This is a genomic window from Nocardia sputorum (genome assembly GCF_027924405.1).
Taxonomy (GTDB): domain Bacteria; phylum Actinomycetota; class Actinomycetes; order Mycobacteriales; family Mycobacteriaceae; genus Nocardia; species Nocardia sputorum.
The window spans coordinates 1310961-1541646 of record NZ_AP026978.1; the positions used below are offsets into that span (position 1 = coordinate 1310961).

Here is a 230686-nt window from a genome sequence, read left to right on the forward strand (position 1 = left end):
TGCGCGAGCAAGAAGTTCACCGCACCGCGTGCCTTGAAGCTTCCGGTGTGCTGCAGGAATTCCAGTGCGAACCACAGGTGGCCCGTATGGTCGGCCTGCGCCACGGTCACCGGCCTGACCAGGCCGCGCACCCGCTCGGCGGCAGCCTTCACGTCGCTGTGAGTCAGTTCCATCGAGTTCCTCGTCTACCGTGCCGCGCCGCTCAGTGCTCGCGGCGGTGTGGCACGAACTCCAAGGTGAGCAGAGCGGCGGCCGCGATCACCACTTCGCGCCAGCGGATCAAGGCATAGCGCTGATCCGACAGCGCGTGGAACTTCCGCAGGAAGCGGTAGAGCGATTCCAGCCGGATCAGCGGATCGGCGAGGTGCACCAGCAGGTAGAGCAGCGTGGCCGTGCGTGATCTCTCCTTCTCGGCGAACAGTTCCGGGAACGGGGCGAAGGCGAGCGAAATCCGATGGATGCCGTGCGCCGCGGCATAGTCCACCAGATCGATGATCATGCGTTCGTCCAGGCCGTTGGGCGCGTCCTTGCGCCGCCACGGGACGTCCAGGCTGAGTTCCCGCCCGCGCCCGGAAATGCCGTAGCGCTGGAAGCCGACGGGATTGCCGTCCGCGTCGCTGGCGATGACCACCAGCATGTTCGGATTCCGCCCGTCGAGCAGGTGGTCCAGGATCATCGAGAAGCCGCGAGTCTGCCTGCCCCGCCGCCACTCGTCGACGATGGCCAGCAACTCCTCGCGCCGCGCCTCGGTCAGCGCCGACTCGTACACCACCTCGGTGGTGACGCCGAAATTCCTGGTCCGGCTCACGGCTTGGCGCAGATTACGGAACTTGCGTCCGACCAGGTCGAACTCGCCCACGTCGAGCACCACGTCGCGGCCGATCGGCACCGCGTGCAGGCCGCGATGCTCCAGTGCCCACACCTGCCACAACTCGGCCATTTCCCGGCTCGCGCCCAGGACGGCGACGCGCCAGCCACGGTTGACCGCGAAGTCGGAGAACGCCGCGACCAGTTCGGGGAATGCCGCGCGATCGCCGATCGGGTCGCCCGCTACGGCGGCGATGCCGAAGCGAGCGCGGTAACCGATCGCGGCGGTCGACGACGCGTTGAAGAAGTAGGTCTTGGACGAGTGCAAGGCGAACGGCGCCAGCGGATCGCCCTCGGTGCGGCCGACCAGCTCGGCCACCCGGTACAGCTGGTCGGGCTGCGGTTTGCTGGCTGTGGGCAGCACCAGGACGAAGCCGGCGGCCGCCAGCAGCACGAAACCGGCGTCGGGATGCTCGGCGCGGTAGGTCAGATGCGCGACGGCCAGCACCAGCACCGCGGCGGTGGCATGCGGAAGCGTGATCGGCCTGCGCAGATGCAGCCCGCGCGCGACGAACACCCCGGACAGTGCGAGCCCCACCAACCAGCCGTGGGCGGCGCCCTCGTGCGCGGTCAGGTCGGCTTCGTAGGTCGAGGTCACCGCGATCAGCAGCGCCACGCTGACCAGCACAGCGCGCGTACCCGGCGTGGTGGTGAGGGCGGCCGCGCGGTAGCCGCCGAGTGAGGCGGCGCGCAGCGTACGGGAGCCGGAGGTTTCCTGACCGTCAGGCACGACCGGGCTCCGCCCTGCCCTCGCGCTCCGTTACCCACGACAGTCTCGCCATGGTGGCCCTCCAGATGATCGCCTACCGAACACACTATGCGGCACCACCGGTCCAGGGGAAACGCCTTTTCGAACCAGCCGGTGGGCGGCACGAATCGAGACCTGCCACGGACGAGGGTGACCCACGGGGCAAACATCGGATGAATCTTGTTTTATTCCTTCGCCGAACGAACAGTTCCGCGGTGACGGCCGCCGCGGTGCGCGATGCGAGCCGTCCGCCATGCCCGTCGTGCGGGCGAGCGCAGTAACGTCGGCGACGCCGTCGGGCAGCGCGAGATCGGTCGACGCGAACGTCACGGGCGTGGTCAGCGGCCTCGAGGCTCCGCTCGCGGTGGGCGACCGGTGCGATGGCGGCCGGACCCCCGAAGCGCGGCACCCGCGCCGCAGGAAGAATCCTTCGGCTACACCATGATTGCTGTGCACCATCGAGAACCACTTGAGAAGGTCGGCAATTCAACCTTCCTGCTTTCTCTGTGGGACTGTTTCCTGGAATTGCGGTCCAATTGCCAGTCGATCGGCGTGTATCCGAGATTTTCCTGTCTCCCGTTGCCATGCTCAGTGCCTGGCTGATCCGAACCAACCGCCTGAGGAGTGGGCGCGACGAGAGGTTTCGACTGTGAGACTGAGCTGGATGGCGACTATCGCGCTGGTCGCCGCCGCCGTGGCCGGGTGTTCCGACGACACCTCGGCGAGCGAGGTGGCGACCTCGACGAGTGCCGCTGCCGCCCCGAGCGCTCCGGCGACGACGACGGGAGCGCGCGACGAGGAGGTGGCCGACGGCGGTATTCGCATTTTGCTGGGTGAAGCGAAAAAGGTGCCGGTACCCGCCGATGTCGTCCTCGATATCCGGGCGCCCGCCGCGTGGGGCCCGGCCGCCGACGGCATTCGCTGCACGGTGACCGATAGTTCCGGTCGGAATGAAGATCTGCGTTCGTCGGACGCCAAGAAGACCGACGCGTTCGGGGGGACGGAATGGGTGACGGTGTGGACGTTCTCCTCCGTGCCGAACACCGATGTCACCGTCGGCTGCCGCGACCCGGAATCGAAAATCGCCGCGGCCCAGCGAGATCCGTACCTGCGTGTGGTGCCGCGTGCGATCGTCCCGATCGCCGCACCGCAGCGCTGACCCCGCGGTCCGGCGCCCGGCTCAGGCGGCGCGCACCGCGACCGGCCGGTAGACCCGGGACGCCAGTGTCTGCAACACCATGAGGCGGGTCAGCTGGTTGCGCAGCCAGATGTGGCCGCCGGTGGCCGGGATCAGCATGGAACTGCTCGCGCGCACCGAGCGCTGCGCTCGCAGTACCGTCGGACGCCGGGAGTAGCGTCGGCGTCATGGACGATGCCGCCGTCTACCGCGAGCGGCCGTCGCGGTACGAGGGCGCCGTGTTGTGGACCAAGACCGTCGACGGCCGGCGCCCGCTACCGCCGGTTCTTCCCGACGGCTGCATGGATCTGATCTGGATGAACGGCCGATTGATCGTCGCGGGGCCGGACACCCGAGCCCACCAGCCCGGTGGGTCGTCCGGTGATCGGTATGTCGGCATCCGGTTCTTTCCCGGTACGGCGCCCGCCTTACTCGGCGTCCCCGCGCGCGAGTTGCGCAACCTGCGGATCGATCTGGCCCAGGTGTGGCCCTCGGCGGTGGTCCGGCCGCTGGTCGATCGAATCGCGGCCACCGACGATCAGGCGGCCGTGCTGGAACACATCGTGCGGTGGCGCGCGGCCGAGACCGAACCGGCCGACCCGCTCCTGCGGAAGGTGGTCGGCGCGCTGGACGCCGGATGGCCGGTGGCGGCGGTAGCCGACGCGGCCGGGCTGAATGAGCGCACCTTGCGCCGCCGCTGTCTGGACGCCTTCGGCTACGGCCCGAAAACCCTGGCGCGGGTGCTGCGCCTGCAACGCGCGCTGGCCACGGCACGCCGCGGCGTACCGCTCGCCGACACCGCGTTGCGGGCCGGTTTCGCCGACCAGGCACACCTCTCCCGTGAGGTGCGCGCGCTGGCGGGAATCCCACTGGGCGAGTTGCTCGCCCGGCCCTAGCGCGCCGACCGTCGATGGCGCGGTGCCGCTACTCGCTCGTGGACGGAAGAGCGGCGTACAGGTCGACGCCGTTGCCGTCCGGGTCCTGCACCGCCGCGTAGCGCTGCCCCCAGAACGCGTCCCACGGCTTCAGCTCGCCGTGGTATCCGGCGTCCACCAGTTCGGCGTAGACGGTGTCGACCTCCGCGGGATCGGCGCAGCGGAAGGCGAGCCCGATCCGGCCCCCACCGGTCGGGGGCGTCCAATCGGCGTGGAACGACCGGATGACCGCTTCGGTGTCCAGCGTGAGCCGCATGCCGTTGGGCAGGGCGGCCTCGGCGTGTCCTTCCTGTTCCGCCCCTTCCGGAAAGTTCAGTCCGAGGCGGCGGTAGAAGGCCACCGCGGCGGCCATATCGCTGACGACGATGCCGACGACGTCGAATTGTGGTGTCATACCGGCAGCGTAGGCAGGGGCGTGGTGGACCGTCTTGAACGAATCGGACAAGCGCCTAGCGCGCGGGCGCGGGCACCAGTTCGGCGATCAGGTTCTCGACCAGGATGCGGATGCGGTCGCGGATGGTGCGGACCACGTCGATGGTCTGGTCCGCGGGATCGGGCAGCATCCAGTCGCGGTAGCTGATGCCGGGGAAGAACGGGCAGGCGTCGCCCGCGCCCATGGTGACCACCACGTCGGAGATGCCGATCGCGTCCATGGTGAGCGGCTTGGGGGTATGGCCGGAGATGTCGATGCCGATTTCGGCCATGGCGTCCACCACCGTGGTGTTCAGGGTCTCGGCCGGCGCGCTGCCCGCCGACCGTACGTCGAACCGTTCACCCGCGAGGGCGGTGAGGAACCCGGCAGCCATTTGCGAGCGGCCCGCGTTGTGCTCGCAGACGAACAGCACACTGGGCTTGTGGGACATGGGAACGCCTTTCGATGTGCAAGGTGGAGCATAGTGTGCTGGCCACCGGACCGGCCGTCCGGCTGTTGTTAGCGAAACGCTTTCGCAGCGTACGAGATACGTATACCAGCGCGCCGTGAATCGTTACGGCGCGCGGTGCTCGAGCGTGCGCGCGGGTGCGGCGCTCGCAGGTCAGCGGCCCGAATCCGTTACCGCACAGCTTCCGCGGCGTCCTCGGACGCCGGAGCGCCGGAGCGGACTGGACGGTAGCGCCGGAGTGTCGGGCCTGCAAACACCGGTACCCCGGTCGACGTGGGTCGACCGGGGTACGGGTACGCGTCGGCGAAGGTGGATCCGGTGCGCCGGGGGAACGGATTCCCGGGCGGGATCAGATCGGACGCAGGTCGATCATCTTGCGCAGCCGCTGCCGGTCGCGTTCGAGGCGGCGCGCTTCGTAGGCGATCGGGAAGTAGCGCAACCGCTCCGGCAGCAGCGGGACCAGTCGCGCGATCAGCCAGCCGAGCACGCGCAGTTTGCGTTCGTCCGCCGCGGTCCAGGTCAGCCCGAGCTTCTGCCGCGCGACCTCGGGCGTGGTGCCGACCGTCACGAAGTACTGCAGCCGGCCGATCGGCGCCACCGCCGCCTTCCAGACGGGATGCAGCGCGCGCGGCAGTTGCTTCGGCGGAGCGACGGAGCGGATCACCCGCAGGTAGTCGCGCGCGGTGTCGGTGGCGACCAGGTGGTTGGCGACGGTGTCGTCGAAGAACTTCTCGAACTCGGTGTAGTTCGCGGGGATCTCCTTGGGCGCCACCGAGAAGTTGCGCAGCAGCTGCAGGGTCTCCTGGAAATACGCCTCCTTGTCCGCCGCGGTGAGCGGGCGCTTGGCAAAGTACTTGGCGCTCTCGGTGAAGGCGAACGTCCCGGTGTGCAGCACCCAGGCCCACGGAGCGCTGGACAGCGCGGTGTGCCGCACGCCGTTGGCGTCGGTGGTGTTCAGCGACGCGTGCAACTCGCGCAGCCGGTCGGCTTCGGCGAGCGCCTCCTCGCCGCCGTAGACCCACATCATCACCGATGCCAGGCTGCGCATGGCGCGGCCCATCGGATCGGTGCGGAAGGTGGAGTACTCGTCCACCACGGCGGAGATGGTCGGCTCCATGGTCTGCAGCAGGAAGGCCGAACCCGCCGTGAGGGAGAAGGTGACCAGCCCGGTCTGTTCCCACATCTGCGTGCCCGGTTCGATCGGGCGGCGAGGCGGCAGCGTGCGCGCGCCGGTGGATTCGCGTGCGACGGACGCGGTCATCGTGATCTCCCTTGATCGGCCGAACTCAATACAATGAGATGATAACACTACAAATCTCTCATCGTCTATCGGTGATCCGCCATCGCGCCGGTGCCCCTAGGCTGTGCGGATATGACGACCGAGTGGCGCAGTCGTACCGGCCGGATCGGAGTGCTCACGGGCGCGGGCATCTCCACCGATTCCGGCATCCCCGATTTCCGCGGGCCGCGTGGTGTGTGGACCAAGGATCCGATCGCCGAACTGCTGTCGACCTATCAGAATTATGTGGCCGACGCGGGGCTGCGGGAACGCGCCTGGCTCGCGCGGCGGGATAATCCCGCGTGGCAGGCGGTGCCCAATGCCGCCCACAACGCCCTCGCCGACCTGGAGCGCGCCGGGCGGGCGGTCACCATCATCACCCAGAACATCGATCGCCTCCATCAGCGGGCGGGGTCGTCGCCGGATCGGGTGATCGAGATCCACGGCAACATGTTCGAGGTCGTCTGCATCGAATGCGACTACCAGACCTCGATGTCCGCGACTCTGGAGCGGGTGGCCGCGGGCGAACCCGACCCGCCGTGTCCCGGCTGCGGTGGCATCCTCAAAGCCGCCACCGTGATGTTCGGACAGCAGATGGACCGGCGCACCATGACCAAGGCCGCGCTCACCGCCGAGACGAGCGACATCTTCCTGGCCATCGGCACGTCGTTGCAGGTCGAGCCCGCCGCGTCGATGTGCTCGATCGCGGTGCGCGCCGGCGTCGATCTGGTCATCGTGAACGCCGAGCCGACGCCGTACGACGCCATGGCCACCGAAATCATCCGCGAGCCCATCGGCACGGCCGTGCCTCGTCTGGTCGCCGAAATCCTCGCCGCCTGAGCCCAGGGCTCAGCCGACCGGGCCGAGCACCCGATCGAGGTAGGGGTTGGCGAAACGCCCCTTCGGGTCGAAACGACGTCGCACCTCGGCGAACCGATCCCACTCGGGATAGCGGCTCCGCAGGGTCGCGGCGGTCTGGAAGTGACGTTTGCCCCAGTGCGGGCGGCCCTGATAGCGGTCGAACACCGCTTCGCAGGCGCGGAAGTACGGCTCGAAATCCATGCCACGGTACTGGTGCACCGCGATGTAGCAGGTGTCGCGACCGCCCGCCGGGGACAGGAACGCGTCGTCGGGCGCGACCCACCGCACCTCGATGGGCATCGGGGTGTGGAATCGAGTGCTCAGTTCCTTGATCTCGCGAATCGCGTCGACGGAGTGCTCGCGCGGGATGGCGTACTCCATCTCGGTGAAGCGGATCAGGCGCGGCGACGCGAACACCCGGTAGGAGCGGTCCACCTGGCGCCGGTAGCTGCCCGCGTAGGCGGCGCTGCGCTGGATGAAGGGGACCAGGCGCGGCTGCCTGCGGCTCACTCGGCACAGCGCGTCGAACACGTAGTTGGACATCAGGATGTCGGCGAACCAGTCCACCGCCTTGGGGCGCGGCTGCTCGGGCAGGGTGACGCGATTGTTGCGCTTGGTCATGGCCAGCGGGCTGTGCGCGAACATGTAGAACTCGAAATGATCGTTGCCGTCGATGAACGAATCCAGGTCGGCCAGGACCTCTTCCACCGGGATCGGTCGCTCGATGCCCTCCAGCACGAACGACGGCACCGCGCGCAGCGTCACGGCGGTGACGACGCCGAGCGCGCCGATGCCGACCCGCGCAGCCCGCCAGCCGTCGGGATCGGTGTGCTCGTTCAGTTCGACCAGGCTTCCGTCGGCGAGCATCAGTTCCACCGAATGCGCTGCGGCGGAGAGGTTCTGCAAGGTCGCGCCGGTGCCGTGGGTGGCGGTGGCGATGGCGCCCGCCACGGTCTGCACGTCGATGTCGCCCAGGTTCGGGAAGGCGAGGCCGTGCTCGTGCAGGGCGGTGCTGGCCGCGTTCAGGCTGATGCCCGCCTCCACCCGGACCAGGCCCTCGGCTCGGTCGACGTCGAGCACCCGGTTCATTGCCGCCAGGCTCAGCAGTGTGCCGTCGGTCAGGACGGCGTCGGTGAACGAATGGCCGGTGCCCGCGACGCGCACGCTGCGACCTTCGGCTTCGGCTTCGGCGAGCAGGCCGGCCACCTCGTCGACGGAGCGCGGCGTGGCGATGAGCGCGGGCGCGCACCGTTGATCGCCCGCCCAGTTCACCCACGAATTGGTCATGTGACCAACTTTACGGGAGCGGGCGTGACACGCGCTACTTACGGTGCGATCTCGCTACCGCTTGCGCCACCCGCAGGTCAGCTGCTGCTTGGCCTGCTCCACCTCGTCGTCGGTGAGCGGGGGGACGACGAGATGCTGGCGCGGTGTGCCGTCGCCGCGGACGCCGTTCAGCATGATGGCCATATAGCGTTGCCACACGTCGGGATTGACCGGCTTGGCGAACTCGGCGAGGGCGTCGACCATGTGCACCAGCGCGAAGAAGTCCGAGGGCTCGATGCCGTCGGCGAGGACGCCTGCGTCGCGCGCACGCGCGCAGATGGCGGTCACGGTGGGTTTGATGCGATCGCGCACGACCGTGAATCGGTCGGTTTCGTCGTCTTCGAGTTCGAGCATGACTTCGCTGAACCCGCGGTTGGTGGCCAAGTGCCGACAGGCGTACTCGAAGAACTCGACGAGTCCGAACCAGGGGTCGGGGTGCCGGTGGGCGGCGTCGGCCGCGTCGGCGAAATCGTTCAGGTTCTGATCGAAGACCTCGACGATCAGTTCCTTCTTGTTCGCGAAGCGGCGGTACACCGTGCCGACGCCCACGCCAGCGCGCTCGGCCACGTCGTCGAGGGTGATCTCGAGTCCGTGATCGGCGAACAGTTCCCGTGCCGCGGCGATGATCCGCTGCTGGTTACGCGCGGCATCGGCCCGCAGGCGCCGGGGAGGGGAGGCGACCGTGGCGTGATTCACACCCTCATTCTATCAAGCTCGGGGATTAACCGGAGGCGTTGTCTCCGTTATGGTGGTAACTTCTTCAGACAAGCGGAGGATATACCTCCGGATCAAAGCTCGAGACAAAGGGGACACATGACTACCGCCATCGACCGTGGGGGCCCCGCCCCCGAGCAGACGGGAAGTGGGCGGCGCGGCTCGCACGCCCTGCGCTGGTGGGTGCTCGCCGTCCTCGGCGTCGCCCAGCTCATGGTCGTGCTCGACGCGACCGTGGTGAACATCGCGCTGCCCGCCGCGCAGCAGGACCTCGGCTTCAGCGACGGCGACCGCTCCTGGGTGGTGACCGGCTACGCACTGGCGTTCGGCAGCCTGCTGCTGCTCGGTGGACGCCTCAGCGACCTGTTCGGCAGGCGCAACACCTTCATCGTCGGCCTGGTCGGCTTCGCGGTGGCCTCCGCCATCGGTGGCGCGGCCACCAGCTTCGAGATGCTCGTCGCGGCCCGGGTCGGGCAAGGCGTCTTCGGCGCGCTGCTGGCGCCCGCCGCGCTCTCGCTGCTGACCGTCACCTTCACCGAACCTTCCGAGCGGGCGAAGGCGTTCGGCATCTTCGGCGCCGTCGCGGGCACCGGCGGCGCGATCGGCCTGCTGCTGGGCGGCGCGCTCACCGAGTGGGCCTCGTGGCGCTGGGTGATGTTCGTGAACCTGGCCTTCGCCGCCGTCGCCCTGGTGGGTGCGGTGCTGCTGCTGGCCAAGCATGCCGCCACCGAGCGACCCAAACTCGACATCCCCGGCACGGTGGTGGTCACCGCGGGCCTGTTCGGCATCGTCTACGGGTTCTCGCACGCGGAATCGGACGGCTGGACCAACGGCGTCACCCTCGCCTTCCTGCTCGGCGGCGCGGCGCTGATCGCGGTGTTCGCCTGGCTGGAGACCCGGGTCGCGCACCCGCTGCTGCCGATGCGGATCGTGCTCGACCGGATGCGCGGCACCTCCTACCTGACGGTGTTCGTCATGGGCATCGGGATGTTCGCGATCTTCCTTTTCCTCACCTACTACATGCAGCTGACCCTGCGCTACTCGCCGATCATGACCGGCGTGGCGTTCCTGCCGATGGTCGCCGCCATGGTGGTCTCCTCGACCACCGCGCCGTCGTTGCTGCTGCCGAAGCTCGGCCCGAAGATCGTGGTCAGCGGCGGCTTCCTGATCGCGGCGGCGGGCATGGCCTGGCTGACCCGGATCGGCTTGGACACCGGCTACGCCACCCACATCCTGCCCGCCCTGATCCTGCTGGGTCTCGGCCTCGGCGGAGCGATGTCGACCGCCTTCCAGGGCGCCACCTCGGGCGTGCAGCACGAGGACGCCGGCGTGGCCTCGGCCATGATCAATACCAGCCAGCAGGTCGGCGGATCGATCGGCACGGCGCTGCTGAGCACCATCGCGGCGTCCGCGGCCACCGATTACCTGTCCACTCGCACCCCGGACCCGCTCACCATCGCCCAGTCCGCGATCGAGAGCTACACCACCAGCTTCTGGTGGGCCACGGCGATCTTCGTGGCGGGCGGCATCCTCACCGCGGTGCTCATGCCGAGCACGGCGCCGGTGCCCGCCGAGGGAGAGCCGGTGCTCGCGCACTGATCCGAGTGCGCCCCTGCCGATCCGGTGCACTGCACAGCGGCCGCCGCTCCCGCGACTCCGTCGCGGGGCCGGCGGCCGTCGTGATGTCTGCCTCGCGGGTCGATCGAAACCGTGGCATTGTGATTGCCGGTCAGCCGCTGGGAGAGGCCGATTCCGTGTGGAGGCGAACCTTTCCGTGGTAGGAAGCGGTGCGAATCGAAGTCCGATCGGCGTCGTGCATGACACGCGGTACCCGTCCGCCATGCGCGGCAAAGCGCTCCCGAATCACCACTATTGGTGCAAAATACGAGGTAAGTAGCGGTGGTGGGCTTCGCTGAACGCCATCGGCATTGTGCTCGATCCGGTCTCGTGCAGAGGTGAGCGGTTCCCTGTCCGGCCGACGCGGTACCTGTCATGGGATGCCCGGCACTCGGAATCCCGATGATTCCGGCCGCTTCGGCGTGGGTAGCCAAGAGACTGCTGCGCACCCTTCTCGGCATCGGCGTACCCGGCGGTCGCACCACCCTCTCCACCCCGTCCGCGAGGTTCGTAGACTCCTCGGACCGGGCGCGGCACTCCCGCGCCCGTCCGCCTCGGGGAGTGGCGGTCGGCGTAGCCCGGGGCGGCGGAGCCCGGCGCGGGCATGGCACGGTGGATACCTGGTTCGGCTCGGCGATCGACGGGAACGGCACACGGAAGGGGGCAGGCAATGAGTGGTTCGCAAGCGGGCACCGCCACGGCGGGACGATGGCGCCCCGCGGCGCGGCTCACCGTGCTGCTCGACGAGGACGACAAGTGGCGGCACGCGCCCCTGTATCACGAGATCGTGCGCCGGGCCAGGGATACCGGCTTGGCGGGCGCCAGCGTGTGGCGCGGCATCGAGGGTTACGGCGCGTCCTCGCACGTGCACACCACTCGCATTCTGGATGTCGCCGACCACCTTCCGTTGCTGCTGATACTGGTCGACGAGCCGGAACGCCTGCGCGCCTTCGTCGAAGGGAATGCCGAACTGTTCACCTCGGTCAACGTCACTCTGTCGCCGGTGGACCAGTGGCAGGAAGGTGAGCGATGAGAAGACCGCGCGGAAAGCCCGATGCCCGCCGATCTTCCACGGACCGTACGGCACCAGCCGTTTTCGCCTCGCCGATGCCGCCGCACGGGGCGGCCGTTACCATTGTCGGTCCGGCGCGGCTCGGCGATCTGAGCGGCGCGTCGGCGGGTGCTCGGCCGCTCGCCGCCGCGGAAGCGGGCTTCCGCACCGTGCCGACCACGTTCAGCATGTACGGCTGCGAGACGTTCCGGCTGGTGGCCGAGATGGACGACGTGGCCGTGGGGTCGGCGGTGACCGGGTGGTCGTGGACATGATCCTGATGACGAGCCGGGCGCAGCCGATACGGAAGGGAGACCCGAGCATGGCCCACGATCGAGCCGGGCGTCCCGCACGTCCCACCGATCTGGAAGACATCGCCCATCTGGTGACGGCGTACTACAGCCGGGTACCGGATGCGCGGGATCCGGCTCAGCGAGTGGCGTTCGGCACGTCGGGACATCGCGGCTCCAGCCTGGACGGTGCCTTCAACGAAGCGCACATCCTGGCGATCACCCAATCGATCGTGGAGTATCGCGCGACCCGGGGCATCACCGGGCCGGTCTATCTCGCCAGGGACACGCACGCCCTGTCCGAGCCCGCCTGGACCACCGCGCTCGAGGTGCTCGCCGCCAACGACGTCACCGCGGTGATCGACGCGCGCGACCGCTACACCCCCACGCCCGCACTCAGTCACGCTGTGCTGCGCCACAATCGGGGCGGCGCCAAGCACCAGGCCGACGGCATCGTGGTCACCCCCTCGCACAATCCGCCGTGCGACGGCGGATTCAAATACAACCCGCCGCACGGCGGCCCGGCCGACAACACGGCCACCGACGCCATCGCCGCCCGCGCGAACGAGCTGCTGCGTGACGGGCTCACCGGCGTCAAGCGCACCACGCTGGAGCGCGCGCTGGCCACCGGCGTGGAACGGTACGACTACCTCGACCACTACATCGAGGACCTGCCCAACGTGCTGAACCTGGACGCGATCCGCGGCGCGGGCATCCGGCTCGGCGCCGACCCGATGGGCGGCGCCAGCGTCGACTACTGGGAGGAGATCGGCCAGCGCTACGACCTCGAACTCGAGGTGGTCAATCCGTTCGTGGATCCCACTTGGCGGTTCATGACGCTCGACAGCGACGGCAAGATCCGGATGGACCCGTCCTCCCGCTACGCGATGGCCGGGCTGGTCGCGATCAAGGACGACTACGACATCTCCACCGGCAACGACGCCGACGCCGACCGGCACGGCATCGTCACACCCGACGGCGGGTTGATGAACCCGAACCACTTCCTGGCGGTGGCCATCGAATACCTGGTCGCCAACCGGATGGGCTGGGACGCGCTGACCAAGATCGGCAAGACCGCCGTGACCTCGTCCATGATCGACCGGGTGGTCTCCGTGCTCGGCCGCGACGTGCACGAGGTGCCGGTCGGATTCAAGTTCTTCGTGCCCGGATTGTTCAGCGGCAGCCTGGCCTTCGGCGGCGAGGAGAGCGCGGGCGCGTCGTTCCTGCGGATGGACGGCACGGTCTGGACCACCGACAAGGACGGCATCCTGCTCGCGCTGCTCGCGGGCGAGATCGCCGCGGTCACCGGCCAGAGCCCGTCGGCGCGCTACGTCGAGCTCGAGCGCCGCTACGGCAGTCCCGCCTACGCGCGGATCGACGCGCCCGCCACCGCGGAACAGAAAGAGCTGCTCGCGAAGTTGACTCCGGACATGATCACCACGAAGGAGATCGCCGGGGAACCGGTCACCGCCGTGCTCACCAGGGCGCGGGGCAACGGCGCGCCGCTGGGCGGCCTCAAGGTGACCACCGAGAACGCGTGGTTCGCCGCTCGCCCCTCCGGTACCGAGGACAAGTACAAGATCTACGCGGAGTCGTTCCACGGCCCCGAGCACCTCGCCGAGGTGCAGACGGCCGCGGAGGAATTGGTGGGACAGGCGCTGACCGGTGACCGGTAGAACCAAGCCCCTGCCCACCGAGATCTGGGTGCTGGTCGGGGGCGCTTTCGTCATCGCCATCGGGTTCGGCTTGGTCGCCCCGGTGCTGCCGCAGTTCGCGCGCGGGTTCGGCGTCGGCGTCGCGGCCGCATCCGCCATCGTCTCCGCGTTCGCCCTGATGAGGTTGCTGTTCGCGCCGGTGAGCGGGCGGTTGGTGCAGCGGCTGGGGGAGCGGTCGGTCTATCTCGGCGGGCTGCTGATCGTCGCGGCGTCCACCGGCGCCAGCGCGCTGGCCCAGAGTTACTGGCAGCTCATGGTGTTGCGGTCGCTCGGCGGCATCGGCTCGACGATGTTCACCGTGTCGTCGCTGGCGCTGGTCATCCGGATGTCGCCGCCCGAACAGCGCGGCCGGGTCTCCGGGCTGTGGTCGACCAGCTTCCTGGTCGGTTCGGTGAGCGGGCCGCTGGTCGGTGGCGGGTTGTCCGGGCTCGGGCTGCGCTGGCCGTTCGTGATCTACGCCGTGGCGCTGTTCCTGGTCAGCGTGGTGGTGCACCTGAGCCTGCGGCATTCGGAACTGGCCGCGCCGGAGCCGGCCGGTGGGGTGCGCATGATGTCCTTCCGGGAGGGTTGGGCACGGCCGGAGTACCGGGCGGTGCTGCTGTCGAACTTCGCCAACGGCGCCGCCGTGTTCGGCGTCCGGATGGCGTTGGTGCCGTTGCTCGTCGTCGAGGTGTTGCACCAAGCGCCGGGGATGGCCGGTGTCGCGTTGACGGTCTTCGCCGCGGGCAACGTCGCGGTGCTGTTCGCCTCCGGGCGACTGTCCGACCGATGGGGACGCAAACCGTTCGTCATCGTCGGCTCGCTGGTGTGCGCGGCGGGAACGGCGGGGCTCGGCCTGGCGAGCGACCTGCCCTGGCTGCTCGCCACCTCGTTCCTGGCCGGGCTGGGCTCCGGCCTGTTCACGCCCGCTCTGCAGGCCGCCGTCGCCGACGTCATCGGACCCAAGGCGCGCGGCGGGCCGGTGCTGGCCGGCTTCCAGATGGCCGCCGACCTCGGCACCGTCATCGGGCCGGTCGCCGTGGGCGCCCTGGCCCAGCAGGTGTCCTACGGTCTGGCCCTCACAGTGACCGGCGCGCTGCTCGCCGTCGCCGCGCTCGTCTGGGCCGTCGTGCCCGAGCCGTTGCGGCGGGGGAGGGCCGTTCGATCGGAGATTGCCTCCGATCGATCCGGCGGAGCGGACGACACCGAACGGCAAGCGGCCGGGATCGATCGCGCGCTGAGTGACGTGTCCGGTGCGCCGGTAGCCGACAGCGCAGTGCCGGTGGTGGCCTCCTCCGGGGCGGCTCCGCGTGGAGACGGCGTGGAAGATTCGCCTACCCACGTCGGCCGTCCCGAATCGGTGCCGGAGGGCGCCGGGGCGCCGGCGGAGTTCGACGGGCTGGTACGTCGTGCCCCGGCCGTGCGCGGCGATCGCTCAGGTATCTCAGCGGATTCCCGGCCGGTGACGCCTGCGCCGGGGACCGCGGTCGTCGACTCGGACGTGGAAAATCCGCCGGGGCGCCCGATGTCTCACGGCAAACGTCGTCGGCCGGAGCGGCGTGTCCGCCGCAGGCGGTGACGAGGACACAGATCGCACCCGATCGGTCGCGGCTGGACGGGACAGGCGTTGGACGGCGGGGATGTGTCTCCCGAGTCCACGCCGGACAGTCGCCGATTCGTTCGGCGAACTTGCCACGGCCTGCGCGCAGACGCGGCTGGCAGGCGGCGGAAGACTGTCGCGGCGGTGAGCGCCGGGCCCGGAGGGGCTGAATCCACTGTTGCCGGGGTGGTGCGAAGTCGGCGCGGGTGGTCGCGGCTGCTGTCTCCGTGCGTTGCCCGGCGGACGCGCGGAGATACTGAGGACCGGACCCCGACTGCTCGGCCGGTGTCGGAACCCTGCTGTGTAGGTGCGCTCGCTGTGCGTGGGCGTGGGTCGGATCGGTGGCCCGGCGGTGGGGATGGTGGTTGGGTGCGGCAAAGTGTGAATGTGAGCGAATCGCGTTCGAAGTACACGCCCCGGCCGATGTCCAGTGCGACCACCTATGCGCTCGGTGCGGTCGCTCTCGTGTTGATCGTGTTGATCGTCATCGCGGCGATCCGCTGGGGGCGGGACGACGCGGCTGTCCGGAACGACGGCTACGGGTCGGCGCGCAACGAGACGGTGCACTCGGTGCTCGAGCAGAACGGCTCGATTCTGCTCGGCCGCCCGGACGCGAAGAAGACCATCGATGTCTTCGAGGACCCGCTGTGCCCTGGCTGCGGCAGCTTGGAGCGCATCTACGGCCAGGAGATCGCGCAGAAGATCGATGAGGGCGCGCTGGCGGTGCGTTATCGCCTGGTGAACTTCCTCGACGCGCGCTCCCGCAGCAAGGACTATTCGACCCGCGCCGTCGCCGCGAACCAGTGTGTTGCCGAAGCGGGTGCAGGTCCGGTCTACTCGAAGTTCCACACCGAGCTGTTCACCACCAAGCGCCCCAGCGAAGGCGGCGCCGACCTGAGCAACGAGGAACTCGCCGCGATCGCGGGCGACGCCGGGGCCGCCGAATCGGTCCGGCAGTGCATCGCGACCGGAGCCAAGGTCGACTCCGCCCGCAGCAGCGCCATGGCGCAGACGGCGGCGCTCGGCGAGGCCCTGGGCGGCTCGGCGGCCACGCCCGCCGTGTTCGACGGGGCGACGAAGATCGACACCAACGACGAGAACTGGGTGGTCTCGCTCACCAAGTGAGCAGTGCTGTTCGGGGTTTCAAAAGCTCACGGGTCCGGTGAGATTCGCCTCCGGTCGCACCACAAGATCGGGGCGCTCGGTGAACGGAAGGGCCGGAACGCCGACTCCACCAAATCGACGCCCCGGCCCACTCGACGGCGCGACCCGACATCCCCAGCCCCCGAGATCGCCGCTCGCCGAGTTTTCAGTTGGCTTGGGGCCGGGCAGCGGCTCCACCTGCCGCTACCCGGCCCGCGCACTCGACAGCGCGATCCGGCCCCCTGTCCCTAGACCGCACCTCGAGAGGTCTTACTTCCGCACGCCGGGCGCACTCCACGTGACCGCCGGACACCCGGAACGGGCAAACCAGCAACCCCATCTGCTCCGCCCGTCCCGAGCGTCCACCGGCTATCGCCCCTCACCCGCGCTACCGACTTCACTCGAACACATGTTCGATAATAGGCTCTTTTGCTCCGTCTTGTCACCCCCGAATCGAGGCGATTTGGTCGGCGACACACGGTTGGTGTAACTTCATTCAAGCGCGGCGGGGACACCCGGAGCGCAACCAACCAGGGGCTATGGCGCAGCTGGTAGCGCACCACACTGGCAGTGTGGGGGTCAGGGGTTCGAGTCCCCTTAGCTCCACAGAAACATCAGGTCAGGCCCGGTCTTAGACCGGGCCTGACCTTTTTCTATTGGACCTGGCCCCCATTTACCCCCCGGTTTGGCCCTGCAATTTTGTTGATGATGGCTCTGCCGTTGTGCTACCAGCGGAACGGTGGGACCTGATCCGGGTGTAGGCCGGGACCGGGAGTCATTGTGGCAGGTCGGTGGTCGTGATTCGGGCGCGCGATTTTGGGTCCATCGCGCTACATCGCAGTGGCTGGTGCACCATAGGAACCTATGGGAGCCTCTGACACTGCCGCCGATTACGACGCCGCCGAAGGAACCCTCGTCAGTATCGGCTATGAGGGGAAAACCATCGACGATCTCGTCGCCCAGCTCGTTGAACAAGACGTCCAAGTGCTCGTCGATGTACGCCTGACTCCGCTGAGCCGCAAACCTGGGTTGTCGAAGACGAAGCTCGCCGAGGCTCTTGCTGCGGTGGGCATCGGTTACGTCCACCACCGTGCACTCGGCAATCCGAAGAGCAATCGGGATGGTTTCCGCGCCGGTGAGCCAGAATCCCGCGCCCGGTATCACGACTTACTCGATAGTGCCGCTGCGACTGACGCTCTTGCGCACGTGTCCGAGCTTCTCGATGGTGGTGTGGTGGCGTTGCTGTGCTTTGAGCACGACCATGCCGAGTGCCATCGTGACATGGTGGTGCATCGACTGCTCGAAGCTCGCCCCAACGCGGCGGTGGTACACGTCTAGAACAAGGCGAGTTCGGTCTTGGAGTACCAGACGCCGAGGACGGAGAAGGATCGGCGGTGCTGGTTCTGGTTGCCGACGTAGAAGTGGACATCGCGGTCAGGTGAGAGCATTGTGTCGCGCCACTTCTGGAGGAGCATCTCGTGCGCTCGGAGGGCACCGTGGGACTTCAGCCAGCGTCGGCTGGCTTGGCCTGCCTCCCAGTCGAGCACTTTCTGGTCGTGGCCGCGGCATTTCGACGATTCGCAGCGGTACTTGTATCGCACAGCGAATGGTGCGGGTTCCAGCGGTCTGAGCGAGGTGCCGAACAGGTCCGGAGCCGACGACTTGTCGATCTTCGCCCGCTCCGCTGCGGACCAGGGTTCTCCGGCGACGACCCTGACCTCGACGTCGGTCGGTTTGACGAGTCCGAGCGACGGTGACGGGGTGCCCATGCCGCCGATAGGGTTTTGTGCGAGGAGCCCGCACATGGTAGCGGCGCCGATGAGACCGTCGAGGTTCATCCTGCGCCGCTGCCAATTGCTGCTCGTGTCCAGCAGCTCTATGTGTTCCAGCTCGTCCTGGCGCGGGCGGAACGACTCAGGGCGGTTGTCGTTGGGTTGTCTGTATGTGCCGTTGAGGCGCAGGACCTCGTACTTTTTGAACTGTTTGTCGAAGTCCTCGTTGCGGAACTTCACCGGGTAGAGACGGATCCACTCGGGACGCTCCCGATCGAGCCTGACGCCCGCCACGCAGACGGTCTCGCCGTATGTGTCGCTCGGGTTCGGGTAGGTTTTGACGGTGATCATGACCTTTACGGTCTCGTCCCCTGCACGAGGTTGCCTGAGGCCCGTCGCACTTGTGGCGCTTGGTAATTCGCTGGCCCCCATTAAGCCAGCGTAACTGGGAACACGACTCGAAACGGGCGAAACCGCGCCCAAACGCGCTCTCATCAGCCGGGATTTCTGTCGGCAGCCCCGCCGCCATCTCACAGATGTTGGTCACTCCGGCGTGCGCTCGCCCCGAGAACTATCTCTGCGCCGCGCGGGACTGTCGCTGTCGACGAAGGGCTTGACTCGACGCCGCAGTCCCGGGGACCGCTGCCGTCGGCTCGAGGCGGTACTCCGATGAGCGTGCGGGGGTGGCTCGCCCACGAGGGGGCAGGGTGCGAGAATCGCCCGATGGATGACTACACCACTCACAAGCAGCGCGCCGAGGCACTGCTCAGTGGCCTCACCGCCGGGGAGGCGGTCAGCGGAGCGGAGCGGCGGAACGTGATCGCTCAGGCGCAGGCACATGCTGCCCTCGCGCAGGCGGAAGCCCAGCGGGAGACCGCGGAGGCCATACGTGCACTTGGGGCGTTGTCAGCACGAAGCGCAGTCTGAACGAAGCAGCCTCGCAACGGGGCGCGACCCCAGCAGATCTGACGGGACCGCATGCTGACCTCGCGGGACGAGTGTGCTCACCCCGGTCCTCATGTGCCCGTCGGATAGACCGTCGATTTCGTTCGGCTGCGGGATCAGGTTGTCGTCCAGGCGACTTCGTCGATCGCGAGCCACGGTGCCCTCGCGACGACGGTGGGAGTCATATCGGTAATCGCCTTGGTTCGACGGTGAAGATGGGATTGGTCGGCGTAGCCGGCCTCGACGGCGGCATCCGCAGGCAAGCGCCCTGTCGCTAGGAGATGGGCGGCATGGTCGAAGCGGACGAGTTCGGATGCATGCTTGGGCGAGACCCCGATATGGGTCCGGAAGCGAGACCAGAGTCGCTGACGGGTCCAGCCGGTCTCTGCGGCAAGGGTCTCGATGCGGAGCAGGCCTTTGGTGCGGACGATCTGGTCCCAGGCGTACGCGATCTCGGGTGCTACACCGAATCCGCGAGGTACCCGGCTTCGGAGGAACGCGGCTGCGATTGCGAACCGGTCGTCCCACGACGGCGTCGAGCGGAGTCGCTCGGTCAAGATGGCAGCGCAGCTGCCCCACAGTTCCGGCAGCGGTGTCACGGCGCCGCCGATGACCTCGGTGTCTCGGAGAATCGCTGCGGCGATGACGGGGGACACGCGGATCTGTAGGACGTCGCCGACCCCTGCGCTGGTGATGCGTAAGGCGCCGGCATGGAGGCCGACGATCGCATTCCCCGTGACCGGGCGCCCGAGAACGTCGTAGACGACTCCGTGCTCGCTGAGATCGAGCAGGAGCGTAACCAAGGGATGCGGGATCATCGTGATGTCAACGGGACCGACGTCGTGGTACCGGAAACCCGCCATCCGGACTCCCGGAGTCGGTAGTCGGACCGGGACGGCGACGTCGACCCGACTCCAGTCCAATCCGCCCGTTGCGGTCATGCATCCCAGGTTAGCCGGAGCGGGATAACGTGACATTCGTCCAATACGGCGTGACGAGCCGGCGACGAAGCTGTCGGTATGAGCGAATCGAGTCCCACCCAGACACGCGATGACACGACAGTCCGCGGATTGCACGTCGTCATCGACGGGAACCCGGCGGCACCGCCCTTGCTACTCATCCACGGCTCGGGCGCAACCGGTTCGATGTGGGCGCCAGTGGTGCCGTCGCTCGCCACGAAGTACCGGGTGATCACGATCGACCTTCCGGGATGCGGCCAGTCCACGCCGGCGTCGACGTACGCCGTTCCGCAGCAGGCGGATCGGACTGCGGCGGTGTTGGACGAGCTCGGCGTCCGAAATCTGAAGGTGGTCGGCCACTCCAGCGGAGGGTACGTCGCTACCGCCCTCGTGGAGCGTCGTCCAGACCTGGTCGGCGAGCTGATCCTGGTCAGCACGGGGCCGAGTCACGCAGCGCTTCTCCCCGAGCCGGCGATCATCCGGGTACTCGCCTCGCCGCCCTTCGGTCCGCTCGTGTGGGCGATCCGTACCGACTCGATGATCCGCCGCGGACTGGCAGCGACAGCGGCGGCTCCGATTACGGTGCCCGACGAGGCTGTGGCCGACTTGCGAAGGACGTCCTATCGAGCTTTCCGCGCGATTCTCGCCGCCAACGGCGACTACATCGCCGCGCGGACCGTGCCCCAGCGCCTCATCGACGCCGGAAAGCCCCTCCTCGTGATCTTCGGGGATTCCGATCCTCGTTGGGACCCGGCATCGGCGCATCAGTATGAGGCGGTGCCGGGTGCCAAGCTGGAATACCTTCGCGGAGTCGGGCATATCGCGATGCTCGAGGACCGCGACGCCCTCGCCCGCTTGATTCTCGACCGCGCACTCTAGGTCGTCCCGAACGTCCTAGCCAGCAACAATTAGTATTCCACCTGGTTCAACCACGAACTTCCGGTCGGTGCGTAGCGCAGGCTTTCTCTGCACCTGTCAAGCAACAGACCGGTCGGTCGCGCTTGTTGTTGACGGCCTGGCACGCTATTTTTCTGCGGTCTCAGGCGCAGACCGCAAAGTCCTCGACATGGTTCGCCAACCGGCTCAGGACTTTGCTGCGTTTACCGAGCCGGTGCATGCTGGTGGTGTCGTCGGCCGTGAGGTTGGTCGAATCGGTCATGATCCATCGGGTCATGTCGCGGACCGACGGCGGTCGCGGCGCGGGGACCGGCATGTGGCCGGTCCTGGTGCGGCGACGACGCAGATAGCGTTGAACCTGCCGTCGGGTACCGGGGTATCCCCGCTCGGCGATCTCGCGGGTGAGTTGGGCGCCGGGCGGCTTCGGCCGGGTGCCATTGCGCACGCTCGAGTGTCGTCACCACGGCGTTCTCCCGCTGACCATCCGGTGCCCACCGGTAACCCCGCGCTTTCGTCGTCGAGGTGGCATCGGTATCAGGCTTTGCCGAGAGGCGATTGTTCGAGAACTGAAGGCGGCACCGTCGGCGGGTTTCCCCCTTTGTGCTGGTCAGTGCTCTTTCCGTGCTCCTGACCATCTCGGCGCGGTGAACCGGGCCGCTTTCCTGTCGTCCGTCGGGGGATTTGACGTTCTGATCAACGATCAGCGGGGGTCGAGTACCTGCTGTTGCGGGGTAACCCGCGGAGAGGCGCCGCGCGGTTCGGCCTCCGCAGAAAGTTGCGATCAGGCATCGAAATTCCGTTGCAGCCGAGCATGATTCGCGAATTCGACAACTTGCCTACCCGATCACGGTGGTCGCCGCGCCGGGCTGATCGTTGGGGTTGGGTTCCCCACACCGATCCTGTCCGGGCCGATGGGCTCATGACGCTCTATGTGGGGCTCAGGGGTTCGAGTCCCCTTAGCTCCACAGAAACATCAGGTCAGGCTCGGTTTCAACCGGGCCTGACCTGTCTCGTTTGGCCCCGCCCCACCTCGTGTTCCGCGGTCAGGCGGCCGGGTGGATCGCGGGGCAGGTCGACACGATATTCGGTGGCGGTGAGCTGCTGACATCCACGGCGGCGACTTCGGCATCGGCTGGTCAATGGTTTTCCGCGTGCCCGCGCGCCAGCCGGGCATCGATGTACTCGGCCATATACGGGCACTCGGTCGCGGGATTGTCGCGGTGGCAATGCAATGTGTGCTCGAGATACGCCCTGGCCGCGGTGAGCCGTTCGATTTGTGTGCTGAACGATTCGATCCGGGTGCGCACTACGTCGTGCCAGTCCTGGTCGGCGCTGCGACCGGCCAGCACCGCGGCGATATCGTCGAGGCTCATCAGCCCGGTTTCCCGCAGGTACTGGATTATCGCCAGTCGGCGTACCTCGGCTCGGTTGTAGTACCGCCGGCCGCCCCGGCGATCTTCCGGCGAGATCAACCCCGCTTTCTCCCACCAGCGCAGCGTCGACGTCGCTACGCCCAACAGTTCGGCGGCCGCACCTATCGGCATCGAGTCCACCCTGCAAGACAAGCGCATCCCGCGTCTCACACGCAACCATTGACTTGAAGTCGACTTCAACTGCGAACCTCGTTGCGACGGTTGCTATGACGAGGAGGAAACGACGATGTGTGGCATCACGGGCTGGGTCGACTGGGAGCGAGACCTCACCCAGGAACGTCCCCTGCTGGAGGCGATGACCGACACTCTCATCCCGCGCGGTCCCGACGCGGGCGGCCTGTGGCTCTCGCCCCGGGCCGCGCTCGGTCACCGACGACTGGCGGTGATCGACATCGAGGGCGGCGTGCAACCGATGCAGGCCGGTCGGGACGGCGAGCAGCCGTGTGTGCTGACCTTCAGCGGGGAGATCTACAACTTCCGGGAACTGCGCGGCGAGCTACAGCTACGGGGCCACCACTTCCATACTCGCTCGGACACCGAAGTGCTGCTACACAGCTATCTGGAATGGGGCGATCAGTGCCTGCGCCGGTTGAACGGCATGTTCGCGTTCGGCATCTGGGACCCCAACCGACAGGCCCTGTTGCTGGGCCGCGACAGGCTGGGCGTCAAACCATTGTTCTACCTGTCCTACACCACCGGGGCGCTGTTCGGCTCCGAGCTGAAGGCGGTGCTGGCCAACCCGATCGCCCCGGCCGAGGTAGATACCGAGGGCCTGGCCGAGGTGCTGTGCTTCACTCAGACCCCCGGTCACGCGGTATTCCGCAATATTCGCGCACTGCGGCCCGGCCACTACGCGTGGATCGACCGACGGGGCTGCCGGGAGCAACGGTACTGGGCGCTGGGCAGCGGGGGGCACCCCGACGACCTGCCGACCACCACCGCCGCGGTGCGGGAGCTGCTGGAGGACATCGTGCGGCGGCAACTGATCGCCGACGTGCCGGTAGGCACGTTGCTGTCCGGCGGGTTGGACTCCAGCGCCGTGACCGCGCTGGCCACCGGCGTGCTGAACCGGGACGAGCGCGGCCGGCTCGCGACGTATTCGATCGACTTCGAGGGCAACCAGGACAACTTCCAGCCCAGCGCGGTCCGCCCGGAACAGGACACCCCGTTCGCGCGGATGGTGGCACGGCACGTGCGCAGCGACCACACCGAGTTGCTGCTGCGCACCGACGAGGTGATCAAGGCCCGTTCCGAGGTATTGCGTGCCCGCGACCTGCCCGGCCTCGCCGACACCAACGCCGCCCAATACCTGTTGTTCCGCGAGGTCAAGAGGCACTCGACGGTGGCACTGTCCGGCGAGTCGGCCGACGAGGTGTTCGGTGGCTACCCATGGTTTTTCGATCGGCGGATGCTCGACGCCGCCACGTTCCCGTGGGCGGTCTCGGTGGCGGCGTTCGAGCCGATACTGGATCCCGAGCTGTGGCGGTTGCTGCGGCCGCGCGAGTACATCGCCGACCGCTACGCGCAGACCATGGCCGAAGTACCGGTGCTGGACGGCGAGGTACCGGCCGACGCGCGAATCCGGGAAATGTTCTACGTCAACCTGACTCGATGGCTGACCATGCTGCTGGACTTCAAGGACCGGATGAGCATGCGAGTCGGGCTCGAGGTCCGAGTGCCGTTCTGTGATCACCGGCTGGTGGAGTACCTGTGGAACACCCCGTGGGCGTTCAAGACCGCCGATGGGCGGGTCAAAGGCCTGTTACGTAACGCGGTCGCCGACCTGTTGCCGACTCCGGTGCTGGACCGGAAGAAGACCTCGTTCCCGGTCAGCCAGCACCCGGCCTACGAACAGGCGCTACGTCAGGAGATGCGGGCCGAACTCGCCGACCCCGACTCACCGCTACTGCCGCTGGTGCGCCGGGAGGCCGTGCTCGACCTGCTGGCCGGGCCGCTGGGCGCGCAGGGCATGTGGCGCTCCGCGGACACGCTGTCGTTCCTGTTACAGCTCGCCGAATGGCTGCGGGTTTATCACATCAGCGTCCGATGAGACTGCTGGAACGCAGGCAGGAGCGTGAGAGCAGCCGCCCCCGCTCTCCCAGCAGGTTCCTCGAACGATGGCACGCTCCGATAGTGACTGTCGCGCTTGCCACGACGGGACCGACTCGTGATCGCGCCCGCAGCGAGAGGGGATTCACAGTGGTGTTGCACGTCCTGGAGAGACTGTTCGGAGAACGCGGCGGGCGAACAGTGGTGCCGGTTAGAGGCGTGTCGCGGTGTGGACGAGGTCGGCGACGGCTTTGGATCTGCTATGTGGTGGCCAAGCGATGACGGTTGTGACGGGCGGTGCGTCGGGCACGGGCACGACGGCATGATCGTCGCGTAGCTGGGTTCGCAGCGACTCGGGCACGACCGCGCAGGCCAGTCCGAGCGCGATCAGCTGGAAAAGTTGGGTATGGTCGCGCACCTGCGGGCCTGGGCCGTCCGGATAGCTGCCATCCCGTCCAGGCCAGCGCGGCAGGGGCAGGTTCGTCAGGGTGTTGACCTCGGCCAACGACAGATGCGTACGGTTGGCGAGGGGATGACCCGCGGGCAGGACCACGACCTGTTGTTCGGTGTGCAGATCCTCGGCGTCGAATCCGGCTGTCGTGTCGTAAGGCCGGTGGAGCAGAGCAACGTCGGCACGCCCGGTGCGCAGCAGACCTTCCGGCTGGCCTGGCCCGCACAGCATCACCTCGACCGCCACGGCGCCCGGTTCGGCGGCGTAGGCGTGCAGCAGCTTCGACAACAGTTCGCTGGACGCTCCGGCCTTGGTGGCCAGCACCACACCGGGCTGGTCGGCCGCGGCGCGCCGGGTTCGGCGCTCGGCGGCTTCGACCGCGTCGAGCGCGGTCCGGGCCTCCCGCAGCAGCACCGCCCCGGCCTCGGTCAAGGCGATGGCGCGAGCGGTGCGGTGCAGCAGGACGACTCCGAGTCGCCGTTCGAGCTGCTGGATGGCCCGCGATAGTGGCGGTTGCGCGATCGCGAGCCGTTGTGCCGCCCGCCCGAAGTGCAACTCCTCGGCGACGGCGACGAAGTATCGCATCTCCCGCGTCTCCACCGGGTGATGGTATCCGGCGCTGACCACGATCAATACCCGTGGGGTATCGCCGCACACCCGATCGGTCTTGGACGCCGCACCCGGAGCCGCAGCAGGATCGGCGGTGTGAGTGGACAGACGATCGCGCTGGTGACCGGCGCGAACAAGGGAATCGGATACGAGATCGCCGCGGGCCTGGGCACGCTCGGTTGGCGAATCGGTGTGGGCGCGCGCGATCGGCAACGCCGCGACACCGCGGTGGAGAAACTGCGCGCGGCCGGGGCCGATGCGTTCGGTGTGCCGCTCGACGTGACCGACGACGCCAGTGTGGCCGCGGCGGCCGAATTGATCGCCGACCATGCCGGAGGGCTCGACGTCCTGGTCAACAACGCCGCGATCACCGGCGGTATGCCGCAGACACCGACCACGGTCGATCCCGCGACCGTGCGAATCGTCGTGGAAACCAACGTGATCGGCGTCATCCGGGTCACCAACGCGATGCTGCCGATGCTGCGCGCCTCGGCCTCACCGCGGATCGTCAACATGTCCAGCAGCGTCGGCTCGCTCACCCTGCAAACCGCACCCGGCATCGACATGGGCCCGGTTCCCGCCGCCTACTTGGCCTCGAAGACCTTCCTCAACGCTCTCACCATCCAATACGTCAAGGAACTGGGTGATACCAACATCCTGATCAACTCCGGCTGTCCCGGATTCACCGCCACCGACCTCAACGGCTTTCGCGGCGTCCGTACACCGCAACAGGGCGCGGCCATCGCGATTCATCTCGCGACCCTGCCCGACGACGGACCGACCGGCGGATTCTTCGACGACGCCGGAACAGTGCCCTGGTGACAAGAACACCGCGCGTCGCGCATCGGAGGAGAAGCAAGACCATGACAAAGGCAGTCAGATACGACGAGTTCGGCGGAATCGAGGTCTTGCGGGTCGACGACGTCGACCGCCCCGTGCCTGATGACGGGCAGATCTTGGTTCGGGTGAAGGCGGCAGGCATCAACCGTGGTGAGGCGGCCATCCGCACCGGCGCGATGGCCGACATCTTTCCTTCGACATTTCCGTCCGGGCAAGGCAGCGATCTCGCCGGGGTCGTCGCCGAGGTCGGCGCCGGAGTCGACCGATTCTCGGTCGGCGACGAGGTGATCGGATTCTCCGAGATGCGGGCAGCCCAGGCCGAGTTGATCCTGGTCGACGTCGACAACCTCATACCCAAACCGAAGAACGTCTCATGGGAGGTGGCGGGTGGCCTCTATGTCGCCGGAGCCACCGTCATCGGCTTGGCGAGCCGGCACAACCACGAGTGGCTGCGAAGTAACGGCGTGATCCCGGTCGCCTACAGTGACCGCGCCATCGACCGGATCAAGGCCGCCGCACCGGGCGGCATCGATGCCTTCATCGACACCCACGGCGGCGGGTACGCCGAACTGGCCCTTGCCCTCGGCGTCACGGTCGAGCGGATCGACACCATCGCCGATTTCGCGGCGGCCGCGAAGTACGGAGTCAAGACCGAACCCGGAACCGACGCCAGGCCGGGCGCCATACCGCGGCGAAGCTGTCGGCTTGGCCGCGCCGCACTGCCGGGAGGCCCATATCTGCGGCGGACTCGACGCGCGTCATGGTGGTGGAACAGCGAAGTGATCATCTCGGAAGCACTTCTTCGGATCGGTTAGGCATGGTGGGGCGCAAATCGATGGAAAGCGGCCGTGCATGGGATCTCCCTCGGACGGTCGGGGTTTCGGCGGGAACCGATCCGATGTCAGTGTTGGTGGGGTGCGTGGGCAGGCAGGGTGAAGGCCGCCGTGCGGACGGTTCCCTCGTGCTTGAAGTCGAGGAACAGGCGGTAGGTCCCGGGTCCGGGCGCGGCGGTGTGGAAGGCGATATCCGGGCCGGGGGCGGTCACTCCGTCGCCGGGCTCGCCATTCGGGTGGACGTGGACGTAAGCCAGGTCGCCGGCCCGGATGACCACGAGGTGTCCGAAGGCCGCTAGGTAGGGCTGCAGGTCGGTGACCGGGGCGCCGTCCTTGCGGACGGTGAGGGTGAGGAGACCGCCGTCGCCCGTGGTGAGTTCGCCGCCCAGTTCCACCTCGTAGCCGTCCACGACGGTGATGCGGGCCGGGGTGGGAACCGGGAGCGGGGCGTACGTTCCGGCGAGGGCGAGGTCCGCTCCGAGGGTGATGGTGCGGCCGAGGTCGCGGGGTGCGATATCGGTGAAGACTCGGTAGGCGCCTGCCTCGGGCAGGTCGAGACGCACCGACCAGGTGCCGTCGGCGCCGAGCTGCGGATGGACATGCCAGAAGCCGGTCAGTTCCCGACGAACAACGATCAGATGCAGGTCCCGGTCGTGGATGGGGGTGTAGTCGGTGACGGGCTGCCCGTCCGGACCGATGATGCGGAACCGGAAGTCGATCTCGCCCGGCTGTAGCACGGTGTTCTCCAGCTCGAGCGAGTACCCGTCCTGGGTGATCAGCAGCCCACCGGGAACGGCTGAAGCGTCGTGATGGGAATGTCCGGTGGCATGGGCCGGGTGATGGCCGCTGTGTGCATGACCTGAGCCGTGTCCGGCATGTTCGGCAGGGGCGGCGGCGTGTCCGCCGTCTCCCGGGTGGTGCCCGTGGATGGCGTGCAGGGCGTGGAGATGGTTCGAGGTGCTCATCGTCCTGATCTTCCTGTTGTCGTCGGCAGCGGGACATCGAAACCATATACCCCCTATGGGTATGAGGCAAGTGAAAGTTGTTGCGCCTTTCGGCGTATGACGCGGGCTTGACACATAGATACCCCATGGGGGTATGGTGGCGAGCCTGTTGAGTTCCCGATACCGAAAGGTGAACCGAAATGTCTGTCCGAACTGCGCCATCCACGCGAAAGTGGCTGGCCCTCGCGGTGATTGCCGCTGCTCAGTTCATGGTCATCATGGACACCTCGATCATCGGCATCGCGCTGCCGAAGATGCAGGCCGAACTCGGGTTCTCCCAGGAGAACTTGACCTGGGTCTTCAATGCCTACGTCGTTGCCTTCGGCGGATTGCTGCTGCTCGGAGGACGACTATCGGACCTGCTGGGTGCCCGCCGGGTGTTCGGAGGGGGCTGGCTGGTCTTGCTCGCCGGTTCGGTGATCGCCGGCGCGGCGGGCACTGTGGGCGTCGAGCTCGCCGGCCGCGCCGTGCAGGGCGCCGGCGCGGCACTGATCGCGCCCTCGGCGCTGACATTGCTGATGATGCTGTTCGGGTCCTCGCCGCAGGAGCTGACGAAAGCTCTCGCTGTCTACGGCGCGGCGGCCCCGGCCGGCGGTACCGCGGGCGTCTTCCTCGGCGGTGTCATCACCGAGTACGTCAGCTGGCCTTGGGTCTTCTACATCAATATCCCGATCGCGATTCTCGCTTTGATCGCCGTCCCCGCCCTGATGCCGAGTGCGCCTGCGCGTTCGGGGTCGGTCGATCTGCTCGGAGCGGTCTCGGTGACCGCCGGATTGGCTGTGGCCGTCTACGGAATAGTGCGGGCGCCTGAGGTCGGCTGGAATTCCGGACAGACCTGGGTGGTCCTCGGCGCGGCGGCCGCGTTGCTCGCCGGTTTCGTCTGGGTTCAGTCCCGGCGTACCGAGCCTCTGATGCGTCTGGGCATCTTCGCGGCGCCGAACCTCGCCGCCGCCAACATCGCTCAGCTGCTACTGGGCGCGGCGTGGGTACCGATGTGGTTCTTCCTGAATCTGTACCTGCAGCAAGTGCTGGGCTACAGCGCGTTTCCCTCCGGTGCGGCGCTGCTGCCGATGACAACCTTGATCATGCTCGGAATGATCGTCCTGGCTCCACGGGCGATGCAGCGCTTCGGCGCCAAGCCGATGATCGTGACGGGCTTGGTGGTGCTCGGCCTGGGTCTGGGCATCATGGCGCTCGTGCGTCCGACCGGCAACTTCTGGGCTGATGTGCTGCCCGCCTCGCTGGTCGCCGCCGCAGGCATGTCCTTGGCGTTCATTCCGTCGCTGGGCACCGCCATCTCCGCGGCGCGACCGGAGGAGGGTGGTCTGGCCTCCGGCATCGTCAATGTGAGCTACCAGGTCGGTTCCGCTCTCGGTCTGGCCGCGATGACGGCGGTTGCGACCGCCTACGGCACGGACGACCTCGGTGATCTGCCGAGGCTGACCGACGGCTTCTCCGCGGCTTTCCTGGGCGCGGCGGTCATCGCCCTCGCGGGCGCGGGTATCGCAGCGGGCACCATGCGAAGCCCAGCGCCGGCACTGGTACCCGAACCGTCTGAGAGATGACTCTGAGGAGTATCCAGACGCTTCGAAGCCGGGCCTGGTCGCAGAGGATGCAAATGATATCCGCTACGACCAGGCCGGCCCGTGGAGATTCCGCCCCTGCGCGCGCAACCGGATGCTCGTCGAACTCGTCGGTGACGACGACGTCGTGTCGGTCGAGCTGGTCCAGCCCCTCGGGCTGACCGGGCGTGAGGCGGTGCCCATCATCGAGACCGCGCGCACGGGATCGTCGCACATGCGGGAGTACCTGCTCGGTCAGCCGCGCCCGGAGAAACAGCGGCCCAGCCGCCGCGACAACCAGGGATTTGCGACGCGGTAGTCGTGTGCTTTTCCGGCGGAGATGGGTAACCGCTCGATGTTCTGAGAGCGGCCCCGCCGAAGCACCCGTACGGAGAAGCATCATGACCCAGACGAATCATCCGCAGGCCTCGTCTACCGCCGAGCGGATCGCGCAGAACGGCGTGTTCGCGGGGCTCGCTCGCGCGGGCTATGTCATGTCCGGGCTCGTCCACCTGCTCATCGGCTATATCGCCATCCGGCTCGCGTTCGGCGGCGAGGGCAGCGCGGATCAGTCCGGGGCCATGGCCGAACTCGCCGACAAGCCCGGCGGCGCCATCACCCTCTGGGTGGCTACGGTCGCGTTTCTGCTGATGGCGCTGTGGCGACTGGTGGAGACGATGTTGGGCCACGCGTCCAAACCCGCTTCCGACAGCAAGAAATCCGAAGCGTTCGACCGGGTCAAAGCGTTCTCACTGTTCGTGGTCTACCTGGGATTGGCGATCACCGCGTTCCGTTTCGCCCAGGGTAGTGGCCAGTCCAGCAGCAGCCAGAGTGTCGGACTCACCGCACGCTTGATGCAGCACACGGCGGGAACGGTCGCTCTGGTGGTGGGCGGGCTGGTCATCATCGGGGTCGGCGGCTACCACGTGTACAAGGGCGCGAGCCAGAGCTTCCTCGACGATCTCCGCGGCAGCCAGGGCGCCTTCGTGCGGCGGCTCGGCACCGTGGGATACATCGCGAAGGGGCTGGCCGTCGCCGCGGTCGGGCTGCTGGTGATCCTCGCCGCGACGCAATCCGATCCGAACAAGTCCGCCGGACTGGACGGAGCCATCAAGACGCTCGGCGCGCAACCCTTCGGAATGGCTCTGCTCCTCGTCGCCGGGCTGGGCATCATCACCTACGGGCTCTACAGCTTCGTCATGGCCCGCAGCGCCAAGATGTAGCGAAAGCTAGCGCTCCGCGATCAGCAGCCTGGGCTGCCGCCACAGGTCGTCGAGGTCGTCGGGGAGGTCCTCCACCGAACGCCCGTAGGACGCGGCCAGCTCGCTCGGGCTGAAGCGCCGCACCGACCAGCCGTGATCGGCCAGCCACTGCGCTGGATCGGCCCGCTCGTCGTCGTAGAACAGCTCGGCCGGATCGACGTCGCCGAACGGGTTGTAGCGATCGAAGTACTTCGACTCGATGCTCGCGAAGCGTGTGACGTCGACGCCCGCCACGAAGCTCTCCACGGCGAGCCGGCTGCCGGAGGCGGACAGCTCATCGATGTGCTGGAACAACCGGTCCTGCGCCGCACCGGGAAGGTAGGGCAACAGCCCCTCCGCCGACCATGCGGTGGGTGCGCCGGGCGCGAATCCCGCGGCACGCAGAGCGGCGGGCCAGTCCTCGCGCAGGTCGACGGCCACCGTTCGCCGGTCGGCCTTCGGCCGCGCACCGTGCTCGGTGAGCACCTTCTCCTTGAACTCGAGGACTTTGGGCTGATCGATCTCGAACACGGTGGTTCCGGCGGGCCAGTCGAGACGATGCGCCCGCGCGTCCAATCCCGCGGCGACGATCACGGCTTGCCGGACGCCCGCCGCCGCGGCCGAGGAGAAGAAATCGTCGAAGAACTTCGTGCGGAAGCCCATGAATCCGGGGACCAGCGGAATACCGTCGAGCCGGGAGGGGTCCGCCAGCAGCTCGGTGAAATGCGGATGGCCCGAAGCCGCGACGAACAGCGGCGCGTACTCGTCCCGGATCAGTGGATCGGGTGCAGCCGCCTCCAGCGCCCGGAACGTCGCCACCCCCAACGCGGTGAGCCCGACGCTGCTGACGATGTCCCACACGTCTCCCTCGGTTCGCATCACCGCACCGCCCTTCAGCCGACCACGGCCGTCTCGTGTTCCATCACTTCGCTGGCCGCGCGTTCGCCGGAGCGGACGGCCCCGTCGATCCAGCCGCACATGACCGCGGAGCTCTCCGTGCCCGCCCAGTGGATGCGGCCGCACGGCTCGCGCAACGCATGGCCGAACTCGGTGAGCACACCGGTCGGCGCGTGACTGAGCATCCCGCCGCCGGAGTAACGCTCGGTGCTCCAGTTCTGCTCGACGAAGTCGACGGGTGCGCCGGCCTTGCGGCCGAATCGCTCGACGAGTGCGTCGAGCACGGCGCGCCTGCGCTCGGTGTCGTCGAGCCGGCCGACCTGGCGCGCGATGGGTCCCTCGATGACGACGCACAGGACGCCCGGGTGCCCGGTGTCCCCGCACGCATCGATGGTGACGGTCGCAGGCGAACCCGGAGCGACGGACTGTCCCGATAGGCCGTCGTCGCGCCAGAACGGCTCGTCATAGACGACGGAGGTCTTGATGATCGAGCCGCTCGGCATACGTTGGTGCAGGAAAGAGCGATCGGCGGGCAACATCGGCCGGTAGGAGATCTGGCCCGCGATCGCGAGGGGAACGGCCACGATCGCCCGGCGCGCGCGCACCGTCATGCCGGTCGCGCGGACCATCACCCCCTCGTCGTCCTGGTGGATGCAGCGGACGGGCTGGGAGAGGTGGATCGAGTCGCCTAGTTCGGCCGCCATCGGCCGGTAGATCGCGCCCATGCCCCCGATCGGCCGGGCGTCCTGCGCCGCGTCTTTGACGCCCAGAACGAAGCTGGGCCCGCCACCCGAGGCCATCTGGAACAGCACGAAAAGCAACGACACCTCCGAAGCCGCCGAGGTGTAGCAGCCGGCTATGGCGGTCTCGAGCAGGTCGTGCGCGGGTTTGGACAGGACATTGGTTTCCAACCAGTGCGCCAGACTGACCTGATCCCACTTGTCGGCCTTCTTCGCCGCCCACGGTGCTTCCAGCGGAACCGCCTTGCACATATGTCCCAGTTCGAGGAACACCGCGCCGAGGTTCATCGCCGCCCACGGGCTCATGGTCCAGGGAATCGTGCCCGTGTAGCGGTGCTGCTTGCCGTCGACCACCATCATGGCCTCGCCGTCGGTGTACTGCTTGTAGCTCGGCACTCCGAACTCGGTCATCAGCGCCTGGATGCGGTCTTGGCCCGGCCCGATCCAGGCGCCGCCGCGGTCGATCCACGCACCGTCGGCGCGCATTTCGGTGAAGGTGCGTCCGCCGAGCCGGTCGCGGGCTTCCAGCAGCGCCACCGATCGGCCCATCTGTTTCAGCCGCAATGCGGCCGTCAATCCCGCGAATCCCCCGCCGATTACGCAAAAGTCGACGTCTGTCATGGCGTGCCGTCCTCGGGTCGCAGTTCTGCGCACGGCCGCCGTGTTCCCTGCGCTGGACCGGCGCACTCGGCACAGCGGGTGCGATTAGCCTTCGATCAGGTCTACGCGTCGAATCTCGGGCAATTCTATAGCAAATAGCGCGGGCCGGTCACTTCGATGCGTTTCCGGTGCAGGCGGCAGGCAAGCTGCCTAGGCTCACGAATCTTGCTGCCCGATCGCCTGGAGCTTTCTCGATGACGACGTCCCCGTCCTCCGCACACAGTCGCGCACCGCACGGTTCGCCGATCGACACCGACGGCCCGCGGATTCCCTTGTACTCCATCGAATTCGCGTCGGACCCGCACAGTGCCTATCGCGACATGCGGGCGAGATACGGATCGCTGGCGCCCGTGGAACTGGCGCCGGGCGTCCCGGCCACCTTGGTGCTCGGGTATCACACGGCCGTGCGGATCATGAACGATCCGGACCACTTTCCCGCCGATCCGCGTACCTGGCAGGAGGACATTCCCGCCGACTGCCCGGTGCTGCCGATGATGCAGTGGCGGCCCAACGCGTTGCGTAATGCCGGAGCCGAGCATGCCCGCTATCGGCAGGCCAATGTCGCGGGTCTGGCGAAGGTCGACCTCTACCGTCTGCACGACACCATCGCGCAGCTGGCGACGCCGCTGATCAACTCGTTCTGCGCGGACGGTTCCGCGGATGTGGTGCGCCAGTACGCCTTTCCCCTCTCGTTCGCGGTGCTGAACGCCATGCTGGGTTGCCCGGCCGAGATCGCGCAGCGCGCCGCGACCGGCATGGCCGCGATCTTCGAGGGCGTCGAGGCGGAGCGCGGCAACAAGATGCTCATCGATTCGCTGGGCGAGCTGACGGTGCTGAAGCGGGCCGAACCCGGTGACGACATCACCACGCGCATGCTCCGGCACCCGTCCGGGCTGAGCGACACCGAGATGGTGCACCAGCTGGGCACGCTCTACGGCGCGGGGATCGAGCCGCAGCAGAATCTGATCGTCAACACGCTGCTGCTGATCCTCACCGACGAGCGGTTCGGCGGCAGTGTGCTCGGCGGCAGTCTGTCGACCCGGGACGCGCTGGACGAAGTGCTGTTCAACGATCCGCCGATGGCGAACTTCTGCTTCAGCTTCCCGAAGCAGCCGATCCTGATCGACGACATCTGGTTGCCCGCCCACCAACCGGTCGTGATCAGCATCGCCGCCTGCAACACCGACCCCGCGATCCGCGCCGAACGCTACGCGGGCAACCGCGCCCATCTCGCGTTCGGCGGCGGCCCGCACGCATGTCCGGCGAATTCGCTGGCCTATCTGATCGCGCAGGACGCCATCGATCAATTGCTCGACGCGCTGCCGGAACTGCGCCTCGCGGTTCCGGTGGACGAGCTGACCTGGCGTCCGGGTCCGTTCCATCGAGCGCTGACCGCCCTGCCGGTCGTCTTCCCGGAGTCGCCGCCGTTGCCGCTGCCGTAGGGCGCAGACGTAACGAGGGCGAGATCGTTTCACCGACTCGAACTTGAAAGTTAGGATTGCCGAACTTATCATCTGATTGCATGAAGGTTCGGCTCCACCGGCTGCTCGCCCGGTCTCCTCGCCGATGGGTGGCGGCGATAGCCGTGTGCGCCTCGGCGTTCACGCTCACCGCCTGCGCCGGAAACGGAGCCGGGCGCGACGGCACGCCGACGGTGCTCACCACGTTCACGGTGCTCGCCGACATCGCCAGGAACGTCGCGGGCGAGCATCTGACCGTGGAGTCGATCACCAAGGCGGGTGCGGAAATCCACGGCTACGAGCCGACTCCCGGTGACATCAAGAAGGCGGCGAAGGCCGATCTCATCCTGGACAACGGCCTGAACTTGGAGGCGTGGTTCGCCCAGTTCGTCTCCGACGTGCGGGTGCCGCACGTCGTGGTCAGCGAGGGCGTCGCGGCGCTGCCGATCCGCGAGGACGCCTACCAAGGCAAACCGAACCCGCACGCGTGGATGTCGCCGCAGAACGCGCAGGTCTACGTCGACAACATGGTGCGCGCGTTCAGTGATCTCGCCCCCGAGCACGCGGCCGATTTCCGGGCCAACGGCGACCGGTACAAGTCGGAGCTGCGCAAGGTGCACGACGAATTGACGCACACCTTGAACGCTCTGCCGCCGAACGAGCGCGCGTTGGTGACGTGCGAGGGCGCCTTCTCCTACCTGGCGCGCGACGCCGGGCTCACCGAGAAGTACATCTGGGCGGTCAATGCCGAGCAGCAGGCAACGCCCCAGCAGATCGCGTCGGCCATCGACTTCGTCCGGGAGAAGCGGGTGCCCGCGGTGTTCTGTGAGTCCACGGTGTCGGACGCGCCGATGCGCCGGGTGGTCGAGGCCACGGGCGCGGCGTTCGGGGGCGTGCTGTACGTCGATTCGCTGTCGGAGGCCGACGGTCCGGTGCCGACCTACCTGGCGTTGCTGCGGCACGACGCGCAGACGATCGGCTCCGCGCTGACGGGCCACCGTCCGTGAACGCGCCAGCGATCGAGGTGCGCGGCGTCACCGTCCGCTACGGCGAGGTGCCCGCCCTGGACAATGTGGATCTCACCGTCGATCCGGGGCGGGTGTGCGGTCTCATCGGGATGAACGGTTCCGGCAAGTCGACGTTGTTCAAGACGATCATGGGCCTGGTCCGGCCGGATCGGGGAGTGGTGCGGATCAACGGCGGCGCGCCGGTCGCGGCGCGCCGGGCGGGCGTCCTCGGCTATGTCCCGCAGAGCGAGGACGTCGATTGGACCTTCCCGCTGTCGGTGCGCGATGTGGTGATGACCGGACGATACGGCCGGCTCGGTGTCACCCGTCGTCCGCGCAAGGCCGATCGGGAAGCCGTCGCGCACGCGCTGGAACGCGTCGAGTTGAGCGACCTCGCCGACCGGCAGATCGGCCGATTGTCCGGCGGGCAGCGCAAACGCGCTTTCGTCGCGCGCGGTCTCGCGCAGGGTGCGACGGTTCTGCTGCTCGACGAGCCGTTCGCGGGTGTCGACAAGCGGTCGGAGGCCACGATCACCGCGTTGCTGCGCGATCTCGCCGGCGACGGCGCCACGATCCTGGTGTCGACGCACGATCTGCACGCCCTGCCCGGCCTCGCCGACGAGGCGGTGCTGCTGATGCGCACGGTGCTCGCCCAGGGCAGCCCCGACGTGGTGCTCCGGCCCGAGAATCTGGCCAGGGCGTTCGGCCTGGATGTGATGAACCGGGTGTGAGCCCGGCCGAGTGTGGGACGGACGCATGAGCTTCACCGAGATCTTCCTGGACCCCTTGCGCTACGAGTTCATGGTGCGCGCGCTGGCCACCACCGTGACCGCGGCGCTGGTGTGCGCGGTGCTGTCCTGCTGGCTGGTGCTCATCGGGTGGTCGCTGATGGGGGACGCGGTCTCGCACGCGGTGCTGCCCGGGGTGGTGCTGGCCTACATCGTCGGGCTGCCGTTCGCGGTGGGCGCGATCGTGTTCGGGTTCCTGGCGGTGGCGCTGATCGGCGTGGTGCGCGACACCAGCCGGATCAAGGAGGACGCGGCCATCGGCATCGTCTTCACGACGCTGTTCGCGTTCGGCTTGGTGCTGGTCTCGGTGACGCCCAGCCAGACCGACCTCAACCACATCGTGTTCGGCAACCTGCTCGGCGTCGGCCGCGCCGAGCTGATCCAGGTCGTGATCCTGGCCGCGATCACCCTCGCCGCGCTGGTGCTCAAGCGCCGTGACTTCACCCTCTACGCCTTCGACCCCACGCATGCCCACGCCATCGGGCTCAGTCCCCGGTTGCTCGGCACGGCGCTGCTCGGCCTGCTGGCCCTGACCGCCGTGGTCGCCTTGCAAGCGGTCGGTGTCGTCCTCGTGGTGGCCATGCTCATCATCCCGGGCGCCACGGCTTATCTGCTCACCGACCGCTTCGGCCGGATGCTGGTCATCGCGCCCGCCGTCTCGGTGACCTGTGCGGTGGCGGGCCTGTACCTGAGCTACCACCTGGATACGGCCCCCGGCGGCATGGTCGTGGTCGTCCAAGGGCTGGTCTTCACGTTCGTGTACCTGTTCGCACCCAGGCACGGCGTGCTGGGGCGGCGGATCTTCGCGGCGCGCGGCCGCACGAGGACGGCTGTTGGAGGGTGAGGCATCGGGCTACGCGTCTGCGGTGACCACCCGGTAGCGGTTCGCGAGCCCGTCCAGCAGTGCTTCCAGACCCGCTTCGAAGGCGTCCCGATCGATCCGCTGCTGCCGCTCGGCCAGCAGGTGCGCTTCGTTCAGATGCGGATAGGCGTCGGCGTACACCGTGGCGTCGGCGGGGAAGCCCGCGGCGAACGATCCCAGCGACGCTCCGGTGAGGAAGTAGCGCATGGTCGTGCCGACTGTGGTGGCCTCGCGGCGCGGCCACCCTGCCGCGACCAGGCCGCCGAAGACCGCGTCGGCCATACGCAGCGCGTTGGGCCGATGACCGGGACCGGACGCCAGGGCGGGAACGATGTGCGGATGCGCCGCCATCGCGGTGCGGTAGGACCGGGCCCACTCGCGGAGCGACGAGCGCCAATCCGGATTCCGGGCCGACAGGTCGTCGAACATCGAGATGTCGACTTCGCCGAGGACGGCGTCGACCACGGCATCGATGAGGTCGTCCTTGGTGCGGACGTGGTTGTACAGCGACGGTCCCTGCACGCCCAGTTCGGTGGCCAGCCGCCGCGTGGAGACGGCGGCGAGGCCCTCGGCGTCGACGAGGGCGAGCGCGGTCTCGATGATGCGGTCGCGGGTGAGCAGCGGCCGCCGTGGTCTGGCCATGGGCGTCTCCTTCCGGTCCCCGCATTCTCGCAGGCGTGGCGAGAAAACTTGCGCTGCTAGTCGAGCTACCCTAACGGTGAGTCGAACTTGCATTGCTAGTTTTCGGAGACTTTCCACCCGACGCCGGTGTGTGAATTTGTGGGCGGAGCCGAATCCGGCCACCGGACTTATGTTCCGAACGCAGTGACCGTGCGGCAGCGATACTTCGGAATCACTGATCCGCGTCCGGCGATCCTTGCCGTGCGGACTCGTTTTCGTCGCGGGCGAGTACTTCCCGGATCAGCGCACGCGGGTCGCGGACGCCCGTCGCGGAGATCGTGACGGATTTCCCCTCCGGACCGGTGATCTCGATGGTGACATTCTTATGGCGGAGCAGCCAGTCGGGAATGGCGCGGGCCAGCACCGTGAGGGTGCCGCCCGCGCCGAGCGCGATGATCAAGGCATCGGACAGGCTGCCCATGCGGTCGGCAGCGGCGGCGGCGCGGACGAGATCCACCCGACCGCGCAGGGCGTCCTCGTCCCGCAGCCAGGAACGCAGGGACTGCAGGTCGTCGTAATCGCCGACGACGACCCGCAAATGGGCGAGGGGAGAGGTCATGGGGTCTCCTTCCGGGATACGCGGGACCGGCCGACCGCCCGGGGTCCGCTGCGCACGGCTCGGCCGACGTCCGTGCGGTCGGTGAGCAGCGCGGCATACAGTTCCGCCGCGCGGGCCTGGTCTCCCGCGGCGGCGGTCCACCGGGCGTGCTGTTCCCGCGCCCGCAGCGTCTCCGGGTGGTCGGCGGCGAGCAGACGGGCGAAATCGGTGGCCAAACCCGCGTACAGGCGCGCCGCCTGCGCCGCCGCGCCGGATTCGCCCACCGCGAAGGCGTGCCGGTCCCGCATCGCCAGCACCGCGAGGTGGTCGGGGCCGAGCGCCGCGGTCCGCTGCCGGACCTGTTCGGCGTAGCGCTCGGACGCCGAGATCGGCGCGCCGCGATTCCCCCGGTTGGGCGCCAGCGCCAGCAGATCGGCCGTCCTGGTGCCGCACCGTTCGGGCAGGGGCAGGCCGCGCTGGTCCATCGTCCACCGGAGCCGCTGGTAGATGTGGCCGAGGGTGAGCAGCTCGGGGCCTTCGGGGTCGCCTTCGGTCAGCAGCGTGATCAATTCACCGGTGAAGGCGGTGTGGATCGCGCCTGGTGGCGCCATCGCCAGCTCGTTGCGCGGGGTGGAGGTCAGTGTGAAGGTGCCGTCGACGTCCAGCTGACCGGCCAAGGTCGGCGCGCCGCCGGACATCCGGCCTCCGATCGCGCGCCCCGAGTAGCAGCAGTCCAGGATCACCACCCGGTTGCGCGCCCTCGATTCGGCGAACGCCTCCCGGATCGTTTCGAACGGCAGCCCCGTCCACCGCAGGGTGGCCGGCCGGGTGGACGGCAGCGTGAGATACAGCCCGCCGGAGTTGTCCGGCAGACCGTGCCCGGCGTAGTAGAACAGCAGCAGGTCCTCCGCGTCCTCGGCCGCCCGCTCCACTCGGGCGCCGAGGTCTGCGATGGGCCGATCCTCGGTGATCACGGTGCAGTGCTCAGCGGGCAGGTCGGTGCCGCGATCGGAGGTGAGGATCTCCGCGAGGTCGGTCACGTTGGCGCGTACCGAGGGCAGGTCGGCGAGGTCGCGGTCGGCATAACTGCTCGCACCGACGAGGACGGCGCGCGAGCGAAGGGGATCGGGAAGCCGCGTCATCGTCAGCTCGCCAGCCGATAGGTGCCGCTGAGCGCCGCGTTCCCGGTGAGCTCGAGGTGCTCGTCGTCGAGAAGCTCCGCGTGCACGGCGACGGTTCGCGGCAGCTGCGTCCCGGGCAGGCAGTCGAACTGGACGTCCATGGTGGTCCCGGTGGAACGCACTGCCGTCGACCTGCACGCGGGTTGGTCGCCGATCATCAGCCCCGCGACGGAGCCGTTGGTGAGGAACGAGTACTGGTTGTTGGTCCATCGGCCGGACAGATCGGTGCGTGACTTCGTCGGCCCCGGATCACCCGGCGTCGAGGGGGAAGCCGAGCGCTCCACTTTCAGCTCGATATCCTGCGTGGGATTGCCGGTACGGATGTTGAAGTAGCGCAATTCGCCGGTGCCGTCCTGGATTCCGGCTTCAAAGTCGGCCCGTCCCGTACCGGCCGGTTGCCCGGTGGCGGCGCGGAGCGCGCCGACGTCCACCTGTCCGGTGAAGTCGCACCCGTCGCGCTCGACGGGATCCGCCGTGCGCAGTGTCTCGGCGGCGATTCCCGGCACGCCGAGAACGGCTCGGGCGATGGGGTTGGTCGCCACGGAGCGCCGGGTCCAGGTGCCCGGAGCCGTTCCGCCCACCGGTCCGCTGAGCAGGAGGTCGTCACCTTCCACGCGCACTTCCCCCTGATATCTGCCCGGTGGTTCGAGGACGAAGGCGGCGGTGCGCGCGGGGAGGTCGACCGAGCCGCGGGCGTTGGCCTCGGTGGCGAACTTGAAGACGAAGTTGTAGCCGTTGTCGTTCAGGAACTGCACCGAGTCGGCCAGCACGTCGGCGTAGGGACGGTCACCGACCACGGAGTCGCACGCCTGGGCGCCGCCGAAGACGTCGGGCAGGATGCGAGGGGCGGTGACCGCGCCGACCACGCCGACCGTCACCGTGACGACAGTGATCGCCACGACGGTGATGATCGACAGCCCACCGGTGGCGGCCGTCGCCGCCGCGGGGAGGACCGGCGCGAGATTCGGCAGCGCGATGGGCGCGGGCGCGGCGGGCATACCCGGACTCGCGTGCCTGGCGAGGGTGCCCGCCACCGCCCCCGACCCGAGGCCGGCCGCGCCCAGCAATGCCGCTCTGCGCCGTCCGACCTTGCGTACTCCGCTGCCCGTGAGGAGCTCACGCGGGATGGCGCCGATCGCGCGGGGCTCGGAATCGACGACGATCCCCGCCAGCCAGTCACGCAATTGCGCCGCGCTCGGCCGGGCGAGCGGATCGGCCGTGGTCGCGGCCCGCAGCAGCGCCACCAATTCGGCGGCGACACCGGGTATCTCCGGCAGCGCGACGCTGCGCGCCGCGAGGTCGAACAACGCTTCCTGCCAGGGCAATTCGCCACCCAGCAGTACATAGAGCGTGACGCCGAGACGGTACACGTCACCGGCCGGTCCGGCCACGATTCGCCCGGCCAGCGCCGCAGGCAGATCCTCGGGCGGGGTGTAGGCGTCGACGGCCGCGGCCACCGCCAAGCCCGGGGCGTTCATGCCGAAGCCGGCCAGTGCCGCCCGATCGTTCACCAGGAGGATCGTGGCGGGCTGCAGCGCGCCGTGCGGGATGTCGACGGAGTGCGCGGCGGCCAGCGCGTCCGCGATCGCGATGCCGAGATCGCGGGTGGCGCGCACCGAGAGCGGGCCGTGTTCGTCGAGGTGGTCGGCGAGCACAGGCCCGCTCTCGACGATCAGGAAGGGCCGTCCGTCCGCCGTGATGTCGGCGGCGATCATTCGGGCGACGTGCGGGCCACCGGATATGTCGAGCAGCCCCTTCGCCCACCGCCGGAACGCCGTGCGGCCCTGGTCCGGCGCGGGCGCCTTGGCGAGGGTCAGCACGGCCTCGCGGCCGTCGCGGTCGGCGATCGCTGTCACCGTCGCGACCACGTCGTCGTCCAGCAGCTCGACCGCCGAGAATCCGGCAGGCAGCACGCCAGCGGTCCCGGAGTCGCCGCGTGGTGTCCGGCGGTTCATCGAATCCTCGGGAAGTAGCCTTCGAACCGCCATCCCGCGCCCGAGTCGACCGCCGCTCCGCGGTGCGGTTCGCCCGCCGGGCAGTGGCTGTCGATCCAATTCGGACCGAAGTACAGGACTTGGCATTTCGTGCAACGGTTCCAGCCGGGCTGTTTCGGGAAGTCCGACAGCGGTGGCTGCAGATCCGTTTCGACGCGATAGGTCTCGGCCGACGGTGTGTGCCCCTCCGAGTTGTTCGGGCAGACACCCCGATCGAAGGAGAAGTACGCCGCTTTGCAGGTGCGGCACCACTTCAAGCCCAGCAGCCCCGCGCGATCCTGGCCGACCTCGGGCTGTTCGTCGACGAACCAATAGACCGCACTGCCGTCCTGGTAGTGGCTGTGGTCCCAGAGATGCGACACCGGGCAGTGGCCCTGGTCGTCGCCCCACGCGAACCACATGTTCTGGCAGCGGCTGCACCACCGGAAGCCCGAATTGGAACCGGCCAAGGCGGTTTTCGGCGACATGGCGGCGCCCAGCGCAAGACCGGCTCCCGCGGCCGCGGCGCGGGTGAGAAACCGTCTGCGGTCCACCGGACGCGGCAGCCGGCGGACGGCACGGAAACTCGAACAGTACTCGTTCATGGCATCTTCCCCTCGAAATCGGCTGTGCCGACAGGGATATTGTCGTGGCCCGCGCGGCGCGCGCCGTCCCGGTGATCCGCCGCCCGCGCGACGGAAAACTCGGGAGCGGGCGGGTGGAAACCTTGGTTGCGTCTGCGGTGTGGTCGTGGATGATCGGGCCAGCGGGGGAAAACGAGGAGATCGTGCGGTGACGGTCATTGTTGCGGAGGGCGATGCGCGTCCGGCGCGGGTGCCGCGCTGGGCGTCCGCGGCCGTGGCGGGGCTCGCCGCGCTGGCCGTGACGTGCTGGACCATGGCCGTCTCCTGGTCGGTGTGGACGCCGCTCTGGTGGCAGGAGATCCCGCCGCGGAGCGCGGGGTCGGTGGTGATCGGAGCCGGTGTGGTCGCCTGGGTTCGATTGCCCTCACCGCGCATCGGACGGTTGATGGTGCTCGGCGCCGCCGTGTATTACCTCCAGTACCTGAGGGCTACCGACGGTGTGCTGTTCGCGATCGGCTTCTGCCTCGCCTACAGCTGGATGGGTATCGCGGCGCACGTCCTCTTGGCTTGGCCCACCGGCCGATTGGGCAGCAGGTTCGACCGCGGTTTCGTGATCGCTTCGCATGTCATCGCGACGGGCACCCAGGTCGTGCGGTACTTCGTCGATCATCCGGAACCGCCGTGGGCGATCGGTATCCACCGCCCGGTCACTTTCTGGGGGGCGACCGGCAGCGTCCTCGGCGTCGTCATGGGCGTCGCGGCCGTCGCCATCGTGGTGCGGCGCTGGGCGGTGGCCGCACCGGTGCGCCGCAGGCCCGCCGGTCCGGTCTGGATCGGGATCGGGGCGACCGCGGCGATCAAGATCGCGGAAGCGGTGGTCACCGTGATACCCGCGCCCATCCAGGCGAAGGCCGTGCTCGCTTCGTTGTTCACCGTCGCGGTGATCGTGCTCGTCCCGCTGCTGTATCTGGTCCGCTGGCTGGTGCGCAAGCTCGGCCACCAAGGCGTGGTCGATCTGCTCAACGACATCGAACGCGACCTGGCCTCGATCTCCGATCCCGGGGCGCTGCAGGCCGCGCTGCGCCGCTCTCTCGGGGATCCCACGCTGACCATCGCCTACGTGCTGGGCGACGGCCGGTACGTGGACATCCACGGCCAGCCGGTGACCGTGACCGGCCGCACCCCGGCCCGCTCGGCGACGATGGTCCGGCGCCGCGGCGACCCCATCGCGGTCATCGAGCACGACGCCGCGCTCGACGGGCAGGCGGAGGCCACCGACGCGGCGATCACGGCCGTCGCCCTGGCCATCGACAACGCGCGCCTCTACGCCACCCAGCAGGCGCAGCTGGAACAGCTCCGCCTGTCGCGGCTGCGGTTGGCGCAGACCGCCTTCGACGAGCGCAGGCGCATCCAACGGGATCTGCACGACGGTTCCCAGCAGCGCTTCTTCCGCATCCTCATGCTGCTCGACAGTGCCCACCGCGCGCTGGCCTCGGGCGAGGGAGCGGAACCGGAGAAGGCGCGGCGCGCGGTCTCGGCCGCCCACGCCGAACTCACCGACACCATCCGCGCCTTGCGTGACCTCACCCAGGGCATCTATCCGACCGTCCTGATCGCACACGGACTCGGTGCCGCGATCGAGAACCTGGCCGACCGCGCCCCGCTGCCGGTCACTTTCCAGCTGACCGAGCAACGGTGGCCGAAACACGTGGAGATCACCGCCTATTTCGTGATCAGCGAAGCGCTCGCCAACGTCTACAAGCACTCCGGGGCGACCACTGCGCACGTGCGAGCGCATCGGGACGACCGGCATCTGGTCATCGAGATCACCGACGACGGCCACGGCGGCGCCCGCCCGGGCGACGGCCTGACCGGATTGCGCCATCGCGTCGAGGGCGTCGGCGGCGAACTCGACATCATCAGCGAGGCCGGTCGCGGAACGACATTGCGCGCTCGGCTTCCCGAGGCGCCCGAGACGGGAGCGACGTCATGAAAATCGTCATCGTCGAAGATCGCGGTCTGTTCCTGGATCTGCTCACCGACGCCTTGCGCGGTCGCGGCATCGATGTGCTCGCCCAGGCGTCGACCCGGCCGGAGGCGCTGCCGCTGATCGACGAGCACGCACCCGATCTGGCGCTGCTCGACATCCGGCTGACCGCCTTCCACGACACCGACGGCCTGGACATCGCCGAACTCGTCCGGGCGAATTACCCGGACGTCGGTCTGCTGCTGCTCTCGGACTACTTGGAGGCCGCGTACGCCGAGCGTCTGCTCAGCATCGAGGAGATCCCACGCGCCGTCGGCTATCTCGGCAAGGAACGACTCGGCAACCTCGACGAGCTCATCGACGCGTTCACCCGGATCGTCCGCGGCGAGGTGGTCATCGACCCGTACATCATCAGCAAACTGATGTCGCGCCACCGGGTGACCGATCCGCTGGAGAAGCTGACGCCGCACGAGCGGCGCATTCTCGCGCTGGTCGCCGAGGGCCGCTCCAACCGCGGCATCGCGCAGACGCTGCACACCAAGATCAGCACGGTGGAGAAGCAATTGTCCACGATCAACAGCAAACTGGCGCTGTCCGAGACCACCGGGCTGAACCGGCACGGCTCGCTCTACAACCAGCGCGTCCTGGCCGCCCTCACCTTCCTGCGCAGCACCAATTCGACGCCGGACTGAGGCGCCGTGCACCGAACGCGGCGCATACGGAAAGATGATGCGGCGTGGTGGATTACACGACGATCTTCGATCGGGTCCGTGGCTCCCTGCTGGGCGGGGCGGTGGGGGACGCGCTGGGGTGGCCTATCGAATTCCTGCGGCTGGAGCAGATCCGGCAGCGCTATGGCGACGCGGGGGTGACGGGCTTCCTGCCGCAGCATGCGGTGGACGCGCCGCAGCAGATCACCGATGACACGCAGATGACGCTGTTCACCGCGGAGGGGCTGCTGCGGGCGGCGCCGGGCGCCGACCCGGTGCCCGCGCTGCGCCGCGCGTATCTGCGCTGGTTGGAGACCCAGCGCGAAGAGGGGCCCGCCGCCGCGACCGACGGATGGCTGGCGAGCCTGCCGTTTCTGTACGCGGTGCGCGCGCCGGGAAACGCCTGCATGTCCGGGCTGGGACAGCAGGCCAGGGGATATCTCGCCCCCGTGCCGCTCGGTGAACCCGGACCGGTGAACGCGCATTCGAAGGGCTGCGGCACGGTCATGCGGTCCGCGCCGTTCGGACTGGCCGGTATGGGCCCGGACCAGGCGTTCGCCACGGCCGCGCGTGCCGCGCAATTGACCCACGGGCATCCCACGGGTTATCTCGCCGCGGGCGCGTTCGCGGCACTGATCGATCGCGTGGTGAGCGGTGCCGAGCTGTCGGCGGCGGTACGGGAGACGGTCGTTCAGCTCACCGCGTTTCCCGCGAGCGCGGAAACCGTGGCGGCATTGGAACGCGCCGTCGAGGTGTCCGAGCAAGCGGTGTCGGCCGAGCAGGTCGAGCGGGTGGGCGGAGGGTGGATCGCCGAAGAGTGCCTGGCCATCGCGGTGTATTGCGCCCTGCACGCGGCCAGGACCGGCGACGTGCGCGCGGCGCTGCTGCTGTCGGTGAACCACTCCGGCGATTCCGATTCCACCGGCGCGGTGGCGGGCAATCTGATCGGCGCCGCGCACGGTGTGTCCGGGCTGCCGATGGAGTGGGCGGCCGCGGTGGAAGGGCGCGACGTGCTGGTCCAGGTCGCCGACGATCTCGTCATGAACTTCGGGCTCGGCGACCGGTCCGGGCTGACCGCGCGCTACCCCCACGACGCGGGGTTGTGAAGACTCACTCGGTCTTCGGCGTCCGGCACACGTCGAGCACACGGCCGCGCAGCCATCGGTGAGCCGGGTCGGCCTGGAGCCGGACGTGCCACAGCAACGACACCGTCACCTCGGGAGCACGAAACGGCAGCGCGAACGAACGCATGCCACGCCGCAGGATCTCGGTGTGCCGCTCCGGCACCGTCGCGACCAGATCCGAGGTCCTGGCCAGCGCCAAGGCGGCCCCGAAGCCGTCCACCACCGTCACGATGTCGCGCCGGTAGCCGGTGGGGCGCATGGCCTCGTCGACCAGGCCCTCGTCCAGACCGCGCCGTGCGACGTGGACATGCCGCGCGGAGGCGTAGCGGGCCGTCGTGACGGCGCCGGTGTGCAGCGGATGCGCGCTGCGCACCACTCCGACGAACCGGTCGGTGAACAGCGCCGTGTTCGCGATGTCCGGAGGCAGTGCGCGGTCGATGACTCCGATCTCCAGGTCGACACCGCCGTCGCGCAGAGCACCGTGGTCGCGCTTGGCCTTCTGGACGAACCGCAGTCGCACGCCCGGCGCGGCGCGGCCGGCTTCGGCCACCAGATCCGGGCCGAACCTCTCCACGAATCCGTCGGTGCTGCGCACGGTGAAAGTGCGGTCCAGCCCGGCCAGGTCCAGCTCGCCGACCGGACGTAGCACGTCTTCGGCATCGCGGACGAGATCGCGCACGCGGTCGCGCAGTTCCACCGCGCGCGGCGTCGGCGCCAGCCCGCGACCTGCCCGCACGAGCAGCGGGTCGCCGGTGGCCCGGCGCAACCGCGCGAGCTGGCGGCTCATCGCCGAGGGGCTGAGGGCGAGTCGTTCGCCGGCCCGCGTCACGCTGCCCTCCTCGAGCAGGACGTCCAAGGTGATCAGCAAGTTCAGGTCGGGCCGCGCCATGCGCACACGATCGCACAGATGGCGGGTGGCATGGCGTCCGGTGCACAAATACCTTTCCATCTGTGCGTCTTCCACCTGGTCACGGCGAGACCTAGCGTCCTTGGAGACACCCCGATGGAAGAGGTCATCGCCGTGAAACCAGCAGAACCACTCGTGCGGACAACCCCCGCACGCCGTTCGTACCCCCGGCCGCTGCTCGCGCTGTCGCTGACAACGCTGCTGCCCTCGCTGAGCATCAGCGTCGCCAACGTCGCGCTGCCGACCATGGCGGCGGCTTTCGATGCCTCCTTCCACGAGGTCCAGTGGATCGTCCTCGCCTATCTGCTGGCCACCACGACACTGATCGTCGGTGCGGGGCGGCTCGGTGACCTCGTCGGCCGGCGGCGGTTGCTGCTCGTGGGCATCAGCGTGTTCACGCTCGCGACGCTGCTGTGCGGCCTCGCCCCGGATCTGGTCTTCCTGGTCGCGGCCCGGGCGCTGCAAGGAGCGGGCGCCGCCTGCATGATGGCGCTGACGATGGCCCTCGTCGGCGAAACCGTTCCGAAGAACCGCACCGGCAGCGCCATGGGGTTGCTCGGGACGATGTCCGCGGTAGGCACCGCGCTGGGCCCCTCGCTCGGCGGAGTTCTCGTCGCCGCCTTCGGCTGGCGTGCGATCTTCCTGCTCGTCGTGCCGATCGGGCTTCTCACGCTAGCTCTCTCAGCCCGCGCACTGCCCCCATCCACACCGCGAAACCGTTCTGATCGCGCTTCTTTCGATATTCTCGGCACTTCGTTGCTCGCCATCACCCTCGGCTGCTACGCGCTGGCCCTGACGGTCCAGGGCAACTCGTTCGGCCCGCTCGGTCTCGGGCTGCTCGGTGCGTGCGCGGTGGGTCTCGGACTGTTCGTCGTGGCCGAGCGGCGGGTGTCCTCCCCGCTGCTGCACATCGCGACGTTCCGTGATCCGGTCCTGGCCGCCGGTCTCACGACGAGTGCGCTGGTTTCGGCCGTGGTGATGACCACGCTGGTGGTGGGACCCTTTCATCTCGCTCGCGCCCTGCATCTCGCTCCGGCGGTCGTCGGGTTGGTGATGTCGGCCGGTCCGGCGGTGTCCGCCCTCACCGGTGTGCCCGCGGGGCGCGCCACCGATCGCTTCGGCGCCGGGCGGATGGTCGTCGTCGGGCTCGGCGCGGTCATCGGCGGCACGGCCGCGCTCGCGGTGCTGCCCGGGGCCGCGGGGGTCGTCGGATATGTCCTGCCGCTGATGATCACGACGTGCGGCTACGCGCTGTTCCAAGCGGCCAACAACACCACGGTCATGAAAGACGTCGCGCCGCACCAGCGCGGTGTGGTGTCGGGCATGCTGAATCTTTCCCGCAACCTGGGTCTCATCACGGGAGCCTCGGTCATGGGAGCCGTCTTCGCTTTCGCGGTCGGCGCGGGGGATGTCACCGTCGCCGCGCCGGAGCAGGTGGCACGAGGTACACAGTGGACCTTCGCCGTCGCAGCGCTTCTCGTCACCCTCGGGCTCGCGATGGTCCTGGCCGTACGGGTGGGTGGCTCGGGTCCGCGTCGGCGGCCGAGTGCCCAAGCGCTCGACGGCGACCAGCTGGACTGACCGCGCACCCGCGCCCGACACACGTCGAGGTCGCGGTACGGTCCAGCGCGGCCTCGTATGCTCTTCGGCAGTACTCGTTTCGCCGAGGCGCCTCCCGCGTGCCCACGGTGTGCGGGAGGAGCGCTCGATGGATCTGAGACTCTTATGCGCCGAGTGCGCGGGCCAGGTGCGGCCAGGAGTCGTGCAGATCCGTCTCGAACTGCCCCCAGGTGTGCGAGCCCTCCGAGCGGTTGATGTGGATCGCAGGTAGCCCGAGCTCGTCGAGGCGATCGGCGAAGGCCGCCGTGCAGGAGCTCGCTATCGCCTCGATCGGTGGGAACGGCAGGCCGCGATCTATCGCGCCCGGCGTGCCCGAAGCCGCGGACAAGTAGATGGTCTTCCCGGCCAGAGCGCCGGCGTTGGCGAAAGCATCGTGGGCCCGCCAGATCGCGTCACCCGGCGCGCCCCACATGTTGCCCGGATTGCCCCCGCCCCGGATGACCTGCGCGCTCACCATCGCCGCGCCGACGGCGTCCGCCGCCCACGGACAGCCGCTGTAGGCCGCCACCGCGTCGTACACCTCGGGCGCCTGGATCGCGAGGTCGATCGCGGAGCCCGCGCTCATCGACACTCCGGCGATCGCGTTGCGTCCGGTCGCGCCGAGCTCGGTGTCGAGCGTGGCGGGCAGTTCCCGGGTGAGGTAGGTCTGCCACCGGTTGCGCCCGACCGCCGGATCGTCGGCGAGCCAGTCGGTGTACATGCTGAAGGCGCCGCCGACCGGCATCACCACGTTGACGTGCTTGTCGGCGAAGAACCCCCGCACGTCCGTGTCGTCCCACCACGAGATGCCGTCGACCCCACCGCCGATGCCGGTGAGCAGGTAGAGCGTGGGCGCGGGACCGCCACCCGCCGCGCGGATCACCCGATTGGTGACCACCCGATCCATAGACGGTGAATAGACATCGATCTGGGACACCGAGCCGCCGAGCGGAACTTGCCCGACCACGTGCGCCCGTGCGGGCTCGGCTCCGGCGGGGGGAACGGAAAGGACGGACGCCGCGACAGCGGTCGCGAGCGCGCTGACGAGCGCGCCCAAATACCTAGAAGCACTCACTATCTCGTTGTACCCGCGCTAGGGGCCAGTACGCCTGGGACTGTTGAAGATTCGGAACCGGGCACTGAAATCCCATGGAAGCAGCCGCTTTCGGATGGTGGTCAGGACGCCGTGCGGTTCGCCGCGGGAGTCGTCCGCGTGCTTCCATCCCGGCGGTCGTCGCCGTGCCGGACGCTCCGCGCGGCCCACCCGTGCTCGGCTCGGTGCCGCGAGGACCGCAGTATCCCGGCTGCCCACAGGGCGACGCCGAGGTACAGCACCTGTTCCGGGATGCGCGCCCACAGCGGCGTCGCGGGCGCGCCGTTGAACGGGATGCCGGAGACGGCCGCGTAGATATTGGCGGGCAGCATCACGATGAACAGGGCGGCGAGTCCCAGCCCCGCGCCCCGGCGGGTGCGCGTGCGGAAGAGGCCCGCCGCGCCGAGCAGTTCCACCACGCCGGTCAGGTAGACCATCGCGCCGGGGAACGGGACGAACGGCGGAACCATCGGCAGCAGATCGGCGTGGGTGGGCACGGGCGAGTCCGCGAACGCCGCCGGAAGGAAATGCGTGGTGCCGGTCATGATCAGCATCACGCCGAGGGCGTAGGCGGCGCAGGTGGGCCAGGCGGCGAACCGGTGGACGCCGAGGGCGCCGGCCGTGCGCAGCGCGAGCAGGGTGGTCAGCAGAACGATGAGGGTTTCCATCATGCCTCCGTAGGGACGGACCGGCCGGGCGCCGGGGTGGTGGTGAGCCGGATGAGCAGGTAGAGCAGGACGCCGATCGGCGCGAACAGGATGGTGAGTACGAGCAGCGGGCTGATCAGCAGCGATGGAAGGCCGCGGGCGCGGCTGTCCAGGAAGATCCAGCGGCCGAGGAACAGGTCGAAGGCGACGAAATGCGCCCAGGCCGCCGCGGCGCCGGAGCTCGAACCGAGCACCGCGCGCAGACCGGAGAGTTCGGGGTCGATCAGCGCCGCGGCGAAGGTGCCGAACTCGGGCACGATCAGTGCCGCGTAGACGATCAGCGGCGCAAGGCAGATGAGCGGTGAGGCGACGACCGCCCCGGTCCGCCGCCACTTCGGCGCCAGGATCATCAGTGCCCAGAACGGCGCGGCGAACCAGAAGGTGACATCGAACAGCAGTTCCGTCATCGGCCCGCTCCGATCGGGAACCGCCGCACGGCAGCGTCTTTCGGCCGGATCGCGACAACCGCGGCCACCGCGGCGGCGAGGGCGACGGCAGCGAACGCCGCGAGTGTGGTCGCGTCGGGATGGACCACCGACTGTCCGCGCAGCGCCTGCCAGGTCAGCACCGCGAGCAGCGCGGCGTACGTCGCCGCCGAGATCACGACAAGCCTTCGCCTGGTGCCCGGCGCGCGCAGGACCGGGAACCGCCGCGACCCGTACTCGACGGCGAGCAGCACCAGTGGAATCACTTGCAACGCATGCATGCCGATGAAATGCGGGATGCGCAGATCGCCGCCGACCGTGCTCCAGCCGAGAAGGGGCAACCCGGGCCCGCCGTCGGAAACCCCTACGGTGTGGGCGCCGCGGATCGCGCTGTCGGCCGCCCGCTGTTCGGGTGTCGGCGCCACCATCAGGATTCCCAGTGCGGCGCCCGCGAGCGAGAGCGCGGCGCCGTAACGGATCGCCGCGTCGCGGGCGCGATCGACCGTTGGGTGAACGAACAGCGCGGCCGACACGACCAGGGTGGCGAGCCAGACCACCACGATGGACGACCCCATGAGCTCCCACAGCGCCGCGTTCAGCGGCGTCGTGAAATTGAAGTGGCTGGTGGTGCCCCGCACGATCTGCGTGGTGATGACGACGAGTTCTATCGCCAGGCCCAGTGCCGCCACGGTCCCCGCCCACCACGCGGCGCGTCGCCATCGGGTGAGCTGGTTGAGCAACCACGCCCAGGTCACCGCGTAGATCAGCACGGAAAGGGCGAACTTGGCGGACTTGGCCCAGATCGGCAGGCCGGTCACGGTGCGGTCGTCGACGATCATGCCCCCGATCGACCAGACGACCAGGAGCGCCATGGCGACGGCGAGCAGCATCAGCGGGCGATGCCAGGAGAGGACGGGGAAGCGCCGGAAGAGGGCGGTCACAGGTCGACCTTTCGGAAACTGAAGGTATCGATAGTTGTACTATCAGTGCCGATTATGGATAGCTGTACTATCTATTGTCAAGCAGCCGACCGAGCCCGAGGAGTCCGATGCGGATCGCCGAACTCAGCCGCGCCAGCGGCGTCGCTCCCGCGACGATCAAGTACTACGTGCGCGAGGGCCTGCTGCCCTCGGGTGTGCGAACCCATCGCAACCAGGCCGAATACAGCGAGGCGCACGTCGGCAGGCTGCGACTGATCCGGGCGCTGGTCGACATCGGCGGCGTGTCCATCGACGCGGCGAAGGAACTGCTCGCGGCGCTCGACAGCGGCAGGCTGTCCGCGCGGGACTCTCTGGGGCACGTGCAATACGCCCTGGGCGGGCGGAGGTCCCAGATCGGCGCCGAGCAGCGGGAGACCGCCGCCGCGGACGTCGCGGCACTGCTGGACCGGCGCGGTTGGCGCATCCACGACGACAGCCCGGCCCGTGACACCCTCGTCGACGTCTGCGCCGCCCTGCGCCTGCTCGGCCACGACGACGTGGTCGCCGCGATGGACGACTACGCGGGCGCCAGCGAAGCCATCGCCGCCACCGATATCGCCTTGGTGCGCAACGAGCGCGGCCTGGAGCGGATGACCGAAACCGCCATCGTGGGAACGATTCTGGGCGACACCCTGCTCGCCGCGCTGCGCAGGCTGGCTCAGGAGCACCTCTCCGGCACGCTGTTGCCCCCTGGCGACGACGCCGCTCCCGCCTCCGGCGAGGTTTAGCCCGGCTCTCGCGCGGCATGCCGGGAAAAGGACCATCCCGACCGAAAGGAGAGCAGCTCATGACCGATCAGCTGGATGGGACGCGGGTGCTGATCATCACCTCGAACACGGGCGTGGAGCGGGACGAATTGCTGGTGCCGCGGGACGAACTGCGCGATCGCGGCGCGCAGGTGACCCATGCCGCGCCGAAGCGCGAAGCGGTGCAGACCTACCGGCACGACACGGAGAAGGACGCCACGGTGCAACCGGATACGTCGTTGCACGAGGTCTCCGCGGACGATTTCGACGTGCTCGTCGTGCCCGGCGGCACGGTGAACGCGGACAAGCTGCGGGTCACCGACCGCGCGATCGAACTGGCCAAGGAATTCGCGGGCGCGGGCAAGCCGATCGCCGCGATCTGTCACGGCCCGTGGCTGCTGGTGAACGCCGAACTCGTGTCCGGCAAGACGCTGACCTCGTACTTCTCGCTGCGGACCGACATCGTCAACGCCGGTGGCGAGTGGGTGGACGAAGCGGCCGTCCGGTCCACCGAGGACGGGTGGACGTTGCTCACCTCGCGCAACCCGGGCGATCTTCCCGATTTCGTGCACGCCATCACGCGGGAAGTGGTCCCTGCCTCGCGGTGACCCGGCGACCTCTCCGGGCGCGCCCGTTCACTTGCCAGGCAATGGTTTTCGCGGGTCGATGGCGATGCCCAGATCGCGGAGCCGGTTGTCGATGAGCAGCCAGCATTCGGTGGTCAATCGGTCGACGAGAGCGGTCTCGGTGGTGTCCTGGTGTTCGAGCCACCAGCGCACCGAGGCGTCGACCAAGCCGAGCAGTGCGACCACCACGCGGTCCGCGGCCAGCGGATCGGCCCCGAATTCCGGCAGGTAGCGCGCCGCCGCCGCGGAGATCTCGGCGGCGAAAGCGCTCCCGCCGACGCGCGGCTCGTTGCGCCCGCGCCGGTAGTCGCGTCCGACCAGGAACCGATAGAGATTGGGATGTTCGGCGGCCCACCGCACATGCTGGGCCAAGGGCGCGCGGATGATGTCCAGCGGCGTGCCGTCCACCGCCAGTCGCGCGCGAATCCGTTCGGTCAGATCGTGGTGCGCGTGCCTGGCCACCGCGAGGTCGAGTTCTTCCTTGCTGGCGAAGTGCCGGTAGACGTGCGTGCGGGCCAATCCGGCCCGGTCGGCGATCCGGCCGGTCAGCGCGTGCGGCCCGTCCTCTTCGATCGCCGCGATCGCGGCTTGCACGATGGCGCGGCGGCGCTCCTCGCGGCCGGGCCTGGTGCTGGTGGCACGCCGTGCGTCGGCGGTGTCCACCCAAGGTTGTCGTGCCACGGCGCTCAGCGTATCGGCCGGTCGACTTCGTGGTACACCTTGTACCCGGCAGGCACTTGGTACACACTGTACCCGTAACTGTCGGTATCAGACTTTTCGCAAGGACACCCGATGACGACCTACCGGTCCGCCTGGCTCGACGACGACTTGGACGCCCTGCGCGAGCTCGCCCGCTCGTTCTTCGCGAAGGAGTTGACGCCGAACATCGACAAGTTCATCGAGCAGCACCACGTCGACCGCGAGTTCTGGAACAAGGCGGGCGCGCTCGGCCTGCTGTGCGCGTCGATCCCGGAGGAGTACGGCGGTGGCGGCGGCACCTTCGCGCACGAGGCCGTCCTCATCGAGGAGCAGGCCAAGGCGTTCGACACCTCCTGGGGGGCCACGCTGCACAGCGGCATCGTCGCGCATTACCTGCTGCACTACGGCACCGAAGAGCAGAAGCGGCAATGGCTGCCGAAGATGGCCAGCGGCGAGGTCGTCGGCGCGATCGCCATGACCGAGCCCGGCACGGGCTCCGACCTGCAGAACGTGAAGACCAAGGCGATCCGCGAGGGCGACGAGTACGTGGTGAACGGCTCCAAGACCTTCATCACCAACGGTAGCCAGGCCGACCTCATCATCGTCGTCGCCAAGACCGACACCAGCGAAGGCGCGAGCGGCATCTCGCTGATCCTGGTGGAGGCCGACCGCGCGGGCTTCCGGCGTGGCCGGGTGCTGGACAAGGTGGGCCAGAAGGGGCAGGACACCTCCGAACTGTTCTTCGAGGACGTCCGGGTCCCGGTCACGAACCTCCTCGGTACCCAGGAAGGCCAGGGATTCGTCCAGCTGATGCAGCAGCTTCCGCAGGAGCGGCTGATCATCGCCGTCGGGTCGGTGGCTGGAATGGAAGCCGCGCTGGAGGTGACACTGCGCTACACCAAGGAGCGGCACGCTTTCGGCAAGCCGCTGTTCGCGTTCCAGAACACCAAGTTCACCCTCGCCGAGGCGGCCACCGAGACGCGGGTGGCCCGCGTCTTCCTGGACGACTGCATCATGCGGCATCTGCGCGGGGAACTGGACATCCCGACCGTGGCCATGGCCAAGTGGTGGACCACCGATCGCGCCATGTCGGTGGCCGACGAATGCCTTCAGCTGCACGGCGGCTACGGCTACATGACCGAGTATCCGATCTCGCGGATGTGGACCGACAGCCGCGTGCAGAAGATCTACGGCGGCACCAACGAGATCATGAAAGAGATCATCGCCCGTAGCCTGTGACCCGCGGAGCCGACGGTGTTGGCAAACTGCCAACACCCTGTCGGCGCGCGGCCCCGAGGCTCTACGCTTCGGTGACGTCCACCGAGGTGGTCGTGGTCAGAGACAACGAGGTGCCGGCCACCCGGCGTGAAGGGACGGTTGCGATGAGCGACGTCGAGACTCCTCCGTTCAAGGACATCGTCAACGGAGCACTGGAATTCACCATTCCGATCGCACACAAGATGGGCGTGCAGGCGGTGGAGGTGCGGCGCGGTTTCGCGGCGACATCGGTCCCCGTCGAGGGCAACGGCAACCACTTCGGCGTGATGTACGCCGGTGTGCTGTTCACCGTCGCCGAGATCCTCGGCGGCGCGATCGCGGTCGCGACCTTCGACAACTCGGCGTTCTATCCGCTGGTGAAGGACCTGCGCATCGCCTTCCGCAAGCCGGCCAAGACCGCTGTGCGGGCGGAGGCGTCGCTGTCGGACGAGGAGATCACACGCATCGCCGCGGAGGCGGGGGAGAACGGCAAGGCCGACTTCACGCTGCGTGCGGTGGTCACCGACGCCGATGGTGTGGTCGTGGCGGAAACCGAGGGCCTCTACCAGTTGCGGGCGCACGGAAAGTAGCCCCCTCGGCGCCGGGGGTGGTCCATCGACGCGCCTCCGGCGCCGGTACGCCGCATGAGCGGCGAACCGGCGCGGGGCTTCCCTGGGGCCCCGCCCAGGTCGTTACCGTGCCGAGACCACTCCTGGGTCGTGCGGCGCCGGTGGGTGGGGTCACCGGTCTATCTCCGGTTCGTAGTCCAGGTAACGACTCGGTAGCTGCGTCCCGCTGAGCCGACGATGCGGGTATCGGGTTGCCTACTACCGCAAGTCGTGGACCTGCGGAAATGCGATCCGCTTCACCATTTCGCGGTGATCTCGGCCACATCACGGGGCCATAACAGCGAAATCGTATCGCCCAATTTTCCGCGAGCTACCTGCGTGGATGGCGCAGAGTCTCGACCAGGGGTTAAACCTGTTTCGACGTTATTCGAACGTGATCTGCCGCGAAATCTCCGCTAACGTCGGTCACGGCTCGGGGCAACACCGAGATCGAGCTCGAATCGCAGAACGCCGGAAACCCTGTCCCGCGGTTCGAGTGTCCACGACCTTCCTGGGGACAGGGGCGCGGCGAACATTCGCCGAGCCGGTGGGCGCAGGCGGGAAATCTCATGTCGCATAACCGTAAATTCACCACTCGTGTTCTCGGCTTCACCGCGGCTGTCGGCGCTTTCGTCGCCGTGCCGTTCGGCCTGTCGACCGCCACCGCGTCGGCCCACAACTGGGACGCCGTCGCGCAGTGCGAGAGCAGTGGCAACTGGGGCACCGACACCGGCAACGGCTTCTCCGGCGGCCTGCAGTTCACCCAGAGCACCTGGGAGGCCAACGGTGGCTCCGGCAGCCCCTCCAACGCGAGCCGCGAAGAGCAGATCCGCGTCGCCGAGAACGTGCTCGCGACCCAGGGTCCTGGCGCCTGGCCCGTGTGCGGCGCGTACCTCTGACGCGTCACAGCCTAAGCGCTACCGGCGCCTACCGCGAATCGCGGTAGGCGCCGGTGCTATTTTCGGCGACTCGGCCTGTCGTCGAATATTCGTTTATCGCCGCAATGGGGCCGGCCATCGGAATCCGATAATCCGTCCCGAATTGCGATTCACCGAAAGCGGATTCGGGGCTCCGTTTCGTATACCGAGAGCCGGCGCGATGGTCGCTGTGCGGTAACGGTGCTCACGCACGCCACAGCTGGTCGCCGGCGCGGGACAGCACGATGTTCGGCACCACGGCGTTGCGCGACAACCGGGTGATCGCCAGTACCATCTCGGCGATGTCGCCGGTGGTGAGCATGGCGGACCGGTCGAGGACACCCCGCTTCCAGGCGGTCATGTCGGTGTCGACATAGCCGGGAGACACCGCCGTCGCGCTGACACCGTTGCCGGACTCCTCCAGGGAGACCGTCTCGCACAGCGAGATGAGCGCCGCTTTGGTGGCTCCGTACGCGGCGAGGCCCGCCTCCCCGGCGACACCGGTGATCGAAGCGAGCGCGACGATCTTCGCGCCCCGCTCGCGGTCGGCGTCCGCGCTCTTGCGCAGCAGCGGCAGCGCCGCCTGGATGAGGGTCAGCGGCGCGCGGAAATTCACGTCCAGCATGCGCTCGTATGCCTTCGCGGGCAGGTCGGCCACGGCGCCCGCCGTGCCGGTGCCCGCGCTCAACACCAGCGCGTTCATCCCGCCGAAGCGTTCCTCGTGGGCCCGCACCAGGGTGCGTACCTGATCGAGGTCGTTCATGTGCGCGGCCACCGTCTGCACGTCCGCTCCGGTTTCGGCACGTAGACGCGCCGCGGTCTGCGCGAGGGTGTCGGGCGTGCGCGCGGCGAGGGTCAGGTGATAACCCTCGCCGGCCAGGCGGCGCGCCACCTCCGCGCCGATGCCGCGGGATCCGCCGGTGACCAGCGCGGTACGGGTGCTCATCCGAGGCGTTCGATGATCGTCGCGTTGGCCAGGCCGCCCGCTTCGCACATCGTCTGCAGGCCGTAGCGGCCGCCGGTCTGTTCCAGATGGTTGACCAGTGTCGCCAGGATGCGGGTGCCGGACGCGCCCAGCGGGTGACCGAGGGCGATCGCGCCGCCGCGCGGGTTCAGCTTCTCCGGATCGGCGTTCACTTCCTGCCGCCAGACCAGCGGCACGGGCGCGAATGCCTCGTTCACCTCGTAGGCGTCGATGTCATCGATGCTCAGCCCGGCGCGGTCGAGCACTTTGCGGGTTGCGGGAATCACTGCCGTGAGCATGAGCAGGGGATCGTCACCCACCACGGCGAACGAGTGGAACCGGGCGCGCGGGCGCAGGCCCAGTTTCGCCGCCGCCTCCTCGCTCATGATCAGCGCGGCCGAGGCCCCGTCGGTGAGCGGCGAGGAATTGCCTGGAGTGATCGACCACTCTATCTCGGGGAAGCGTGCGGTGTACTGATCGTCGACGAAGGCCGGTCGCAGCTTCGCGAGGCTTTCGCCGGTGGTGGCGGGCCGGATGGTCTCGTCGGCGGTCAGCGTGCCCGCCGCGACCAGTTCGTTGTCGAAACCTCCCCGCGCCGCGGTCTCGGCGGCGAGCCGATGCGAGCGGGCCGCGAACTCGTCCAGCGCGGTGCGGTCGAACTTCCACCGGGCGGCGATCACCTCGGCCGCGATGCCCTGCTGGATGAGGCCGTCCGGGTAACGGTGGGCGAGCGGGCCGCGGTTGGCGTCTTTGCCTTGGCCGTTGGAGAACATCGGCGCCCGGCTCATGGATTCCACACCACACGCGATCGCGATGTCGTAGGCGCCCGCGATAACGCCTTGCGCCGTGAAGTGCGCGGCCTGCTGGCTGGACCCGCACTGCCGGTCCACCGTGGTGGCGGGCACCGACTCGGAGAAACCGGCGGCCAGCGCGGCGGTCCTGCTGATGTTGAACGCCTGCTCCCCGCTCTGTGTGACGCATCCGCCGACCACGTCGTCCACGAGGGCGGGATCGAAGTCGTTGCGGGCGACGAGTTCGGCGAGCACGCCTGCCAGCAGGGTGGCCGGATGCACCTCCGACAGGCCGCCGCCTGCCTTGCCTTTACCGGACGGTGTGCGGACCACATCGACGATGACGGCGGACCTCATAGCCCTCTCCGATCAGCTAAGTTAACTTCGATTCTCGGTTAAGTTAACACAGATTCGCCAGGTTGGGCCATGCCGGGCCGGGTGTCACGCCGGTTTCGGCGGCGGGGAGGTCTCGGCGAGTTCGTCCAGCACATCCGGACGGCCGTCGGAATCGGATCGGGCCCTACCGCGTCGAGCGACGCGCCCGACCGATCGCGGCTTCGCCGGAGCGAATCGCTGCGACCGGGACGCGCCGCCGAACTCGAGTGACGCGAACGGGTGTCAGGCTGCCGACAAGCGCAGCATCGAGCGCGCCCCGCGCTGGAACTCGAACTCCACGTCGGCGACTTCGGACCGAATTCCGCTGGAGCGCAACTCGTTTCGAACATGATCCAGCAGGTCGTCCAGCTGTCCGCCGGCATGGTCGACGAGCGGGAACACCCGGACCTCCCGGCGGCTCAGCCGCGTCAGTTCCCGCAGTGCGGCTACATGGAAGTCGAAATCCAACCGGTCGGCGTAGGTGAACAGCAGATGCGAGCTCAGCACCAGATCGAAGGCCCGATCGGGGAAGTCGAGTGCGGGCAGGGCGCCGAATCGGTAGCGCGCCGGGTTGACGCGCAGATCATCGGCGAACCGGCCCGCGGCGGTCTTCCGCATCTCGCGGTGGCCGTGGAGATCGCCGTAGAAACCCCAGACGTAGTGGTCGGCGGCGGCTGTCGTGTGCGACGTGCTGTGGTCGAGTTCCGCGGCCGCCAAGGCGGTCAGCTCCGCGGCGGGCAGGCGATAGACCGGATCGACCGCGACCACCCGTGCGCCGAGCGCGGCCGCCTCCACCGCGAAACTGGCCGCACCGCCGGGGCAGTCGAGGATATCGCCGCGCAAGTCGTCGTCGGTGAGCGCGAACATCGCCCGGTACTCGTCCAGCGATCGACCGGTCAGCAAGTAGCCGCCCGCGTCGATCGACTCGTGCTCGTCTCCCATGCGTCGGACGGTAACCGCGACCGCCGCGCGGGGCGAGCGAGTTTTCCCGCTAGGGCTTTCCGCCGCCGGTCGGTCGGCCCGGATACAGGCGCTGAATCGTCAGCGCGGCCGCCAGCAGCCGCGAGTCGTGCGGATCGGTGGGATCGGCCCCGGTGAGTTCGGCGATGCGGCGCAGGCGATAGCTGAAGGTGTTGGGATGCACGTGGATCTCGGCGGCCGCGGCTTTGCGGTCGGAGCCGTGGCGCAGGTGCGCGTCGAGCGCGTCGAGCAGGTGCGGGCTGTCCAGGATCGGGGCGATGCGCTCGGCCAGCCGCGCGCGAGCGGTGCCCGGTCTGGTGAGCTGGTATTCCAGCAGCAGGTCGTCGAGCTGGTAGACGCCCGCGGGCCTGCCGAGCAGCCGTGCGAGCTCGGCGAGGTCGGTGGCTTCCTTCGCGGTCTGCGCGATGGCGTCCTGCGGCACCGCGGGATATTCGGCGAGGAACACCGGTATGCCGAAGTGCTCGGTCAGTTCGGCGGCCAGTCCCGCATAGCGCGCGTCGTCGAGTTCGGTATCGGAACCCGTGGGCAGCAACGCGATTCCGGTCCAGCCGTCGAAGGTGGCCAATGCTTTGGTGCCCGCGAGGGCGTCCAACGCGCGGTGCAGAAGGCGGATGCGGCGGCGTCCGACCAGTGTCGCGACCGTGCTCGGCTGGTCATCGGGCCGGATGTGGATCGCCAGCACCGTGTAGTGCTCGGCCAGCGTGGTGTCCGCCCGCGCCGCCAGTTCCTCGGCGGGCAGCCCGTGCAACAGCGCGGAGCACAGCGCGCGGCGCGCTTCCCGCTCGGCGTTGTAGATGGACTGCTCGACCTCGGTGTAGGTCTCCACGACCGTGATGTTGATCTGCATGAGCAGGTCGAGCAGGCGGCTGCCGATCACGACGAGGTCGTCGAGTTCGTCGCGGGACGCCAGCGCGGCCGCCTCCTGGAGCACCGACTGCGCGGAACCGTGAATGGCTTCGATGAGCAGGGGCAACGGAAACCGGTCCTCGGCGTGCCGTTCGGCCACCGGGGCGACGAACGTCGCGACCTCGGATTTGGTGAAGCTGCGCTGTTCCCCGATCGCTTGGAGCACCGCGCGGCCGCACGCGTAGATCGCCGGAAGCACCTCGGCGGTGAAATGCCCCTCCGGCAGGTCGGCGGCGGGCGGGGTGGTGCCCAGGCCCGCGGCGAGCATGCGCTCGGCGATCTGCGGCCAGCGGGTGAGCAGCCGGGCGACGAGCGGGGCGTCTCCGGTCACCGGGGACAACACGACGGACATGGGCCGATTGTTTCCGACCACAGAATCCCGGGGCAAGGTCGTCGGCGCGGCCGCGCGAATTTTGGCTCGCACGCCAAAATTCCGGCGGAAATCTTCTCCTCGAGGTGCAGTGACATCGCTGCGGCGAGCGCTCTACATTCGGAAAGCGGCTGGCGCATATGGCCCTGATCACATCTGTCTCCAAATGTGGCGCGGAAGACATTTCGTGGCGGTGCACGATTTCACCGCCCGCCGCGTTCGTTCGGCGCGAATGGAAGTGAACTGGATGTTGGCAATGACGCACAACGCTCGGCGGGCGATTCTGGGAGCCGCGATGATCGCGGGCCTGACCATGGCGACCGCGCTGGGCGGCGGGGCGGCGCAGGCGGAGATCGAACCGACCCAGCGGGCCCTCGCCGAGTACATCAGCGCGGGCTTGACGCCCGCGCCGGACGGCAGGCAGCCGCGCGCGATCGTGGACACCGGCAGTTCGTCGGGATGGGCGACCAGCGTCGCCTCCGACGCGTCCGGCGAAGGCCCGGAGATGTCGGCGTATCTGGCCGCCTTCGCCTACGGGCTGACCCATCCCGACGCGGCCCCGCCCGGCGCCAACCGCTGGAACTGCGCCCCGACCGCCGAGCACCCGCGTCCGGTGGTGTTGCTGCACGGCACCTGGCTCAACGCCTACGACACCTTCGCCTCCCTGTCGCCGCGCCTGGCGCGCGCCGGGTTCTGCGTGTTCGCCTTCAACTACGGGCGATCGGGCCTGCTGGAGGGCGGCGGGCTGGGACCGATCCTGCCCGGGCGCTTCGGCGTCGGGCCGATGGAGGATTCGGCGGGGCAGCTGCGGGACTTCGTCGACCGGGTACTGGCCGCGACGGGAGCGCAGGCCGTGGACATCGTCGGCCACTCCCAAGGCGGCACGATCGCCAACCACTATCTGAAATTCGACGGCGGCCAGGGCAAAGTGGGCGAATTGGTGAGCTTGGGCGCCACCCATCACGGCACCTCGTTGCTGGGCATCGCGACACTCGGCCGGATCATCAACAACCTCGGCGTGAATATCCTCGGGTTCTACGAGCCGCTGGTCGGCATCGCGAATATCCAGCAGGCGGCGGGCTCACCGTTCTACGCCGGCCTGAACGCGCAGGGCGACACGGTGCCGGGCGTCGCCTACACGGCCATCGGTTCGCGGCACGATGAGATCACCAACCCGTACCAATGGACGTTCTTGCAGGCGGGTCCGGACGCGACGGTGGACAACGTCACGCTGCAGGACGGGTGCGAGCAGGATATGTCCGATCACCTCACGATGATGTACTCGCCGCGGGCGGCATCGATCGTGCTGCACGCGCTGGATCCGGTCGGGCATCCGGCGCTGGAATGCACTTTCAATCCGTGGATGATCGGCGGTAACGGCGGCTTCTGAGCCCCGTTGTCACTGCATCGGCGCGAGAATCCGCGACCGTCTAATTGGTGCCGGGGACAATTCTTTTCCGGCCGCGACATTGCTTGGGTGGAATACGGGCATCTCGCGCCGTCACCGGCGCGACGGTGCCCGTCAGCACGGCCGTGCCGTCGGAAAGGGAGAACAGGATGAGCGTGGAGCCCGAGTGGGACGGCGGGCCGGTGCCGCCCGATCCGGACGCGTTCGCGCGTCGGCCGGTGCTGCCCGAAGACGATCCGTTCTACGTGCCGCCGCCCGCGGTCGGGCGCTTGCGTCCCGGTGCGATCGTCCGCACGCGGACCGTGGAGATCGGCTTCTTCGCCCTTGTGCCGCAGCGCGTTTCGGCGTGGCAGTTGCTCTATCGCACCTGTGATCTGGACGGTGAGCCGGAGGTGGCGGTGACCACCGTGCTGTTGCCGTGGGGTGCGGATCCGGCCGAGCCGCGCCCGCTGGTCTCGTTCCAGTGCGCGATCGACGCGGTCGCGTCGAAATGTCTTCCCTCCTATTCGTTACGGCGCGGGGCGCGGGCCGCCGGATCGATCCCCCAGCTCGAGCTGCCGTTGATCGTCAGCGCCCTGGCACGGGGCTGGGCGGTGTCGGTGCCGGATCACGGTGGCACCGCGGGCCGGTTCGGCGTGGCCAGGGAGCCGGGATTCCGCGCGCTGGACGCGGTTCGCGCCGCTCTCACGTTCGTCCCGCTCGGGCTGGAACCGGCCACGCCGGTCGGGTTGTGGGGTTATTCCGGCGGGGGATTGGCCACCGCCTGGGCCGCGGAGGCGGCCGCCGAGTACGCGCCGGAGCTGAACGTGGTCGGCGCGGTCGCCGGCTCGCCGGTGGGTGATCCGGCCGCCGCGTTCGTCCGGCTCAACGGCACGTTGTTCGCGGGGTTCGCGGCCGTCTTCACCGCCGGGCTGCGCCGCGGGTATCCGGACCTGGACCGCATGCTGCGCGCCCACCTGGACGCCCGGTATCTGGGCTGGCTGGCCGAGACCGAGACCACCGCGACTTTCCCGCTGCTGTATCGCTTCGCCCGGCGCGACATCGACAAGCACAGCGACGCGGGGCTCGCCGCGATGATCGCCCAGGACGGGTTGCGGCGGATCCTCGACGACATCCACCCGGGCCGCCGCGCGCCCGCCATGCCCATGCTGGTGCTGCAAGGCGTGCACGACGAGGTGATCGCGGTAGCCGACGTGGACGGCCACGTCGCCCGTTACGTGGACGCGGGCGTGCACGTGCGCTACCTGCGCGACCGGCTCAGCACCCATCTGCTGTTGCAGTTCCTGGCGCTGCCGGTCATGGTCGACTGGCTCGCCGGCCGCTTCGCCGGACGCGAGTTGCCCGCGGCCGGTACGCAGACGCGATGGTCGCTCGCCCTCGCCGGTCCGGCGTTGCGCGGCCACCTGGGTTTCGCGGCGTTGCTCATCCGCATGTGGTTCGGACGGCCGATCCGCGCGCCGCGCCCGCCCGAGCTGTCGCGGCTCCGCCCGCGACGGCTGTCCATCCTTTCCGCCGCGCTGCGCAACTCCTTGTCCTGACCCCTGCCGCGCGGCCGCCGACGTGCCGTCTGAGCTGGCCTGATCGCACACCATCCCGCAGCGCCGACGAGATTCGGGTGTCGCCTCACAAAGGTGTCCGTTTTGCTCTAGCGTGAGCACGGTTGGTGCCGAGAGGGGTCGTGGATGCGTAGCGGGATGTTGAGTGTGGCGCAATTGCGGGACCGGGTCGACACGGGTGAGATCGACACGGTGCTGGTCGCCATGACCGATATGCAGGGGCGACTGCAAGGCAAACGCTGCGCCGCGCGATATTTTCTGGACGAGGTGGTCCAGCACGCCACCGAGGCGTGCGAATACCTGCTCGCCGTGGACGTGGATATGACGACCGTCGACGGATACGCGCTGTCGTCCTGGGAGACCGGGTACGGGGACGTCGTGCTGCGGCCGGATCTGCGCACCCTGCGGACGACGCCGTGGTGGCCGGGCACGGCGCTCGTGTTGTGCGACGTCGAGCACGTGGTGCCGGAGGGGCGGCCCGTGCCCGCCTCGCCGCGCCAGGTGCTGCGCAGACAGCTGGACCGGTTGGCCGAGCGCGGCCTGCGCGCGTTCGTCGGGACCGAACTCGAATTCCTCGTGTTCGACGACAGCTACGAGGCGGCCTGGAACGCCGGGTACCGCGGGCTGACACCGGCCAACCAGTACAACGTCGACTACTCGATGCTCGGCACCGGGCGGATCGAACCGTTGCTGCGCCGCATCCGTAAGGAGATGGACGGCGCGGGAATGTACGTCGAGTCGGCCAAAGGCGAATGCAACCCAGGCCAGCACGAGATCGCGTTCCGGTACGACGAAGCGCTGGTCACCTGCGACAACCACAGCATCTACAAGACCGGCGCGAAGGAGATCGCCGCCCAGGAAGGGCGCAGCCTCACGTTCATGGCGAAATACAATGAGCGGGAGGGTAATTCGTGTCACATCCACTTGAGCTTGCGCGGTGAATCGGGGGAGCCGGTTTTCGCGGGCGACGGAGCGGACGGCATGTCGCCGCTGATGCGGCAGTTCATCGCGGGGCAGCTGGACTGCCTGCGCGAGTTCACCTACCTGCTGGCGCCGAACATCAACTCCTACAAGCGATTCGTCACCGGGAGCTTCGCCCCGACCGCGATCGCGTGGGGCCGCGACAACCGGACCTGCGCCGTCCGCGTGGTCGGCGAAGAGCATTCGCTGCGGTTCGAGAACCGGGTGCCCGGCGGCGACGTGAACCCGTACCTCGCCGTGGCCGCCCTGATCGCGGCGGGACTGCACGGTATCGATCGCGGGCTGCCGCTGGAGCCGGAATTCCACGGCAACGCCTACCGCTCCGAGCGCCCTCGGGTGCCGCGGACGCTGCGCGAAGCGGCCCAGCTGTTCGGCGACAGCACGGTGGCCCGCGCGGCCTTCGGTGATGATGTAGTGGAGCACTACCGCAACGCGGCGCGGGTCGAGCTGGACGCCTACGACGCCGCGGTCACCGACTGGGAGCGTATCCGTGGTTTCGAACGACTCTGAGGTCGCGGGAGCCCGTCCCGTGATCGGCCTGCCCACCTACGTGGAGCAGGTCCGCTTCAACGCCTGGGATCTGCCGGGCGCGGTCCTGCCGCACGCCTATGTCGAGATGGTGGCCGCCGCGGGCGGCATCCCGGTGTTGCTGCCGCCCGCGGGCGTCGCGCGTCCCGAGCTGGTGCGGCGGCTCGACGGATTGGTGCTGACCGGCGGCGCGGACGTCGATCCGGTCCGCTACGGCGGCCCGTCGTCCGGGATACCCGGCTACACCAGGCCGGACCGGGACGAATCGGAGTTCGGCCTGTTCGAGCTGGCGCGGGCGGCGGACATGCCGATACTCGCGGTGTGCCGCGGGTTGCAACTGGCGAACGTGGCGCTCGGCGGCACGTTGATCCCGCATCTGCCCGACGTCGTCGGGCACGAGGAGCACTCCGGCGTCGAGGGCGGGTTCACCGCCACCCGGGTGCTGACGATCGCGGGTAGCAGGATCGCGCGCTCGGCCGGCGCGGAACTGAAGGTTCACTGCCACCATCACCAGGCCGTCGATCGGCTCGCGGAGGGCCTGGCCGCCACCGCGTACGCCGCCGACGGCACCATCGAGGCCGTGGAGTCCACCGACGGGTCGTTCCTGGTCGGCGTGCAGTGGCATCCGGAGGCCGACGCCACCGACCGCCGGTTGATCCGGGCACTGGTCGAGGCGGCGGACACCTATCGAAGGGAGCGCGACCGGTGACGACAGCGCAGGTGGTCAACCCGGCGACCGAACAGGTGGTCAGCACCGTCGAACTCGTCGGGGAAGCGGAGACCGACGCGGCCATCGCCCGCGCGCAGCATGCCTCGGCTGCCTGGCGCGAAGTGGCGCCGGGCGACCGGGCACGATTGCTGCGCCGGTTCGCCGATGCGGTCGAGTCGGATCTGGAGCACCTCGCCCGGCTCGAGGTCGCCAACGCCGGGCACACCATCGGCAACGCCCGCTGGGAGGCGGGCAACGTCCGCGACGTCCTGCACTACGCGGCCGGGATGCCGGAACGGCTGCTGGGACACCAGATTCCGGTCGCGGGCGGCGTCGACATCACCCTCCACGAGCCGCTCGGCGTCGTCGGGGTGATCGTGCCGTGGAACTTCCCGATGCCGATCGCCGCGTGGGGCTTCGCGCCCGCGCTCGCCGCGGGCAACACGGTGGTGCTGAAGCCCGCCGAGGTCACCCCGCTGACCGCCCTGCGGCTCGGTGAACTCGCGCTCGAGGCGGGACTGCCCGAGGACGTGTTCCAGGTGCTGCCCGGAAAAGGATCGGTGGTGGGGCAGCGCTTCGTCACCCACCCGGCCGTCCGCAAGATCGTGTTCACCGGTTCCACCGAGGTGGGCACACAGATCATGGCGGGCTGCGCGCGGCAGGTGAAGCGGGTGACGCTGGAACTGGGCGGCAAGAGCGCGAACATCGTGTTCGCCGACGCCGACCTGGAGCAGGCGGCGGCCACCGCGCCCTACGGCGTCTTCGACAATGCCGGGCAGGACTGCTGCGCCCGCTCACGGATCCTGGTGCAGCGCGGTGTGTTCGACCGCTTTCTCGAACTGCTGGAACCGGCGGTGCAGGGCGTGCGGGTGGGCGACCCGTCCGACGAAGCCACCGAGATGGGCCCGCTCATCTCGGCGGCGCATCGGGAGCGGGTGGCCGCGTTCGTGCAGCCCTCGACCAAGGTGGCGTTCACCGGAAGCATGCCCGACGGGCCCGGATTCTGGTACCCGCCGACCGTGGTGCTGCCCAGCGCGCCCACCGACCGGGTGCTCACCGAGGAAGTGTTCGGCCCGGTGGTCGCCGTCCTGCCGTTCGACGACGAGGCCGACGCGCTGCGCATCGCCAACGACACGAATTACGGGTTGTCCGGCTCGATCTGGACCCGTGATGTCGGCCGGGCGCTGCGCGTGGCCCGCGGCGTGGAGGCGGGCAACCTGTCGGTGAACTCCCATTCGTCCGTGCGGTATTGGACGCCGTTCGGCGGGTTCAAACAGTCCGGACTGGGGCGCGAACTCGGGCCGGAGGCCGCGCTCGCCTTCACCGAGACCAAGAACGTCTTCCTCGCCACGCAGTGATACCCGCACATCCGACAGGAGATACGTTGCAGCGCTTACAGGATCGAGTCGCCGTCGTCACCGGCGGCGGGAGCGGTATCGGTCTGGCCACGGTCCGTCGCTTCGCGGCGGAGGGGGCGAAAGTGGTGGTCGCGGACATCGACGCCGGGACCGGCGAGGCGGCCGCCAAGGAGGTCGGCGGCCGGTACGTCCAGGTGGACGTCACCGACGAGGCCCAGGTCGAGGCCCTGTTCCAGACGGCGGTCGATACCTACGGCGGGCTGGACATCGCGTTCAACAACGCGGGCATCTCGCCGCCGGAGGACGATTCGATCCTGACCACCGGCATCGACGCGTGGCGGCGCGTCCAGGAGGTCAATCTGACGTCGGTGTACCTGTGCAGCAAGTACGCCATCGGGCACATGCTCGAGCGCGGCAAGGGCTCGGTGATCAACACCGCTTCGTTCGTCGCGGTGCTGGGCGCGGCGACTTCGCAGATTTCCTACACCGCCTCCAAGGGCGGTGTGCTGGCCATGAGCCGGGAACTCGGAGTCCAGTTCGCCCGCAGCGGCATTCGGGTGAACGCGCTGTGCCCCGGTCCGGTCAACACGCCCCTGCTCCAGGAACTGTTCGCCAAGGATCCCGAGCGGGCCGCGCGGCGTCTGGTGCACGTTCCGCTCGGCCGGTTCGCCGAACCGGAGGAGATCGCCGCCGCCGTCGCGTTCCTCGCCAGCGACGATTCCTCGTTCATCACCGCGTCGCAGTTCCTGGTGGACGGTGGCATCGCGGGCGCGTACGTGACGCCGCTGTAGAACAGCGCCTATTTCGGCGCTCATCATCGAGCGCCGCCATCGGTGGCGGGCATCACACCGCCCGCCGACGCCGCCGACACCAACGTGATCGAGCCGCCCTCCGCCAGAGGGGGTAGCGCCGCCTGCATCGCGGCCGTGTGCGCGAGCGACTTGACCTCGACGTGCCGGCGCCGTGCCGTGTTGCGCACGCTGCTCTCGCGGCCGCCGCCGCCATGCTCGGGCGGGGTGAAGCTCGGCCCTCGACGACAGTTCGTCGCCGTGGGCAATCTCTGTGATCGACATCACAATTATCCGAGTAGCAGCAGGTCGCGGCGGACTTCCCGGCGCGTTTGCGGACGTGCGCCTGTTTGCCGGGCGGGAATCCTGGGTATCGGTCTGTTTCGTGCCACGCCTTCGGTTCTCGGACCGGAGGTGGAACGAACCGAGGTCCGTGGACGGACTGGAGAGGACGTGCACGTGACCGACCGGACATCCGAGGGTTTCCCGCTGCGGCGTTCCGTGGCGGCCTCCGCCATGGGCAACGCGACCGAATGGTTCGACTACGGCGTCTACGCCGCCACGGCGACGTACCTGACCGACGCCTTCTTCCCCGGCGAACTGGGCACGCTCGGTACCATGCTCGGCTTCGCCATATCGTTCGTCCTCCGGCCGCTCGGCGGCATGGTGTGGGGGCCGCTCGGCGACCGGATCGGCCGGAAAGCCGTGCTGGCCACCACGATCCTGCTGATGGCGGCCGCCACCGGAGCGATCGGCGTGCTGCCCACCCACGCGTCCGTCGGTGTGCTGGCCCCGATCCTGCTCATCCTGCTGCGTGTGGTGCAGGGCTTCTCCACCGGCGGCGAATACGGCGGCGCCGCTACGTATCTGGCCGAATGCGCCACCGACCGCAAACGCGGTTTCCTCGGCAGTTTCCTGGAGTTCGGCACGCTCGCCGGCTTCGTCGGCGGTTCGGCGACCGTGCTGGCCTGCCAGCTCGCGCTGGGCTCGGACACCATGCACGAGTGGGGCTGGCGCATCCCGTTCCTGATCGCCATCCCGCTCGGCCTGACCGGCTGGTACCTGCGGGCCAGGCTGGACGAGAGCCCGGTGTTCACCGAAGTCGCCGAGCACAAGCATCCGCCCGGCGGCTTGCGCGAGGTGCTGACCACCTACCGGCGTGAGACGCTCACGCTGGCCGGATTGGTGGTCGCGCTCAACGTGGTGAACTACACGCTGCTGACCTACCAGCCCACCTATCTGCAGAACACGATCGGCATGGGTGAGTCGGCGACCACCGCGATGATGCTGATCGGGCAGGTGGTGATGATGGTGGTCCTGCCCTTCTTCGGCCGGCTGTCCGACAGTGTCGGCCGCCGCCCGATGTGGTTGTTCTCCCTGATGGGTCTCGCCGTGCTCGCGGTGCCGATGTACTGGCTGATGGGCCAGGGCACCGCGTGGGCCATCATCGGCTTCATCGTGCTCGGACTGCTGTATGTGCCGCAGCTGTCCACCATCAGCTCCACCTTCCCCGCCATCTTCCCGACGCATGTGCGGTACGCGGGTTTCGCGCTGGCCTACAACGTCTCCACCGCGGTTTTCGGCGGCACCGCCCCACTGATCAACGAGGCCGTCATCGAGACCACCGGTTGGTCGCTGTTCCCCGCCGTCTACATGGTCGGCGCGTCCCTGATCGGCCTGCTCGCCTGGAACTACCTGCGCGAAACCGCAGGCACCTCACTGCGCGGCACCGAAGTCCCCGACGCGGGCGAAACTGTCCCGGACGACCCTGCCTCGGACCCGGATCTGCCCGCACAACCCGCGTTCTGAACCGCGGCCAACCACCCGCGGACCGGCGTTTACCGGTTGGTGCGGCCGGGGACGTCGGCTACTGCGTGGCGGACCAGACGGTTACCGAGGCCGTGTAGGCGTGGATCGCGTTGTTGAGGGAGATGCCGGTGAGGAAAGCGGTGCGGCCCGCAGCGGTTTTGACGCAGTAGGCGCTGTCCTTGGTGACCTGGAGGGTTTCGGCGCCCTGGGTGGCGACGAGGTCGGAGCACTGCTGTCGGGTGGGTTCGGCCGGGGTGGTCCACAGGGCGAGGGTGGGCTTCGTCGTGAAGAATCCGCCGCCGACTCCGTACAGGGTGGCTTTGTCGAACCCACCGGAAGAATTGCGGTCGTAACTGACCCATGCGCTGGCGCCGTTGTTGCTGGCCAGCACGCGGGGCGGGACGGAGTCCAAATCCAGATAGGTGAGGTTGATCGTGCCGGTCCATCGGACATCGTTCGGCGAAGCGGCCGCCGACGTCGTCGGCACGGCGGAGGGCGCGGGGGAGGCCGCGCGGTCGTCCGCGGCAGCGCTGGGGGTGGTCTGCTGAGCCGATGTCGAGGCCGACGCCGCGGAGGCGTCGTCATCGGTGAACTTCTCCACCGCCAAGACGATCAACCCGGAAATGATGGGGAACAGCAGTGTGGTGAGAATCGTCCCGGAGTGACGACGAACCCAGCTCTTGCGCTCGGCCGGGTCCTGCTGCCGGGGTTGCGCTGTCTCGCGTGTGTCCGCGTCGGGCTCGTTGTCCCCCATGGAGCTGCCTCCTGTAGCCGCATCGGTTTCCAAAGCTCGACGTTTGCCTGATCTGGCCAGTGGACGGTGCCGTTGCTCATGCTGGTGTGCTGATATCCAATTGTCAATGGCCGCAATTACTTCGGCACTGGCAAAGCGGGGCTCAGGTAGCGGCGGGTGGCTCGTCGTCTTCCGGCCAGCTGTCCTCGATGATCAGGCGGCCGTCTCGCAGGGCGGCCGCGTACTGGTCGGCCACCAGGTCGGCCGGGTAGGTCGGCCAGTAGGAGACGGCGCCGGTGGGTTTGTCGATGACGCAGACGGACCCGCCGACTACCACCAGCGGGCTGTCCGGCTCGGCGTGCGGAGGGCGGGGGAAGGTGGCGACGGCGACGAAGCAGGTGTCGAACTCGGTCAGCCGGTAGGCGATTCCGCGCTCGGCGTAGTCGCCGTTGGCGAGATGGTGGTCGGCGATCCGGTGCGCCTCGGTCAGATCCACCGGTGTGGTCGCCTCGGTCGGGTAGGCGTGGATGTCCATGTGTCGATGGCGGCCGGGGAATGGCCGCCCGCTCCTTCCGGGTCTCTGGATAGCACGGTGGCGGCTCGGCGCAAGCGGGTTTCCGGTCAGTCGAAGCGGATGGTGGACAACATCTTGCGGGCCAAGACCTCCGGATCGGATTCGGCGGCCAGTGCTGAATTATGCAGTGCCCCTTCGCGCCACAGCGAAGCGAAGCCATGTACCAGCGACCATGCGGCGAGCTGGGTCGCCTGCTGCCGGTCGTGGCTGTCGCCCGGCCGGATGTCCGAGACGCCTGCGCGCAGGGCCGTCGCGGAACGTTCCCGGGCGGCGCGCAACGCCGCGTCCTCCGCGTGCAAGAGACTGTGCCGGAACATCACGTCGAAGTGCCCGGGGTGCTCGCGGGCGAAGCGAATGTAGGCCACCGCGACCTCGCGGAAATCCTCCCCGGCCTCCGCGAGCTGCGCGGCCAGCAGCTCGAAACCCTCGGTGGCCAACGCGGTGAGCAGGCCCGCGCGGTCGCCGAAGTGGTGGGCGGGCGCGGCGTGCGAGACGCCCGCGTGCCGGGCCAGGTTGCGCAGCGAGAGCGCGTCGACGCCGTCGGCGGCGATCCGCTCGGCGGCCGCGCTCAGCAGTGCCGCGCGGAGATCTCCATGGTGGTAGCCGTCCTTCGCCATATCTCGATGGTGACCGATCATCTAGACATTGACAAGTTCAGCACGCGGGGACTATCTTTCCACTGTCAAGATTTGCTTTCGATGCACAGGAGATCCCGATGGCACCGCTGGTTGTCCTCGTCGCCGTCACCGCACTCGCCCGCCTCGCCGGCCGGCTGATCGGTCACGGCTGGCTCGATTCGTGGGCGCACGCGACCGCACTCGGGCTGGCCGCGATGCTCGTGCTCACGTCGAGCGCGCACTTCCTCCAGCCGCGCCGCGACGCCCTGATCGCCATGGTGCCGCCGCGGCTGCCGAACGCGGCGGCGCTGGTGACGCTGACCGGCGTCCTGGAGTTGGCGGGTGCGGCGGGCGTACTCATCCCGGCCACCGCGGACCTGGCCGCGGCCTGCCTGATCGCGCTGCTGGTGGCGCTGTTCCCGGCGAACGTCCGCGCCGCCCGCGCCGAACTGGGCATCAAGACCATGCCGTTGCCGCTGCGGGCGCTGGTGCAACTGCTCTTCATCGCGGCATGCGTGATCGTCATCGTCGGCTGAGATGGCGAAAGGCCCGCTCACACATCGGAATTCGATGTGCGAGCGGGCCTTTCGCGTGTTCGGTGCTCAGTTGCCGCGCAGCGCCTTCGCGATGGTGCGCCGCATGAACGGCCGCGCCAGATCCTCGGGCAGGTTCGCCCAGGCCAGGAAGAACCGCGTCAGCGGGTCGAGCGCGATATGGTGGCGTCCGCGTGCCAAGCCCCGTACGGCGGCTTCGGCGACCCGCTGAGCCGACATCGGCTCGATCGACCCGGTGATGGCCTTGGTCTCCACCGGTTTTCGCTGGTTCTCCATGGCCAGCCCCGGTGTGTCGGTGTCGGCCGGATAGATCACCGTGACGTCCACGCCCTTCGGCTCGACTTCATAGCGCAGGCACAACGCCAGCTGCCGGATGCTCGCCTTGGTCGGCCCGTAGGCGGTGTAACCGGTGATTCCGAGGAATGCCGACGTCGAACTGACCAGCAGGATCTTCCCGCCGCCCCGCCGCACCATGCCGGGCAGAACCTGCCGCACGGCGTACACCGTGCCGAGATAGTTCGCCGACATCTGCACCTCGAACTCATCGGCGTCCACGTCGAGGAACCGCCCGGGCAGCGCGAGCCCCGCACAACAGGCGAGGACCTCGCACGGCCCGTTGCGCTGCTCCAATTCCGTGATGGCCGAGGCGAGTTGGTCCGGCCGCGTCACGTCCGCGGCGGCGCAGTCCGCGCCCAGTCGTTTCGCGGTGTCGCGCAACGGTAGCTCACGGCGCGCGATGATCGAGACCTGCGCGCCGCGCCGCGCGAAAGCCTCCGCCACCGCGGCGCCGATCCCTTCCGATCCGCCGGTGACGACGACGTGCTTGCCGGCCCAGTCCTCGACCCGTCCCATCGCGGCTCAGGCTCGGCTCGCGGTGACGATCTCGGCGATCCGGTCCCGCCACAACAGATACGTGCCGGAGCTGCCGTCGTCGGGCAGGCCGTCGAGCGAGCTCTCGATCAGCGCGTCGGTCTTCGCCACGCCGGCGCCGCAGAAGACCTGCGCCGCGGCCTCGCTGTGCTCGTTGACGCTGTTGGTCTGCTGCCGGATGCGGGCGACCATGGCCGACCCCAGCGACAGCTGCGGCCGGAACTCGCCCGCCACGTCCCAGAGTTCCTCCATCGCCGCCGTTTCCACGCCGCCCGCGAAGGTGACGGCGATGCCGACGCCGCTCCACAGATCCGCGTGCCGCCGCGGCTCGAACTCGCCGATCAGCCGCACGACCCCGGCCGGGCTCCCGCCGCCGATGAACCACAGCGCGCGGCCCATGCCCTGGTCGGCGATGCGCTTCAGGTTGTCGCGGTCGCCGAGCCAGCCGGGATAGCGCGTCTCGACGTGCTTGTCGCGCACGTAGCGCTGCATCTGGAAGAACGCCTTGTAGAAGCCGTAGCCGTCGATGGCCAGCCAGCGGAACAGCGGGTGCTGCGGGAACAGCTTCTTCCACCGAAGCTTCGGGATCTTCGCCATGGCGAGGCCGACCCCGACGTACATGGTCAGCGCGTACTCGCTGGCCGGTCCATCGATCAGGTCGGCGGCGCGCCGGCCGGGGGAGAGGGAGTCGATCGCGGTGAGGCCGACGGCCGCGCCCTCGTAGGCGAACCCACGGTACTTCGGCGGGACCTGCAGCAGCGTGGCGATCAGCTCGTCGTTGTCCGAGCTGCGGACCGCGGAGTCGATGCCGCCGACCAGATGCATGGTCACCTGTTCGAGTTCGAGCGCGGTGTGCTGATCGGGCTGCTCGAACTTGCTCAGCACCGAGCGAACACTGGCCGGACTGGGAACGAAAAGGGCCGCGCGCAGCGGACCCAACGGCGAGGGCATGGGGTTCTCCAATCGTCAGAGGAGTCTTTTTCGGGGGGCATCGTCACAGGATGAAGCGGCGAAAACCGCCGTCGAAGAACGTCAGCGCTCCCGTGGCGGCGAGTCGGGCGTCGCGTTCGGCGTGCAGTACTTCGCCGACGACGATGCTGTGGTCGCCGCTGTCGAAGACGTTGTCGAGCTTGCATTCCAGACCCGCGGCCGCGTGCGCCAGCATCGGCGCCGCGGTGTGCGGTCCGGGAAACCACTCGACCTGGTCGAATTGCGCGTCGCCGTCGGGGCGCGCGGAGTCGGCGAAGTACCGGGCCACCGGCTCCTGGTCGGCCGACAGCACGGAAACGGCGAACGCGCCCGCCTCGTGGATCGCCCGGTGCAGGCGCGCCGTGTGGGCGACGCACACCAGGATCAGCGGGGGATCCAGCGAGACGGACGTGAACGCGTTGGCGGTCATGCCGTGTGGCCGTGGCGACCCGGTGGTGACCACGGTGACACCGGTGGTGAACGCGCCGAGCACGCGGCGCAGCTCGGCGCGGTCGGTCATGAGCGGGCCGCCTCCTTCACCGGCTCGGGTTCGCGCGCTATGTCGGCCTCCAGGTCGTCGGCCACCACGGGCTGCTCCGCCGCCTCCGGCGCCGCGCCGCGTTGCCGCCACCATTCGGCGATCCCGCGGACCCACCAGTAGACGCCGCGAGCGCCGCAGACGATGACCAGTGCGATGAACAACCCGTAGGAGATGTGCAGCGCGGTGACGACGCCGTACATGATGCCCACCGAGGCGCCGAACATGATCTGCTGCTTCTTGCCCGACGGGGTGGTGCCCGGGTCGGTGACCATGTAGTTGGTGAACAGCACGAACGCCAGGCCGGTCATCATGCTCAGGCCGGCCAGGATCGAGACGTTCGGCTCGATGAGCCCGCGCACGATGGCCTGCAGCGCGAACGCGCCCACCCACGCCATGATCAGCGGCATCTTCAGCGTCAGCTTGGCGTTGAGCATGGTGCCGGTCGTCAGCAGGCCCAGGACGATGAGCGCGTCCGCCGGGCCCGTGATGTATTCGGTGAAGTGGTACGGCGGGGCCACCGCGATCATCGGGAACACCAGGAAGCACACCACGACGCCGAAGTTCGACGGGTTCATGAAGTGGCGCATCTTGCCGTTGATCTTGGCGCGCAGCACCCACTTCGTGCCGACGGCGACCACGATGCCGAAGATCACCGGCCACAGCTTGTCGTGCGCGAAGGTCAGGAAGTTGAACGCCAGACCCGTGATGTGCGCGGGCAGCAGGAACTCGAACAACCCGCGCGGCCCCCGGCCCCGGAAGGCGGGGGGCCGCTTGTACGCCCAGGCCGCCAGGACTTCCAGCCCGATCTCGGTGGTATAGGCGGTGGCCAGCGCGATGAACGGCCAGAGGAACGGCTGCTCGAAGCCGAGCAGCGGGAACCCGATCAGGTTGAAGATGGTGATCGAGATGGCGAAGTTGCGCAGCGCCAGGTAGCGCGGATCCTTCGTGGCGGCGGGCTTTTCCACCCATTCCTTGGCGAACTCGGTGCCCGAGCGCTGGACCGCCGAGATGCGTTCCGCCGCGGAGACGCTCGTCCCGTTGCCGTTGCCGTTGCCGTTGCCGTTGCCGTTGCCGTTGCCGGCCGTGGCGGCGGCTCCGCCCTCCGTGGCCGTGTCGTCGCCCCCGGGAGCGCCGTGGGCGGCGCTGCCGTTGCCGTCGGCCGCCGAGGTCTCGTGGTGGCCGTTCGAGGCGGCTGTCGCCTCGCCCGGATCCTTCTTGTCGTTGTCGCTCATCGCTGCTTGACCTCCTGCGCGTCCGAGGCGAGGTTCACGGTGTGCCAGCCCGGCGCGAGCTGGAGGGATTGTTCGTGCGGGGTGCCGTTGGTCTCCCGCCAGCGAAGCGTGACGTGCAACGGGGCGGCCGGGTCGACGTCGCCGAGACCGATGTGCACCTCGGTGGCGCGCTTGCCGGTGTGCCCGCTGCCGCCGTCGAGGTGGCTGGTGAGCAACCGGCCGTCCGCCGTGCGGACCTCGACCTGGGCGTCCACGGCCGGAACGCCTTGCGTGGGAAGACCGGCGATGGTGTTCGTGGTCGCGGTGCCCTCCCATGCCTGCCGGAACAGCTTCAGGCCGAGGAACTGGCCGCCCTTCGCCTTGTTGTTGTGGTAGAAGGTCGGGTCGCCCCATTGGCGGGCGACGGCGAAGCTCAGCGCCCCGTTGCCGGACGTGTCGCCGACCGCGATGCCGCGTGAGGGCACCGGGGTGTCCATGCCGAGGGCGTGGGTGAGGTTGGCGAACTTGCCGTCGTCACCGCGGCTGAAGAAGCCGACCGGATTGCTGCCCGCCAGGTCGGCGTCCTCGGCGATGATCGGCCAGGACCACGGGTACTTGGTCAGGTCGTCGTTCATGGTGCCGAGTTCCTGGATCTGCGGCCACCGGTTGGTCTCACCCTTGATCATGCCGGTGGCCTGGACCACCTCGTTGCGACCGTCGTTGTCGAAGTCGTCGATCTTGGCGTCCCAGCCCCAGGTCTCCCAGGCCAGTCCGACGTCGGTCGCGCGGTTCTTGAACGGCGCGACGCCCTCGGCCAGTTGCCGTGCCGCGTCGGCGGTGTCCTTGGCGGTGTTGTAGAACGCGAAGTGGCCTTCCATCAGCGCGAAGCGCACCGCGATGTTGCTGACGAACAGGTCCGGCATGCCGTCGCCGTTCAGGTCGCCGAAGTCGGCCGCCATGCCCTTGTCCGAATCATGGCCGAGCACATACGACTTCGGCTCGGTGATGCCGCGCTCGCCCTCGGCGAAGCCGAAGCGGATCTGTCCCGGCGTGGACTTGTTGACGAACAGGCGGTCGCGCCCGAAGTCGTTGGCCACGTACAGCTCCGGCAGCTGGTCGCCGTTCAGGTCGGACGCGGCGGCGGCCAGCGCCCACCCGGTGTCCATGCCGATCGGGAACGGGTTGGCCACCTCGCGGTAGTCGGCGGTCGGCTCGTCGCCCGCCTTGGCGGAGGCCAGGGTGAAGATCCGGTCCTTGCCGCCGTTGCGCGCGTTGGACAGCGAGTCGGTCATCCACAGCGCGAGCTGGCCCTCCTTGGAGAGCACGTCCATGTCGTTGAAGTACTGACCCAGGTAGATGTCCGGCTTGCCGTCGCCGTCGAAGTCGGACACCGAGACCGCCGCGGTGATCCAGCGTTCGCCTTCGTAGTGCCCGTCCGCGGTGTTCGGGGAGGGGACCAGGTCGATCGGGCGGAACGCCTTGGCGTCCAGCCGGGTCGCGTTGGCGCGCTGCAGGTACAGGATCGGCGTCCGGCCGTAGTACGACACCAGGGCGTCCAGCCGGCCGTCACCGTTGAAGTCGCCGGGGATGCAGCCCGACGGCACGGTGGAGGAGTCGGCGGGTAGCGGTTTCGGGTCGAGCACGAACGGCTCGTACCGGCCGGTGTTGCTGTCCGGCGTCGGCGTGATGAACGCCGTGTCGGAGCGGGGGTCGACCACGCACAGGTCGTCGGCCAGCCGGTTGCCGTCGAAGTCGTTCATCGCGATGGCCGCGCCGACCGACGAGATCCAGGCCGACAGGTGCTTGTACGGCTCGCGCAGCTCGCGGATCTTACGATCGGTCGGCAAGCCCTTGGGCAGCGCGATCGGCATCGCGGTGAAGTCGAACTTGCTCGCGATCGGCCCGCCCGCTTCGTCGTAGGTGGGCAGCAGCGCCGACCGCGCGGGGATGAACAGCGAGCCCATCAGCAGCAGGGCCACCCCGGGCACCACCGCTTTTCGGAGGAGGGATCGGTTGATGGGAATTTTCACGAGTGCTGCTCCTCATGGGCGAGTGTGAATTGCTGTCCCGCGGTGTCCGCGAGTCCGTCGAGCACCTCGCGCAGCGTGGCCAGCGCCTGGTCCATGTGCTGCTCGGTGTGCCTGCAGTTGATGAAGAACCGCAGCCTGGCCTCCCCGGCCGGGACGACCGGATGGGTGATGGCGTTCACGCTGAATCCGCGCTGCAGCATGGCCAGCGCCGCCAGCACCGCCGGTTCGTCGGCGCCGGTCATGACCGGGATGATCGGCGAATCCTCCGAGGTGCCGATGTCGAAGCCGTATTCCTTGGCGCGGCGGTGGAAGTACTCGCTGTTGTGCCGCAGCCGGGTCACGCGTTCCGGCTCGTCGCGCAGGACCTCGAGCCCGGCCAGCGCGGCGCCGATGGCCGACGGGGCCGGCGCGGCGGTGTACATGCTCAACCCGCCTGCGACGTACTTGAATCCGTCGACCAGTTCCCGGTTGCCCGCGAGATAGCCGCCGACGCTGCCGAGCGCCTTGGACAGCGTGCCCATCCAGACGTCCACGGCGTCGCCGGGCAGGTCGAACAGCTCGCGCACGCCGTGCCCGGTGGCGCCCAGCGTGCCGAAGGAATGCGCTTCGTCGATCATGATCGAGCAGTCGTAGCGCCGGGCCACCTCGATGATCTCGGGCAGCCGGACCACGTCGCCGTCCATGCTGTAGAGGCCCTCGATGATCACCATGGCCCGGTCGAAGCTGCGCCGCGACATCTTGAGGATCGTCTCGAGCGACTCGGGATCGTTGTGCCGGAAGGAGACCCGCTTGCAGCGCGACCACTCCGTGCCGGAGACCACGCTGTGGTGGATGAGCGCGTCGCAGACCGCGAGATCGCGCTTGCCGAGCAGGAATCCGACCGCGGCGGCGTTGGTGAGGTAGCCGCTCGCGGTCACCAGCGCGGCCTCGGTGTCGTAGATGCCGGCGATCTCGGCTTCCAATTCGCGATAGATCGGCAGCTCGCCCGCCACGATCCGGACCGCGGCGGCGGAGGTGCCGTACTGATCGATAGCGTCCTTGGCGGCCTGCCGCACCCGCGAGTCGGCGGCCAGATCCAGGTAGCCGAAGCTGCTGAAATTCACCACGTCCCGGTCGGCCATCCTGGTCACCGCGCCGCTGATGCCCTCGTGCGGCAGGTAGTACGGATTGACCAGACCGACCTCGTTGACCCAGGCGTCGAACCGCCCGAACCGCTGCGCGGCCTCGAGCACGCCGGGGTGGTCACGGAACGACGTGTGCGCGACCCCGCGTGTCGCGCTGCCGCCGTTGCCGGTTGCCGCGGCCGGGGCGGCGGAGCCGTTCGCGGCTCGCGCGCCGTTGCCGTTCGCCGGGGCGCTGTTCTCGCCGCTCGCGTGCCTGGCCAGCAGTGCGCGGGCCAGTTCCCTGTTGTTGCCGGTCATTCGTCCTCGCTCCTCGCCGCGCGCTCTTCTTCCTGGGCAATCTGCTCGGCAATTCGCGCGCCGAGCCCGCGCAACGTCAGTCCGATCACGGCGAGCACCGACAGCTGGGTGCCGAGCACCTGCACCACGCGGGCGCCGAACTCCATGCCCATCAGCGAGTCCATGCCGAGCTCGGGCAGCGGGGTGTTCAGGTCGATCGTCTCGGCGTCGACGCCGAGCACCGCGGCCAGCTGCTCGGCGAGCAGGTAGGCCACCACCTCGCCGCGCTGGTCGATACCCAGCTGGAGGATCTCCGCCCGCAGCGCGCCCGCGCCCGACGCGCCGCCGCCCGCGGCCGCCACCTGGTCGGCGAAACGCGGCGTGCGGGTGGACGGGCGGTGCGCCAGCGCCCACTGGCTCCAGTCCACGTCGAACAGCACGATCTGCGGCAGGTTCAGCCGCAGGCATTCGCCCAGCAGATCGGTGGCCACGTCCATGTCCACCGAGCGGTAGCCGGTCATCTCCGCGTACCGGCTGACCGCCTCGTAGTCGGCCATGCCGCCGCCACCGCTCATGAAGCCCCAGTTCACCGCCAGCGCGGCGGCGCCGCGGGCCCGGCGGGCGGCGGCGATCATGTCCAGGACGGAATTGGCCGCCGCGTAGCCGAATTGGGGTGAGATGCCGACGATGCTGCTCGCCGAGGAGAACAGCACGAACATGTCCAGCTCGATGTCGGCGGCGGTGACGGCGGTGTCCAGGTTGACCGCTCCGGCGACCTTGGGCCCGAAGATGTCCGCCAGCGACTCGGCGGTGATCTGCGGTACCTCGAGGTTGTTCACCACACCAGCCGCGTGGAACACGCCGCGCAGCGGGTGCCCGCTCGCTTGGATGCGCTCGACCAGCGCGGCGACGGCGTCGTAGTCGGCCATGTCGAGGCGTTCCTCCACCACTTCCACACCGCCGGAGGCGATCTCGGCGACCGCCGCGCGAGCCGCGTCCCCGGTGGCGCCGCTGCGCCCGGCCAGCACCAGACGTCGCGCGCCGATCCGCGCCAGCCAGCGCGCGGTGGCCAGGCCGAACGCGCCGAAGCCGCCGGTGACCAGGTAGCTGGCCTCGGGATCGATCGGCAGACCCGGCCGTTTGCCCAGCACGGTCGGTTCCGGTTCGCGCAGGTCGAGCACCACGCGGCCGATCTGCTTGGACCGCACCACGGTCTCGAACGCCTCGGCGGTCGAGGCCAGCGGGAATGCGGTGTAGGGCAGATAGTCGTAGGTGCCGTCGTTCAGCGCGTCCATCGCCCGGCGTGCCGCGCGACGGACCAGTTCGGGGCGCACGGCCAAGGCGCGATCCATGTCCACCGCGAAGAAGGACAGGTTCCGGTCGAACGGGCGCAGGTCGATCGCGCCACCGCCGTAGATGTCGGCCTTGCCGATCTCGATGATCCGGCCGAATTCGGCGGCCGCCCGCAGGTTCTGCTGGAGGATCTCGCCGGGGGAGGAGTTGTAGACCACGTCGACGCCGCGTCCGCCGGTGAGCGCGAGCACCTCGTCGACGAAGCTGATCGACCGCGAGTTGACCACCTCGTGCGCGCCGGCCGCGGCGGCCACCGCACGGCGCTCCTCCGAGCCCGCCGTCGCGATCACCCGCGCGCCGAGGCGCACCGCCACCTGGACCGCGGCCATACCCATGCCGCCCGCCGCGCCGTGCACCAGCACCGTCTCACCCGCTCGCAGGTGGGCGAGCTCGCCGAAGGCGAATTCGGCCGTCAGGAAGGGCAGCACCGAGCTGGAGTGGCACGGGTCGAGTTCGGTGTCCGGATAGTTCAGGGGCATCGTGGCGCCCTCGTCCGGCCGGAGGGTGACATACCTGCGGACCAGGTCCCTGGCGCACACCGACATCTCGTCACCGACGGCGACCTCGGTCACGCCGGGGCCGACCCGCTCGACCACGCCGAACCCGTCCATCCCCAGGTCGGTGCCGAAGTACGTTCCGGCCAGCTCTTTTTCGGTGAGCACACCGAGCACCTTGAGCGCGTCCTTGTAGTTGAGGCCCACCGCGTCCATCCGGATCTCGACCTCGCCGGGGCCCGGCGGTACGCGATCGACCGCGCGCCACGCCAGATCCGACAACAGCCGAGACCGCGGAATCTCCAGGCGGAACGAACTTTCCGGATCGGTCAGCGGCGCGGCCTCGTCCCAGACCGCCAGATGTTCCCGCAGGGACTTGCGCAGGTGCAGCGCCCAGCACGCGCCCGCTCGCAACGCGACCTCGTCGGCCCGTCCGTCGCCGAACACCTGCTCGACGATGTCGGTGGCGCGTGTGGCCGGTTCGGTGTCGACCAGCCGCCAGTGGACGGCGGGTTGCTCGTTGCGCAGCGTGCGCCGCGCGCCGGTGAGCGCGGCCTGCGCGGGATGCGCGAAGGCGTCGACCGGCAGGCAGAACGCCTGCTCGGTGACCACCACCGCACGCACCTCGGCCGCCGGGGCGTCGTCGTCCTCCTCGCCGACCACCAGCTCGCCGACCGCCTTCGCGACCAGGGCGAGCCCGTAGGCGTTGGGCACGGCGTCCAGCTCGGCGCCCGACACCACGACGAGGCGGCCGCGCGTCGCGCCGGGCCGTTGCTGGGCGGCGCGCAGAGCGGCGAGGACGCGATCCGAGGCGCCGGCCTCCTCCGGGTCCAGGGTGAGGATCTCCGAGAAGGCACGAGCGCTGGCGATCTCCTTCGCGCGCTGGGAGACGGTGCTGCCCAGGCTGACCACGAGCAGGAACTCTTCGCCACCCGTCGATTCGTCGGCGGTCGCGATGTCGTCGACGATGGCCCACACCGGCTCGTAGAACAGGCCGTCGAGCTGGTCGTGCAGGTCCGGCTCGGCCGCCAGCCTGGCGAACCGGACACCCGAAAGTGTCAGTGCGACAATGCCTTCCGGTGAAGCGACGGTGATGTCCGCGCACAGCGGGTCGCCGTCCACCCGGCGGACGAGCACGACCGCCTGCTCGGGCAGCGGCCCGGTCCAGCGCACCCCGGCGACCGAGGACGGCACGACGACGCTCGCGCCGCGCGCCGTCTGGGCGTACAGGGCGGCGAAGCACTGCAGCGCGGCGTCGACCGCGGCGGGGTGGGCCAGATGCGGCAGGCTCGGCGAACTGCCTGCCAGCGGCGTGAGATCCAGCCGCGCCAGTACGGAGTCGGCCCCCACGCGGGCGTCGGTGATCAACCGGAAGCTCGGACCGTAGGCCAGGCCGTGCGCGGCGAGGCCGTCGTAGAGGGTCGCCGCGGTCACGTCCACCGCGTCCGCCGCCGGAGTGAGGTCGATGGTGCGCGCGTCGACGTCCGCCTCGATCAGCCTGCCGTACGCGTTGACCGTCCAGGTGGTCGCGGTGGCGGCGCGCGAGCGCAGGGTGAACCGGTGGGTGGTCTCCTCGACCGTGAGCCGCAGGACCGGCACGTCATGCCGTGCGATCACCAGCGGCGCGACGAACTGAACCGACTCCAGCCCGAAGGTGGCGCGGCCGGTCCGTACCGCGGCGGCGCTGAGCGCGGCGTCCAGATACGCCGCGCCCGGAAGCACGACCGACCCGTCGACCACGTGATCGGGCAGCCACGGCAGCGCGGCCACGGACAGCTCGACCTCCCACTCCGGAGCGGAAGCCGCAGTGCGCTGCCCGAGCATGACGTAGCCGTCCACGGCGCCGACGCGATCCGCCTCGATCGCGGGGTCCTCGATCCAGAGCCTGCGGCGCTGCCACGGGTAGCGAGGCAGATCCAGATGCGCGGTGGGGGTTTCCGGCGCGCCGGGCGCGTGCGTGGTGTCCAACCCGCCCACCTGGTACAGCTCGCCCACCGCGCGCAACAGGTTGTCCCGGTCGTCGGCATTTCGGGCCAGGGTGCTGATCGCCGCGCCGTCGAGGCCGCGGCGCACGAACGCCTCCTTGATGTTGCCGCTGAGCACCGGATGCGGGCCGACCTCCAGGAACACCCGGTGCCCGGCGTCGAGCAGGCTGTCCACGGCCGCGCCGAATGCCACCGGCTCGCGCACGTTGCGGCACCAGTACTCGGCGTCCCACTCGGGGCCGGACAGCTCACCACCGGTGACGGTGGACCAGATCGGTACCCGCGCGGGTCGCGGCGCGAGGTCGGCCAGCGCCGCGGTGAGATCGCCGAGAATGGGGTCCATCAGGTGGCTGTGGTAGGGCACCTCGACGCGCAGGGCCTTGGCGAACACGCCTTCCTCGGTGAGTTCTTCTCGGATGCGGTCCAATGCGGCGAGGTCGCCGGACAGTGTCGCCGCGGAGTGGCTGTTGATCGCCGCGACGCAGACGCCCGGCACATCGGCCAGGCGCTCGCGCAGCTGTTCCTCCGGCAGCCCGACGGCGAGCATGCCGCCGGTGCCCGCGGTGGTGGCCTGCAACCGGGCGCGGTGATAGCTCACCAGCAGCGCGTCGCGCAGCGACAGCGAGCCCGAGACATAGGCCGAGGCGACTTCACCGACGCTGTGGCCGACCACCGCGGCGGGGTGGATGCCGAGTTCGGCGAGTTCGGCCACCAGCGCGGCTTGGACCAGGAAGTTCGCCGGTTGCGCGTAGGCGGTCCTGGTAATCCGCGATTCCGCTTCCGGGCGCAGGAGTTCCTCGACGATCGACCAGCCCGCGATCTCGCGGAAGACCTCATCGATCGCCCGCGCGGCGGTCGCGAAATGCCCGCCTGCCTCGAGCAGGCCGCGGGCCATGCCCCACCACTGCGGGCCCATGCCGCTGAACACGAACACCGGCTGGGTGGAACCGTCGGTGAGCGCCCGGGCGGGCGACTTGCCCGAGCCCGCGGCGAAATCGGCAAGCTGGGTGCGCAGATCGTCGGCGTCACGATAGGCGAAGGCGGCGCGAAGCGGATGGTGCGCGCGCTGCGCCCACGCCGCCTCGGTCACCGCCTCGACGGGGGTGGCCTCGGCGAGGTCGTGCAGCTGGGTGGCCATCGTGCGCAACGCGGTCTCGTTGCGGGCCGACAGCGGCAGCACGGTGATCGGTCCGCGCGCGGACTCCGCGGCGGGCGCGGGCACTTCCGGCGCGCGGGTGAGGATCGCGTGGGCGTTGGTGCCGCCGTAGCCGAAGCTGTTGACCGCCACCGCGGCCCGGCCGTCGTCGTTCGGCAGCGGTTCGGTCTCCAGCGGAATGCGTACCCGCAGTCGGTCGAAGTCGATCTCGGGGTTCGGGTTGTCCAGCCGCAGTTGCGGTGCGATGACGCCGTGGTGCAAGGTCAGCGCGGCCTTGATGACGCCCGCGACGCCCGCCGCGGCCTCGGTGTGCCCGATGTTGTTCTTCACCGAGCCGACCGGCAGCGGCTCGTCGCGGCCCTCGACCGCGCCGTACACCGCACCCAGCGCGGCCAGTTCGAGCGGATCGCCGACCGGTGTGCCGGTGCCGTGCGCCTCCACATAGCGGATGTCGTGCGCGTCGATGCCCGCCAGCCGGCGCACCCGCCGGGCCAGTGCCTCCTGCGCGACGGGGTTGGGCACCGGTATGGCCAGTGTGCGGCCGTCCTGGTTGACGCCGCTGCCCCGCACCACCGCGTAGATCCGGTCGCGGTCCCGCACCGCCGCGTCCAGCTGCTTGAGCACCACCGCGCCCGCGCCCTCGCCACGGCCGTAGCCGTCGGCGGCCGCGTCGAAGGACTTGCACCGTCCGTCCACCGCGAGGAAGCGGCCTTTGCACATGGAGATGAACGCTTCCGGCCGCAGCATCGCGTTGGCGCCGCCGACGATCGCTGTCTCGCACTCGCCCGATTCCAGCGCGAGCACCGCTTGGTGCAGCGCGACCAGCGAGGACGAGCAGGCGGTGTCGATGGTCATGGTGGGCCCGAGCAGATCCAGCAGGAACGCGATGCGGGCCGACAGCAGCGTGTGCGACGAACTGGTCGGGCTGTGGCTGTTGATCGAGGCCCGCGACACCGAGCCGCTGCGCACCAACGCGTTGTCGTTCATGAAGCCGCCGACGAACACGCCGACCTCCCGGCCGCTGACCCGGCCCGCCATCCCCGCGTCGTCCAGCGCCTCCCAGGCGACCTCCAGCAGCAGCCGCTGCTGCGGATCCATGATCGACGCCTCGCGCTGGGAGATGCCGAAGAACTCGGCGTCGAACTCCCACAGCGGCTGGGTCAGGAATCCGCCGTGCCTGGTGTACATCCGGCCCGGCGCGTCCGGGTCCGGGTCGTAGAACTTCGCCAGGTTCCAGCGGTCCGCCGGCACTTCCACGATCCCGTCGCCCTTGTGCACGACGAGATCCCAGAACGAGTCCGGTCCGTCGATGCCGCCCGGAAAACGGCAGCCGATACCGACAATTGCTACATTGGGCATGAAAAATCCCCTGATGCTCAGGTATTCGAAAACATCGGCGTTTCTCGCCGACGTCGTCGAAACAGCGTGGAGACAACCGGAAGCGCGACGCCGGTAAACCTGTTCGGCCAGCAGCGTCGTCCGGAGGTGAAGTGGTTCCGCGGTAGGAGGTCTGTGTCCACCCATGGTAGGAGGCCCGATTCGCGAAGGTCAATACGGAATCGTACCGCTCGGGGCCGAAATATATTGCGGCGTAAGTAATGACAACTCGTTATCACCGCAGTTCAGAACGGGTATGACGGTATTATTCCGGTGTTATTACACGGTTATGGCCGCCGAACCTGCGGTAAATTACACCGTTATTCCGATGTTATTCCGCGTCATTCGGCGCCGGTTCACCGAGAGCTGTTGAGTCCGCGCTCCATTCGTGGCTACCATGGCTCGTCGAATACGCACTGGGGTGAAAGGCGATGGGCGTGGATCCGTACAACACCGGGCAGTTCCGTATCGAGCCGGAGGCCGAACCCATCGAAAGCGCCGCGTGGTTGCTCGAGTTCACCGAGCAATACATCGCGGGCTGGAACAGCGGAGACGGTGCGGCGGTCGCGAAATGCGTCACCGAGGACACGATCTGGCACGATCCGTCGCTGGACGCGCCCGCGCACGGGCGGGCGGGCGTGGAGAAGTTCGTCACCGATACGGTGCGCTCGTTCCCGGATGTCGCCTACACCAATCCGTTCGCGCCGGTGCTCGCCGCGGACAACCGGCTCGCCCTCGTGCCGTGGCGGATGACCGGCACCCACCTCGGTCCGATCGACCCGCCCGGGTTCGGGCCGACCGGCAAGCGCATCGATCTGCTGGTCATCGACGCGTGGCAGTTCCGCGACGGGCTGATCTGGCGCAGTCAGGCCACCTGGGACCTCACCGAGATGTTGCTTCAATTGGGGCTGATGCCACCGCGCGGGAGCGCCGCCGAGCGCGCGATGGCACGCGCCCAGCGGTTCAGGTCCCGGCTGCCGTTCTGACCCGGACGCGAGCGGTCAGTCGCCGAACAGCGTGGCGAACCGTTCCACGGCGAGCAGGACCGCCGCGCCGACGGTCTCCAGTTCCGCGCCCATGCCGACGAGCAGATTCACGATCGCGGGCACCAGCACTTCGAGCAGACCGTCGTCGCCCAGATGGCCGGCCATCTCCAACTGGACGAAGCCGAACAGTCCCATCCACAGCTGTGCCGCGGCGGAACGGACGTCCGGCGTGTTGATCAGCCCGGCGTCCTGCGCGCGCTGCACCGCGCCGACCACGTGGTCGAAGGTCTCCGCGTAATGCTCGAACTCCGAATCGTGCCCCGCCACCAGCACATTGCCGCGGTTGATCTTGAGGTCGATGCGGGTCCCGGTGCCGAACATCAGCTGGAAGAGTTCCGGCCTGCGCTGGGCCTCGTCGCGGAACACGAGGCCGAGCACGAGCAGATCCGTGATCGGTTCGTCGGTCACCCCGGCTGCGGTCATACGCTCGGCCAGCTGGGCGAAGCCGGCGGATCCCGCGGCTCGGATCAGGCCGGGCATCCCCCCGAAGTTGGAATACACCGCCATCGTGGAGACCCCGCACATCCGCGACACGCGGCGGACGGTGAGCGCATGCAAGCCCTCGGTCGACACCACCTCGACGGTCGCGTCGATGAGACGATCACGCAACGCGGTGTTCATCGAGTCCGTCCCGGCGGCCGGGCGCACGGCTAGTTCAGTTGTTCCGGCAGTCTGCTTGCTCATCGCTTCCGTTTCCCCAGCGCGGTCACGCCGCGACGCATAGATCCGCTAGTGCGCTGTCCTCGGGAAGGCGGTACCGCCGCTCGACCGAGCGCGCCACGGGTGTGACCACCGCGCGGGCCGACGGCCGCGGCCGGAGTGTTCGCGCACGGCCCGGCCGTGGTGGGGGAACGACATCTGTTCCGATCGATGCACCTTCGACTCGCTCGGTCCGGAAAGCTGATCGTGGTTCATCGCGCACAGATATCTCCGTTCTTGCCGCACGAACGGGCGGGCAGAGCATGAGGTGGAGCCGCGTTCGCGGACTACGCAGAGCAGACGCACCCGCCTGGAGGTGCGTGTCGGAGGTGAGTGTCGTCACTGAAACTCTATGTGATACACCGTAACATCCACAGTCATTCGACCAAATCTTTTGCGCCCTTTTCCAATTCGTCCCCGAGTGCGGCGCTGTGACTTCGCACGAGCTACGCACGGGGATTCTGGGCTCGGTGACAATCGGTGCGCGCGTCACCCCGGTAATCGGAACGGGATGCCGAAAAAGGGACAAACAAGACATATGCTCGGTGCCCGGAAGTGTGAATCGGGTCTGGAACTGCGCGGTCACGAACATCCGGCAACGGTATCGTTCGCGGCCGACAGTTTCGCGGGTGGGAGGTCGGCCGGTGTCATCTGTTCCGGGAATGATCGCCTGGCCTGCGCTCGGGCTTCGTCGCGCTGGTCGGTGCGGGCCGCCTGCTGCTTCTGCGCGACACGGTGGTCGACCGACTGGTGAATCGGCTGTTCGTGTGGGGCGTGCTGAGCCTGCTGCTGTACCGGTGCACCATGACGCCCGGTATCGCGAGCCTGACGCGGCAGCCGGCCGGGCTTGGGTACGCAGGTGCTCAGGATCGAGGCGACGGTCACCATCTGTCTGACGCTCGACGCGGCGCTGGTCGCGATTCCGCTGGTGCGGGCCCTGCCGGACACGGCGGAACTCGACCGGCCCGGGCGATCCTGCCGCAGGCTGCGCCCGCTGTGGCGAGATCTCACCGCCGCCGTGCCCGAGATCGTGCTGCGGCCCGCCGCAGACGAGCGGGATGATGCGAAGGTCCGGCTGCTGCGGATGACGGTGGAGATCCAAGACGCGCTCCTGCAGCTCGGACGCTATGCTCCGGCGACCGCCGAGCCGGTCGGATCGGGATGCCCGCTGACCGACTACGCGCGTCAAGTGGCGTGCGCGGCGGCCGCGCGCCGGTCCGGGTCGGCGCCGGACGGCCGGACCGCGGTGCGGCTGCCGATCACCGCCGCGGATTTCGACGCGGGACTGCGGCAACTGCTCGACCTGGCCCGCGTGTAACCGGCCGCCCGCGCGGCGGCGGGATGAGCGGCGCGCGGACGGCCTGCGGCTAGAGCACCGCTTGGGTCTGGGTGACCTTCGCGACCAGCTTGTCCGCGTCGTCCCGGACGACGGTCTCGACCACGATGAACGAGCGCCCGGCATGCAGCGGGGTAGCCGACGCGATGGCGTGCCCGGAGCGGACGGCGCGCAGGAAATTGGTCTTCGACTCCACCGTGGTGGTGCCCTGCTTGCCTTCGGGCAGGTTCAGGAACGCGCAGACCGCGCCGGTGGCGTCGGCCAGCGACATCAGCACCCCGCCGTGCAGCACCCCGCCGAGCGTGCACAGTGATTCGTCCCAGGCCAGGCGGCTGCGGACCAGCTCGGGTCCGTGGGCGAGCACCTCGACGCCGAGGCGCTCGGTGAACGGCATGGTCTGGTGGAACAACTTGGTGCCCGTCTCATCGATCATGGGCGCGATCTTGCCCGTCGCCGGTCGCGGAGTCGATTACCTCAGGGGTAATCGCCCGTTGTCCTACGGAGACCTGCACATCGGTTCGGTATCGGTCGGCGTGTGGTGAAACGCCGCGGCGGGTGCGGGGGTATCAGTGCATGAACCCGATGAACAGGAGAACGCGATGACCGACCTCCAGCCGTTCTATCGGCAGGTGCAGGCGCACTACGACCTTTCCGACGAGTTCTACGCGCTTTTCCTCGACCCGACGATGACCTATAGCTGTGCCTACTTCCAGCAACCGGACCTGACGCTCGAGCAGGCGCAGCGCGCCAAGATCGATCTGGCGCTCGGCAAGCTCGACCTGCGGCCGGGAATGACCCTGCTCGACGTCGGATGCGGCTGGGGCTCGACGATGCTGCGTGCCGCCACCGCCTACGGCGCCGAGGTGGTGGGCTTGACGCTCAGCCGCAATCAGTACGACTACGTCACGGACAAGATCGAGCGCGAGCGCATCCCGGGCGCGCAGGTCCGGTTGCAGGGCTGGGAGGAATACGACGGCGCGGCCGATCGGATCGTCAGTATCGGCGCGTTCGAGCATTTCCGGCGGTCCCGGTACGAGGCGTTCTTCGAGCGATGCCACCGGATGCTGCCGCCGGACGGCCGGATGCTGCTGCACACCATCGTCGGGTACACGCTGAAAGACCTGCGGCGGATGCAGATTCCCGTCACCCGGGAAGACGCGCTGTTCCACATCTTCATCAAGCGGGAGATCTTCCCTGGCGGACAACTGCCGCACCCCGCCGAAGTCACGCGGCTGGCCGGACGCGCAGGGCTCGGCACGGAGAGGATGCAGGAGTTGCGGCCGCATTACGCGCGGACCCTCGACTGCTGGGCGGAGGCCCTGCGGGCGCACCGGGAGGAGGCGGTGGCCCTCGCGTCCGAAGAGGTCTACCAGAGATACCTCAAATACCTGACCGGGTGTGCGGCGCAGTTCCGCGCAGGCCGCATCGACGTCATCCAGTTCACGCTGGTCAAGTGACCGGCGGCCGGGTCAGCTCAGCCGCGCCACCAGGGCATCGGGCAGGTGGGGCAGCGCGAGGTCGACCAGCCGCCACGGCCAGCCGGGCACGCAGGCCCGCCGCCGCTCCTTCTCGATGGCGGCCACCATGGCCGCGACGCCTTTGTCCAGGGGCGCCACCATCCGTGCGTCCCCCGCCTTGGCGGCCATGTCCGTGGCGATGAACCCCGGCAACAGCGTGGTCACCGTGATCGGCGAACGGGCCAGTTCGGTGGCCAGCGCCTCGCCGAGCGCCGCCAGTCCGGCCTTGCTCGCCGAATAGGCCGCCTTCTTGCCGGGAAGGCCGCGGACCGCGCTCATCGAGGCGACCAGGACGAGATGTCCGGCTCGCTGGGCGTGGAAGATCTCCAGCGCCGCTTCCGCCTGCGCCAGCGCGCTGACGAAGTTCGTCGTGGCCGTCGCGAGGTTCGCGTCCGCGCGTCCGCTGCCGACCCGCGCGCCCTTGCCGATACCGGCGTTGACGATCACGCGGTCCAGGCCACCGAGTTCGTCGCGCAGTTCCTCGAAGACGACCGGCACCGCCGCGTGGTCGTCCACGTCGAGGGCGCGCACGGCGACGGTGATTCCGGGATGGGTCGCCGCCAGCTCGTCGCGCAGCGCCGTGAGCGCGTCCAGCCTGCGGGCGCACAGCGCGAGATCGCGACCCTTGGCCGCGAAGTCACGCACCATGGCGGCCCCCAGGCCCGCGCTCGCCCCGGTGATCAGAATCCTCTTCCGCGTCATGCGGCTGACCCTAGCCTTTGTTGAACGCGAGTCAATATGCCGCCTGTGTGCGGTGCCCGTTGATTCAGCCGCCGAACGAGCCGGTCGGCGGCGACGCGGGCAGCAACCGCCACGGCCCGCAGTTCTCGGTCTTGAACCCGACGTCGGTCGCCTTGATCTCCACCCGGACGGGGCCGAGCCGGGTGTAGTTGTTCGCGATGATGTACTGCATGTTCGTGCTGTCGCCCTCGACCTTCCAGAGCCTTCGCCAATCGCAGGCGTAGGCGGGGTCGGGGGTGCCGGGCGCCTCCCAGACCCCGGGCGCGATGTCGACGCCGACCAGGTAGACGCCGTCGTGTGACATGGTGTTCGCGGGTTCGGCCGCCGCCGTTCCCGTGGCGAGCAGCGTCACCGCAGTGGTCATGGCTCCCGCGAACAGGAGTGCGCGCGCACGCATACCGATTCTCCTTGCCTTGTACTACCGCCGCGTCCACGGTCGTCGTTCTCCCGTCGGCGCGGCCGACCCGAGACCCCCGATCTCCGCGGCAAGGAATACCAGAACCGACCAGGCGGTGTGCCCCGAATCCGGGAATCTGCGCGGGTTCGGTCTCCGGCACGCCGCAATCGGCGAACTCGTCCCGTTACGTGCTCGACTTCACCGACGGTTTCGTCGATGACCTCTCGGTAGCACAGCTACTGGCCACGACACCCTGTGCCCGCTGTGCTGTGGTCGCCGGTGCGTCCCGCCCACCAGGAAGTCGTCGACGATTTCGGCGCGCCGATCGGCGTGCCGAAGCCGCAAATGCATTACGCTCTGCTATCTCCGCGCAAACCGCCTGGCCGAGGTTGATCGCCGGGTGTCGCGCATGCTGTAACACTTCGATCACGCAGCTTGCTTTGCTGATACACGCGTTGCCAGAGTGAACCACTGGGTTTGGTGTTACAAGTGGGAAGGGAGGGGCGCCCCGTTCCAGGGGCGCCGACCGCACTATGAAGCCAAGCATCGTCAAAGCCGGTATCTGTACCGCCGTCACGGCGGCGGTAACGGTGACGCTGTCCGGGTTGCTCCCGGTCACCGCACAGGCGGAGCCGTCACCGCTGGACATGTCCAAGAAGCTCGCAGGCAAGACCGTTTTCCTCGATCCCGGTCACCAGGGATCGAACCACTCCCAAGACTTGGCAAGACAGGTCAGCGATGGTCGCGGCGGCACGAAGGACTGCCAGACCACCGGCATGACCACCATGAACGGCGTTCCCGAGCACACCATTACCTGGAACGTCGCCCAAGTCGTCAAGACGTCGCTGGAAACGCTCGGCGCGCACGTGGTGCTGAGTCGCCAAGACGACCTGAACTGGGGCGGCTGCATCGACGACCGAGCCCGCGCGGCGAGCCAGTCCGGCGCGGATCTCGCCGTGAGCATTCATGCCGACAGCGCGCCCGCGCAGTATCGCGGGTTCCACCTGATCGTCCCGGAACTGCCCATCCCGAATCTGATCATCGATCAGGCGCAGGCGGGAGCGGGTCTCGCCGCGTCCAAAGCGGTGCGCGACGCCTACCGCGAGGCGGGATTCCCGCCCGCGAACTACGGCGGTGTGGTGGACGGTCTGCAGACCCGTAAGGACGTCGCCGGGCCCGCCCTGACCACCGTCCCGGTCGTCTTCCTGGAGATGGGCAACGGCGCCAATCCCGAAGACGCGGCGCTGCTGGAAACACCGGAGGGCCAGCTCAAGCACGCCATCGCGCTGACCACCGGCGTGGTCGGGCACCTGCTCGGCGCACCGCGGCCGGGTGCCGCGCCGGATCAGCAGACCGGGCAGACCGCTCCGCAGGGCTCCACGCTCGACCACCCGGCGGCGTCCCCGGAGACCTCGCAGGGGCAGACGGTTCCGGGTGGTCCACCGGCGCAGACGAACCCGGTGGTACCGCAGGCTCAGACGATTCCCGCGGTGCCGCAGAACTCCACGACTCCCGGAGCGCCGCAGAGCCAGGCAGCGCCGCAGAGTTGGACGATCCCCGGAGTGCCGCAGGGTACGACGCCCGGAGCGCCGCAGAGCCCGGCGGCTCCCGCGGTGCCGCAGGCACAGTCCGTTCCGGGCACGTCGACGCCGAAGCCCGCCCCCGGTACGGCGACACCCCAGTCTCCGGGCACCTCGGCGTCGCCGACATCGCCGGGTACGTCCGGGACCCAGTCGTCGGGCACGCCGAACGCGCAGCAGTCACCCGGGACCGCCGGGGGCAACGCCTCGATCATGGAACTGCTGATGCCGCTGGCGAAGCTGCTCGGCTTGGACAACAACGCCATCGCCACGGAGCTGATCAACCTCGGCTACAGCCTGGCGGGCATGCTGCTGGGCCCCTCGAAGTAGTTCGCACATCGAACCCGCCGGACGCCACTCTCACCGCCGCGAGGGTGGCGTCCGGCTTTCCGCCCGGGTCGCGCGGCGCACTAGGGTGAGCGGAATGGCTGACCGGATTCCTGTTGTGCTCGTCGCGGGGTTTCTCGGTTCCGGGAAGACCACGCTGCTCAACCATTTGCTCCGGGACAACCGGGGAACCCGGATCGGCGTGGTGGTCAACGACTTCGGGGCGATCAACATCGACTCGATGCTGGTCGCCGGACAGGTCGACGCCATGGTCTCGCTCGGCAACGGCTGCGTGTGCTGCGCGGTCGACGTCACCGAACTGGACGAGCTCTTCGCCCGGCTCACCCAGCCGCGCGCCGGGATAGACGTGATCGTGGTGGAAGCCAGCGGCCTGGCCGAGCCGCGCAACCTCATCCGGATGGTGCTCGGCAGCGACAATCCGCGCCTGCGCTACGGCGGGCTGGTCGAAGTGGTCGACGCCGAACAGTTCCCGCAGAGCAGCGCCCGCCACCCGGAACTGCGCACCCATCTGCGGCTGGCCGATCTGGTGGTGGTGAACAAGGCCGATCGGGTCGCGCCCGAGCGGCTCGCCCGGCTGCGCGCGGACATCGCGGCGCTGGTCGGTTCGGTGCCGGTGTACGCCACCACCTACGGCCGGATCGATCCGGGGCTGCTGTTCGACGAACCGCTGCGCGCGCGCCCGGCAGTGGCCGAGCAGCTGAGTTTCGACGAACTGCTCATCGAGCACGACCACGAGGACCACGCCGGGCACCGTCATCTGCACGACGACTACACCAGCGTCTCGTTCGCCAGCGGACGAGCGTTGGACCCGCGCAAGTTGATCGGCTTCCTGGAGGACCCGCCCGCGGGATTGTTCCGGGCCAAAGGGTTCGCCGCCTTCGGCGTGGCCGACGAACGCAGGAAGTTCGTCCTGCAGATGGTCGGCCGTCACATCGTCTTCGAGCCGGGCACCTGGTCGCGCGGCGAGTCACGAGGCGCGCAGCTGGTGCTCATCGGGGCGGGCCTGCACACCGACACGGCCCTGGCCCGGCTGCGCGACACCGTGCACGACACCGCCGAACCGCTCGACGCCCAGAGCATGCTCGGCGTGCGGCGCTACACGCCGCACTGAGCGCATCGGATTTTGGCGCGTTCGGTCGCGACCTGTCGCGTTCGGTGCTGGTAACCGAGCGGTCTTTTCATGAGACTGAATGCGTGTCCGCCGGGCGGTGGGCACCGGGAGCTTACTGCCGCGCGCGGCGCCGCTCGGCAGCCGATCCGTAACCGACCGAATCGTTCCGCTACCGATGGGAGTATCCGTGTCAGATTCCATGGAGAGCGCCACCGCTTACGTCATCGAGGCGCTGGAGGCCAAGGGCACCGCCACCCGCGACGACTTCGACGTTCCCGCGATCGTCGCCGAGACCCACGCCATCACCAACAGCTGGGATTTCCGGGCGATCGAGGACGCGACGTTCTGGTCGATCGCCGCGCGGTTCCTGAGGCAGTGAACGTCTGCTCGACCCGCGGCACGGACGCGGCAGGCGACCACCGCCGAGCCGCTCGCCGCAACGATCCCGGGTCGGAGTAGCCGAGGATCTCCGCCTGGCGCGCCGGGCTCAGCGGACCGGTGGCGGTCGCGGCGACCCACCGCGTGCCGCGCGCCCGGTCCAGCTCCGCGCGCCACGTGGTACCCGCCTCGCGCAACCGCCGCTGCAGCGTGCGCGGGCTGGTGGCCAGTCTGCGCGCCACCCGCTCCAAAGACGCGTCGCCTTCGTCCAAGCAGTCCGCCAAGGCGGCCGCGACGCGCTCCGGCCAGGCGGTGGCCAGCGGTGGCGGTGGCGGCAGCGCGGCGGCCAAGGGCTGGAGAATGCCGGCCAGAACCGGGTCGCTGGTCGTCAACGGCCGGTCCATGTCCGCGGCGCGGAAGGTCATGGCGTCCACCGGCGCGCCGAACTCGATCGCGGTGGTGCCGAAGACCTCGACGAAGGTGCCGATCTTGGCGGGGGCGTGCTGGCGCAACGAGACCCGCACCGGGGCCAGCGGTTCGCGCACCACCCGCCGCGCCCGGCTGAGCACCGCGCTGAGGCCCCACAGCTGGGTGAGATCGCGGCCGCGGCCTTCCCCGTCGATCATGTCGAGATACAGGGTGACCTCGTCATCGTTCTCCGCGACCAGGTCGAATCGGTGGTTGGTGGTCACCGCGGTGACGTACGGCCCGCAAGTCGCCAATCCGGCGCCCAGCGTCGGCGCCGAGGAGAACAGGTAGTCGTACAGACCCAGACAGGTGAGCTGGTAGCGGCTGGCCACATTCAGGGCGACGTCCGGGTCGCCGAGTTCGTGTTCACCGATCTCCCACAGCCGGGAGAACGTCTGGCTGGGCAGGTGCAGGTCGTCGCCGGCCATGGTCCACTCCGGCAACCCGGATTCCCGCAGCAGCAGGTCGCGGTCGAGGCCGGCCGCGATGAGTTGCGAGATGACGAATCGGTGGAGCAAGACCTGGTCGGTTCCCATCGCGTGCTCCCTTCTCCCACCGCGACCGATCGGCTCACACGCGCAGCGAGACCGAGCGCGTTCCGTCCCCGGGGCCGCGGCCGTTGCGAGGACGACGACACCGCGACGCGCACACGCTATACCGGCCGTGTTGATTCGTCATGAGTTTCATGTCACGGACAGATCACCCGCAGGCGTTCACCCATTCGGACAGGCCGTCGGCGAACAGCTGCCGCTTCCAGATCGGGACTTCGTGCTTGATCCGATCCACCAGTTCCGCGCACGCCGTGAAGGCCGCGCCGCGATGCGCCGCCGCCACCGCGACGACGATCGCGCGGTCCCCGATGCCGAGCGAGCCGACGCGGTGCACGGCCGCGACCGGCAAGCCGTGCGCCGCGGCGACTTCCGCGCAAACGGTGCGCAGGAAACGCTCCGCTTGCGGGTGCGCGGAGTATTCCAGGGCCGAAACCGCTTGTCCCCCGTCGTGATCGCGGACCTTCCCGGTGAACACCACGACCGCGCCGTAGTGCGGTCCGGTGACCGCCTCCTCGACCTGCGCTGGGTCGAGCGGCTGGTCGCTGATCCGGGCGAGCCGGACCGTGGCCTCAGCCGTTGTCATGACTTCCACCTCCGGCGACTTGTGCGAGCAGATGATCCAGCAGCGGTTCGAGCACCGCGATGCCGTCTCGGACGCCGCCCGGCGAGCCGGGCAGATTCACGATCACCGAGCGTCCGGCGAGCCCCGCCACGCCCCGGCTCAGCGCCGCCAGCGGGAACTTCGCGGTGCCGCGCTGCCGGATCGCCTCGGCCACACCGGGCAGTTCGCGGTCGAGCAGCGCGAGGGTGGCCTCCGGGGTCGCGTCGGTGGGGGAGGCGCCGGTCCCGCCGGTGCTGACGACGAGCGCGGGTTCGAAACGCAGCGCGTCGGCCAAGCCGAATTCGATCTCGGCGTCGGCGTAGACCAGCGGGCCACGCACCGAGAAGCCGAGACCGGTCAGCCAGTCCACGAGCACCGGCCCGGTGGTGTCCTCGCGGGTGCCCGCCGCGACACCGGTCGAGGCGACCAGCACCACCGCCGAGCGTTCCTCCTCGGCGAACTCCACCTCGGCGTACTCGGGGGTGTCCGGCTCGGCATCCACCTCGTCGAGGGGAAGTTCTTCGCTGGTCACCGCCTCGATTTCCGCGGGGGCTTCGTCGGCCGGGCGCTCCCAGTGCCCGCGCTTGCCGCCTTCTTTGGCGAGCAGCCGCACGCCGTCCAGCGTCGCCGCGGGGTCGACGGCCTTCACCATGTCGTGCAAGGTCAATCCGGCGACCGCCACCGCGGTCAGCGCTTCCATCTCGACGCCCGTGGGGCCCTTGGTCTTGGCGGTGGCCTCGATCGTGATGGCGGTGTCGGTGAAACCGAACTCGACGCGCACCGACGACAGCGCCAGCTGATGGCACAGCGGGATCAGTTCGGAGGTCTTCTTCGCCCCCGCGATGCCCGCGATCCGGGCGGTGGACAGCACGTCAGCCTTCGGCATGTCGTCGGCTCGCACCAGCGCGACCACCTCGGCCGTGGTGCGCAACTCGCCTGCCGCGACGGCGATCCGGGTGGTGTCGCTCTTCTCGCTCACGTCCACCATGCGGGCGCGGCCTTCGTGGTCGACATGGGACAACTCGCTCATAACAACCACACTCGCACAAGCGCCCCGGCGGGCAGCGCGGTGACCTCGGCGGGCACATCGATCAGCACGTCGGCCTGCGCCATCGCCGCCACCAGATGCGAGCCCGGACCGGACGCAACCTCGACCGCCCGCGGCTGCCCCTGCGCGGGCGGTTCACCCGGATGCCCGCGGATCAGCTTGCCGCGCAGGAACTGACGCTTGCCCTCCGGCGAGCGCGGCACCGCGCCGACCAGGGGAAGCTCATAGGTGTCCACCGTGGGCAGACCGGCGAGGTGACGCAGTATCGGGCGGGCGAACACCTCGAAGGACACCATCGTGCTGACCGGATTGCCGGGGAAGCTGAGCACCGGTACCCCGTCGACGACGGTCAGCCCCTGCGGACCGCCCGGTTGCATCGCGACCGAGCCGAACCGCCCGCCCATCGGCTCGAGCACGTCCTTGACCACCTCGAAGTCGCCCTTGGACACCCCGCCGGAGGTGAACACCACGTCGGCGTGCTCGGTCGCCGCCGACAGCAGCGCGCGGAAACGCGCCGGATCGTCGGTGCTGTGCGCCACCGAGACGACCTCGACGCCGTTGGCCGCCAGCGCCGCGGCGAGGGCGATGCCGTTGGAGTTGTAGATCTGCCCGGGACGCAGCGGTTTTCCGGCCGCCACCAGCTCGTCGCCGGTGGTGATCACCGCACCGCGCACCGCGCGGAAGACCGCCACCGCGGATAAGCCGACCGCGGCGAGGGCGGCGACGTGCCGGGGGGCGAGCCGGGCGCCCGCCCGCACGAGCAGATCGCCGGTCCGGACATCGGTGCCCGGTTCCCGCACGAATTCCCCTGCGCTGCGGCCGCGTTCGATGGTCACCGTGCCGTCGCCCACGCTGGCGTCCTCCACCGGCACGACGCAGTCCGCGCCGGGCGGGACCGGCGCGCCGGTCATCACCTTCATCGCCGCGCCCCGCGGCAGCGGCGTCCGGCCCGCCGCGCCTGCCGCGACCACGCCGGCCAAGGGCAGGGTGACCGGCGCGACCAGCACCGATTCGGCGCGCACCGCGTAACCGTCCATCGCGGAGTTGCGGAAGACCGGCAGGTCGATCGGCGAACGGACGTCCTCGGCCAATTGCCTGCCCAGCGCCGACGCCACCGCGACGGTCTCCACCGTGCGCGCGGCCAGGGGCCGCAGCAGCTGTTCGATGCTGTCGCGGTAGTCGTCGACGGGCTCGGCCGAGACGCCGGCGGGCCGAGGGTTCATGCGAGTCAGCCTAACGCCCGATCCGGGCGGTTTTCCGCCGCTGTCGCGGTGCGCCGGTCGGTGCGCAGGTCGCCGGCGCCGTGCTCGCCCCGTGGCGGTCGCCTCACCGCCGATCCGTGACCTCGGTGAGCATTCCGCCCGCAGACGAATCGGGACAGGCGGTCATAATGGACGTGTGACTCTGGTCGAGATCGGGATTCCCGCGGTGCGTTCCGGGCGTCCCTCGCTCGCCGGCCGTCCCGACACCCCCTACTTGCTGGATCGTTTCGGACGCGTCGCCCGCGACCTGCGCGTATCCATCACCGAGAAGTGTTCGCTGCGCTGTACCTACTGCATGCCGGAGGAGGGGCTGCCGGAGATACCCCGGGACGAACTGCTCACGCCGGACGAGATCGTGCGTCTGGTGCGCTTGGCGGTGCGGGATCTGGGCGTGCGCGAGGTCCGCTTCACGGGGGGCGAGCCGCTGATGCGCCGCGACTTGGAACAGATCATCGCGGGCTGTCACGCCGCGGTGCCGCACATCCCGCTGGCGATGACGACCAACGGCATCGGGCTCGAGCACCGCGCCTTGGGCCTGGCCGCCGCCGGCCTGCATCGGGTGAACGTCTCGTTGGACACGGTGGACCGGGCCGGTTTCGCGCGGCTGACGCGCCGCGACCGCCTCGAATCGGTGTTCGCCGGGATCCGTGCCGCCCGCGCCGCCGGACTGGCCCCGATCAAGGTCAACGCCGTCTTGATGCGCGAAACCCTCTCCGGCGCTTCCGATCTGCTGCGCTGGTGCCTGGACGAGGGCTGCGAGCTGCGCTTCATCGAGGAGATGCCGCTCGACGCCGACCACGAATGGGCACGCGCCAACATGGTCACCGCCGCGGAGCTGCTCGACGTGCTCGGCACCCGGTTCGAGCTCAGCGAGGCCGGTCGCGCCGATCCGTCGGCCCCCGCGGAGAAATGGCTGGTCGACGGCGGGCCCGGCACCGTGGGCATTATCGCCACGGTGACCCGCAAGTTCTGCGACACCTGCGACCGTACCCGGCTCACCGCGGACGGCATGCTGCGCTCCTGCCTGTTCAGCGACCAGGAGTTCGACCTGCGCCAAGCGCTGCGCTCCGGTGCGGCCGACGAGGAGGTCGCGACCCTCTGGCGTGGTGCCATGTGGAACAAATGGGCAGGTCACGGCATCGATGCCGAGGGCTTCGTCCCCCCGGAGCGGACGATGGGAGCCATCGGTGGTTGAGATTCGCTATTTCGCCGCGATCGCCGACGCCGTGGGCAAGGACAGCGAAACCCTCGACTTCCCGGCCGGAGCGACGGTGGCCGACCTGCGCGCGGCCCTGTCGGCCGCCTACGGCCCGGATCTGGACAAGATGCTGTCGGTGTGCGCCTACCTGATCGGTGACGAACTCACCCGCGACCCCACGGTCGCGCTGAGCCCGCGCGTCGACGTCCTGCCACCCTTCGCGGGCGGGTGAACGCGACCCGCCGCGCGGCGGGTCGCGGCGGGACGCTCAGCGCCACCAGGTGTCGAGCGGGGTCACCGGAACGGTGCGCTTGTGCCGGGTGTTGCGGAAGATGGTCTCCAGTCGTTCGGCGACCTTCCGCGTGACTTCGTTGCCCTCCAGGTAGTCGTCGATCTCGCTGTAGCGCAGTCCGAGCGCCTCCTCGTCGGGCAGGGCGGGCCGGTCGTCTTCCAGATCGGCGGTGGGCACCTTCGACCAGATGCTGGCCGGCGCGCCGAGTTCCTGGAGCAGGGCGGCGCCTTGGCGCTTGGTGAGACCGGTGAGCGGGGTCAGGTCGACGCCGCCGTCGCCGTACTTGGTGAAGAATCCGGTGACCGCCTCGGCCGCGTGGTCGGTGCCGACCACGAGCAGGTTCTCCTGTCCGGCCAGCGCGTATTGGAGCACCATGCGCTCGCGCGCTTTGATGTTGCCGCGCACGAAATCTCGCAGCCGGTCCACCTGCAACGCCGACGCCGCCTCCGCGGCCGCGGCGTTCGCGCTGGGCCGGACGTTCACCACGACCTGCCGGTCGGGCCGGACGAACGTCAGCGCGGTGCGCGCGTCGGCCTCGTCGGCCTGCACGCCGTAGGGCAGCCGGACGGCGAGGAAGGTCGCGTCCACGTCCTCGTCCCGCAGTTCCTCGACCGCGAGCTGGCACAGCCGTCCGGCCAGCGCGCTGTCCTGCCCGCCGCTGATGCCGAGGACGTAACCTCGTGCGGGGGTGGCGTTCAGATAATCCTTGAGGAAATCGATCCTCCGGCGGATCTCCTTCTTCGGTTCGATCGTGGGCTGGACACCCAATTCACTGATGATCTGTTCGCGCAGGTTCCCCATGGCGCCCGAGTCTACTGGCGATTCAGGAGGCGACAATGCGCCGAACGACGTGCTCCCAGTTGTCGCCGATCTGCTCGCGGGTGTAGCCCAGCACCTGCATCTGGTGCATGACCAGCGCGGCGCCCAGCATCGCCAGGAGTGCGTCGGCGATGAGCCTGGCATCCCCGGGCGCGCCTGCCTGCCGCAGCAGCATCACGACGTGTGCGCGCAGCAATCCGTACGGCCCGCCCGAGTAACGGTCACCCGCTTCGCCGAGTTCGGCGGCGCGGTGCAATTCGCCTTCCACCTCGATGTCCAGCAGCCGGGCCCGCCCGAAGGCGACCAGCCGCTCCACCGGCGGTGCGCCGGGGCCGAGCGGCGGCGGCCCGAAGATGAACGACTCCTGGTACTTCTGCTCGGAATGGTCCAGCAGCGCGAGCATCAGGCCGGATCTGCTGCCGAATCGGCGGAACACCGTGCCCTTGCCGACCCCGGCGCGTTTGGCCAGCGCGTCCATGGTGAGGCTGTCCACGCCTTGCTCGCGCACCAGCTGCTGCGCCGCGTCCAGCAGCAGCCGCCGGTTGCGGGCCGCGTCGGCGCGCTCGGCGGGCTCGGACGTGCCGGGCAGCGGCGCGCCGACGTCGACCAGCCGGCGCGAGCCGTCGGCGGACGCGTCGGGTGTGGGGTAGTTCACAGCGCTCACGCCGACTCCGCGGGAAGTAATCGGACCATGGTCCGGTTAGTGTGTGGTGAACGTACGGACACCACCTCATCAGTACACCAGGAGTCGTCATGAGTCAGACCCGCATTCTCGCACTCGTCGGTAGCCTGCGCGCCGCCTCCGTCAACCGGCGACTGGCCGAGGCCGCGGCGCACACCGCGCCGGAGGGTGTCGAGGTCACCCTCTACGAGGGACTCGCCGACATTCCGTTCTACAACGAGGACATCGACGTGCCCGGCTCCGTGCCCGCGGCCGCCCAGGCGCTGCGCGACGCGGTCGCCGAGGCGAACGGCCTGCTGGTGGTGACGCCGGAGTACAACGGCACGCTGTCGGCGGTGCTGAAGAACGCGATCGACTGGGCCTCGCGTCCGTACGGCGCCGGGGCCATCAAAGCCAAGCCCACCGCCGTGGTGAGCGCGTCGATCAGCCCGAACGCGGCCCAGTGGGCGCACGGCGACGCGGTCAAGGCGCTCGGCGTCGCGGGAGCGAAGGTGGTCGAGTCCGCGCATCTGCACTTCGGCGTGATCGGCGAGCGGTTCGGCGCCACGCACCCGCGCGACGACGCCGAGGCGCTGACCCAGCTGGCCGCCACCGTGCGCGATCTGGTCGAGGCCACGCGCGGCGAACTCGCGTCGGTGTAAGCTCCATCTCCGGTCTCGGACGAGGGTCACCGCTCTGCATGCAGCGGTGGCCCTCTTCGTTTGCCCTGAGGTTTGCTGTAAGTATGCTGACACGCCGAAGAGTGATCTGCGCCACTGTTTGATCCTGAGGTGAATCGAGCGTACTGGTACTTCTCTCGATGGAATTTCACCAATGTGACTCGCTACATGTCGTGTTGTAGGAATCTGTCGGCCACTAGGTGTAGTGTCTTCGCTACTGGAAGACGGCGAGAGACCTCACTCGGTAGGAGTCGGCCACGCGTGGCTGATCAGGGGATTCGAGTCCGGCTCCAGGAGTTTGCGCAGCATACGTCGATCGTGCATTGCATACGGGTCAAGCTGTGGATCAGGCACAAGGAGAGAGGGATGTCAATGACCGTCACCGTGTACACCAAGCCCGCTTGCGTCCAGTGCAACGCCACCTACAAGGCTCTCGACAAGGCCGGGGTGGACTACGAGGTCATCGACATCTCGGAGAACGACGAGGCGCGTGACTTCGTCATGGCACTCGGATACTTGCAGGCGCCGGTCGTGGTGGCCGGGGACGATCACTGGTCGGGCTTCCGGCCCGACCGCATCAAGTCGCTCGCGACCGTGGCGGCCTGACGCTCCACCGCTTCCGGTTCGTCCGGGCTGCTCGCGAGAAGAGGAAGGCGACCATGTCGGAGACGGCGGCGCTGGTCTACTTCTCCAGCGCTTCGGAGAACACGCATCGCTTCGTCGAGAAGCTGGGCCTCCCGGCGACTCGCATACCACTGCACACCGCCGACTCACTGCGCGTCGACGCACCGTACGTGCTGATCGTCCCCACCTATGGGGGCGGTCGGCACGTGCTCGGGGGCGATCGTTCCGACAAGGATTTCGTGCCGCGGCAGGTCGCCAAGTTCCTCAACGATCCGCACAACCGCGCGTTGCTGCGCGGGGTCATCGCGGCGGGCAACACGAACTTCGGCGACACCTTCTGCTACGCGGGCGACCTCATCGCGCGCAAGTGCGGGGTGCCGTATCTGTATCGCTTCGAACTCATGGGAACCGCTGAGGACGTCGAACGCGTCCGAGAGGGATTGGGATTGTTTTGGCAACAGCAACGACAGCACCGGCCGGAAAGACAGCTCGCTTAGAGCAGCCCCCGGTCCGCGGCGCCGAAGCGGGCGAGGTCCTCGACTACCACGCCCTCAACGCGATGCTGAACCTGTACGGTCCGAACGGGGAGATCCAGTTCGACAAGGACCGTGAGGCCGCCCACCAGTACTTCTTGCAGCACGTCAATCAGAACACCGTCTTCTTCCACAATCTGGACGAGAAGCTGGACTACCTGATCGACGAGAACTACTACGAGGCGGAAGTCATGGAGCAGTACAGCCGCGAGTTCATCAAGAAGCTGTTCCAGCAGGCCTACGCCAAGAAGTTCCGGTTCCCCACCTTCCTCGGCGCCTTCAAGTACTACACCTCGTACACGCTGAAGACCTTCGACGGCAAGCGCTACCTGGAGCGCTTCGAGGACCGGGTGTGCATGGTCGCGCTCACGCTCGCCGCCGGTGACGAAGCGCTGGCGGGCAAGCTGGTCGACGAGATCATCGACGGCCGTTTCCAGCCGGCCACCCCGACCTTCCTGAACTCGGGCAAGAAGCAGCGCGGCGAGCCGGTGTCATGTTTTCTCCTTCGCATCGAGGACAACATGGAGTCCATCGGCCGCTCGATCAACTCCGCGTTGCAGCTGTCCAAGCGCGGCGGCGGGGTCGCGTTGCTGCTGAGCAACATCCGTGAGCACGGCGCGCCGATCAAGAAGATCGAGAACCAGAGCTCGGGCGTCATCCCGATCATGAAACTGCTCGAGGACTCGTTCTCCTACGCCAACCAGCTCGGCGCGCGGCAGGGCGCGGGCGCGGTCTACCTGCACGCGCATCATCCGGACATCTACCGGTTCCTGGACACCAAGCGGGAGAACGCGGACGAGAAGATCCGCATCAAGACGCTCTCGCTGGGCGTGGTCATCCCGGACATCACCTTCGAGCTGGCCAAGAAGAACGAGGACATGTACCTGTTCTCGCCCTACGACGTGGAGCGCATCTACGGCAAGCCGTTCGCCGACATCGACGTCACCGAGAAGTACTACGAGATGGTCGACGACAAGCGCATCCGCAAGTCGAAGATCAAGGCGCGCGAGTTCTTCCAGACCATCGCCGAGCTGCAGTTCGAGTCCGGGTATCCGTACATCATGTTCGAGGACACGGTGAACCGGGCCAACCCGATCGCGGGCAAGATCACCCACTCCAACCTGTGCTCGGAGATCCTGCAGGTCTCCACGCCGTCGGAGTTCAACGACGACCTGTCCTATGCCAAGGTGGGCAAGGACATCTCCTGCAACCTCGGATCGCTGAACATCGCCAAGACGATGGACTCGCCCGATTTCGCGCAGACCATCGAGGTGGCCATCCGGGCGCTGACCGCGGTGTCGGACCAGACCCACATCTACTCGGTGCCGTCCATCGAGCAGGGCAACAACTCCTCGCACGCCATCGGCCTCGGGCAGATGAACTTGCACGGTTACCTTGCGCGCGAACGGATCCACTACGGGTCCGAAGAGGGCATCGACTTCACGAACATCTACTTCTACACCGTGGTCTACCACGCCATCCGGGCGTCGAACCGGATCGCGATCGAGCGCGGCGCCTACTTCGGCGGCTTCCCCGAATCGAAGTACGCCAGCGGTGAGTACTTCGACAAGTACACCGAGCAGGTGTGGGAGCCGAAGACCGATCGCGTCCGGCAGCTGTTCGCCGACGCGGACGTGCACATCCCGACCCAGGACGACTGGCGTGAGCTGAAGGCATCGGTCATGGAGCACGGCATCTACAACCAGAACCTGCAGGCGGTCCCGCCGACCGGGTCGATCTCCTACATCAATCACTCCACCAGCTCCATCCACCCGGTGGCGTCGAAGATCGAGATCCGCAAGGAAGGCAAGATCGGGCGGGTCTACTACCCGGCGCCCTACATGACCAACGACAACCTCGAGTACTACGAGGACGCCTACGAGATCGGCTACGAGAAGATCATCGACACCTACGCCGCGGCCACGCAGCACGTGGACCAGGGACTGTCGCTGACGTTGTTCTTCAAGGACTCCGCCACCACGCGCGACCTCAACCGCGCCCAGATCTACGCCTGGCGCAAGGGCATCAAGACCCTCTACTACATCCGCCTGCGCCAGATGGCGCTGGAGGGAACCGAAGTCGAAGGTTGCGTCTCCTGCATGCTGTAGGTCCGTAGCGGACAGGGGCCTCCTACCCGGAGGCCCCTGTCGCATTCTCCGGTCACCGGGATCGCGCTCGGCCCAGCTCCGCCGCCTCGGTTCCCCACAATGTGCTGGGAGCCGACCGCGTCTGGAATAAGCTGGGGCAGAAGCGATCCGGTAGTGATGGGAACGACGATGACCGATCTCGGCGGCGACGGGCAGCCGCTCCGGCCGATTCACGACGCGAGCGTGCCGAGCAGTGCGCGGATATACGACTACGTCCTGGGCGGGAAAGACCACTATCAGGTGGATCGCGACGCGGCCGAGAAAGTCATCGCGGCGTTTCCGACCACCCGGGTCGCGGCTCGGCAGAACCGGCTTTTCATGCACCGCGCGGTGAACGCGCTCACCGCGCTGGGCGTGACACAGTTCCTCGACATCGGCACCGGCATCCCCACCGAGCCGAACCTGCACCAGGTAGCGCAGGCGCCGGCGCCCGAAGCGCGGGTGGTCTACGTGGACAACGACCCGATCGTGCTGTCCCACGCCCGCGCCTTGCTCACCGGCACGCCGGAGGGGCGCACCGCGTACGTCGACGCCGACCTGAAGGACCCCGAGGCGATCCTGTCGGCGCCCGAACTCCACGACACACTGGACCTGAAGCGTCCGGTAGCGCTGAGCCTGGTCGCCGTGCTGCACTTCCTGTCCGACGACCAGGACCCCTACGGCATCGTCGAGACCTTGCTGGATGCCCTCGCGCCGGGTTCGTTCCTCGTCGTCTCGCATATCACCGCCGACCTCGAACCGGAGATGATCACCGAGGCGCTGAACGTGTACCGGCAGAGCGGGGTCTACGCCCAGACCCGCACGCGAGACGAATTCGCCCGCTTCTTCAGCGGGTTGGATCTACTGGACCCGGGCATCGTCATCACCAACCAATGGCGTCCGCAGGGCGAGTCACCATCCTGGCTCGACGCGCAAGTGAACTGCTGGAGCGCCGTCGGGCGCAAGCTGGGTTGATCATGTGATCAACTCAAGGCCGGGAGCACTTCGCGTTCGAAGAGTTCGATGCCCGAGGTGTCGTAGGCGGACTCGGGGAAGTTGAAGATGGCGTAGCCGAGGCCGAGATCGGCGACTCGGCGCAGGTTCGCCACGATCTGCTCCGGGGTGCCGGTGGCGGCGCCGCTGTTGTACAGCTGGGCGAAGTAGGATTCGGTCGCGTCGGTGCCGATGACGGGCGTCAGGCGGGCCTTCAACGCCGCGAGACGATCGTCGACTTCGGCCTGGGTCGAGCCGATGACGACGTTGAAGTTGGCACTGCGGATGATCGCGTCGAAGTCGGTGCCGACGTCGGCGCAGTGCGCGCGCAGCACCTCGGACTTGTGGGTGAACTCCTCGGGATTGCCGCTGAAGTTGGTGTATTGCGCGTACTTCGCGGCGATGCGCAGCGTCTTCTTCTCGCCGCCGCCTGCGATCCACAGCGGGATACCATTCTCCTGCAGCGGAAGTGGACGCACGATCGCGCCGTCGAGCTGGTAGTACTTGCCGTCGAGGGTGGCCGAACCACTGGTCCACGCCTGCCGGAAGATCTGCACACCCTCGTCGAGGCGGCCGAGCCGTTCGCCCGCGGATGGGAAGCCGTAGCCGTAGGCGCGCCACTCGTGTTCGTACCAGCCACCGCCGATGCCCATCTCGACGCGTCCGCCGGAGATCAGGTCGACCGTCGCGGCCACCTTCGCGAGGTAGGCCGGGTTGCGGTAGCTGATCGCGGTACACATCTGACCGAGGCGGATGCGCGAGGTGGTCGCGGCGAAGGCCGACATCAGCGTCCACGCTTCGTGCGTCGCCTCCTCGGTGGGGACCGGGACGGTGTGGAAGTGGTCGTACACCCACAGCGATTCCCACGCCGGGTTCGCGTCGGCGCGCTGGGCGAGGTCTCGCATCACCCCCCATTGGTCTGCCGGGTCGATGCCCACCAGATCGAGCCGCCAGCCCTGCGGGATGAAGATGCCGAAGCGCACGAATATCTCCTTCGTGTGTACCCGAACCGCCACGGCGAACGCCGCGGCTTCGTACCTCACTGTTACCAGTCCACTGCGGTCTGGCAACCGTTCGGCGCTCGGCGCACCGAATTCCGGCCGTGTGCGGCGGAACCCATCGGCGCTACCACCAGATAGTTGCGAGCCAGGTCGCCACCAGCGTGAGAAGGAGCAGCAGGAGATCCAACCCGATCACATCGCGTTCGCCCCGGCTCCGATGCAGCGCGAGCCCGCCCACCTGGATCAGTGCGAGCCCGGCGGCTGCCGCGACCGCCGCGATGCCGGTGGGTGGCGGCAGGACGAGTCCGAGCGTCCAGCACACCGACGAGGCGCACGAATCCCAGCGACACCGCACCGATCCAGCCCATCGGCCGCAGCCGGTCTGCCGACCGCACCACCTTGATCCCGCACGCGGTCGCTCGCCGCCCATCGCGCGGCGAACGACAAGCGGCAATGCTGAGAACGCGCATGGTTTTCGGTGTTTTTCCGGAAATGCTGCGCGTTGATGAAATCCGCTGGCGGCACAGGGGCTGAATGTCGCACGCTGGAAATCGTATGAACGAAGAAAGAAGACATCCGCATAATCGAAGGCAGCCTCGACTCGGCATCGATTTCGGCCGAGTGATCCAAGGGGCCGCTCTGGCCCCCGGCGACGAGGACACGGTGTTCCTCTCCGGCGGGCTCGAGGAGGCGCTGCGCACGCCGCCCAGCGCGGGCGCTTTCGACGTATTGCCGCGCCTGGTCCGGCGCTTCGAGGGCCGGGCGTGGATCATCTCGAAGTGCGGTCCCCGGATCGAGGAGCGCACTCGCCAGTGGCTCGACCACCACGACTTCTACGACCGGACCGGGATCGCACGCGACAATGTGCGCTTCTGCCGTGCGCGGGCGGACAAGGCGGTGCACTGCGCCGAACTCGGCATCACGCACATGATCGATGACCGCCTCGACGTGCACCGCGTCCTGCGTGATCTCGTGTCGCACCGGCTCCTGTTCGGCGCGCAATCCGAGCCGATTCCCGACTGGGTGCGCCACGTCCCGAGCTGGAATGACGTGGAGCGCGCCGTGCTGGAGACTATGCCGCCGGTGCGCTCGTAGTCCGGCATGAGGCAGGGCACCCGCCGCCGGCTCGGTCCTCGGCGGCACCCTGCGCATCGAAGGTGCTACCGGCCCACGCAGATCGGTGCAATCGATTCGATGTCGGACGGGCCCTCAGGGCAGATGGCCCGGCCTCCGAGGGTTGCTGGACGGCCGGTTTTCCGGGGTTGGCCGTAGACGTAGAGGTACACTGAATTCACACAGGTTGCTGGTGGTTTTCTGGGGCGCGATTCGCGTACTCGCGCCGGTGACACGGCAGTGCCCGGCCGCTTATCTGCCGGCATGAGCATGGTTGGGAAATCCGCACGCCACAGCAGCGCCGACGCTCGATTGTCCGGTCCCGGATATCTCACGAGTGTGCGGCTACCGCTCGGGCGCGGATCGGAATGCAAGCGAGTACACCGTTTGCCAGTCGGGGTGGTCACGGGACGGCGCAATGGATGAGACGGTAGCAGGAGACGGAGACGCCACTCAGAGGTCCGCGGAGGCGTTCGGACGTTATCGGCTGCTGTCGCTGCTGGGGCAGGGCGGCATGGGCCAAGTGTGGCGGGCGCATGATTCGCTGACCAACCGGGTGGTGGCGCTCAAAGTGTTGCCCGAGCGCTTCGCCGATGACGAGCAACTGCGTGAGCGGTTCCGCCGGGAGTGCCGGGCGGTGGCGCAGCTGACCGAGCCCCATGTGATCCCCATCCACGACTTCGGCGACATCGATGGTCGGCTCTATCTGAATATGCGCTTGATCGAGGGCACCGACCTGCGCACGGTGATCACGCGAGAAGGGGCCTTGTCGCCCCGGCGGGCGGTGGCGATCGTCGCCCAGGTGGCCGGTGCGCTGCAAGCGGCCCACGACGCCGGGCTGGTCCACCGCGACGTCAAACCCTCGAACATCCTGCTGGGGGCCGACGAGTTCGCCTCCCTGATCGACTTCGGGATCGCCCACGCCGCAGACGACCGTACGCTGACCGCGACCGGCGAGACCATCGGCACCGTCGCCTACATGGCGCCGGAGGAGATCGGCGCGGAGGTCAAGGCCGATGCCCGAGTGGACGTGTACGCGTTGACGTGCGTGCTGTACGAATGCCTGACCGGTCGGCCGCCGTTCGCGAGTGAATTCGGGATGCAGGGTGTGATCGCCCATCATCTGCACACCCCGCCGCCACGTCCCAGCACCACTACACCCGATGTACCGACCGAGTTGGACGCGGTGATCGCCAAGGGAATGGCCAAGAACCCCGACGATCGTTATCAGACCGTGCGCGAGCTGGCCGTGGCGGCCTGCGCCGCGGTGGGCGATTCCCCGGTCGGCACCACCGGGGGCGTCGCTGCGCGCCCTGGTCGGCGAATCAAATCGTCGCGCAAGACGGCCATGCTGCTCGCCGCCGCGGTCGCGGCGGCGGTGGTGGCCGTTGTAGCTGTCGTCCTCGGTGTCCAACGGGAATCAGGCGGCGGTGGCACTTCGCCCACAGCTATCGCCCCGGGCTATTCGTCACAGACTTCGCTGCCGTTCACCGGCGTCAGCCTGCCCACCGGTGTGGCGGTCGACGCCGCGGGCAACGTCTATGTCACCGACATGGGCAGCGATCGGGTGCTGAAATCTGCGGCGGGCGCGGCGGCGGCGACCCCGCTGCCGTTCACCGGCTTGAAGAATCCCCAGGACGTGGCGGTCGACGCCGCGGGCAACGTCTACGTCAGCGACACGAGCAATGATCGGGTGCTGAAGTTGGCGGTGGGCGCGGCGGCGGCGACCCCGCTGCCGTTCACCGGCCTGAAGGACCCCCACGGCGTGGCGGTCGGCAATACGGGAGACGTATACGTCGCCGATCGGGGCAATGATCGGGTGCTGAAGTTGGCGGCGGGCGCGGCGACGCCGACGACGCTGCCGCTGACGGGGCTCCAAGGTCCCGACGGTGTGGCGGTCGACCCGGCGGGCAACGTCTACGTCACCGAATTGGGTACCGAGCAGGTGCGGTTGTTGGCGGCGGGCGCGTCGGCGCCGACCATGTTGCCGTTCACCGGCCTCAAGGATCCACAGGGCTTGGCGGTCGACACATCGGGAGATGTGTACGTCGTCGACTGGGGTAACAAATGGGTCGTGATGTTGGCGGCGGGCGCGTCGACGCCGACCCCGCTGCCGTTCACCGGCCTCAAGAATCCCCAGGGGCTGGCGGTCGATCCGGCGGGCAACGTCTACATCACCGATCTGGGCCCCGATCCGGTGGTGAAACTCTCCGTCGGCTGATACTTCCGTTGCCGTACCAGGCGGTTGTCGTCTCGGCGAATCGGCGCGGTGGCGACGACGCGAAATCGGCCGGGCGCCGGCGAAGCGCCCGGCCGATTCCGCCTGTCGGTTCCTACGCGCCGGTGAACTTCGCTCCGGCAATGGACTTCGACGGCTCACCGTCGACGCCGACCGGGATGTCGCCCTCGAGGGTGGTGCGGTACAACACGCGGGTGACGTCGAGATGGTCCAGATCGCTCGGCGCGAGATGCGCGGTGGCGCGGTTGTCCCAGAACGCGAGACTGCCCTTCGTCCAGCGGAACCGGACCGTGTAGGCCGGGTTGGTCACCTCGTCGAACAGCAACCGCAGCACCGCGTCGCTCTGGGGCGGGGTGAGCCCGACGATCCGGGTGGTGAACCCGGGGTTCACGAACAGCGCCCGCTCGCCGGTCACCGGGTGCACCCGGACCACCGGATGCTCGGTGACCAGCGGCGCGGTCGCGACCTTCTTCGCGTAGTCGCTGTCGGAGTCCCAGATCGGACGGTTGCCGCCGAAGCGGTGTTCGGCGCGCAGCCCTTCGGCGAATCGTTTGAGCGACTCGGGCAGGTTCTCGTAGGCGGCGACGAGGTTCGTCCAGCCGGTGTCGCCGCCGCGCTCCGGGGCGATCTCGGCGCGCAGGATCGAGGCCGCGGGTGGGTTGATCAGCGCGGAGACATCGGTGTGCCACTGGTTGGTGTAGCTGTGCTTGCGCACCCCGAAGCGCTTCTCGTAGAGCCGGCTGTCGACCGCGAGGATCTCCGGGTATTCCGTGGGCGCGTCGTCGTCATAGGGGTGCGACGGCGTGACCGCGCCGAAGCGGCGGGAGAAGGCGATCTGCTGGGCGTGATCGATGTGCTGGTCGCGGAAGAACAGCACCTTGTAGGTGTGCAGCGCGTCGGTGATGGCCGCGACCTGCTGGTCGGTCAGCGGCTCACGGAGATCGACGCCGGAGATCTCGGCGCCGATGTGGGCGGCGACGGGGGCGACGTGCAGCGCGTCGGCGGTAGCGGTCGAGACGGGGGTTTCGTGGACAGCGGTCATCGGAAGAACTCATTTCGAACTAGAGGATCGGGCCGGCGCCAACCGGAAATGCGGGGATGCGGTACTGCGACAAGCGCTGCCACACACCCGCATGAAGTCGACGGCACGCCGTTTGGTCAACGCCTGATCAACCGTGCGCGGGGCAGCCATGGTTCAGGAGTTCGCCGGGGCGCGCCACCGCGACAGGCGGCGTTCGAGGGTGACCAGCAGGCCGTTGAAGGCGAGACCGAGCAGCGAGATGGCGAGGATGCCCGCGTACATGTTCGGGATCGCGAAGTTCTGCTGCGCGGCGGTGATCAGATAGCCGAGGCCGGCCCTGGCCCCGAACATCTCGGCGGCCAGCAGGACCAGGATCGAACTGGCGGCGGCCATCCGCAGACCGGTGAAGACGGACGGCAGCGCCGCGGGCAGGATCACCTTCTGGAACAGGCGCAACGGCGAGAAGCCGAGGGACGCGGCCGATTTGACCAGCAGGGGATCGACGGTGCGCACGCCGGTGATGGTGTTGAGCAGGATCGGGAAGAAGCTCGCGTAGACGACGATGGCGACCTTCGAGGTCTCGCCGATGCCCAGGATGAGCAAGAAGACCGGCAGCAACGCCAGAGCCGCGGTGTTGCGGAACAGCTCGAGGATCGGGTTCAGGAAGTCCGCCACCGGCTGATACCAGGCGATCGCGATGCCCACCGGAATTCCGGCGACCAACGCCAGCGAATACCCGGCCAGCGAACGGTTCAGGCTCGCGGACAGGTGCGTCCACATCTCCCCGCTCGCCACCAAGTCGGCGAACGCCTGGGCGACCACCGAGAACGGCGGCAGGAACACCTCGTCCACCAAGCCGAGCGTGGGGGCGAGCTGCCACAGCAGCAGGAACAGGGCGATCACGACCGTCGGCTTGAACACCCGCCAGGCGAACCGGCTCACCACCCGCAGGATTCGCGGCACGGCGGAGGGCGCCGCCTCGGCCCGCCGCAACGGGGCCGGTCGGGTGGGCGCGGCCGCGGTTTCCCGCACCGGCCGCTCGCTGAGCTGTATGGCGCTAGACATGGGCGGTCCTCTCGGTGGTGGATTCGGCATCGGCCGCGTGGTCGGACAACGACTCCAGCTCCAGGCTCGCGGCCCGCTGGACCTCGCTGTGCAGCAGCGTCCAGATCTCGTGGCGGTAGTCCCGGAACCGCTGGGAGGAGCGGACGTCGTCGTCGGTGTCCCGGTCGATCTCGACGTCGACGATGGCCTTGATCCGGCCGGGCCGGGAGGTCAGCACGGCCACCCGCTGGCCGAGGTACACCGCCTCGTCGATGCCGTGGGTGATGAACAACACCGTCTTGCCGGTGGCCCGCCAGATGCGCAACAGTTCGTCCTGCAGGGACTCCCTGGTCTGCGCGTCGAGCGCGGCGAACGGCTCGTCCATCAGCAGCACCTCGGGATCGAACGCGAGGCTGCGCGCGATGGCGACGCGTTGCTTCATGCCGCCGGACAGCTCGTGCGGATAGCGGTCGCCGAAACCGGAGAGCCCGACCAGTTCCAGGTAGTGCTCGGCGAGTTCCCGGCGCGCCTTGCGGCGCAAACCCTTGGCCTCCAAGCCGAATTCGATGTTGGACCGGGCCGTTCGCCAAGGCAACAGCGCGTACTGCTGGAAGACGATGCCGCGATCCAGACCGGGGCCGGTGATCGGCTTGCCGTCCAGCAGGATCTCACCCGAGGTGGGCTTGCTCAGCCCGCCGAGCAAGTCCAGCAGCGTGGATTTCCCCGACCCGCTGGGGCCGACCAGCACCAGGAACTCGCCCTCGCGCAGCTCCAGCGAGATGTCCTCCAGCGCAGTGAATCGCTCGTGTGACCCGCGCACCGAGAACTGCTTGCGCACTCCGGTCAGCGCTAGTTTGGTCGCCGTGGTCATTTCGCGGCCACCACCTCTCCGGTCGGTCCCGCCTCCGGCTTGTATCTGCCGTTGGCATAGGGGTTGAACTTGTTGGTGAACAGATCCGCGGCCTTCAATTTGCCGTTCGGCAGTTCGCCGTTGCGCACCAGCCAGTCGATCCAGATCTGCAATTCCTTTTCCGCGACCACGCCGCCGGGCACCGGGATCCCGGAGCTCAGCCAGTACGGCACCAAACCGGTGTTCTCATTGCGGCCACGCTTGCCGATGATCTGCGTGAATCGCTCGCGCACCTGCTCGCGGGGCGTCACCTGAAGCCAGCGGATCGCGCGCGCGGTGCCCTGCACGAAGTCCTCGACGGCTTCGGGATTCTTGGCGATGTAGTCATTGCGGAAGACGTAGGTGCCGTAGTCGAACGTGCCGAAGATGGCCTTGTCGGTGTAGAGCGGGTGGATGCCGCCGCGCCGGAGCGCGGTGTCCCGGAAGACGCTGCCCAGCGCGCCGACGTCGACCTGCCCCTTGCGCAGCGCGTCCTCGGTGTTGGCCGGCGGCACGACGACCAGTTGCACCTGCTTGATCTCGTCGTCGGTCAGGCCTTGCTGATGCAGCCACTCCCTGGTGATGAATTCGTGGTGCGCGCCGAGGGTGTTGACCGCGACCTTCTTGCCGATGAGATCGCGCGCCGAGGTGATGCCGGAGTCGTCACGGACGTAGTAGCCGGTGAACGACTCCTCGTCCGCGCCATAGGAACTGAGCACCGAGGTGACTTTCGCCCCGCCCGCGATCAGTTTGACCACCGCGCCGTTGAACGCGCTGCCGAACTCGACCTGGTTGGTCGCCGCCGCCTGGATATTGGCGGGGCCGCTGGTGGTGTCGCCTTCCCAGTGCAGGCTGATCTTCGTGAAATAGCCCAGGTCGTCGGCCAATTCGACAGGATTCACCTGCCCGGTGGCGCCTTGATAGCGCAGCACGGTCTTGCCGTCGGCGGTCTTGGCGGGCGCGGACTCGCCGCAGCCGGTGAGCACGGACAGGCCGGTGAGCACCGCGACGGCGGCGGAGAGAGCGCGGGCGACGCGCCGGGAGGATGGGGGGAAAGGCATGGTTGTTCTTTCGAAGACGAGAAGACGCCGTGCATTTCGATGCCCGGCATCCGGCGACACCACAGCGGGAGCGATGCGGCGGTGGACGACCGCGCGGAGTGTGGTCGCCAGACCACGGCCGCGCTGCTTCAGCGGCAACAGATCCCGTGTGGAACGCGCATGAAGTCGACCGCGCGACGGCGGATCAATGCTGTTGCAGTCGACACTTCGAAACTTTCGTGAGCTGTGCTGGTGCGGCCGGCGCCGGTGACTTTCAGCGCCTGCCTGGCAAACACTGTCCCGGTTCCCAGACCTGGGAGCAACAGTTCGACGCCGACTGCGTATAAACCTGTATTCCGGCGGTTTATGACCATCCGGCCTGGCAGTGCGATAAATCGGCTCGATGACGGTCACACGGCATGATCGTTCGCACAGTCGCGCGTCCCCGCGACGACATCGTGCGGCGCTCCTCGCCGATCCAGGTCGGGCCTGGCTATCGCACTGTGGTGCTAGCGGCCGGATTCGATTCGCCTGCCGTCCCGGTCCTCGCCGCGCAGGGGAGGATGCCGACATTCCGGAACACCGGCGCGAGTTTTCCGGTGCTGAGAAGCGGCTTCGGTCACAGCGAGCCCTCGTGAGGTGATCATTCTCTCCGGAGCGATGTAAGCTGCAAGAGGACGTTTTCGTGTCCGTGCGATGTTGAGCCGAATGGTGCGGATTCCCGAGATCCGCGGCGACGACGAGAGGGAGGTGGGGTAGCGATGCGCAGCGAACCTCCCAGTCGAAGGCCGCGCGGCGCCGCCCCTTCGCATTCCTGAGTCAGGTCGCGACGGCAGGGGCCGGCGCCCGCGGTGTGAATTCTCGAGCTCTCCGTTCACTCACGCATGTGCTGAGGTCCTCCCATGTCGCAGACCGACATCATCGAAGTACGTCCGACGCTGTCCGAATCCCTGCAGGACATCGTCGAAACCCGTCGCGTGGACGCCGCGCTGGACTGGCTCGGCAACCACCCGCCGCACGTCATCGCCGACCAGCTCGCCCGCATGGACGCGGTGCGGGCCGGGATGGCGTTCCGCCTGCTCGACAAGGATCTGGCGCTGGCCGTTTTCGAGGAACTCGAGCCGGTGGACCAGCAGCAGATCCTGCAAGGGCTGCGCGATCAGAGCTTCCGCGACCTGATCGAGGGCATGGCGCCCGACGACCGCGCCCGCATGCTGCGCGAAGCCCCCGCGAAGGTCGCCAAGAAGGCGCTGGCGGGCCTGAGTCCGCGTGAGCGGCGGATGACCGCGAGCCTGCTCGGTTATCCGGAGGGCTCCGCCGGTCAGTTCATGACGCCGGAGGTGGTGGCGCTGCCCCGCGACCTGACGGTGGCCGAAGCGCTCGGCATGGTGCGGGCCAAGGGCGGCAACGCCGAGACGGTGTACACGCTGCCGGTGGTGGACGCGGGCAGGCGGCTGACCGGCATCGTCGAACTGCGCGAACTGGTGCTCAGCAAGCCCGAGACGATGGTGTCGGAGCTGGTCGTCACCGAGCCCGCCTTCGCGCGGGCCACCGATTCCGCCGAGAAGGCCGCCCGCTTGATGCGCGAGACCAACGACATCAACCTGCCGGTGGTGGACAGCGAGGACCGGCTGGTCGGACTGCTCACCATCGACGACGCGGTCGAGGTGATCGAGGCGGCCGACAGCGAGGACGTCGCGCTCCAGGCGGGATCGGCGCCCTGGGAGGGCCACTACATGGCCGCCGGGGTGTTCCAGCTGGCCCGCTATCGGGCGCTGTGGCTGCTGCTGTTGCTGTTCGCGGCGACGCTGACGGTGAGCGTGACCGACTTCTTCGAAGGCACCCTGCAGCAGGCCGCGCACCTGGCGCTGTTCATCCCGCTGCTGATCGGCGCGGGCGGCAACGCGGGCGCGCAGGCCGCCACCGCCTGCGTGCGCGCGGTGGCGGTCGGCGAGGTGCGGGCTTCGGACCTGTTGCGGGTGATCTGGCGGGAATGCCGGGTGGGGCTGGTGCTGGGCTCGCTGCTGGCGTCCGTGGGCCTGGCGATCGGCGCCCTGTTCGTCGGCCCGCGCATCGCCCTGGTCGTGGGCATCACCCTGGTGCTGATCTGCGGCTGGGCTGCCACCATCGGGGGCACCATGCCCCTGCTGGCCAAGAAACTGCGCATCGACCCCGCCGTCGTCTCCGCCCCGATGGTCACCACCCTGGTCGACGCCACCGGGCTGATCATCTATTTCACGACGGCGAAGCTGGTCCTCGGTATCTGAGGGCGTCCTCGATGCCCGCGGCCCGCCGATCGAGCGAAGTGCGGTCGCCGGCCGCTCACGGGAACAGCGTCAAAGCTTGGCGCACAACCTCTTCGAGGGCCGCGTCATCCTTTCCGGTGAGGGAGATGGCCGGTAGGCGCGGCCCGAGCGGATTGCGATTGCCGGTCTCGAGCGGCTGACCCACCGCGACGTTGTAGAACCGCAGTTCGTCCTGGGCATCTCGGTAGACGGTGCGGTTACCGACGGTGAACGCCGGAGCGCCCGAGGTGACCAGCGACTCCGCGCTGTATTCGTACGCGAGACGGATCTCGTCGCCGCGATGGACGAACGTGCAGCTGGAGACTCCTTGCTGCGCAGGCTCGGCCCCGACGCCGAGCTTCGGCAGGACCGCGCAGGGGTCGGCGCCGGTCAGCACCGTGGTGATCGTTTCCGCCGCACTGCCCTGCCGCGGTTCCTTCTTCCATTCGGAGACCGCCGTGCTGATCAGTGACTCGGCGATCGGACATGGCTCGACCCCCAGCGGGGTGTTCACCGACAGGCCGATCGCGGCGGACGAAGGAAACCGTGCCATGGCCGAGCACGAGCGCTGGACGAGTTGCCCGGCTTGCTCGGCGCTCAGCGTGTCCTTGTCCGCCAGCACGTGGACGCTCACGTCGCCGAGCCGTTCGGTCGTACCCCGCTGGTTCTGCACTTCCGGCGCAGGTCCGGCCATGGTCCAGCGGACGGTCTTCCCCTTGTAGCGTTCCGAGCTGTCGAGTTCGGCCTTGCACGAGTTCAGCCCGTCGGTGCCGACGCTGAGCACCTGACCGACCTCGGTCAATTCGGCTCGCGGCAGCAGCGCGCAAGTGTCCATCGCACGCATCCGGCGCAGCACTTCCAGACGCTGGTCGTCGGTCTGCGGCACGGTGGACCAGAACGATCCGTCACCGGTCTGCGAAACCGCCGCCGGACTGTCGTCCTGACATGCGGCAGCGGTCAACAGCACCGCCGCGATCAGAGCCAGCCGTCGGTACATCGAAATCCCCCTCGTCGGATTTGAATGCTCTACAGCACAGAGTCTTTCACGCCGGGTCGGCGAACCAAGACAAGGCTGGGGCCCGGCATGACCGCCGGGCCCAGCACGCTTCACCCCAACCGACGGCTCAGAACTCCCAGTCTTCGTCCTCGGTGTTCACGGCCTTGCCGATGACGTAACTCGAACCCGAACCGGAGAAGAAGTCGTGGTTCTCGTCGGCGTTGGGGGACAGCGCCGAGAGGATCGCGGGGTTGACCTCCGTCTCGTCCTTCGGGAACAGGCCCTCGTAGCCGAGGTTCATCAACGCCTTGTTGGCGTTGTAGCGCAGGAATTTCTTCACGTCCTCGGTGAGGCCGACTTCGTCGTAGAGATCCTGGGTGTAGTCGACCTCGTTGTCGTAGAGCTCGAACAGCAGCTCGAAGGTGTAGTTCTTGAGTTCGTCGCGCTCGGCCTGCGTGACCAGCTCCAAGCCCTTCTGGTACTTGTAGCCGATGTAGTAGCCGTGGACCGCCTCGTCGCGGATGATCAGCCGGATCATGTCGGCGGTGTTGGTGAGCTTGGCCCGCGACGACCAGTGCATCGGCAGGTAGAAGCCGGAGTAGAACAGGAAGCTCTCCAGCAGTGTGGAGGCGACCTTGCGCTTGAGCGGGTCGTCGCCCCTGTAGTACTCCAGCACGATCTCGGCCTTGCGCTGGAGGTTGCGGTTCTCCTCCGACCAGCGGAACGCCTCATCGATCTCCCGGGTGGAGCACAGCGTCGAGAAGATCGAGCTGTAGCTCTTGGCGTGCACCGACTCCATGAACGCGATGTTGGTCAGCACGGCCTCTTCGTGCGGGGTGAGCGCGTCCGGGATGAGGCTCACCGCGCCGACCGTGCCCTGGATGGTGTCCAGCAGGGTCAGGCCGGTGAAGACCCGCATGGTCAGCTGCTTCTCGTCGGCGGTCAGGGTGTTCCACGACGGGATGTCGTTGGAGACCGGTACCTTCTCCGGCAGCCAGAAGTTGCCGGTCAGCCGGTCCCAGACCTCGGCGTCCTTTTCGTCGGGCACCCGATTCCAGTTGATGGCCGACACCCGATCGATCAGTTTCATCCTGCCTCCACGCCTTTCCCGAGCACGCTGCCGTCACGGAATGTCTACCCTGGGGACACTACTCCTAGTGGCTGACATGTCCGGTTAGCACAACACCTTGTGTCGCCGCGACGCGCGTCCACTGGGCGAAAGAACGCCGGGACGCGCCGCGCGCGGCCCCCTATTGTGCGGCACACGTCCTTGCGGGACTACATCGGCACCGGCGGCGGTGTTGCTCCCGGAATGTTTGCCAAGTGGTGGCCGATGGGCCGGGGCCGACGTGTCGGCAGTGCGGCACACAGGCGCGGACGCCCCCTGCCGCGCGGCCGCGAAAGCGTTGCCGGGCTCGCCGATCCGTCTTTTTCCCGGCGCGCCGGATCGCCCGCAGTGCCGCATGTCACCGGCGGCCGAGGACGATCCGGCGGACGTGTCGCGTCGTCGTGCGCCTGCCCCGCGCGCCCACCCGCACCGATCCGACCCGGGGAGCGGCTACGTGGGGCGGTACAGGCAACTGGCGGTCGATGACGCCCCTGCGCGCGCCTCGCCCAGGCCGCGACGCGCACAGCCGGTCACCGTGGAGGCCTGCCACCGGGCGCGCCTCCGGGCGGCCGAGCGCCGGGCGGCGGTCCGGAACCGTTGCCGGACTGCGTGTTCTGTGACTTCTCGGCGACGCCCACGGTCAGCGCGACGCGCAGGCCCGAAGACGGCGCGCCCGTCACGGTGGCCAGTTCCGCGTCCCAGCCGTCGCCGAAGACGTTGTCGGAGGCCAGCGTGACCTGCGCCAGATTGCCGACGCTGCGCGCGTAGCCGGAGTCGTAGGCGAACACCGACTCGCAGGTGTCCTGCGGCAGCGCGATCTGCGAGGTGAGCCGGGCGTTCCGGCCCGCGACCGCGGTCTCCAGCGAGTCGTAGACCTCGAAATGGATGTGCGGCCACCGGCCCGAGTAGCAGGCGGGGAAGATGGACGTGAAGGTCACCTTGCCGTCGGCGTCGGCCACTTGCACGCCGCGCAGATAGTTCTGCTCGGTGACGCCGTCGCTGTAGAGCGAGTAATTGCCGTCCCGGTCGCAGTGCCATACGTACAGCGCCATGCCCTTCCCCGCCGCACCGCTCGCGGCCAGGTCGCGCAAGGTGAGCTCGAGCGTCATCGGGACGCCCTGTGCGACGCCGGAGTAGGAGCCGAACGAACGGGTGATGTCGCTGCGCACCACGCCGGACTCGACGAGGATATTGGGCCCGTTGGACCCGTCGCCCGGGTACGGTCCCGCGGTCTCCTGCGGGGCGGCGGTCGCGCCGCCGGATTGCGCGGTCGTCGCGGAGGCGGTCGTGGTCGTGGGCGTCGTGTCGTTCGATCCCGACGCGCAGCCTGCCGCGACCGCCGCCGCGCCGGCGGTCGCGAGGGAGAACAGCGCGCGGCGCCGGGACATCAGCACCTCCATGTCGTGTGCCAGGCCGAGATCGTGCTCGTGCGCCCCTTCGTGTCGTGCGCCCACTGGCTGTGCCTTTCGTTCGTCGAGATCGTCCTCCGCGACGGTAGGCATGGGCGCTCGTGACCGGCTGGGTCCGCGCTGGGAGTTCGCTGTGACCGGGGCTCAGCGCCTGCTGGCCCGGCGATAGCCGATGGTCGCGGGCACCGCGAAGAGCACGATCGCGCCGAGCGACCAGACGACGGTGAGCGTGAGCGGTCGCGCGAGCGGTCCGCCGAAAGCGAGCGCGCGCATCGCGTCGACCCCCACCGACATGGGCTGGTTGTGGACCACCGGCTGGATCCACTTCGGGAAGGCCACCAGCGGGACGAAGCCGGTGCTGAAGAACATCATCAGCGATGTGAGGATGGTGATGCCCTCGACCAGCGTCGATTTCGCCGTGAACACCGCGACGGAGGTGACGATGGTGGCGAAGGCGAGGCCGAACAGGACCGGCAGGAACAGGAAGGCGATCGCCGCCGCGACGCCTTGGTGGAACCGGAAACCCAGTACCGAGCCCACCAGGACGACCGCGAGGGTGCAGACGAAGATGCGGCAGCCCTCGGCGAGCACCCGAGAAGCCAGACCGGAAGCGCGGTGCACGGGCAGCACCCAGAAGCGGGCGAGCAGACCCGCGTCGCGTTCGCGGCCGAGCAGCACGCCCCCCGCCACCGCCCCGGACAGCGCGCCCACCAGGGCGACCATGGGTACCGAGCCGTACAGCGCGCTCTCACCCGTGAACTTCTGGATCTGCCCGCCGATCACGGTGTTCAGCATGATCAGCAGCAGGCAGGGGATGATCAGCGTCTCCAGCAGCGTGACCGGATTACGCGCCCAGCGCAGCAGCAGGCGCTGGGTCTGGATCAGCGTGTGCGCGACCAGCGCCGACACCGACACTTCCGAGCCGGTCCATGATTCGTGCCCGCGATCCGCCAGCAGCGCCATCATGCCCTCCTCGAGCTCAGCCGGATCGACAGCGGAACGCAGACGACCAGGATGCCGAGCGCCCACGCCAGCGGCGGCCCCAGCAGCGACAGACTCAACTGGCCCGCGTTCGGTCCGCTGTCACCGGCGAACGCGCGCAACGCGATGGCCCACTGGGACACCGGCTGATTGCGCACGAACGGCTGGACCCAGGCCGGGAACTGGCCGGCGGGCGCGATCCCGGTGGACAGCATGCCGAAGATCAACGGCGGCAGCACCAGCGCCTGCGCGGTCGCCTCGGGATTGCGCGACACGGTGCCGATGACGTCCCCGCCCCAGATCAGCGCGAGCCCGATGAGCAGCGAGAACAACACGAAGCCGATCGTCTCCGCGGTCCCGAGATAGAAGCGGAATCCGATGACGTGGCCGCAGATCAACGCGGTGATCAACCCGATGGCCAAGCGGAAGACGCTGCCGGACAGGCGCGCCGTCACCGGTACCAGCGGGCCGATCGGCATCGAGCCGAAGCGCCGGTTGAGCCCGGCGACGGAGTCGGTGGCGGCGCGGAAGGCCGCCGAGACGGCGGTGAACGCGGCGGCCTGCAGCACGACCAGCGGCATCATGTACTGCGCGTAACTGCTGAATCCGGTGCCGATGACAGTCATGATCGTCTTCAGCGGAATGTAGAAACTGGCGGTGAACGTGGCGGGCGCCAGCACCGAGGTGAGCACCTCGCCGCTCTGCACCGACGGCACGATCAACCGGGTGGTCAGCACCCACCACTGTTGTGGCCGCAGCGGCGCCGCCCGGGTCTGGCTCAGCCAGGTCGCCGCCGCCGTCACGAGACGACCTCCGGGCGCGAGAAGTCCTCCGTGGTCGCCAGATGCCCGGTGAGCTGGAGGAATACGTCGTCGAGCGAGGGGCGGCGCAGCGCGACGTCCACGAGGTCGACGCCCGCGCTGTCCAGCCGGCGCAGCGCCTCCAGCAGTGTCTTCGAACCGTCCGGGGCGGGTATGGCGATCCGGTCGGAATCCGGGCCGAGCGCGTCCCGATTCTCCCGGGGCAGCAGCGAACCCAGGGCGGCGGCGATGGCGGGCAGGTCCTTCAGGTTCAGCGGCACCACCTCGCAGTAGCTGCCGCCGGTGCGCGCCTTCAGTTCGTCGGCGGTGCCTTCGGCGATCACCTTGCCGTGATCGATGACGATGATCCGGTCGCTGAGCGCGTCGGCCTCCTCCAGGTACTGGGTGGTGAGCAGGGTGGTGATGCCGGCCTTCTTGAAGCCGGAGACCAGATCCCACACCCCTTGCCTGCTGCGCGGATCCAGCCCGGTGGTCGGCTCGTCCAGGAACACCACGTCGGGCCGGACGACCAGGCCGCAGGCGATGTCGATCCGCCTGCGCATGCCGCCGGAGTAGGTGCCGACCTTGCGGGCCGCCGCGCGCTCCAGATCGAACTCGGCCAGCAGTTCGTCCGCGCGGGCGCGGGCGGCGCGCTTGCGCAAGCCCATCAGCCTGCCGAACATCACCAGGTTCTCGTAGCCGCTGAGCATGTCGTCCAGCGCGGCGTACTGCCCGGTCAGCATGATGCTGCGGCGCACCGCCGCGGGCTCGGCCACCACGTCGTGCCCGGCGACGGTGGCGCGGCCGCGGTCCGGCCGGATCAGCGTCGACAGGACGTTCACCGTCGTGGTCTTGCCCGCGCCGTTCGGTCCGAGGATGCCGAGCACCTCGCCCGGCTCCGCCGCGAAATCCACTCCGCGCAACGCTTTCACCGTGCCGAAGGATTTCTCGATCCCTTCGACGACGACCCCTAGGTCGGAATTCATCCTCGGCCTCCCAGATGTGCATCGAGCACGCGCGCGATGACCGGCAGCACGTGCGGCGCTGTCAGTTCGTCGTGGGTTGCCTCGATGTCGTGATTGATGATCTCGCCGGTCACATACGGCCCCCAGCCATCGGGACCGAAGATGTCGGAAGTGTCGATGACCGCGCTGAAGTACACGATGTCGCCGTCGAACACCGGACGGCGGTAACCGGTCCTGGTTCGCGCGGCGGCGTTGTACGAGCCGGCCATCCGCTCCAGCGTGGCCGCGTCGATCAGCGAGACCCCGCCGAGCCGTTCCCGGATCAGATCCGCCGCCTGCTCCGCGGTCGCGTCCGCGGGAACGTCGTGGATGCCGAACACCGCGCCGAATGCGTTCACGAACGAGCCCGCGGTGAGCCGTTCGATGCTGTCGCCGTCGATGTCGGCGGTGTCGGCGTCCAGCAGCGCGACCACGCCCACCTCCGCGCCCTCGGCCTTCAGCCGCGCGGCCGCCGCGTGGGCGATCAGGCCGCCGAACGACCAGCCGAGCAGGTGGTAGGGCCCCTCGGGTTGCAGGGTCCGGATCTCGCGCACGTAGCGCTCGGCGAACTCCTCGATCGAGCGGGCGGGCGGTTCATGGCCGCCGAGGTCGGGCGCTTGCAGCCCGTAGATCGGGCGGCCGGGCGCGAGCGCGTCGGCGAGTCCCAGGTAGGTCCACGACATTCCGGATGACGGGTGGATGCAGAACAGCGCCGGTTCGTCGCCGCCGAGGCGGATCGGCAGCACCACGTCCAATCCGAGCCCGCCCGCCGCCGGAACGGGCGGCGCCGCCGTGGCCGCCGCTTCTTCCTCGGCGGCGGTGCGGGCGGCCGGGGTCTCGGCGAAACGAGCCGCCGCGTGCAGCGTCTGGATCCACAGCTCGGCCAGTTCGGTGACCTCGTCCTCGTCGAGCAGAGTGGACGGGAAGCCGAAGCTCGCCCGCAGCCGGTCACCGATCACGACGGCGTTCACGTCGATCGCCGATTGGAGCGGCACGCCCGGGTCTTCGGCGACGTGCACGTCGCCCAGTTCGTCGGTCGGCAGCCAGCCCAGGCCCTCCAGCCCGGCCGGGATGTCGCCGGTGGAGTAGCGGCCCAGGTAGTTGAAGCCGACTCGGCCCGGCAGACGTTCCGGCAACTGCCGCGCGGTCTCGGCGTTGAGATAGCGCAACAACCCGAAACCGATGCCCTTGTCCGGCACCGCGAGCAGTTGGTGTTTGACGGCGCGGATCGCCTTACCCAGCGCGGGCCCACCGGCCAGCGCGTCGTCGACGTCGATTCCGGCCAGGTCCAAGCGCACCGGGTAGATGCTGGTGAACCAGCCGATGGTGCGGGAGAGATCGGCGCCGGGCACCACTTCCTCCTGGCGGCCGTGACCTTCCAGCCGCACCAGCGCCGACGGGTCGCTGCCGCGCCAGCGCACCAGCGCCAGCGCCAAGGTGGCCAGCAGCGCGTCGTTGACGCTGCCGTGGAACAAGCCGGGCAGGGTGGTCAGCAGCGCGGTGGTGACCTCCGCGGACACGTCCCGCTCGACCATGCGCAGCGTGCCGGTCCGGTCGACGGCGGGATCGAGTTCCCGGCCGCCGATCACCGGATCGGGGGCGGCGAGCACGTCGTGCCAGTACGCCAGTTCGGCGACACGTTGTTCCGAGCGCGCCTCGTCGGCCAGCGCGTGGGCCCACCGCCGCATCGAGGTCCCGGTCTCCGCGAGCACGGGTGTGCTGCCCGCCGACACCTGCGCCCACGCGGCCACCAGGTCCGGCACCAGGATGCGCCAGGACACCCCGTCGATCACCAAATGGTGCGCCAGCACGATCAGCCGGCCCGGGCGGGTGCGCGCGCCCGCGTCGCCCACCGGCTCCAGCCAGATGAATTGCAGCACCGTGCCCGCGGCCGGATCGAGCCGGTCGGCCGCGGCGTCCAGTTCGGTCATGGCGAACTCGTGCAGGTCGATCGGGTCGACGGCGGTGCATTCGAGGCGGTGCACCAGCGCGTCCACGTCCACGGAGCCGGCCGGGCCGACCAGCAAATGGGGGCCGTCGCCGTCGGTCACCAGCCGGGCGCGCAGCATGTCGTGCCGGTCCACCGCGGCCGAGAGCACCGCGACGATCTGCGCGCGCTCGATGCCGACCGGCAGCTCCAGCACCGCGGTCTGGGCGAAGCGATCGTAGTTCCCGCCGCGGTGGAGCATGTAGTGCACGATCGGCGTCAGCGGCAGCGCACCGACACCGCCGCCGGGCAACTCGTCCAACGTCGCCACGGTGCCCGCGGCGTCGGCGGCCGCGGCCAGCGCCGCCACCGTGCGGTGCTCGAACACTTGCAGCGGGGTGCAGGTGATGCCCTGTTGCTTGGCGCGCGAGACCAGCTGGATCGCCAGGATGCTGTCGCCGCCGAGCGCGAAGAAGGAATCGTCGGCGCCCACCCGCGGCACTCCCAGCAACTCGCCGAAGATGGTGGCGAGCTGCTGTTCGGTCGGCGTGACCGGCGCGCGGTATTCGGTGCGGTCGGCGACGAACTCCGGTGCGGGCAGCGCCTTGCGGTCGAGCTTGCCGACCGCGTTGAGCGGGATCTCGTCCAGCACGACGAACGCCGCGGGCACCATGTAGCCGGGCAGGATGTCGGCGGCGAAGGCGCGCACCTTCGCCACGTCGAGCTCGGACCCGGGCGTGCGCACCAGGTAGGCGGCCAGCGCGGTCGCCCCGGTGGGGCCGGGCACGCCGAGGGTCACCGCGAAGTCCACGCCGTCGGCGCGGCCGAGCACCGCGTCGATCTCGCCCAGCTCGATCCGCTGTCCGCGCACTTTGACCTGGAAGTCGGTGCGGCCCAGATACTCCAGTTCCGGCCCCGCCTCGCCGCGGATCCAGCGCACCAGATCGCCGGTGCGGTACATCCGCTCACCCGGCGCGCCGAACGGGCCCGCTACGAACCGGGCGGCGGTGAGGGTCGCTCGCGCGTGGTAACCGCGCGCCAGCGCCGGTCCGGCGAGATACAGCTCGCCCGCCACGCCGAACGGGACCGGGCGCAGCCGGTCGTCCAGGACCAGTACTTGCGCGCCCTGCACCGGTGTGCCGATGGACACCGGGACGCCCACCTCCAGCGGCGCCGAACCCGTCGCCCAGATGGTCGATTCGGTCGGACCGTACAGGTTGACCAAAGTGCGCCCGGTGGCCCAGCGCTCGACCAGTTCGGCGCCGACCGCCTCGCCTGCCACCGCGAGCACCCGGACGCTGGTCACTTCGGCGGGATCGAGGGTGGCCAGCGCGGACGGCGTGATCACCATGTGGGTGACCTGCTCGGTGCCGATCAGCTCGGCCAGCGCGCTGCCGCCGAACACCTCCGGCGGCGCCACCACCGACGCGCCACCGGAACCGAACGCCATGATCGCCTCGAACACCGACGCGTCGAAACTCGGCGACGCCACCTGCAGCACCCGGGAGTGCTCGTCCAAGCCGAGCGAATCCTGTTGCGCCGCGACGAGATCGGCGAGGCCGCGATGGGAGACCGAGACGCCCTTCGGTGTGCCGGTGGAGCCGGAGGTGTAGATCATCCATGCCGCGTTGTCCGGCCGGACGGGTCCGGGCAGTTCGCGCTCGTCCACGGGGCGGCTGCTCGCGGCGCTCCACCGCTCGACCAGGGCGAGGTCGTCGAGCACCAGCCAGTTCGTGCTGTCGGGGAGCATGGGCCGCAACGCCGCGAGGGTCAAGCCGAGGGTCGCTCCGGAGTCGGTGAGCATGTGGTCGATGCGCTCGACCGGGTGCTTAGGATCCACCGGCAGGAACGCCGCGCCCGCCTTCGCCGCGGCCCACATCCCGGTGAGCAGTTCCGCCGAGCGCGGCAGGCCCAGCGCGACAACGGTTTCCGGTCCGCCGCCGGACTCGAGCAGGACCCGGGCGAGGCGATTGGCGTGCGCATCGATCTCGGCGTAGGTGGTGATGTGCCCGCCGACCACGAGGGCGACGCGATCCGGGTACCGCCGCGCCGTCTCGGCCAGCAGGTCCGGCAGCGTGATGGTCGCGGCGGGCGCGGGACCGCGTACCGGCACCAGCGTCGCGCGCTCGGCGTCGTCGAGGATGTCGATGTCGGCGATGCGGATCTCGGGCCGGGTCAGCGCCGTCGTGAGTACGCGCTGCCAGCGGGTGGCGAACGCGGCCATCGTCGCCTCGTCGAACAGATCCGTGGCGTAGGTCAGCACCGCGTCGATGCCCGCCGGACCGCTGTCGGCGAAGCGCTCCCGCAGATCCAGGGTCAGGTCGAACTGGGAGGCGTCGCGTTCGAAGTCCTCCACCTCGAACCGCAGGCCGGGTAGTTCCAGCACCGGTTCGACGAAGTTCTGCAGCGATAGCGAGACCTGGAACAGCGGGTGGTGGGCGGTCGAACGAGCCGGATCCAGCACCTGGACCAGCCGCTCGAACGGCACGTCGGCGTGGGCGAACGCGTCCAGGTCGGCCGACCGAACGGTGTCCAGGAACGCCGCGAAGCCCGCGCCCGGATCGACCGGCGTGCGCAGCGCCAGGGTGTTGACGAACATGCCGACGAGTTGGTCGAGCGCTTCCTCGCCGCGTCCGGCGACCGGCGTGCCGATCAGCACGTCGTCGGTGGTGGCCAGGCGTGCGAGCAGCACCGCGAGCGCGGCGTGCACGACCATGAACGGGCTGACACCGTGCGCGGCGGCGAATTCCACCAGCGCTCGGTGCGTCTCGGCGTCGACCGTGAAGCCGAAGTCGGCGCTGTGCATGGTCTGCACCGCCGGGCGCGGCCGGTCGGCGGGCAGTTCCAGCACCTCGGGTGCGCCCGCCAGGGTCTCGCGCCAGAACCCGATCTGGCGCGCGGCCAGCGATTCCGGGTCCGCCTCGTCGCCCAGCACCTCGCGATGCCAGAGCGCGAAGTCGGCGTACTGCACCGGCAGCGGGACGCGGGTGGCGTGCCCGCCGGAGGCCCGCTCGGAGTAGGCCGCGACCAGGTCGGCGGCCAGCGGCGCCATCGACGCGCCGTCCGCGCTGATGTGGTGCACCACCAGCACGACGACGTGCACCGGCGGCGTGGCGGCCGCGATCGCCTCCGGTCCCGCGGCGTAGCTCGACGCCACCGGCGCCGACCCGGCGACGGGTGCGGACGAGACCGGCGCGGCGCCGGTGGACGGAGCCGACGCCACCGGCGCGGCGGTCGGTGCGGGCTCGGCTCCGCCGTGCAGGCGGAACAGGCCCACCCGCAGCGGCGGCTGGGCGGCGAGGTCGAATCCGGTTCCCGCCAGCTCGGTGATCCGCTCGCGCAGCGGCGCGCCGTCCTCGGTGTCGATCACCGGCATCGCGGGCACGGCCACGTCCGCGTCCACCACCACCTGACGCGGACCCTCCGCGTCGGTGGGATAGAGCGTGCGCAGGCTCTCGTGCCGGTCGACCACGTCGACGAGCGCCGCGCGCAGCGCCTCGACGTCCAGATCTCCGGTGAGCCGCAGCGCGACCGCGATGTTGTAGGCGGGCGAAGCCGGATCCATCCGGTTGAGCACCCACATGCGCTGCTGCGCGGGCGACAGCGGCACGCGATCCGGCCGGATCCGCGGCGCGAGGGCGAACCGGCCGGGCTCCGCGCCGGTGGCGGGCACCACCCGGGCGGACAACTGGGCCACGGTCGGCGCGTCGAACAGATCGCGCAGCGCGATCCGCGACCCCAGCGCCGCGTTCACCCGCGCCACCACCTTCGTCGCGCTCAGCGAATTGCCGCCGAGTTCGAAGAACGACTGGTCGACGCCGACGCGCTCGCGATCGAGCACCTCGCCGAACACGGCGGCCACCGCCTCCTCCACCGGCGTGCTCGGCGCGAGATAAGGCCGATGGTCCTCCGCGAAGTCCGGCACCGGAAGGGCTTTGCGATCCAGCTTGCCGACCGGCGTGAGCGGAATGGTGTCCAGCACGACGAGGTAGCCGGGCACCATGTAGCCGGGCAGCTCGGCGGCCACCTGCGCGCGCAGCCGCTCGACGTCCAGCCGCGCGCCCTCGGCGGGCAGCACGTAGGAGACCAGCACGGTGGTGCCGGCCGGGCCGGTGCGCCCGATGGTCACCGCGTACTCGACCTCGTCGTCGCGGGAGAGCACCGCGTCGATCTCGCCCAGCTCGATGCGCAGGCCGCGGATCTTGACCTGGAAGTCGCTGCGGCCCAGATACTCCAGCTCGTAGCCGTCGCCGTGGTCGACCCAGCGCACCATGTCGCCGGTGCGGTACATCCGCCCGCCGGGTGCGCCGAAGGGGTCGGCGACGAACCTGCTCGCGGTCATCTCGTACCGGTTGAAGTAGCCACGCGCGAGCGCGGGACCCGCCAGGTACAGCTCGCCGGGCACGCCCACCGGCACCGGACGCAGCCAGGCGTCCAGCACCACGGTGGCCGCGCCGCGGATCGGTCCGCCGATCGTGATCGGCTCGCCGGCGACGAGTTCGCCCGGCCCGGTGGCCCAGATGCTGAACTCGGTGGGGCCGTACAGATTCACCATCCGCCTGCCCGGCGCCCACCGCTCGATCAGCTCCGGCGTCGCCGCCTCGCCCGCGACCGCGAGCACACGCAGCTGGTCCAGTCCGGCGGGTTCCATGGTGGCCAGCGCCGACGGCGTGATCACGGCGTGGGTGACGCGCTGGGTGCGCAGCAGCGTTTCCAGTTCCGTCCCGCCGTAGACGTCCGGCGGCGACACCACCAGCCTGCCGCCCGCGCCGTGTGCGGTGAGCAACTCGAACACCGAGGCGTCGAAGCTCGGCGAAGCCACCTGGAGCGCGCTGGCGGTGTGGTCGAGTCCGAGCGTCTCTCGTTGCGCCGTAACAAGATTCGCGATGCCGCGGTGGCTGAGCAGCACGGCCTTCGGCTTGCCGGTGGAGCCGGAGGTGTAGATCAGGTACGCGGTCTGGTCCAGGTCGATCGGCCCGCCGCGCTCCTCGTCGGTGATCGGCGCCTCGGACACGGTCATCACCCGCCGGATGGTGTTGAGGTCGTCGAGCAGCAGCCAGTCGATCGTGCCGGGCAGCGTCTCGCCGGTCGCGGTGACCGTCACGCCGATCGGGGCCTTCGAATCGCTGAGCATGTGCTCGATGCGTTCCACCGGGTAGTTCGGGTCCAGCGGGGCGAACGCCGCGCCGGTCTTGGCCAGCGCCCACACCGCGACCACCGATTCCAGGGAGCGGGTGAGCGCCAGCACGACGAACACCTCGCGCCCGACGCCACGGCGCAGCAGCACCCGGGCATAGCGGTTGGACCAGGCGTCGAGTTCGCGGTAGGACATGGTGAGCGCGCCGGCGCTGATCGCGATCGCGTCCGGATCGATCCGCGCGCCCGCCGTGAGCAGTTCGGGCAGCGTGGCCTGCGGCACCGACTCCGGGCCCCGCACCGGCACCAGTGCGGCGCGCTCGGCGTCGTCGCAGTACTGCAGCTGGGACACCAGCGCGCGCGGGTTGTCCGCGAGCTGGGTCAGCAGCCGGACGAAGCGATTCAGCAGCGGCCGCGCCTCCTGCTCCGGAAGCTGATCGGCCATGTACTTCAGCGTGATCCGCAACGTGTCCCGGCCGTCGTCGCCGCGCAACGGGATCACCATGAGGTTCAGCGGATACGGCGTCGCGTCGGTGCCTTCCACGTCGAGCACCCGCATGCCCGCGATGTCCAGCGCCTGCGACAGCGCTTCGCGATCGATCGGGTAGGACTCGAACACGGTGAGCGTGTCGAACAATTCGGCCAGCCCGACCGCCTGGTGGATGGCGGCCAGCCCGACGTGCTGATGGTCCATCAGCCGCGCCTGCTCGGACTGCACGCGCGCGAGCAGGTCGGTCACCTTCTCCGCCGGATCCAGGCGCACCCGCACCGGCAGCGTGTTGATGAACAGGCCGACCATCTCCTCGACCCCGCCCAGTTCCGGCGGCCGTCCCGAGACGGTGCCGCCGAACACCACGTCGGTGCGGCCGGTGAGCATGGCCAGCAGCATCGCCCACGCGGCCTGCACCAAGGTGTTCACCGTCGCGCCCGCCTCCCGGCCCGCGGTCTCCAGCCGGGCCACGGTGTCGCGGGAAAGATCGGCGGAGATCATGCCGGTCTCGGTCGATTCGATGCCCGCGAGGGTGGGGACCGCGCGGGTCGGCGTGTCGATGCCGGCCAGCGACTCGGTCCACGCCGCGAGGGATTCGGCGTCGTCCCTGGTCGCCAGCCAGGTCAGGAACTCGCGGTAGGAGTGCGCGGGTGGCAGGGCGGCGGCGTCACCGTCGGTGACGTAGAGGGTGAGCAGCTCGCGCACCAGCAGCGGCGTCGACCAGCCGTCCAGCACCAGGTGGTGGTTGGTCAGCACGAAACGGTAGGTGTCGGAGGCGATTCGGATGAGCGTGCAGCGCAGCAGCGGGGGACGGGTGAGCTCGAACCGGGTGCGAGCATCCAGCGCGATCAACCGATCGGCCTCCCGATCGCGCTCCCGAACGTCGGCGATCCCGGTGAGATCGGCTTCCCGCCATTCGATCTCGGCGTCGGCCAGGACGAGCTGGCGCGGACCGTCCTCGGTCTCGACGAAGGCGACGCGCAAGTTCTCGTGCCGGGTGACCAGAGCCTGCGCGGCGCGGCGCAAGCGGGCCGCGTCGACGGTCCCGGCCAGGGTGAGCAGCGACTGCACCGTGTAGCCGTCGGCGGTGTCGGAGTCGTACAGCGCGTGGAAGAGCAGCCCGTACTGCAGCGGCGAGAGCGGCCACACGTCGGCGATGTTCGGGTAGTCGCGCTCCCAGGCGTCGATCTGCGCCTGGGTGACGGTGACCAGGTCGAAGTCCGACGGGGAGCGTCCGCCCGCGCGCGCGGAAGCGGCGTGCCCGGCCAGCGCGCCGAGCGCCTGCTCCCACAGCGCGGCGAGTTCGCCGAGATCGGTCTCGTCGAACAGCCGTCCGGCGTAGGCCCAGGTCACCTCGAGACCGGCGTCGGTGAGCACGGCGTTGATGTCCACCGCGGCGGCCAGCGGCGCGCGGTCGTCCTGGGTGGCGGCGAACCGGCGCGGCAGCCACGGCTCGGCCTCCCCGCCGGTGGACGCGCGGCCGAGGTAGTTGAAGCTGATCTGCGGGGTCGGCGCGCCCGCGAGCGCCGCCGCGGTATCCGGGACCAGGTAGCGCAGCATGCCGAACCCGATGCCCTTGTCCGGGAGGGCGCGCAGCTGTTCCTTGGTGGCTTTGATCGCGGCGCCCGCCGCGTCCCCGCCCGCGAACGCTTCGGCCACATCGATGCCGGTCAAGTCCACCGCGACGGGGTAGACGCTGGTGAACCAACCCACCGTGCGCGCGACATCCGCGCCCGGCAGGACGCTCTCCGCGCGGCCGTGGCCCTCCAGCGTGAACAGTGCCGAGGTTCGCCCGCGCCACCGGGCCACCGCCAGCGCGAGCCCGGCCAGCAGCACGTCGTCGGCGCCGCAGTGGAAACGATCCGGTGCGGTGGCGAGCACGGTGTGCGCGATGCCGGCGGGCACGACGGTCGTCAGATGCGCCATGGAACCCACCACGTCGAGAGCCGGGTCCATCGGCGCGGAGCCGAGCGCGGGATCGGGCGTGGCCAGAACGCGTTGCCACAGCGGCAGCTCGCCGGTGCGGGTGGCCGCGTGCTCGCGCTGTCCGTGCGCCCAGCGCCGGAAGGACGTGCCGACCGGCGCGAGCTCGGCGCCCAGCGCGGCGGTGGCCAGATCCGGCAGCAGGATGCGCCAGGAAACGCCGTCGGTGACCAGGTGGTGCAGCACCAGCCACAGCAGCGGCGCCGCACCGGGGCGCTCGATCCATACGAAACGCGCCATCACGCCCGTCTCCGGGGCGAGCTGGTCGGCGGCGCGCTGCAGCGCACGCTCGCAGGTCGTCTCGAGGTCCGTGTCCGCGGTCACGGCTTCCAGCAGGGCGCCCGCGTTCACCGCGCCTGGCTCGGCGACCACCCAGCTCCAGCCGTCGCCGGTGTGGCGCAGCGTCGATCGCAGCAGGTCGTGCCGGTCGAACAGGGCCTGGAGCGCGGCGACCAGACTCGCGCGTTCGCTCTCGGCGGGCAGCTCGATCAGCACCGCTTGGGCGAACCGTCGCCAGGCGTCACCGGTCTCGAGCATCGCGTGCACGATCGGGGTGAGCTCCACCTCGCCGACTCCGCCGCCGGGCAGCTCGTGCACCACGCCGGTCGGCACGTCGGTGGCCACCGCGGCCAGCGCCGCGACGGTCTTGCGCTCGAAGACATCCCGCGCGCCGAACCCGAGTCCGGCCGCCTTCGCCCGCGACACCAGTTGGATGGAGACGATGCTGTCGCCGCCGAGCGCGAAGAAGCTCTCGTCCACGCCCACCGATTCCAGGCCGAGCACCTCCGCGAACAGCGCGGCGAGCGTCTCCTCGCGTGGTGTGGACGGCGGCCTGCTCGTGGTGGTGCGCCCGCCGAACTCCGGTGCGGGCAGCGCCTTGCGGTCCACCTTGCCCAGCGGCGTGAGCGGAAGACTGTCCAGCACCATGATCACCGTGGGCACCATGTAGGACGGAAGCGACTCGCCCGCAGCGGCTTTCAGCGCTTCCGGATGCGGCTGCGTTCCCGGCTTGGGCAGCACGTACGACACGAGAGCGGTCGCGCCGGCGCCGGTTTCGACCCCCAGGGTAAGCGCGAAGTCGACGTCGTGATGGCGTTGCAGGGCGGCGTCGATCTCGCCGAGTTCGATGCGGAAGCCGCGCACCTTCACCTGGAAGTCGCTGCGTCCCTGATATTCCAGTTCCACGCGCCCGTCGTGGCCGACCCAGCGCACGAGGTCGCCGGTGCGGTACATGCGCTCGCCGATCGCGTACGGATTCGCGACGAAACGGTCCGCGGTCAGCCCGTTGCGCCGGTGGTAGCCGCGCGCCACACCGGGCCCGGCGAGGTAGAGCTCACCCGTGGTGCCCGGCGGCAGCGGCCGCAGCCAAGGGTCGAGGACCACGGCCGACACGTCGCGGGCCAGACCGCCGATGGTGACGGGACCGCCGGGCATCAGCGGGGCGCTGAGGGTCACGGTGATGGTGGTCTCGGTGGGGCCGTAGCCGTTCAACAGCCTCCGCCCCGACCACTTCGCCACCAGTTCGGGCGGGCACGCGTCGCCGCCGACGATCACGGTGCGCAGCTCGGGCAGCGTCGCCGGGTCCAGCGATCCCACGACGGCCGGGGTCACGTTGAGGTGCGTGACGCGGTGCGCGCGCAGCACCTGGGCCAGTTCCTCGCCCGCGTACGCCGACGGCGGCACCACGGCCAGCGTCGCGCCCGCCGCGAGCGTCACCAGGATCTCCTCGACCGAGATGTCGAAACTCGGCGATACCGCGTGCGCGACGACGGCGTCCGCGTCGACGCCGAACCCGGCGCCGGAACTCGCCACCAGATTCGCCAGTCCGCGGTGCGAGACGAGCACGCCCTTGGGGAGGCCGGTGGAGCCGGAGGTGTAGATGATGTACGCGACCTGGTCCGGTCGCACCGCGGCGGTCCGATCGGCGTCGGTCAACGGTGCGGCGTCGCGCTCGGCGACCGCCCGCTCGGTGCCCTCGTCGTCGAGGATCAGCCAGGACACCCGATCCGGCAACGACTTCCGCGCGGAGGCGATCGTGATCCCCGCGACCACCCCGCTGTCGCCGACCATGTGCTCGATCCGGTCGGCCGGATAGGTCGGGTCGATCGGCACGAACGCCGCGCCGGTCTTGGCGACCGCGAGCGTCGCCAGCACGGAGCGGACCGACCGCGGGATGGAGATCGCCACGGTGCGCTCGGGTCCGGCGCCCGCCCCGATCAGCACCCGGGCCAGCCGGTTGGTGTAGTCGTCCACCTGGCGGTAGGTCAGCGCGGTCTCGCCTTCCACGAGCGCCGTCGCCAGCGGATCGCGGGCCGCGCCCGCGGCGAGGATGGCGGGCAGCGTGCGCGCCGCGACGCCCGCGGGCCCGCGGGCGGGTGCGAAGTCGGCGCGCTCGTCCTCGGACAGAACCGGCACGCTCGCCAGCGGCGCGTCCGGCCCGGCGGCCAGGAAGCGGTGCAGGAACGACAGGAAGCGCCGGTGCTGGCCGGTCAGCTCGGCGTCGCTGTAGAGATTGCCGTTGGCCTGGAAGTCGATATGCGTGCTCTCGCCGCCGACGCCGGGATACAGGTTGACGAACAGGTCATCGATCAGCCCGGAGGTCAGGACGTGCAACCGCCCGGTGACCGGGCCGAGCTGGATCCTGGTGTCGACCATCATCAGGTTCACCGAGGGGCCGAACGACCCGGCCTCGTCCATCGGCCAGCCCAGATCGCGGAAGATGTCCTCCTGCCGGTAGCGCTGGCGCCGCAGCGCCCCGGTCAGCTCACCCTGGGCCGCCCGGATGACGTCGCCGACCGTCGTGGCCGGCGTCATCCGCAGCCGCAGCGGGACCACGTTGGCGATCATGCCGCCGGAACGGCGCAGCGTCGCGGTGGTGCGCGCGGACACCGGGAGGCTCAGCACGACTTCCGGTGCGCCGGTCATCGCGGACAGGTACGCGCCGAACGCGGCGACCACGGTCGGCGCGACACCGGAGGACACCTGCTCGGCCACCGCGTCCAGCAGGCGCGCGGTCTCGGCGGGCAGCGCGCCCGTGACCCGGCTCGGATGTCCGTCCACGCGCGCGGTGCGCCCGGCCAGGCTCACCGGATCGGCCATGCCGTCCAGGTGCGCGATCCAGTGCTCCCGGTCCGCGCTGAACCGCTCCGAACTGCGGTAGGCCAGATCGGCCTCGACGATCTTGCGCAGGTCCTCCGCCTTCGCCGGCGGCGCCTCGCGGCCCTCCACGGCGGCGTTGTACAGCTCGCCGGTGCGCTGCACCATGGTCAGCGCCCCCATGCCGTCGAGCACGATGTGGTGGATGCGCGAGTACCAGAACCAGCGGTCCGCGCCGACGCGCAGCATGGCGATGCGGACCAGCCGGTCGCGGGTCAACTCCAGCGGCGCCTCGTACTCCGCGCGCATCCACGCGTGCGCGGCCGCCTCCGGGTCGGGTTCGGCGCGGAAGTCGAGCGTTTCCAGGCTGTCGTCGAGGGTGGGGTCGACGAACTGGAACGGATGACCCTCCACCTCGATCAGGCGGAGGTAGCCGGTGCCGAACTCGCGCCCGGCCTGCCGCGCCGACCGCGCGAGCAGGTCGAGGTCGATCGGCCCGGTCAGTTCGACGTATTGGGCGATGGAGATCGGCGTTGCGCCCGCGACGTGCTGGGCGAACCAGATGCCGCGCTGCGCCGCCGACAGGGCGAAGGCTCCGTCGGGGAGAACTGTGTCCGGATTTTTCGCCGAAAGGGAAGGCTGTTGCATGACGTGTCCTACGTTCTGACCGCGGTCGGGCTATCCGGCAATGACCGCCCGTAGCCACCGCGGTAGCGGTAGTACCTGCCGCCGCACAGCACGCGGCAACTCAATTCTGAACCGGCGCGGCCGGCGCTGCGGGGGTATTGCGCACACTGCGCGACCCGAACATCACTGTTCGGGTCGCGGGGGACGGACATGCCCGGTCAGGCGGTCTTCGGAAGCAGATCCAGATCGGCCGCGCGCAGCGGCGCGGCGGAACTGGCCAGGTAGCGCTGCAAGGTGGAGCGCTCGTCCAGCACCAGCCAGGTGATCTCGTCCGCGCGCTCCGGCTGCTGATCCTTGGTGGTGACGCCCACCGGGGTGCCGAGCGCGTAGGAGCGGTCGTCGGTGACCGGGACGGTGATGGCGCCGATCTTGGTGGCGGCCCGCTCGGCCACCACGGACTCGATCGGCTGGTCGATCGCGACCGCGACGCGGGTGCCCGGTCCCGCGCCGATGGCCAGCAGCAGCCGGGCGAGGCGGTTGGACCAGCGATCGAGTTCGGCGTAGGTGAGGTCGCAATCGGCGGCGGACGCCACGACCGCTTGCGGATCGACCCCGGCGACGGACTGCGCTTGCGGCAGGACGTACAGGTTGTCGGCGAGCGAATCGGTCAGCGTGTGCATGTCGTGTCCTCGGGGTCGATTGAGAGGTTCTCGGCGTACCTCTGAATCTCGTCCTCGAGACGGCTTTTCGACAGCAACCCCAGCGCTGGTCCGCGCACTCCCAGGGTGGGGGAAACCTCACCCAAGGGGGTGGGCCGGTCAGTCGGTCACGTAGCCGTTGAGCGTGTTGCGCAGATCGGTGAGCAGGGCGCGGGCGGCGGTGAGGCCCTCGCCGTGCCAGACGCTGTCCTCTACGGCGAACACCCGGCGATCGGTGGCGGCGCCGAGGTCCTTCCAGTCGTCGCCGCGCAGCACCGCCTCGCCGTGCTTCTTGCCCTCCGGGCCCACGAGGATCACATAGATGACGTCGCCCTCCACCTTCGTGGCGAACTCGTCCTCGCGCACGTCGAACGAGGCGCCGCGCTGGGCGGCGGGACGCTGCACGCCCGCGTCGCCGAGCACCTGGCCGGAGAAGCTGTCGCTGCCCTGCACCCGCTCGGTGTCGGCGGTGAACCGGACGACCGACGCCTGGGTCTGGCCCGCTGCCAAGGCGGCGCCGGTGTCGCGCGCTTCGGTTCGGTAGTTCTGCAGTGCGGTCTCGGCCGCCCCGCGCCGTCCCAGACCGGCCGCGAACGCGGCGAACTCGGCCTGCCAGCTGTTGTTCGAGCCGACCAGCACGGTCGGGGCGATGGCCTGCAGTGCGGTGAAAGTCGCTGTGCCGGCGGGGATCTCGCCCAGGATGAGATCGGGGTGCAGGTTCGCGATCCGGGCCGGATCGGGCTGCTCGGCGGTGCCGACGCCGGGGATCTTCAGCACGCCGGTGCCGAGGTAGGCGGGCTGCGGACTCGGCCCGTCCATGGTCACCGTGCCCACGACCCGCTCCCACAGGCCGAGCGCGCAGACCGCGTCCAGCGCGGAGGTGGTGAGCACGACGATGCGCTGCGGGTCGGCGGGCACCTCGGAGACGCCGGCCGCGTGGGTCACGCTGCGGGTGGCCTCACCCGGATCCGGCGCGCTCGGCAGCGCGCACGCCCGGGTGGTGTCACGCTCCAGCCCGACCACTCCCGCGCCCGCGATATTGGTGGTGGTGCGCACGATGGACGCGGAGTCGTCGGTGGTTCCGCCGCATCCCGCCACGAGAATCGCCGCGGCCGCCGCCACGACCGCCCGCCACCGGTGACCGGCCGCGCTGTTCCGATGGCGGATCGCGCGAATTCGGGTGCGTCCATGCATCACGTCGCTCACCGGCATGCGAGTGAGGGTACATGTCGGCGCCGGTCGTCCCGAGGGTGAGGTGGAAGCGGTGGGCGGCCGTATCCCAGAGGTTCTGTGGTTCGCTTGCGCGACCGTGTAATGACTCGAACGGGGGTGCTGTACGCGGATGCGCATACGACGACGCGAGTTGATCGCCGCCGCCAGGCAGGCCGAGGCCGCCATCGAGAACCTGCCAGCGCGATCGCGCCTCGATCTCACGGAGATGGTGCGGTTTTGTGGCCGTGTGCATTGCGGCGAATCCTCCAGTCATGCTCTTGCGGTGCATGCCATCCGCGCACAGCGCACCATCGGAAGCAGCGATGCGGCGGCCATGGATACCCCGTTCGATCGGCTGCGGCTGGAGGCGCTGGACAGCGTGGCCCGGGACATCGAGGGGCTGGACGCGGACACCGTCGACTTGACGCACGCGGACCGGATAGCCGAGGAGCTGACGCGGTTCTTTCAGCAGAGAAAGGTGGCGGGACGCCCGTTGGCGGGGGTTCGCCTGATCTGCCTGAACGAGGCGTACGCGGTCGCCGGACGATATCGGGGCCCGTATCTCGGAGCGCGGAATATCGCCGATATGAGATTGATCGCCGATCCCGAAGACGAGCAGTTCGTCGCGTTGTGCGACGAACTGACTGTTCGAGTCGAAGAATCCGGTAGCTATCCGGTGATCGTCGACAGAATCCGAGAAGCCATGGCGGAGTTCACCAGCGCGAATCCGGTGTGAGACGCCTATGCGCTGGTAACCGTTGGCCCGCAGGAGGGTCCGCCATGGTGGGGAGTCTTGTGCGGGCCGTTCGCGTCACGCGCGGTTGCCGCCGATGCTGAAGCGGGCGCCGGTGGCGTCGCTGACCGCGGACATGCGGCCGTAGGGGGTGTCCTGGGGTGGGGAGAGCACGTTCCCGCCGAGTTCGACGAGCCGCTCGACGGTCTTGTCCACGTCGTCGGCGCCGAAATACACGATCCAGCCCGCGGGGGCGCCCTCGGGCAGGAAAGCCGAGGCGTCCATGACGCCGCCCAGCATCGGGCTTTCGGCGTGGATCGTGGAGTAGCGGAATTCGGGGGCGTCGGAAATGGTGAAGACGTCCGACCAGCCGAACACCTCCCGGTAGAACGTCAGCGAGGCGTCGTAGGCACGGGTGTGCAGTTCGAACCAGGACGGCGCGCCCGCATGCTCGCGCCACTGACCGCCGGAGACCAGGCCCATGGTTTCGAATCCGGGGAACGTCCCGGCTTGCCAGATGCCGACACCCGCACCGCCCACGTCGCCCAGCACGGCCATCGTGCCCAGTTCGCCGACCGCCATCGGCGGCACGACCAGCGACGCCCCCGCCGCGGTCGCCGCGTCGGCGGTGGCCTGCGCGTCGGAACTGGACAGATACACCGTCCACTGTTCCGGGCTGTCGGTGTCGCCGGGCATCCGGGCCATGGCGCCCGCCACCGCGCGCCCGTCCTTACGGAAGGTGACGTACCCGCCGAACTCCTCGCCCGCGCTCTCCGCGGTCCAGTCGAACAGCTCGCGGTAGAACGCGATACTCCGATCGAGATCGGAGCTGTACAAATCGACCCAGCAGGGATCGCCGGGCTTGCTGCTCTTCGGTGTCGTCATCGCTGGTCTCCTGGCTGAGGTGAACTCGTGTCACCGATACAGACGCCCACCGCTCGCGGAACTCATCGGTCCCCGGCGCGACTAGTCCGAGCGACCGATGACCTCAGGTCGCAGCGGAGCTCCGCCGATCGCCGCCCGGCCGGGGCCGCCGATCGCCACTCGCCCGAGGGTCGGCAGGTGCGCCGATCCCGGCCAGCGTCTCGCCTGGAGAGCTGGGTGCGCGGTCGGACGAAATTGTTGGAGGGCGGTCTACTCCGCCGTATCGCTGTCGCCGACCGCCGCCACGGGCACCCGAGTCGGTTTCTGCACCAGCACCGCAATCAACCAACCCATGGGTTGCCGACTACGCGCCAACTCACCGCGACCATGTCTTTCGAGCGAAGCGAGACCGAGCATTGCCCGTTCGCGGCCCGAGCCATGAAGGGGCCGCGAACACGCCGCGCGAAGGCGCGGCAGAACAACACAGCTACGACAGAGAGTAGGACCCGTGCGGTCGGCCCGGGCGCGCCCGGTTTACGATGCCAAGAGCGCAAGCGAACTGTCGTCTGTCCCGACATCGGGGTGGATGCGATCAGCGGAGCCTGCGGAGCGACCTAAAGGCACCTTTCAGGAGGATCAGTGACTGCCGTAGAGCCCCAGCCAGTCCCTCAGTTGGAAGCGACTCGGCCTTATCCGGCTCGGACCGGGCCGAAGGGCTCGTTCATCTACAAGATGGTCACCACCACGGACCCGAAGGTCCTGGGTGTCATGTACCTGACCACGTCGATGGGCTTCTTCCTCATCGGTGGCCTGATGGCCCTGCTCATGCGCGGTGAGCTGGCGCGACCCGGTCTGCAGTTCCTCTCGACCGAGCAGTTCAACCAGCTGTTCACCATGCACGGCACGATCATGCTGCTGTTCTACGCGACCGCGATCGTGTTCGGCTTCGCCAACATCATCCTTCCGCTGCAGATCGGCGCTCCCGACGTCGCGTTCCCCCGCTTGAACGCCTTCAGCTACTGGCTGTACGCGTTCGGCGCGAGCATGGCGACCGCGGGCTTCATCACCCCGGGCGGCGCCGCGGACTTCGGCTGGACGGCGTACGTGCCGCTGACCGACATCCTGCACTCGCCCGGTGTCGGCACCGACCTGTGGATCCTGGGCCTGGCGGTGTCCGGTCTGGGCACCATCCTCGGTGGCGTCAACATGCTGACCACCGTGGTCTGCCTGCGCGCTCCGGGTATGACCATGTTCCGGATGCCGATCTTCACCTGGAACATCGCCGTCACCAGCGTCCTGGTGCTGCTGGCCTTCCCGCTGCTGACCGCCGCGCTGTTCGGCCTGGCCTACGACCGCCATCTGGGCGGCCACATCTACGACCCGGCCACCGGCGGCATCCTGCTCTACCAGCACCTGTTCTGGTTCTTCGGCCACCCCGAGGTGTACATCATCGCGCTGCCGTTCTTCGGCATCGTCTCGGAGATCTTCCCGGTCTTCTCGCGTAAGCCGATCTTCGGTTACACCACGCTGGTCTACGCCACCCTGGGTATCGCCGCACTGTCCATCGCGGTGTGGGCGCATCACATGTACGCCACCGGCGCGGTGCTGCTGCCGTACTTCTCGTTCATGACCTTCCTCATCGCGGTCCCGACCGGTGTGAAGTTCTTCAACTGGATCGGCACCATGTGGCGCGGTCAGCTGACCTTCGAGTCGCCGATGCTGTTCTCCATCGGCTTCATCGTCACCTTCCTCTTCGGTGGTCTGTCCGGTGTCATCCTGGCCAGCCCGCCGCTGGACTTCCACGTCACCGACTCGTACTTCGTCGTGGCGCACTTCCACTACGTGCTCTTCGGCACCATCGTGTTCGCCACCTACGCGGGCATCTACTTCTGGTTCCCGAAGATGACCGGCCGGATGTTGGACGAGCGCCTGGCGAAGTGGCACTTCTGGACGACCTTCATCGGCTTCCACACCACCTTCCTGGTCCAGCACTGGCTGGGCGCCGAGGGTATGCCGCGCCGTTACGCCGACTACCTGCCCAGCGACGGCTTCACCACGCTGAACACGATCTCGACGATCGGCGCCTTCGTGCTCGGCGCGTCGATGCTGCCGTTCCTGTGGAACGTCTTCAAGAGCTACCGCTACGGCGAGGTGGTCACCGTGGACGACCCGTGGGGCTACGGCAACTCGCTGGAGTGGGCCACCACCTGCCCGCCGCCGCGGCACAACTTCTACGAGCTGCCGCGCATCCGCTCCGAGCGTCCCGCGTTCGAGCTGCACTACCCGCACATGGTCGAGCGCATGCGCGCCGAGGCGCACGTGGGCTGGGGCTCGGGCAAGCACGCCACCGAGCTGCACGAGCCGAACGCCCTGGCGAAGTAGGGCGGTTTCGCGCCGGGGCCGGGCAGACGACGTCCGGTCGCGCCGTAGGATTCATCGCGACGAGTGTGCACCCGCTGGTCACCAGCGGGTGCACACTCGTTTGTGGAGATCGTTTGCAGAGATCAGTACGCACCGTGCGTTGCGACAACGACGTCCAGCACAGCGACGGCGAACATCGAACATGGAGCGCATCAGTTGGCCGACACCACCGTCCTCGTCACCGTCACCGGACCCGACCGTCCCGGTGTGACGTCCGTGCTGCTCGCGGCCATGTCCCGGCACCAGGTGAGCCTGCTGGACGTGGAGCAGGTGGTGATCCGGGGCAGGCTGACGCTGGGCGTCCTGGTCACCTGCCCGACCGACGCCGAGGCGTTGCAGGACGAGCTCGAAGAGGCCATGAATACCGTCGGCATGCACGTCGACGTGGAGGTGGACGCGGCGATCGGCAGGCAGCCGATGTCCACGCACGCGGTGGTCATCCTCGGCAGCCCGGTCACCGCGCGCGCGTTCAGCGCGGTGTCGCGGCAACTGGCCGCCTTGGGCGCGAACATCGACACCATCCGCGGTATCGCCGACTACCCGGTGACCGGCATGGAGTTGCTGGTCACCGCGATCGACTCCGGCCCGGACACCGATTCCCGGCTGCGCACGGCGCTGGCCGAGGTCGCGGTGGCCGAGCAGGTCGACGTGGCGGTGGAGCGAGCGGGGCTGGCCCGTCGCGGCAAGCGGCTGATCGTCTTCGACGTCGACTCGACGCTGATCCAGGGCGAGGTCATCGAGATGCTGGCGGCGCACGCGGGCGTGGAGGACGAGGTCCGCAAGGTGACCGAGGCCGCGATGCGCGGGGAGATCGACTTCGCCGAATCGCTGCGGCAGCGGGTCGCGACGCTGGCCGGACTGGACGAGTCGGTGATCGAGGAAGTGGCCGACCGGATCGAGCTGACCCCCGGCGCGCGCACCACCATCCGCACGCTGCGCCGGATCGGTTTCCGCTGCGGCGTGGTGTCGGGCGGCTTCCGGCAGGTGATCGAACCGCTGGCGCACGAGCTGGAACTGGACTTCGTGCAGGCGAACACGCTCGAGGTCGTGGACGGCAAGCTGACCGGCCGGGTCGTCGGCGAGATCGTCGATCGGGCGGCCAAGGCGACCGCGCTGCGCAAGTTCGCGGCCGAGGCCGGGGTGCCGATGGAACAGACCGTCGCGGTGGGTGACGGCGCCAACGACATCGACATGCTCAACGCCGCCGGGCTCGGTGTCGCCTTCAACGCCAAGCCCGCGCTGCGCGAGGTCGCCGACGCGGCGCTCTCGCATCCCTACCTGGACGCCGTCCTGTTCATCCTGGGGGTCACCCGGCACGAGGTGGAGGCCGCCGACGCCAGGGACGGGCTGCTGCGCCGCGTACCGCTGGGCTGATCAGCCGGCCCGCTCGGCGCTCGCCTCGGTAGGCTCGCTGCTGTTGATCTTTCGGCGATCGGAGGACGGGTGCGGAAGGCCCTGCTTGTGCTGCCGGCCGGGTTGGCGGTAGCGGGGTGCGGCGGCTCCGGAGCATCGCGACGGTCGACGCGGCCGTTGACGATGGAGTACCGGCGCCCGCGGGAGCAGGGACTGGAAGCGGCCAGGACGTTTTCGTTGACGATCGAGGTGAAGCCATGACGAGCATTCCGGAATGCGGTGCCGACGTCCGGGATGACGGCGTAACCCGTACGGGCGCAACTATTTCGGACGTCGAAGGGTTCCGGGCCCGGCACACGGAGTTGTCTGCGGGCTACGGTGCGGGCGATCCGGACGACCCGGCCATGGTGCAGGCGATGCAGATGGTTCTGCATCTGCCCAAGACCGATCCGCCGCCGCGCAGTGCGCTGCTGGCCGCCGCCGCGTCCGCCGCGGTGGCGCTGTGCCTGGACGAGCGCGTCGGGCCGGGTGGCGAGTGGGAGGAACGCTATCTGGCTTGGAAGCGGTCGCGAATCCGCAAGGTGGCTCGCCGGGCGCGCGGCGCCCAATGGCGCGCGACGTGCGGCGTGCCGGGCGTCACCGTCGAGATCGAGGGCGCGCAGGCGCGGGCGCTGGTCCCGGGGCCGGTGGGGCAGGTCGATCCGCTGATCAAGCGGCTGCAGATCGGCGGCACCGATCTCGAGCACGACGAGCCAGGGCCGCCCGATCCGGACCTGCCGGTGCTCTGGGTGAACGCCGCGCTCGGGATGACGCTGGGCAAGTCGGCCGCACAGGTGGGTCACGCGAGCATGCTGCTGGCCGGTGCGCTGCCGGTGGAGCACGCGCTGCGCTGGGCGGAACTCGGCTTCCGTTGCGCGGTGCGCGAGGCCGACGCGCAGCACTGGGCCGCGCTGGTCGAGCAGGTGGCCGGAGGCGCAGCGGTCGCCGTGCGCGACGCGGGATACACCGAAGTGGCGCCGGGCTCGATGACGGTGATCGCGGTGCCCGCCCGGTCCTGGTGAACCATCGCGCGGGCGTGTCGGAGGGGCGCCCGATACGGCCGTGCGGGCGGCGTTCCCGCAAAGATCCGACCGACCGGCTCGGTTTTCCCTCCCCGCGTTGGCAAGTGCCCCCACGGGTGGGCCAAGATGGAGCGCGTGCCGCAACCGGATCCCGATCTGCTCATCGATTTCACCGACGTGACCGTCCGCCGCTCCGGCCATACTCTCGTCGGCCCGGTCACCTGGCAGGTCGAGCTCGACGAACGCTGGGTGGTCCTCGGACCCAACGGCGCGGGCAAGACCTCGCTGCTACGGATGGCCGCCGCGGAGCTGCACCCGACCGCGGGCATCGCCCATCTGCTGGGGGAGCGGATCGGGAAGGTGGACATCACCGAGTTGCGCCCGCGCATCGGCCTGTCGTCGGCCGCGGTGGCCAGCCGGGTGCCGGTCGACGAGAAGGTCAGCGATCTGGTGATCTCCGCGGGTTACGCGGTGCTCGGCCGCTGGCGGGAGCGCTACGACGACGTGGACACCGACCGCGCCATCGACATGCTGGAAAGCCTGGGAGCCGAGCACCTCTCGGACCGCACCTACGGCACGCTGTCGGAGGGCGAGCGCAAGCGGGTGCTCATCGCCCGCGCGCTGATGACCGACCCCGAGCTGCTGCTGCTCGACGAGCCGGCCGCGGGCTTGGACCTGGGCGGCCGCGAGGAATTGGTCGAGCGGCTCGGCGATCTCGCCGCCGATCCGGACGCGCCCGCGATCGTGCTGGTCACCCACCACGTGGAGGAGATCCCGCCGGGGTTCACGCACGGCCTGCTGCTCAACGAGGGCGAAGTGGTGGCGCAGGGATTGCTCTCCGACGTACTCACGTCGGAGAACCTCAGCGACGCCTTCAGGCAATCGATCGCGCTCGATCGGGTCGACGGCCGTTACTTCGCGCGGCGCTCGCGCCGGGCGGGCAGCCACCGCAGCCGCTGACCCGGTCGGTGTGCGGTCGCCCACCAAGCGCGCAACGGGCGTACCTTCGCCTTCGCTTGGGTCGTACGCGGTTGTGGACGAGTTGGCGTCCAACTGCGCGAGTTCAGGCGTACCTCGGCCTCGACTCCGCCGTGCGCGGGTTGTGGACGGAGTGCGTCCGATCGCACCCGTTATGGTGCAAGGGTGAGTGAGACAGAAGCGCAGGCAGACTCTCAGCGACCGGCATCGCCGCTCAAGGATGCGTCGACGGTGATGCTGGTGCGCGACGGCGCCGATGGGCCGGAGATCTTCCTGCAACGCCGGGTGGGCGCCATGGCGTTCGCCGCGGGCATGACCGTGTTCCCCGGCGGCGGCGTCGATCCGTCCGACGGCACCGCGGACATCGCCTGGGCCGGTCCCGAGCCCGCCTGGTGGGCGCAGCGGTTCGCCACCACCGAGGCCAGGGCCAAGGCGCTGGTCTGCGCGGCCGTCCGCGAGACGTTCGAGGAGTGCGGTGTGCTGCTGGCCGGCCCGACCGCCGACAGCGTCGTCTCCGAAACCACCGGATACCGGGACGCGCGCGGCAGGCTGGAGCGCAGGGAGCTGACCTTGGCATCGTTCCTCGCCGACGAGAAGCTGGTGCTCCGCGCCGACCTGCTGCGCCCGTGGGCGAACTGGATCACTCCGGTCATCGAGCCGCGCCGCTATGACACCCGGTTCTTCGTCGCGGTGCTGCCGGAGGGCCAGCGCGCCGACGGCGCCACGTCCGAGGCCGCGGAGGTGCGGTGGAGCACCCCGGCCGAGGCGCTGGCGCGCTGGCGCTCGGGCGTCGACGTGCTGCTCCCCCCGACGTGGTCGCAACTGGTAGCGCTCGGCGAATTCCGCTCCACCGCCGACATCCTGGCGGCCCAGCGCGCCATCGACCCGATCCTGCCCGTGCTGTCCGATCTGGACGGCGAACAGCTGTTGTCCTTCCCCGGCAACCACCGCTACTTCGCCGACCTACCCGACGCCGGGCGACTCCGAGGATCCGTGCGCCCATGAGAGAGGCGGCCCAGCTGTCGGACGCCTGCTGTCGGTGACCCCGCGGTCGGTCTTCGGGCCTCACCGCTGGTGACGGCGCGGACCCGGTAGCGTGGCCTCTCATGGCCGAATTCGTGACCCTGGAGCTGCCGGAGGGTGATGCGCGGGGCGTGGCCGTCCTGCGGTTCGCCCGCCCGCCGATGAACTTGCTGAACGTGCAGCTGGTGCGCGAGCTGGCCGAGGCGGCCGACGCCGTCGCGGCGGACCCGGGGGTCGCCGCGGTGGTCGTGTACGGCGACGAACGGGTGTTCTCGGCGGGTGACGACGTGGCCGAACTGTTCGGTCTCGGCAGCGAGCAGGCCGACGCCATGGCGGCCGACCTGCAGCGCGCCCTCGGCTGCCTGGCCCGGATTCCGCAGCCCACCGTCGCGGCGATCAGCGGTTACTGCCTCGGTGGCGGGCTGGAGCTGGCGCTGGGCGCGGACCGCCGCGTCATCGGCGACAACGTGAAGCTGGGTCTGCCGCAGATCGAGACCGGCCTGATCCCGCTGGCGGGCATCCGGCGGCTCGCGCTGCTGATCGGGCCCGGCCCGGCCAAGGACCTCGTCTACACCGGTCGATTCGTCGAGGCGGAGGAGGCGAAGACGCTGGGTCTCGTCGACGAGGTCGTCGCGCCGGACGACGTGTACACCGCCGCGATGCGCTGGGCGCGCCGGTTCGTCGGCGGTCCCGCCCGTGCGCTGGCCGCCGCCAAAGCGGTCTTCGAAGCAGGTCCGCACGGCCTCGATCGGGCCCGCGGGGAGTGGTCCGCCCTGTTCACGACGGAAGATCGCCTGATAGGAACAGGTTCCTATCTGGCCAACGGTCCAGGGTCGGCGGAATTCGTGGGCCGATAGCAGGCGTCAACTGCGGATTTGGGTAGGCTTGCCGACCATGACGGTACGTCCCGACGACCCCGCGCCGAACCCGCACGCCACCGAGGCAGAGGTCGAAGCAGCGCTCAAGGATACGAAGCTGGCCCAGGTGCTCTACCACGACTGGGAGGCCGAGACCTACGACGACAAATGGTCCATTTCCTATGACGAGCGCTGTATCGAGTACGCGCGCGGCCGGTTCGACTTGGCCGTGGGCCCCGCGCCACTGCCCTACGGCAAGGCGCTCGAACTCGGCTGCGGTACCGGCTTCTTCCTGCTGAACCTGATGCAGGCGGGCGTGGCGAAGTCCGGCTCGGTCACCGACCTGTCGCCGGGCATGGTGAAGGTCGCGCTGCGCAACGCGCAGAACCTCGGCCTGGACGTGGACGGCCGGGTCGCCGACGCGGAGACCATTCCCTACGAGGACGACACCTTCGATCTGGTGGTCGGCCACGCGGTGCTGCACCACATCCCGGACGTCGAGCTCGCGCTCAAGGAGTGCCTGCGCGTGCTCAAGCCGGGCGGCCGCTTCGTGTTCGCCGGTGAGCCCACCACGGTCGGCAACTTCTACGCGCGCTGGCTGGGCCGGATCACCTGGAAGGCCACCACCACGGTGACCAAGCTGCCGATGCTCAGCGACTGGCGGCGTCCGCAGGAGGAACTGGACGAGTCCTCCCGCGCGGCGGCGTTGGAAGCGGTCGTCGACCTGCACACCTTCGATCCGCGCGCCCTGGAGGCGATGGCCCGCTCGGCGGGCGCCGTCGAGGTGGCGGCCAAGACCGAGGAGTTCGCCGCGGCACTGTGGGGCTGGCCTGTGCGCACGTTCGAGGCCGCGGTGCCCGCGGAGAAGCTCACCTGGCGCTACCGGATGGCCATGTACCGCGCCTGGCTGGGGCTGAGCTGGGTGGACGAGAACGTCATGCGCCGCGTCGTTCCGCGCCAGTTCTTCTACAACGCCATGATCACCGGTGTGAAGCCAACCTCCGCCGGAAAGTAGTGGCTCGCGCGACCTGTCGCGACCGGATCGCCGACCTGGGCAGCGACCATGCTGCCCAGGTGAACCGGCTGGCGTCACCGCGCGGGAACCCGGAGACGGAACGTCACCGAAACGGTGACCGGACCAAGGCTCGCGGGATCGCCACCGACAATGCCGGTGAACAGGCCGCCGCCGAGATCACCCGCACCGGCAACCCGAGCCGGGCCGTCGCCACAGCGCGGGTGACGGTCCCGGCAACCGGACTGCGGTGGGTCGGCACGGTGCGAACGATTACGGGAGCCCGGTAGTGGGCTATCGCTTCACCCGTGACGATGTCGGATACCTCGGTAGCGCGATCGGCTGGGACGCGCTGGCCGAGGTGGGACAGCTGGACCTGACCCCGGCGACGCACCTGCGGGATCTGGAGCGGGTCCGTCGCGCGCACGGCGATCGGGCGGCGGCCCTGATCGAGACCGTGCGATTGCGGCGCAGAGCAGCCGCCAAGCTCCTCGACGCCGGGCAGTGGCTGTTCACCGACGACGCGCTGCAGCAAGCCACTCCGACGCTGGTGGCACGGCAGCGCGCCGAGCGGCTGGCCGGACGGACGGTGCACGACATCACCTGTTCGATCGGAGCCGAGCTCGTCGAGCTGGCCCGGGTGTGCCCGGCGGTGCTCGGCAGCGATCTGGACGAGGTGCGGCTGGCGATCGCCGCGCACAATCTGGGGCCGCGTCGGCTCGGGGCGGGGGAGTGGAGCTCGCTCGCGACCGGTCCCTCGGAGGAAGCCCGAAATGTGCTGCTGGCCAGGGCGGATGCCCTGCGCCCGAGCAGTCGCGACACCGTGATCATCGCCGACCCGGCCCGGCGCGCCGATGGCCGCCGCACGCACGACCCGGCCAAACTCCAACCGCCGCTGCCGGATCTGCTCGCGGCCTACACGGGCCGCGATCTCGCCGTGAAATGCGCTCCCGGTCTCGATTTCGACCGGCTCGATTGGTCCGGTGAGGTGGAGGTCGTCTCACTCGACGGCTCGGTGCGTGAGGCGTGCCTATGGTCTTCCGGACTGGCCGAGCGGGGTGTCGGTCGTCGCGCGACGGTACTTTCGTCCAAGGGCGGCGGCTGGACCATCAGCGATGCCGAACCAGACGACATCGAGGAGCGCGCGCCGGGGCAGTGGATCATCGACCCGGACGGAGCCGTCGTGCGCGCCGGTCTGGTCCGTCATTACGCCGCGAAAAACGACCTGTGGCAACTTGATCCGCGCATCGCCTATCTCACGGGCGACACCGTCCCCGAGGGCGTACGTGGCTTCCGGATCCTCGACCGCATGGACTTCCGCGAGAAGGCCCTCCGCGCCGAACTGCATCGCCGCGATTGCGGCCCCCTCGAAATCCTCGCCCGGGGTGTCGACATCGACCCGGACGCCCTTCGTGCGCGCCTGAAACCTCGTGGCACCCGGCCGCACACGCTCGTGATCACTCGCATCGGCCGCGCCGCGACGGTCTTCGTCTGTGCCACCCCGTGACGACGCGGGTGTCGCCGCTGGACGCCGATAGTGCGGCGACGACGAGCCGTGCGGCAGCGGCCGCGCCGCCCGTCCTCCGCGGCGATCAGTCCGCCGCCCAGCGAGGGGCCAACGCTTCGTTCAGGCACTCCAGCGGGAACCGCGTGCTCGGGTGGCGGCGCTACTCCGGCTCGAAGGCGAAGATCTCGCCGATGCGGGTGGCGACCACGACCTCGCCCTTCGCGCCGATCGACGTGCCGGTGGTGGTTCCTTTCGCGCCCGGCAGGACGTCGGAATCGATCGTGCTCCCGGTTCGCGTGTCGAAAGTGACGAGGTTGAGCCCGTCACCGATGGCCGCGGTGACGTACCCGGTGTCGCCCATCGTCTGCGCCGCGGATCCGCGCAGCGCGAGATCCTTACGCTCCCAAGCCGTTTCGGCTGTGTCGCCCTTGTCTCGGAGCGCGAGCAGGTAACCGTCCTCGCCGGACGGGACGATCAGGCCGTCGTCGGACACCGAGATGCCGCCGCGCGGCGTCCAGTCCAGCCGATGCACCCACTTGGTCCGCCCGTCCGCGGTGTCCAGGGCGATCAGGCGGTTGTTGTTGTCGCCGACGTAGAGGGTGCCGCCGTCGGCGGACAGCGCCGGGCTGGTGGAACTGCCGCCCAGCAGCAGTTCGGCGCTCCACTCCCGCACGACCTTGTCCCCGGTGTAGCGCAACGCGACCACGGCCGCCGCGGGCCGCCCCGGCTGCCACAGCGTCGCGTAGAAGCTGCCGCTGCCCGTATCGATGGGGGAGATGTTCGCGACGGGGCACTGCGGCCCTCCGGTGGCGCAGTCGTCGAGTCCCTGGCCCGCGTCGGGCCAGCCGAGCCCGGCGTTGACGAGGAAGTTGGGTTCACCGAGCAGTTGCAGTGTCGGGACCGCCCGCTCGCCCGTTTGCCGCGACAACACATCGACCTGACCGGATTGACTGATCGTCAGCAGCTTTCCGTCGCCGGTGAACTGCACCGAGACCGGTGTTCCGGCGACCGGCGTGGCCCACCGCGGTTGCCCGAGGTAGTTGAACGAGATCACCCTGCTGTCGTCGCCGACGTAGACGTTGGTCATCCCGTCGACCGCCGACGGCGCGGAGATCGCGCTCGGGCCCAGAGCGTTGCAGAACCGCTTGCGGCCGGTGGCCATCTGGAAAGAGAAGATCGAGCAGTTCTGCAGGCGTGTGGTGACGAACAGCTGGCTGTCGGGCCCCAGCGTGACCGGCTGGGCGATCGGCCCGCCGACCGGCCGTTGCCAGCTCAATCCGATCTTCCGCGATCCGGTGATCGGAGCGGTGCCGCTGTTGCGGCCGTCGTGGTAGGCGGCGGTCCAGCCCTTGCCGGTGCCGACCGTGATGTCGTCGTAATCGGTGCCGCAACCGGCCAGGGTCAGCGCGCCGACCGCGGCCAGCACGGCCGCGGCGCGTTTCCGGGACGGTCGCCACATGGAAGTAGCCAGTACGCCGCCGCTTCGCACCTGCCGTACTCCTGTCGTCGTTGGCTCGCACCCGCGCCCTCTCCGGCGCAGGAGTCACTGTACGGGAGCCCTTTGCGCGGGTGAACGAGTCCCGGCGTTGTCGTCGCGGGCGGTCGTCGGGGTGCCCGCCGCGAGCGATAGGCTCTATCCGTCGCCGCGAGGCGGGCGACGGCCGGTAGGACCACGACAGGAGAACCGTTCGTGACGAGCATGTGGGGCGCACCGTTGCGCTCGCGCTGGCGGGGATCGCGCCGCCGCGATCCGCAGCAGGCGCGTTTTCTGACGCTGGCGTCGCTGCGCTGGGTGCTCGCGAACCGGGCGTACACGCCGTGGTATCTGGTGCGTTATTACCGGCTGTTCAAGTTCCGCCTGGCCAACCCGCACATCGTGCTGCGCGGCATGGTCTTCCTCGGCCGCCGGGTGGAGATCCACGCCACGCCGGAACTGAGCCGCATGGAGATCGGCCGCTGGGTGCACATCGGCGACGGCAACGCGATCCGCTGCCACGAGGGTTCGCTGCGCATCGGCGACAAGGTGGTGTTCGGCAAGGACAACGTCGTCAACACCTACCTCGACATCGAGATCGGGGAGTCGACCCTGGTAGCCGACTGGTGCTACATCTGCGACTTCGACCACAAGATGGACGACATCAACGTCCCGATCAAGGACCAGGGCATCGTGAAGAGCCCGGTGCGCATCGGTCCCGACACCTGGATCGCGGCCAAGGTGACCGTGCTGCGCGAGACGCGCGTCGGTCGCGGTTGCGTGCTCGGCGCGCACGCCGTGGTCAAGGGCGAGATCCCGGACTACAGCATCGCCGTCGGCGCTCCGGCCAAGGTGGTCAAGAACCGCAAGGCGGCGTGGGAGGCGGGCGCCGAGGAACGGGCTGAATATCTGGCCGCGCTGGAGGACATCGCGCGCAAGAAGAACGGCGCGACGCAGACCGCCTGACAAGGACGCGGAGTCCGGCGGCCGCCCGGTAGTAGCCCGGCTTCGTCGGTGCGGACGAGTAGGTTCGGCGCTATGACTGCCTACGCCGCGCTGTTGCGCGGGATCATGCCGAGCAATCCGAACATGAGCAACGCGAAATTGCGCGCGGTGTTCGAATCGCTCGGCTTCGAGGGCGTCGGTTCGGTACTGGCCAGCGGCAATATCGTCTTCCACAGCGCGGAGTCCGATGTGCCCGAGCTGGAGGATCGCATTCAGCAGGCGCTGATCCGGGAACTGGGCATCGGCGGTGGCACGATCATCCGCAGTCATGACGAACTGCGCGCGTTGCTCGACACCGATCCGTTCCACGGCCTCACCCACGGGCGCGGCACATATCTGATCGCCACGTTCCTCAAGGACACGGCCGCAGCTCCGTCCGACCTGCCCGAGCGGCCCGACCCGCTCACTCGGGTGATCGGCTACGACGCGGACGCGCGAGCGTTCCTCGCGGTCATCGACAACAGCTCGCCGGGCAAGACCCCCGACTTCATGGCCTGGCTGGAGAAGACATACGGCAAGGACATCACCACCCGCACCTGGCTCACCGTCGAGCGCATCGTCAAGAAGCTCGGCGGCTAGCCGAGACGGGTGGCTACTTCGGATCCCGTTCCGGCAGAGGACGTTCCACGATGGACGGGCGGCCAAGCGGGTTGCGCACCCGCCGCTTGGCCGACTGATACACCTGGGCGGTTTCCGCCGCCACCACGTCCCACGCGAAATCGGCGGTGAGCCGTTCCCGGGCGGCGAAGGCGCGCTGCTGGGTGGCGGCGGGGTCGTCGAGGGTGGCGCGGACCGCTTCGACCAAGCCGTCGACGTCCGCGGGCGCGAACGACGCGCCGGTGACGCCGTCGATCACGGCTTCGCCCAGGCCGCCCGCCGTCGAGGTGATCAGCGGGGTACCCGCCGCGGCCGCCTCCAGCGCGACGATGCCGAAGGGTTCGTACCGGCTGGGCAGCACGATCGCGTCGGCGCCGTGCAGCCAGCCGAGCAGCTCCGCGTGGTCGAGCTGACCGGTGAAGTTCACCGCGCGGGCGACCCGGTGCACCCGGGCGCGTTCGCGCAACCACTCGAACTGCGTGCCGACGCCCGCGACGGTGAGGGTGGTGCCGGGATGGGCACGGCGGATGCGCGGCAGCGCGGCGATCGCGTCCTGCACGCCCTTCTCGTACTCGAGCCTGCCCACGTACAGCAGCCGCGGCGGGCCGGTGCGCGGCGAGCGGGGACGGAAGGTCCACGCGCCCACGTCGATGCCGTTGCGGATCACCGTCATCGGGATCCGCTCGGGCCCGTAGAGCCGCTCGACTTCGTCCTGCATGGACGCCGAGCAGGTGATCAAGGCGTCGGATTCGTTGGCCAGCCACCACTCCACCGAGTGCACCTGCTTGTTGACCTTGCCCGCGACCCAGCCGCTGTGCCGGCCGGCCTCGGTGGCGTGGATGGTGGAGACCAGCGGGACGTCGTAGTACTCGGCCAGCGCGATGCCGGGGTGGGCGACCAGCCAGTCGTGCGCGTGCACCACGTCGGGCGTCCAGCCGTCGCCGATGCCCGGCTTGCCGAGCGCGACGCCGGCGCGCACCATGGCGTGCCCCATGGCCAGCGTCCAGGCGAGCATGTCCTCGCCGAAGTCGAACACCGGCGGGTCCTCCGCGACCGCCACCACGAGCACGCCGTCGGCGATGTAGGAGTGCGTGGGATGGGTCGAGGCGTCGGTGCCGGAGGGGCGCCGGGACAGCACGACCACCTCGTGGCCGGCCGCGGCCAGTTCGACGGCGAGGTGATGCACGTGCCTGCCGAGCCCGCCGACCACGACCGGCGGGTACTCCCACGACACCATCAAAATCTTCATGCAAGTCCTTCTGCGGCCGAGCCCGGGTCCGCCGGGCCCGGTCCGTGGCCCGCGATGGCGGAGCCCGGTCCCGGCGCGGCGGCGGATACTGCCCCGGTGGCGCTGGGTACGGACCCCGCGGAGGTCAGTCGTCGCGCGTCCACGCCGGGGAAGAGTCCGTCAGCTGCCCCCCATCCTGCCGCCAACTGCCGTGCTTTCGCGAGTTGGCCCGCCCCGACGGCCGTGGCGATTTCGCGGACCGCGTGGGCGTGGCGGTGCGCGCGGTCGCGGGCGTAGCCCGCGGCGGAGTCCTTGCTGACCATGAACGCCCAGTCGCTGGAGACGGTCAGGATCGCTTCGCGCAGCAGTTGATCGGCGACGCGGTCGCGCAGCCCGGGCGCGCCGCCCTGCGCGGCGCGCATCTTGTCGACGGTGTCCAGGCTCAGCCGCACGATGTCGTCGTTGAGCTCCACCAGGTCGCGCACCTGCTCGCCCGCCCACACCCGCCAGTCCTTGCCCGAACCCCAGGACGAATCGGCCAGCGGTACCGGTTCGCCCAGGTAGCCGCGGGTTCGCGCGTCGGCGAGCGTGCCCACGGTGACGCCTGCCTCCGGCAGCGCGCGCAGCACCTGCGCCAGCCACTGCGGGCCCTCGTGCCACCAGTGGCCGAACAGTTCGGTGTCGAACGCCGCCACGACCAAGGCGGGCCGTCCGATGCGTTCGGACTCGGAGATCAACCGCTCGCGCACCGTCCGCACGAAGTCGTCCACGTCCCGGGCGACGGCCGCGGCGGCCAGTTCCGGGTCGTAGGGAGCCTTGTCCGGACCCGCGACGGTCTTGCCGGTGACCCGCGCGGGTTTGAGACCCGTGGCGTGGTCGTAGTGATGAAAGTCACGATAGGCGCCGTGCCCCGGGTAGCCAGATTTCGGCGACCAGACCCGGTAGCTCACCTGCAGATCACGTCCGAACGCGACCACATCGGAATCCCGCACCGGACGGCCGAGTGTCGTGTCGCCGCGCAGAGCGGGTCCGTCGACCATGAAATGCGTCACACCGGCGGCGGCGTAGCCGACCTCCATGCCAGGGGTGTATCCACACTCCGGCGCCCAGATGCCCGTCGGCGTGCGACCCCAGCGGTGCCGCGCGTCGGCTAAGCCCTCGACCAGCTGGAACTGGCGCAATCGCGGATCCAGCAGCGGCTGGAACGGGTGGGCCAGCGGGCCGCCGAGCAGTTCGATGGTCTCCGCGTCGATGAGCGTGCGCCAGACCGGCGCCGCGCCGTGCCGCCAGTGCCGCTCGAACTCGGCCAGGGCGGCGGCGGCCAAGCGGTGTTCGTGCCTGCCCAGCGCCACGTTGCCCGCCATGGCGGCTTCGTCGGCGCGCAGCTGCCAGTTGCCCAGCCAATGGTGCATCCCCGCCAGGCAGTGCGGGTCGTCCAGCTGAGCCGCGAGCACCGGCGTGATGCCGAGGCTCAGCAGATGCGAACGGCCTTCCGCCGCAAGGGTTCGCAACACCTCGACGACCGGCAGGTAGGACGCGGCCCAGGACTGGTAGAGCCATTCCTCGCCGACCGGCCAGCGACCGTGATGGGCCAGCCAGGGCAGATGGGAGTGCAGGACCAAGGTGAACTGGCCCGGCACGGGGCTTGCGGCGTGCCCGCCGGGCACGGTACTGCGACCGGTCAAGGCTTCACCGCGATGGCGACCAGATCCAGACTCGCGTCGATGTCCGCCGCTTCCAGCACGAAATCGTCCGCCGTGACGCTCGCGACGTCCGCGGTCAGTTCCGCGGGCCAGGGTTCACCGGCCAGCGCGCGTTCGATCTGCGCGTCGATGAACGACCCGCCGTGCTTGGCGTCCAGCGCTTTCAGGGCCGGCCCGTGGTGCACGCCGATCATCCGCGCGACCTCGAAACCGGCGTCGACGAGTAGCTCGGTCAGCTCGGCCGCGTTCAGCTCCCTGGTGTGGAACGGGTTGAGCGGGGTGTCGCGACCGGGCGAGAAGGTGATCCGGTTGGGCGTGCTGATCAGCAGCTCACCGCCGGGACGCAGCACGCGCAGGCACTCCCGCAGGAACTGGGACTGGTCCCACAAGTGCTCGATCACTTGGAAATTCACCACCACGTCGACCGACGCGTCCTCCAGTGGCAGTTCCGCGAGGTTGCCCTGGATCATCTCCACGCGGGGGTAGCGTGCGCGCACGTGCTCGACCGCGCCGGTGTCGTAGTCCACGCCGATCACCTTGGTGGCCACGTCGGCGATCATGTCCGCACCGTAACCCTCGCCGGAACCCGCCTCCAGCACGGTTTTTCCGGCGCAGCGGTCCAGCAGGCGGGCGTAGGCGATCTCGTGCCTGCGGAACCAGTAGTTCTCCTCGGCGATGCCGGGCACGGTGCGCTCGCCGGTCAGCGGCAGCGGTTCGACGGCGCCGACGCTCGTCTCGGGGTCCGCGGGGATGCCGGACGGGTCGTCCACTGCGGCAGGGATCACAGCCTCGCTCATCACTCCGACGTTACTGCCACCGTTTCCAGGCGGGACACCCACCCGGTCGGCCCGGAAGTGCGGCTTCGACCGGCTGGAAGCGGGGTCGGTGAACCGGCGCACTGTAACGCGTGGTACCCACTTGTGAGAGAGAAGCCACTAAGTTACCCACGGGTAACTTAACGTAAGGTAATGTCACGGCCTGAGCCACCCACCCGGGCGTACGGCGCAGTTCGTGCGACCACCACATACGTGTAACCAGAACAGGAGGTCGACGAAGACCGATGCCGAACATCGTCGTACTCATCAAGCAGGTTCCCGACACCTGGTCGGAGCGCAAGCTCACCGACGGTGACTTCACCCTCGATCGGGAGGCCGCCGACGCCGTCCTCGACGAGATCAACGAGCGCGCCGTCGAAGAGGCGCTGTTGATCAAGGAGGCCCAGGGCGGCGAGGTCACCGTGCTGGCCGCCGGTCCGGACCGCGCCACCGAGGCCATCCGCAAGGCGCTGTCCATGGGCGCCGACAAGGCCATCCACATCAACGACCCGGCCATCCACGGCTCCGACGCCGTGCAGACGGCGTGGGTGCTGGCGAGCGCGCTCGGCCAGGTCGAGGGTGTCGAGCTGGTCATCGCGGGCAACGAGGCCACCGACGGTCGCGCGGGCGCGGTGCCCGCGATCATCGCCGAGTACCTGGGCCTGCCGCAGCTGACGCACCTGCGCAAGCTGACCGTCGACGGTGACAAGGTCACCGGCGAGCGCGAGACCGACGAAGGCGTGTTCAAGCTGGAGGCCAGCCTGCCCGCCATCGTCAGCGTCACCGAGAAGATCAACGAGCCGCGCTTCCCGTCCTTCAAGGGCATCATGGCCGCGAAGAAGAAGGAAGTGCAGACCTTCACGCTGGCCGACCTGGGCGTCGACCCCTCGACCGTGGGCGTCGCGAACGCGGGCTCCGCTGTCACCGCGGCCACGCCGAAGCCTCCGCGCACCGCGGGCGAGAAGATCGCCGACGAAGGCGACGGCGGCACCAAGATCGCCCAGTACCTGATCGGCCAGAAGATCATCTGATCTCGGTAGCGCTGCAGACTTCCTAGGAGAGAACACACATGGCTGAAGTACTCGTGCTCGTCGAGCACGCCGAGGGTGCGATCAAGAAGGTCAGCACCGAACTGCTCACCGCCGCCCGCGCCCTGGGCGAGCCCGCCGCCGTCGTGCTCGGCACGGCAGGCACCGGCGAGAAGCTGGCCGACGCGCTGGCCGCGGCGGGCGCCGAGAAGATCTACATCGCCGAGTCCGACGATGTGGAGAACTACCTGGTGACCCCGAAGGTCGACGTGCTGGCCGCGCTGACCGAGTCGGTCTCGCCCGCCGCCGTCATCGTCGCCGCCAGCGCCGAAGGCAAGGAGGTGTCGGGTCGCCTGGCCGCCCGCATCGGCTCCGGCCTGCTGGTCGACGTGATCGACGTGAAGTCCGACGGCACCGCCGTGCACTCCATCTTCGGTGGCGCGTTCACCGTCGACGCCAAGGTCACCGGCGATGTCCCGGTGATCTCGGTCCGCCCGGGCGCCGTCGAAGCCTCCGCGCAGGCGGGTGTGGGCGAGAAGGTGACCGTCGAGGTGCCCGCGCAGGAAGAAGGCGTGGTCAAGGTGACCTCGCGGGAGCCGGTCGTGGCCGGTGACCGTCCGGAACTCACCGAGGCGAGCATCGTGGTCTCCGGTGGCCGCGGTGTCGGTTCCGCCGACAACTTCGCGGTGGTCGAGGCGCTGGCCGACTCGCTCGGCGCGGCCGTCGGCGCGTCGCGCGCCGCGGTCGACTCGGGCTACTACCCGGGCCAGTTCCAGGTGGGCCAGACCGGTAAGACGGTCTCCCCGCAGCTGTACATCGCCCTCGGCATCTCCGGCGCCATCCAGCACCGCGCCGGCATGCAGACCTCGAAGACCATCGTCGCGGTCAACAAGGACGAAGAGGCGCCGATCTTCGAGATCGCCGACTACGGCATCGTGGGCGACCTGTTCAACGTCGCGCCCCAGCTGACCGAAGCGGTCAAGGCGCACAAGGGCTGACGCCCGGAGTGACCGAAAGTGGCCCCGACCGGACGGTCGGGGCCACTTTTTCGTTTCACCCCGAATGGAAGTGCCTACAACGCTTTTGAGCTACGCTTGGCGAGCGTTGCTGCACTGCAGGATGGGGGCAAGGGGGGCGATGAGCGACGTCGTGGACAGCGGCAGTCTTCAGTTGGCGACCGGCGTGGACGGCGGTCTGCCCATCACCGCGCGGCAGGAACAGTTCAGCGTTGCTTTCGTGCGTATGGTCGCCGCCGCTGCGGGCTGTTCGATCAAAAGTCACGAGACCGACTACGACGGGGTCGACATCACGATCGTGGCTTCCGCGGACTATGCGAGATACTACTGCCCTGAATTCGAAATGCAGCTCGAGTGCACGACGCAGCGGCACTTGCTCAGAACGCACGACATGGCATGGTCGCTGAAGCGAGACCGATTTCTCGAGCTGGTGAATCCCAAGCGGTTCGTCCCGGCGTTGCTCGGCGTGTTGCTCATACCGGACGACCCGGACGAGCTGCTGGACCTTTCCGAAGACGGGCTCAGAACTTCCAGTCGCATGTATTGGGAACATGCGGCGAACCTCGGCGGGATCGAGGACGATAAAGCCAGCAAGACGGTCCACCTACCGCGAAGTAACCTCTTCGACGTGGGCGGACTGCGGGGCATCATGCAGTCGATCGGCGAAGGAGGTCAGTGGTGAAAAGGACTCCGCTCGACAGCCTCCAGGAGGTCGCGTCCGCGCTATCGCCCCCAGCGGTGTCCCAGTACCTCGCGACCCATGACTGGCAGCTCGAGGTCCGCGAGCAAGACGTCAGGGAGATTTGGCGGCTTCCGGGTGAGGATGGCCTTCTAGGCCGGATCATGCTGCCCTTGGCTACCGACTATGTGGACTTCTCCCGGCGTTTTCGCGACACGCTTCAAGCTCTCGCCACCATCTATGACTGGGACCCAGCACAACTGGTCGAACGAATAGCGGCTGCTCGGGCGGACTTGTTCTTCGTTCGACTCGATCAGGAAATGAATGACGGCACTATCCCGTTCCGGCAAGCCGAAACAAGCTTGGAAGCCCTGTTCACGATGATGAAGGCGGCCGCGACCACCGCCGACGACCCGACCCACTCGCATCGGGGTCGCAGATCCGCCGTGGTCACGAACTTTCTGGAAGACGACATTCGGCTCGGACACACCAAGCGCGGCAGCTTCGTGTTCACTGTGGTCACCCGTCTCGGTGAAATTCCGCCATCGCAGGTCACCGGGATGCCAGCGGTGTCGTTTCCGCGCAAGGTGATGACAACGCTGGCGACGGGTCTGCAGTCGGCGTGGCAACTCGCACTCGACTGGGATGAGCGCGCTCTCGACCATGCGGGGCAGTTGGGTCTGAGCGGCAGTTTGGTCGAGTCGGTGCTGGATCTCACGCAGCCCGAAGCCCTACGCGCGCTGGATCTATCCTTCGACTGGGCAGCTGGCGAGCGGGCGCCCGAAGTCGAAACCTCACGGATCGTGTTCGACCGCAACGCTATGGCGGGGTTGCCCCGTGTCCGAGAGCGGTTGGTTCGCCGTGAGGAGCCGCCGCGTCATCTGACCCTAATCGGTCTGGTGCGCACCCTGAACCGGGATGAACTCGGTGACGAGGATCAAGAAGCCACGAGCATCGTGCTGTCGACACACGTGGACGGACGGCTGCGAAAAGTGCACGTACCGCTCGTCGGTGACGACTATCAGTGGGCGATCCGCGCACACCACAGCAAGCAGCCGATTGTTGTGTCCGGCGATCTGGTGTTCGAACGCGGTGCTTGGCGCTTGACCGGGATGATCAGCCTGGACCCGAGTCATCTGCACCGGCAGAGCTGATGTCCGGTTGCGAGCGACTGCGCTAGAACGTCGCGCCCCAGCTGACCGAAGCGGTCAAGGCGCACAAGGGCTGATCGGGCTCTCGCTGTCGAGCGGCCCCGGACTTCGTGTCCGGGGCCGTTGGCGTTTCGCGGTCGAGCCGGACGGCACGCGGGTTGTGACCGCGCGGAAAACGTTGCCGCGAAATTGGTGCAAACTCTCGAGGCGCCTCGCACAAAAGTCGTGAGCGGTGCGAAATAAATTACGGCGCAGGCGATTTCGCGTCGAAGGTGCAGGTCGCGGACGTACACTCGGCCGGTGAGCATCCCCACGGAACCGATCGGTAGCATCCCTCGACCTCACGACCTGTTGGCCGCCATGGCCGACGATTCCGGCGACGCCGCCGCGCTCGCCGAACTTCAGCGCAGCGCGGTCGCCGAGACCATCCGCAAGCTGGAAGAACTCGGCTCTCCCGTCGTCACCGACGGCGAGCAGTCCAAGCCGAGTTTCGCCACCTATCCGATCGCCGGGCTGGACAACCTGGCCCCGGACGGGGCGATCATCCCGTTCGCCGACGGGCATCAGAGACAGTTGCCACGGTTGACCTCGGGCCCGTTCCGCTATGCCGCTCATGCGGCGGACTATCTGCGCAGCGCGCAGCAGCACGCCACCGTTCCGGTGAAGCAGGCCGTCATCGCGCCGTCGGCGCTGAGCCTGTTGTATCCGGCCGACGGAATCGAGGGTTACCCCCGCGAGCAGTTCCTCGCCGACCTGGCCGACGCGGCCGAGGCCGACATCCGCGGCTGCCTGGAGGCGGGTGCGCACCTGGTGCAGCTCGACTTCACCGAGGGGCGGCTGTCGCTCAAGCTGGATCCGAGCGGCGGGGTGCTCGACCAGTTCATCGAGCTGAACAACACGGTGCTCGAGCGGTTCTCGGACGAGGAGCGGGCCAGGATCGGCGTGCATACCTGCCCCGGCGGCGATCAGGACTCCACGCACAGTCTGGACGTGGACTATGTCCAATTGCTGCCGAAGCTGCTGCAACTGCGGGTGGGCGCGTTCTACCTCCAGTTCGCCAGCGAGCCGGACCCGGAGAAGGTGCTCGCCGTGGTCGCCGAGCACCTGCCCGCCGAGGCGCGGGTGTTCATCGGCGTCACCGACCCGATCGACCCGCAGGTCGAGACACCCGAACAGGTCCGCGACCGGGTGCTGCTCGCCGCCCGCTTCCTGCCCGTCGAACGGTTGGGCACCTGCGACGACTGCGGCTTCTCGCCGTTCGCCGACGACACCTCCACCTCGCGGGAAACCGCGTTCGCCAAGATCCGTGCCCGCATCGAGGGCACGGCACTGGCGGCGACGGAACTGGGCGTCTGATCCGCGCAACTGGACTCGATTGAACGGCCCCGGGAACTCTCGGGGCCGTTCTCGACCGGGTGGGCAGGCTCGGAATGGGGATGCCGCGCATGCACAGCGGAGTGGTTGAGCTGTAGTCGTATTCGATGGTCGAGGGAGAGCGGTCCTGTCCCGGACGCCGATCATGCCGCCGCCCGGCCAAGCCATTTCGACGCACCGCGAACGGTTGTCGCCGCGGCGCTGTTGCACCACTTCGCCCCGTACCTCCGATCTGAAAACGGAAGAAAACGGATCGAGAGATCTCTTGCTCGCGGACCTGTATAGGCGCCTTACTGAATAGGGTCAGGATCGAGCGAGTTCACAATCCTGGCGCAGCGGAACCGATTCCGTCGGGTCGAGGAGGTCGCACGATGCCCACCACTACTTCCCTTTCCGCGGCGCCGACTCTGACCTCGGCGAGCCCGGGTTCGGGGCCGGTCATCGGTGGAACCACGGTCATCTTGACCGGGACGAACCTGACCGCAGCTACGGCGGTCGGATTCGGCGCCATTTCAGCGACTGCGTTCACAATCGACTCCGCAACGCGGATCACGGCTGTCTCTCCTCCCGCAAGAGGAGTTGTGCGTATCACCGTCACATCGCCCAGTGGACTGAGTAACGGTCTTCCGTTCACTTATGTCGGCACGCCTGCGCCATGCGGGGTGAATTTCGGTCCGGGAATGTCGATCACGTCCGATGGCGGACCGCCGCGCGGAAGCTGGGGCACCGTAGGAGCTGTCGGGTATGACGAGCTCGGCAATCTGGTGGCTCTCACGGCAGGGCACATGATGACTCGGAACACCAGAGCTCAGGAGGTATTCCTCTCGGGGAATCGCGGACTGGGTCCGGTCGGGTACTACGCCACGTGGCCCACGAATTGGCCCGGCTTTCCGTCGATGCGCTTTCCGGCCGACTCGTCCAAAGATTACGCGGTCATCAAGCTGGACGAAACGAAGATCGATCCGGTCAACACGACGCCGAACGGCACCGTGATCAACCGGATCGGCGTGGCTCCGGTTCCCCTCTCGGACATCATGTGCAAGTACGGCCAAGTGTCCGGAACGACATGTGGTCTCGTCATCGAGTACAAGAACAACGTCATCAGTTCATGGGCCGCGGTCATTCCGGGCGACAGCGGTGGACCGGTGACCACACGGAGTGGTCTGGTCGGGATCACCTCCGCGATCAATCCGCTGAAGCCGTGGGCGCCGTTCCAGTTCACCGGTATTCATGGGATTCTCGACGACATCGCAGCGCAGGGACCTGGCACGATCGGAATCGGATTCATTCCGCTTCCATGATCGCTGGGGTCGAGCACGGTGCCCACTCGATCGAATCGGCAGCGATCGGTGCCGTGGACGATTGCGCGAGTTCCGCGATCAATGCCGGGGACTGCCCGTCACCGACGTCTCGCAGCGATGAACGCGCTGACGAATGACCGTGCTCAGCAGCGGTGCAGTGCGGTGAGCAGGGTCTCCAGGATCGGTGAGCGCCGGGCGTCGGCGCGCAGCACCGCCGACACCGGGATCCGTAGCTTGCTTTCGGCCAGGCGCAGGACGACCAGTCCTTCGGTGGTGCTTTCGGCATACAGCACCGTCCACGCGTCGGGCCGGTTGATCAGCTCCATCGTCGCCGTGTGATCGGGCGGGATCGGCGGCCCGAACGTGGGACCGGTGGGCAATTCGGCGAACGCGTTGCGGATCACGGTGTGCAACAACACCTGCTCCTGCTCCGGCGGCAGCAGCAGGGGGTACGAACTCAGGTCCGCCAGGGTCACTGTGTCCTTCGTCGCCAGCGGATGCGCGCTCGAGGTGGCGATCACCAGGTCCTCCACCCACAGTTGCTCCACCACGAGGCCGGGCTGGTCGACCCTGCCGCGGATGAGGGCGAGATCGCAGTCGCCGTCGGTCACCGCGGTGATGCGCTGGCGGAACGGTTTGATGACGAACTCGATCTCCGCCTCCGGATGCGCGGCGCGCGCCCCCGCGATCGCCGACAGCGAGCGGGTGGCGAAGGACATGTTCGCGGCCAGCCGTATGCGCGGACCCACCGTGCGCACGGCGGCGCGGATCGCCGACTCCAGGCTCAGCATTTGTTTCGCGAGGGGAAGTAGCCGGGCGGTGGCGTCGGTGGGCACGACCGAGCGGGTCGAGCGCTCGAACAGTTGCACACCGAGGTCGCGCTCGAGCCGGGAGATCTGGTGGCTGATCGCCGACTGCGAGATGAAGCAGCGCGCCGCAGCGCCGCTGAAGCTGAGCTCTTCGCACACCGCGACGAAGTAGGTGAGCTGCCGAAGTTCCACAGCGGCCTCCTGATTAATTACGAATCGAGATAAGAGTCATCTGAATTATGCGCCCACACACCTGAAATATCCGCCCTCCGGATCGCGGTTCGTAATGAGAGAAGGAGGCTGTCATGCAGTACGTGGAAGCGGGAATCGAAACCGCAGGTGTCGTCATTGTCGGATCGGGGTTCGGCGGGCTCGCCGCCGCCAAGCAGCTGGCCAAGTCGGGGGTGGACTATGTGCTGATCTCCAGCACGCCCGAACATCTCTTCCAACCGCTGTTGTACCAGGTAGCGACGGGTGTGCTCACATCGGAGGAAATCGCGCCGCCGATCGCGGGGATCCTGCGCCGTCATCGCGAAGCCGATGTGCGCCTGGGCACCGTGGTCGACATCGATCCCGACCGCGCCATCGTCACCTACGAGCACGAGGGCGTGCCCCACCGCATCCGTTACGGCTCGCTGATCGCGGCCACCGGCGCGAGCCAGTCCTACTTCGGCCGCGACGACTTCGCCGAGAAGACCTATTCGCTCAAGACCATCGACGACGCGCGGCGGCTGCGCGCGCAGATCGCTCGGGTCTTCGCCGAAGCCGCGCAGGCCGACGAGCAGACCAGGCGCAGGTTGCTCAGCTTCGTCGTGGTCGGCGCGGGCGCGACCGGCGTCGAGGTGGCCGGTCAGCTGAAGGAGCTGGCGAAACGGCATTTCCACCAGGAGGTTTCGGTCACGCTCGTCGAGGGTGCCGGCGAGGTGCTCCCGCCGTTCGGCGGCGGGCTGTCGGAATACGCGAAGAAGTCGCTGACTCGCAGCGGCGTGGACGTGCTGCTCGGCACCTTCGTCACCGACATCGAGCACGGCAAGGTCACCGTCAAGAGCGCCGACGGCGTCGAGCACGCGATCGCGGCGGAAACCGTGGTCTGGTCGGCGGGCGTGCAGGCGGGCGGGTTCGCGAAGATTCTGGCCGAGGCCACGGGCGTGGCGACCGACCGGGCAGGCCGGCTGCTGATCAACCCGGACCTCACCGTCGGCGGCTACGCCGACATCTACGCCATCGGCGACATGACTTCGCTCAACGGCTACCCCGGCCAGTCGCCGGTGGCCATGCAGGAGGGCAGGCACGCCGCCGACATCATCCGCCGCAAGAAGCAGCCCGGCACCCCCTTCACCTACTGGGACAAGGGCAGCATGGCGGTGATCAGCCGGTTCAGCGCCGTGACGAAGCTCAACGACCGCATCACCTTCCGCGGCTTCGTCGCCTGGGTCATGTGGCTCGCGGTGCACCTGTTCTACCTGGTCGGCTTCCGCAACCGCTTCGCCGCGGTCGCGTCCTGGCTGGTCGCGTTCATCTTCACCGGACGCCCCGGTTTCGCCGAAGAGGACACGACCCCGAAGAAGGTACGCGCCGAGGAGAGCCGCGCCGCTTGATTGCTTCCCGTACCTGAGGAATCGCGCCGCTCTGAGACGGGAGTGGCGCGATCCGTCGGGGATCGGCCGTAACCGCATGGGGGAAGCGGTCGCGATGCCGAGGGGCGAACGCGGTGGAACCGTTCGGTGAACGCTCGGTGTGACAGCCGTCTCGTTCACCCAACCGGCATCGTCGCGACACTTCGAGGTTGCTGCGGCGCATTGTCGAGCTGGCTTCATCATGGATATGACTATTTCGTCCGTGCTGACAGCCCCGGCTCGACCGACGGACTCCGGGGAGGGACGGTCGCGCTACTCGCTGGTGGTTTCCTCCGATCTCGACCACCGCGTCGCCGCGCAGCGCCTGCGATACAACGTCTTCGCCAACGAGCCGGGGTTCCGGATCCCGGACGACGGTACGGGTTTGGACGCCGACCGTTTCGACGAGCACTGCGATCACATGCTCGTGCGCGACGACGCCACCGGCGAGTTCGTCGGCTGCTATCGAATGCTGCCGCCGGACAAGGTCGCCGCGGCGGGCGGGTACTACACGGCGACGGAATTCGATCTGGCCCAGCTGGACCCGGAGGGCATGCGGATCGTTGAGATGGGCCGCGCCTGCGTGGTCCCCGATCACCGCAACGGCTCGGTGCTCACCCTCATGTGGGCGGGCATCCTGCACTACATCCAGCTCACCGGCTACGAGTGGGTCATGGGCTGCGTGTCGGTGCCGATGCAGGACACCCCGGCCGACGCGCCCGGGGTGAACGTGCGCGGCGTGCGCGATATGCTGCTCGGCCGGCACTCCTCCGACCCGGAGCGCCGGGTCCACCCGTACAACCCGGTGATCGTCGACGGCAAGGCCCTGGACGAGCTGACGCCGCCGTCGCGGCCGAAACTCCCCCCGCTGGTACGCGGTTACCTGCGGCTGGGCGCGGAGATCTGCGGCGAGCCCGCCCACGATCCCGCATTCGCGGTCGCCGACTTCGTCGTGTTGCTCGGGCTGAACACGATCAACACCCGCTACCTCAACCGGCTACAAGACGCCGCCGCGTCGTTCGACGGGGGACGGTGAGGACCGTGGTCTTCGACGCGCCACCCGCCACGTCCACCGCGCACGCATGGATGCCGTCGAGCCCCTGCGGCCCGGGCTGCCTGGATTCGATCGATGAGGTCGGGTCGGCGCGGGTGCTCGCCCGCCTGGCCGGGGTCGCCGGACTGCTGCTCAGCTTCCCGGTCGCGAACGCGGTGACACCGCGTGGCCGGCGGGTTTCGTTGCACCGCGGCTATGCGCACTTACTGCTCGGCTGTCTGGGCATGCGGTTGCGCATTGTCGACAACCGGGGGGCCGTGGACGAGCGCGGTGTCGTCGATGAGGGCGACGCCGCGCTCGTATCCGCCGGTTTCGGGACCGGGGCCGGCGGTGTGCTGGTCGTCACCGGGCACATCGGCTGGACCGATATCGTCGCGCTGGCCTCGGTGCAGCCGCTCGGCTTCGTGGCGCGTGCGGACATGGTGGACTGGCCGCTGATCGGCAGACTCGCCAAGCTGATGCGGGTGATTCCGATCGAGCGCGAGAGTCTGCGGCAGCTGCCCGGCGTGGTGACGGCGGTCGGAGCGCGGCTGGCCGCGGGCGACCGGATCGGCGTCTTCCCGGAAGGCACGACTTGGTGTGGCCGGGCTTACGGCACTATGCGTCCCGCGTTGTTCCAAGCGGCCGTGGACACCGGCACTCCGGTGCAGCCGGTGCGGTTGCGGTACCTGGACCGGCACGGCGCGCAGTGCACGGTGCCCGGTTTCGTCGGCGTCGACACCTTCGCCTCCTCCGCGCGACGGGTGCTGCGGTCGCGTGGCATGGTCGCCGAAGTGGTGCTGGAGCCGGTCCAGCGGCCCGGCGACGACCGGCGCGAGCTGGCCCGCCGCTGCGAGGCGGCCATCCGGGGTACCGCCTCGTCGCACCGTGGTGCGGCGGAAGCGACGGAGTGGATCGAGGCGGGGCACACCCGCGTGCAGGACCCGTCGGTCGCCGCCGACGCCCCAGAGGTGCGCAGGCCACGCCGCCGCCCGATGCTGCGCGGTCGCCGCACCGCAGCCGCGCAGTAGGCGCTGAACGCGCAGCCGGGGTTCGTGGCGCGGCATGTTGCGCGATAGCCCGATCCCGGCTTCGTCACCGTTCGCCCGTGGCTGTCCTCAGAAGCCGCGCCCCCGGAGGGGAAACTCAGAATCCGCTGCCCGTGGGCGGCCGGAACCCGGGTTGCACACCGGGCCTGTCCTGGTCCCGGTCGTCCTGGCGGTCACGGCCGAGGAGCCAGTCGTCGTCGCAGTCGGGATCCCGGTTGTGGTCGTGGAAGCGGCCGTGGTCGTGGAAACGGCCGTGGTCGTGGATACAGCCGTGGTCGTGGAAACGGCCGTGGTCGTGGAAACGGCCGTGGTCGTGGAGATCGGCGGGCTCGAGCACGATCGGGTCGGCGAGCGCGGGCACCGCGACGGCGGCGACCGGCATCACAGCGAGTACGGACGCGGCCGCGGCACGTGCCAGCACACGTCGCGTAAGTCCCTGCGGGCGTCGGTCCATCGGGAACTTCCTCTCATGGATTCGTCCGGTAGTCGGCCGCTCGGCACACCGGCCTGGGCCGCACGGGAAACGGACGAGCAGCGATGAATTCGTCCGACAACGTATCGCTGTTCGACGGTTCACTTAATAGGTGAAAACCCTGAAATCTACCGCCGACAGGGGGATTCGACGGGAAACAGAACCGGAATCGCATCCCTCGCGTGGCTGTGTGCAAGGGGCAACGCGTCGACGCTGCACGGATCGGTGCGCGCGGGTCGATTGTCGCCGACGGAGTAGCAGCCGTGAAGCAGCGCACCGAACCGGCACTATCACGATCTGCTTGGCTTGCCCCTCCTTGTCGGTCAACCCGCCCACACGGCCGGGCTCGACCACCACGCACTCCCGAGGCTCGGTCTGTATCAGACACCGTGATCGTGAGCACTCGCATCGAGCGCAGAGGCGCTGACACGGTTCCGGGGCGAGCCGATGCCGACTCGCCCCGGAAAGGAAAAACTCAGAAACCGCTGCCCGTGGGCGGCCGGAATCCGTGGTGCCAACCGGGCCTGCCGTGGTCCCAGTCGTCGTGGCGGTCCCGACCGCGGAACCAGTCGTCGTGGCGACCCCGATCCCAGTCGTTGTGCCGCCCGTTGTTCCAGCCGTCGTGACGGTGACCGCCGTGGCCGTGCCCTGGGCGGCCGTGCGCCGCGTCGACCTGGTCGGGGGTCTCGAGCACGATCGGGTCGGCGAGCGCGGGCACCGCGACGGCGGCGACCGGCATCAGGGCGAGTACGGACGCCGCGGCGGCGCGTGCCAGCACACGTCGCGTACGTCCATGGGTGCGTGGGTCCATCGGAACTTCCTCACTCATCGATTCGTCCGGTAGTCGATCGCTCGGCGCTCCGGCCGGGAACCCGTTCGGGAGCGAGCGGGACAGCGATCAATACACTGGATAACGTACCGCTGTTCAGCGGCACATTCAATAGGTGATTACCCTGAGATTCAGTTGCGTACTGGTGCATTCGGCCCGGAATCGCACCCCCCGCGGGCGCGCGAGCAGGGGGGAATAACCGGCAGATGGTGACGGCTATCCTTAACTGGTCATGAAGTCGGCTTTTTCGGGTCCGGTCAACGGTGCTGCGCCCCAGACGGTCTACCTCGATCACGCGGCCACCACACCGATGCTGCCCGCGGCCATCGAGGCGATGACGGCTGCCCTGCGCACCACGGGCAACGCGTCGTCCCTGCACGGATCGGGGCGCGCGGCCCGGAGGCTGCTCGAAGAAGCGCGCGAGTCGATCGCCGCCGACCTGGGCGCCCGGCCCTCGGAGGTGGTCTTCACCTCCGGCGGCACCGAGAGCGACAATCTGGCGGTCAAGGGCATCTTCTGGGCGCGCCGCGACGCCGATCCGCGCCGGAACCGGATCATCGCCAGTTCGATCGAGCATCACGCGGTGATCGACGCGGTGGAGTGGCTGGAGCGGCACGAGGGCGCGCAGGTCACCTGGCTGCCGGTGGACGCCGAGGGCGTGGTCTCCGCCGGCGTGCTGCGCGCCGCGCTGGCCGACCAGCCCGACGATGTCGCGCTGGTCACCGTCATGTGGGCGAACAACGAGGTCGGCGCCATCCAGCCGATCGCCGAATTGGCCGCCGTGGCAGCCGAATTCGGCGTTCCGATGCACAGCGACGCGGTACAGGCGGCGGCGCAGCTGCCGATCGACTTCGGCGCGAGCGGGTTGTCCGCGGCCAGTTTCGCCGGGCACAAGGTCGGCGGCCCGCACGGTGTCGGAGTGCTGCTGCTCGGCAGGCAGGTGCCGTGCGTGCCGCTGCTGCACGGCGGCGGCCACGAGCGCGACCTGCGGTCCGGCACCTCCGACACGGCGGCCGCCCTCGGCCTGGCCGCGGCGCTGCGCCAGACGGCGAGCGAACTTTCCGACCGGGCCGTCAAGCTGGTCGCGTTGCGCGACGCGTTGATCGACGGGATCCGCGCGGCGGCGCCCGACGCGGTGCTGAACGGCCCGTCCGGCGAGCGGCGTCTGCCCGGCAACGTGCACGTCACCTTCCCCGGGTGCGAGGGGGATTCACTGCTGATGCTGCTGGACGCGGCGGGGGTCGAATGCTCGACCGGTTCGGCGTGCACCGCGGGCGTCGCCACGCCCAGTCACGTGCTGATCGCCATGGGCGTCGAGCCTCGGCAGGCGCGCGGATCGCTGCGCTTCTCGTTGGGCCACACCTCGACGCGGGCCGACGTGGACGCGCTGCTGGAAGTATTGCCCCAGGTGGTGGAGCGGGCCAAGGCCGCGGGCCTGGCCGGTGCGAAAGGAGGTGTCTGATGCGGGTACTCGCCGCGATGAGCGGTGGTGTGGATTCGGCCGTGGCGGCGGCGCGTGCCGTCGACGCCGGTCACGAGGTGGTCGGCGTGCATCTGGCACTGTCGGCGACACCGGGCACGCTGCGCACGGGGTCGCGCGGCTGCTGCTCGAAGGAGGACGCCGGTGACGCCCGCCGCGCCGCCGACGTGCTGGGCATCCCGTTCTATGTCTGGGATTTCGCCGACCGCTTCAAGGAAGACGTCATCGATGACTTCGTCGCGGCCTACGCGGCGGGCGAGACGCCGAATCCGTGCCTGCGCTGCAACGAGAAGATCAAGTTCTCCGCGCTGGCCGACCGTGCGGTGGCGCTCGGCTTCGACGCTGTGGTCACCGGGCACTACGCGCGGCTCGCGGACGGTGTGCTCCGCCGCGCCGTCGACGCCGACAAGGACCAGTCCTACGTGCTGGCGGTGCTGACCGCTCAGCAGCTTTCGCGCGCGATGTTCCCGGTGGGCGACACCCCCAAGCCACAGATCCGCGCCGAGGCGGCCGAGCGCGGCCTCGCCGTCGCGAACAAGCCGGACAGCCACGACATCTGCTTCATCCCCTCCGGCGACACCCGTGCCTTCCTGGGCGCGAAGATCGGTATCCGGCCCGGCGCGGTCGTCGACGCCGACGGTCAGGTGCTCGCGCGGCACGAGGGCGTGCACGGGTTCACCATCGGCCAGCGCAAGGGATTGGGGTTGCCGGGTCCCGCCGCCGACGGCAAGCCGCGATACGTCACCGGCATCGACCCCGATTCCGGCACGGTCCACGTCGGTTCGGCCGATGACCTGCGGGTCTGGACGGTCGAGGCGGAGCGCGCGATCTGGACGTCGGGTTCCGCGCCGAGCGGACCGATCGAGTGCGTGGCGCAGGTGCGCGCACACGGCGGCACCGCGCCCGCGGTGGCCGAGGCGGTGGGCGACGGACTGACCGTGCGGCTACGTGAGCCGCTGACCGGTGTGGCGCGCGGCCAGGCCGTGGTGCTCTACCGGCCGGATCCCGAAGGCGACGAGGTGATCGGCAGTGGGACCATCTCCGGGACCGTGCGCGAGCCCGTCGCGAGTGAAGCGGGGGCCGAGTCGGCGCGGTGATCCGGCGCGCGCCGCGGCATCCGGTGCCGTCCTTTCTCGCAGCCCGACGCGGCGTTCGGACTGAAGACCCTGTGTAGCCGTCGAGACGACGGATCCCGTAATGGCGGAATCGAACGGACGGAGGTACGGCAGCGGTGTACGAGACCGGCGCGGAGGACGCGGCTCGAGACAGTGGGACGGACGTGGTGACCGAGCCGGTGCGCGTGCCGGGCGGGATCGCCACCGGCGTCGGCTCCTGGCCGGGCACCGACCCGCGCGAGGCCGCCGCGACCATCGTCGGTGAACTCGGCGAGTTGCCGCACCTGGTGGAACTGCCGGCTCGCGGTGCGGGCGCGGACCTGATCGGCCGGGCTTCCGCGCTGCTGGTCGACCTGCGCTTCGACACCACGCCCAGGGGCTACCGGCTCGCGCCCCGTCCGGGCGCGGTCGCGCGCCGGGCGCACGACCTGCTGCGAACCGATCTGGACGCGCTCGAGGAAGCGTGGGAGAACGCCGGTCTCTCCGGCCGCAACCGTCGGGTGAAGGTGCAGTCGGCGGGCCCGCTGACCTTGGCCGCGCAGGTCGAGCTGCCCGGCGGACATCGCGTGCTCACCGATCCCGGTGCGGTGCGTGACCTCTCGGAATCCCTGGCCGAAGGTTTGGCGCAGCACGTGGCGGAGGTGCGCAAGCGGCTCGGCGCGCAGGTCGTCCTGCAGTTGGACGAACCGTCGCTGTCCGCGGTGCTGGACGGCTCACTGCGCGGGGTGAGCGTGCTGAACACCGTGCGGGCGTTGCCCGAGCCGGAAGCGCTGGCCGTCCTGGACACGGTGCTCACCGCTCAATCCGCGCCGGTGCTGGTGCACAGCTGCGCCGAGCCGCCCGCGCTCGGCCTGCTGCGCCGCAGCGTCGCCGATGCGATCGGCTTCGACCTGAGCACCATCGGCACGGCTCGACTCGACGAGGTCGGAGAGGCCCTGGAAGCGGGCAAACACCTGGTGCTCGGCGTCGTGCCCACCGAGGCGCCCGCCTCGGCGGTCACCTGGCGGACCTTCGCCGAGCCGGGGGTGCGGCTGATCGATCGGCTCGGCTTCGGCCGTCGCACGCTGGCGCAACGGATCGCGGTCAGCCCAGCATGCGGACTGGCGGGCGCGCCGCTGGAGTGGAGCAGACGAGCGCTGCGTTTGACCGCCGACGTTGCGCGCGCGTACGCCGAAGAACCCGAAGAGCTTTCATTCGCCTGACGTCGCCGCGCGGGAACGCGAATTGCCGCGCCACACGTCGGAACGCCTGGGCTCGCGCCGAGGAACGGACCGGCCGGATTTCGTGTGCTCCAGGGCGGCGACGTGCGCGAACACGGCGGCTCACTGTCGGTGGCCTCCGCTAATGTGCGATGGGTGAGTGACAGCGACAGCGCGGCGGCCCCGGCGACGGCAGAGCAGCGGGTGGAGTGGCAGCGACTCGCGGACGAGGTGCGTGAGCATCAGTTCCGCTACTACGTCCGGGACGCGCCGATCATCTCCGACGGCGAGTTCGACGCGCTGTTGCGGCGGTTGCAGGCCATGGAGGACGAACATCCGGACCTGCGCACGCCGGATTCGCCGACTCAGCTCGTCGGCGGCGGCTTCGCGACCGATTTCACCGCTGTCGACCACCTCGAGCGGATGCTGTCGCTGGACAACGTGTTCGACATCGACGAGCTACGCTCCTGGGCCGCCCGGGTGGAGGCGGAGACCGGGCCGGACCTGCACTACTTGTGCGAGGTGAAGATCGACGGCGTCGCGCTGAACCTCGTCTACCAGAACGGGCGGCTGGTGCGCGGCGCCACCCGAGGCGACGGACGCACCGGCGAGGACGTGACGCTCAACGCGCGCACCATCGACGACATCCCCGGCGAGCTGACCCCCAGCGACGAGTTCCCCATCCCGCAGCTGCTGGAGGTCCGCGGCGAGGTGTACTTCCGGCTGGAGGACTTCGAGACGCTCAACGCCGCCATCGTGGCCGAGGGCAAGCCGCCCTATGCCAATCCGCGCAACACGGCGGCCGGTTCGCTGCGTCAGAAGGATCCGTCGGTCACCGCGCGGCGCAGGTTGCGCATGATCTGCCACGGCTTCGGCCGCATCGAGGGTTACACGCCGACCTCGCAGTACGAGGCGTACCGAGCGCTCGCCGCGTGGGGCCTGCCGGTGTCCGAGCACACCAGGCGGGTGCAGGGCATCGACGCGGTGATCGAGCGGGTCGCCTACTGGGGCGAGCACCGGCACGACATCGAGCACGAGATCGACGGCCAGGTCATCAAGGTCGACGAGACCGCGCTGCAACGCCGTCTCGGCTCCACCTCGCGCGCGCCGCGCTGGGCGATCGCCTACAAGTACCCGCCCGAGGAAGCGACGACCAAGCTGCTGAACATCCAGGTGAACGTCGGCCGCACCGGCCGGGTGACGCCGTTCGCGGTGATGGAGCCGGTGTCCGTCGCGGGCTCCACGGTCGCGATGGCCACCCTGCACAACGCCGCCGAGGTCAAGCGCAAAGGCGTGCTGATCGGTGACACGGTCACCATCCGCAAGGCGGGCGACGTGATTCCCGAGGTGCTGGGGCCGGTGGTGGACGCGCGCCCCGAAGACGCGCGGGAATTCGTCATGCCGACGCACTGTCCCGAATGCGGCACCGAACTGCGTCCGGAGAAGGAGGGCGACGCCGACATCCGCTGCCCGAACCAGCAGTTCTGCCCCGCTCAGTTGCGCGAGCGCGTCTACCACGTGGCCGGGCGCGGCGCCTTCGACATCGAGGCCCTCGGTTACGAAGGCGCGATCGATCTGCTGAAGTCCGGCGCCATCACCGACGAGGGCGACCTGTTCGACCTGGACGAGGCGACATTGCTCACCACCTCGCTCTACGCCAACAAGAACGGCAGCCTCTCCGCCAACGGCAAGCGGCTGCTGGAGAACCTGGCCGTGGCCAAGGACCGGCCGCTGTGGCGGGTGCTGGTCGGCCTGTCCATCCGGCACGTCGGCCCCACCGCTGCGCGCGCGCTCGCCGCCGAATTCGGCAGCTTGGACCGCATCGAGGCGGCATCGGGAGAGGAATTGGCCGCCGCCGACGGCGTCGGCCCGACCATCGCGGCCGCCGTGGCGGAGTGGTTCACCGTCGACTGGCACCGCGCCGTGGTGGCGAAGTGGCGGGCCGCGGGCGTGCGGATGGAGGACGAACGCGACGAGTCCATCGAGCGCAACTTGGAAGGCTTGTCCATCGTGGTGACCGGTTCGCTGCAGGGCTTCACCCGCGACGGCGCCAAAGAGGCGATCCTGAGGCGCGGCGGGAAGGCCGCGAGTTCGGTTTCGAAGAAGACCGCGTTCGTGGTGGTCGGGGACGCGCCCGGCTCCAAGGCCGCGAAGGCGGAGGAACTCGGCGTGCCGATCCTGGACGAGGAGGGTTTCCAGCGGCTGCTGGCGGGCGGGCCCGATGCGGTCGCGCCGGAGACGGCGGCGGAGGACGCCGACGCCGAGGAGTGAGCGGCCCTTGACCTGAAGACACGTTGAGGTATGAGGATCGTCTGGGAGGCGACTACCAGGAGGTCATCATGTCTGGTCCTACCGCACTGATCACCGGCGCGTCGGCCGGATTCGGCGCGGCGCTCGCGCGGGCGCTGATCGAACAGGGGTGGCGGGTACTGGGGACCGCGCGTCGCGCCGACCGGTTGACGCGCGTGGCCGCCGCGATGGGCTCCGCGTTCGTCCCGGTCCCGGGTGACGTCACCGATCCGGCGGATCGTGCGCGGCTGGCGGAGGCCGCGCGCGAGGCGGGCGAGCTCGATCTCGTGGTGAACAACGCCAGCCGCCTCGGGCCGAGTCCGCTGCCTCGCCTCGCGGACTATCCGCTGGACGAATTGGAGCGCGTACTGCGCACCAATGTCGTAGCGCCGCTGGCGGTTCTGCAATTCGCGCTGCCGCTGTTGCGCTCCGGCGGCGTCGTGGTGAACATCAGTTCCGACGCCGCGTCGGAGCCGTATCCCGAATGGGGCGGATACGGATCGTCGAAAGCGGCGCTCGACCAGCTCACGGCGATTCTCGCCGCGGAGCGTCCGGACCTGTCGATCTACGCTTTCGATCCCGGGGACATGCGCACCGAGATGCATCAGGCGGCGTTTCCCGGCGTCGACATCTCGGATCGGCCCGCGCCGGAGACGGTGGTGCCGACGCTGCTGCGGCTGCTTGCCGAGAAACCCAGGAGCGGGCGTTACGCCGCAGCGGATTTCGTCGCCGGGCGGACGTCGTGACGGTGCGCACCACCCTGCCGTTCTTCGACCTGTCCCCGGAACGAGATGCCGCCGCCCCACCCGAGGCGCGGGGTATCGCGCGCGACGACGTCCGCCTGCTGGTCGCCGATCCGGAACTGACCCACTCGCTGTTCCGCGAGCTACCGGACCGGCTGCGCCCCGGCGACCTCCTGGTGGTGAACAATTCGGCGACCATGTCGTCCGCGGTCGACGCCACGTTGCGCGGCGAGCCGGTCGTGCTGCACTTCTCGACGTGGCTGGACGACGGTCGCTGGGTGGTGGAGGTCCGGAGGCCGCAGCGCACTCCTTATCCGGCCGAGCGGCTCTCGTCCGGGACCGTGCTGGGATTGCCGGATGCCGCGGCGACTCTGCACGCGCCCTGGCTCCCCGGCGGTCGGCGTCTCTGGAGCGCCGACGTCACCACCGACGTGCCTCGACTGCTGGCCGCCCACGGCCGTCCGATCACGTATTCCTATATGCCGCAGCGGTGGTCGGCCTCGTACTACACGACCGTCTTCGGGCGGGTCCCGGGCAGTGCGGAAATGCCCAGTGCCGCAAGGCCGTTCACCGAGCGTCTGGTGCTGGATCTGATCGCCGCGGGTGTCGCTCTCGCGCCGATCACGCTGCACACGGGCGTCTCCTCGCCCGAGGCAGGGGAGCCGCCGAGCCCGGAGCGCTTCGTCGTCCCGGCCTCGACGGCGCGGCTGGTGAACGCCACGAAAGCCGCGGGCGGACGCGTCGTCGCGGTCGGCACGACGGTGACGCGGGCGCTGGAGACCGCAGCCGACCCGTCGGGCCTGGTCCACGCCTCGCACGGATGGACCGACCTGGTGCTCGGAGCGGAACGATCGGCTCGTGTGGTGGGCGGTCTGATCACAGGTTGGCACGCGCCCGGCGCGTCCCACCTGGATCTTTTGGTGGCGGTGGCGGGGGAGGAGACCGTCGCCGCCGCCTATGCCGCTGCCGTGGACACCGGCTATCTGTGGCACGAGTTCGGCGACAGCGCCCTGCTGTTCGGCAGCCGGCTCAGCTCACCGTGACCGTGGCGCCCAGCTGCCCGGCGATGTCGAATCGTCCGCAGCGGCCGTCGCTCAGATCGAGCTTCTGGGTGATGATCTTCCCGCGGCGATTCTTGAACGTCGCTTCGGCGGTCACGTCGGCGCTTGCCGTGGAGCACACCTTCGACACCACGCCGGGCGGGTCGTAGCTGACCGTCCCCCCACCTTGGCAGGTGTTCGTGCTGTTGGCCAGGAACACGCGCGCGGAGCCCTCCGGGCACGGCGCGTCCGCCACCGCCTCCGGCGCCGCGACCAGCGAGCCCAGCGCGAGCGCGGCGACGACGGAGCTTCGAACCACCAGACGACGAACCGTCGATCCCATCATCAACCCTCATCCCATCGAACAACTTCGGCAGTACGCCACGGCGAAACCGCAGCGTGCAGGCATGCTAACCCGCTATCGCACCTGCTGTCCCGGTGACGGTCGCCGGGCTACCGGGAGAACAGCAGATCATCCACGGCGATGGTGGTGTCCGCGTAATGGACGGGAATGTGGTCGCCAGGACGGTACCTGGTTCGGGTGCGGTACCCCTGCGATGTCGGCTCGGTGTGCTCGTAGATCACGTCTTTGGTGACGACCCAATAGGTCGGGTAACCGGCGCGGCTGTACAGGTCCGCTTTGCGGTTGAGATCCTGCACCACTGTCTCGTCCGAAACTTCCACAACGAGGAGGACATCGGAAGCTGCCCACACAGACAACTTGGTGCCGATCACATCGACAGGCTCGGCGCCCGAGCGAAGTGCCCAGCAGTCCGGATCGGGCAATGACTCACCGGTCGGTAGTGTCGCATTGGTCACCTCGACGCCGACGCGTGGCAGCCGACCGACGATCCGGCCGACTGTGAACCCGTGCCAGTCACCGATTACCACCGGCCATACCTCCCCCTCGACGAGTTCGACGCGATGGTCGAACGCGCCCGCCTCCCACGCGCGCAGGAACTCGCTGCGCGTCCAGCGGTAGGCGATCGAAGCCTCGGTCATGCGCTCAGGGTACCGTGCCGCCGACTGTCGATCCATCGGTCACAGACCTGTTCGACCAGGTAGCGGTCGTGATCAGGGCCCGGCGGCGGAGATATCCGATGGCGCGGCGATCCGCCGTGCGAGCCCGGTGCGCGTGGACCCGGATCGAGGCGAGCACCCGGCGCGGATCGCGGACGCCACCGGGCTGATGTCGCCTCGCCACGGCGCGGACGGAAGTATGGCGGCATGCTGCGCAGTTTTCAGGTGACCAATCACAGATCGCTGGCCGACGAGCAGGAGTTGCGACTCACCAAGGGAAGCGGACCGGTGGCCGTGCCGGTGACCGCCGTGCACGGCGGCGCCGCGGCGGGCAAGACGAACCTGATCGATGCGCTCGGGCAGATGCGCGACGCGGTGCTGCATTCGGTGACCGGATGGGATCCGTACGCGGGCCCGGTGCGTGCGCCGCACCTCGGGTTCCCGGAGCGGCCTTCGGAATTCGTGGCGGCGTTCGTCGCCGAGGGCGTGCCCTACACCTACGGCTTCCGCCTGGACAACGCCGACGTGACGGCGGAGTGGCTGCACACCCACCCACGCTCGCGCAAACGAATCGTATTCGAGCGCAGCGGGGAACAGATCAAGATCGGCCCGATGTTCGAGGCGGCGCGCTACGGGATCACCGCGCTGGCTCCGCTGGTGCGCCCGAACGCCCTGCTGCTCAGCCTGGCCGGACAGATGTACTCCGACGCGCTCGTGCCCGCCTACCGCTGGTTCGAGTCCATGCTCGAAGTGCAGCGCGGTCCCGCCGAACCCGACGCCATCGCCCACCGGCTGGGCAGCCACGTCTCCCGCTCGGCGGACAACGCGGCGCGGCTGCTGATGCTGCTGCGCACGGCCGAGCTGGGCATCACCGACCTGCTCGTCGCCGAGCACGACCCGATGTACGCGGACTACCTGCGTGAACTGGACGCCGACATCGCCGGCCTCGGCAAGCGGATCGACCTGTGCGCCACCTCGCCCGGCCATGCCGACGAGATCCTGCGCGAGACCGGCCTGACCCCCGTGCTGCTCGAGCGCGAGCTGACCAACTTGAAGGCGGCGCGCGACGCCCTGTACGCGCGGATGGTGGCTCGGCGCGGCGTCGGCCTGAACTTGGTGCACGACGGCATCGACGCTCCGTTCGAGATCGCTGACGAATCCGCCGCCACGCTGTCGTTGCTGCGGGTGCTGCCCGCCATGCTCGACGCGCTGGACGCGGGCCGGGTGCTCGCCGTCGACGACATCGGCGCGTGCCTGCCCGCCGAGGAGACCGATCGGCTGATCCAGCTGTTCCAGAATCCGGAGACCAACGTGCGGGGCGCCCAATTGATCTTCACGACGAACAACCGGATGCTGATCGATCGGGGCAACGGGCGTTCGCAACGCACCCGTACGTCGGTCTGGCACATCCGGCGCACCGCGCAGGGCACCAGCGAGCTCGCGCCGGTGTGACGCGCACCTAGCATGGGGACATGCTGGAGTTCGTCGCGCTGGTAACCCTGACCGCGGTGCTGGTGTCGCTGATCGTGTTCGCCATCCGTGGCAGGCGGGGCTACGCGCCGGCGAGTCCGGAGCAGGGGACGCTGTACGTCACCGGTGTGAGCCCGCGCCCTGACGCGCCCGGGGAGCAGTACGTGACCATCACCGGAAATCTGAGCGGCCCCTCGGTCGCGGGCAAGGTCGTGTACGGCCGCTTCGTCTGGGACACGAGTTCCTGGCCGCAGACCGGCGATCTGCTCACCGTCGTCTATCCGGCGGGCAAGCCGGACCGCTGGCAGATCTCCCGTCCCGGCTGAGCGGTCGTCCGCTGCTGGGGGCGGGGGAGGGCACAGGGGGCTCGCCGAGAGGTGAGCAGTGTGCCCGCACGGGGCGCGGTGTGCTACTCCGCAGGAGCACGGATGTGCCGTAGCCCACGTTACGGCCGATGGCATCATGCCGGGTATGGATGTGCGGGATGCGGGCGTCGTCGTTCGGGCGGCACGGCCGGACGAGTACGCCGCGGTCGGTGAGCTGACCGTGGAGGTCTACGTCGGCGAGGGTTATGTGGAGGCGGGCAGCTGGTACGCGGGCGAGCTGGCCGACACCGCTCGCCGCGCCGCCTCGGCCCGGATCCTGGTTGCCACGCACGCGGACCGGATCGTCGGCTCCCTGACGGTCGCGCCGGCAGGGAATCCGTACGCGGAGATCGCGCTGCCGGGTGAACTGGAATTCCGCATGCTCGCCGTCGCGAAGACCGCACGCGGACTCGGCGCGGGAACGGCGTTGGTGCGCACCGTCATCGAGCTCGCCCGGGCGGAAGGGTGCGCTGCGGTCGCCCTCACCACCATGCCGGCGATGGTCGACGCCCGCCGGATCTACGACCGCTTCGGCTTCCGCCCGGTGCCCAGCCGCGACTGGCGGACCAGTGCCGGGGAGTTGCTGCACGTGCTCCGGCTGCCACTCGACCCTGCCGGCGAGCCGACCTAGGTTCCTCCGCGGACGCGCCGCGTACCCGCCCGGGCAACGAGCGCACGAGTCGAGAATGCGACCTGCGGGGTGGAATCCCTTCCGGCTCGATCGGGGGTGGCGTCACCGTGCCGGGGCCGTGATGGGGTATGCACGGAATTCGGATGGACGAACGCGATGACGGCGCAAAAGCTCCAGCGCCGCTGAGGGAATCAACCGAGGACGGTGGCGACTATCCCCGCGAGGTAACCCAGCCGGGCCACCTCGGAGGGCCGGAAGTCGGGTCCGCCCGGCCTGCCGAGCAGCAGCACCTTGCCGGTGTTGCCGAGCGGAGCGGCGGCCAGCTTGGTGTCCATGTCCCGCCAGATCTCCGGCACCCACTCCCCTTCGGGATCGAGCACGCTGGGCTTCTCCAGCGGCATCCACGGCGCCGAACCCGCCTGCGTCTGCGGCGCGCTCGGGCTGCCGACCACGCGGTAGGCCCCGTGCGGCCCGATGTCGATGATCGTGCTCCAGCCGACCCGCAGCACCCGCGGCACGCCGTCCACCAGCACCTGCATCCGGTCGTCGCGGGCGCTGGCCACCTGGTCGATGAGTTCGAGCTCGCGGTGGGTGTCGAGCACGCCGGAGTACGGGCGGATCGAGTCCACGTGCACGTCACCGATCGATTCCGCGGCGGTGATGAGGGTGTCGGGGAGCGCGCCGGAGGGCACCTCGACGACCAGATCGTCGACGGCGTAGCCGGCGCCGCGCTCGACCACATCCAGGGACAGGATGTCGGCGCCGACGGAGCCGAGTGCGAGGGCGAGAGCGCCGAGGCTTCCCGGTCGATCCGGAAGTTGCACGCGGAGCAGATACGACACGTGCGTTTCCTTTCTTAGGGCGGCCGAGGCTGGAGAACGAATACCCGGGTGACGCAATACTTACACCCCTTACGGCCGGTTATCGAGTCGAAGGTGGTCCAGTGATACACGCCACTCGGTGAATTCGCGCGAAGGCGGCGTGTCGGGCTGGTGCGAGTGGACGTGTCGCGGGCTGGAGGGGGTTGCCGGGGGCCTGCGGGCCGACGCTCGCGCCGCCGCGCCGGTGAAGCGCGGGTGCCGCACGGCGACCTGGTCGCCGGTGGCTAGGCTGTGTGGGTTGAGCACTGTTCATAACGAAGCCGAAAGGGGTCCCGCGGTGCCCGCCATCTCCCGCGACGAGGTCGCACACCTCGCCCGGCTGTCCCGGCTCGCGCTGTCCGATGCCGAACTGGATCAGTTCGCCGGACAGCTGGATTCGATCCTGAGCCACGTGCGGACCATCTCCGAGGTCGCCGCCGCCGACGTCCCGGCCACGGCGTCGCCGAACCCGGCGACCAACGTGACCCGGCCCGACGAAGTGGTGCCGGGCCTGACCCCGCGCGAGGCGCTGTCCGGCGCGCCCGCGGTGGAAGAACAGCGGTTCATGGTGCCGCAGATCCTGGGAGAGGGCGAATGAACGCAGCATCGCATCGCGATTCGACGGGGGGTGGTGGCCGGGCGACGGGCGGGCATGATCTGACCGGGCTGTCCGCGGCCGAGCTGGCCCACAAGATCCACGGCCGCGAGCTGTCGTCGGTGGAGGTGACGCAGGCGCACCTGGACCGGATCGCCGAGGTCGACGGCGAGTACCACGCCTTCCTGCACGTCGCGGGGGAACAGGCGCTGGAGGCCGCGGCCGCGGTGGACGCCGCGCTCGGCTCGGGCGCCGCGCCCGCCTCGCCGCTGGCGGGAGTTCCCTTGGCGCTCAAGGACGTCTTCACCACCACGGACATGCCGACCACCTGCGCGTCGAAGATCCTCGAGGGGTGGGTGTCGCCGTACGACGCGACGGTCACCGCGCGGTTGCGCGCGGCGGGCATCCCGATCCTCGGCAAGACCAACATGGACGAGTTCGCCATGGGCTCCTCCACCGAGAACTCCGCCTACGGCCCCACCCGCAACCCGTGGGACACCACCCGCGTCCCGGGCGGTTCGGGCGGCGGCTCCGCGGCGGCGCTGGCCTCGAACCAGGCGCCGCTGGCCATCGGCACCGACACCGGCGGGTCGATCCGCCAGCCCGCCGCCGTCACCGCGACCGTCGGCACCAAGCCGACCTACGGCACGGTGTCGCGCTACGGCCTGGTCGCCTGCGCGTCGTCGCTGGACCAGGGCGGTCCGTGCGGACGGACGGTGCTGGACACCGCGCTGCTGCACGAGGTGATCGCCGGGTACGACCCGCGCGACTCCACCTCGCGCGACGTACCGGTGCCGCCGGTGGTGGCCGCCGCGCGCGCCGGGGCACAGGGCGATCTGCGCGGCGTCAAGATCGGCGTGGTGAAGGAGCTGCACTCCGACAGCTACCAGCCCGGCGTGCTCGCCTCCTTCGACGCCGCCGTGGCGGTGCTGAAGGATCTCGGCGCCGAGGTGGTCGAAGTGTCTTGTCCGCACTTCGAATACGCGCTCTCGTCCTACTACTTGGTGATGCCGTCGGAGGTGTCGTCGAACCTCGCGCGGTTCGACGCCATGCGTTACGGCCTGCGCGTCGCCGACGACGGGCAGCACAGCGCCGAGCAGGTCATGGCGGCCACGCGTGCGGCCGGTTTCGGCCCGGAGGTCAAGCGGCGCATCATGATCGGGACCTACGCGCTGTCGGCGGGCTACTACGACGCCTACTACGGCCAGGCGCTGAAGGTGCGCACGCTCATCGCCCGCGACTTCGACAAGGCCTATGAGCAGGTCGACGTGCTCGTCTCGCCGACCAGCCCGTTCACGCCGTGGAAGCTGGGCGAGAAGGTCGACGATCCGCTGGCCATGTACCTCTCGGACCTGTGCACCCTGCCGACCAACCTGGCGGGTCACCCGGCCATGTCGGTGCCCTCGGGCCTGAGCAAGGACGACGGCATGCCCGTCGGCCTCCAGATCATGGCCCCCGCTCTCGCCGACGACCGCCTCTACAAGGTGGGCGCGGCCTACGAAGCGGCTCGCGGCCCCATCGCCTGACGTTCGGCGGAGCCGCTCGTTCGCGAAAACGGGCGGCTCCGCGAGATAGTCACGCCGGCCAGGTGAATTCGGGGTCGTCGGCGTAGTCGCGACGGCGCTGGTCCAAGGCGAGCGCGACCATTTGGTGTGCGCCGGGCCCGATGATCTTGCGCAGCGGCGGGTTCGGCATGTTCACCAGTGCGATCAAGCCCGCGGCGCCCACTTCGGGCGGTGCTTCGATCCAATCGGACTCGGTGCCCGACGTAGCGTCCGGCGCGGGTTCATCCGAGGCGGAGGCGGCTTCGCTCGGCGGCTGGGCGTCGGTCGAGTCGGCGGAAGCGTGCCCGATGTCCCCGTCGGCAGCTGGGTAGTCCGGCATGCCCAGGATGCCGCTGCGCAACTCGGCGTACGCGGGGATGCCGGTGGCGAACCGCATGCTCGACTTCGCCCAGTCGGTGTCGAAGCCGCCCAGTTGCGCGAGCGTGACCCGGATGCCGAAGGGGCGCAGCTCGTCGGCGAGCGAGGCGCTGAATCCCTCCAGTGCCCATTTGCTCGCGTTGTAGAGGCCGAACAGCGGGAGGCTCCCCACGGCCCCGACCGTGGAGATCTGCACGATGTGCCCGGAGCCCTGGGCGCGTAGATGCGGCGTGGCCGCCTGCGAAACCCAGAGCGCCCCATAGAAATTGGTGTCCATCTGGTCGCGGATCTGCGCTTCGGTCAGTTCTTCGACGGCGCCGACCAGGCCGTAGCCCGCGTTGTTCACGATCACGTCGATGGCGCCCGCCGCGGCGAACGCCTTGTCCACGGTGGCGATCACATGTTCGCGGTCGCGTACGTCCAAGGGCAGCACGGTCAGGCGGTCGTCGGCGAGGTCCGTCAGGGACTCCGGGTCGCGGGCGGTCGCGACGACACGGTCGCCCTGCGCGAGCGCGGCCGTCGTGAATGCCCGGCCGAGCCCGCGGCCGGCACCGGTGATGAACCACGTTCTGGTCAAGAGAGATCCTTTCGTCGCGAGACGCTCCGTCTCGTTCGAAACCATGCCAAGCGAATCTGCGTGTGTCAAGACGAGACGTTGCGTCTCGTTTAATGGTAGGGTGCGGGCATGGCCGATACTCCGACCGCCGCGCGCCGCAGTGAGCGTGCCCGTGCGGCGATACTTGCCGCGACAGCCGAGCTGATCCGCGAGGTGTCCTACGCGAAATTGAGCGTCGAGGCCATCGCGGCCCGGGCGGGTGTGGGCAAGCAGACGATCTACCGCTGGTGGCCGTCGAAGGGTGCGGTCGTCTTCGACGCCATGCTCGAATCCGATTCCGGCCCGGCTGGTCCCGCACTGCCCGACACCGGCGACGTCGCGGCCGACTTGCGCCTGCTGCTGCGCGGTTCGGTGGGCGCGCTCACCGATCCCGGCTTCGAGTCCTTTCTACGGGCGATATACATCGAGATCCAGCAAGACGCGGAACTGGCCGTCGCGTACCGCGAGCGCCTGCTGCTGCCCCAGCGCGCCGCCGTCGCCGACCGGCTGGCCGCCGCCGTCGCCGCCGGGGAACTGCGCGCCGGGCTGGACCTGGAACTCGCCACTGATCTGCTGCTCGGCCCGATGCAGATGCGGTGGTCGCTGGGGCTCGGCGGGCTCACGGAGGCGTACGCCGACGCCGCGCTCGATGCCGCGCTGGCCTATCTGCGGGCGTGAGTCGCCCGGCACGCGGGTCCGTTCGACGCCTACCGGCTCGGCTCAGGATGCTCGCAGCTTCTCGGCCTGTTCCTTGATGCCATCGGTCATGCCTTCGAAGCCGCGGCGCAAGTTCTTGCCGAGCAGTGCGACGACCACGGGATGCAGCCATCCGCCGAGTTCGAAGTGTGACTCGTAGTGGGTGCGGTCGTCGGAGAGCGGTGTCACGGTGTGCGAGCGCAGACTGTGCAGCGCGCCCGGGGGTACCGGTTTCATCGAGTAGCTGAGCTCACGGCCCGGAGTGTGCGAGCGAATCCACTCCCGCTGCTTGCGAGGGCTCGATCCGGAGACTCGAACGAGCATGTCGATCGGCTCGCCGGGCGCCAGCGAACTGCGGCACTCCAGGACGAAGGGATTCCACTCGCCGTAGCGCGGGAAGTCGGTGATCACCTGCCACACCAGCTCGGCGGGGGCGTCGATGTCGGCGGCGAGGTCGATGACGAAGGCCATGCACGAATTAGAACATGTTCTACGCCGACGGGGTGTGGGCGCCGCGCCGAACGGCTCAGCAGGACCCCATGGCCGTGCCCTGATCGGTGCCGTAACGGTGGCCGTGGCCCGGCGGGGCGTGCAACGCCGCGAGCAGGTCTGCGGTGGTCTGCGCGAAGCTGATCACCGGAAGCCACTGCGGAACCGGAGCGTCGACCCGGGCGCCGTCCAGGTCGGGCGCGCGCCACACCTGGGACAGCGACCAGTGGATCACCGGATCGGAACTGTTGGCCAGCACCGTCGCGCCGCCGCGATGCACGTGGTTGGCCGGAGGTCCCGCCCAGAGGACCGCGCAGGTCCGGCTGTCCTGCTCGGCGTCGTCCCCGAAGACGGCATTGCCGCCCAGCGCGCCGAGGCTCTGCCCGTAGAGGTACAGCTTCGGTTTGTGCGCCAGCCCCGCGATGTGGCGCTCGACGGCGGTGAACAGACTGCGCGCGGCCGTCACCGCCGCATCCCGGCCGAACACGAACGTCGCCCAGCTCGGGAGATAGGAGTACTGCAACCCGACCAGCGCCACGTCACCGTCGAAGCGGCGATCGAAACCCGCCACGGCGTTGGCGTCGATCCAGCCCGATCCGGTGGGCACCGTGACGACCAGGTGCGAGCGCGCGAAGCCGCCCGACCGTTCCAGCTCGCGGATCGCCAGCGCGACGCGGCTGTCCAGGTCGGGCGCCGAGGCCACCCCGACGTAGACCCGCACCGCCCGCCCCGGCGCGCCGCTGACGAATTTGCGTCCCTCCGAGCCGAGCGATGCCCAGCTCACCGCCGACTCGGCGCTGCCCGACCCGTGGTGCGAGACCGGCTGGATCACCGCGGGGTCCACCTCCGCGTTCGCGCTCGCGTACACCGACTCCCGCCATCCGACCACCGCGGGCACGCCCACGAGGTACAGCAGAACCGCCACGACCGCGGCCAGCGAGACGCCCCGCGCCCAGCCCAGCTTCCGCAACGTCCAGGTGATCGAGCGGGCAGCGCCGACGAGCAGTCCGATGATCAACGCAGCGCCGAGCGCGCACCGCAGCCAGTAGCCGGTGTCGATGTGCGGCGTGCTCATCGCGGCGCGCAGCCGGTTCTGCCAGTGTCCCGCGTTCGCCGCCGCACCCACCACCAGGACCGACGTCGCGATGAGCAACGGCCGCCGCAACCACCCGTGCCGCCGGTTGACGTCGAAACCCCAGTGCCGCAGGACGACGCGCAGCACCCCGGCCACACCGAGAGTGAGCGCCGCGAGGAGCCCGGTCAGCGCGGCCTGCGCGCTCGGTGCGCGAGGGAGCAGTCCGGGCGCCAGGGAAGCCAGCACACCGGTGCCGATGCCGAGCGTCGTGCCGATCCGCGGCGGTGCGACCCGGCGTATCGCCACGGCGACCCGCCTGCGCCGATCCAGGAACTTCGAGACGAGCGAGGTCATGGTCGTACCGCCGCGTCGGAATGCGGCATGCCCGCCACCGGCGCGGGGTCACGGCGGCGGTTGCGCACGACGAGGGCCGCGATCAGCCCGGCGATTCCGGCGCCGAGCACGCCGAGCAGCACACCGCTCGTCGCGGGTCCGGTGTCCGCCGTGTCGAGCAAGGGCTCCACCACAGGCGCGCCGTAGTCCTGCCGCCGCGAGTTCAAGTCGACGGCGGTGTGCGCGATCGAGGCCATCGCATCACAGCGGGCGCGGGAGAAGGAGTCCACACGGGCGGCGCAGGCTTGGTGCATCTGCCGGTCCAGCGTCGCGTCGAGGGCCTGCCGCGCCCACGGGCCCAGCGGCTCGCCGCGCTGGTCGGCGTAGCGCAGCAGGTCGTAGCCGAGGTCGTGGGCCTTGCACGCGGTATCGAACTCGACCGGCAGCGTCACCGGGGACGAGCAGTCGCCGCGCGGATTGACCAGCACCCCGTCCACCGTGCTCGGCCGGTAGCCGAACGACGCGACGAAGTCCGCCGGGATCGCGGTGAGCGCGTCGGGCGTGCCCGCGGCCAGTTCGGCGATCGCGGCGCTCGCCTGCGCGCTCTCGATCGGCGCGGCGGCCGCGGCGGCCTGCTGGGCGGGGGCGAGAAACGCCGTCGCCGCCATGGCAGTCAGCGCCGCCGCGGTGAGCGCCGCATAGCGCCGCGTCGGCGCGGTGATGGAAGTGGTTGCGGTGGAATGGTTTCGGGCTCCTGCGGCCGAGGCGGACCGGGTCTCGCGCCCGGCGCTGGTCGGTGTGCTCATGGCGACGACGTTAGGGAGTCGTTTCCGGCGGCCGCCTCACGCCCGGGGACGTTTCCCGTGCCGCGCCGCCGGGGGAGCCGCCGTGCCCGTCTCGCACCGGGGTATCGGGCCGGAAATCACCCGTGGGTATGAGTCGCGGTGAACCGGGAGTTCCTAGGGTCGTAGGCATGAACCGAGAAACTCGCGCCTGGACGCGACGGCTGGACGCGCGGACCTGGTTCGACCTCGGCACGGTGCTGGTCGCGCTGATCTGGTACGCGGTCGCCTGGCCGACCTTGCACCTGACCCACGCGGTGCCCGCCGCGGCGCAGCCGTTCATCGCGGCGCTGGCCGCGTTCCCGGTGCTGCTGGTGCGCGTCAACCCGGCGTTGGGCTGGGCCATCTCGGCGGGCTCCGCGCTGGTGATCGCGCTGGCGATCCCGCATCAACCGAACAACGAGCTGCCGTTCCAGGTCGTCCACCTGCTGTGCCTGCTGGTGTCGCTGTTCGCGGTGGCGGTGCGCGCCCCGGGGCAGATCGTCGCGGTGGCCTGGGCGGCGACGGCGCTGCTGTTGGCGACCACAATGCCCGGCGAAGGGGAGGCGTTGGCCAACGCCGCGTGGGGCTGGCCGATCGCGCTGGCGGCGCTGGTGCTGTTCGGCCTGCTGATCCGCTGGCTGGTGCTGTCGCGGCGGCAGCTGGTGCGCCAGGAGGAGGAGAACGAACTCGAGCGGGCCCGCCGCGCCATCCTGGAGGAGAAGGCGCGCATCGCCCGCGACCTGCACGACGTCGTGGCCCACCACATGTCCCTGGTGGTGGTGCAGGCGCAGACCGCGCCGTACCGGGTGGATGGCGTCACCCCGGCCGCTCGCGCCGAGTTCGAGTCCATCGGCGCCACGGCGCGCGAAGCGCTCAACGAGATCCGCGGCATGCTCGGCGTGCTGCGCAGCGACGGCCAGCTGCCCGAGCACGCGCCCCAGCCGAAGGCCGCGGACGTGATCACCCTGTTCGAAGCTGCGCGACGCGCGGGTGTCCGCATCGAGTGGACCGTCGACGGAACCCTGGACACGATCCCGGAGACGACCGGCCTCGCGCTCTATCGTGTCGCCCAGGAATCGCTGTCCAACGCTTCCCGGCACGCACCCGGCGCCCCGGTCGAGGTGCGCATCGCGTGCGGTGCGGAGCTGCTGCTCGACGTCGAGAACGGTCCGGGCGCGACGCCCGCCCGGCCGGTCGGCAACGGCGGCCACGGCATCGCGGGCATGCAGGCGCGAGCGTTGGCCGTCGGCGGCGAAGTGACGGCGGGACCGCGCGCGGACGGCGGTTTCCGCGTCCACGCGCGCTTCCCGCTCACCGCGCCCGAAGCCCCGGCCGCCGTCGTCGGTGCCGCGCACGCCGAACCAGGTCGCTGAGCATCGGCCCGCCGCGCAGTCGTGGGGGGCAATTAGGGTGAGCGGGTGGCAATTACGGTGTTGATCGCCGACGACCAGGCGATGGTCCGGCAGGGGTTCGGGGCGCTGCTCGCGGCGCAGCCGGATATCAGCGTGGTGGGCGACGCGGCGGACGGGAAGGCCGCGGTGGCCGAGGCGAAGCGGCTGCGCCCGGATGTCGTGCTGATGGATGTGCGCATGCCGGAGATGAACGGGCTGGACGCGGCCCGCGCCATCCTGGCGGCCGGGTTCGACCCGCCGGTGCGCGTGCTGATGCTCACCACCTTCGACATCGACGACTACGTCTACGAGGCGCTCAGCCTGGGCGCCAGCGGGTTCCTGCTCAAGGACGCGCCCGCCGAGGAACTGGTGCGCGCGGTGCGCGTGGTCGCCGACGGCCAGGCGCTGCTCGCGCCGACGGTCACCCGCAGGCTCATCGCCGACGTCACCCGTCGCCGCAGCGCGGCCCGGGCCAAGCCGGCGCCGCAGCTGAACGCGCTGACTCCCCGCGAGCGGGAAGTGCTCGAACTGATCGCGAAAGGCATGTCGAACGCCGAGATCGCCGAAACCCTGTTCGTGGCCGAGCAGACCGTGAAGACCCATGTCTCCAAGGTCTTCTCGAAGCTCAACCTGCGTGACCGGGCGCAGGCGGTGGTGCTGGCCTACGAGAGCGGCCTGGTCACCCCGGGCTGAGCCGGATTCACAGCGGCGGGCAGGAGCCGCCGCGCAGTTCGCCGAGATGACGGCCCAGCATCCGCGCCATCCGGCTGAGGATGGTGGTGGAGTCCTCGAAGCTGCCGGAATCGGCCGTCGCCGCCATGGCCACGGCGATCGTGCCGGACCGCACCGGGACCAGGCCGAACTGGCGGACGGTGTAGACGCCGGTCACGTCGTCGGGTCCCCAACCGCCCTTGAACGCCGTGCCCTCCAGCACGCCCAGCCCCCACGCCTGTTCGGGGGTGATCTCCGTCATCAGCTCGGTGACGTGGAAGGACTCGGGCAGGCAGGGCAACCGGGAGGCGAAGCGCGCCTGATTGGCGAGCGTCCATTCGGTCCCGCCGAAGGAGGTGTAGTCCAGGGTGGTGCGCGGGCCCGCCACACCGGTCGTGGCATCGCCCGCCTCGTCGATCACGTCCTGGACCGCCTTGGCCGCTTCCAGCCCGTCGCCGAGCGACTGCCACAGCGCCTCGGCGGCGTCGTTGTCCGACCACGTGATGGCCGCCTCCACCTCGTGCAGGACCTCTTCCTGGGAGTCGTGCCGCAGCGCCGCGATCGCCAGCGGCACCTTGATGGTGGACCAGGCGATGCCGCTGACCCAGTCGCCGAAGACGGTCATCCGGCCGCCGCCCACGGGCATGATCGCCATGCCGACCTGGCCGGCCAGCTGCGGCTGCAACTGGGTGAAGTCGGCGGCCAGCGAGTCCGGCATGGACACCGCGAGGTTGGGCCGCCAGGCTCCGGCGGTGTCGACGACCACGGCCGGGGAGTCGGCGGCGCGCTTGTCGCCGGGAAACAGCGTGCACGAGGTCAGCGTGAGCAGCACCACCATCGCACCGGCGCGTAGCGCCGACCGATACGTCGCAGCGGATCTCGTCGACCTCACCACCGAGTCCTCCCCACCACCGGTGACGCGGTCACTACTTCTCGGCGGTGCAAAATAGCTCATCGGGCCCGTCCGGTCGGTGACCGGACGAGAGACATCGCCGCGGCGCGCGGCGGCGTCGACGGCACGATGTCTCGAACATAGTTTTGCCGATCTTCCCGGAGAATTCGAAACCCCGTGGCCACGGCGTCACCCGGTAGGCTCCAGGATCGGTATGGCGCCCGGATGTCACGTCCGGCCGCCGCGGTCACCTGAAGGGGGCGTGTTGCTCAACAGCGGTGCGGTGTTCGCCGGGTTCACCATAGAGAAGCTGCTCGGCCAGGGCGGCATGGGATCGGTGTATCTCGCCCGTCACCCCAGATTGCCGCGGCAGACCGCGCTCAAACTGCTCAACCGGGAGTTGTTCACCGACGCGGAGGTCCGGGCCCGGTTCGAGCGGGAGGCCGATCTGGCGGCGCAGCTGGATCATCCCAACATCGTCGCGGTGTACGACCGCGGCACCGAGGACGAGCAGCTGTGGATCTCCATGCAGTACGTCGACGGCGTCGACGCGGCGACGGTGAACCCGCTGACCCTGCCGCCGGAACGGGCCGTGCAGATCGTCGAGGGCGTCGCGTCCGCACTGGATTACGCGCACGGCATGGGCGTGCTGCACCGGGACGTCAAGCCCGCGAACATCATGCTGGCGCGCGCGGTGGGCGGCCACGGCGAGCGAGTGTTCCTCACCGATTTCGGGATCGCACGGCTGCGCGAGGATTCCACTCACCTCACCCAGACCGGCATGTTCACCGCGACGCTCGCCTACGCCTCACCCGAGCAGATGACCGGCGCGCACCTGGACCACCGCTCCGATCAGTACTCGCTGGCCTGCGCGCTGTACTGGCTGCTGACCGGCATCGCCCCGTTCGACGCCCCCGCACCGGCCGACATCATCCGCGGGCATCTCCAGCTGCCGCCGCCTTCCGTCGCGGCCCGGCGCGCGGGCCTGTCGCCCGCACTGGACGCGGTGATCGCGAAGGCCATGGCCAAGCGGCCCGACGACCGCTTCGCCTCCTGCGTCGAATTCGCCACCGCGGCACGGCGAGCGCTCACCGAGCCCGCTCCGACAGTGGTGGCCGCGCAGTACCAGCCGCAGCCCGCGCCTACCGTCCTCGCGCAACCGGCGTACCCCGGGCCGGAGGGAAGCCAGCCGACCTACGTTCCCACGGCGTCCGCGGGCTACACCGCGCCACCGCAGTACAACCCGAATCCGACCGGCGGGCAGCCGTTCCCGGCGTCCAATGGTTTCGTCGCAGCAACTCCCCAGCCGAGCTACCCCGCGGCGCCGCCGCTTTCCGCCCCCACTCCGCCGCCGATCGGGTATCCGCCCCACCAGCCGCCCGGCTATCCGGCGCAAGCTCGCTCCAACACCGGCCTCATCGTGACGATCGTGCTGGTGATCGTGGCACTGCTGGTCGGGGCAGGCATCGTCGTCGCGAAGATCGGATTCTCGGATTCCGCGTCGCCCTTGGACACCAGCCCCAAGACGCCGGCGGGGCCGTCGGACGCGGACAAGCTCGCCAAAGCGTTCCCGGAGCTGCTACCGCAAGGCGTCGACACGAAATACGACATCGGCTCCGGCCCGGGTTATCGCGGTAAGACCTGCTTCCTCGGCACCGCCAAGCCGGGCGGCAAGGTGTCCAGCACCAACGGCGTCCCCGACTTCCCGAACTGGTCGAAGGCCTGGAATTGCTGGGGCACGCCGATCGCCGAGCCCGACTACGTCCTCATCGGCTTCAAGTCGCCGCAGGACGCCCAGGCCGCGGTGCGGGACCTCCCCTCGAACACGGCGGCCACCGAACGCAACGGTGGCAAGACGTATTCGACCTACCGCTGGCAGGAGAAGGGCGGCGGGCTGCCGGACGGCTACCTCGTGGTGGACTTCGCCGACGACCCGGCCCGGTCGAGCTACCTGCTGTTCGCCACGGTGACGCTCACCGACAGCAATCCGAGTTCCGGATTCGGCATCACCTCGGCGAAATTCAAGACGTGGTTCGCCGAGCTGCCGCTGTGAACGCTCAGTCGACCGCGAGCGCCTCCACGATCGGCAGCCGGGCCGCGCGCAACGCGGGCGGAATCGATCCGAGCAGCGCCAGCGCCAGCGCGACGATTCCGTAGACCAGCAGCATCGGGCTCGGCTGGTAGTCGACGTCGATGGTCAAGGCGTGCCCGAGGGCGACGGTGCCCAGGAACTGCACCGCCGCGCCGAGCGCCAGACCCAGCAACGCGCCGACGACTCCGATCCCGGCGGCCTCGGCCAGCACCGACCGCATCAAGAATTTGCGCCCGGTGCCCATGGCGCGCAGCACGCCGAGTTCCCTGCGGCGCTCCAGCACCGAGAGCATCAACGTGTTGAGCAACGCGACCGTGGCCACCAGCACCACGATCCAGAGAATGGCGTTGCTCATCGCCATGCCCTGCCGGATGCTCGACGACGCGGCCGTCACCGTGTCCGCGCCGGTGTCCACGTTCAGCTCCGGCGGCACCACCTGCCGGATGGCCGCGAACACCGCCGCGCGATCGGCGCCCGGTGCGATGTCGACGGCGATGACCGTCTCGCCGGGCCGCTGGTACCAGCTGCGCATCAAATCCAGGTCCATCATCACCACGCCGGCGATGGCGGAGAAGTACGGAATCACCTGCAGCACCCGCACGGTACGGGGGCCGGTCGGCGTCGGCAGGGTCAGGTCCGCGCCCGCGTCGACGCCCAGTGCGCGCGCCACGTCACGGGAGATGGCCACCCCCTCCCCGGCCGACAAGCGGGCGACCGACTCGTCGGTGAGCATGCGCATCCGCGTCTGTCTGGCATCCGGCGGAAACCCTTGCAGCATCACGCGACTGCCGCCCAGCGTGGCGAAGGCCATCTGCGCCGGGCTGAGATGCGTGACGCCGGGCACCGCCGCGAGCTTGCCGGCCAGATCCGCGGGCAGCAGCGGCCCGGTGGGGAACTGCGCCATCGACGCGGGGCTGACGTAGACGTCGTTGCGGGCCAGGTCGGTGAAAGTGACCGTGGCCGAGTCGATCATGTTGCTCGAGGCGCCGCTCATGCCCACGGTGGCCCCGACGCCGATCATCACCGTCATCGCCGTCGCCCACACTCGCCGCGGCGAGCGTTCCAGAGTGGTCGCGCCCAGTGCGCCGGGAGCGCGGAACCAGCGCGCGACCCCCGCCGCGACCCGCACGATCGGGCCGGTGGCGGCGAAACAGAGCAGGATCGCGGCGATGAACGACATCGAGATGGCGGTGAGCGAGTAGCGGCCGAGATCGCTGCTCGCGATGAACACCGCGGTCACGGCGAGCCCGGCGCCTGCCGCCACGGCCAGCCAGCGCAGCACGGGGCTCGCCGTATCGGTCCGGGCGGCCCCGACCGGAGCCAGCGCCTCGATGGGCTGGACCTTGTACACCTGGCGCGCGGCGAGCGCCGCCGCGAGCACGCTGGTGAGCACGCACGCCACGACCGCGAACGGAATCACGTACCAGGGCACCGCGTATTCGGTGCGGGCCTCCACCGACTGCACGATCGCGGTGGGCAGCGTGCCGATGGCGACACTACCCATGAACACGCCCAGCGCCGCGCCGACCGCGCCGCCCAGCACACCGAGCAACGCCGCCTCGGCCAACAAGTCGCGCACCATCGGGCCGCGTTTGCCGCCGATCGCGCGCAACAGCGACAGCATCGGCCTGCGCTGGGCGATCGCCATGCTCATCGCGTTGTAGATGAGGAACGCCGACACGATCAGCGCCGCGGCCGACGCCATGGTGGTGGAGTAGCGGACGATCTGGATCGCCCCGCCCGCCTGCGCGGTGCGCAGACTCGGCTCGGCCACCACCGCGCGCCCGTCCACCGCTTCGGTGAGCGCGGCGCGCACCTGCGCGAGATCGGCGCCCTCGGCGGGAATGATCTGCACGGAATCCAGCCGTCCCGCGCGATCGGTGACCTTCTGCGCGAGCCCGAGCGGAGCGGCGATGAGGTGACCGCCGTTGAGCTTGCGGGACGTCTCCTCGTCGAGAACACCCGCGACCGTCACCGTCGTGCCGCCCAGTTGGAACTGTTCGCCCTCGGCCCGGCCGAGCCCCGTGCCGACCAGCACCCCGTTGGGCACCGAGAGCAACTTCCCGGTGAAAGCGCTCATCGGCGTGGTCAATTCGCTGCCCAGCGCGCCGATGTTCGAATCGGCTCCGATCAGCAGCGCGCGCTCGGCACCGGTGCCGACCTGCACCCGCAGCATCGGGACCGCCACCCCGACGCCCGGTGTGGCCGCGATCCGACTCAGCAATTGCTGGTCGAAACCGGCGTCGGTTATGCCGCTGACCTCCAGCTGCGCTTTGCCGCCCAGGCCGCGGGTCAGCTTGTCCACCGAGCCGGTGACCGAGCCGGAGATGCTCAGCACCGCCACCAGCAGCGACGCCGAGACGCCCATCACGACCAGCGACATCGCGGTGCGTCCGCGATGGGCGAGCAACTCGCCGATATTGAACAGCCGCAGGCGATCCCACGCGGCGCCGATCCGCCCCCCGCTCCGCTGCCGCCTCCAGGCCTGACCGCTCACGCTGTGTCCTTTCTCGCGTGAGCGGGGCCTTGCGTGGTCACGCTCCGCTGCCGCCTCCAGGCCTGACCGCTCACGCGTTGACCGTCCGCTCGACTTTGTCGTTGGAGCCGATCCGCCCGTCGCGCAGCGTGATCACCCGGTCGCAGTAGGTCACCGCGCCCATGTCGTGGGTCACCATCACCACCGAACTGCCCGATCCGGCGATCTCCCCGAGTAGCTCGAGGATCGCCGCGCCGGTCTTGGAGTCGAGGTTGCCGGTGGGCTCGTCGGCCAGGATCAGCGGCGGGTCCATGATCAGCGCTCGCGCCACCGCCACCCGCTGCATCTGCCCGCCGGACAACTCGGCCGGACGGTGCTCGGCCCGCTCGGCCAGGCCCACCCGGTCGAGCAACTCCAGGGCGCGCGGTTTGGCCTTGCGCAAACCCGTGCCGTCCAGCAACTTCGGTATCGCCACGTTCTCCCAGGCCGACAGCGTGGGCAGCAGGTTGAAGAACTGGAATACGAAACCGACCTGGTGCCGCCGGAACTCCGACTGCTGTTCCTCGTCGAGCGCGCCGATCTCCTCGCCCCGGAACCGGATCGAGCCCGCATCGGGGCTGTCCAGCGCCCCGAGCAAATGCAGCAGGGTGCTCTTGCCGGACCCGGACGGCCCGATGATCGAGGTGAATTCCCCTGTCTCGATGCGCAATCCGACGTCGTCGAGCGCGCGGACCGCCTGCCCGCCGACCCGATACTCCTTCGTCACGCCCGATAGTTCCAGCATCGCCGGTTCCGGCATCGTCGTCCCCCGCTCCGTACGGTCGATCAAATCTCTTCGTTCCTCGTCGCGCGTTACCGCGCCATGGCCTCCGACGCGAGTTTGCGGCGACGATACTGTGCGTCGAGCACCGCGCGCAGCACCGGCTGCTCGGCCGCCAGCTCGAGATATGCCTCCATCGCCGTCAGCCCCTGGTCGAGTTTCGCGGCGAAATGCAGGTCCCACCGGTAGCGCAGCGTGAGCAGAAGTCCGTCCGCGCCGCCGAACAGCCGATCCAGCTCGGAGAACCCCTCGAACAGGTCGGGATCGGCCGGGTCGAGCGCCGCGCGGGTGAGCACGGCGTGCACGATGTCGGTTCGAGCGTGTTGATCCGTCCAGGACATGGCCCTCGCCTTCCTCTGTGAACTACCGCCAACGCTACGGACGCGACCGTCTTGTTGTCGTCGTGCCAGGGACCCGAATGCGTCTCCGCCCACGGTAGGAGCGGCGGCCCGCTCGCGGGACGATGTACCGGCCCGGATACGGCGGCTAGCCTTACAGAATGGGTTCGACCGGCGTATCCGAAGCACCGCCCGGTACGCCGCGCGACGGCCGCGTGCGGGCCTCGATGCGGCGCGTTCGCGAACGGTGCGCCGAGTTCGCGCGCGATCCGGTCGCGTCCTTCCGGCGCAGCGTCGAGGAGCTGCCCTACGACTATCCGCCGTCGGTCATCGTCAGCGTCGATGTCGCGGTCCTCGCCGTGGCGGTCGCGGCCGCCGTGCAGCGGCACAGCTACTTCCCGACCCTGCTTCCGGTGATCGCGGTCCTGCTGACCTGCGCCTTCGGGCCGTTGCACGCGTTGCTCGGCGTGCTGCCGCGCCCGCTGCTGCTCGGCGTGCTCGCCATGGCGGCCGAGGCGCTGTTCCTCGCCCAGCCGGTCGCCGCCGATTTCGCGCCGTTCGTGCTGGTGGCCGCCGCGGGGGAGATCGCGGCGATCGCGCCGAAACGGGTGAGCATCCCGGTGACGGTCGCGATGATGCTGCAGCTGGTCGCCTTCGACGCGATCGGCCACGTGCCCGAGGGGCTGCCCACCTATCTGGTCGGGATCGCGTTCGGCTGGATGGCCGGGCTGATGTTGCAATATCAGCGTCGCTTCCTCTACCAGGAACGCGGATACCAGGACATTCGCGCGGCGCAGGCCGCCGACGAGGAGCGCCACCGGATCGCCAGGGAGGTGCACGACGTGATCGCGCACTCGCTGAGCGTCACCCTGTTGCACCTCACCGCCGCCCGGCACGCGCTGGAGACCGACCGCGACGTGGAGGAGGCCGTGGAAGCGCTGACCGACGCCGAGCGGCTGGGCAGGCAGGCGATGGCCGACATCCGCCGCACGGTCGGCCTGCTCGACGCGCGACCCTGGAAGCAGGTCCCGGAACCGGGCGTGGAGGACATCGAGGACTTGGTCGGCGATTTCGTGCGAGCCGGCCTGGACGTGCGCTACGACCGCGAGGGCGATCTCGGCGCGGTGTCACCGGCGGTCGGGCTCGCGCTGTACCGGATCGGCCAGGAGTCGCTGGCGAACGTCGTCAAGCACGCGTACGGGGCGTCGGCCAGGGTCCGGCTCGCGGTGGACGCGACGGTGGTCACCCTCACGGTGGACAACACCGTGCCCGCCGGGCTGCCGGCCCAGCGCGGCGCCGGCATGGGGTTGTCCGGCATGCGCCAGCGCGCCGAACTGCTCGGCGGACGGATGACCGCGGGTCCGTCCGGCCGCGGCTGGTCGGTGCGGGCGGGCATTCCGCTCGCGCCGGGGCGCGGCGGATTCTCGTGCTCGGTGCTACCGGGCGCCACCACCGGACGAGAGGGTTCTTGAGTGAGCGTGACCTCGCCCGCGAGCGGTGACGACGCCGTCTCCGTGCTGGTGGTGGACGACCAGGAGCTGGTGCGCGGCGGTCTGCGGCGCATCCTGCGCCGACGGGACGGATTCGTGGTCGCCGAGTGCGCCGACGGCGACGAAGTCCCCGCCGCCGTCGCGCAGGCGCGCCCCGACGTGGTGCTGATGGACCTGCGGATGAAACGGGTCGGCGGCATCGATGCGACCAGGACGCTGCGGACGCGCGACGGCGCTCCGCCGGTTCTGGTGCTCACCACCTTCGACGACGACCAGTTGCTGTCCGGGGCGCTGCGCGCGGGCGCGGCCGGATTCATCCTCAAGGACTCGCCCGCCGAGGACCTCATCCGCGCGGTGCGGACGGTCGCGGGCGGCGGAGCCTGGCTCGACCCGGCGGTGACCGGCCGCGTCCTGTCGGCCTACCGCACGGTGCGTCCGGTGCGCACCCCCACCGACGCGCGCCTGTCCGAGTTGACCGCACGCGAGTACGAGGTGCTCGTACTGATCGGTCGCGGCCGGGTGAACGCGGAGATCGCTCGTGAACTCGGCATCTCGGAGGTGACCGTGAAAAGTCATGTGGGACATATCTTCGGGAAGCTCGAGCTGCGGGATCGGGCCGCGGCCATCGTGTTCGCGTTTGACCACGGGGTGGTGACACCCGGAGAATCCACTCTGTGACGGGCAGGCTCCGGTCGCGGACCGCGTGATCCCGGTGTGCGATCCCTGCCCGGGATGCGGAGGGATGACGGGTGCAGGAACCTGGGCCGAGAACCGGCACGCGGTTCGGGCCGTACGAACTGCGATCGTTGCTGGGCAAGGGTGGGATGGGGGAGGTCTACGAGGCCTACGACACGGTCAAGGACCGGGTGGTCGCGGTCAAGCTGCTCTCCGAAGAACTCGCCAAAGACCCGATGTACCAGCTGCGTTTCCGTCGCGAATCGCAGGCTGCGGCGCGGCTGGCCGAACCGCACGTCATCCCGATCCACGACTGGGGCGTGATCGATGGGGTGCTGTTCATCGACATGCGGCTGGTGCGGGGCGTCGACCTGCGCACCTTGTTGCGCGGTCAGGGACCGCTGAGTCCCGCCCGCGCCGTCGGCATCATCGAGCAGATCGCCTCGGCCCTGGACGCCGCGCACGCGAGCAATCTGGTGCACCGCGACGTGAAGCCGGCGAACATCCTCGTCACCGACGCGGATTTCGCGTATCTCGTCGATTTCGGCATCGCGCACACCGAGGGCGACAGCGCGGTGACCTTGGTCGGCATGGCCGTCGGTTCCTACATCTACATGGCTCCCGAGCGTTTCGATGTCGGGCCGGTGACCGGCCGTGCCGATGTCTATTCGCTGGCCTGCGTGCTGCACGAATGCCTGACCGGAGCGACGCCGTTCCCCTCGGCCAGCATGAACGTGCTGATCAAGGCGCACATGTCCGATCCGCCGCCGCGGCCGAGCACGCAGGCCGCCGGTATCCCGGTCGCGTTGGACGAGGTGGTGAACCGCGGTATGGCCAAGGATCCGGCCGACCGCTTCCCTACCGCGACCGCGCTGGCCAGGGCCGCTCGCGCCGCCCTCGCCGCGGCGCCGGCCACCGGGCCCACGCTCGTGGTGCGCGCACCCGACCGGTCCCCGCGCACCGGTGAGCCCGCGGGTGCGGCGGTCGCGCCGGAGTCGACGGGAGAGCTGTCGCTGCCCGCGGTGATCCATCCGAGCGCGCCGACGGTGGTCCGGCCGACGGAGTTCCAGTTCACGCCGCTCCCGCCGGCGGACGCGGGGCCGCGTGCGCCGCACACGCCGGAGGTGGAGTTACCTCCGATACGCCCCTTCCCGGACGCGCACTTGTATCCGGAAACCCAGGCGTATCTGGAGACCGCGGGATACTCGCAGGGGCCGGAGTATCCGGCCCCGCCGACGCAGGCGTATCCGCAGGGTTACGCCGCACCCGGCCCCTTCGATTCCGCGCAGGGGTACGCGGGACAGCCGGACGCCTTCGGGCAGGCGGATCCCGCCGCCACGCAGAAGTACGCGGAACCGACCACGGTTCAGGCGTACTCCGACATGCCGCGGGCTTATTCGGAAGCGCCGGGTTATGCCGAGCCGCATCCGGGAGTCGAGAACTACACGGAGGTCCCGCACTCTCCGGATCGACGGCTATCCGAATCGGTTACACGGCAAGCCACCCCCGACTACCTTCCCGCGCCGGACTCGGCTCCCACCCAGTTCCTGACGCCGGCCGGACCGGGCGATCACGCCGCACGCACCGACTATCCGCCGCACGGTGACTACCCGGCGCGCACCGGCCGTCCACTGGGCCGCGAGGAGCCCGAGTACGGCTACGACGATTACGGCGATTACGACGAGGCCGCGTACGACGCGTCGCGCCCGGGGCGCTCGATCGCGCTACCCATCATGGTGGCCGTTTTCGCGATCGTCGCGCTGACCGTCGGTGGCGCGATCGCGTGGCAATCGTTCGGCTCCGGCGGCGTCGAGACGACCTCTTCCTCCGCCGACCGCGGCGAGGCGCCCGCCGCGACCACGCGGCCAAGCGCCCAAGCGCCGAGCCGCACCGCTGCTTCGCCGACCACGTCCAGCTCAGCGAAGCAGACTCCCGTCACGCTGCCCCCCGGCGCGAAGCCGTGCGGCCAGGGCCATGCCTCCTCCGGGACGTTCACCCAGTCGGCGACCGGCACCGCCGTGACGAGCTGCGCGTTCGCCGAAGAGGTGCGCCAGGCCTATGCCGCACTCGGTTCGGCGCAGAACGCCACCCGCGACGCACCGCGCACGGTGGTCGCGACGAGCCCGGTCACCGGCCGCGCGTACACCATGAATTGTCAGCCCGACGGGCCGCTCGTCACCTGCAGCGGCGGCGAGAACGCGGTCGTGTACGTCTACTGACGGGTTCGGCGGCGCGGCTTCGTCGCCGCCGGGCCGGCTAGGGCACGGCCGGGGTTCCGCCCGGCGCCACCGGCAAGCCCGCCGCCTTCCACGCCCGGAACCCGCCGACCAGATCGGTCACCCGGCGCAGCCCGAGCCGCAGCCCGTCGGCGGCCGCGAGACTGGAGGCGTAGCCCTCGTTGCAGACGAGCACCACCGGCGTGTCGGGGGTGATGCCCGGCAACCGGTGTTCGCCGTTCGGATCCAGTCGCCACTCCAGGACGATCCGTTCGACCACGACCGCACCCGGTATCTCGCCCTCGGCGCTCCGGTTCGCGTGGGGCCGGATATCCACGATCAGCCCTCCCTGGGACTGCAACGCGGCCGCCTGTTCCGGCGCCACCCGCTCCAGCTGCGCCCTGGCCTGCGCGACCATGTCCTCGGCGCCTGTACTCATCGTGCACTCACTCCGCTCGCCGACGAACCTGCGAAGTCAGTCAGCGTACGGTATTCCCGGACCGGCCGCAGCGGGGGAGAGTACGCGTGCACGGACGCGGCGGGCAACGACTTGTCATTGCGCAACTGGTGCGCACGATCGGGGCCGAATCCGATCGTGTCGCCGGCCCGCCGTTCCGCCTTCCGCACCGTCCCGCCGGGATGCACGTATTCCTCGCTGAGTTCGCCCACGGTCATGGTGAACGCGCCGGACGCGCCGCCGTGGTCGTGCGGTGCGGTGCCCTGCCCCGGCGCCCAGGACAGCAGCCACAGCTCGACGCCCATGGTCAGAGCCAAGCGCTTCCACCAGCGCCGCTCGGCGTCGAAGCGCACGATGTCCAGCAGCGGCGTCGCCAGCTCCGCGGCCACCAGGCTGGTCAGCCGGTGTAGTTGCGAAGCCGACCACAGTGCCCGCTCCGGGTGGATGGCGTCTCGAATCAGCGGCACGTCGATGTCGGGATGGATATCGCTCGCGTGCTCGAGGTTCACCGGAAGGGAAGTGGTCACATGTGCTCCTGACGGTCGGTCGGATGAGCGCTCGCGGCTGCGCCGCGTGGATCCTCCTCCATCGGAAGCTGATTGCCACCAATCCCGATCAGCGCGAATAAAATTCGATCGCTCGCCTACCCGAACGCGGGCAACGGTGGAGTCTCCGGGAAGACGACGGGCAACGAGACCAGGGCGCGGTGGAACGGACCCGGGCGCCACATCAGCTCCTCCACCGGGACCGCGAGCTGTATCTCGGGCAGCGCGTCGAGCAACTGGTCGATGGCATCCTGCGCGATCAGGTATGCCATCGATCTGGCGGGGCAGGCGTGCGGTCCGGCACCCCACGCGAGGTGCGCGCGGTTGTCGGTGTGCTCGCCGGTGTTGATCGCCGGGTCGTGATTGCACCCGGCCATGCTGATGACGACCGGTTGGTGCGCGGGCAACCACACGTCGTCGATCAGGATGGGCTGTTTGGGGTAGCTGAAGCAGTAGTTGGCTCCCGGCGGGTCGTCGAACAGCACCTCGTCGAGCGCGTCGCGGGTGGACAGACTGCCACCGAAGATCCCGCCCGCGTACCGGCGGTCGGTGAGCATCAGTCGCAAGGTGTTGGCGATCAAGTTCTGCTGCGGTTCGATTCCCGCCCCGTACAGGGTGACCAGCTGGTGGATCATCTCCCGGTCGTCGAGGGCGGCGGGGTGGCGCAGCAGTCGCGACGTGATGTCGTCGCCCGGATTCCGTCGCTTCCGCTGCACCAGCTCGAACAGCGCGTCGGCGAGCATCGCGTTGCCCTTGTCGGCGTTGACGCCCTCGAAGATGGCGGCCATGCCCATCGCCACCTGCTGCCCGATCTCCGGCGGGCAGCCGAGCATCTCGTTGAGCACCGCGAACGTGAGCGGGAACGCGTACTGGCTGATCAGGTCCGCCGCGCCGTCCTGGCAGAAGGCGTTGATCAGCGGGCCCGCGACCTGTTCGGTCGTCGTGTGCAACGCGTACAGGTCGACCTCGCCGAGGCTCGCGACGTTCACCTGGCGGTAGCGCTCGTGTTCGAAGCCCGTGCTGCGCAGGGCATTCGGCCGCCATTCCATCATCGGCAGGATCGGGCAGTCTCCGGGAATGCCCTGCTGCCAGGTCCGTGGGTCCGCCGGGAAGTGCACGGGGTCGTTGAGGATGCGCAACGCCGTGTAATAGCCGATCACCAACGTGGCGGGCACATTCGGCGCCAGTTCCACCGGCACGAGCGAACCGAACCGGCGGCGCATCTCCCGGTAGGCGCGATGCGGGTCGGCGGCGAATTCCTCTGTGTACAGCGGGACCCGGGGTCCGTCGGCGTCGAGCGGTGAACCGTGTTGGACGGGGCAGCCTTTCGGGCTTTCGGAAGTGGCTTGCGGGGACGGTGGCGTGGACAAAAGGCATGACTCCAGAAGGGAAGGCTCTTCGCCGACGCGTGCGGGCAAGCGGGTCGGCTACGCGCCGGTCAGGTGCATGTTTCGCGATGTGCTACGGGATCGTAAGCAGTCGGAACCCGGTGGCGGGTGCGTTTGAGCCGCAGTGGCACAGAGTGATTCACCCGAGTGCCACCGCGTACCGTTCGGCCAGCGCGGCCACGCGATCGGCGGGCCAGGGGCAGCGGATGTCGCCTCGGGTGGCGGCGAAGAAGAGTTCCAGCTGGACGTGCCAGGCGGCCAGCAGTTCCGGCCGTAGCCGAGCCAATTCCTCCGGCAGGGTCTGGGTGAGTTCCACTCGGACGCCCAGGTCGGGATCGGCCTCGAAGGCCCAGCGGACCGTGCCCGCGACGGCGCCGTCGTGCCGCCACTCGTACGCCAACGTTCGAGGCGGCTCGACGTCGACCAGCGCACCCGCCTCGACATGCTGATTGGTCGACCGGACGGGTGGCCGGGCGCCCACGGACGGGGTCTCGTCGCCGACGAGCGAAGTCCACACCGAGTCCATCGGCTGCCACACCAGGTCACGCGCGAACCGCAACACGTAGCCACCGGCGACCTCCTCGCAGTCGCCCGTGTCGAGCCCGAACTCCTCGATATAGCGCTCGATATCGGCAAGCCAAGTCGTGTCCGGCTCGGTGGGGCTGTCGCCGAGCAGGCCCGCGAGTGCCGTCAGGCAACGATCCCACCCGACGGCGGATCGCGCGGCGCCGAGCCGTCCTAGCGGTCCGCCGCCGAGGACGTGGGTGAAGACCAACAGCGTCCCGTCCCCGTCGGGCACGAGTTCGAATCGCAGCACGTCCTCGTTCCACCGGAACATGTAGACCTTGGGCGGGTCGAACTCGAGCACCTCGCCGCGGGAGGTGCTTTCGACCGTCTCGGGTGCGTCGGCGAAGGTGAAGCGCATCGCCGCGCCGGGCCGTGGTTCGGTCGTCACCGCGGCCGGGAACCAGGCGGCCATTTCCGCCGGGTCGCTGATCGCGCGCCACACCTTCGCCGGGGGATGCGCCAGCCTGCGTTCGAACCGCAGGGTCGGGGCGCCGTCGATGGTGCGCAGCTGTGCTCGGGGATCGCTCATGGTTGTCCTTTCTCGTCGGGCATGGCGTCGAGATGACGTTCCAGGGCGTCGAGGCTCGTGTCCCACATCCGCCGGTACGGCGCGAGCCAGGCCTCGATCTCGGCCAGTGGTTCCGGTCGCAACCGGTACCAGCGCCGCTGTGCGTCCTGGCGCACGTCGACCAGACCCGCGCCGCGCAGGACCTTCAGGTGCTTGGACACCGTCGGCTGGGCCAGTCGCAGCTGCGCGACCAGGTCGCCGACCAGTCGCTCCCGCTCGCGCAGCAGGTCCAGGATCTCCCGGCGGCGTGGCTCGGCCAGCGCCTCGAACGTAGATGCCATATTGGCAATATAGCTCATATGGAATATAAAAACATCGTGAAGCCCGCCAGACGTGTTCGCCGGAAGCCGGATCGCGGCGACGGGTTCGGCGAACCCGACAGATCCTGCGGTGATACCGCAATGCTATTGAGTGTTACCGATATCCGGCGCTCTGTTCGGCACCGGCTGTGTCGGTCAGGTGTTTTCGGCGAACTGGGGCGTAATCGAAACATCTAGTACGTTCTCCGGGATAACGAGAAGCAGTTCTCGGGTGAGGCCGGCCAGCAGCGCCGGTTCCGATCCCGGCCGCTCGGCGACATCGGGCGGGTAGGTGGAGGTGTCCATGCTTGTTGACCGCGCCGTCGTCACTTGGCGGGGAGACAAGAGTCAGCCGACCCGAGGCCGCGCCCCTGTCGTCGCGGCCGGCGGTCGGCGATTCCGCAGAATACGAAACGTCCTCGGCTGTGCGGCGCTTGCCGTAGCGCTGGTGGCCGGGTGTACAACCGACCGCAGCGAGGACTCGGCATCGAGCGAACCGAGCATCACCGAGGCCGCGGCGCGCACCGACCAGAAGGGCCTGTCCCTCATCCTGCCGGGCACCTTGGCCGCGAGCTATGCCGAGCTCGCGGCGGGCGTGCGGGGGAAGCTCGGCATGGCCATCATGCCGGTCGGCGGCGAGCAGGCGATCACCTTCGGTGAATGGACCAGCGGTCCGGCCTGGTCGACGATGAAGGTGCCGCTCACCATCGCCGCGCTGCGGCGCAGTCCGGGCAGCTCGAGCTACGCCGCGTCGGCCGCGATCACGCAGTCCGACAACGCCGCCGCCGACGTGCTCTGGCAGTCGCTCGGCACGCCGCAGGAGGCGGCGCAGGCCGTCCAGGCGGTCCTGCGCGAAGGCGGGGACAACAAGACCGTCGTGCCCGCCACCCGCACCCGTTCCGAGCACTCGGCCTTCGGGCAGGCGGAGTGGTCGCTGACGGATCAGGTGCGGTTCGCCTCGCGGTTGCCCTGCCTGCCGCAGACCGATCGCGTGACCTCGCTGATGGAACAGGTCATCGCCAGCCAGCGCTGGGGTCTCGGCGAGCTCGGCGGCGCCGAATTCAAGGGCGGCTGGGGCCCGGACGTCTCGGGCAACTACCTGGTGCGGCAGTTCGGGGTCATCGACGTCCCCTCGGGGCAGATCGCGATCGCGATCGCCGTGCAGCCGGAGTCGGGATCGTTCAGCGACGGCATGAACGTCCTGGACAAACTCGCCACGGTCGTCTCGGAGCATCTCGACGAACTGTCCGGGGGACGCTGCCCGGCCGCATGAGGTCATCTGTCCAGGTCGGTGTTACACGCCGTTCACGGGGGCGGGGCTGCCGAGATCGGACATGAAGGGCAAGATAGCGGCCATGCGCATCGGAGTTCTGACCGGAGGCGGAGACTGCCCAGGACTGAACGCGGTCATCCGCGCTGTCGTTCGGACCGCGAACGGCCGTTACGGAGACGCGATCGTCGGTTTCGAGGACGGCTGGCGCGGCCTATTGGAGGATCGGAAGATCCAGATCCGCAACGACGACCGCACCGACCGCATCCTCACCAAGGGCGGCACCATCCTCGGCACCGCCCGCACCAACCCCGACGTGCTGCGCGCCGGCCTGGGCCGGATCAAGCAGACCCTGGACGACAACGGCATCGAAGCGCTGATCCCGATCGGCGGCGAGGGCACCCTCACCGCCGCGAGCTGGCTGTCCGACGAGGGCGTGCCGGTGGTCGGCGTCCCGAAGACCATCGACAACGACATCGATTGCACCGACGTCACTTTCGGCCACGACACGGCGCTGAGCATCGCCACCGAGGCGATCGACCGGCTGCACACCACCGCCGAATCGCACCAGCGCGTCATGCTCATCGAGGTGATGGGCCGCCACGCGGGCTGGATCGCGATCAGCGCGGGCATGGCGGCCGGCGCGCACCTGACCCTGGTGCCGGAGGTCCCGTTCGAGGTCGACGAGGTGTGCGCCATGATCAAGCGGCGGTTCCAGCGCGGTGACAAGCACTTCATCTGCGTCGTCGCCGAGGGCTCGCACCCTGCGCCGGACTCCGGGTTCACCTTGCGCGAGGGCGGTATCGACGAGTTCGGCCACGAGCGCTTCACCGGCGTCGCGCAGCAGCTCGGCGTGGAGATCGAGCGGCGCATCGGCAAGGAAGTCCGCACCACCGTGCTCGGTCACGTGCAGCGCGGCGGCAGCCCCACGCCCTACGACCGGGTGCTGGCCACTCGCTTCGGCCTGCACGCGGCCGAGGCCGTGCACGCGGGCAAGTTCGGCCAGATGGTCGCCTTGCACGGCACCTCCATCGACCTGGTTCCGCTGTCGGAGGCCACCAAACAGCTCAAGCGCGTGCCGACGGAGCGCTATCGCGAGGCGGAGGCGTTCTTCGGGTAGGAACGCGCACAGGTCGACGCGCTCTTCGGCGCAGACCGGATCGATGACGCGTGAACGGAGGCGCACCGGCGACCGAAACCGCTTCGGTTCGTCCCGTACCGGCGCGGCGGCTACCCTGGCCGGTATGGCCGAGATCCACGTGAACGATCTGCCGAAAGCCACCGTCGATGTATTGCACCGGCGGGCGCGCGCGGCGGGGCTGCCGTTGCCGGACTACATCGGGCGTGAGCTGATCGCGCTGGCGCGGCGGCGTACACCGGACGACACGGTCGTGGAATTCCTGGAATCCGAAGGACGCGACCTGGCACCGGATATCGATGACGACGCCGTGGCGCTCGTGCAAAGCTACGGCCTGCCCATCGATGCGCTCGGCGTCCTCGGCCGCCGCGCTCGCTCCGCCGGACTTCCGCTGGGGCAGTACGTGCGTCGCGAGCTGAACCGAACCGCTCGGCAGACCACCGTCGAGGACGCCCTGCTGGAGTTCCAGGAGGTGCGGGAACAGAACCCCGGCCTGCAGCTCGACATGGCGGAAATCGCCGCTGCGGTGCGGTACGCGCGCGGCGAATAGCGGGGGCCGGTGCGCGCGGTCGGTACTGTGAGTCGCATGCGCAGTGGGCGACTGATCGCGTTGGCCCTGTTCGTGATCGCGGCGTTGGTCGCCGGGTGTTCGGAGTCGAATCCGCCCGATCCGACCATCGGCGATTGGCACGGCGCCATCGAGGTCCCCGGTCAACCGGTGCAGGTGGGCGTGACCTTCCGCGACGACGGCACAGCCACCATCGACATCCCCTCGCAAGGGGTGACGGGCACGCAACTGAAGGATGTCAGCTCCGACCGCGACGGCGTGTCGTTCGCGATCCCCGACATCCCGGGCGACCCGGTGTTCCACGGCGAATACGAGTCCGGAAGCGACCGGATCACCGGCGATTTCACCCAGTCGGGCCAGAGCTTCCGGCTGACGCTGAGCCGAGGCAAGGTCGAACCCCCCGCCCGTCCGCAGGAACCGAAGCCGCCGTTCCCGTACCAGACCGAGGACGTCACCTACCGCAGCGGCGACGTCACCATCGCGGGCACCCTGACCGAGCCGCAGGGCGCGGGCCCGTTCCCCGCCATCCTCATGATCACCGGAAGCGGACCGCAGGACCGCGACGAGGACCTCATGGGGCACAAGCCGTTCCTGCTGCTGGCCGACACCTTCACCCGCGCGGGCTACGCCGTGCTGCGCACCGACGATCGCGGCGTCGGCGGCACCGGCGGCAAGCTGGACGACGCGAGCTACACGGACCTGGCCGAGGACGCCGCCGCGGGCGTCCGCTTCCTGCGCGACCGCGCCGACATCGACCCGGCCCGAGTCGGGCTCTTCGGTCACAGCGAGGGCGGCTACCTCGCGCCGCTGGTCGCCGCGCGCCCGGACAGTGGCGTCGCGTTCGCCGTCCTGATGGCCGGACCCGGCGTTCCCGGCACGGACGTGCTGATCGAGCAGACCCGCCTGCTCGCCGCCGCCAACGGCGCACCACCCGACCAGATCGAGGCCCAGGTGCGCGACACCACCGAACTGGCCACTCTGCTGAAGGCGGGTGACCTGCAAGGCGCGAAACAGCTGGCCGTGCGGCAGAACCAGTCCCGGCCCGCCGACCAGCGCGTGCCGGACGATCAGGCGGCCGCGCCGATCACGCCGTATCTGGCGGCCCTGGTCGCCTACGATCCGGCGCCCGCCCTCTCGGCCCTGCGCGTCCCGGTGCTCGCGTTCTTCGGCGGCAAGGATCTCCAGGTGCCCCCGGCGCAGAGCGAGCAGCCGATGCGCGACCTCCTCGCCGCCGACCCCGACGCGACCGTCCACGTCTTCCCCGGCCTCAACCATCTGATGCAACCCACCGAGACCGGCCGTCCCAGCGAGTACAGCACCATCGAGACGACCATCGCGCCCGAGGTCCTCGACTACGTCACCGGGTGGCTGCGGCAGCGGGTCCCGTCGAAGTAGCGCCGCGCGACGCGAGAGCCGCTGCGCTGCGACGGGAGCGTTTACCTAAACTGATGGCCATGAGCGCACCCACGGTCGACCTGATGGATTACTCGGATGTCATCGCCCGGTTCGAGCCGGTGCTCGGCATGGAGGTCCACGTCGAGCTGAACACCGCGACCAAGATGTTCTGCGGTTGCCCGACCGAGTTCGGCGCCGAGCCGAATACCCAGGTCTGCCCGGTGTGCCTCGGTCTGCCCGGTTCGCTCCCGGTGGTCAACCAGAAGGCCGTCGAGTCCGCGATCCGGATCGGTCTGGCGCTGAACTGCTCGATCACCCCGTGGGGCCGGTTCGCGCGTAAGAACTACTTCTACCCCGATCAGCCGAAGAACTACCAGATCAGCCAGTACGACGAGCCGATCGCCACGAACGGGCACCTGGACGTGGTGCTCGACGACGGCAGCACCTTCCGCGTCGACATCGAGCGCGCGCACATGGAAGAGGACACCGGCAAGTCGGTGCACATCGGCGGCGCGACCGGCCGCATCCACGGCGCCAGCCACTCGTTGCTGGACTACAACCGGGCGGGTGTGCCGCTGATCGAGATCGTCACCAAGCCGATCACCGGCGCGGGGGAGCGTGCGCCGGAGGTGGCGCGGGCCTACGTGACGGCGTTGCGAGATCTGCTGAAGTCGCTCGGGGTCTCCGACGTGAAGATGGAGCAGGGCTCGCTGCGCTGTGACGCGAATGTCTCGCTGATGCCCATCGGCGCAACGGAATTCGGCACCCGCACGGAGACCAAGAACGTCAACTCGCTGCGCAGCGTCGAGGTCGCGGTGCGCTTCGAGATGCGCAGGCAGGCCGCGGTGCTCGCGGGCGGCGGCACGATCGTGCAGGAGACCAGGCACTTCCACGAGACCGACGGAACCACCTCGCCCGGCCGCCGCAAGGAGACCGCCGAGGACTACCGCTACTTCCCCGAGCCGGATCTCGAGCCCGTCGCGCCCGACGCGGACTGGGTGGAGCAGCTGCGCGACACCATCCCGGAGTACCCGTGGCTGCGCCGGGCGCGCATCCAGTCCGACTGGGGCCTGTCCGACGAGGTGATGCGCGACCTGGTCAACGCGGGTGCGCTGGACCTGATCATCGCCACCGTCGACGCGGGCGCCCCAGCCAACGAGGCGCGCTCCTGGTGGGTCGCCTACCTCACCGAGAAGGCCAAGGAGCGCGAAGTCGCGCTGGACGAGCTGCCGATCACCCCGGCCCAGGTCGCCGAGGTGATCAAGCTGGTCGACGCGAAGACGATCAACAACAAGGTGGCCAAGCAGGTCGTCGACCATGTGCTGGAAGGCGAAGGCGATCCGGCGCAGATCGTCGAGGCCAAGGGGCTCGGCATGGTCAGCGACGACAGCGCCCTGCAGGCGGAGGTGGAGAAGGCGCTGGCCGCCAACCCCGATATCGCCGACAAGATCCGTTCCGGCAAGGTGCAGGCGGCGGGCAAGATCGTCGGCGACGTCATGAAGGCGACCCGCGGCCAGGCCGACGCGGCCCGTGTCCGGGAACTCGTCCTCGCCGCGTGCGGCTGAGCAGTCAGCGAGGGCGGTCGAGCGCGACCGAGTCGTAGGTCGTGTCCGGGGTCGGCGGCGTGGTGTAGCGGGCGTTCGGGAGATAGAGACGGTCTCCGAACATCGCGACCGTCGTCGGCACGTCGAAGCGCGGGTCGGTGACGCGCCGTTCGACGGTCCCCGTCGTGCCGGAGGGATCGAGCGAGACCACGGCGATCGCGTTGGACCGGTTCTGGACGACGAACAATGTGCCGCCACGCAAGAGCAGCCCGTCGCCGCCGGGCAGCGTCTCGCCGCCCAGATCGACCTGTCGCGTCACGCCCGTCGCCGGCTCGACGCGGAACAACCGGCCGGTCACCGACTGCATGACGATCAACCCGTCGCCGTCGGGCGTGCGCACGATTCCGTTGGCGTTGATCGCGCCGGGTTCGTAGCGGATGTCGCCGGTCAGTGGTCGCCGCACCACCGCGGGAGGCGGCGGCAGCGCGTCGTCGTCGCCGACGGGCAGGTGGTAGAGCACCGGCGCTCGCGAGTCGGTGAACCACGCGCCCGTCGGGGTGAGCACCACGTCGTTGACGAACGTGTCCGGAGGCGTACCGAGCCGGTAGCTCGCCAGCACCGCGCCCGTGTCGGCGTCCACGACGCGGGCGTCGCCTCCGGTGCCACCGGCGACGAACAGCCTGCCCCGGTGGTCGATCTGGAGGCCCAGCGCCGGCGTACCCGGCCCGGGGCTCAGGATGTCGCCTCGTCCGGTTATCAGGTCGGCGCGGTAGATGGAGCCGTCGGCCCGTGAGCCGAAGTAGGCCACCGGTCGCGATCCGATCGCGATGCCCTCCGGCTGGAATCCGGCGGGCAGGCCGATCGTGGTGCGCGGGTCCGGACGGTGTGCCGTCGTCCGCTCCGCGGATACCAGCGCCGTAGCGCCGAGACAGGCGAGCGCGGCCGAGAGCACGAGGACTCTCTTCATCTGGTCGTTTCCTTTGTCGTCATCGCCGGGCCCACCGGCAGGAGTGCCTGATGCCGATCGTCGCACGCGGAAGCCATGGGCGGCTGATGCCCGCGCTCAGTAACCGACGGTGAAATGCCTGCTCTCGCCTGGGCTTTCGAGTTCGTCGAGGACGGCGACGGCGAGATCCTCGGCAGAGATTCGGGACGAGCCGTCGGCGCTGATGATCAGTGTGGTGGCGCCGCGCCGGTACTTTCCGGTCCGCTGTCCGGGCTCGAGCAGGGCGGGCGGGCTGAGATAGACCCAGGTGGCCGGATGCGCCCGGCAGGACTCCCACTGCGCGACGCTGGCGGCGGCGATGGGGCGAACCGCCTCCGGGACGTACTCCGGACTGTCGAGGACAAGCCGATCGGAGTGCTCCGAAGCCTGGAGAGGGGCGGCGCCGCCGACGACGAGGATGCGTGACCGAGTGGTCTGGGCCGCGTCGAGCAGGGCCGTCGTCGTCGCCGTGACGGTGTGTTCCTGCCCGGGGCCCGGACGCGTCGCCGCCACGATCGCGTCGACGCCGTCGAACAGTTCGCTCATCCGGTCGGCGTCGTTCGCGTCGCCTTCGACGGCGGAGATCCCGGGCGGCAAGGGAGTCGGCGGCCGTCTCCGGAACACGGCGACGATCTCGTGGCCGCGGCGCACGGCCTCGGCGATGACACGCGAGCCGACCATGCCGTTGGCTCCGACGACGGCGATCTTCATTTCAGTATCCCTTCGGGGGTCGATACGACGGTGGACGAGCGGGTGGGCGCGGGAAGCTGCCCCGCGACGATGGCGGCGAGCGCGAGCGCGAAGCCTGCCAATTGCACCGGGCCGAGGGTCTGGCCCAGCAGGACGGCGCCGAGAACGGCGGCGACCAGCGGCGACAGCAGCACGAGAACCGCGACCGAGGTGACGGGCAAGGCGCCGATGCCGCGGAACCAGACGACGTAGGCGAGCAGACCGCCGACCAGACCGAGCCACAGATAGCCGCAGGCAGCGGGCGCGTCGATCGTGGGCGGGGAGCCTTCGACCAGGAACGTGAGAGGCAGCAGGAACAGACCGCCCGCGGTGAGCTGCCAGCCGGCGAAAGCGGTGGGGCCGACCGCAGCGGGGCGTCCCCACTTCTTCGTGAGCGTCAGGCCGAGCGCCATCGAAGCCGCTGCGGCGATGCCCGCCGCCACTCCGGCGAAGTCGAGGGACGCATCCGGCCCGATGACCACCAAGCCGACACCCAGGACGCCTATCGCGCCCCACACCAGGCGCCAGGCGGACGGGCTCTCCCGCAGGACGGCCACGGCCAGGACAGCCACGACCAGCGGCTGGGCAGCCGCCAAGGTCGCGGCCACGCCACCCGGCAGACGTTCGGCGGCCAGGAACAGCAGGGGGAACAGCAGCCCGATGTTGAGCACGCCGAGCACCGCTGCTTTGCCCCACCACGCTCCGCGCGGCAGCGTTCGCGTGATCGCCAGCGCGATCAACCCCGCGGGCAACGCGCGCAGGAGTCCCGCGAACAGCGGGTGTCCTGGTGGGAGAAGTTCGGTGGTGACGACGTACGTCGTGCCCCACGACGCGGGAGCGAGCGCCGTCAGGAGGGTGCGAGACAGATTTCCGAGCGGCGCGTCTCCGCCGGAAATTGTCTGTGCTGCTGGACTTTTCACAGGGGAAGTCTCGCCCGGCGACTATTGATGAGTCCAACACATGTTTGTCACTTCATCGATCTCGATTCACGATTGATCTATGGAGCTCCAACAGATGCGTTACGTCCTCGCGGTCGCCGAGACGAACAGCTTCACCCGAGCCGCCGAACGATGCCTGGTCGTGCAATCCGCCCTCAGCCACCAGATCGCCCGCTTGGAACGGGAACTGGGCGCGAGACTGTTCGAGCGCACCAGCCGCCGGGTGCGCCTGACACCGGCAGGTGCGGCGTTCCTCCCCGCTGCCCGCCAGTGCCTGGACGCCGCCGAGCGCGCGGCCGCCGAGGTCGCCGCGGCGGTCGGTGAGGTGCGCGGACGACTCGCCGTGGGGCTGATCCCCACCGTCGCCGCGGTCGACATCCCCGATGCGCTGCGTGAGTTCCGCACGCGATATCCGCACGTGCGCGTCAGTCTGCGGGTCGGCGCGAGCGAGGAACTGATCGAGCGAGTCGTGCAAGGCGCCATCGACGTGGCCTTCCTCGGCTTGCCGGTCACCGCGCGACCACGCGGCGTCGCCGCCCACGAACTCGCCCGCGACCGGCTCGTCGCCGTGGTCGCGCGGGACCACCCGCTCGCCGGTGCGCCGACGGTCGATCTGCGCAGGTTGTCGTCGGAGGTCTTCGTGGACCTGCCGGCCGGAACCGCGGGACGCCTCCAATCCGACCAGGCGTTCGCGGCCGCCGGTCTCGACCGTGACGTCGCCTTCGAAGTGACCAGCGCGGACTACATCGCTCGGCTCGTCCGCCCAGGACTCGCCGTGGCCATGCTCCCCGCCGCCTACGCGCCGCAGCTGGAGGGCGTCGTCACCATCGAGGTCGCCGACGCCCCGGCCCGCGTCGAATACGTCATCTGGAGCCGCAGCCGCCCACCCGCGGCGACCGCTTTCCTCACCGTGCTCGGTATCCCGGCCCAGGATCGGGACGACTCCTGAAGCGTCCGCAGGCATTCCGGCCGATCGAAGGCGACGTACGCAGCATGAGCGGCCAGACCGCAGCGGCGCTGTCAAGCGACACATGGCCTCCTGGCCCCTTGGTCGCCTCGACAAGGCGAAGCCCGGATCGTGCTGTCACCGCCGCACGCGCCTCACCGGCTCTACCGCCCGTTTCGAGCGAAGCGAGACCGAGCATGTTCCGTTCGCGGCCCGGTTCGGGTCCGAGTGGCCGCCGCGTCCGCGACGCAGTCGCCAGCGGCGGCCACTCGGACGCGAACCACAAGAGGGCCGCGAACACGCCGCGCCCGCGCGGCCGAGAACACAGCGAACTCAGTCCGGGCCGCCGCCACCGGCCTGCGGGGGCGGGATGCGGACGACGCGGTCGTCGAACGGTCCCGGCTGGCCGTCGGTCTTGTTCACCGTGGTCACCCAGATGGTGCCGTCGGCGCCGACCGCCGCGCCGCCGAGCTGTCCGTACCTGTCCTGCGCCACCAGGGACGGGGCCGCGGTGACGGCGTGCGTGTTCGGGTCGGCGGAGGCGATGGCGACGGCTTTCGCGCGGGTCAGCGAGATCGCGACGCCGTCGGTCGCGGCGGCGCAGCCTGCGACGCCGGGCCGGTCCGGCCAGGTCCACACGGTGGTGACCACGCCGTCGCCGCCGAGCCGCTGCAACCGGTCCTCGGCGGGTGTGCGGTCGGTGATCCAGATGCTGTCCTTGCCGTCCCGGCACACGTCCCCCGCGGTGCCGATGCCGGAGACGGCGATTTCCGGCGCGGGCGTGCGGCCGGGCACCGGTGAGTTCACCCGCAGCAGTTTGCCCGCGAGCGAGCCCGCCGAGGCCGCCGCGCCGGGGTTGCCCGCGTCGCCGGTCAGCACCAGCATCTGGTCCGGTGCGGCGAACTCGATCGCGCCGTGATTGCCGGTCGCGCCCTTGGGGATCCCGGTGAGGACGTCCTTGGGGGAGCCGCCTTCGGCGATGCGGACCACGCGGTTGTCGCTGCCGGTGGTGATGTAGGCGTACATCAACCCGTCTTCGCGGTAGGTCGGCGAGAGCGCGATGTCGCTGAGACCGCCGTCGCCGGAACCGTCCACGTCCAGCCGGGCGATCTCGACCGGCGGCTGCTCCGGGGCGACCTTCAGGATGCGGCCGGTCCGGCGCTCGGCGACCAGCGCGCCGTCGGCGAGCGTGACCAGGCCGCCGGTGGTGTCCAGGCAGGTGGCCACCACCGCCGGGTCGGGATCGATGCAGGGGCCGCTCGGCCGGGTGGTCGAGGTGGGTGGCTGACTCGGTTTCTTCGGGTCGATGTTGGCTCCGCGCAGGGTCGGCTCCGGGGTGAACGGGCTGGACGCCGAATCGTCGAACCGGGCGCACCCGACCAGCAGGACGGAGCCGAGCGCCAAGCTCGCCGCGACGCGGCCCACGACAACCAAACTCATGGTCCAGACGTTACGGAAATAACGTCGCCCGCGCCCCCTCCGGGTGGGTGTTGCGCGCACCGAACACGCCGCGCCGTACTTGCCCGCCGTGACGGGGTGCGGCATAGGGTAGTTGCCGTGACCGACAAGCCGAAAGACACGCCGGATCCCAAGGCCGGGAACCCCGCTCCCTCCACGGCCGAGCAGTCGGCGGTTTCGACCACCGGTCGGGGCGTGACCAGCCCGTACGACTCGCCGACCGAGCAATTCGAGCGGGTGGATCCAGCCCAGCGGCCGCAGTTGTCCAAGGACGTCCCACGCACCGACGACGAGCTCGGGCTCGATCCGGACGTGCCGACCACCGCCCACGGCAAGGTCGCGGGGGACAAGTCCGCGTCCACCTACGATTACGCCAGCATCCCGCCCGCTCCCACCCCGCCGAGCGACAGCGCGCGCCTGCGCCGCCGCAACGGCGACTACCGCCGCGGCACGCTCGATCTCGGTTTGCTGCTGCTGCGCCTGGTGGTCGGCGCCACCTTCCTCTACCACGGCTTGCAGAAGCTCACCGGCTGGTTCCACGGCCCCGGCCTGGACGGCACCCGCGACATGATGGAGCGCGGCGGCTGGGATCACCCGTCGGTGTCCGCCATCCTGGTGACCGCCGGCGAGGTCGGCGGCGGCGCGCTGCTGATCCTCGGGCTGGCCACCCCGTTGGCCGCGGGCGCGGTGCTCGCGGTGATCCTGGACGCCTGGGCCTGGAAACAGGGCATGGCCCCCGGCTTCCAGTACAAGGCCGGGCCGGGAGCGGTGGAACTGGAAAGCATCCTGGCCGGCGTCGCCGCCGTCATCATCCTGACCGGTCCGGGTCGCTTGTCCTTCGACCGCAATCGCGGTTGGGCCACCCGCCCGGCGGCCGGCTCGTTCGTGGTCCTTCTCCTCGCCGTAGCGGCCGCGGTAGGCGCCTACTGGTACCTGCACGGCGGCAACCCACTCACCGGCGTCGGGCCCTTCGACTAGGTTCCTCGCGGACGGGCGCGGCTTCGCCGTCTCCTTGACCTCGAGCGCAGTTGAACTTCTAGCGTCCCTCGGGACGAAAGGAATTCGACTGTGACAACACTTGTTACGGGTGCCACCGGCAACACCGGTCGGCACGTGGTCGCCGAATTGGTCCGCCGCGGTGAGCGCGTTCGTGCGTTGACCCGGAATCCGGTCGCCGCCGCGGGGAAGCTCCCGGCCGAGGTGGAACTCGTGGCCGGCACGCATACGGAACCGCAGCGGTTGGCTGCCGCCTTGGAGGGCGTCGACCGGTTGCACGTCACCGTGACCGCCGGCCTTGCCGAAGCCGGGCCGGAGCTGGTCCGGCGCGCGGTCGAGGCGGGCGTGCGCCGCTTCACGGTGGTGTGGGGTGGCGCGGTCGGGCCGGTCGAGGAGGCTGTGCGGGACTCGGGTGTGGAATGGACTCGACTGGAACCGCAAGAGTTCATGTCGAACACGCTGGGCTGGATCGAATCGATTCGCGGCGAGGCGGTGGTGCGCGAGCCGTACGACTTCCCCAGCGCGCTGGTACACGAAGCCGACATCGGGGCGGTGGCAGCTGTCGCGCTGCTCGAAGACGGCCATTCCGGCCGTGCTTACAACCTCACCGGGCCCGCGCCGCTGACACCGCGAGAACGGATCGCCATCCTGTCCCGGGCCGTTCGCCGCGACATCGCTTTCGTCCGGATCACGCACGACCAGGCCGTCGAGCGGCTGGTTGCCACGGGTGTGTCCCGGGCGGACGCCGAGTACGTCGTCGGCTGGTATGCCACACCCGACGCCGCGTCCACGACCGTCGTCGACACCGTCGCACAGGTGACGGGCAGACCAGCGCGAACGTTCGACCAGTGGGTGGCCGAGCACGCGGAACTCTTCCGGGATTCGCCGATCGCCGACCACGCCACAATCGGCTGAGCGAGTCGGGGAACGACCGCTTTCCGCCGCCCATCGGAGCCGATGGGCGGCGGATCCGGCGAGCTACGGCACGTGGCGGACGGCGCCCTTGTCGGCCGACGTGGCCATGGCGGCGTAGGCGCGCAGCGCGGTCGTCACCGGACGATCGCGGTTCACCGGCTGCCAGGGCCGCTCCGACGCTTCCATCTTGGCGCGGCGTTCGGCGAGGACGGCGTCGTCGACGAGGACCTCGAGCGTGCGGGTGGCCACGTCGATGCGGATCTGGTCGCCGTTCTCGACCAACCCGATGACACCACCGCTGGCCGCCTCGGGCGAGATGTGCCCGATCGACAGACCGGAGGTGCCGCCGGAGAACCGGCCGTCGGTGATCAGCGCGCACTCCTTGCCGAGGCCCGAGCCCTTCAGGAAGGCGGTCGGATGCAGCATCTCCTGCATGCCGGGACCGCCCGCGGGACCCTCGTAGCGGACCACGATCACGTCGCCGGGCTTGATCTTCTTGCCGAGGATGACCGACACGGCCTCCTCCTGCGACTCCACCACCACGGCGGGGCCCTGGAAGGAGAACAGCGCCTCGTCGATGCCCGCGGTCTTGAGCACCGCGCCGTCGGGCGCGATGTTGCCGCGCAGCACGACCAGGCCGCCTTCCCTGGTGTAGGCGTGCTCCAGATCGCGGATGCAGCCGCCCGCGGCATCGGTGTCCAGCGACGACCAGCGGTTGTCGGTGGAGAACGGCTCGGTGGTGCGCACCCCGCCCGGCGCGGCGTGGAAGAGTTCGATCGCTTCCTGGGAAGCCTTGCCGGAGCGGATGTCCCAGGTGTCGAGCCACTCGTCGAAGGACGCGGTGTGCACGGTGGTGACGTCGGTCTCCAGCAGCCCGGCGCGGCGCAGTTCGCCGAGGATGGCGGGGATGCCGCCGGCGCGGTGCACGTCCTCCATGTGGTAGTCGGAGTTCGGCGACACCTTCGACAGGGTGGGCACCCGGCGGCTGATCTCCTCGATGGTGTGCAGATCGAAGTCGACCTCGCCCTCCTGCGCGGCGGCCAGCGTGTGCAGCACGGTGTTGGTCGACCCGCCCATCGCGACGTCCAGGGCCATCGCGTTGCGGAAGGCCTTGGCGTCGGCGACATTGCGCGGCAGCACGGACGCGTCGTCCTCGCGGTACCAGCGGTTGGCGATGTCCACCACGACGGTGCCCGCCCGCTCGAACAGCGCCCGGCGCGCGGCGTGCGTGGCGAGGGTGGAGCCGTTGCCGGGCAGTGCGAGTCCGAGCGCTTCGGTGAGGCAGTTCATCGAGTTCGCCGTGAACATGCCCGAGCACGAGCCACAGGTCGGGCACGCCGACCGCTCGACCTCGGACAGACCTTCCTCGGACACCGCCTGATTCGCGCTCGCGGAGATCGCGGTGATGAGGTCGGTGGGCGCCTGCGCGACGCCGCCGACGACGACGGCCTTGCCCGCCTCCATCGGCCCGCCGGAGACGAACACCGTCGGAATGTTCAGCCGCATGGCGGCATTGAGCATGCCCGGGGTGATCTTGTCGCAGTTGGAGATGCACACCAGCGCGTCGGCGGTGTGCGCGTTCACCATGTATTCGACGGAGTCGGCGATGATCTCGCGCGAGGGCAGCGAGTAGAGCATGCCGCCGTGGCCCATGGCGATGCCGTCGTCGACGGCGATGGTGTGGAATTCGCGCGGCACGCCACCGGCGGCGCGCACCGCGTCGGCCACGATGTCGCCGACGTTCTTCAGATGCACGTGGCCGGGCACGAACTGGGTGTAGGAGTTCGCGATGGCGACGATCGGCTTGCCGAAGTCGGTGTCGGTCATGCCGGTGGCGCGCCAGAGTGCGCGCGCGCCCGCGGCATTGCGGCCGATGGTCGTGGTTCGTGAACGAAGCGGTGGCATGTGGATGGTCCTCGGGTCGCGGGGGGGCTGACGTGCGACGGCGCAGAGCCTGCTCGGCGGTCCACCACGTTACTCCCGGTGGGCGTGTCCACCGGCCGGGTGGTGTGGCGTCCGATAGCGCGGTCAGCCGGGTCGGGTGTGTCGCCGGTGCGGGATGTCGCGGGCGCTGACGGGGTGACGCCGGAGGTGCCGGAGCGTCGGGGTGGGACGAGGAGGGTCACGGCTCCGGAAGAATCATCCCATGACTCGGGCAACCTCCCAATAGCGGCGAATGTTCTCCTCGGCGCGCCGGACCACGCGACGCGAGACGTCAGGGCGTGAGCGAACGCAGATTGTGTCGGTTCGCGGTTGCCATCGGCGCTCGTTGCCGTGCTGTGGTCATGATCACGTGCCTTCGTCGACGCTGGACTGTGCGACCCGCCGGCCGCCGGTGTCGTCGGCGCTTACGCCGGGTTGTCGCCGTCGCGCGTCTTCGTCGCGTCCTCGCCGGACTTCTCGGCCCCATTGGTCCGAGGAGCGCCGTCGCCGCTGGGATCCGTGTCCTGGTCGTTCGTCTCCGTGGTGGACTCTTCCGTCGCAGGTTCACGCGGCTCCGCGAACGGGTCCGGAATCCGTCCGCCGGAGAACGCCGCCAGATCGCGCAACCGGTCGTAGCTCACCGCGGGCAACTTCGCCTCGGTGCCGTCGATCAGGTCGGCGCGCACGTATCCGCGCTTGGGGATCCGCACACCCTTCACCTGCGCCCAGTCGAGGTGGCGCGAACCGAACAGCGTCCGCAGGTCCAGTCCCGCGTCGGAGACGGCGGTCTGCGTCCGCAGCACCCAGACCAGCACGGCGACCGGGATGAGCAGCAGCCACCACAGTCCGGCGGGCCAGCCGACGAACGGGAAGAACACGCACATCAGCAGGATGAACACACCCAGGAAAGCCAGCCGTGGGATGCGGATCACACGGGCTTCGGAGGCGCTACCCGTATCCGTTGTCGTCGCGGGCGTGTGGGACGATTCAGACGGTGGCACGGACTGATGCGGTGATGACACACCACCATCCTCGCATCCTGATGAACGGACACAAGCAACCGCACTGTCCCACATAATGGGACACACGGGGTCATCTGTTTGACTCTTCGGTTCACACCCGCTTAACGTCGTGCGCGTGAATCGAAACGAGTTGCTCGTAATCGGCCGGCGCGTCCAGCGTTGAGCCTGACACACTGAGTCGAATACGTCAGCTCGCGTTGCGACGCGCCACCCTCGATCAGCCCTGTGCTGTCGGGGGCTTTTTTATGTTCGGACTACTGTCCGACATGGCGAAGCGCAAGACACCGCTGGCACAACATCCGGGGTCGGAACCACAACCAGTAAGGAACGAAGACGGTGAGCGCACCTACCGCACGGCCCGGGCCTTCGGCCCGTAGGCCAGCGCCTTCGGCGAACCAGCAGGCCACGCCCGCTGCCAACGCGACGTCCACGGCCAACCGCCGCCAGCTCCCGCCCGAGCGGGTCACCGGCGCGCAGTCGGTCGTCCGATCGCTCGAGGAGCTCGGCGTCGACACCGTATTCGGCATTCCGGGCGGCGCGATCCTTCCCGTCTACGACCCGCTCTTCGATTCCACCAAGGTGCGCCACGTCCTCGTCCGGCACGAGCAGGGCGCGGGTCACGCGGCCACGGGGTACGCCCAGGCCACCGGCAAGGTCGGTGTGTGTATGGCCACATCCGGCCCCGGCGCGACCAACCTGGTCACCCCGATCGCCGACGCGCAGATGGACTCGGTCCCGATCGTGGCCATCACCGGCCAGGTCGGCCGCGGCCTGATCGGCACCGACGCGTTCCAGGAAGCCGACATCTCCGGCATCACCATGCCGATCACCAAGCACAACTTCCTGATCACCGAGGGCGTCGACATCCCGCGCATCATCGCGGAGGCGTTCTACCTCGCCGCGTCCGGACGCCCCGGCGCGGTGCTCGTCGACATCCCCAAGGACGTGCTGCAGGCGCAGACCACCTTCAGCTGGCCGCCGGAGATGCGGCTGCCCGGCTACCGCCCGGTCACCAAGCCACACGGCAAGCAGGTGCGCGAGGCCGCGCGAATGATCATGGAGGCCAAGGCCCCCGTGCTCTACGTCGGCGGCGGCGTGATCAAGGCCGACGCCTCGGCCGAGCTGCTGCAACTGGCCGAGCTGACCGGCATCCCCGTGGTCACCACGCTGATGGCGCGCGGCGCGTTCCCCGACAGCCACCGCCTCAACATGGGCATGCCCGGCATGCACGGCACCGTGGGCGCCGTGGCCGCGTTGCAGCGCTCGGACCTGCTGATCACCCTCGGCGCGCGGTTCGACGACCGCGTCACCGGCCAGCTGGACTCCTTCGCGCCCGGCGCCAAGGTCATCCACGCCGACATCGACCCGGCCGAGATCGGGAAGAACCGGCACGCCGACGTCCCGATCGTGGGCGACTGCCGCGAGGTGATCGTCGAACTCATCGAGACGCTGAAGGCGGATCCGGCCGCGGGCAGTTCGCTGCCGCTGCCGCTGACCGACTGGTGGACCTACCTCGACGGCGTGCGCGACGCCTACCCGCTGGGCTGGACCCCGCCCGCGGACGGTTCGCTGTCGCCGGAGTACGTCATCGAGGCGCTGGGCCGCCTGGCCGGTCCCGACGCGATCTACTGCGCGGGCGTCGGCCAGCACCAGATGTGGGCCGCCCAGTTCATCAAGTACGAGAAGCCGCGCACCTGGCTGAACTCCGGTGGTCTCGGCACCATGGGCTACGCCGTCCCGGCGGCCATGGGCGCCAAGATGGGCGCGCCGGACAAAGAGGTGTGGGCGGTCGACGGTGACGGCTGCTTCCAGATGACCAACCAGGAGCTGGCCACCTGCGCGGTCGAGGGCGTGCCGATCAAGGTCGCGCTGATCAACAACGGCAACCTCGGCATGGTGCGCCAGTGGCAGACGCTGTTCTACCAGGAGCGTTACTCCAACACCGACCTGGGCACGCACAGCCTGCGCATCCCCGACTTCGTGAAGCTCGCCGAAGCCCTCGGCTGCCACGGCATCCGGGTGGAGCGCGAGGAGGACGTGGAGGCCGCGATCCGCGAGGCGCAGTCCATCAACGACCGCCCCGTGGTGATCGACTTCATCGTCGGCAAGGACGCCCAGGTCTGGCCGATGGTCGCCGCGGGCACCAGCAACGACGAGATCATGGCCGCTCGCGGCATCCGCCCGCTGTTCGACGAGGACGAGCAGGCGGCCGAGCCGGCGGTCATCCACGCGGCGATGTCGCAGGAACAGAACAGGGTGAACAACGGATGAGTACCACGCATACCCTCAGCGTTCTCGTCGAGGACAAACCGGGCGTGCTGGCCAGGGTCGCGGCGCTGTTCTCCCGCCGCGGCTTCAACATCGAATCGCTGGCGGTCGGTGGCACCGAGCTCCCCGAGATCTCGCGCATGACCATCGTCGTCACCGTCGAAGACCTGCCGCTGGAGCAGGTCACCAAGCAGCTCAACAAGCTGGTGAACGTCATCAAGATCGTGGAGCAGGACTCCGACAGCTCGGTGGCCCGCGAACTGATCCTGGTGAAGGTGCGCGCCGACGCCAGTGTGCGCACCCAGGTGATCGAGGCCGTGGGGCTGTTCCGCGCGAAGGTGATCGACGTGTCGCCGGACGCGCTCACCGTCGAGGCGACCGGCACCCGTTCCAAGCTCGACGCGCTGCTGCGCATGCTCGAGCCGTACGGCATCCGGGAGATCGTGCAGTCCGGTGTCGTCGCGGTGGGGCGTGGACCGAAGTCCATCACCGCCACTCGATGAGGTAGTGAGCGGCGGCCACACGCTAGTCTTTCTGCGATCGACGGTTGGCGTGCCGCCCTCCCCGCTGACGCGGGAATGATCCCCACCCGCTCCTGCGGGGGTGATCCGATCCAGAACAACGAAAATCAACACCGGCGCAAGCACGGTGTGCCCCGCCTCGCGCGGGGATGATCCCGGAAGGAACCACAGTGGCAGTCGAGATGTTCTACGACGACGATGCCGACCTGTCGATCATCCAGGGCCGCAAGGTCGCTGTCATCGGCTACGGCAGCCAGGGTCACGCGCACTCGCTGAGCCTGCGCGACTCGGGCGTCGAGGTCCGCGTCGGTCTCGCCGAGGGGTCGAAGTCGCGCCCGAAGGCCGAGGAGGCGGGCCTGACCGTCGGCACGCCGGCGGAGGTCTCGGAGTGGGCGGACGTCATCATGGTGCTCGCGCCCGACACCGCGCAGGCGTCGATCTTCACCAACGACATCGAGCCGAACCTGAAGGACGGCGACGCGCTGTTCTTCGGCCACGGCCTCAACATCCACTTCGGCCTGATCAAGCCCCCGGCCAACGTCACCATCGGCATGGTCGCCCCGAAGGGCCCCGGCCACCTGGTGCGTCGTCAGTTCGTCGACGGCAAGGGCGTTCCCGCGCTGATCGCGATCGACCAGGACCCGAAGGGCGAGGGCCAGGCGCTGGCGCTGTCCTACGCCAAGGGCATCGGCGGCACCCGCGCCGGCGTCATCAAGACCACCTTCAAGGAAGAGACCGAGACCGACCTGTTCGGTGAGCAGGCCGTGCTGTGCGGTGGCACCGAAGAGCTGGTCAAGACCGGTTTCGAGGTCATGGTCGAGGCGGGTTACGCGCCGGAGATGGCCTACTTCGAGGTGCTGCACGAGCTGAAGCTGATCGTCGACCTGATGTACGAGGGCGGCATCGCGCGGATGAACTACTCGGTCTCCGACACCGCCGAGTTCGGTGGCTACCTGTCGGGCCCGCGGGTCATCGACGCCGACACCAAGAAGCGGATGCAGGACATCCTCAAGGACATCCAGGACGGCAGCTTCGTCAAGCGTCTGGTCGCCAACGTCGAGGGCGGCAACAAGGAGCTCGAGGCGCTGCGCAAGAAGAACGCCGAGCACCCGATCGAGGTCACCGGCGCCAAGCTGCGCGGCCTGATGAGCTGGGTCGATCGCCCGATCACCGAGACCGCCTGATCTCTCGGCTGATTCGCACGGTTGGCCTGCTCCGGAATTCGGAGCGGGCCAACCGCGTCTTCGCGGACCTTTAACTGCTGCCGAACATGCCCGGCCCGAAGCCTTGTCCGTAACCCTGCCCGAAGGGGCCGCCGTACTGGTTGTAGCCCCAACCGAACAACGGGTTGTTGTTGCAACTCCAGTTCTGGAATGGGCCGAAGTCGCACCGGTCGTTGTAATACGGGTCGTACCGCGCCGGGGTGGCCCCGGGCGTGCCCGGGGTGGCGGACGCGGGCATCGCCAGCGCTGTCAACGGGATTGCGGCGATGGCGCCGGCGACGGCCACACGAGCCACGGTACGGCGTGCGCTGATTGTGGAGAACAACGTAAATCCTTTCACTCTGCGGTGAGCGTCTTCGCCCACCATCCCCCGTTGCGGGTCCGCCCACGGCCTACCCCCGCGGACAGATCTCGGATCTACGGTCGCTGCTTCGCGGTCGCGCTTACCGACGGGGCAGCGACTGCACGACTTCACTCTTGCGCACTTGCCGCGAAACGTCACGGGTGTTCTCTCCCCTGCGGACCAAATCGAACCGCGATATTAGGGGCACCCCCTATCTGCGTTGCTGATCGGTCGCGAAAGCGCGAACTGCGCCGTCCGGTGGAGCCGTCCCGCGTCGGTGTCGGCTCGTTACTCGCTCGTACCGATGCCGGGGCCTAAGGTTCTCCCGGACAACGGGGTCAGGTAGCCGAAAATTCTCTGCCCGAACGGATGGTGGACCTTGACCAACTCGACCGACAGCGAACCGACTGTGTCCGAACCGGCTACGGCCGGTCGGCGTGCCGAGGCGATCCACCGCTTCCTCGTCCAGCCCGCCGACGCGGGCATCGTGGGCTCGGTCGACGGCGGCAAACTCCTGGAATGGATCGACAAAGTCGCCTACGCGGCGGCGGCCCAGTGGAGCGGCCGCTACTGCGTCACGGCCTATGTCGGGAACATCCACCTCGATCGGCCGATCTCGGTCGGGGAGCTGGTCGAATTGCATGCCGACCTGGTGCACACCGGGCGCACCAGCATGCACATCCTGGTGACGGTCTATTCGACCGATCCCACCCGGGTGAAGCCGGTGCAGTCGGCGCAGTGCCTGACGATCTTCGTCGCGGTGGACGACGACCGCCGCACCGTCGAAGTGCCGCAATGGAATCCGACGACGCTCCTGGAATCGCAGCGGCACCGGCAGGCCCGCGCCCGGATCTCGGTGCGCAAGCACATCGAGGAGGCGATGGCCGCCCAGCGGTACACGTCCGCGGGCACCGCGCCGAGCGCCACTCTGCGGTTCCTGGCGGCGCCTTCGGACATCAACTGGGGTGGCAAGGTCCATGGCGGCCGGACGATGCGGTGGATCGATGAAGCGGCGTACGTGTGCGGCGCGGACTGGGCCGGGCAGCGGGTCATCACTTCCTACTTCGGCGGCATCCGTTTCTACCGCCCGATCGTGATCGGGCACGTCGTGGAGGTCACCGCGCGGCTGATCCACACCGGTCCGCGCAGCATGCATGTGAGCGTGCACGTGACGTCCACCGACGCGCACTCCGACGAACCCGCGCTGGCGGCGCACGGCCTCGCCGTGGTCGTCGCGGTGGACGACGAGATGAAGGCGCGCGCCGTGCGGCAATGGCAGCCGGTCTCGGAGGAGGATCGGGCGCTGGACGCGCACGCCAAGCACCTGATCGAACTGCGGTCGCTGGTCGAACCGTTCACCATGGCGAGCGCCGTGCCCTCGGATGCCGAGCCGAGTCATTTCCGGATACCGGCGCCGAGCTGAGGCCGTCTAGACTAGTTACCGATGAGTAAGTTCTTCGCGTCGGTGGACGAGGTGACCGGGCGCCTCACCGAGGCCGGGTACCTCCCGTCCCTCGATATCGCCACCGCCGTGTTCCTCGCCGGCCACCTCGGCAAGCCGCTGCTGATCGAGGGCCCCGCGGGCGTCGGCAAGACCGAGCTCGCCAAGGCCGTAGCCGCCGCGACCACGTCCGACCTGGTGCGCCTGCAGTGCTACGAGGGCATCGACGAGGCCCGCGCCCTCTACGAGTGGAACCACGCCAAGCAGCTGCTCCGCATCACCGCCACCGGCGACGAGGGCTGGGACAGCACCCGCGACCACGTCTTCACCGAAGAGTTCCTCCTCGCGCGCCCGTTGCTGGCCGCCATCCGCAACCCGCGTTCCACGGTGCTGCTCGTCGACGAACTCGACAAGGCCGACGTGGAACTGGAAGGGCTGCTGCTCGAGGTGCTCGGCGACTACCAGGTGAGCATCCCCGAACTCGGTACCGTCACCGCGGTGCGCAAGCCGTTCGTCATCGTGACCTCCAACGCCAACCGCGAACTGTCCGAAGCGCTCAAGCGGCGCTGCCTGTATCTGCACATCGATTACCCGACGGCGGAACTGGAACGGGCGATCGTGCGGATGAAGGTCCCGGAATTGGACGAGGCGCTGGGGGAGCCGGTGGTCCGGGTGGTCGGGGCCTTGCGTCAACTCTCGTTGCGCAAGGCTCCGTCGATCGCCGAAACCGTCGATTGGGCGAAGACATTGGTCGCCCTCGGTGCGCGCAACCTGAGTGGAGGCGTGGTCCGCTCGACGCTCGGGGTGCTCTTGAAGTACCAGTCGGACCATCGCCTGGCGATCGAGCGGCTCGGGCTCGACATGGATGCCCAGCAGGAAGGGCGGTGAGGTGAAGTCCGCACCTCGCGCGGTCGAGGCAGGGCAGCGAGCCGCCGAATCGATGACCGATCGGCTCGTCGCGTTCGTCGGGCTCCTGCGTGATCACGGCATCAACGCGGGGCCGAGCGAAACCATCGATGCGGCCGAAGCGATGGTTGCCCTCGGAATCGACGATCGCGATCGGCTGCGCTCCGGCATGGCCGCCTGCCTGCTGCGGCGCAATGGTCAGCGCGCCGTCTTCGATCAGCTCTTCGACCTCTACTTCCTGACCGCTCAGCAGCCGCAGCAGGTCGATCAGTCGACACCCGAGTCCGTCGAAGCCCTGCGCGATCGCCTCGTCTCCGCACTGGCACAGGATGATTCGGACTCGGTCGCCGAACTGGCCCGCCAGGCGCTCACCGAACTCGGCGGTTACGGCGGCGCGGGCGCCGGGCAGTCCACGCCGGTCACCACCGCGTCCGGCGCAGGCTGGTCCTCCTACCTGACCATGAAAGCCCTACGCCCGGAAGAGCTCATCGATCGCATCGTCGCGGGCATGAACGGCGCTTCCCAACTCGACACCACCGTCCACACGATCGAAGCCAACCGCCGCCTCGCCGCGTTCCGCACCGCCGTCCAGACCGAGGCCCGCCTGCGCTCGGCACAACTGCGTGGCACCGAATACATCGCCCGCCGCGGCGTCGAAACCAGCACCGACCGTATCGATTTCCTCGGCGCCCGCGAACAGGACCTCGCCGAAATGCGCCGCCTGGTCCACCCTCTGGCCCGCAAACTCGCCACCCGCCTCGCCGTCCGCCGCCGCAAATCCGTCCGCGGCCAGATCGACCTACGCCGTACCCTGCGTCGCTCCATGTCCACCGGCGGCGTCCCCATCGACCCCGTCCTGCGCGCTCGCAAACACGGCCGCCCCGACCTGGTCGTTCTCGCCGACATCTCCGGCTCGGTCACCGGCTTCGCCGAATTCACCCTCCAGCTCATCCAGGCCCTGCAAGACCAGTTCAGCAAGGTCCGCAGCTTCGGTTTCGTCGACACCTGCGACGAGATCACCCACTTCTTCACTCCCGGCGAACCCCCGACCCCCGGCACCGCCGCCCGGATCATCCGCTCCACCAAGGTCGCGCGCTTCGGCAGCTCCAACTATGGCGAGGCCTTTCAAGGCTTCCTCGACAACTACGCCGACGCCCTCGGCCCCCGCACCTCGGTTCTGATCCTCGGCGACGGGCGGACCAACCGCACGGATCCGAATCTCACTGCGGTGCAGTCCATCGTCGACCGGGCGAAGCACGCCTACTGGCTGAATCCGGAGCCGTCTCGGTCGTGGTCGACGGGTGACTCCGCGGCGCACGTCTACGCGGAGCAGGTGACGATGCACGAATGCCGCAACGTCCAACAGTTGACCGAGGTCATCGCGCGGCTACTGCCAGCGTGACTCGGCTCGCTGACAAGACGTCGATTTGCATCGGCGCGTCTCCGGCCGAGCAATGCACCTACCCGCACCGACGTCAGCAGACGCAGCTGGCGAGCGAATCGGGTGCCGACGGAACCATTGCTGCCACGGTTCGCACACCGTGACAGCAATCGGCTTCTTCCTTCTCAGAGGTCAGTCGGAATCATCATCCCAAGCACCGAGACGGTGTACGGCTCTGGGATGCGGGCTTTCGAAATCGCCACCGCCCAACCCGTCTCCCTGTCGACTTCGGATCTGCCAGGCAACTCCGACCCAGCGCCCGTCAGCGCCGAGGAAGGCATGCTCCTCTGCGCCACCCGAGCAAATTCCATCAATAATGGCTGCCACGTGCGAAAGCCGCCCGGGATTGCCGATCGTATAGTCGGCGAGGCCGTCGATGCACCATCCTGTCCGTATCCGCGCTGCTTCATCGTCGAAACGGGTGATGAGGATGCTTCGGGCGGAATGATCGTGTGGCCGCGATGTGGTCGCCGACACGATGACTTGCCCTTCCGACAGGTGCGTGGTGGCACCGTAGCGGATCGCGACATCGCAGATTTCGGGGACCAAGTCTTCCCACGTTCGATCGTTGCCCATGACACTCCTCGATTTACCTATTGACCAAGGCCATCTGGCGGCTACTGCCCGCGTAGCGCCCGCTGTGGTGCCGAATTCTGGGCGCACTTACCGCCTCTGGTGTCGTGCGGCCGAATGTGATGAAGTCCGACGGCGGAATGTGATGCAGATCATTGCTCGGAAGGATGCGGTTGGGCATCGTCGTCACTTCGATTTCGGAAAGAACCTGGCTGGAGATGCCTGAATGGCCGACCACAATTTCGCTTACGACCTCACGTTGGACGAGGTGAGACGGCGCAGTGCCGTCGTCGCGGCGCTAGGGGCCGACTGGGATCCGGTCGCCGTGCTCGCCGAGGAAGAATTGGCGTACGACATGCTGTACTCGAATCTCGACGACGAGCAGCAGCGGATCTACGAGGAGCTCGTCTTGGCCGGGGTGCTGCCGGATCGGGCGACGCGCCAGATCGCCGACTGAT

Annotated in this window: 209 protein-coding genes, 1 tRNA gene and 1 pseudogene (1 of these 211 running past the window's edge); 110 read left to right on the plus strand and 101 right to left on the minus strand. The window is 69.2% G+C overall.

Going from position 1 to position 230686, the window contains the following annotated elements; genetic code table 11:
* Positions 1–173, minus strand: the start of a protein-coding gene (locus QMG86_RS05890) for a threonine/serine dehydratase (RefSeq protein WP_281878142.1). Its footprint begins 787 nt before the window's first position; the window shows 173 of its 960 coding nt (coding positions 1–173); the start codon lies at positions 171–173; its stop codon lies beyond the left edge, outside the window.
* A gap of 29 nt (positions 174–202) precedes the next feature.
* A complete protein-coding gene (locus QMG86_RS05895) occupies positions 203–1597 on the minus strand; it encodes a bifunctional lysylphosphatidylglycerol flippase/synthetase MprF (protein WP_281878143.1) in 1395 nt (464 codons plus the stop codon).
* A gap of 820 nt (positions 1598–2417) precedes the next feature.
* On the opposite strand from QMG86_RS05895, the gene QMG86_RS05900 reads away from it, so the two are divergent.
* Positions 2418–2774, plus strand: coding sequence for a hypothetical protein (locus QMG86_RS05900; RefSeq protein WP_281878144.1), 357 nt, complete (start codon positions 2418–2420; stop codon positions 2772–2774).
* 21 nt (positions 2775–2795) lie between these two features.
* Here QMG86_RS05900 and QMG86_RS05905 read toward each other — a convergent pair whose 3' ends face one another.
* Positions 2796–2930, minus strand: coding sequence for a hypothetical protein (locus QMG86_RS05905; RefSeq protein WP_281878145.1), 135 nt, complete (start codon positions 2928–2930; stop codon positions 2796–2798).
* A gap of 50 nt (positions 2931–2980) precedes the next feature.
* Here QMG86_RS05905 and QMG86_RS05910 point away from each other — a divergent pair, with 50 nt between their 5' ends.
* Entirely contained in the window at positions 2981–3688 is a 708-nt protein-coding gene (locus QMG86_RS05910) for a helix-turn-helix domain-containing protein (RefSeq protein WP_281878146.1), read from the plus strand.
* Between the two features lie 28 nt (positions 3689–3716).
* Here QMG86_RS05910 and QMG86_RS05915 read toward each other — a convergent pair whose 3' ends face one another.
* The 3 genes from QMG86_RS05915 to QMG86_RS05925 form a co-directional block, all read right to left on the minus strand.
* Positions 3717–4121, minus strand: coding sequence for a VOC family protein (locus tag QMG86_RS05915; protein WP_281878147.1), 405 nt, complete (start codon positions 4119–4121; stop codon positions 3717–3719).
* Between the two features lie 55 nt (positions 4122–4176).
* Positions 4177–4590 (minus strand): arsenate reductase ArsC, encoded by a 414-nt coding sequence (locus QMG86_RS05920; protein ID WP_281878148.1) that lies wholly within the window; start codon positions 4588–4590, stop codon positions 4177–4179.
* A 367-nt stretch (positions 4591–4957) separates the two neighbouring features.
* Positions 4958–5869, minus strand: a complete 912-nt coding sequence (locus QMG86_RS05925; protein WP_281878149.1) for an oxygenase MpaB family protein — start codon at positions 5867–5869, stop codon at positions 4958–4960.
* A 111-nt stretch (positions 5870–5980) separates the two neighbouring features.
* Between QMG86_RS05925 and QMG86_RS05930 the strand changes: the two genes are divergently transcribed.
* On the plus strand, positions 5981–6727 hold the full coding sequence (locus QMG86_RS05930) for an SIR2 family NAD-dependent protein deacylase (RefSeq protein WP_281878150.1): 747 nt from the start codon (positions 5981–5983) through the stop codon (positions 6725–6727).
* A 9-nt stretch (positions 6728–6736) separates the two neighbouring features.
* Here the strand turns inward: QMG86_RS05930 and QMG86_RS05935 are convergent, their stop codons facing one another.
* Both QMG86_RS05935 and QMG86_RS05940 read right to left on the minus strand, forming a co-directional pair.
* Positions 6737–8035 carry a D-arabinono-1,4-lactone oxidase gene (locus tag QMG86_RS05935; protein ID WP_281878151.1) on the minus strand — a complete coding sequence of 433 codons (1299 nt, stop codon included), beginning with the start codon at positions 8033–8035 and terminating at the stop codon, positions 6737–6739.
* 54 nt (positions 8036–8089) lie between these two features.
* Positions 8090–8770, minus strand: coding sequence for a TetR/AcrR family transcriptional regulator (locus QMG86_RS05940; RefSeq protein ID WP_281878153.1), 681 nt, complete (start codon positions 8768–8770; stop codon positions 8090–8092).
* Positions 8771–8887: 117 nt separating this feature from the next.
* Here QMG86_RS05940 and QMG86_RS05945 point away from each other — a divergent pair, with 117 nt between their 5' ends.
* The 8 genes and pseudogenes from QMG86_RS05945 to QMG86_RS05980 all read left to right on the plus strand — a co-directional run bounded on the left by QMG86_RS05945 (position 8888) and on the right by QMG86_RS05980 (position 17521).
* Positions 8888–10387 carry an MFS transporter gene (locus tag QMG86_RS05945; RefSeq protein ID WP_281878154.1) on the plus strand — a complete coding sequence of 500 codons (1500 nt, stop codon included), beginning with the start codon at positions 8888–8890 and terminating at the stop codon, positions 10385–10387.
* A 688-nt stretch (positions 10388–11075) separates the two neighbouring features.
* Positions 11076–11438: a DUF190 domain-containing protein gene (locus QMG86_RS05950; protein ID WP_281878156.1), complete on the plus strand. Its 363-nt coding sequence runs from the start codon at positions 11076–11078 to the stop codon at positions 11436–11438.
* Between the two features lie 74 nt (positions 11439–11512).
* Positions 11513–11731, plus strand: a complete 219-nt coding sequence (locus tag QMG86_RS05955) for a hypothetical protein (RefSeq protein ID WP_281878158.1) — start codon at positions 11513–11515, stop codon at positions 11729–11731.
* Positions 11732–11778: 47 nt separating this feature from the next.
* Positions 11779–13422: a phosphoglucomutase (alpha-D-glucose-1,6-bisphosphate-dependent) gene (gene pgm / locus QMG86_RS05960; RefSeq protein ID WP_281878159.1), complete on the plus strand. Its 1644-nt coding sequence runs from the start codon at positions 11779–11781 to the stop codon at positions 13420–13422.
* Positions 13412–14587, plus strand: a pseudogene (locus QMG86_RS05965) (MFS transporter); the annotation flags it as partial. The gene pgm and the pseudogene QMG86_RS05965, both read left to right, overlap by 11 nt.
* Before the next feature lie 840 nt (positions 14588–15427).
* Positions 15428–16165 carry a DsbA family protein gene (locus QMG86_RS05970; protein WP_281878160.1) on the plus strand — a complete coding sequence of 246 codons (738 nt, stop codon included), beginning with the start codon at positions 15428–15430 and terminating at the stop codon, positions 16163–16165.
* Positions 16166–16716: 551 nt separating this feature from the next.
* Positions 16717–16789 (plus strand) — tRNA-Ala (locus QMG86_RS05975).
* 258 nt (positions 16790–17047) lie between these two features.
* Positions 17048–17521 carry a DUF488 domain-containing protein gene (locus QMG86_RS05980; RefSeq protein ID WP_281878161.1) on the plus strand — a complete coding sequence of 158 codons (474 nt, stop codon included), beginning with the start codon at positions 17048–17050 and terminating at the stop codon, positions 17519–17521.
* Here the strand turns inward: QMG86_RS05980 and QMG86_RS05985 are convergent.
* Entirely contained in the window at positions 17518–18306 is a 789-nt protein-coding gene (locus tag QMG86_RS05985) for a DUF8757 domain-containing protein (protein ID WP_281878169.1), read from the minus strand. The two genes, QMG86_RS05980 and QMG86_RS05985, sit on opposite strands and share 4 nt — an antisense overlap.
* A 372-nt stretch (positions 18307–18678) precedes the next feature.
* On the opposite strand from QMG86_RS05985, the gene QMG86_RS05990 reads away from it, so the two are divergent.
* Positions 18679–18882 carry a hypothetical protein gene (locus QMG86_RS05990; RefSeq protein ID WP_068057770.1) on the plus strand — a complete coding sequence of 68 codons (204 nt, stop codon included), beginning with the start codon at positions 18679–18681 and terminating at the stop codon, positions 18880–18882.
* 134 nt (positions 18883–19016) lie between these two features.
* On the opposite strand, the gene QMG86_RS05995 is transcribed toward QMG86_RS05990, so the two are convergent.
* Positions 19017–19763 carry a helix-turn-helix domain-containing protein gene (locus QMG86_RS05995; RefSeq protein WP_281878170.1) on the minus strand — a complete coding sequence of 249 codons (747 nt, stop codon included), beginning with the start codon at positions 19761–19763 and terminating at the stop codon, positions 19017–19019.
* Positions 19764–19970: 207 nt separating this feature from the next.
* Here QMG86_RS05995 and QMG86_RS06000 point away from each other — a divergent pair, with 207 nt between their 5' ends.
* Positions 19971–20738, plus strand: coding sequence for an alpha/beta fold hydrolase (locus QMG86_RS06000; RefSeq protein WP_281878172.1), 768 nt, complete (start codon positions 19971–19973; stop codon positions 20736–20738).
* Between the two features lie 160 nt (positions 20739–20898).
* Here QMG86_RS06000 and QMG86_RS06005 read toward each other — a convergent pair whose 3' ends face one another.
* Together QMG86_RS06005 and QMG86_RS06010 are read right to left on the minus strand one after the other, a co-directional pair.
* On the minus strand, positions 20899–21201 hold the full coding sequence (locus tag QMG86_RS06005; RefSeq protein ID WP_281878174.1) for a hypothetical protein: 303 nt from the start codon (positions 21199–21201) through the stop codon (positions 20899–20901).
* Between the two features lie 691 nt (positions 21202–21892).
* On the minus strand, positions 21893–22300 hold the full coding sequence (locus QMG86_RS06010) for a helix-turn-helix domain-containing protein (RefSeq protein ID WP_281878175.1): 408 nt from the start codon (positions 22298–22300) through the stop codon (positions 21893–21895).
* Positions 22301–22415: 115 nt separating this feature from the next.
* On the opposite strand from QMG86_RS06010, the gene asnB reads away from it, so the two are divergent.
* Positions 22416–24239, plus strand: coding sequence for an asparagine synthase (glutamine-hydrolyzing) (gene asnB / locus QMG86_RS06015; protein ID WP_281878177.1), 1824 nt, complete (start codon positions 22416–22418; stop codon positions 24237–24239).
* A 210-nt stretch (positions 24240–24449) separates the two neighbouring features.
* Here the strand turns inward: asnB and QMG86_RS06020 are convergent, their stop codons facing one another.
* On the minus strand, positions 24450–25289 hold the full coding sequence (locus tag QMG86_RS06020; protein ID WP_281878178.1) for a LysR family transcriptional regulator: 840 nt from the start codon (positions 25287–25289) through the stop codon (positions 24450–24452).
* Positions 25290–25394: 105 nt separating this feature from the next.
* On the opposite strand from QMG86_RS06020, the gene QMG86_RS06025 reads away from it, so the two are divergent.
* Both QMG86_RS06025 and QMG86_RS06030 read left to right on the plus strand, forming a co-directional pair.
* Positions 25395–26120, plus strand: coding sequence for an SDR family oxidoreductase (locus QMG86_RS06025; protein WP_281878179.1), 726 nt, complete (start codon positions 25395–25397; stop codon positions 26118–26120).
* A gap of 41 nt (positions 26121–26161) precedes the next feature.
* The gene (locus QMG86_RS06030) at positions 26162–26953 is read left to right on the plus strand and encodes an alcohol dehydrogenase catalytic domain-containing protein (RefSeq protein WP_281878180.1); all 792 of its coding nucleotides are present in this window, start codon (positions 26162–26164) and stop codon (positions 26951–26953) included.
* Positions 26954–27039: 86 nt separating this feature from the next.
* Here the strand turns inward: QMG86_RS06030 and QMG86_RS06035 are convergent, their stop codons facing one another.
* A complete protein-coding gene (locus tag QMG86_RS06035; RefSeq protein WP_281878181.1) occupies positions 27040–27936 on the minus strand; it encodes a DUF8832 domain-containing protein in 897 nt (298 codons plus the stop codon).
* A 179-nt stretch (positions 27937–28115) separates the two neighbouring features.
* On the opposite strand from QMG86_RS06035, the gene QMG86_RS06040 reads away from it, so the two are divergent.
* The 3 genes from QMG86_RS06040 to QMG86_RS06050 all read left to right on the plus strand — a co-directional run bounded on the left by QMG86_RS06040 (position 28116) and on the right by QMG86_RS06050 (position 30760).
* A complete protein-coding gene (locus tag QMG86_RS06040) occupies positions 28116–29540 on the plus strand; it encodes an MFS transporter (protein ID WP_281878182.1) in 1425 nt (474 codons plus the stop codon).
* A 112-nt stretch (positions 29541–29652) separates the two neighbouring features.
* The gene (locus tag QMG86_RS06045; protein ID WP_281878183.1) at positions 29653–29856 is read left to right on the plus strand and encodes a hypothetical protein; all 204 of its coding nucleotides are present in this window, start codon (positions 29653–29655) and stop codon (positions 29854–29856) included.
* 82 nt (positions 29857–29938) lie between these two features.
* Positions 29939–30760 carry a DUF1206 domain-containing protein gene (locus QMG86_RS06050; RefSeq protein ID WP_281878184.1) on the plus strand — a complete coding sequence of 274 codons (822 nt, stop codon included), beginning with the start codon at positions 29939–29941 and terminating at the stop codon, positions 30758–30760.
* Positions 30761–30766: 6 nt separating this feature from the next.
* On the opposite strand, the gene QMG86_RS06055 is transcribed toward QMG86_RS06050, so the two are convergent.
* Together QMG86_RS06055 and QMG86_RS06060 are read right to left on the minus strand one after the other, a co-directional pair.
* Positions 30767–31657: a class I SAM-dependent methyltransferase gene (locus QMG86_RS06055; protein WP_281878185.1), complete on the minus strand. Its 891-nt coding sequence runs from the start codon at positions 31655–31657 to the stop codon at positions 30767–30769.
* A 14-nt stretch (positions 31658–31671) separates the two neighbouring features.
* Positions 31672–33036, minus strand: a complete 1365-nt coding sequence (locus QMG86_RS06060) for a flavin monoamine oxidase family protein (RefSeq protein ID WP_281878188.1) — start codon at positions 33034–33036, stop codon at positions 31672–31674.
* Between the two features lie 233 nt (positions 33037–33269).
* Between QMG86_RS06060 and QMG86_RS06065 the strand changes: the two genes are divergently transcribed.
* From QMG86_RS06065 to QMG86_RS06080, 4 genes are all read left to right on the plus strand, one after another.
* Complete coding sequence (locus QMG86_RS06065) at positions 33270–34517, plus strand: cytochrome P450 (RefSeq protein WP_281878189.1); 1248 nt, start codon at positions 33270–33272, stop codon at positions 34515–34517.
* A gap of 80 nt (positions 34518–34597) precedes the next feature.
* On the plus strand, positions 34598–35542 hold the full coding sequence (locus QMG86_RS06070) for a metal ABC transporter substrate-binding protein (protein ID WP_281878190.1): 945 nt from the start codon (positions 34598–34600) through the stop codon (positions 35540–35542).
* On the plus strand, positions 35539–36273 hold the full coding sequence (locus QMG86_RS06075) for a metal ABC transporter ATP-binding protein (RefSeq protein WP_281878191.1): 735 nt from the start codon (positions 35539–35541) through the stop codon (positions 36271–36273). The genes QMG86_RS06070 and QMG86_RS06075 overlap by 4 nt, the downstream gene beginning before the upstream one ends.
* A gap of 25 nt (positions 36274–36298) precedes the next feature.
* The gene (locus QMG86_RS06080; RefSeq protein ID WP_281878192.1) at positions 36299–37174 is read left to right on the plus strand and encodes a metal ABC transporter permease; all 876 of its coding nucleotides are present in this window, start codon (positions 36299–36301) and stop codon (positions 37172–37174) included.
* Positions 37175–37183: 9 nt separating this feature from the next.
* Here QMG86_RS06080 and QMG86_RS06085 read toward each other — a convergent pair whose 3' ends face one another.
* From QMG86_RS06085 to QMG86_RS06105, 5 genes are all read right to left on the minus strand, one after another.
* Positions 37184–37834 (minus strand): TetR/AcrR family transcriptional regulator, encoded by a 651-nt coding sequence (locus QMG86_RS06085; protein WP_281878193.1) that lies wholly within the window; start codon positions 37832–37834, stop codon positions 37184–37186.
* A gap of 211 nt (positions 37835–38045) precedes the next feature.
* The gene (locus QMG86_RS06090; RefSeq protein WP_281878194.1) at positions 38046–38432 is read right to left on the minus strand and encodes an effector-associated constant component EACC1; all 387 of its coding nucleotides are present in this window, start codon (positions 38430–38432) and stop codon (positions 38046–38048) included.
* Positions 38429–39553 (minus strand): caspase family protein, encoded by a 1125-nt coding sequence (locus QMG86_RS06095; protein ID WP_281878195.1) that lies wholly within the window; start codon positions 39551–39553, stop codon positions 38429–38431. Before QMG86_RS06095 ends, QMG86_RS06090 begins: the two co-directional genes overlap by 4 nt.
* Before the next feature lie 2 nt (positions 39554–39555).
* Complete coding sequence (locus tag QMG86_RS06100) at positions 39556–41547, minus strand: protein kinase domain-containing protein (RefSeq protein WP_281878196.1); 1992 nt, start codon at positions 41545–41547, stop codon at positions 39556–39558.
* Positions 41544–42170, minus strand: coding sequence for a twin-arginine translocation signal domain-containing protein (locus QMG86_RS06105; protein WP_281878197.1), 627 nt, complete (start codon positions 42168–42170; stop codon positions 41544–41546). The genes QMG86_RS06100 and QMG86_RS06105 overlap by 4 nt, the downstream gene beginning before the upstream one ends.
* Positions 42171–42357: 187 nt before the next feature.
* On the opposite strand from QMG86_RS06105, the gene QMG86_RS06110 reads away from it, so the two are divergent.
* The 3 genes from QMG86_RS06110 to QMG86_RS06120 are packed head-to-tail and all read left to right on the plus strand — an operon-like array spanning position 42358 to position 45952.
* On the plus strand, positions 42358–44142 hold the full coding sequence (locus tag QMG86_RS06110) for a sensor histidine kinase (RefSeq protein ID WP_281878198.1): 1785 nt from the start codon (positions 42358–42360) through the stop codon (positions 44140–44142).
* Positions 44139–44828: a response regulator gene (locus QMG86_RS06115; RefSeq protein ID WP_281878199.1), complete on the plus strand. Its 690-nt coding sequence runs from the start codon at positions 44139–44141 to the stop codon at positions 44826–44828. Before QMG86_RS06110 ends, QMG86_RS06115 begins: the two co-directional genes overlap by 4 nt.
* A gap of 44 nt (positions 44829–44872) precedes the next feature.
* Positions 44873–45952, plus strand: coding sequence for an ADP-ribosylglycohydrolase family protein (locus QMG86_RS06120; RefSeq protein WP_281878200.1), 1080 nt, complete (start codon positions 44873–44875; stop codon positions 45950–45952).
* A gap of 4 nt (positions 45953–45956) precedes the next feature.
* Here the strand turns inward: QMG86_RS06120 and QMG86_RS06125 are convergent, their stop codons facing one another.
* Entirely contained in the window at positions 45957–46859 is a 903-nt protein-coding gene (locus tag QMG86_RS06125) for a LysR family transcriptional regulator (RefSeq protein WP_281878201.1), read from the minus strand.
* 153 nt (positions 46860–47012) lie between these two features.
* Here QMG86_RS06125 and QMG86_RS06130 point away from each other — a divergent pair, with 153 nt between their 5' ends.
* On the plus strand, positions 47013–48458 hold the full coding sequence (locus QMG86_RS06130) for an MFS transporter (RefSeq protein WP_281878202.1): 1446 nt from the start codon (positions 47013–47015) through the stop codon (positions 48456–48458).
* Positions 48459–48600: 142 nt separating this feature from the next.
* On the opposite strand, the gene QMG86_RS06135 is transcribed toward QMG86_RS06130, so the two are convergent.
* From QMG86_RS06135 to QMG86_RS06150, 4 genes are all read right to left on the minus strand, one after another.
* A complete protein-coding gene (locus tag QMG86_RS06135) occupies positions 48601–49551 on the minus strand; it encodes an alpha/beta hydrolase (RefSeq protein ID WP_281878203.1) in 951 nt (316 codons plus the stop codon).
* A gap of 101 nt (positions 49552–49652) precedes the next feature.
* The gene (locus QMG86_RS06140) at positions 49653–50237 is read right to left on the minus strand and encodes a DoxX family protein (protein ID WP_281878204.1); all 585 of its coding nucleotides are present in this window, start codon (positions 50235–50237) and stop codon (positions 49653–49655) included.
* Positions 50237–50683 carry an ABA4-like family protein gene (locus QMG86_RS06145; RefSeq protein WP_281878206.1) on the minus strand — a complete coding sequence of 149 codons (447 nt, stop codon included), beginning with the start codon at positions 50681–50683 and terminating at the stop codon, positions 50237–50239. The genes QMG86_RS06140 and QMG86_RS06145 overlap by 1 nt, the downstream gene beginning before the upstream one ends.
* Positions 50680–51642, minus strand: a complete 963-nt coding sequence (locus QMG86_RS06150; protein WP_281878207.1) for a hypothetical protein — start codon at positions 51640–51642, stop codon at positions 50680–50682. Before QMG86_RS06150 ends, QMG86_RS06145 begins: the two co-directional genes overlap by 4 nt.
* A 107-nt stretch (positions 51643–51749) precedes the next feature.
* Between QMG86_RS06150 and QMG86_RS06155 the strand changes: the two genes are divergently transcribed.
* Together QMG86_RS06155 and QMG86_RS06160 are read left to right on the plus strand one after the other, a co-directional pair.
* Positions 51750–52409 carry a MerR family transcriptional regulator gene (locus tag QMG86_RS06155; RefSeq protein WP_281878208.1) on the plus strand — a complete coding sequence of 220 codons (660 nt, stop codon included), beginning with the start codon at positions 51750–51752 and terminating at the stop codon, positions 52407–52409.
* Between the two features lie 59 nt (positions 52410–52468).
* Positions 52469–53035: a type 1 glutamine amidotransferase domain-containing protein gene (locus QMG86_RS06160; RefSeq protein ID WP_281878209.1), complete on the plus strand. Its 567-nt coding sequence runs from the start codon at positions 52469–52471 to the stop codon at positions 53033–53035.
* A gap of 27 nt (positions 53036–53062) precedes the next feature.
* Here QMG86_RS06160 and QMG86_RS06165 read toward each other — a convergent pair whose 3' ends face one another.
* Positions 53063–53734, minus strand: coding sequence for a TetR/AcrR family transcriptional regulator (locus QMG86_RS06165; protein ID WP_281878210.1), 672 nt, complete (start codon positions 53732–53734; stop codon positions 53063–53065).
* A gap of 111 nt (positions 53735–53845) precedes the next feature.
* On the opposite strand from QMG86_RS06165, the gene QMG86_RS06170 reads away from it, so the two are divergent.
* The 3 genes from QMG86_RS06170 (at position 53846) to QMG86_RS06180 (ending at position 56516) form a co-directional block, all read left to right on the plus strand.
* Positions 53846–54991: an acyl-CoA dehydrogenase family protein gene (locus QMG86_RS06170; protein ID WP_281878211.1), complete on the plus strand. Its 1146-nt coding sequence runs from the start codon at positions 53846–53848 to the stop codon at positions 54989–54991.
* Positions 54992–55134: 143 nt separating this feature from the next.
* Positions 55135–55599 carry a PaaI family thioesterase gene (locus tag QMG86_RS06175; protein ID WP_281878212.1) on the plus strand — a complete coding sequence of 155 codons (465 nt, stop codon included), beginning with the start codon at positions 55135–55137 and terminating at the stop codon, positions 55597–55599.
* A gap of 587 nt (positions 55600–56186) precedes the next feature.
* Positions 56187–56516 (plus strand): transglycosylase family protein, encoded by a 330-nt coding sequence (locus QMG86_RS06180; RefSeq protein ID WP_281878213.1) that lies wholly within the window; start codon positions 56187–56189, stop codon positions 56514–56516.
* A 223-nt stretch (positions 56517–56739) separates the two neighbouring features.
* Here QMG86_RS06180 and QMG86_RS06185 read toward each other — a convergent pair whose 3' ends face one another.
* The 4 genes from QMG86_RS06185 to QMG86_RS06200 all read right to left on the minus strand — a co-directional run bounded on the left by QMG86_RS06185 (position 56740) and on the right by QMG86_RS06200 (position 60903).
* Entirely contained in the window at positions 56740–57480 is a 741-nt protein-coding gene (locus QMG86_RS06185) for an SDR family NAD(P)-dependent oxidoreductase (protein ID WP_281878214.1), read from the minus strand.
* Complete coding sequence (locus QMG86_RS06190; protein ID WP_281878215.1) at positions 57477–58646, minus strand: thiolase family protein; 1170 nt, start codon at positions 58644–58646, stop codon at positions 57477–57479. The genes QMG86_RS06185 and QMG86_RS06190 overlap by 4 nt, the downstream gene beginning before the upstream one ends.
* A 261-nt stretch (positions 58647–58907) precedes the next feature.
* Positions 58908–59606 carry a class I SAM-dependent methyltransferase gene (locus QMG86_RS06195; protein ID WP_281878216.1) on the minus strand — a complete coding sequence of 233 codons (699 nt, stop codon included), beginning with the start codon at positions 59604–59606 and terminating at the stop codon, positions 58908–58910.
* 49 nt (positions 59607–59655) lie between these two features.
* A complete protein-coding gene (locus QMG86_RS06200) occupies positions 59656–60903 on the minus strand; it encodes a PucR family transcriptional regulator (protein ID WP_281878217.1) in 1248 nt (415 codons plus the stop codon).
* A gap of 274 nt (positions 60904–61177) precedes the next feature.
* Here QMG86_RS06200 and QMG86_RS06205 point away from each other — a divergent pair, with 274 nt between their 5' ends.
* From QMG86_RS06205 to QMG86_RS06230, 6 genes are all read left to right on the plus strand, one after another.
* Positions 61178–62311 carry an esterase/lipase family protein gene (locus tag QMG86_RS06205; RefSeq protein WP_281878218.1) on the plus strand — a complete coding sequence of 378 codons (1134 nt, stop codon included), beginning with the start codon at positions 61178–61180 and terminating at the stop codon, positions 62309–62311.
* Between the two features lie 167 nt (positions 62312–62478).
* A complete protein-coding gene (locus QMG86_RS06210; RefSeq protein ID WP_281878220.1) occupies positions 62479–63867 on the plus strand; it encodes a lipase family protein in 1389 nt (462 codons plus the stop codon).
* 144 nt (positions 63868–64011) lie between these two features.
* Positions 64012–65376, plus strand: coding sequence for a glutamine synthetase family protein (locus QMG86_RS06215; protein ID WP_281878221.1), 1365 nt, complete (start codon positions 64012–64014; stop codon positions 65374–65376).
* Positions 65357–66103: a gamma-glutamyl-gamma-aminobutyrate hydrolase family protein gene (locus QMG86_RS06220; protein WP_281878223.1), complete on the plus strand. Its 747-nt coding sequence runs from the start codon at positions 65357–65359 to the stop codon at positions 66101–66103. The genes QMG86_RS06215 and QMG86_RS06220 overlap by 20 nt, the downstream gene beginning before the upstream one ends.
* A complete protein-coding gene (locus tag QMG86_RS06225) occupies positions 66100–67461 on the plus strand; it encodes an aldehyde dehydrogenase family protein (protein ID WP_281878224.1) in 1362 nt (453 codons plus the stop codon). The genes QMG86_RS06220 and QMG86_RS06225 overlap by 4 nt, the downstream gene beginning before the upstream one ends.
* Positions 67461–68252 (plus strand): 3-oxoacyl-ACP reductase, encoded by a 792-nt coding sequence (locus QMG86_RS06230; RefSeq protein ID WP_434085672.1) that lies wholly within the window; start codon positions 67461–67463, stop codon positions 68250–68252. Before QMG86_RS06225 ends, QMG86_RS06230 begins: the two co-directional genes overlap by 1 nt.
* A gap of 23 nt (positions 68253–68275) precedes the next feature.
* On the opposite strand, the gene QMG86_RS06235 is transcribed toward QMG86_RS06230, so the two are convergent.
* On the minus strand, positions 68276–68440 hold the full coding sequence (locus tag QMG86_RS06235) for a hypothetical protein (protein ID WP_281878226.1): 165 nt from the start codon (positions 68438–68440) through the stop codon (positions 68276–68278).
* Positions 68441–68765: 325 nt separating this feature from the next.
* Between QMG86_RS06235 and QMG86_RS06240 the strand changes: the two genes are divergently transcribed.
* Complete coding sequence (locus QMG86_RS06240) at positions 68766–70058, plus strand: MFS transporter (protein ID WP_434086195.1); 1293 nt, start codon at positions 68766–68768, stop codon at positions 70056–70058.
* A gap of 58 nt (positions 70059–70116) precedes the next feature.
* Here QMG86_RS06240 and QMG86_RS06245 read toward each other — a convergent pair whose 3' ends face one another.
* The 3 genes from QMG86_RS06245 to QMG86_RS06255 form a co-directional block, all read right to left on the minus strand.
* Complete coding sequence (locus QMG86_RS06245) at positions 70117–70812, minus strand: hypothetical protein (protein ID WP_281878229.1); 696 nt, start codon at positions 70810–70812, stop codon at positions 70117–70119.
* A 142-nt stretch (positions 70813–70954) separates the two neighbouring features.
* Positions 70955–71326: an SUKH-4 family immunity protein gene (locus QMG86_RS06250; protein ID WP_281878231.1), complete on the minus strand. Its 372-nt coding sequence runs from the start codon at positions 71324–71326 to the stop codon at positions 70955–70957.
* 86 nt (positions 71327–71412) lie between these two features.
* On the minus strand, positions 71413–71982 hold the full coding sequence (locus QMG86_RS06255) for a TetR/AcrR family transcriptional regulator (protein WP_281878232.1): 570 nt from the start codon (positions 71980–71982) through the stop codon (positions 71413–71415).
* Positions 71983–72080: 98 nt separating this feature from the next.
* On the opposite strand from QMG86_RS06255, the gene QMG86_RS06260 reads away from it, so the two are divergent.
* Positions 72081–72518, plus strand: a complete 438-nt coding sequence (locus QMG86_RS06260) for a DoxX family protein (protein ID WP_281878233.1) — start codon at positions 72081–72083, stop codon at positions 72516–72518.
* 66 nt (positions 72519–72584) lie between these two features.
* Here the strand turns inward: QMG86_RS06260 and QMG86_RS06265 are convergent, their stop codons facing one another.
* The 7 genes from QMG86_RS06265 to QMG86_RS06295 are packed head-to-tail and all read right to left on the minus strand — an operon-like array spanning position 72585 to position 85904.
* The gene (locus QMG86_RS06265) at positions 72585–73388 is read right to left on the minus strand and encodes an SDR family oxidoreductase (protein WP_281878234.1); all 804 of its coding nucleotides are present in this window, start codon (positions 73386–73388) and stop codon (positions 72585–72587) included.
* Positions 73389–73394: 6 nt separating this feature from the next.
* A complete protein-coding gene (locus tag QMG86_RS06270) occupies positions 73395–74357 on the minus strand; it encodes a DUF1702 family protein (protein ID WP_281878235.1) in 963 nt (320 codons plus the stop codon).
* 43 nt (positions 74358–74400) lie between these two features.
* Entirely contained in the window at positions 74401–74895 is a 495-nt protein-coding gene (locus QMG86_RS06275; protein ID WP_281878236.1) for a flavin reductase family protein, read from the minus strand.
* Positions 74892–76148 carry an RnfABCDGE type electron transport complex subunit D gene (locus QMG86_RS06280; RefSeq protein ID WP_281878238.1) on the minus strand — a complete coding sequence of 419 codons (1257 nt, stop codon included), beginning with the start codon at positions 76146–76148 and terminating at the stop codon, positions 74892–74894. The genes QMG86_RS06275 and QMG86_RS06280 overlap by 4 nt, the downstream gene beginning before the upstream one ends.
* Positions 76145–78157, minus strand: coding sequence for a CRTAC1 family protein (locus tag QMG86_RS06285; protein WP_281878240.1), 2013 nt, complete (start codon positions 78155–78157; stop codon positions 76145–76147). Before QMG86_RS06285 ends, QMG86_RS06280 begins: the two co-directional genes overlap by 4 nt.
* Entirely contained in the window at positions 78154–79578 is a 1425-nt protein-coding gene (locus QMG86_RS06290) for an aminotransferase class I/II-fold pyridoxal phosphate-dependent enzyme (protein ID WP_281878241.1), read from the minus strand. Before QMG86_RS06290 ends, QMG86_RS06285 begins: the two co-directional genes overlap by 4 nt.
* Positions 79575–85904 (minus strand): type I polyketide synthase, encoded by a 6330-nt coding sequence (locus QMG86_RS06295; protein WP_281878242.1) that lies wholly within the window; start codon positions 85902–85904, stop codon positions 79575–79577. Before QMG86_RS06295 ends, QMG86_RS06290 begins: the two co-directional genes overlap by 4 nt.
* 449 nt (positions 85905–86353) lie before the next feature.
* On the opposite strand from QMG86_RS06295, the gene QMG86_RS06300 reads away from it, so the two are divergent.
* Entirely contained in the window at positions 86354–86908 is a 555-nt protein-coding gene (locus QMG86_RS06300) for an ester cyclase (protein ID WP_281878243.1), read from the plus strand.
* A 15-nt stretch (positions 86909–86923) separates the two neighbouring features.
* Here QMG86_RS06300 and QMG86_RS06305 read toward each other — a convergent pair whose 3' ends face one another.
* Positions 86924–87652, minus strand: a complete 729-nt coding sequence (locus tag QMG86_RS06305) for a TetR/AcrR family transcriptional regulator (protein WP_281878244.1) — start codon at positions 87650–87652, stop codon at positions 86924–86926.
* Between the two features lie 597 nt (positions 87653–88249).
* On the minus strand, positions 88250–88555 hold the full coding sequence (locus QMG86_RS06310) for a hypothetical protein (RefSeq protein ID WP_281878246.1): 306 nt from the start codon (positions 88553–88555) through the stop codon (positions 88250–88252).
* Between QMG86_RS06310 and QMG86_RS06315 the strand changes: the two genes are divergently transcribed.
* On the plus strand, positions 88527–88985 hold the full coding sequence (locus QMG86_RS06315) for a DUF6545 domain-containing protein (RefSeq protein WP_281878247.1): 459 nt from the start codon (positions 88527–88529) through the stop codon (positions 88983–88985). The two genes, QMG86_RS06310 and QMG86_RS06315, sit on opposite strands and share 29 nt — an antisense overlap.
* A 49-nt stretch (positions 88986–89034) precedes the next feature.
* Here the strand turns inward: QMG86_RS06315 and QMG86_RS06320 are convergent, their stop codons facing one another.
* The gene (locus QMG86_RS06320) at positions 89035–89436 is read right to left on the minus strand and encodes a PaaI family thioesterase (RefSeq protein ID WP_281878249.1); all 402 of its coding nucleotides are present in this window, start codon (positions 89434–89436) and stop codon (positions 89035–89037) included.
* A gap of 166 nt (positions 89437–89602) precedes the next feature.
* On the opposite strand from QMG86_RS06320, the gene QMG86_RS06325 reads away from it, so the two are divergent.
* Entirely contained in the window at positions 89603–90460 is an 858-nt protein-coding gene (locus QMG86_RS06325) for a cyclopropane mycolic acid synthase family methyltransferase (RefSeq protein ID WP_281878250.1), read from the plus strand.
* A 12-nt stretch (positions 90461–90472) separates the two neighbouring features.
* On the opposite strand, the gene QMG86_RS06330 is transcribed toward QMG86_RS06325, so the two are convergent.
* Both QMG86_RS06330 and QMG86_RS06335 read right to left on the minus strand, forming a co-directional pair.
* The gene (locus QMG86_RS06330; protein WP_281878252.1) at positions 90473–91222 is read right to left on the minus strand and encodes an SDR family oxidoreductase; all 750 of its coding nucleotides are present in this window, start codon (positions 91220–91222) and stop codon (positions 90473–90475) included.
* Between the two features lie 64 nt (positions 91223–91286).
* Complete coding sequence (locus QMG86_RS06335) at positions 91287–91658, minus strand: Rv1352/Rv1906c domain-containing protein (protein WP_281878254.1); 372 nt, start codon at positions 91656–91658, stop codon at positions 91287–91289.
* Positions 91659–92191: 533 nt separating this feature from the next.
* On the opposite strand from QMG86_RS06335, the gene QMG86_RS06340 reads away from it, so the two are divergent.
* The 3 genes from QMG86_RS06340 (at position 92192) to QMG86_RS06350 (ending at position 95076) form a co-directional block, all read left to right on the plus strand.
* The gene (locus tag QMG86_RS06340) at positions 92192–93568 is read left to right on the plus strand and encodes an N-acetylmuramoyl-L-alanine amidase (RefSeq protein ID WP_281878256.1); all 1377 of its coding nucleotides are present in this window, start codon (positions 92192–92194) and stop codon (positions 93566–93568) included.
* 94 nt (positions 93569–93662) lie between these two features.
* A complete protein-coding gene (locus tag QMG86_RS06345) occupies positions 93663–94697 on the plus strand; it encodes a CobW family GTP-binding protein (RefSeq protein ID WP_281878258.1) in 1035 nt (344 codons plus the stop codon).
* A gap of 187 nt (positions 94698–94884) precedes the next feature.
* Positions 94885–95076 (plus strand): hypothetical protein, encoded by a 192-nt coding sequence (locus QMG86_RS06350; RefSeq protein ID WP_281878260.1) that lies wholly within the window; start codon positions 94885–94887, stop codon positions 95074–95076.
* Here the strand turns inward: QMG86_RS06350 and QMG86_RS06355 are convergent.
* From QMG86_RS06355 to QMG86_RS06370, 4 genes are all read right to left on the minus strand, one after another.
* A complete protein-coding gene (locus QMG86_RS06355; protein WP_281878262.1) occupies positions 95000–96079 on the minus strand; it encodes an AraC family transcriptional regulator in 1080 nt (359 codons plus the stop codon). The two genes, QMG86_RS06350 and QMG86_RS06355, sit on opposite strands and share 77 nt — an antisense overlap.
* A 163-nt stretch (positions 96080–96242) precedes the next feature.
* Positions 96243–96677, minus strand: coding sequence for a molybdenum cofactor biosynthesis protein MoaE (locus QMG86_RS06360; protein WP_281878263.1), 435 nt, complete (start codon positions 96675–96677; stop codon positions 96243–96245).
* Entirely contained in the window at positions 96664–97725 is a 1062-nt protein-coding gene (moaCB, locus tag QMG86_RS06365) for a bifunctional molybdenum cofactor biosynthesis protein MoaC/MoaB (RefSeq protein ID WP_281878265.1), read from the minus strand. Before moaCB ends, QMG86_RS06360 begins: the two co-directional genes overlap by 14 nt.
* Positions 97722–98966: a molybdopterin molybdotransferase MoeA gene (locus tag QMG86_RS06370; protein ID WP_281878266.1), complete on the minus strand. Its 1245-nt coding sequence runs from the start codon at positions 98964–98966 to the stop codon at positions 97722–97724. The genes moaCB and QMG86_RS06370 overlap by 4 nt, the downstream gene beginning before the upstream one ends.
* Positions 98967–99141: 175 nt before the next feature.
* Here QMG86_RS06370 and moaA point away from each other — a divergent pair, with 175 nt between their 5' ends.
* Positions 99142–100200: a GTP 3',8-cyclase MoaA gene (moaA, locus tag QMG86_RS06375; RefSeq protein ID WP_281878267.1), complete on the plus strand. Its 1059-nt coding sequence runs from the start codon at positions 99142–99144 to the stop codon at positions 100198–100200.
* A complete protein-coding gene (locus tag QMG86_RS06380) occupies positions 100193–100435 on the plus strand; it encodes a MoaD/ThiS family protein (protein ID WP_281878268.1) in 243 nt (80 codons plus the stop codon). Before moaA ends, QMG86_RS06380 begins: the two co-directional genes overlap by 8 nt.
* A gap of 36 nt (positions 100436–100471) precedes the next feature.
* Here the strand turns inward: QMG86_RS06380 and nadE are convergent, their stop codons facing one another.
* Together nadE and QMG86_RS06390 are read right to left on the minus strand one after the other, a co-directional pair.
* Positions 100472–101296 carry an NAD(+) synthase gene (nadE, locus tag QMG86_RS06385; protein WP_281878269.1) on the minus strand — a complete coding sequence of 275 codons (825 nt, stop codon included), beginning with the start codon at positions 101294–101296 and terminating at the stop codon, positions 100472–100474.
* Between the two features lie 22 nt (positions 101297–101318).
* Positions 101319–101924 (minus strand): TetR/AcrR family transcriptional regulator, encoded by a 606-nt coding sequence (locus QMG86_RS06390; protein ID WP_281880801.1) that lies wholly within the window; start codon positions 101922–101924, stop codon positions 101319–101321.
* A gap of 143 nt (positions 101925–102067) precedes the next feature.
* Between QMG86_RS06390 and QMG86_RS06395 the strand changes: the two genes are divergently transcribed.
* The 5 genes from QMG86_RS06395 (at position 102068) to QMG86_RS06415 (ending at position 106913) form a co-directional block, all read left to right on the plus strand.
* Entirely contained in the window at positions 102068–102637 is a 570-nt protein-coding gene (locus QMG86_RS06395) for an NAD(P)H-dependent oxidoreductase (RefSeq protein WP_281878270.1), read from the plus strand.
* Between the two features lie 390 nt (positions 102638–103027).
* On the plus strand, positions 103028–103261 hold the full coding sequence (gene nrdH, locus QMG86_RS06400) for a glutaredoxin-like protein NrdH (RefSeq protein WP_043729459.1): 234 nt from the start codon (positions 103028–103030) through the stop codon (positions 103259–103261).
* A 53-nt stretch (positions 103262–103314) separates the two neighbouring features.
* On the plus strand, positions 103315–103776 hold the full coding sequence (gene nrdI, locus QMG86_RS06405) for a class Ib ribonucleoside-diphosphate reductase assembly flavoprotein NrdI (RefSeq protein ID WP_281878271.1): 462 nt from the start codon (positions 103315–103317) through the stop codon (positions 103774–103776).
* 62 nt (positions 103777–103838) lie between these two features.
* Positions 103839–105920 carry a class 1b ribonucleoside-diphosphate reductase subunit alpha gene (gene nrdE / locus QMG86_RS06410; protein WP_281880802.1) on the plus strand — a complete coding sequence of 694 codons (2082 nt, stop codon included), beginning with the start codon at positions 103839–103841 and terminating at the stop codon, positions 105918–105920.
* A gap of 168 nt (positions 105921–106088) precedes the next feature.
* Complete coding sequence (locus QMG86_RS06415; RefSeq protein ID WP_281878273.1) at positions 106089–106913, plus strand: SAM-dependent methyltransferase; 825 nt, start codon at positions 106089–106091, stop codon at positions 106911–106913.
* Positions 106914–106921: 8 nt separating this feature from the next.
* On the opposite strand, the gene QMG86_RS06420 is transcribed toward QMG86_RS06415, so the two are convergent.
* Positions 106922–107914 (minus strand): LLM class F420-dependent oxidoreductase, encoded by a 993-nt coding sequence (locus QMG86_RS06420; RefSeq protein ID WP_281878274.1) that lies wholly within the window; start codon positions 107912–107914, stop codon positions 106922–106924.
* 142 nt (positions 107915–108056) lie between these two features.
* Positions 108057–108287: a hypothetical protein gene (locus QMG86_RS06425; RefSeq protein ID WP_281878275.1), complete on the minus strand. Its 231-nt coding sequence runs from the start codon at positions 108285–108287 to the stop codon at positions 108057–108059.
* A gap of 266 nt (positions 108288–108553) precedes the next feature.
* Between QMG86_RS06425 and QMG86_RS06430 the strand changes: the two genes are divergently transcribed.
* Both QMG86_RS06430 and QMG86_RS06435 read left to right on the plus strand, forming a co-directional pair.
* Positions 108554–109027 (plus strand): hypothetical protein, encoded by a 474-nt coding sequence (locus QMG86_RS06430; protein ID WP_281878276.1) that lies wholly within the window; start codon positions 108554–108556, stop codon positions 109025–109027.
* Between the two features lie 436 nt (positions 109028–109463).
* Complete coding sequence (locus QMG86_RS06435; RefSeq protein WP_281878277.1) at positions 109464–111266, plus strand: serine/threonine-protein kinase PknD; 1803 nt, start codon at positions 109464–109466, stop codon at positions 111264–111266.
* A gap of 112 nt (positions 111267–111378) precedes the next feature.
* Here the strand turns inward: QMG86_RS06435 and QMG86_RS06440 are convergent, their stop codons facing one another.
* The 4 genes from QMG86_RS06440 to QMG86_RS06455 all read right to left on the minus strand — a co-directional run bounded on the left by QMG86_RS06440 (position 111379) and on the right by QMG86_RS06455 (position 115299).
* Positions 111379–112326 (minus strand): TauD/TfdA dioxygenase family protein, encoded by a 948-nt coding sequence (locus QMG86_RS06440; protein ID WP_281878278.1) that lies wholly within the window; start codon positions 112324–112326, stop codon positions 111379–111381.
* A 153-nt stretch (positions 112327–112479) separates the two neighbouring features.
* A complete protein-coding gene (locus QMG86_RS06445; RefSeq protein ID WP_281878280.1) occupies positions 112480–113370 on the minus strand; it encodes an ABC transporter permease in 891 nt (296 codons plus the stop codon).
* Positions 113363–114220 carry an ABC transporter ATP-binding protein gene (locus QMG86_RS06450; RefSeq protein ID WP_281878282.1) on the minus strand — a complete coding sequence of 286 codons (858 nt, stop codon included), beginning with the start codon at positions 114218–114220 and terminating at the stop codon, positions 113363–113365. Before QMG86_RS06450 ends, QMG86_RS06445 begins: the two co-directional genes overlap by 8 nt.
* On the minus strand, positions 114217–115299 hold the full coding sequence (locus tag QMG86_RS06455) for an ABC transporter substrate-binding protein (RefSeq protein ID WP_281878283.1): 1083 nt from the start codon (positions 115297–115299) through the stop codon (positions 114217–114219). The genes QMG86_RS06450 and QMG86_RS06455 overlap by 4 nt, the downstream gene beginning before the upstream one ends.
* Positions 115300–116180: 881 nt before the next feature.
* Between QMG86_RS06455 and mgtE the strand changes: the two genes are divergently transcribed.
* Complete coding sequence (mgtE, locus tag QMG86_RS06460) at positions 116181–117545, plus strand: magnesium transporter (RefSeq protein WP_159838442.1); 1365 nt, start codon at positions 116181–116183, stop codon at positions 117543–117545.
* 55 nt (positions 117546–117600) lie between these two features.
* Here mgtE and QMG86_RS06465 read toward each other — a convergent pair whose 3' ends face one another.
* From QMG86_RS06465 to QMG86_RS06505, 9 genes are all read right to left on the minus strand, one after another.
* Positions 117601–118560, minus strand: a complete 960-nt coding sequence (locus QMG86_RS06465) for a hypothetical protein (protein WP_281878284.1) — start codon at positions 118558–118560, stop codon at positions 117601–117603.
* Between the two features lie 127 nt (positions 118561–118687).
* A complete protein-coding gene (nrdF, locus tag QMG86_RS06470; protein ID WP_067797805.1) occupies positions 118688–119650 on the minus strand; it encodes a class 1b ribonucleoside-diphosphate reductase subunit beta in 963 nt (320 codons plus the stop codon).
* A 548-nt stretch (positions 119651–120198) separates the two neighbouring features.
* A complete protein-coding gene (locus QMG86_RS06475) occupies positions 120199–121068 on the minus strand; it encodes a dioxygenase family protein (protein WP_281880804.1) in 870 nt (289 codons plus the stop codon).
* A gap of 153 nt (positions 121069–121221) precedes the next feature.
* On the minus strand, positions 121222–122040 hold the full coding sequence (locus tag QMG86_RS06480; RefSeq protein WP_281878286.1) for an ABC transporter permease: 819 nt from the start codon (positions 122038–122040) through the stop codon (positions 121222–121224).
* Positions 122040–122861, minus strand: a complete 822-nt coding sequence (locus QMG86_RS06485; protein ID WP_281878288.1) for an ABC-2 transporter permease — start codon at positions 122859–122861, stop codon at positions 122040–122042. The genes QMG86_RS06480 and QMG86_RS06485 overlap by 1 nt, the downstream gene beginning before the upstream one ends.
* A complete protein-coding gene (locus QMG86_RS06490) occupies positions 122858–123844 on the minus strand; it encodes an ATP-binding cassette domain-containing protein (RefSeq protein ID WP_281878290.1) in 987 nt (328 codons plus the stop codon). The genes QMG86_RS06485 and QMG86_RS06490 overlap by 4 nt, the downstream gene beginning before the upstream one ends.
* A complete protein-coding gene (locus QMG86_RS06495; RefSeq protein ID WP_281878291.1) occupies positions 123841–137142 on the minus strand; it encodes a non-ribosomal peptide synthetase in 13302 nt (4433 codons plus the stop codon). The genes QMG86_RS06490 and QMG86_RS06495 overlap by 4 nt, the downstream gene beginning before the upstream one ends.
* Before the next feature lie 197 nt (positions 137143–137339).
* Positions 137340–137801: an AMP-binding protein gene (locus QMG86_RS06500; RefSeq protein WP_281878292.1), complete on the minus strand. Its 462-nt coding sequence runs from the start codon at positions 137799–137801 to the stop codon at positions 137340–137342.
* A 138-nt stretch (positions 137802–137939) separates the two neighbouring features.
* Positions 137940–139031: an ABC transporter substrate-binding protein gene (locus QMG86_RS06505; RefSeq protein ID WP_281878294.1), complete on the minus strand. Its 1092-nt coding sequence runs from the start codon at positions 139029–139031 to the stop codon at positions 137940–137942.
* A gap of 151 nt (positions 139032–139182) precedes the next feature.
* On the opposite strand from QMG86_RS06505, the gene QMG86_RS06510 reads away from it, so the two are divergent.
* Positions 139183–139767: a hypothetical protein gene (locus QMG86_RS06510; protein WP_281878295.1), complete on the plus strand. Its 585-nt coding sequence runs from the start codon at positions 139183–139185 to the stop codon at positions 139765–139767.
* A gap of 75 nt (positions 139768–139842) precedes the next feature.
* Here the strand turns inward: QMG86_RS06510 and QMG86_RS06515 are convergent, their stop codons facing one another.
* A complete protein-coding gene (locus QMG86_RS06515; RefSeq protein WP_281878297.1) occupies positions 139843–140649 on the minus strand; it encodes a VOC family protein in 807 nt (268 codons plus the stop codon).
* A 618-nt stretch (positions 140650–141267) separates the two neighbouring features.
* Here QMG86_RS06515 and ctaD point away from each other — a divergent pair.
* The 9 genes from ctaD to QMG86_RS06560 all read left to right on the plus strand — a co-directional run bounded on the left by ctaD (position 141268) and on the right by QMG86_RS06560 (position 150840).
* Positions 141268–143010 carry an aa3-type cytochrome oxidase subunit I gene (gene ctaD, locus QMG86_RS06520; protein WP_084488664.1) on the plus strand — a complete coding sequence of 581 codons (1743 nt, stop codon included), beginning with the start codon at positions 141268–141270 and terminating at the stop codon, positions 143008–143010.
* 195 nt (positions 143011–143205) lie between these two features.
* Positions 143206–144423, plus strand: a complete 1218-nt coding sequence (gene serB / locus QMG86_RS06525) for a phosphoserine phosphatase SerB (protein WP_159838464.1) — start codon at positions 143206–143208, stop codon at positions 144421–144423.
* Positions 144424–144659: 236 nt separating this feature from the next.
* Positions 144660–145463 carry an aminoacyl-tRNA hydrolase gene (locus QMG86_RS06530; RefSeq protein ID WP_281878300.1) on the plus strand — a complete coding sequence of 268 codons (804 nt, stop codon included), beginning with the start codon at positions 144660–144662 and terminating at the stop codon, positions 145461–145463.
* A gap of 126 nt (positions 145464–145589) precedes the next feature.
* Positions 145590–146423, plus strand: coding sequence for an ABC transporter ATP-binding protein (locus tag QMG86_RS06535; RefSeq protein WP_281878301.1), 834 nt, complete (start codon positions 145590–145592; stop codon positions 146421–146423).
* Positions 146424–146675: 252 nt separating this feature from the next.
* Positions 146676–147446, plus strand: coding sequence for an NUDIX hydrolase (locus tag QMG86_RS06540; protein ID WP_281880805.1), 771 nt, complete (start codon positions 146676–146678; stop codon positions 147444–147446).
* 101 nt (positions 147447–147547) lie between these two features.
* Positions 147548–148321: an enoyl-CoA hydratase-related protein gene (locus QMG86_RS06545; protein ID WP_281878302.1), complete on the plus strand. Its 774-nt coding sequence runs from the start codon at positions 147548–147550 to the stop codon at positions 148319–148321.
* A 37-nt stretch (positions 148322–148358) separates the two neighbouring features.
* A complete protein-coding gene (locus QMG86_RS06550; protein WP_281878304.1) occupies positions 148359–149336 on the plus strand; it encodes a class I SAM-dependent methyltransferase in 978 nt (325 codons plus the stop codon).
* On the plus strand, positions 149336–149623 hold the full coding sequence (locus tag QMG86_RS06555; protein ID WP_281878305.1) for a hypothetical protein: 288 nt from the start codon (positions 149336–149338) through the stop codon (positions 149621–149623). The genes QMG86_RS06550 and QMG86_RS06555 overlap by 1 nt, the downstream gene beginning before the upstream one ends.
* A complete protein-coding gene (locus QMG86_RS06560; protein ID WP_281878306.1) occupies positions 149623–150840 on the plus strand; it encodes a class I SAM-dependent methyltransferase in 1218 nt (405 codons plus the stop codon). Before QMG86_RS06555 ends, QMG86_RS06560 begins: the two co-directional genes overlap by 1 nt.
* 160 nt (positions 150841–151000) lie before the next feature.
* Here QMG86_RS06560 and QMG86_RS06565 read toward each other — a convergent pair whose 3' ends face one another.
* Entirely contained in the window at positions 151001–152299 is a 1299-nt protein-coding gene (locus QMG86_RS06565) for an outer membrane protein assembly factor BamB family protein (RefSeq protein WP_281878308.1), read from the minus strand.
* Between the two features lie 231 nt (positions 152300–152530).
* On the opposite strand from QMG86_RS06565, the gene QMG86_RS06570 reads away from it, so the two are divergent.
* Together QMG86_RS06570 and QMG86_RS06575 are read left to right on the plus strand one after the other, a co-directional pair.
* Complete coding sequence (locus tag QMG86_RS06570) at positions 152531–153280, plus strand: acyltransferase (RefSeq protein WP_281878309.1); 750 nt, start codon at positions 152531–152533, stop codon at positions 153278–153280.
* Between the two features lie 72 nt (positions 153281–153352).
* On the plus strand, positions 153353–153898 hold the full coding sequence (locus QMG86_RS06575; RefSeq protein ID WP_281878310.1) for a DUF1697 domain-containing protein: 546 nt from the start codon (positions 153353–153355) through the stop codon (positions 153896–153898).
* Between the two features lie 13 nt (positions 153899–153911).
* On the opposite strand, the gene QMG86_RS06580 is transcribed toward QMG86_RS06575, so the two are convergent.
* The 3 genes from QMG86_RS06580 to QMG86_RS06590 are packed head-to-tail and all read right to left on the minus strand — an operon-like array spanning position 153912 to position 157644.
* A complete protein-coding gene (locus QMG86_RS06580) occupies positions 153912–155165 on the minus strand; it encodes a glycosyltransferase family 4 protein (RefSeq protein WP_281878311.1) in 1254 nt (417 codons plus the stop codon).
* Positions 155162–156829 carry a 1,4-alpha-glucan branching protein domain-containing protein gene (locus QMG86_RS06585; RefSeq protein WP_281878312.1) on the minus strand — a complete coding sequence of 556 codons (1668 nt, stop codon included), beginning with the start codon at positions 156827–156829 and terminating at the stop codon, positions 155162–155164. Before QMG86_RS06585 ends, QMG86_RS06580 begins: the two co-directional genes overlap by 4 nt.
* Entirely contained in the window at positions 156826–157644 is an 819-nt protein-coding gene (locus QMG86_RS06590; protein ID WP_281878314.1) for a class I SAM-dependent methyltransferase, read from the minus strand. The genes QMG86_RS06585 and QMG86_RS06590 overlap by 4 nt, the downstream gene beginning before the upstream one ends.
* Positions 157645–157907: 263 nt before the next feature.
* Here QMG86_RS06590 and QMG86_RS06595 point away from each other — a divergent pair, with 263 nt between their 5' ends.
* From QMG86_RS06595 to QMG86_RS06620, 6 genes are all read left to right on the plus strand, one after another.
* Positions 157908–158693: an electron transfer flavoprotein subunit beta/FixA family protein gene (locus QMG86_RS06595; RefSeq protein ID WP_159838488.1), complete on the plus strand. Its 786-nt coding sequence runs from the start codon at positions 157908–157910 to the stop codon at positions 158691–158693.
* Positions 158694–158731: 38 nt separating this feature from the next.
* The gene (locus QMG86_RS06600; RefSeq protein WP_281878315.1) at positions 158732–159688 is read left to right on the plus strand and encodes an electron transfer flavoprotein subunit alpha/FixB family protein; all 957 of its coding nucleotides are present in this window, start codon (positions 158732–158734) and stop codon (positions 159686–159688) included.
* Between the two features lie 139 nt (positions 159689–159827).
* The gene (locus tag QMG86_RS06605; protein ID WP_281878317.1) at positions 159828–160388 is read left to right on the plus strand and encodes a DUF4365 domain-containing protein; all 561 of its coding nucleotides are present in this window, start codon (positions 159828–159830) and stop codon (positions 160386–160388) included.
* A 56-nt stretch (positions 160389–160444) separates the two neighbouring features.
* Complete coding sequence (locus tag QMG86_RS06610) at positions 160445–161539, plus strand: hypothetical protein (protein WP_281878318.1); 1095 nt, start codon at positions 160445–160447, stop codon at positions 161537–161539.
* 297 nt (positions 161540–161836) lie between these two features.
* Positions 161837–162892, plus strand: a complete 1056-nt coding sequence (locus QMG86_RS06615) for a cobalamin-independent methionine synthase II family protein (RefSeq protein ID WP_281878319.1) — start codon at positions 161837–161839, stop codon at positions 162890–162892.
* A 479-nt stretch (positions 162893–163371) separates the two neighbouring features.
* Positions 163372–164211: a trypsin-like peptidase domain-containing protein gene (locus QMG86_RS06620; RefSeq protein WP_281878320.1), complete on the plus strand. Its 840-nt coding sequence runs from the start codon at positions 163372–163374 to the stop codon at positions 164209–164211.
* A gap of 143 nt (positions 164212–164354) precedes the next feature.
* Here QMG86_RS06620 and QMG86_RS06625 read toward each other — a convergent pair whose 3' ends face one another.
* Entirely contained in the window at positions 164355–165212 is an 858-nt protein-coding gene (locus QMG86_RS06625) for a LysR family transcriptional regulator (protein ID WP_281878322.1), read from the minus strand.
* A gap of 113 nt (positions 165213–165325) precedes the next feature.
* Between QMG86_RS06625 and QMG86_RS06630 the strand changes: the two genes are divergently transcribed.
* From QMG86_RS06630 to QMG86_RS06640, 3 genes are all read left to right on the plus strand, one after another.
* Positions 165326–166618, plus strand: a complete 1293-nt coding sequence (locus QMG86_RS06630; RefSeq protein ID WP_281878324.1) for an NAD(P)/FAD-dependent oxidoreductase — start codon at positions 165326–165328, stop codon at positions 166616–166618.
* 226 nt (positions 166619–166844) lie between these two features.
* Entirely contained in the window at positions 166845–167672 is an 828-nt protein-coding gene (locus tag QMG86_RS06635; RefSeq protein WP_281878325.1) for a GNAT family N-acetyltransferase, read from the plus strand.
* The gene (locus QMG86_RS06640) at positions 167669–168700 is read left to right on the plus strand and encodes a lysophospholipid acyltransferase family protein (RefSeq protein WP_281878327.1); all 1032 of its coding nucleotides are present in this window, start codon (positions 167669–167671) and stop codon (positions 168698–168700) included. Before QMG86_RS06635 ends, QMG86_RS06640 begins: the two co-directional genes overlap by 4 nt.
* 115 nt (positions 168701–168815) lie before the next feature.
* Here QMG86_RS06640 and QMG86_RS06645 read toward each other — a convergent pair whose 3' ends face one another.
* Both QMG86_RS06645 and QMG86_RS06650 read right to left on the minus strand, forming a co-directional pair.
* Positions 168816–169172 (minus strand): hypothetical protein, encoded by a 357-nt coding sequence (locus QMG86_RS06645; protein ID WP_281878328.1) that lies wholly within the window; start codon positions 169170–169172, stop codon positions 168816–168818.
* Between the two features lie 493 nt (positions 169173–169665).
* Positions 169666–170019 (minus strand): hypothetical protein, encoded by a 354-nt coding sequence (locus QMG86_RS06650; RefSeq protein WP_281878329.1) that lies wholly within the window; start codon positions 170017–170019, stop codon positions 169666–169668.
* A 232-nt stretch (positions 170020–170251) separates the two neighbouring features.
* Here QMG86_RS06650 and QMG86_RS06655 point away from each other — a divergent pair, with 232 nt between their 5' ends.
* The 6 genes from QMG86_RS06655 (at position 170252) to QMG86_RS06680 (ending at position 177888) form a co-directional block, all read left to right on the plus strand.
* Positions 170252–171481: a cysteine desulfurase family protein gene (locus tag QMG86_RS06655; RefSeq protein WP_281878330.1), complete on the plus strand. Its 1230-nt coding sequence runs from the start codon at positions 170252–170254 to the stop codon at positions 171479–171481.
* Positions 171481–172596, plus strand: coding sequence for a tRNA 2-thiouridine(34) synthase MnmA (gene mnmA / locus QMG86_RS06660; RefSeq protein ID WP_281878331.1), 1116 nt, complete (start codon positions 171481–171483; stop codon positions 172594–172596). The genes QMG86_RS06655 and mnmA overlap by 1 nt, the downstream gene beginning before the upstream one ends.
* 185 nt (positions 172597–172781) lie before the next feature.
* Entirely contained in the window at positions 172782–173816 is a 1035-nt protein-coding gene (locus tag QMG86_RS06665) for a methionine synthase (protein WP_281880806.1), read from the plus strand.
* 153 nt (positions 173817–173969) lie between these two features.
* Positions 173970–176084 carry an NAD-dependent DNA ligase LigA gene (gene ligA / locus QMG86_RS06670; RefSeq protein ID WP_434086159.1) on the plus strand — a complete coding sequence of 705 codons (2115 nt, stop codon included), beginning with the start codon at positions 173970–173972 and terminating at the stop codon, positions 176082–176084.
* A gap of 68 nt (positions 176085–176152) precedes the next feature.
* Positions 176153–176848 (plus strand): SDR family NAD(P)-dependent oxidoreductase, encoded by a 696-nt coding sequence (locus QMG86_RS06675; RefSeq protein WP_281878333.1) that lies wholly within the window; start codon positions 176153–176155, stop codon positions 176846–176848.
* On the plus strand, positions 176845–177888 hold the full coding sequence (locus QMG86_RS06680; RefSeq protein WP_281878334.1) for an S-adenosylmethionine:tRNA ribosyltransferase-isomerase: 1044 nt from the start codon (positions 176845–176847) through the stop codon (positions 177886–177888). The genes QMG86_RS06675 and QMG86_RS06680 overlap by 4 nt, the downstream gene beginning before the upstream one ends.
* On the opposite strand, the gene QMG86_RS06685 is transcribed toward QMG86_RS06680, so the two are convergent.
* Both QMG86_RS06685 and QMG86_RS06690 read right to left on the minus strand, forming a co-directional pair.
* On the minus strand, positions 177875–178204 hold the full coding sequence (locus tag QMG86_RS06685; RefSeq protein WP_281878335.1) for a hypothetical protein: 330 nt from the start codon (positions 178202–178204) through the stop codon (positions 177875–177877). The two genes, QMG86_RS06680 and QMG86_RS06685, sit on opposite strands and share 14 nt — an antisense overlap.
* 134 nt (positions 178205–178338) lie before the next feature.
* Positions 178339–178887, minus strand: coding sequence for a Uma2 family endonuclease (locus QMG86_RS06690; RefSeq protein ID WP_281878336.1), 549 nt, complete (start codon positions 178885–178887; stop codon positions 178339–178341).
* 225 nt (positions 178888–179112) lie between these two features.
* Here QMG86_RS06690 and QMG86_RS06695 point away from each other — a divergent pair, with 225 nt between their 5' ends.
* The 3 genes from QMG86_RS06695 to QMG86_RS06705 all read left to right on the plus strand — a co-directional run bounded on the left by QMG86_RS06695 (position 179113) and on the right by QMG86_RS06705 (position 181371).
* On the plus strand, positions 179113–180357 hold the full coding sequence (locus tag QMG86_RS06695; protein ID WP_281878337.1) for an AAA family ATPase: 1245 nt from the start codon (positions 179113–179115) through the stop codon (positions 180355–180357).
* Between the two features lie 20 nt (positions 180358–180377).
* Complete coding sequence (locus QMG86_RS06700; protein WP_281878338.1) at positions 180378–180701, plus strand: hypothetical protein; 324 nt, start codon at positions 180378–180380, stop codon at positions 180699–180701.
* 136 nt (positions 180702–180837) lie between these two features.
* Complete coding sequence (locus tag QMG86_RS06705) at positions 180838–181371, plus strand: GNAT family N-acetyltransferase (RefSeq protein ID WP_281878339.1); 534 nt, start codon at positions 180838–180840, stop codon at positions 181369–181371.
* A gap of 191 nt (positions 181372–181562) precedes the next feature.
* Here the strand turns inward: QMG86_RS06705 and QMG86_RS06710 are convergent, their stop codons facing one another.
* Positions 181563–182213, minus strand: coding sequence for an ACT domain-containing protein (locus QMG86_RS06710; RefSeq protein WP_281878340.1), 651 nt, complete (start codon positions 182211–182213; stop codon positions 181563–181565).
* Between the two features lie 316 nt (positions 182214–182529).
* On the opposite strand from QMG86_RS06710, the gene gatC reads away from it, so the two are divergent.
* Complete coding sequence (gene gatC, locus QMG86_RS06715) at positions 182530–182829, plus strand: Asp-tRNA(Asn)/Glu-tRNA(Gln) amidotransferase subunit GatC (RefSeq protein ID WP_063019684.1); 300 nt, start codon at positions 182530–182532, stop codon at positions 182827–182829.
* Positions 182826–184352 (plus strand): Asp-tRNA(Asn)/Glu-tRNA(Gln) amidotransferase subunit GatA, encoded by a 1527-nt coding sequence (gatA, locus tag QMG86_RS06720; RefSeq protein WP_281878341.1) that lies wholly within the window; start codon positions 182826–182828, stop codon positions 184350–184352. The genes gatC and gatA overlap by 4 nt, the downstream gene beginning before the upstream one ends.
* Positions 184353–184401: 49 nt before the next feature.
* Here gatA and QMG86_RS06725 read toward each other — a convergent pair whose 3' ends face one another.
* A complete protein-coding gene (locus QMG86_RS06725) occupies positions 184402–185325 on the minus strand; it encodes an SDR family NAD(P)-dependent oxidoreductase (protein WP_281878342.1) in 924 nt (307 codons plus the stop codon).
* 108 nt (positions 185326–185433) lie between these two features.
* Between QMG86_RS06725 and QMG86_RS06730 the strand changes: the two genes are divergently transcribed.
* Positions 185434–186021: a TetR/AcrR family transcriptional regulator gene (locus tag QMG86_RS06730; RefSeq protein ID WP_281878343.1), complete on the plus strand. Its 588-nt coding sequence runs from the start codon at positions 185434–185436 to the stop codon at positions 186019–186021.
* Positions 186022–186063: 42 nt separating this feature from the next.
* On the opposite strand, the gene QMG86_RS06735 is transcribed toward QMG86_RS06730, so the two are convergent.
* Genes QMG86_RS06735 through QMG86_RS06745 form a run of 3 tightly spaced genes read right to left on the minus strand, consistent with a single transcriptional unit; the run spans position 186064 to position 188742 of the window.
* Entirely contained in the window at positions 186064–186510 is a 447-nt protein-coding gene (locus QMG86_RS06735) for an SRPBCC domain-containing protein (RefSeq protein ID WP_281878344.1), read from the minus strand.
* Between the two features lie 55 nt (positions 186511–186565).
* Entirely contained in the window at positions 186566–187957 is a 1392-nt protein-coding gene (locus QMG86_RS06740) for an alpha/beta-hydrolase family protein (RefSeq protein WP_281878346.1), read from the minus strand.
* Positions 187954–188742: an LPXTG cell wall anchor domain-containing protein gene (locus QMG86_RS06745; protein WP_281878347.1), complete on the minus strand. Its 789-nt coding sequence runs from the start codon at positions 188740–188742 to the stop codon at positions 187954–187956. Before QMG86_RS06745 ends, QMG86_RS06740 begins: the two co-directional genes overlap by 4 nt.
* A 167-nt stretch (positions 188743–188909) precedes the next feature.
* Here QMG86_RS06745 and QMG86_RS06750 point away from each other — a divergent pair, with 167 nt between their 5' ends.
* Both QMG86_RS06750 and QMG86_RS06755 read left to right on the plus strand, forming a co-directional pair.
* Positions 188910–190133: a sensor histidine kinase gene (locus tag QMG86_RS06750; RefSeq protein ID WP_281878348.1), complete on the plus strand. Its 1224-nt coding sequence runs from the start codon at positions 188910–188912 to the stop codon at positions 190131–190133.
* Between the two features lie 45 nt (positions 190134–190178).
* On the plus strand, positions 190179–190844 hold the full coding sequence (locus QMG86_RS06755) for a response regulator (protein ID WP_281878350.1): 666 nt from the start codon (positions 190179–190181) through the stop codon (positions 190842–190844).
* A 7-nt stretch (positions 190845–190851) separates the two neighbouring features.
* Here the strand turns inward: QMG86_RS06755 and QMG86_RS06760 are convergent, their stop codons facing one another.
* Positions 190852–191754, minus strand: coding sequence for a serine hydrolase (locus tag QMG86_RS06760; RefSeq protein ID WP_281878352.1), 903 nt, complete (start codon positions 191752–191754; stop codon positions 190852–190854).
* A gap of 262 nt (positions 191755–192016) precedes the next feature.
* Here QMG86_RS06760 and QMG86_RS06765 point away from each other — a divergent pair, with 262 nt between their 5' ends.
* Positions 192017–193807, plus strand: a complete 1791-nt coding sequence (locus QMG86_RS06765; protein WP_281878353.1) for a serine/threonine-protein kinase — start codon at positions 192017–192019, stop codon at positions 193805–193807.
* Between the two features lie 4 nt (positions 193808–193811).
* Here QMG86_RS06765 and QMG86_RS06770 read toward each other — a convergent pair whose 3' ends face one another.
* The 3 genes from QMG86_RS06770 to QMG86_RS06780 all read right to left on the minus strand — a co-directional run bounded on the left by QMG86_RS06770 (position 193812) and on the right by QMG86_RS06780 (position 197483).
* Positions 193812–196343, minus strand: a complete 2532-nt coding sequence (locus QMG86_RS06770) for an FtsX-like permease family protein (protein WP_281878355.1) — start codon at positions 196341–196343, stop codon at positions 193812–193814.
* Positions 196344–196413: 70 nt separating this feature from the next.
* Entirely contained in the window at positions 196414–197121 is a 708-nt protein-coding gene (locus tag QMG86_RS06775; protein ID WP_281880808.1) for an ABC transporter ATP-binding protein, read from the minus strand.
* 53 nt (positions 197122–197174) lie between these two features.
* The gene (locus tag QMG86_RS06780; RefSeq protein WP_281878356.1) at positions 197175–197483 is read right to left on the minus strand and encodes a hypothetical protein; all 309 of its coding nucleotides are present in this window, start codon (positions 197481–197483) and stop codon (positions 197175–197177) included.
* Between the two features lie 158 nt (positions 197484–197641).
* On the opposite strand from QMG86_RS06780, the gene QMG86_RS06785 reads away from it, so the two are divergent.
* The 3 genes from QMG86_RS06785 (at position 197642) to QMG86_RS33690 (ending at position 201864) form a co-directional block, all read left to right on the plus strand.
* A complete protein-coding gene (locus tag QMG86_RS06785) occupies positions 197642–198952 on the plus strand; it encodes a sensor histidine kinase (RefSeq protein WP_281878357.1) in 1311 nt (436 codons plus the stop codon).
* A 42-nt stretch (positions 198953–198994) separates the two neighbouring features.
* Positions 198995–199648 carry a response regulator gene (locus QMG86_RS06790; protein ID WP_281880809.1) on the plus strand — a complete coding sequence of 218 codons (654 nt, stop codon included), beginning with the start codon at positions 198995–198997 and terminating at the stop codon, positions 199646–199648.
* Between the two features lie 71 nt (positions 199649–199719).
* Complete coding sequence (locus tag QMG86_RS33690; RefSeq protein WP_434086160.1) at positions 199720–201864, plus strand: serine/threonine-protein kinase; 2145 nt, start codon at positions 199720–199722, stop codon at positions 201862–201864.
* Between the two features lie 37 nt (positions 201865–201901).
* On the opposite strand, the gene QMG86_RS06800 is transcribed toward QMG86_RS33690, so the two are convergent.
* The 6 genes from QMG86_RS06800 to QMG86_RS06825 form a co-directional block, all read right to left on the minus strand.
* Positions 201902–202300, minus strand: coding sequence for a rhodanese-like domain-containing protein (locus QMG86_RS06800; RefSeq protein ID WP_281878358.1), 399 nt, complete (start codon positions 202298–202300; stop codon positions 201902–201904).
* Positions 202297–202845 carry a cysteine dioxygenase gene (locus QMG86_RS06805; RefSeq protein WP_281878359.1) on the minus strand — a complete coding sequence of 183 codons (549 nt, stop codon included), beginning with the start codon at positions 202843–202845 and terminating at the stop codon, positions 202297–202299. Before QMG86_RS06805 ends, QMG86_RS06800 begins: the two co-directional genes overlap by 4 nt.
* 116 nt (positions 202846–202961) lie before the next feature.
* On the minus strand, positions 202962–204233 hold the full coding sequence (locus QMG86_RS06810; RefSeq protein WP_281878361.1) for a cytochrome P450: 1272 nt from the start codon (positions 204231–204233) through the stop codon (positions 202962–202964).
* A gap of 157 nt (positions 204234–204390) precedes the next feature.
* Positions 204391–205347, minus strand: coding sequence for an SRPBCC family protein (locus QMG86_RS06815; RefSeq protein ID WP_281878362.1), 957 nt, complete (start codon positions 205345–205347; stop codon positions 204391–204393).
* Complete coding sequence (locus tag QMG86_RS06820) at positions 205344–205667, minus strand: ArsR/SmtB family transcription factor (RefSeq protein ID WP_195086171.1); 324 nt, start codon at positions 205665–205667, stop codon at positions 205344–205346. The genes QMG86_RS06815 and QMG86_RS06820 overlap by 4 nt, the downstream gene beginning before the upstream one ends.
* Positions 205668–205841: 174 nt before the next feature.
* Positions 205842–205991, minus strand: a complete 150-nt coding sequence (locus QMG86_RS06825; RefSeq protein ID WP_281878363.1) for a hypothetical protein — start codon at positions 205989–205991, stop codon at positions 205842–205844.
* 142 nt (positions 205992–206133) lie between these two features.
* Between QMG86_RS06825 and QMG86_RS06830 the strand changes: the two genes are divergently transcribed.
* The 5 genes from QMG86_RS06830 (at position 206134) to gatB (ending at position 211621) form a co-directional block, all read left to right on the plus strand.
* Positions 206134–206958: a serine hydrolase gene (locus QMG86_RS06830; RefSeq protein ID WP_281878365.1), complete on the plus strand. Its 825-nt coding sequence runs from the start codon at positions 206134–206136 to the stop codon at positions 206956–206958.
* A gap of 82 nt (positions 206959–207040) precedes the next feature.
* Positions 207041–208075, plus strand: a complete 1035-nt coding sequence (locus QMG86_RS06835) for an ATP-dependent 6-phosphofructokinase (RefSeq protein WP_159838561.1) — start codon at positions 207041–207043, stop codon at positions 208073–208075.
* 124 nt (positions 208076–208199) lie between these two features.
* Positions 208200–208643 carry a hypothetical protein gene (locus QMG86_RS06840; RefSeq protein WP_281878367.1) on the plus strand — a complete coding sequence of 148 codons (444 nt, stop codon included), beginning with the start codon at positions 208200–208202 and terminating at the stop codon, positions 208641–208643.
* A 36-nt stretch (positions 208644–208679) separates the two neighbouring features.
* Positions 208680–210056, plus strand: a complete 1377-nt coding sequence (locus tag QMG86_RS06845) for an alpha/beta hydrolase family protein (protein ID WP_281878371.1) — start codon at positions 208680–208682, stop codon at positions 210054–210056.
* Between the two features lie 59 nt (positions 210057–210115).
* Entirely contained in the window at positions 210116–211621 is a 1506-nt protein-coding gene (gene gatB, locus QMG86_RS06850; protein ID WP_281878373.1) for an Asp-tRNA(Asn)/Glu-tRNA(Gln) amidotransferase subunit GatB, read from the plus strand.
* A 4-nt stretch (positions 211622–211625) separates the two neighbouring features.
* Here the strand turns inward: gatB and QMG86_RS06855 are convergent, their stop codons facing one another.
* From QMG86_RS06855 to QMG86_RS06865, 3 genes are all read right to left on the minus strand, one after another.
* Positions 211626–212567, minus strand: a complete 942-nt coding sequence (locus tag QMG86_RS06855) for an SMP-30/gluconolactonase/LRE family protein (protein WP_281878375.1) — start codon at positions 212565–212567, stop codon at positions 211626–211628.
* 96 nt (positions 212568–212663) lie between these two features.
* Positions 212664–213296, minus strand: coding sequence for an NAD(P)-dependent oxidoreductase (locus tag QMG86_RS06860; RefSeq protein ID WP_281878376.1), 633 nt, complete (start codon positions 213294–213296; stop codon positions 212664–212666).
* Positions 213293–214234: an EamA family transporter gene (locus tag QMG86_RS06865; protein ID WP_281878378.1), complete on the minus strand. Its 942-nt coding sequence runs from the start codon at positions 214232–214234 to the stop codon at positions 213293–213295. The genes QMG86_RS06860 and QMG86_RS06865 overlap by 4 nt, the downstream gene beginning before the upstream one ends.
* Before the next feature lie 79 nt (positions 214235–214313).
* Here QMG86_RS06865 and QMG86_RS06870 point away from each other — a divergent pair, with 79 nt between their 5' ends.
* Positions 214314–215201: a LysR family transcriptional regulator gene (locus QMG86_RS06870; RefSeq protein ID WP_281878380.1), complete on the plus strand. Its 888-nt coding sequence runs from the start codon at positions 214314–214316 to the stop codon at positions 215199–215201.
* A gap of 330 nt (positions 215202–215531) precedes the next feature.
* On the opposite strand, the gene QMG86_RS06875 is transcribed toward QMG86_RS06870, so the two are convergent.
* Positions 215532–216638 (minus strand): PQQ-dependent sugar dehydrogenase, encoded by a 1107-nt coding sequence (locus QMG86_RS06875; protein ID WP_281878382.1) that lies wholly within the window; start codon positions 216636–216638, stop codon positions 215532–215534.
* Positions 216639–216755: 117 nt separating this feature from the next.
* Between QMG86_RS06875 and QMG86_RS06880 the strand changes: the two genes are divergently transcribed.
* Positions 216756–217634 (plus strand): DoxX family protein, encoded by an 879-nt coding sequence (locus QMG86_RS06880; RefSeq protein ID WP_281878383.1) that lies wholly within the window; start codon positions 216756–216758, stop codon positions 217632–217634.
* A 90-nt stretch (positions 217635–217724) separates the two neighbouring features.
* Positions 217725–218567: an NmrA family NAD(P)-binding protein gene (locus tag QMG86_RS06885; RefSeq protein WP_281878386.1), complete on the plus strand. Its 843-nt coding sequence runs from the start codon at positions 217725–217727 to the stop codon at positions 218565–218567.
* Positions 218568–218630: 63 nt separating this feature from the next.
* Here the strand turns inward: QMG86_RS06885 and ilvD are convergent, their stop codons facing one another.
* Together ilvD and QMG86_RS06895 are read right to left on the minus strand one after the other, a co-directional pair.
* Positions 218631–220472 carry a dihydroxy-acid dehydratase gene (ilvD, locus tag QMG86_RS06890; protein ID WP_281878388.1) on the minus strand — a complete coding sequence of 614 codons (1842 nt, stop codon included), beginning with the start codon at positions 220470–220472 and terminating at the stop codon, positions 218631–218633.
* A gap of 443 nt (positions 220473–220915) precedes the next feature.
* On the minus strand, positions 220916–221422 hold the full coding sequence (locus QMG86_RS06895; RefSeq protein WP_281878389.1) for a PH domain-containing protein: 507 nt from the start codon (positions 221420–221422) through the stop codon (positions 220916–220918).
* Between the two features lie 426 nt (positions 221423–221848).
* Here QMG86_RS06895 and QMG86_RS06900 point away from each other — a divergent pair, with 426 nt between their 5' ends.
* The 3 genes from QMG86_RS06900 to ilvC all read left to right on the plus strand — a co-directional run bounded on the left by QMG86_RS06900 (position 221849) and on the right by ilvC (position 225485).
* Positions 221849–223783, plus strand: coding sequence for an acetolactate synthase large subunit (locus tag QMG86_RS06900; RefSeq protein ID WP_281878390.1), 1935 nt, complete (start codon positions 221849–221851; stop codon positions 223781–223783).
* A complete protein-coding gene (ilvN, locus tag QMG86_RS06905) occupies positions 223780–224283 on the plus strand; it encodes an acetolactate synthase small subunit (RefSeq protein ID WP_039799659.1) in 504 nt (167 codons plus the stop codon). The genes QMG86_RS06900 and ilvN overlap by 4 nt, the downstream gene beginning before the upstream one ends.
* 200 nt (positions 224284–224483) lie before the next feature.
* Positions 224484–225485, plus strand: coding sequence for a ketol-acid reductoisomerase (ilvC, locus tag QMG86_RS06910; protein ID WP_174372187.1), 1002 nt, complete (start codon positions 224484–224486; stop codon positions 225483–225485).
* Between the two features lie 70 nt (positions 225486–225555).
* On the opposite strand, the gene QMG86_RS06915 is transcribed toward ilvC, so the two are convergent.
* Positions 225556–225810 (minus strand): hypothetical protein, encoded by a 255-nt coding sequence (locus tag QMG86_RS06915; protein ID WP_281878392.1) that lies wholly within the window; start codon positions 225808–225810, stop codon positions 225556–225558.
* Between the two features lie 436 nt (positions 225811–226246).
* Between QMG86_RS06915 and QMG86_RS06920 the strand changes: the two genes are divergently transcribed.
* The 3 genes from QMG86_RS06920 to QMG86_RS06930 are packed head-to-tail and all read left to right on the plus strand — an operon-like array spanning position 226247 to position 229616.
* Positions 226247–227290, plus strand: a complete 1044-nt coding sequence (locus QMG86_RS06920; protein WP_281878393.1) for an acyl-CoA thioesterase — start codon at positions 226247–226249, stop codon at positions 227288–227290.
* 21 nt (positions 227291–227311) lie between these two features.
* Positions 227312–228196: an AAA family ATPase gene (locus QMG86_RS06925; protein WP_281878394.1), complete on the plus strand. Its 885-nt coding sequence runs from the start codon at positions 227312–227314 to the stop codon at positions 228194–228196.
* Position 228197: 1 nt separating this feature from the next.
* Complete coding sequence (locus QMG86_RS06930; RefSeq protein ID WP_281878395.1) at positions 228198–229616, plus strand: vWA domain-containing protein; 1419 nt, start codon at positions 228198–228200, stop codon at positions 229614–229616.
* A gap of 171 nt (positions 229617–229787) precedes the next feature.
* Here the strand turns inward: QMG86_RS06930 and QMG86_RS06935 are convergent, their stop codons facing one another.
* The gene (locus QMG86_RS06935) at positions 229788–230231 is read right to left on the minus strand and encodes a hypothetical protein (RefSeq protein ID WP_281878396.1); all 444 of its coding nucleotides are present in this window, start codon (positions 230229–230231) and stop codon (positions 229788–229790) included.
* 223 nt (positions 230232–230454) lie between these two features.
* Between QMG86_RS06935 and QMG86_RS06940 the strand changes: the two genes are divergently transcribed.
* Positions 230455–230685 carry a DUF6400 family protein gene (locus tag QMG86_RS06940; RefSeq protein ID WP_281878397.1) on the plus strand — a complete coding sequence of 77 codons (231 nt, stop codon included), beginning with the start codon at positions 230455–230457 and terminating at the stop codon, positions 230683–230685.
* The last annotated feature ends 1 nt before the right edge of the window (position 230686 follow it).

Bases quoted from the DNA above. Each gene is read 5' to 3' on its own strand.
- QMG86_RS05910 (WP_281878146.1), top strand. From the start codon at position 2,981: ATGGACGATGCCGCCGTCTACCGCGAGCGGCCGTCGCGGTACGAGGGC.
- QMG86_RS05915 (WP_281878147.1), bottom strand. From the start codon at position 4,121: ATGACACCACAATTCGACGTCGTCGGCATCGTCGTCAGCGATATGGCC.
- QMG86_RS05920 (WP_281878148.1), bottom strand. From the start codon at position 4,590: ATGTCCCACAAGCCCAGTGTGCTGTTCGTCTGCGAGCACAACGCGGGC.
- QMG86_RS05925 (WP_281878149.1), bottom strand. From the start codon at position 5,869: ATGACCGCGTCCGTCGCACGCGAATCCACCGGCGCGCGCACGCTGCCG.
- QMG86_RS05930 (WP_281878150.1), top strand. From the start codon at position 5,981: ATGACGACCGAGTGGCGCAGTCGTACCGGCCGGATCGGAGTGCTCACG.
- QMG86_RS05935 (WP_281878151.1), bottom strand. From the start codon at position 8,035: ATGACCAATTCGTGGGTGAACTGGGCGGGCGATCAACGGTGCGCGCCC.
- QMG86_RS05945 (WP_281878154.1), top strand. From the start codon at position 8,888: ATGACTACCGCCATCGACCGTGGGGGCCCCGCCCCCGAGCAGACGGGA.
- QMG86_RS05950 (WP_281878156.1), top strand. From the start codon at position 11,076: ATGAGTGGTTCGCAAGCGGGCACCGCCACGGCGGGACGATGGCGCCCC.
- QMG86_RS05955 (WP_281878158.1), top strand. From the start codon at position 11,513: ATGCCGCCGCACGGGGCGGCCGTTACCATTGTCGGTCCGGCGCGGCTC.
- pgm (WP_281878159.1), top strand. From the start codon at position 11,779: ATGGCCCACGATCGAGCCGGGCGTCCCGCACGTCCCACCGATCTGGAA.
- QMG86_RS05980 (WP_281878161.1), top strand. From the start codon at position 17,048: ATGGGAGCCTCTGACACTGCCGCCGATTACGACGCCGCCGAAGGAACC.
- QMG86_RS05985 (WP_281878169.1), bottom strand. From the start codon at position 18,306: ATGATCACCGTCAAAACCTACCCGAACCCGAGCGACACATACGGCGAG.
- QMG86_RS05990 (WP_068057770.1), top strand. From the start codon at position 18,679: ATGGATGACTACACCACTCACAAGCAGCGCGCCGAGGCACTGCTCAGT.
- QMG86_RS05995 (WP_281878170.1), bottom strand. From the start codon at position 19,763: ATGGCGGGTTTCCGGTACCACGACGTCGGTCCCGTTGACATCACGATG.
- QMG86_RS06010 (WP_281878175.1), bottom strand. From the start codon at position 22,300: ATGCCGATAGGTGCGGCCGCCGAACTGTTGGGCGTAGCGACGTCGACG.
- asnB (WP_281878177.1), top strand. From the start codon at position 22,416: ATGTGTGGCATCACGGGCTGGGTCGACTGGGAGCGAGACCTCACCCAG.
- QMG86_RS06030 (WP_281878180.1), top strand. From the start codon at position 26,162: ATGACAAAGGCAGTCAGATACGACGAGTTCGGCGGAATCGAGGTCTTG.
- QMG86_RS06035 (WP_281878181.1), bottom strand. From the start codon at position 27,936: ATGAGCACCTCGAACCATCTCCACGCCCTGCACGCCATCCACGGGCAC.
- QMG86_RS06040 (WP_281878182.1), top strand. From the start codon at position 28,116: ATGTCTGTCCGAACTGCGCCATCCACGCGAAAGTGGCTGGCCCTCGCG.
- QMG86_RS06045 (WP_281878183.1), top strand. From the start codon at position 29,653: ATGCTCGTCGAACTCGTCGGTGACGACGACGTCGTGTCGGTCGAGCTG.
- QMG86_RS06050 (WP_281878184.1), top strand. From the start codon at position 29,939: ATGACCCAGACGAATCATCCGCAGGCCTCGTCTACCGCCGAGCGGATC.
- QMG86_RS06055 (WP_281878185.1), bottom strand. From the start codon at position 31,657: ATGCGAACCGAGGGAGACGTGTGGGACATCGTCAGCAGCGTCGGGCTC.
- QMG86_RS06060 (WP_281878188.1), bottom strand. From the start codon at position 33,036: ATGACAGACGTCGACTTTTGCGTAATCGGCGGGGGATTCGCGGGATTG.
- QMG86_RS06065 (WP_281878189.1), top strand. From the start codon at position 33,270: ATGACGACGTCCCCGTCCTCCGCACACAGTCGCGCACCGCACGGTTCG.
- QMG86_RS06070 (WP_281878190.1), top strand. From the start codon at position 34,598: ATGAAGGTTCGGCTCCACCGGCTGCTCGCCCGGTCTCCTCGCCGATGG.
- QMG86_RS06080 (WP_281878192.1), top strand. From the start codon at position 36,299: ATGAGCTTCACCGAGATCTTCCTGGACCCCTTGCGCTACGAGTTCATG.
- QMG86_RS06085 (WP_281878193.1), bottom strand. From the start codon at position 37,834: ATGGCCAGACCACGGCGGCCGCTGCTCACCCGCGACCGCATCATCGAG.
- QMG86_RS06090 (WP_281878194.1), bottom strand. From the start codon at position 38,432: ATGACCTCTCCCCTCGCCCATTTGCGGGTCGTCGTCGGCGATTACGAC.
- QMG86_RS06095 (WP_281878195.1), bottom strand. From the start codon at position 39,553: ATGACGCGGCTTCCCGATCCCCTTCGCTCGCGCGCCGTCCTCGTCGGT.
- QMG86_RS06100 (WP_281878196.1), bottom strand. From the start codon at position 41,547: ATGAACCGCCGGACACCACGCGGCGACTCCGGGACCGCTGGCGTGCTG.
- QMG86_RS06105 (WP_281878197.1), bottom strand. From the start codon at position 42,170: ATGAACGAGTACTGTTCGAGTTTCCGTGCCGTCCGCCGGCTGCCGCGT.
- QMG86_RS06115 (WP_281878199.1), top strand. From the start codon at position 44,139: ATGAAAATCGTCATCGTCGAAGATCGCGGTCTGTTCCTGGATCTGCTC.
- QMG86_RS06125 (WP_281878201.1), bottom strand. From the start codon at position 46,859: ATGGCGCGGCCCGACCTGAACTTGCTGATCACCTTGGACGTCCTGCTC.
- QMG86_RS06140 (WP_281878204.1), bottom strand. From the start codon at position 50,237: ATGGAAACCCTCATCGTTCTGCTGACCACCCTGCTCGCGCTGCGCACG.
- QMG86_RS06145 (WP_281878206.1), bottom strand. From the start codon at position 50,683: ATGACGGAACTGCTGTTCGATGTCACCTTCTGGTTCGCCGCGCCGTTC.
- QMG86_RS06155 (WP_281878208.1), top strand. From the start codon at position 51,750: ATGCGGATCGCCGAACTCAGCCGCGCCAGCGGCGTCGCTCCCGCGACG.
- QMG86_RS06160 (WP_281878209.1), top strand. From the start codon at position 52,469: ATGACCGATCAGCTGGATGGGACGCGGGTGCTGATCATCACCTCGAAC.
- QMG86_RS06170 (WP_281878211.1), top strand. From the start codon at position 53,846: ATGACGACCTACCGGTCCGCCTGGCTCGACGACGACTTGGACGCCCTG.
- QMG86_RS06175 (WP_281878212.1), top strand. From the start codon at position 55,135: ATGAGCGACGTCGAGACTCCTCCGTTCAAGGACATCGTCAACGGAGCA.
- QMG86_RS06180 (WP_281878213.1), top strand. From the start codon at position 56,187: ATGTCGCATAACCGTAAATTCACCACTCGTGTTCTCGGCTTCACCGCG.
- QMG86_RS06185 (WP_281878214.1), bottom strand. From the start codon at position 57,480: ATGAGCACCCGTACCGCGCTGGTCACCGGCGGATCCCGCGGCATCGGC.
- QMG86_RS06190 (WP_281878215.1), bottom strand. From the start codon at position 58,646: ATGAGGTCCGCCGTCATCGTCGATGTGGTCCGCACACCGTCCGGTAAA.
- QMG86_RS06195 (WP_281878216.1), bottom strand. From the start codon at position 59,606: ATGGGAGACGAGCACGAGTCGATCGACGCGGGCGGCTACTTGCTGACC.
- QMG86_RS06200 (WP_281878217.1), bottom strand. From the start codon at position 60,903: ATGTCCGTCGTGTTGTCCCCGGTGACCGGAGACGCCCCGCTCGTCGCC.
- QMG86_RS06205 (WP_281878218.1), top strand. From the start codon at position 61,178: ATGACGCACAACGCTCGGCGGGCGATTCTGGGAGCCGCGATGATCGCG.
- QMG86_RS06210 (WP_281878220.1), top strand. From the start codon at position 62,479: ATGAGCGTGGAGCCCGAGTGGGACGGCGGGCCGGTGCCGCCCGATCCG.
- QMG86_RS06215 (WP_281878221.1), top strand. From the start codon at position 64,012: ATGCGTAGCGGGATGTTGAGTGTGGCGCAATTGCGGGACCGGGTCGAC.
- QMG86_RS06240 (WP_434086195.1), top strand. From the start codon at position 68,766: ATGGGCAACGCGACCGAATGGTTCGACTACGGCGTCTACGCCGCCACG.
- QMG86_RS06245 (WP_281878229.1), bottom strand. From the start codon at position 70,812: ATGGGGGACAACGAGCCCGACGCGGACACACGCGAGACAGCGCAACCC.
- QMG86_RS06250 (WP_281878231.1), bottom strand. From the start codon at position 71,326: ATGGACATCCACGCCTACCCGACCGAGGCGACCACACCGGTGGATCTG.
- QMG86_RS06255 (WP_281878232.1), bottom strand. From the start codon at position 71,982: ATGGCGAAGGACGGCTACCACCATGGAGATCTCCGCGCGGCACTGCTG.
- QMG86_RS06260 (WP_281878233.1), top strand. From the start codon at position 72,081: ATGGCACCGCTGGTTGTCCTCGTCGCCGTCACCGCACTCGCCCGCCTC.
- QMG86_RS06265 (WP_281878234.1), bottom strand. From the start codon at position 73,388: ATGGGACGGGTCGAGGACTGGGCCGGCAAGCACGTCGTCGTCACCGGC.
- QMG86_RS06270 (WP_281878235.1), bottom strand. From the start codon at position 74,357: ATGCCCTCGCCGTTGGGTCCGCTGCGCGCGGCCCTTTTCGTTCCCAGT.
- QMG86_RS06275 (WP_281878236.1), bottom strand. From the start codon at position 74,895: ATGACCGACCGCGCCGAGCTGCGCCGCGTGCTCGGCGCGTTCACCACC.
- QMG86_RS06280 (WP_281878238.1), bottom strand. From the start codon at position 76,148: ATGAGCGACAACGACAAGAAGGATCCGGGCGAGGCGACAGCCGCCTCG.
- QMG86_RS06290 (WP_281878241.1), bottom strand. From the start codon at position 79,578: ATGACCGGCAACAACAGGGAACTGGCCCGCGCACTGCTGGCCAGGCAC.
- QMG86_RS06295 (WP_281878242.1), bottom strand. From the start codon at position 85,904: ATGCCCAATGTAGCAATTGTCGGTATCGGCTGCCGTTTTCCGGGCGGC.
- QMG86_RS06300 (WP_281878243.1), top strand. From the start codon at position 86,354: ATGGGCGTGGATCCGTACAACACCGGGCAGTTCCGTATCGAGCCGGAG.
- QMG86_RS06305 (WP_281878244.1), bottom strand. From the start codon at position 87,652: ATGAGCAAGCAGACTGCCGGAACAACTGAACTAGCCGTGCGCCCGGCC.
- QMG86_RS06310 (WP_281878246.1), bottom strand. From the start codon at position 88,555: ATGGTGACCGTCGCCTCGATCCTGAGCACCTGCGTACCCAAGCCCGGC.
- QMG86_RS06320 (WP_281878249.1), bottom strand. From the start codon at position 89,436: ATGATCGATGAGACGGGCACCAAGTTGTTCCACCAGACCATGCCGTTC.
- QMG86_RS06325 (WP_281878250.1), top strand. From the start codon at position 89,603: ATGACCGACCTCCAGCCGTTCTATCGGCAGGTGCAGGCGCACTACGAC.
- QMG86_RS06330 (WP_281878252.1), bottom strand. From the start codon at position 91,222: ATGACGCGGAAGAGGATTCTGATCACCGGGGCGAGCGCGGGCCTGGGG.
- QMG86_RS06335 (WP_281878254.1), bottom strand. From the start codon at position 91,658: ATGCGTGCGCGCGCACTCCTGTTCGCGGGAGCCATGACCACTGCGGTG.
- QMG86_RS06340 (WP_281878256.1), top strand. From the start codon at position 92,192: ATGAAGCCAAGCATCGTCAAAGCCGGTATCTGTACCGCCGTCACGGCG.
- QMG86_RS06345 (WP_281878258.1), top strand. From the start codon at position 93,663: ATGGCTGACCGGATTCCTGTTGTGCTCGTCGCGGGGTTTCTCGGTTCC.
- QMG86_RS06355 (WP_281878262.1), bottom strand. From the start codon at position 96,079: ATGGGAACCGACCAGGTCTTGCTCCACCGATTCGTCATCTCGCAACTC.
- QMG86_RS06360 (WP_281878263.1), bottom strand. From the start codon at position 96,677: ATGACAACGGCTGAGGCCACGGTCCGGCTCGCCCGGATCAGCGACCAG.
- moaCB (WP_281878265.1), bottom strand. From the start codon at position 97,725: ATGAGCGAGTTGTCCCATGTCGACCACGAAGGCCGCGCCCGCATGGTG.
- QMG86_RS06370 (WP_281878266.1), bottom strand. From the start codon at position 98,966: ATGAACCCTCGGCCCGCCGGCGTCTCGGCCGAGCCCGTCGACGACTAC.
- nadE (WP_281878269.1), bottom strand. From the start codon at position 101,296: ATGGGGAACCTGCGCGAACAGATCATCAGTGAATTGGGTGTCCAGCCC.
- QMG86_RS06395 (WP_281878270.1), top strand. From the start codon at position 102,068: ATGAGTCAGACCCGCATTCTCGCACTCGTCGGTAGCCTGCGCGCCGCC.
- nrdH (WP_043729459.1), top strand. From the start codon at position 103,028: ATGACCGTCACCGTGTACACCAAGCCCGCTTGCGTCCAGTGCAACGCC.
- nrdI (WP_281878271.1), top strand. From the start codon at position 103,315: ATGTCGGAGACGGCGGCGCTGGTCTACTTCTCCAGCGCTTCGGAGAAC.
- nrdE (WP_281880802.1), top strand. From the start codon at position 103,839: ATGCTGAACCTGTACGGTCCGAACGGGGAGATCCAGTTCGACAAGGAC.
- QMG86_RS06415 (WP_281878273.1), top strand. From the start codon at position 106,089: ATGACCGATCTCGGCGGCGACGGGCAGCCGCTCCGGCCGATTCACGAC.
- QMG86_RS06435 (WP_281878277.1), top strand. From the start codon at position 109,464: ATGGATGAGACGGTAGCAGGAGACGGAGACGCCACTCAGAGGTCCGCG.
- QMG86_RS06440 (WP_281878278.1), bottom strand. From the start codon at position 112,326: ATGACCGCTGTCCACGAAACCCCCGTCTCGACCGCTACCGCCGACGCG.
- QMG86_RS06445 (WP_281878280.1), bottom strand. From the start codon at position 113,370: ATGTCTAGCGCCATACAGCTCAGCGAGCGGCCGGTGCGGGAAACCGCG.
- QMG86_RS06450 (WP_281878282.1), bottom strand. From the start codon at position 114,220: ATGACCACGGCGACCAAACTAGCGCTGACCGGAGTGCGCAAGCAGTTC.
- QMG86_RS06455 (WP_281878283.1), bottom strand. From the start codon at position 115,299: ATGCCTTTCCCCCCATCCTCCCGGCGCGTCGCCCGCGCTCTCTCCGCC.
- mgtE (WP_159838442.1), top strand. From the start codon at position 116,181: ATGTCGCAGACCGACATCATCGAAGTACGTCCGACGCTGTCCGAATCC.
- QMG86_RS06465 (WP_281878284.1), bottom strand. From the start codon at position 118,560: ATGTACCGACGGCTGGCTCTGATCGCGGCGGTGCTGTTGACCGCTGCC.
- nrdF (WP_067797805.1), bottom strand. From the start codon at position 119,650: ATGAAACTGATCGATCGGGTGTCGGCCATCAACTGGAATCGGGTGCCC.
- QMG86_RS06475 (WP_281880804.1), bottom strand. From the start codon at position 121,068: ATGGAGGTGCTGATGTCCCGGCGCCGCGCGCTGTTCTCCCTCGCGACC.
- QMG86_RS06480 (WP_281878286.1), bottom strand. From the start codon at position 122,040: ATGGCGCTGCTGGCGGATCGCGGGCACGAATCATGGACCGGCTCGGAA.
- QMG86_RS06490 (WP_281878290.1), bottom strand. From the start codon at position 123,844: ATGAATTCCGACCTAGGGGTCGTCGTCGAAGGGATCGAGAAATCCTTC.
- QMG86_RS06495 (WP_281878291.1), bottom strand. From the start codon at position 137,142: ATGCAACAGCCTTCCCTTTCGGCGAAAAATCCGGACACAGTTCTCCCC.
- QMG86_RS06500 (WP_281878292.1), bottom strand. From the start codon at position 137,801: ATGCACACGCTGACCGATTCGCTCGCCGACAACCTGTACGTCCTGCCG.
- QMG86_RS06505 (WP_281878294.1), bottom strand. From the start codon at position 139,031: ATGCCGGTGAGCGACGTGATGCATGGACGCACCCGAATTCGCGCGATC.
- QMG86_RS06515 (WP_281878297.1), bottom strand. From the start codon at position 140,649: ATGACGACACCGAAGAGCAGCAAGCCCGGCGATCCCTGCTGGGTCGAT.
- QMG86_RS06530 (WP_281878300.1), top strand. From the start codon at position 144,660: ATGACGAGCATTCCGGAATGCGGTGCCGACGTCCGGGATGACGGCGTA.
- QMG86_RS06535 (WP_281878301.1), top strand. From the start codon at position 145,590: ATGGAGCGCGTGCCGCAACCGGATCCCGATCTGCTCATCGATTTCACC.
- QMG86_RS06540 (WP_281880805.1), top strand. From the start codon at position 146,676: ATGCTGGTGCGCGACGGCGCCGATGGGCCGGAGATCTTCCTGCAACGC.
- QMG86_RS06545 (WP_281878302.1), top strand. From the start codon at position 147,548: ATGGCCGAATTCGTGACCCTGGAGCTGCCGGAGGGTGATGCGCGGGGC.
- QMG86_RS06550 (WP_281878304.1), top strand. From the start codon at position 148,359: ATGACGGTACGTCCCGACGACCCCGCGCCGAACCCGCACGCCACCGAG.
- QMG86_RS06565 (WP_281878308.1), bottom strand. From the start codon at position 152,299: ATGTGGCGACCGTCCCGGAAACGCGCCGCGGCCGTGCTGGCCGCGGTC.
- QMG86_RS06575 (WP_281878310.1), top strand. From the start codon at position 153,353: ATGACTGCCTACGCCGCGCTGTTGCGCGGGATCATGCCGAGCAATCCG.
- QMG86_RS06580 (WP_281878311.1), bottom strand. From the start codon at position 155,165: ATGAAGATTTTGATGGTGTCGTGGGAGTACCCGCCGGTCGTGGTCGGC.
- QMG86_RS06590 (WP_281878314.1), bottom strand. From the start codon at position 157,644: ATGAGCGAGGCTGTGATCCCTGCCGCAGTGGACGACCCGTCCGGCATC.
- QMG86_RS06595 (WP_159838488.1), top strand. From the start codon at position 157,908: ATGCCGAACATCGTCGTACTCATCAAGCAGGTTCCCGACACCTGGTCG.
- QMG86_RS06600 (WP_281878315.1), top strand. From the start codon at position 158,732: ATGGCTGAAGTACTCGTGCTCGTCGAGCACGCCGAGGGTGCGATCAAG.
- QMG86_RS06605 (WP_281878317.1), top strand. From the start codon at position 159,828: ATGAGCGACGTCGTGGACAGCGGCAGTCTTCAGTTGGCGACCGGCGTG.
- QMG86_RS06630 (WP_281878324.1), top strand. From the start codon at position 165,326: ATGCAGTACGTGGAAGCGGGAATCGAAACCGCAGGTGTCGTCATTGTC.
- QMG86_RS06635 (WP_281878325.1), top strand. From the start codon at position 166,845: ATGACTATTTCGTCCGTGCTGACAGCCCCGGCTCGACCGACGGACTCC.
- QMG86_RS06645 (WP_281878328.1), bottom strand. From the start codon at position 169,172: ATGGACCGACGCCCGCAGGGACTTACGCGACGTGTGCTGGCACGTGCC.
- QMG86_RS06650 (WP_281878329.1), bottom strand. From the start codon at position 170,019: ATGAGTGAGGAAGTTCCGATGGACCCACGCACCCATGGACGTACGCGA.
- QMG86_RS06655 (WP_281878330.1), top strand. From the start codon at position 170,252: ATGAAGTCGGCTTTTTCGGGTCCGGTCAACGGTGCTGCGCCCCAGACG.
- mnmA (WP_281878331.1), top strand. From the start codon at position 171,481: ATGCGGGTACTCGCCGCGATGAGCGGTGGTGTGGATTCGGCCGTGGCG.
- QMG86_RS06675 (WP_281878333.1), top strand. From the start codon at position 176,153: ATGTCTGGTCCTACCGCACTGATCACCGGCGCGTCGGCCGGATTCGGC.
- QMG86_RS06690 (WP_281878336.1), bottom strand. From the start codon at position 178,887: ATGACCGAGGCTTCGATCGCCTACCGCTGGACGCGCAGCGAGTTCCTG.
- QMG86_RS06695 (WP_281878337.1), top strand. From the start codon at position 179,113: ATGCTGCGCAGTTTTCAGGTGACCAATCACAGATCGCTGGCCGACGAG.
- QMG86_RS06700 (WP_281878338.1), top strand. From the start codon at position 180,378: ATGCTGGAGTTCGTCGCGCTGGTAACCCTGACCGCGGTGCTGGTGTCG.
- QMG86_RS06705 (WP_281878339.1), top strand. From the start codon at position 180,838: ATGCCGGGTATGGATGTGCGGGATGCGGGCGTCGTCGTTCGGGCGGCA.
- gatA (WP_281878341.1), top strand. From the start codon at position 182,826: ATGAACGCAGCATCGCATCGCGATTCGACGGGGGGTGGTGGCCGGGCG.
- QMG86_RS06730 (WP_281878343.1), top strand. From the start codon at position 185,434: ATGGCCGATACTCCGACCGCCGCGCGCCGCAGTGAGCGTGCCCGTGCG.
- QMG86_RS06735 (WP_281878344.1), bottom strand. From the start codon at position 186,510: ATGGCCTTCGTCATCGACCTCGCCGCCGACATCGACGCCCCCGCCGAG.
- QMG86_RS06740 (WP_281878346.1), bottom strand. From the start codon at position 187,957: ATGACCTCGCTCGTCTCGAAGTTCCTGGATCGGCGCAGGCGGGTCGCC.
- QMG86_RS06745 (WP_281878347.1), bottom strand. From the start codon at position 188,742: ATGAGCACACCGACCAGCGCCGGGCGCGAGACCCGGTCCGCCTCGGCC.
- QMG86_RS06750 (WP_281878348.1), top strand. From the start codon at position 188,910: ATGAACCGAGAAACTCGCGCCTGGACGCGACGGCTGGACGCGCGGACC.
- QMG86_RS06775 (WP_281880808.1), bottom strand. From the start codon at position 197,121: ATGCCGGAACCGGCGATGCTGGAACTATCGGGCGTGACGAAGGAGTAT.
- QMG86_RS06780 (WP_281878356.1), bottom strand. From the start codon at position 197,483: ATGTCCTGGACGGATCAACACGCTCGAACCGACATCGTGCACGCCGTG.
- QMG86_RS06785 (WP_281878357.1), top strand. From the start codon at position 197,642: ATGGGTTCGACCGGCGTATCCGAAGCACCGCCCGGTACGCCGCGCGAC.
- QMG86_RS06800 (WP_281878358.1), bottom strand. From the start codon at position 202,300: ATGAGTACAGGCGCCGAGGACATGGTCGCGCAGGCCAGGGCGCAGCTG.
- QMG86_RS06815 (WP_281878362.1), bottom strand. From the start codon at position 205,347: ATGAGCGATCCCCGAGCACAGCTGCGCACCATCGACGGCGCCCCGACC.
- QMG86_RS06820 (WP_195086171.1), bottom strand. From the start codon at position 205,667: ATGGCATCTACGTTCGAGGCGCTGGCCGAGCCACGCCGCCGGGAGATC.
- QMG86_RS06825 (WP_281878363.1), bottom strand. From the start codon at position 205,991: ATGGACACCTCCACCTACCCGCCCGATGTCGCCGAGCGGCCGGGATCG.
- QMG86_RS06835 (WP_159838561.1), top strand. From the start codon at position 207,041: ATGCGCATCGGAGTTCTGACCGGAGGCGGAGACTGCCCAGGACTGAAC.
- QMG86_RS06840 (WP_281878367.1), top strand. From the start codon at position 208,200: ATGGCCGAGATCCACGTGAACGATCTGCCGAAAGCCACCGTCGATGTA.
- QMG86_RS06845 (WP_281878371.1), top strand. From the start codon at position 208,680: ATGCGCAGTGGGCGACTGATCGCGTTGGCCCTGTTCGTGATCGCGGCG.
- gatB (WP_281878373.1), top strand. From the start codon at position 210,116: ATGAGCGCACCCACGGTCGACCTGATGGATTACTCGGATGTCATCGCC.
- QMG86_RS06855 (WP_281878375.1), bottom strand. From the start codon at position 212,567: ATGAAGAGAGTCCTCGTGCTCTCGGCCGCGCTCGCCTGTCTCGGCGCT.
- QMG86_RS06860 (WP_281878376.1), bottom strand. From the start codon at position 213,296: ATGAAGATCGCCGTCGTCGGAGCCAACGGCATGGTCGGCTCGCGTGTC.
- QMG86_RS06870 (WP_281878380.1), top strand. From the start codon at position 214,314: ATGGAGCTCCAACAGATGCGTTACGTCCTCGCGGTCGCCGAGACGAAC.
- QMG86_RS06875 (WP_281878382.1), bottom strand. From the start codon at position 216,638: ATGAGTTTGGTTGTCGTGGGCCGCGTCGCGGCGAGCTTGGCGCTCGGC.
- ilvD (WP_281878388.1), bottom strand. From the start codon at position 220,472: ATGCCACCGCTTCGTTCACGAACCACGACCATCGGCCGCAATGCCGCG.
- ilvN (WP_039799659.1), top strand. From the start codon at position 223,780: ATGAGTACCACGCATACCCTCAGCGTTCTCGTCGAGGACAAACCGGGC.
- ilvC (WP_174372187.1), top strand. From the start codon at position 224,484: ATGTTCTACGACGACGATGCCGACCTGTCGATCATCCAGGGCCGCAAG.
- QMG86_RS06925 (WP_281878394.1), top strand. From the start codon at position 227,312: ATGAGTAAGTTCTTCGCGTCGGTGGACGAGGTGACCGGGCGCCTCACC.
- QMG86_RS06935 (WP_281878396.1), bottom strand. From the start codon at position 230,231: ATGGGCAACGATCGAACGTGGGAAGACTTGGTCCCCGAAATCTGCGAT.
- QMG86_RS06940 (WP_281878397.1), top strand. From the start codon at position 230,455: ATGGCCGACCACAATTTCGCTTACGACCTCACGTTGGACGAGGTGAGA.